The sequence below is a fragment of the [Enterobacter] lignolyticus SCF1 genome (assembly GCF_000164865.1).
GTDB classification, from domain to species: domain Bacteria; phylum Pseudomonadota; class Gammaproteobacteria; order Enterobacterales; family Enterobacteriaceae; genus Enterobacter_B; species Enterobacter_B lignolyticus.
This window is the reverse complement of sequence record NC_014618.1, coordinates 2,740,153-2,968,569: the sequence shown is the minus strand read 5'-3', so window position 1 is coordinate 2,968,569 and position 228,417 is coordinate 2,740,153. Positions and strand designations below refer to the sequence as shown.

Below are 228,417 nucleotides of genomic sequence, written 5' to 3'. Positions count from 1 at the left end.
TTAGAGATGATGATGCGGATCCCGGCGATGGCGATCATGGAGAACATCAGGGTCATGGCGCCGCCCAGCACCGGTGACGGAATGGTGGTGAAGAAGCGGCCTATGCCCGGGAATAGCCCCAGCACGACAAGCATCACGGCGATTGTTCTGCCGATATAGCGTGAGGCGACGCCGGTCATCTGAATGACCCCATTATTTTGCGCGAAGGTGGTTAACGGCAGAGAGCCGAGCGCGGAGGCGATCACCGAAACCAGCCCGTCGGCCAGCACGCCGCCCTTCAGGCGGCCCTGATACTCATCACCCTCAATCGGGCGCCGTGAAACCATCGCGGTGGCGGTAATATCACCGACGGCTTCCAGCACGCTGAGCAGATAAATGGTGCCGACCACCAGAAAATGATGCAGATCGAACGAAAAACCGTATTTGAAAGGCTGAGGAATGGTGAGCAGCGGCAGGTTGCGCATAACGCTGAAATCCACCATGCCCAGACAGAGCGCGACGACGTAACCGACCACGATGCCGACGGCGATGCCGCTCATGCGCAGCAGCGGGCTGCGCATGCAGTTAAACCCGATCACCACCAGCAGCACCAGCAGGCCGATGCCGAGGTTTTCATAGTTGCCGAACGTGCCGCTGCTTTTTGCGGCAAAGCCGCCGCCAAAATCGATAATGCCGACCTTGATCAGGCTTAAGCCAATCATCAGCACCACAACGCCGCTGACCGTCGGGGTAATGACGCGTCTCAGGTAGGGTAGAATAAAAGAGGAGCCAACCACCAGAAACGCGCCGACGAACGATACGCCCAGCAGGGATGACAGAATAAGATCCTCGTGCAGGCCGTCGCTTTTCATGCTGCTGCCGAGGGCTATCATCACGGTGACAAACGAAAAGTTAACCGACTGAATGGAGAGCAGGCCGGAGCCGATGCAGCCATAGCGGTTCACCTGCAGCCAGGTGCCGACGCCGGAGGCGATCATCGCCATAGATACCAGATAGGCGGTGGTCTCGGTCGAGAGCTGTAGTGAGGTGCCGACGATGAGCGCGGGCGTCACCATCGGGACAAAAATAGCTAATAAATGGGTAATGGCACCAATTAACGTCTGGTGTACAGGGGGTTTATCTTCCAGTTGATAAATAAGATCGGTTCCGGCTTGGTTAATATCAGACATCCCTTTACTCCTTCCAGGTAAATTTGTAAGTCTGATTCAGCGGGTTACCCTCTACTGACTATCGGCACCGGAATTTTGGATGCAGAAGACCCTGAGAAGTTATCTCATACAACGATCGCGAGCAGAGGCCGTGAGTCTGTGCAGGGGCTGCTGTGCAGCCCCGATAGCGTTACAGTTTTCCTAATGCGCTGAGTATTTTCTCCGGTGTGAAATGCCATTCGCGCAGCCACACGCCGCAGGCGTCATGAATGGCGGTGGCAATGGATGGCGCTGCGCCGTTAACGCCGATTTCCGAGATGGACTTCGCGCCGTATGGGCCGACTTTGTCATCGCTTGGCACCAGCACGGCGCGGAAATCACGCGGAATATCGCCAATCTTCGGCGCGCCATAGCTGCGCAGATCGCGGGTGAGCGGATGACCTTCGGCGTCGTAGAGGATCTCTTCGGTCAGGCTGTGGCCGATTGCGCGCATGGATGCGCCGTAAATCTGCCCCAACGCCAGGTCCGGGTTGACCGGCGTACCGCAGTCGAGCAGGGCGTAAAATTTCTCCAGACGGATCTCGCCGCTGCGCAGGTTAACGGCCACCTCGGCGAAGTTTGCCCCGTACGGGAAGGCAAAATCCGGCGTGATGTAGCAGGCGGTGGCGACCAGCGTGCCAAAACCGGTGCCGGTCTCGGCTTTATGCGCGATATCGCCGAAGCTGACTTCGCCTTTTTTACCGCGCACAATGCCTGGCGCTACCAGCGTCACGTCCTCCCGCGGTTCGCCTATCATCTGCGCGCCGTGGAAGAGAATTTTTTCGCGCAGATTTTCGGCCGCCATCCGCGCGGCGTTGCCGGAGAAGCAGGTGCCGGACGAGGCGTACGCCCCTTTGTCAAACAGCGCGTGGTCGGTATCGCCGGAGATGACATGAATGTCCTCCAGCGGGCAGCGCAGCACCTCGGCGGAGAGTTTGGCGACTACCGTGTCCAGGCCGGTGCCGATATCCGCACCGCCGGAGTGAACGATAAAGGTGCCGTCTGACTCCAGCTTGATCATGCAGTTGGCCTGGTCGATATCCGGGATACCGGATTTCTGCATGATAATGGCCACGCCGCGGCCAATGCGCCAGTCGCCCTGTTGCGGTTTGGGCGAATCCCACTGAATGAGCTCCCGGCCCTGACGCAGGATCTCCTCCAGCGCGCAGCTGGCGGCGGTCGGGACGGAGGTCGGCGCTTTACCCTCGCCAATCGCGCCGAGGATCTTCAGCGGCTGGCCTTCGTGCACCCGGTTGCGCTCGATGATTTCCAACTGGTCGATGTTGAGCTGTTCGGCAAGCTCCGCCAGCGCCATGGTGATGGCAAAGTTGCCTTTCGGCGCGCCGTAGCCCTGATAGGCGCCGGTTGGGCAGATGTTGCTGTAGTAGGTGGTGACCTGGAAATCGACGTTGTCGCAGGGGTAGAGCGGCAGCGACAGCGCCGGGCCGTTACACGGCACCGTCAGCGAGTGGTTGCCGAACGGACCGGTGTTGGCGCGAAAATCCATATTAATGGCGGTCAGGCGGCCGTCTTTTTTCGCCCCCAGCTTAACGGTGACTTTCGCCACATGGCGCGAGGTGTTGGCGATAAACTCCTCTTCGCGGGTATAGCGGAAGTAAACCGGACGTCCGGTTACGCAGGTAGCCCACGCGCAGACCTCTTCCAGCAGGATGTCCTGCTTGGAGCCAAAGCCGCCGCCCACGCGCTCTTTAATCACGTGCACTTTGTTCTGTTTCAGGCCGACGATGCGCGCCACCTGGCGACGCACGTGCCACGGCACCTGGGTGGAGGCGTGGATCACCAGACGATCGCCGTCCATGCGGGTAAAGCAGATGTGCGTTTCCGTCGGGCACTGCTGCGCCTGCGTTGAGCGGTAGGTGCGCTCGATGATAACGTCCGCCTCGGCAAAACCGCGCGCGACGTCGCCGATATGGCCATGAATGCTGGCGGCGATGTTTTTACGCGGTCGGGAGCCGATCGGGAAGTTGATTATCATGTGCTCATCGCGATCCACCGCGTGACGGTTATCTTCCTCCAGGGTATCCGGCGCGCCAGCAACGTAGATAACCGGTTCGTCGTGTACTACCGGCGCATCGTCCGCCATGGCTTCATCGATGGACATCACCGGCTTCAGCAGCTGGTACTTAACCTCAATCAGTTTTAGCGCGGCGAGCGCCGTCTCTTCGTTTTCCGCCACCACGGCGGCAACGCGGTCGCCGACGTGGCGCAGCTTTTTACTGAACATGCGCCGGTCGAGCGGCGAGGGTTCCGGCGCGCTCTGGCCGCCCGGGGTATAGTAAATGTCCGGGCAGTTGCGGTAGGTGATGACGTGCACTACGCCCGGCAGCGCTTCGGCCTTGCTGACGTCGAGGTGGGTAATCAGCGCGTGCGGGTGCGGGCTGCGCAGCATTTTGACGACGCAGGCATCCGCCGTAATACGGTCTTCAACGTAGCAGGGCTTTGCCTGCACCATTTTGGCGGCGTCGCTCTTCGGATGAATTTTACCGATAACCGCCAGGTCGTCGCGAAAGGTCGGCGCATAGTCGGCGCGCGCCTGCGGGTCCTTTTTGCGCGCGACGGCCAGTTCAATCACCTGATAAAACTGCTGATACCCGGCATCGCGGCTGAACAGCCCCGACAGCGCGTCGTCGATGTCGTCGCGGGTTGGGGCCTCGACGCGGTCCAGCAGATCGGTGATGATCAGCGCGGCGGCCGGATCGTTGAAGCCGGACTGCACCACGCCGACGTCGACCATCGCCTGCTGCACCAGGCTGAGCTGGTTCCAACTTCCCAGCGATTCGGCGGTTCTCACGGTCGCGCGATCGAGCTGCGCCGCGACCAGTAATGATGCGTTGACGATGCGCCCATTCAGCAGGACAGCATCAGAACCTGCAAAGCCAAAGCCATCGTCGCTGTTACGTACAGAGTGCATGCCGAGTGCAAACAGCAGCCGCTGAACGTTCTCGCCAGGCGCGACCTTCATCTCTCGCGCGCTGCCATTCAGATTGAAATGGATGATCATGCTAATTCTTCTCCCATCTGCTGGCAGTCGGCGTAAAGGTCGGCGACTACCACCCCTGCGATATAACGTTTGTAGGCCACGCTGCCGCGGATATCCTCCCGCGGGAAGACGGCGGCGCGAACGGCCATTTCCAGCGCTTCACCGTCCGTTTTCTGCGCTTCGACATCGCGCAGGCGAATCGGCAGATCGGCCACGCCGTCGAGCGCAATGCGCGTTTCGCCTTTGTCGGTCAATGCGACGGCGGCGGTCAGTACCGACAGGCCCGCGTGCGAGCGGCTGATCCTGCGGGTGGCGCAGGCGCGGTACGGATCGTCGATAACGATTTCAGTCAGCAGCTGATCGTCGCGCGACGCCAGCCAGGCCTCCAGCGGCAGCGTCTCTCCGTTGGCGAGAACCAGCAGCGCGTCCAGCGCCAGCAGCACCGGCAGCAGTACGGACTCCTCCTGCCGGGCGGCGATTTCACCGCCAAGGGTCGACTGGTTGCGCAGATGGCGGGAGTCGATGAACCCCAGGGCGTCGTAGAGGGCATCGGGAATAAAGTGCAGTTCGCGCAGGGTCTGCAGCCGCGTCATCAGGCCGATGCGCAGGCTGCCGTTATCCCAGTCGGCCCAGTCAAGAGAGAGGTCTTCCAGCGAGATGGCAATACGCTTGTCGGTGCGCCCCGGCGCGGCATTGAGCTTGCTGCCGCCCGCAAACCACACGGCCTGGTCTTTGTAGTGGCGTTTTAACTCCAGAGCCTGTTCGATGGAGTCTGGTCTGAAAAATTGCTCTATCATGATTCATCCTCATCGGTTTCTCCCCCCTGAGGGGGAGAACACTGGTTTAGTTCAGCGCATCCATGCGTTGCCATAGTCGTGCGGCGACCTTTTTGGCCTCGGCATAGATGGGGTCGCAATCAAAGGCGAACTGGCGGTCTTCGTAGACCATCACGCCGTTAACCATCACGCTGTGCACGCTGCCTGAGCCCATGCCGAAGGCGATATGTCCGGCGACGTTGTTGGCGATAAGCGGCGTCGGCGCGGCGTAGTCGCATATCGTCAGGTCCGCCTTATAGCCCGGCTCAAGACGGCCGAATTTCGCGTGGAAGTTGCGGCTCAGCAGGCCGTTGCCGTTGCTCAAGGCTTTGGCAAAGCTGTCCGGCCAGAGCGGCCCGCCGGCGTCACGGTGCTTGAAGAAGGCAAACTTCATCTCTTCAAACATGTCGGAGCCAATGCCGTCGGTGCCCAGCGCCAGGTTGCGGATCTCCGGCAGGCGGTGGTTGTAGCCCACATGGTTGTTCATGTTGGAACGGGCGTTGTGCACCAGGAAACCGTCGCGCTCGTTGAGCAGGCGAATATCGTCGTCGGAGAGATACAGGCCGTGCGCGATCAGCGTTTTGCTGTCGATAAGGTCGAACTCCGCCAGGCGCGCCAGCAGGTCTTTGCCGTAGTGATGGTGGCTGTGCGACACGTCGTAGCGGTCTTCCGCCGCGTGTATATGCAGGCCGCGGTCGGTGGCTTTCAGCGCTTCGCGCAGCATCGCCAGCCCCTCATCCGACACGGTGAACGGCGCATGCGCGCCGATATGCGCCTCGACCAGCCACGGCTCATGGCCCTTTTCCCGCGCCGTATCGATTTCCTGCGCGAAACGGATGTTCTCCTCAACGCCCGCCTGCAGCTCCTTCAGACCGCCGTTGCGGTCGGTGGTCTCAAAGCAGGTCATACCGCGCAGGCCGACCTTCAGGAACGCGTTGCGCAGCTGGCTCAGCGACCCGGCGATATAGTTCGGCGAAGCGTGATGGTCGATAACCGCTGTGCAGCCGCTGCGGATAGCCTCCATTGCGCAGATTAGCCCGCTGTAGTAGAGAGACTCTTCATCCAGCGCCCGGTCGAGGCGCCACCACAGGTTTTTCAGCGTGGAGATGAAGTCCGGGCAGGGGGCGATATTGGCCTGAATTCCCCGCGACAGGCCGGAGTAAAAATGGTTATGCGAGCAGACGATGCCCGGCATGACCAGCCGGCCATGCATCTCTTTCACCCGGGCCTGCGGATAGCGCTGGCTCAGCGCCGGACCCACGTCGCGAATTTCATCGCCCTCAATGGCGATATCGACGTTTTCCGCCACGTTTGCCGGGTAGAGTTGCACGGCGGTGACGTTTTTCAGGATTAGCATACTCATACCTCGACCCCTCCCAGCAGATAGTGGTGGTGCTGATGGACATGGCTGATGACGCGACAGATATCGTTGAGCGGCGCCGGAACGTGCTCAAACTTGCCGCTGGCGTCAATGTTCAGCACCCAGGTCTGATTATCCTGACGCACGTGAACGCTACCGTTCTCCACCAGGAAGCCCGGGTTTGCGCTGTTGGCGAAATCCTGCGGCAGGCTGAAGACGGTGATCTTGTCCTTGTACGGTTTGCCCTGCCACGGACAGAACTGCGCGCAGTTGCCGCATTCGTTGCAGTAGGCGTCCAGGTGCAGCGTCTGGAAACGGTTCTGGAAGCCCGGTACGGCAATCGAGACGTTGGCGCGGTTTGGACAGACGTCCACGCACTTGCTGCAGACGTAGTTACACTCGAGGCAGCGGGACGCTTCCTGGGCGACAAACGCGTCGCGATCGTCTTTATCCACCTGGGCGATGGCGATAGCCCCTTTGCGGCGATAGATTTCCGCCGGATCCACGTTGTTCCAGCGCTTATCGGCATGGTGGCTGCGGATGTTCTCACGGGCCAGGATGGTATCCGTCGCGCGGCGGGCGTTGCCGATAGCCGAGACAATAGAGGACGGGCCGCGCTGGACGTCGCCAATCAGGAACACGCCGGGTTTGCGGGTTTCGCCGTCGGCGTTGACTTCCGGCCAGCCGCGGTCGTCCAGCGGAATGCCCATCGCCTGCAGCGCGTCGCTATCCTGCTGCTCGCCGATAGCGGTGATCAGCGTATCGACCTGCAGAGTACGGGTTTCATCGGTTTCCACCGGGCGGCGACGGCCTTTTTCATCGGCATCGCCGAGCGTCATCACCCGAATGGTCAGAGTGCCGTCGGCGTCGAACTGCTCCGGATTGCTGAGGAACATGAACTCCACGCCGTCGTGAACAGCCTCTTCATACTCTTCGCGCCAGGCTGGCATCTCCTGCAATGAACGGCGGTAGACAACGGTCGCTTTTTCCACGCCGGGTACGCGCAGCGCCGTACGCGCGCAGTCCATCGCGGTGTTACCCGCGCCGACCACGACCACATGTTTGCCGAGATGCAGGCTGTCGCCCCGATTAAACTCGCGCAGGAACTGCAGCGATTTGTGAACGTTGGGGTTAGTGCCGCGCAGCCCCACGCCGCTGTTTTTGTCCGTACCGGTGCCGACCAGGATGTACTGGAAGCCGTCCTGCTGCAGCTTCTCCACGCTCAACTGCGGATCGCAGCCGTAGACGATGTTCACGCCGTGGTTGACCACAAAGTCGATGTCATGCTCGATTAGCTCGCCCGGAATACGGAAGTGCGGAATGATATTGCGCACGACGCCGCCGGCGTTCTCTTCGCGCTCAAACAGGGTGACCGGATGTCCGGCGCGGGCGAGGAAGTAGCCTGCGGCCAGACCTGCCGGACCTGCGCCTATCACGGCTACCGGGTTCATCGACCCCGAACCTGCGGGCTTGTGCCAGCGACGCTGGTACTCTTCCCAGCCTTTTTCCAGCGCTACTTTTTTCAGCTCGCGGATGTTGAGCGCGCTGTCGTAATCAAGACGGGTACAGTTGTACTGGCACTGGTGATCGCAGATATGGCCGGTGATCGCGGGCAGCGCGTTGCGCTGGTAAATCAGCTCCAGGGCGTCGGCATAGCGGTGTTCGCCCATCAGGCGGATATACTCCGGGATATCCTGCTTGATGGCGCAGGCGGTCACGCAGGGCGCGACGTAGCAGTCGGTCATCGGCAGTTTTTCGCCGACGTCGATACGCTCTTCCGGTTTCCAGTGCTTCTGCGTGTACTCCATACTGACGGCTCTTTCCGCCAGCGCGTTCAGGCGTTCGACGTCGACGCCTGCGGTCTCCCAGCCACCGGTCTGCTCCAGTTCGCGCATGCATTCGCTCAGACGCAAATAGCCGCCCGGTTTCAGCAGGTCGGTCGCCATGGTGATGGGCCGGATACCGGTTTCGAAAATGTCGCGGATAGTCAGCTGGCTGGCGCCGCCGGAGTAGGAGATTGGCAGCTTGCCGTCGAACGCGCGGGAAAGCATGGCGGCGACGTTGATCGACAGCGGGAACAGCGCGCGGCCGGACATGTACATTTCATCGCCCGGCAGCGCGCCTTTATTGTTGACGGTGCCGAGGGTATTGGTGAGCTTCACGCCAAAGCCAAGGCCTTTCTCTTTGGCAAGCGTCATCAGGCGTTGCAGCATTTCCAGCGCCTGGCCTGGCTTCAGGTCGTGGTCGAAGGACTCCTCCTTCAGCCCGATGTAGCCAAAGCCGCAGGTATCAAGAATTTCCCGTACCCGCGGGTAGCCGAGCAGCGTTGGGTTGAGCTTCACAAAGGTATTGAGGCCCTTTTCCTCCAGCATATAGCGGCAGATCGCCTCAATTTCATCCGGCGGGCAGCCGTGCATGGTGGAGAGGGTAACGCCTTCCACCAGCGTGGCGGGAATGCGCTGGGCCAGTTGCCCCAACTGCGGACGAATATCCTTAAGCTGGTGGCGGGTGATGAAGGTTTCATCGTGCAGCCAGCGCTGCAGAACATCGCGGTACTGGGCAAATTTAGGATGATCGCCCGCATTCATCATGTTATCGATAAACTGCTGCATCGGCGGCTGTTTGATGCCTTCAAGGTTGTAGCCGACGCTCATATTGAAAATAAACGATTTGCCCGATGCCGACGGCGTGAGCGGGAAGACCTCCTCCAGCAGATGCAGGATAAACCAGGCTTTCAGATATTCGTCCCAGGCCTTCAGCAGGGTAAATTCGGTGGACCACTCGGTGTTAAAACACTCATCCTCGGCGTCGATACAGGGTTTTTCCAGCTCCAGACGGTCGAGGATTTGCACGGTTTTCAGCTCGATAAACCGCCCGCCGGTAAGCCAGGACGTGATGATATTCTGAGCAAGCTGGGTGTGCGGCCCGGCGGCAGGACCGACGGGGGTAGCGCAGGTTTCACCAAAAACCGTCACCTGGCGTTGCCTGGCGGGTGAATAGAATTGCTGCTCGGGAATACCAAAGATGGAACGCTGGCTCTGGTACTCATCAAAAATGCGCGTCAAAAGTTCCTCAAACGGGATGGGACGCATGATATCCCCCATAACCCTCTCCTTAGCCTGACATGTGAAATCAACGTAGCCGGTATTGCGGTAATCCCGGCGGATTGGGTTATCAGGAGCAACATTCGCACCAGTTATTCACAGAGCGCGCATGAACAGGATGAAATTGTGAAGTGCTTCGAAAGTTGAAGGCAGTTTGTGAATTATCTCACGTGTGACAGATGAGAATTAAAATCACTTTGTTCGGTGCCGTCGGCTTATTTCTCAAAATCATTTTTTTATTTATCATAATGATAAAACTTATCGCGAAGGGTTTATTTGCGGCTACGCAAACGTTTAGCTGTCCAAATTAAAATTATCGCGTTGCCTGCAGCCTGATAAAATCGTCAGGCGTGTCGATATCAAAAATAATTTGCGGATATTCCATTTCCACGCAGCGGTGTTTGCCGTGACATAATATATTACGCATAGAGGTCTTCTCCCTGTGCGAGGCGGCATGCCGCAGGCTGGCGCTATCGATCAGAATCGGGTGTCCCGGCGTTCCGCGGTAGTGGGGGAGAATGGCGCCATTTTCGCGTAATAACCAGATTTTACTGAATATTTCTGGTATCAGGCAGGGGAGGTCGCCGTGGGTGATGAAGCAGTAGTCGCTCTCTACCGCGCTGGCGCCTGCCAGCACTGACGTGAGCAGCCCCTGCTGAAAATCCGGGTTGTGCACAAGGGTGATAGCGGGCGAGCTGCGATAACGGTCATGAAGCTCATCGGCGCGAAAACCGGTGACCAGAATAATACGCGAGCAATATTGCTGCGCATTTTTAATACTTGCATCAAGTATTGTTCCGTCACGCCAGGGTAACATCATTTTCCATTGCCCCATGCGAGAAGAAAGTCCCGCGGCGGTAATAATACAATCAACCTGCGTCATAAATTTCTCTATATAACCGAAGAACGTATGATGAATGGAAAATATACCGCAAGCTGACACCCTGTTTTGTGATTCAGGCGCGTTTGCCGGTCCGCTGATAATCTCGGTCGTCGGCGCCGGCGGGAAAACCAGTACGCTGTTCTGGCTGGCGCAGCAGTTTCAGCAGGCCGGAAGACGCGTGCTGCTGACCACCACCACCCACATGTTTTTGCCCGAACGCTGCCCGACGCTGCTGTGCCGCGACCCGCGGCAGCTTCCCGCGGCGCTCTGGAAGACGCCGCGGCTGGCCTGTTTTTCCGCCTGGCTGGCGGACGTCGGCAAAGTGCGGGGGTTTTCTCCCGCGGTGCTGGATGCGGTGCTGGAGGAGGCCGATGTGGACGTGGTGCTGGTAGAAGCTGATGGCGCTCACGGTTTTGCACTCAAGGCGCCAAATGAGCATGAACCTTGCATCCCTTACCGCAGCAGCTGCGTGATTGCCGTGACGGGCGGACAGATGCTCGGGCATAACGTGGGGCCGGAAAACGTTCATCGCTGGCCTCTCTTTTCCCGCATCACCGGCGCAACGCCTGGCGTAGCGCTGGATCTGGCGATGCTGCATCGCCTTATACAGCATCCGCAGGGCGCGTTTAAAAACGCCCCGGCGGGCGCCCGCCGTATCTGGCTGCTCAACCAGATTTCTCAAAATGAGAATCTGCCCGACAGCGCGTTTCAACCGCTGCTGACGCAGGGCGATGTGGATGCCGTCTGGATGGGCGCGGTACAGGAAAATCCGGCAATTACGCGCAGAGTGGTGAGATAGCGCCCCAACGAAAAAACAGCCTGAAAGACGACGGGTATTGGGGCAACCGAAGGGATATCCATTGAGGTTCTTATGAATATTTTCTCAGAAGCGGCAAAACTCGAAGAGCAGAATCGTCCGTTTGCGCTGGCGCAAATCGTCGACAGTCGGGGATCAACCCCCCGGCACTCCGCCCAAATGCTTATCCGCGACGACGGTACGATAATGGGAACGATAGGCGGCGGCATGGTCGAACGTAAGGTGATCGACGAGGCGCTGGAGGCGCTGAAGGAGAAGACGCCGCGGCTGTTTCATGGCCGGATGGCGCGTAACGGTTCAGATGCGGTCGGTTCCGACTGCGGCGGCGCGATGTCGGTTTATATCAGCGTGCATGGCCTGCGCCCGCGGCTGGTGCTGATTGGCGGCGGGCATGTCAACCGGGCGATTGCCCAGGGCGCCGCGCTGCTGGGGTTCGAAATCGCCGTTGCGGATATTTACCAGGAGAGCCTTAACCCCGATCTCTTCCCGCCCTCAGCGCAGCTGCTGTATGCCGATTCCTTTTCTGCCGCCATCGACAAGCTGGAGATTCGTCCCGATAACTACGTGCTTATCGCCACCAACAATAAAGATCGCGAGGCGCTCGACAGGCTGGTTGAACAGCCCATCGCCTGGCTCGGCCTGCTGGCCAGCCGTCGCAAGGTACAGGTATTTTTACGCCAGCTGCGCGAGAACGGCGTTGCGGAAGAGCATATCGCCCGCCTGCATGCGCCGGTGGGGTTTAACATTGGCGCCGAAACGCCCAATGAGATTGCCATCAGCGTGCTGGCGGAGATCCTGCAGGTGAAAAATAAGGCGCCGGGCGGGCTGATGATGGCGGCGGCGCATCCGTCTCAGCACCTGCGGGTGGTTATCCGCGGGGCGGGGGATATCGCCACCGGCGTGGCGCTGCGCCTTTACCATGCCGGGTTCAAGGTCATCATGCTGGAGGTTGAAAAACCGACCGTCATCCGCCGCAGCGTCGCCTTCGCCCAGGCGCTTTTCCAGCCGGAGATGCAGGTTGAGGGGGTTATCGCCCGGCGCGCCGCGTCCGCGCAGGAGGCGATCGGTATGGCGGAAAGCGGCGTGATCCCGATTCTTGTCGATCCGCTTTGCGAATCGCTGTCCGGGCTTAAGCCTGGCTGTGTGGTGGATGCGATCCTCGCCAAAGAAAACCTCGGCGCTCGCCGCGACCTGGCACCGGTAGTTATTGCGCTCGGCCCCGGCTTTTGCGCCGGGCAGGACTGCCATGCGGTGATTGAAACCAACCGAGGCCACTGGCTCGGACAGGTTATCTATCAGGGCAGCGCCCAGGAGAATACCGGGATACCAGGCAACATTATGGGGCATACCTCACGAAGGGTGATTCGCGCGCCGGTCGCCGGCGTGATGAACGGCCGCGTTCAGCTTGGTGATATCGTCAGTGAAGGCGATGCGATTGCGACCATCGGCGAAACGGAAATTCTGGCGCCGCTGTCCGGGATGGTGCGCGGGCTGCTGAACGACGGCCTGGTGGTGGACATCGGCTTCAAAATCGGCGATATCGACCCGCGCGGGGCGTCGGCGGATTTTACCAGCGTATCCGATAAGGCCAGAGCCATCGGCGGCGGGGTGCTGGAAGCGCTGATGACGCTGATGCGTCAGGGGGGCAAGGCGAAAGAAGAAGTGCTGACGGTTGCGTAAGATGTGCAGTCACTGTTCAACCCTCTCCCGCAACGGAGAGGGTTTTTTGTGCCGGTAGGGCCGGCGCGTTAACCGCTAATCACCGTGCCGGTTTTCCCTTCGATCCCCTCTTTGGCTTTGTCCAGCACCGTAATCAGCGCCTTGCGTCCCGGGCGCGAGCGGGCAAACGAGGCGGCGGCTTCTACTTTCGGCAGCATCGAGCCTTTGGCGAAATGGCCCTCGGCGATGAAGCGTTCGGCGTCGTTCAGCGACAGTGCGTCCAGCCACTGTTCGTTCGGCTTACCGAAGTTGATGGCGACTTTCTCCACGGCGGTGAGGATGATCAGCATGTCGGCGTCAATCATGGCGGCAAGCTTCGCGCTGGCCCAGTCCTTATCAATCACCGCGCTGGCGCCGCGCAGATGGTTCCCCTCGCGCGTGACCGGAATACCGCCGCCGCCGACGGTAATCACCACGTGGCCTGCCTCCATCATCGCTTTTACCGTCTCTTTTTCGATGATATCCACCGGTTTCGGCGAGGCCACGACGCGGCGGTAGCCGCGCCCGGCATCCTCTTTCATGGTATAGCCCTGGCGGCTCAGGTGCCCGGCCTCTTCTTTGCTGAAGAACGAGCCGATAGGCTTGGTCGGGTTGCTGAACGCCGGATCGTTGGCGTCGACTTCCACCTGGGTAATTAACGTCGCCACCGGAATGTGCATATCGCGGGAGAGCAGCTCTTCGCGCAGGGCATTCTGCAGGTCGTAGCCAATATAGCCCTGGCTCAGCGCCACGCAGACCGACATCGGCAGCATTGGGGTATGGGCTTCGGTTTTGGCCGCAGCCTCAAAGGCGAGGTTAATCATACCAACCTGCGGGCCGTTGCCGTGGGTGACCACGACCTGATGCCCCTGGGCAATGAGATCGACAATCGCCTGCGCGGTTTGCTTCACGGCCTTCATCTGCCCGGCGAGATCGTCGCCTAAGGCATTCCCGCCCAGGGCGAGAACAATTTTCTTACTCATTCAATCCTCACTGTATTGTCACTTCCCGTTGAAGGGGGAAAAGGGTTTGCGGCGCAGGAAGTGGCCCTGGCCCGCCGAACCGGTAAACTGGCCATCGTTAAAAATGACTCTGCCGTGGGACAGGGTCTGCCGGATAGCGCCCTGACACTGAAAACCCTCCCAGGGCGAGTAGTCGGCGTTGTCATGCAACTCTTCATGGAGAATCGTGGTGGTTTTACGCGGGTCGATGATGACCACATCGCCGTCGGCGCCGGGGGCCAGCTGCCCTTTATGCGGCCACACGCCGAAAAGCTTCGCGGGCGTCGCGCTGGTCAATGCGACAAAGCGCTCCGGCGTAATCCGTCCGCTCATCACGCCGTGGGAAAACAGCAGCAGCAGGCGGTTTTCCACGCCCGGCAGGCCGTTTGGGCAGCGGTTGAAGCTGCCGCCGGAAAGCTGCTGGCGCTGGGCCATCGAGAAGGTGCAGTGGTCGGTCGCCACCACGTCGATAGCCCCGTCGCTGATACCGCCCCACAGGGCATCGTTATTGCTGGCGTTGCGCAGCGGCGGGCTGAGGATAAACTTCAGCGCGTCTTCACGCTCATAGCAGCGCTCGTCCAGCAGAAGATACTGCGGGCAGGTTTCAATCCACACCGGCTGGTGTCGCGCCTTCGCCAGGCGCAGATAGTCAAGACCCAGCGCATTGGATAAATGGACGATATACAGCGGCGCGTTGTCCGAAAGCTGGGCCAGATTAATCATCCGGGCGATGGCCTCGGCTTCGCATTCGGCGGGGCGGCTCAGCGCGTGGTAGCGCGGCGCGGTTTTACCCGCCGCCAGAAACTCTACGCGCTTTCTGGCGATAACAGCGTCGTTTTCCGGATGAACGGTGGTCAGCGCGCCTGCCTTGCTCAGGTGGCGCAGCGCCTGTAGCACCTCGTCATCGCTGAGCTTGTACTGGTAGGTCAGGTAGAGCTTGAAGCTGCTGATACCGGCTTCCACCATCATCGGAATTTCATCCAGAATGGCGTGGTTGATGTGCTGAATGACGCCATGGAAGCTGTAGTCGATCACCGCCTTGTGGGCGGCATAGCCGTGGTACACCTCCAGCTGATGATGCAGCCTGCACCCGGCGGGGCCGAAACCCATATGGTCGATAATGGTTGTTGTACCGCCACACGCGGCAGCGCGGGTACCGGTAAAAAAATCATCACAGCTGCGGGCAAGACCGGTGTCGATATTAAAATGGGTATGGACATCGACGCCGCCGGGCATGACGTAGCAGCCTTCCGCATCGATGATGTCGCACGGGAGCTCCGGGTTAATGCTATCGGCCAGCTCACGCACGATGCCGTTTTCGATAAGCAAATCCTGTTTCGCTTTACGGTCGGCGTTGACCACGGTGCCGTTTTTAATCAGTACGCGCATAAAACACTCCAGATTCCCGCCGGAGGCCCGGCGGGAGGGATGAGCGGGGATTATTTTTCGCAGGCCAGCCAGCTTAGCGGGATAGCGGCATACATGGCGGCGCAGGTCACCAGATGCGACTTCCAGGTTTTCTCGTTTGGCGCGTGGGCTTCCGGCTCTTTACCCGGACCAAAACCAATCACCGGAATGCCGTGACGGCCCATGATGGAGACGCCGTTGGTGGAGAAGGTCCACTTGTCGACCACCGGCGCTTTGCCGAACAGCCCTTCATAGGCGTTGCTGAGCGCCTGCACGGTGAAATGGTTCTCTTCCACTTTCCAGGTCGGGAAGTAGCACTCGGTTGGATAGACGAGGCCGGTCCACGACGGGCGGTCATAGTTGTACATGGAAACCACGGCATTGGCCTTTTGCACGGCCGGCAGGGCGCGGATTTCGTCCAGCGCGCCTTCCCAGGTTTCTCCCCAGGTCAGACGGCGGTCGATGGAAACGGCGCAGCTGTCGGCGACCGCGCAGCGGCTTGGCGAGGTGAAGAAAATTTCAGACACGGTCAGGGTGCCTTTGCCGAGAAACTCATCGTTGCCCAGGCGCTGGGACAAACCCTGCAGCTCGTTGAGGATCGGCCCCATTTTGAAGATGGCGTTATCGCCGCGCTCTGGCGCGGAGCCGTGGCAGCTGACGCCCTGGACATCGATGCGAATCTCCATGCGTCCGCGCTGGCCGCGGTAGATCTGGCAGTCGGTCGGCTCGGTGCTGACCACAAACTCAGGGCGAATACCGGACTGCTCGATGATGTACTGCCAGCACAGGCCGTCGCAGTCTTCCTCCTGCACGGTGCCGGTGACCAGCAGGGTATACTCATCTTCGAGGCCCAGATCTTTGATGATTTTCCCGGCGTAGACCATTGATGCCATCCCGCCTTCCTGGTCAGACGCGCCGCGTCCGCCGATGATTTCATCGTCTTCCATCCCCTGATACGGGTCGAACGTCCAGTTCTTGATGTTGCCGATACCGACGGTATCGATATGCGCATCCATGGCGACCAGGCGCGGGCCGTGGCCGACGTAGCCCAGGATGTTGCCCATCGGGTCGATAACCACTTTGTCGAAACCGACTTTTTCCATCTCTTCTTTAATGCGATGGATCACGCGCTTTTCATCGCAGCTTTCGCTGGGAATGGCGATCATGTCGCGCAGAAAGCGGGTCATGTCGTCCTGATAGTGCTGTGCTTTTTCCAGAATAAGTTTGAACGGAATATGTTTAGCCATGAGTGTTTGTCTCCATGAAAAAAGTGATTAACGCGCAGCCGGATGTTTGCCTTCCCAGACCACTTCCCGGTAGTGCTTAACGTCGGTGTCGCCTTCGGTGCTTATCACCAGCACGACGGCGTCTTTGTCCAGACCGAGCTTATGCATCAGCGCGTCGCGCTGCGGATGGAAGTGAACGGCGGCAAGAATGCCAAGACCAACGGCGCCGGATTCGCCGGAAATAACCCGCGGATCCTTGCCCATTGGGTTGCCCAGAACGCGCATGCCGAGCGCGGCGACCGCATCCTGGCAGGAGATGAACTGGGTGGCGCAGTTGCGTAATACCTCCCAGCCGAGCGGGTTCGGTTCGCCGCAGGCGAGGCCCGCCATAATGGTGGCCATATCGCCGCCGACGTTCACGATCTGCCCCTTAACGCCCGAGCGGTAGACGCAGTCCGCCAGCTCCGGTTCGACGATGACCGAGTGGAGGTTACGCGCGCCGTAGACGTCGACCAGATAGCCCAGGACGCCGCCGGCCATCGCGCCGACGCCCGCCTGCAGGAACACGTGCGTCGGGCGGGCGATGCCCATGCTGGCCATTTGCTCGACGGCTTCGTCGGCCAGGGTGGCGTAGCCCTGCATAATCCAGGTTGGGATTTTGGTGTAGCCTTCCCAGGCGGTGTCCTGTACCACTTCCCAGCCGTTTTGCTGGGCGGTTTTCATGGTAAAGCGCACCGTGTCGTCATAGTTCATATCGGTGACGATGCACTCTGCGCCGAGCTGAAGGATGGCGTCGACGCGCTCCTGCGCGGAGCCTTTTGGCATATACACCACCGCGTTCTGTCCGAGCTGCTGCGCGGCCCACGCTACGCCGCGGCCGTGGTTGCCGTCGGTGGTGGTGGCGAACGTCATCTTTTCTTTGATGGTGGTTTTGATAGCGTCAAAAGAAAACGTATTGATGTCTAAGCGGTATTTCTCGCAAAGCAGCTGCGCGATAGCGTAGGCGCCGCCCAGCATTTTGAATGCATTGAGACCGAAGCGTTGCGACTCATCTTTAACGAGAATTTTGCTGACGCCGAACAGCCTGGCCAGATCGTTGAGCGCGTGCAGCGGCGTCGGCTGATACCCGGCGATTTTTTGATGAAAATGACGTGCCTGTTGCGCCTGCTGGCGAGAAAACAGCGGTGACGTTTCGCCCGTAAAGAATCGGTTATCGGCAATATCCATTTTCAATGAGAAAGCAGACATATTCTGTCCTTATCCTTCATAACTGAGAGGAGGAAGCCGGCCCGCAGGCCGGCCCTGACGTTACTTGATGCGCTTTTGCGCTTCCCTGAGCAGCTGTTCCAGCACCATGCCCGGTTTAGCGTATTTACGGGCCAGAATCATCGCGGCGATGATGTACGGTTTCCAGCTCGCCTCTTTGTAGGTTTCGATGCGGTATTTTTCGAAGACGCCTTCGGTAACTTCACCTTCAGCGCAGGAGACGCCGGTGATATCGGCAGGCAGACAGTGCATATAAAGCGCGTTGCCGTCGCGGGTCAGCTTCATCATCTCTTCGGTGCAGTGCCAGTCTTTGTGGTTGGCGTTCTGCGCCAGGCAGGCTTTTTCCAGGGTTTTCAGCCCGTCGTGATCGTTCGCGCGCAGCAGCTCGGTGCGCTGCTCCATGACCTTGTACGGCGCCCAGGACTTCGGATAGACGATATCCGCATCTTTAAAGGCTTCCGCCATATCGGTGACCTGACGGAAGCTGCCGCCGGAGGCTTTGGCGTTGTTTTTCGCCACTTCGATAACGTCCGGAATCAGGTCGTAACCTTCCGGATGCGCCAGCGTGACGTCCATTCCAAAACGCGTCATCAGGCCGATAATGCCCTGCGGTACGGAGAGCGGTTTGCCGTAGCTTGGGGAGTAGGCCCAGGTCATGGCTATCTTCTTGCCCTTGAGGTTTTCCAGCGAGCCGAAGTGCTCACGCAGCCAGGCGAGGTCGGCCATTGACTGGGTCGGGTGGTCGATATCGCACTGCAGGTTAATGAGCGCCGGACGCTGCGGCAGCACGCCCTGCTTATGCCCGTCGTCCAGGGCGGCGCCCACTTCGCGCATGTAGGCGTTGCCCGCGCCGAGGTACATATCGTCACGAATGCCGATGGCGTCAGCGCAGAAGGAGATCATGTTGGCGGTTTCACGCACGGTTTCCCCGTGGGCGATTTGCGACTTGCCTTCATCCAGATCCTGCTGCGCCAGACCCAGCAGGTTCAGCGCGGAGGCGTAGGAGAAGCGGGTTCGGGTGGAGTTATCGCGGAATACGGAGATACCCAGACCGCTGTTGAAGACTTTCGTGGCAATGTTTTCCGCACGCAGCGTTTTTAACGCCGCCGCGATATCCAGTACCTGCTTCAGTTCATCCGGCGTTTGCTCCCATGTCAGCAGAAAGTCTTTTTCATGCAGATGGGAAGTTAGCGTATTGATATCCTTGATCAGCTCGTTAACAGTTTTCATTTTAAGGTCCTGATAGTAAATGACTGGCTTGATGGCAATGTGGCTGTACGGTCGGGAGAACGGCGGAACCTGAATAGCGACTGACAGCGATATACAGGGATTAACAATAAGTGTGCCAGTTACGAACCAAGGGCGGTTTTGGGGGCAAAATGGCGATGATTGTGAGAAGTGTGTCACAAAAATGAGCGTGTTGAAGGCATAAATAAAAAAAGGAAAACGATTGGCTCAGAATGTTAAAACGACAGCGTTATGCCAGGCGATATAAATAAATGGTGGCGAATTTGTAAAAGCCGCCAAATTGATAAAAACGGCAGAGCAATTCTCATATTGATATAAAAATGTGACATCTCTTCCATATTTTCGCCAATAAATGATAAAGAAAGGGCATCTTTATCAATATCGGATACCACTAAGTTAGTATCATAGCGTCAGCAAAATAAGAAACGTAGCACCTCTATAGATATCAGTCAGTTAGTGATATTCAAAGGTTACCTTATGATACCCGCAAACACGTTATCCGTTTTGATGCAGATTCAGCCTACCATCCAGCGTTTTGCCAGAATGCTATCAAGCGTCCTTCAGCTTGAGGTCGAGATAGTCGACGATGCGCTCTGCCGCGTGGCCGGGACGGGGGCGTATGGAAAGTCACTGGGGCGCAAGCTGAACGCGGACTCGCGCCTTTTGCGCTACGTACTTGAAACAAAAAAAGAAAAAGTTGTTACCCACTCGCGTTTCGACCCGCTGTGCGAAGGGTGTACCAGTAAAGATAACTGTAAGGAGAAAGCTTTTCTGGGCACGCCGGTCATTTACCAGGACCAGTGTGTTGGGGTTATCAGCCTGATTGCCGTCACGCATGAGCAGCAGGAGCATATCAATGATAATCTTCATGAGTTTTCTGATTATGTTCGCCACGTCTCATCAATATTTGTTGCTAAATTGCTCGATGACCAAAGCGGGAATGATAATATTCGCAAAATATTCTCGACAATGATTGAGAATATGGATCAGGGCGTGCTGGTCGTCGGTGAAGATAATCAGGTCAAGTTTGCCAACCAGACGGCATTAAAAGTATTAGGCGCCATGCAGGGAAATATGATTGGCAAAACCATTCATTTTCGCCCATTAACCTTCGAGCGCAATTTCACCCACGGCCATATGCAGCATGTGGTCTCCTTTGATGATAAAAGCGAGCTGATTATCGGCCAGCTGCACTCCATCCAGGATCAGCAGCTGTTTTTGATGGCTTTTCACCAGTCGCACTCTTCATCTACCGTGACCCCGGCGCAGGACGAGCCGCAGATAGAGCACCTGGTGGGTGAGTGCCGTCCGATGCGCCAGCTCAAAAAACTGATAAGCCGTATCGCCCCCAGCCCTTCCAGCGTGCTGATCGTCGGGGAGAGCGGGACCGGTAAAGAGGTGGTCGCCCGGGCGATACACCAGCTGAGCGATCGAAAATCGAAGCCGTTTATCGCCATTAACTGCGCCGCGATCCCGGAACAGCTGCTGGAAAGCGAGCTGTTCGGCTACGTTAAAGGCGCCTTCACCGGCGCATCGGCCAACGGGAAGACCGGGCTGATTCAGGCCGCTAACCACGGCACGCTGTTTCTCGATGAAATTGGCGATATGCCGCTGACGCTGCAGGCGAAGCTGCTGCGGGCGATAGAGTCCCGCGAGATCCAGCCCGTTGGCGCCAGCCATCCGGTGCCGGTGGATATTCGTATTATTTCCGCCACCAACCAGAACCTCGACCAGTTCATCGCCGACGGTAAGTTCCGCGAAGATCTCTACTACCGGCTGAACGTTATCCCGTTACGGCTGCCGCCGCTGCGCGAGCGTCAGGACGATATTGAGCTGCTGATCCACTACTTCCTGCATCTGCATACCCGGCGGCTGGATCTGGTCTATCCCGGCGTCGCGCCGGAGGTGATTTCACTGCTCAAGCGCTACCGCTGGCCAGGCAACCTGCGCGAGCTCAGCAACCTTATCGAGTACCTGATTAACGTGGTGCCGTCCGGCGAGGTGATTGACGTCTCGCTGCTGCCGCCAAACCTTATCAGCAGCGGCAAACTGCCGGAGCGCGATATGGCAAGCGTCACCGTGCTTAGCGCACAGCGCGACGACGATGGCGTTACGGGACTTGAGGAGATGGAAAAACAGATGATTCGCGAAGCGCTGTCCCGCTACAGCAACAAGAAGCAGGCGGCGGACGAACTCGGTATCGGTATCGCCACGCTGTATCGCAAGATAAAGAAGTACGAACTGCTCAGCGCCTGATGCGAGCCTCTCTCCCCGCTGGGGGAGAGAGGCTCTGGCGCCAGGGGCCTCAGTCGTTGCGCTCCTGCTCCTTTTCCAGCGTGAGAACCGTGTCGACCACCAGCTGATAACCGGTACAGCGGCATAAATTTCCCGCCAGCCCGCGTCGGATCTCCTGCACCGTAAACGGCTTCACGTGCGGTTTCGCCAGCAGCGCCTTTGTCGCCATGACCAGCCCCGGCGTACAGAAGCCGCACTGCACCGCGCCGGATTTCGCATAGGCCGCCTGCACGGCCGACAGCTCACCGCCCACCGACTCTCCTTCCAGGGTGCGAATCTCCTTCCCGTCAATCCAGGCCGCGAGGTAGAGACAGCTGTCGATAGCCGTACCGTCAATAAGCACCGTACAGGCGCCGCATTCGCCAACGCAGCAGCCCTGCTTCACGCTCAGCAGCCCCTGCGTGCGCAGCAGATCGGAAAGCGGCGTTGCGGGAGAGAGCGTGAACTGGTAAGGCGCGCCGTTGATGGTGCAGGTCACGGTAACCCAGGATGCGTGGTTCATAAGGTGCCTCCTGCATGGACAACGGCGCGACGGATAACGCGCTGGGCCATGGTCTGGATGAGATGTAAACGGAAGTCTTTCGCCGCGCGCCAGGAGGAGCGGGGGGAAACGTCGGCCAGCAGCGCTTCGCTAATCGCGCTTAGCGTCTGTTCGCTGACGGGGGCGCCCAGCGCCGCCTGCTCGGCGTGCGGGCAGCGTACCGGCGTCGGCGCGGCGACGCCGAACGCCAGCCGCAGCTCGCGGAAAGCGCCGTTTTCCACATGGCACCAGGCGGCGCAGCCGATGGTGGCGATATCCATGGCGTCGCGCATGGCGTACTTAAAGTGGGCGCTGCCCGTGCCGGTTTGCGGCTGTACCGGGAAGTGGAACGCGACGGCGATATCGCCAGGCTCCAGCGCGACCTTGCCCGGGCCGGTATGGAAGCCGAGCACCGGAGTAAAACGGGTGCCCTGCGGCGAAACGATCTCCAGGGTGGCGTCATAAACCAGCGACGGCGTCGCGGAGTCGGCGCTGGTCGCCCCGTTGCAGATATTGCCGCCGTAGGTGGCGACATTGCGGATCTGCGGGCCGGCGATTGAGGCCGCCGCTGCCGCCAGAGCGGGCAGATGGCGCTGAACAATCGGGTTTTCAATCAGCTCGGTAAACGTGGTGCCCGAGCCGATACGGATCGCCCCGTCACGGTCCTGGGTGATGCCGCGCAGCTCGGCAAGGCCGTGAATATCCACCACGTGACGGTATTTGTCGTTCAGGTGATGAAGCTGGATCAGCACGTCGGTGCCGCCCGCAATCAGCCGCGCCTGCGGGTGGTTGGCCGCAAGCGTCACCGCCTGCTGCAGGCTGGTGGCGCGATGATACGTTTCAATATCAAACATAGCGTTATCCTTAAATCAATCCCGCCTGGCGGAACTCGATAAACAGGCGTTTCGGCGTCAGCGGCAGGGTATTGATGCCAACCCCGGTCGCCATGCGGACCGCATTGCGGATAGCGGCCGCCACCGGAATAATCGGCGGCTCGCCGAGCGATTTATGTCCATAGGCGGACTGCGGTTCGCAGCTGTCGACAAAGGCGCTTTCCAGCGGCGGCAGATCCATCATGGTCGGCATTTTGTAGTCCAGCAGGTTGGGGTTACGCACCAGTCCTGTGGTCTCGTCGATGATCATCTCCTCGAAAATCGACCAGCCGATGCCCATGCCCATTCCGCCGTGAACCTGGCCTTCCGCCAGCAGCGGGTTGAGGATCCGCCCGGAGTCATGGACGTTCAGAATGCGGTTGATGGTGATTTTGCACAGCGCCACGTCGACGGTGAGGTCGACAAAGGTGCAGCCGAAGGCGGGCGGGTTGGTGGTGGTTTTCACCGACGCTTCCGCTGACAGCTGGCCGCCGCGCTCCGGATGGTAGAACGCATCCATCGCCACGTCGGCAACCGCCGCCAGCGCGACCCCAGGGCGTTCGGTCATCTCGATCATGCCGTGGCGAATCGTCAGGTTCAGCGACGACTGGTGCAGCATTTCGGCGGCGTGCTGGAGTATCTTGTCGCGCAGCTGACGGGCCGCCTCGCGCAGCGCGGGCGCCGCGACATAGCTCTGGCGGGAGGCAAACGCGCCCGGGTCGAACGGCGTAATGTCGGTATCCTGGGTCGAGATGACGTGCACCATACCGAACGGCATGCCAACGGTTTCGGCGACCATCTGGGTGAAGACCGTGTCGGCGCCCTGGCCGATTTCGGTCGCGCCGCTCTGTACGTGGATACAGCCGTCCTGGTTGAGCAGCAGGCGGGCGCCCGCAATTTCCACCCCGACCGGCCAGGTATTTGAGCTGTAGCTGAAGCAGGCAACGCCGACGCCGTGGCGGAGGTTGCCCTGCTGTTCGCGGTAGTCGGCGCGGCGTTTATCCCAGTCGAACAGCTCGCGGCCCTTGCGCAGGCACTCCGGTAAACCGGCGCTGAAGATGGTTTTGCGATTAACCGGGTTTTTGTCGCCTTCCCGGGCGACGTTGCGCAGGCGGATATCGACCGGGTCAAGATCAAGCGCGGCGGCGGCGTCATCCAGCAGCGCCTCAAGCGCGAACACCACCTGCGGCGCGCCGTAGCCGCGCATGGCGCCAGCGGAGGGCAGGTTGGTGTAGCAGGTGGTGGCGCGGTAGCCGAAGGCGCTGCGCGGGTAAAGGTAGGCAATCTTGTTACCCCCCGCGGAGGCTATCGAGTGGCCGTGCGAGGCGTACGCGCCGGTATTCGACAGCACGTCAAGGCAGTAGCCCTTCAGCGTACCGTCGCGGTTGATGCCAAGCCGGGCGTCGATGGTGAAGGCGTGGCGGGTGCGGCTGGCGAGGAAGCACTCTTCGCGGCTCAGCGCCACCTTGACCGGGATGCCGCCGAGTTTGGCCGTGAGAAATGCCGCCATCGGCTCTTCCAGTACGTCCTGCTTGTTGCCGAAACCGCCGCCGACGTGGGGTTTGATCACCCGAATGGAGGACCAGGAGATTCCCAGCGCCTGGCCGACGATGCGGCGTACGATATGCGGAATTTGCGTGCTGGAGACAATGGTGATGCGCTTGTCTTCTTCCATCCACGCAAAGCAGGTCACGCCTTCCATATGGCAATGCTGGATGACCGGCGTCTGAAAGTGGTTGCTGAACTGCCGATCGGCGGCGGCGATCGCGCCATGCGGATCGTCGGCGAGAATTTCGGTGGCCTTCAGCAGGTTGCCGCCTTCGTGGATGGCGACGGCGCCGTCCGCCAGCGCGGCGCCGGGCGTCGTAATGACCGGCAGCGCCTCCCACTCCACGTTCACCAGGTGCGCCGCTTTTTCGGCGGTCAGCTCATCGCGCGCCACCACGACAGCCACCGCATCGCCATGGTGGCGGACGTGGCGGGTCAACAGGCGGCGGTCGGCGACGTCGCGTTTTTCCGGCTCCAGCGTCCAGGCGTGCCCGGCGGTGGCAAACGGCGTTTCCGGGACGTCCTCCCAGGTAAAAATCGCCAGCACGCCGGGAAGTGCCCGGGCGGCGGCGCTGTCTATCTGTTTTGCGTATCCGTGGGCTATCGGGCTGCGAACGTATTTCGCGTAGCACATGCCTGCCATGACGTAATCGTCTGTATAACGCGCGCGCCCGGTGACCTTGGCCATCGCGTCTACGCGCATACAGGGTTCACCGGTGGCGGTGGCTTCCAGCTCATCCATAGTTTTCCCCTTGGTATTTAAAGCATTACCCTGGAAAGAGGCAAGAACTACGCCAAAACGGGCAAGATGAGCCGTTGGGAGGATTAAACTGTGATGGCTTTAAAAAAATCGCCGGTTTTGACCGGGAGCCGACGCCGTCAGGGAGGCGGCGCCGTATCATAATGAGCCTGCGAAAACTCATTATGATAGGCAATCTCAGGTGATAATACGCCGCTACGCCTGATGCTTGTCCCGCTCCAGCCGGCGGTACAGCGTACTGCGCGATATTCCGAGCGTTTTGGCCGCGAGGCTCATATTGCCGCTGGCGCTGCGGATGGCCCGGTCCTCGGCGCTCAGCGTCTGCGGCGAGACGGTGAGATACTCCGCAGGTAAATCCGCAGGCGTGACCGTATCGCCGTCGTCGGCCAGCGCCATCAGCACCTTCAGCAGGCTGACCAGCTGACGTACGTTGCCGGGCCAGGGGAGGGCGGCAAGATGCTCGACCAGCGGCTCCGAGAGGGTAATCGCCCGCTTGTCGCCCCCGGCGCTGCGCCAGAGCTGGCGGATAAAAATCTGTCGATGGCTCCACTCCCGCAGCGGCGCAATGGTCAGGTTAAATTCCCGGATACGGTAGAATAAATCTTCGCGAAACGCGCCCTCCTGCACCCGGGCGAACAGATCCTGGTGCGTGGCGCAGATCAGCGCAAAATCTACCGGCTGGGCGGTATTGCCGCCAAGCGGCGTGACCGTTTTTTCCTGCAGCACCCGCAGCAGCCGCGTCTGCATCGTCGCGGGCATGTCGCCAATCTCATCAAGAAACAGTATCCCGCCATCGGCCTCGCGGATTTTGCCGGTATAGCCTTTAGCGCTGGCGCCGGTAAACGCGCCGGGCAAATAGCCGAACAACTCAGATTCAATCAGGTTTTCCGGAATGGCAGCGCAGTTGACGGCGACAAACTTGCCGCTGCGCCAGCGGCTCTGTTGATACAGCTCGCGGCTGAAATACTCCTTCCCGCAGCCGGTTTCGCCGGTGACGCACACGGCAATACCGGCGTTGAGGATACGCAGCGCTTTTTGCTTATCCAGCCCCGGCGCCTGCGGGACTGGCTCCACGCCGCGTCCGTGCAGGCGCCGGGGCGGCGCGGTGCGGGAGACGTAATAGTCACGGGCGTTGTACGCCTGGCTGCGCTGTATCTCCGGCCGGTCGCTCAGCGCCGGGAACAGCGTCTCGAGGGTGAGACTGCCAAAATGCGCCGCCTGCAGCCGCAGCTCGTCGACGGCAAGCTTATTGGCGCCGAGCAGCACGTTGTCTTCAAACAGCAGGATCAGCTCATGGTGGCTGCCGAGTACCCGGGCGTCGGGGTGCAGACGCAGCAGCCAGCGGTGCTCGCGTACGCCGCTTGCGACCCAGGCGTGCTCCATCTGGCGCACGGTGCGCTGTACCAGCGCAGCGGCATCAATACGCGGCGCGACGGCAGGGGTCGACATGTCCACGACGCCTGCGAGCAGGCCGTCGGGGCGAAACACCGGCGCGGCGGAGCAAAACAGCCCGGCGTTGCGGTTAAGAAAATGCTCCTGACCGGAGACCTCGCAGCGGGACCCCAATGCCAGCGCGGTGCCGATGGCGTTCGTACCGCGGGCGTTTTCGCTCCACAGGTGACCCGGAGACAGCGCCAGATGCTCGGCTTTGTTGAGAAAGCGGGTGTCGCCGCGGGTGGTCAGCACCAGGCCCGTTGCGTCGGCAAGCACCATGATCGACGGATGCTTTTTAAGCTCGGCGGACAGGTGATCCAGCAGCGGCGTCGCCAGCTGACGGGCCCACAGGTTGCGCTCATGGGCGTCCTGTAAAAAAGAGGGCGCTACCCACGGCTGCAAGTCGTCGTCGCGGTGCAAACCGTAATCCTGGCTACGTTGCCAGGAGTCCTGCAACGGGCCGGGTAAACCTGAATCTTCGTGAGGGAAGAGGGGCCGTTTTGCCTGTCGCATCATCACCTTCTCCGGCGGTTGTGTGTTGCATAGGTGTAGCAGCTAAGTTTCATATGTGTTGCGATGTGCGACACATTTACGCCAACCTCCGGCCCTTCATGTTTATCTTTGTCGGCTAAAAACTAATTTAACTAATTAATCATTAACGATATTTTTTGTTAGCGATCCGCTTGTACGCATTCTGGCATAAGAGCTGCTTATGCCTGTTGGCTGACAGCATGACTGCCGGCTCACCTGTACCCCGTTATTACAATAAGAGAGGAACATCTCATGAAGTACACGCATCCTGGTTTGCCTGGCGCAAAAGTGACCTTTAAATCCCGTTACGGCAACTACATCGGCGGTGAATTTGTTGACCCGGTTTCCGGGCGCTGGTTTGCTAACCCGACGCCGGTGACGGGCAAGACGATAGCGGAATTTCCGCGCTCGGACGCGAAAGATATTGAGCGCGCGCTGGACGCGGCTCACGCCGCGGCGGATGCCTGGGGGAAAACCAGCGTGCAGGAGCGCTCCAATGTGCTGTTAGCCATCGCTGACCGCATCGAGGCCAATCTTGAAATACTGGCGCTGACGGAGAGCTGGGACAACGGCAAGCCGATTCGGGAAACGCTGAATGCGGACCTGCCGCTGGCGGTCGATCACTTCCGCTATTTTGCGGGCTGTATCCGCGCGCAGGAAGGCACCGCCACGGAAATTGATAGCACCACCGTGGCCTACCATATTTACGAGCCGCTCGGGGTGGTCGGGCAGATTATACCGTGGAATTTCCCGCTGCTGATGGCGGCCTGGAAGCTGGCGCCCGCGCTGGCGGCGGGGAATACAGTGGTGCTGAAACCGGCGGAGCAGACGCCGCTCGGCATCTGCGTGCTGATGGAGCTGATTGGCGATCTGCTGCCTGCCGGGGTGGTGAACATTGTGCACGGCTACGGCGAAGAGGCGGGAGAGGCGCTGGCCCGCAGCAAGCGTATTGAAAAAATCGCCTTTACCGGCTCAACGCCGATTGGCCGCCACATCCTCTCCTGCGCGGCAGAGAACATTATTCCCAGCACCGTTGAGCTTGGCGGTAAATCGCCGAACATCTTCTTTGAAGACATCATGAACGGCGGCGAAGATTTTATTGATAAGGCGGTGGAGGGCGTGATCCTCGGGTTCTTCAACCAGGGCGAAGTCTGTACCTGCCCCTCGCGCGTGCTGGTACAGGAGTCTATTTTCCCGCACTTCCTCGAGAAAATTGTTGCCCGCATGGAGCATATCCGCAAAGGCGACCCCTATGACACCGACACCATGATCGGCGCGCAGGCCTCCCAGGAGCAGTACGATAAAATACTGTCGTATATCAACATCGCCCGGGAAGAGGGCGGCGAAATTCTGGCCGGCGGCGCAAAGCTGACCCATGCCAATGAGATTCAAAACGGGTTCTATATTCAGCCGACGCTTATCAAGGGGCATAACGCGATGCGCGCCTTCCAGGAGGAGATCTTCGGGCCGGTTATCGGCATCATGACCTTTAAAGACGAGGCGGAGGCGCTGGCGATTGCCAACGATACCGAGTATGGGCTTGGCGCCGGGGTCTGGACGCTGGATATCAACCGCGCGTGGCGGATGGGACGCGGGATCAAAGCGGGACGCGTGTGGACCAACTGCTACCATCTCTATCCGGCGCACGCCGCGTTCGGCGGCTATAAGAACTCCGGCGTCGGGCGCGAAACCCACAAAATGGCGCTGTCGCAGTATCAGCAGCTCAAAAACCTGCTGGTAAGCTTCAGCACCAAACCGCTCGGCCTGTATTAACCGGCGGCGGTTGCTGTACGTCTTCCCGGCCAGGCGTAGCCTGGCCGGTTTTTTTTAGGCCATTTCACCGATCGTTTTGCGAAAGCGCAGCAGCGCGATGGAAAAGAACGCCGCGCCTATCGCCAGCAGGGTGAGAAACTGCGGCCAGACGATGGCGAGATCGGCGCCGCGATAGAGGATCGCCTGCGCCAGGCTGACGAAATGGGTGGTCGGCATGGTCAGCATGATGTCCTGCACCGCCTGCGGCATGCTCTCGCGCGGCGTCGACCCGCCGGACAGCATCTGCAGCGGCAGCAGCACCAGGATCATCAATAGCCCCAGCTGCGGCATGGAACGGGCGAGAGTCCCCATAAATATGCCGATAGAGGTGGTGGCGAACAGGCTCAGCGCCACGCCGAGCATAAACAGGGGAACGGAGCCTTCGACGGGCACCTGCAGCACCCCCTGCACCACCAGCATCAGCGACAGACCGGAGACCACCAGCACCACCAACCCCATCGACCAGATTTTCGCCAGCATAATTTCGAACGGCGTCACCGGCATTACCAGCAGGTGCTCAATCGTACCGTGCTCGCGCTCGCGAATCAGCGCCGAGCCGGTGAGGACAATAGCCAGCATGGTGATGTTGTTGATGATGGCCATCACCGCGCCGAAACGTTCCTGCTCCAGATTGGGGTTAAAGCGCATCCGGACGGCCAGCTCAACGGGCAGGGGGCTGCTGTCGCGGTAGCGGGCGACAAAGCTGTTCACCTCGCCGGTGATAATGTTCTGGATATAACCGTTGCCGGTAAAAGCCTGGCTCATCCTTGTGGCGTCAACGTTAACCTGGATTTCCGGCTGGCGTCCCGCCAGCACATCACGCTGAAACCCTGGCGGAATGCTGACCGCAAAGGTATAGCGCCCGGCGTCCAGCCCGGCATCCATCTCGTCGGCGCTTATCTGCTCCGGCGGCAAAAACCACGGGCGATAAAAGCTGTTGCTGATGCGCGAGGAGAGCGGCGACTGGTCGAGGTCGGAAATGGCGATCGGCGCCAGGTGCAGCGAACCCGGCATCACGGTCGCCGAGGAGTAAACCGAGACCGTAAAGGCAAAAATAATCAACGTCAGCATTGCCTTGTCGCCCAGCAGGCTGCGCAGCTCTTTGATTCCCAGGTTCCAGATATTGCGTAATCCGCGCATCAGTCCTCCTGCTTTTTCAACAGCAGCACGCTAAGCCCGAGCACCGCCGGTACGGCGATCAGCAGCGGGATAAACGACGGCCAGAGGTCGAACAGGTTCAGCGCCTTCGAAAAGGTGCCGCGGGCGATGGTCAGGAAGTGGCTGGTGGGGTAAATCTGCCCAATCCAGCGCCCCGGCCCCTCCAGCGAGGCCACCGGATCTATCATGCCGGAAAACTGCGTGGCCGGAATGAGCGTGATAATGGCGGTGCCGAAAATCGCCGCAATCTGGCTTTTCATAAACGTGGAGATAAGCAGCCCCAGCCCGGTGGCGATAGTCACGTACAGCAGGGCCGCAAGCGTCAGCGTGAGAAAGCTGCCCTTATGCGCCACCCCGAAAATGAACACCGACAGCGCGCACAGCAGCAGGAAGTTAAACATCCCGAGCGCGATGTAGGGCAGCTGCTTGCCGAGCAAAAATTCGCTGCGGGTGGTTGGCGTCACGTACAGGTTGATGATGGAACCCAGCTCTTTTTCCCGCACCACGCTCAGCGCGCTCAGCATGGCCGGGATCATCATCAGCAGCAGCGGGATCACCGCGGGCACAATCGCGGGCAGGCTTTTGACATCCGGGTTATAGCGGTAGCGGGTTTCGATAGTCATTAATCCGCCGCCGTTACCGGCGTCCGGCTGGCGGGCGGCCATCTCCTGCAGCCAGCCCAGATGCATGGCCTGCACGTAGCCGCGCACGCTCTCCGCCCGGTTGGGCATCGCGCCGTCCACCCAGACGCCGATTTGCACCGGAGTGCCGCGGGCGATGTCGCGACCGAAGCCCGGCGGAATTTCAACGGCCACCGCCAGCTCGCCGTCACGCATCCGCTTATCGAGTTCGTCATAGCTGCCGAGCGGCGGCCGCTCAATGAAGTAACGCGAGCCCGCGAGGTTCAGCGTCCAGGCCTGGCTGCTGACGGTCTGGTCGCGGTCAAGCACCGCAAAGCGCAGGTTTTCGACGTCCATGCTGATGCCGTAGCCCATGATAAACATCAGGATCACCGTGCCCAGCAGCGCCAGAGTCGAGCGTACCGGGTCGCGGCGCAGCTCCAGCGCTTCCCGGCGGCTGTAGCTGAACAGGCGACGCAGGCTGAAGCCCGCGCGCGGCGGGAGGTGATGATGTTCCACGGCCAGCGGCGGGGTCTCCTGTTCGGGCTGCGCGCTCGTCGAGGCGTCGCGCAGCCAGGCGATAAACGCCTCTTCGAGGCTTGCCGCTCCGCGCTGGGCGACCAGCGCCTGCGGCGTGTCGCTGGCCAGCACTTTTCCGGCGTGCATGAGCGAAATACGGTCGCAGCGCTCGGCTTCGTTCATAAAGTGCGTGGAGATAAAAATGGTCACCTTATCGCGGCGGGAAAGGTCGACCATCATCTGCCAGAACATGTCGCGCGCCACCGGGTCAACGCCGGAGGTCGGCTCGTCGAGAATAAGCATCTCCGGGCGATGGATCACCGCCACCGCCAGCGACAGGCGCTGACGAATGCCGAGCGGCAGCGATTCCGGCAGCGCTGCCTCCACGTCGGTCAGCATAAAGCGCTGGCTGACCTCGGCGACCCGCGCTGGGATCTCCGCATCCGGGATATGAAACAGCCGGGCGTGTAGCTCAAGGTTCTGGCGCACGGTAAGCTCGCTGTAGAGCGAAAAGGCCTGCGACATATAGCCGACGCGCCGACGCGTGTCGATGTCTTTAGGGTCGACCGGCTGGCCAAACAGCCACGCTTCGCCTTCGCTGGCCGGAAGCAGGCCGGTGAGCATTTTCATGGTGGTGGATTTCCCGCAGCCGTTGGAGCCGAGAAAACCAAAGATTTCGCCGCGGGGGATCCGAAAGTTAACGTGGTCGACCGCGACGAACTGACCAAACCGCATGGTCAGCCCCCGGGCCTCAATGGCGATACCGTCGTCGCCAGGATCGCGGGGCGGGATAACAACCGGTTTGTGCGCCTGGCGCTGCTCCGGCGGCAGCAGGGCGATAAACGCCTGCTCCAGCGTCTGGCTGCCGGTCTGCTCGCGCAGGTCATGGGCGCTGCCGGTGGCCATCACCACGCCTGCGTTCATTGCCACCAGCCAGTCGAAGCGCTCGGCCTCTTCCATATAGGCGGTGGCGACCAGCACGCTCATGTTGCTCTGGCGGGCGCGAATGGTGTCGATAAGCTCCCAGAACTGGGCGCGGGAGAGCGGGTCGACGCCGGTGGTCGGCTCATCGAGGATCAGCAGCTCCGGGTCGTGGATCAGCGCGCAGCACAGGCCCAGCTTCTGCTTCATCCCGCCGGAGAGCTTGCCCGCCGGGCGGTCGCGAAACGGCGCCAGCCCTGTGCTGTGCAGCAGTTCGCTGATGCGCTGCTCGCGCTCGGCCTTATCGTGGCCGAAGAGGCGGGCGAAGAAGTCGACGTTTTCATACACCGACAGCGTGTGATACAGGTTTTTCCCCAGCCCCTGCGGCATCCAGGCAATCTTCGGGCAGACGTCGCGGCGGTGGCGGGCATCGGCCATATCGCCGCCCAGCACCATAACCTGACCCTGTTCGATAGCGCGCGCGCCGGCGATAAGCGACAGCAGGCTGGATTTCCCCACGCCGTCAGGGCCTATTAGCCCGACCATGCAGCGCGGCGGGATCGCCAGCGCTATCTCCCGCAGCGCCGCCGTGGCGCCGAAGTGCAGCGAGACGCCCTCCAGCCGGGCGACGGGCGTCGTCGGCAGAGACAGGCTCATTCGGGTAACCTCACCTGCAGCGACGTCGGCCAGCCGCGCTGGCTGTCCAGCCGCACATAGGCCATACCCGGCAGTCCGGTTTTCACGTACTCAAGGTGCTTTTGCAGCAGCGCCGGCGGTATCCGCACCTTTACCCGGAACATCAGCTTCAGCCGCTCGTCGTTAGTCTCGACGGTTTTCGGCGTGAACTGGGCGACGCTCGCCACAAAGCTGACGTTGGCGGGCACCACCAGCGACGGCGCGGCGTCCAGCACGATCCGCGCCTCGCTGCCGAGCGCGAGCAGCCCGGCCTGCTCGGTCGGCAGGAAGAAGGTCATGTAGACGTCGCTAAGATCGACCATGTTCAGCACCCGCCCGCCGGCGGACAGCACTTCGCCCGGCTCGGCGACGCGGTACTGGATCCGACCATCGCGCGGGGCTTTCAGCGTACTGTCGTCAATATCGGCGACGATCCGGCGTTCGGTCGCTTCGGCCGCGTCGACGCGGGTTTGCGCCTGAATAATGCTGGTGCGGGCGGCTTCGATGGCCGCCTGCGATGCGGAGACCTGGGCTTTGGCTGACTCCAGCGCCGCCTGCGCGCTTTGCGCCGCGGCACGGTCGTCATCAAGCTGCTGCGCCGATACGGCGCCGCGCTGCGAAAGGGTACTGGAACGGGTGTGACGTTTAGCGGAGGCGTCAAGCTCAGCCTGCCGCTGTCTGACGATAGCCTGCGCGGCGCGCATTTCGCTCTGACGCTGGGCCAGCAGCGCGTGGGCCGCGGCAACCGCGCTTTGCGCCTCTTTGATCTGCGCGGCGGCTTCCTGCCGCTGTTCATTGAGAACGCGGGTATCCATATGAGCCAGCGCCTCGCCCTGGCGGACGAACTGCCCCTCGCTGACCAGAATGCTGTCAATCCTGCCAGCGATTTTCGTGGCGATATCAATTTCGGTGGCTTCAATGCGTCCGTTGCTGCCGGCAAACCCTTCAGGTAAGCCCGGCGAGCGGGTTAACCACCAGCCAATAATCCCGATAACCACCAGCACAGCGGCCAGCGACCACACCAGATGACGTTTACGTTTATCCATAACCTGCTCGTCATCATCCCTGTTAATCAACACTGCGTGTTACAACCTGTCCCTGAACAAAGTTCAGAGGAACATCCCTCCGGGATGAAAAAGAGTGGACCAGGTCGGGCGTAGCGGATTGGCGTGGCAAGCAGGTGAAACCGTGTGCGACAGGTTCACCTCCCTTATGCTTTTCATCGGCAATCCTCGCCGTCATGGAACACGCATATATAAATGACCGTCAACAGAATAGTAACATCATAATCCCTGATGTCTATATGGGTATGGGGATAATCTGATCAGGATTTCCGCGCTCAGGAGGTCAATGGCTCTCCTGGAACAGCAGATCCATCAGGTTTTCGTTATCCATCTTCTCGCCGCTCAGCTTGCGCAGCAGCATCTCGCTGGCCAGCGTCTGCAAAGAGAAAATGATGTCCGGCTGCACCCGCTTCATTTTGCTGAGATTCTTATCTGAGTTCACCAGCGCAATGATTCTGGTCTCCGCGTTGACGACCTCTTTGGCCGCCAGCACGATGAAGGCATTATCGGAGTCGTCGTTGCGCAGCACCAGCACGTAGCGGGCCTTGTCGGCGCCGGCGGCGGTGAGCGTTTTGTTGGCGGAGGGGTCGTCGACTATCACATCGGCCTCGGCGGGGTAGTCGTGTGAAACGCCGGGCGGCACCACCACGGTGACCGTTTCATCGCGCTCGGTCAGGCCGGTATAGACGCTGCGGGCAAGGGGCGTGGCGCCAATAATAATGATGTGATTTTTACGCATAGCGTGTGAAATTCTCCCTTTAATCATGCGTTTGAGGTTGCCGCCGATCATGGGGCCGATAATGGCGCTGATGGACGTCGCAAAGACGGTGATGCCCAGAATGATGATAGATACCGTAAACAGCCGCGAGGCCGGGGTGACCGGCACAATATCCCCGAAGCCGACGGTGGACATGCTGACCGTGGAAAAATACAGTGCCTCTGAAAGTTCGTTAATGGCCGGATGGAACTGATCGCCGAGGTAGAGCGAACCGCACAGGGCGTAAAGCAGCAGCGAGGTGAAGCTGACCAGCGCGAACAGCGTACCGGCGGCAAGGCTGGACTGGTTAAACTCGCGCCAGAACCACAGCAGGCACAGGCAGTCGAGCACCGACAGCAGGCCGACGTGGTAGAGGGTGGTCGGCAGCAAGAAGCTAAACAGGCCAATGGCAATCAGCAGGATCAGCGTAAATGACCACGCGACCCGGGCGCGCAGAAAGATCCCGATGCTCATCAGTACGATAGCGAAACCGAGCATCACCTGCGGCAGCGTCAGCAGGCCAAAGGCGGAGATAGCATCCTTCCAGCCGGTGAACTGCCCCGCGGCCTGTGGAAACAGGTGATAAATCTGCAGGATCACCGGTTTGAGGAAGACCCCGCCGATAAGCAGCGTCAGCGCGCCGATCCAGCGGTTGGGCGTAAAGACGGATTTGAGCGCTTTGAGCCTGGTTGATAACACGTTCGCGGTTTCCCTTCGTCTGCGGCAGGGCCTGCCTGCGTCGCACTATAGCATCAAGGGGGCTATTGCAGCCCCCGCTGGCGAAGGATTATAGGTTACCGGTGCCGCCATCGACCAGTATCTCGGTGCCAAGCATATAGCTGGAGTCGTCGCTGGCGAGAAACAGCGCGGCCTGCGCCAGCTCCTCGGGCCTGCCCATGCGCCCCAGCGGCACCAGCTTCGCGATGTCATCCTGCAGCGTTTTTTGCTCGGTTTCTCCGAGGCCGAGCTTATTCAGCGCCGGCGTTTTCACCGGGCCCGGACTCAGGCCGTTTACGCGGATGCCGAGGGGCAGAAATTCGGCGGACAGCGTTCGGGCCAGCGACAGCAGCGCCGCTTTGCTGGCCGCGTAGACGCTGCTGCCCGGCAGGCCGATATGCGCGCTGACCGAGCCGCAGAGGATGACCGACGACGGGTTGCGCAGCTGCGGCAGCAGCGCCTGAATCAGAAAATAGGGACCCTTAAGATTGACGGCCATCAGCCGGTCCCAGGCGGCAGGCTGCCATTCGGCGACCGGGCCGTGGGTGACATCGCCTGCGTTGATGTACAGCACATCGAGATGGGGCCAGCGCTCGGCTATCTGCGCGGCAAGCGTCGCCTGGGCCTCGGGATCGCCAGCGTCGCAGGGGATAACCCAGGCGTTGTCACCCAGCAGCGCTTTCGCGGACTGCAGGGTTTGCGGATTACGCCCGGTGACGGCAACCTGCGCGCCTTCGGCCAGAAACGCCTGTGCGGTCGCAAGACCAATACCGCTAGTACCGCCGGTGATCAGCGCATATTTTCCTGTTAATCGACCCATAATGCTTCTCCTGAATATGACTGGAAAACGCACTATAGAGGCTTTAGTATCTATTGGATACAAGGTACCAATTGGATACTAAAGCACAAAGAGGTATGCAATGACGCAGGTAAAGGCGCCGCTCGCGCAAAAAAATTCAGCGGATGAACCCTGTCCGATGACCGAGTTCGTGTCGCTGATCTCCGGCAAGTGGGCGATTCCCATTTTATACCGGCTGATCGTTCTGAATGCGCCGGTGCGCTTTAGCGATCTGCTGCGGGCGATGGCGCCGATTACGCAAAAAGAGCTGACCCGCCAGCTGCGGCTGTTCGAGCAGAGAGGGCTGGTGGCGCGACGGGCATATGCGGAGGTGCCGCCGCGGGTGGAATATCAGATAACGCCGCTGGGGCTGACGCTTGAGCGCGCGCTCACGCCGCTGGCGGCGTGGATGCGCGAGTACGGCAGCCAGCTGGCGCGCCCGGAAGCTGACAACTTTGCGGATTAAGTCCAGGTAAATTGTCATAAATCTGTCACACTTTCGCAGCATATCAATAAAAGCGTGAGGAGTTAGGGATGAGAAAACAGGTACTCGCGATTACCGTCGGCGCACTGCTGGCGGCCTCTGGCGCCCAGGCGCAAACCGAGCCGCAGGGCTATCGCCTGCAGCAGGTACTGATCATGAGCCGTCACAACCTGCGCGCGCCGCTGGCGAATAACGGCAGCGTGCTGGAGCAGTCTACCGCTAAGGCGTGGCCGCAGTGGGACGTTCCCGGCGGGCAGCTGACCACCAAAGGTGGAGTGCTTGAGGTGTACATGGGGCACTACATGCGCGAATGGCTGGCGCAGCAGGGGCTGGTCAACAGCGGCGAATGTCCGGCGCCGGGTCTGGTCTACGCCTATGCCAATAGCCTGCAGCGCACCGTCGCGACCGCGCAGTTCTTCATCACCGGCGCGTTTCCCGGCTGCGATGTGCCGGTTCACCATCAGGATAAAATGGGCGCCATGGACCCGACGTTTAACCCGGTTATCACCGATGACTCCCCGGCGTTTCGCGAGCGGGCGCTGAAGGCGATGGAGAGCGAGCGGCAGAAAATGCGTCTGGCCGACAGCTACAGGCTGCTGGAGCAGATGGTCAATTATCAGGACTCGCCGTCGTGCAAAGGCAAGCCGTCGTGTTCGCTGGCGGACGGAAAGGACGTCTTTAGCGCTAACGCGACCCAGGAGCCGGGCGTTTCCGGGCCGCTGAAGGTCGGTAATTCGCTGGTGGACGCCTTTACCCTGCAGTATTACGAAGGCTTCCCTATGGAGCAGGTGGCGTGGGGAGAAATTAAAACCGACCAGCAGTGGCGGCTGCTGTCGCAGCTGAAAAACGGCTATCAGGATAGCCTGTTTACCTCGCCGGAGGTGGCGCGCAACGTGGCGAAACCGCTGGTGAAATACATTGATAAGGCGCTGGTGGCCGAGGCGGCTAACGCACCGAAAATTACCCTGCTGGTGGGGCATGATTCGAACATCGCCTCGCTGTTGACGGCGCTTGATTTCAAACCGTACCAGCTGCATGACCAGTATGAGCGTACGCCCGTTGGCGGCAAGGTCGTGTTCCAGCGCTGGCATGATGCGGCGAAAAATCAGGATCTGATGAAAATCGAGTACCTGTATCAAAGCACCCGGCAGCTGCGCGATGCCGCGCCGCTAACCCTGGCGTCACCGCCGCAGCGGGTCACGCTTGAGCTCAAAGGCTGTCCGACGGACGCCAACGGCTTCTGTCCGGTCGATAAATTTAACGCGGTGTTGAATAGCGCGGCGCAATAAGCGAAACGCTCCCCCGCGGGCGGGGGAGCGTCGGTCAGACGTTTTTGCGTTCGATGGTTTGTTCGCCCCAGAAGAGCGCATCTTTATCTGTTTTACCAAAGGCCAGCGTCAGCACCTCGTCGCTGCCTTCCTCCCAGATTTTTTCCGCCAGCTTTTCGTCATAGTTTGCCACTTCAAAAATGGCTTCGGCGATTTCCGGAGACGTGTTGCGCAGGCTTGCCCACTCGCCGACGCGATGGGCTTTAGCTTCTTGATTCGGCATCATACTCCTCCTGTTGAAGGTTAGCCGTTGAGTCTGACCGCCAGACCAGCGACATACTCGCCCTGGTAGCGGGCAATCGAAAGTTCTTCCTGACTTGGCTGGCGCGAACCGTCGCCGCCGGCAATGGTTGTGGCGCCATAAGGCGTGCCGCCGCGCACCTGAGAAACGTCAAACAGCTCCTGTGCCGCATAGCCGATAGGCACAATCACCATGCCGTGATGCGCAAGCGTCGTCCAGGTGGAGGTAATGGTCTGCTCCTGGCCGCCGCCGGTACCGGTAGAGCTAAAGACGCTCGCCAGTTTGCCGTACAGCCCGCCGGAGGCCCAAAGACCGCCTGTCTGATCGAGGAAAGTCCGCATTTGCCCCGACATATTGCCGAAGCGGGTAGGGGTACCAAAGATAATGGCATCGTAGTCCGCCAGCTCCTGCGGCGTCGCCACAGGGGCATTTTGTGTTTTACCGCCGGCTTTAGCGAAGGCTTCAGCCTGCATGGTTTCCGGTACGCGTTTTAGCACCACATCGGCGCCGCTGACCTTTTCCGCGCCTTCGACAACGGCACGCGCCATGGTTTCGATGTGTCCATACATGGAATAATAAAGCACCAGAACTTTTGCCATTTGCGTCACTCCTCGGTTTATTATCAAAGCAGCCAAACGCTGCATGCTATTAAAGATATGCCCTGTAGCCGGGAGTGCCAACCATGAATAGCATTTCATTGATTTATAACAAATTAACAACAATTTTTGCGTTGTAGCAAAATGACACACTTTTGCGCTGCGCATTTCATAAGCGATAAGAGCGTCTTATGCATCTCGCAGCGGCAATCCCATACTTTCTTACCATCGCATGTTGCAGAATATTACGATTCGCGGGGCGGGTGCGCTGCTTCCACTAAGCTTAGTTCCACGCGGAATCGATAGCGACCGCCGCCAGGCGCGCAGCCGCGTAGACTCAGCCTAAACCATCGGAGGTCATTAATGGCAAACCATCGTGGCGGTTCAGGTAATTTTGCTGAAGACCGCGAAAGAGCAGCAGAAGCAGGTCGTAAAGGTGGCCAGCACAGCGGGGGGAACTTCAAAAACGATCCTCAACGCGCATCAGAAGCTGGAAAAAAAGGGGGGAAAAACAGTCACGGCAATCGTCACAGCTAGACGGCTGTAGCGGGGCAATACGTGGCCCTGAAATCCCATCAATCCCCGCCGCCGGGTCTTCCCGGCGGTTTTTTTCCGCCTCGCGGTTGCAGTAGACGCGGGGAATCTGCACACTTGAGGGCTGAATGTTACCCAGGTGTTGCTATGTCATTGCTCTCCCGCTATCAATTTTCCGTCAAACCTCAGGAAGCGATCCTCATCCTGATCACCATGTTCTGGGGCGGCACCTTTCTGGCGGTGCAGTACGCCGTGACCATGAGCGGGCCCTTTTTCTTCGTCGGTTTACGCTTCGCCACCGCGGCGGCGGCCGTGGCGCTGTTGTCGCTGAAAACGCTGCGCGGGCTGACGTGGCTTGAGGTTAAGGCGGGGGTAACGATCGGCGTCTCTATTGCGCTGGGCTACAGCCTGCAAACCTGGGGGCTGCAGTTTATCTCCAGCAGCAAATCGGCGTTTATCACCGCGATGTACGTTCCGCTGGTGCCGCTGCTGCAGTGGCTGTGTCTGGGACGTATGCCGGGGCTGATGTCCTGCGTCGGCATCGCGCTGGCGTTTTTTGGGCTTATCCTGCTCGCCGGGCCGGACGGCAACCTGCTGGAACTGGGCGAAGGGGAGCTGATTACGCTGGCAAGCGCGGTGGCGATTGCCGCAGAGATTATTTTGATCGGCGCCTGGGCGGGGAAAGTCGACGTGCGTCGGGTCACGATTATCCAGCTTGCCACCGCATCGCTGGTGGCCTTCGCCGCGATGGGACCGGCGGGCGAGTCGGTTCCGGAGCTGTCGCCGGCATTGCTGATGGTGGCGCTTGGCCTCGGCATTTTCAGCGCTATTATCCAGGTGACGATGAACTGGGCGCAGCGCAGCGTCTCGCCTACCCGCGCGACGGTTATCTATACCGGCGAGCCGGTCTGGGCCGGTATTTTCGGGCGGCTAGCCGGCGAGCGCCTGCCCGGGCTGGCGCTGCTTGGCGCGGCGTTTATCGTGCTGGGCGTGCTGGTCAGCGAACTGAAGTTTAAGCAGAAGAAAGGCCCCGACGCCGAGGATGCATGTACCCCGCAGGAATAACCCAGGAGAGAGCTATGGCACAGGACGCAGTAAAAAAAACGGGAAAACGCACCCAGGCGGTCAGCGCCAAAAAGCAGGCGATTCTTGCCGCCGCGCTGACCACCTTTTCGCAGTACGGCATCCACGGCACCCGGCTTGAACAGGTCGCGGAGCTCGCCGGGGTGTCGAAGACCAATCTGCTCTATTACTACCCCTCAAAAGACGCGCTCTACGTGGCGGTGATGCGCAATATTCTCGATATCTGGCTCGCCCCGCTGCGCGCCTTTCGTGAGGATTTCACGCCGCTGGTGGCGATTCGCGAATACATTCGCCTCAAGCTTGAGGTCTCGCGGGACTATCCGGAAGCCTCGCGGCTGTTTTGCCTGGAGATGCTGCAGGGCGCACCGCTGCTGATGGCCGAGCTGACCGGCGATTTGAAAGGGCTGGTGGCGGAGAAGTCGGCAATCATTGAAGGCTGGGTGGAGGCGGGCAAGCTGGCGGTTGTCGACCCGCATCACCTGATTTTTATGATTTGGGCGGCGACCCAGCACTATGCGGATTTTGCCACCCAGGTTGAGGCCGTCACCGGAAAAACGCTGCAGGACGAGGCGTTTTTTCAGCAGACGGTGGACAACGTCCAGCGCATGATTATCGAAGGTATCCGCGTGCGTTAATTGGCCGGCGGCAACGGGCAGCTGATATCGCCTTCATCGCAGTGCAGCAGCGACTCCAGCCATGCGGTGCGTTCGACGGTTTTGTCGGCCATGCACTGGCTGTTGATCATCGGCTGAATGCTGCCGCCCGCGCTGCCGGAGCTCATCAGCGCGCAGTCGGCGTCGCGCAGGGCGACCCATTTCTGCTGCGCGGTTTTCAGCAGCGCTTTTTGCGCGTCGGGCGCGCGTTTCAGCACGGTGGCATAGGTGTCGTTCAGCTTCTTATCGGCGGCCTGATACTGCGCGGCGGTGCACTCGTTGAGCGCCGTCTGCGTTGACGCTGAGCTGCATTCATCTGCCAGCGCCGTTGCGCTGACGAGCAGCGCGCCGCAGGCAATCAAAATTCGTTTCATGATGTTATCCGGTTAAAGAAAAAAGGCTCCGTTTCCGGAGCCTTATTAGCACAGCCTTAACCGATTGTCATCAGGCTGGCGTTGCCGCCCGCCGCGGCGGTATTCACGCTCAGCGAACGCTCCAGATAGAGACGCTCAAGCAGCAGATTGGTCTCCCCGCGGGCGAAGCCCTGTACGGAGACGATCGCGCCGTCGCGCGCGGCCACCTGCTGGCACAGCTCGCGCAGCTGGTCGGAATCGCCGTGGTAGATAACCGCATCGAACGGCTGGCTGGTCAGCACATCGCTTTTCGCAAAGCGGATGCGCTGGCTGACGGCTTTCGGCAGCTGTTTGGCCAGATCCCGGTGCAGACCGTCTTCCGGCCACAGCACCTCGCTGCCTGCCGCGGTCACCGCCGCCAGCTGTACCAGCGCATCCTGCGGGTTATCCGCGATGCACAGCACGCGCTCGCGCGGCATCAGCGTCCAGGTGTTGCGCTCGCCGGTCGGGCCCGGCAACAGACGCTGGGTGCCGGACTGCGCCAGCTCGGCATAGCGCTGGCACAGCGCCTGCAGCTCAGGTTTCCCTGCCGCCCAGTCGCGCAGCGCCTGCAGCGGCTGGTCGATAAGCGCTTTCAGCTGGGCGTCCACCGGACGCTCGGCGTCGTGGCGCACGAGGGTGGTCGCCAGCGCGTCGTCCGGACGGCTGGAAAGCAGACGGTAGAGGTACAGCGGACCGCCGGCTTTCGGACCGGTGCCCGACAGGCCTTCGCCGCCGAACGGCTGCACGCCGACTACCGCGCCGACCATATTGCGGTTGACGTACAGGTTGCCGACCTTCGCGCTGCCGGTGACGTGGGCGATGGTTTCATCAATACGGGTATGTACGCCGAGCGTCAGGCCGTAGCCGGAGGCGTTAATCTGACCGATCAGCGCATCCAACTCGCTGCGGCTGTAGCGCACCACGTGCAGCACCGGACCGAAGACCTCTTTTTTCAGCTCGTCGAAGCTGTTCAGCTCGATAAGCGTTGGCGCAATGAAGGTGCCGCTCTGCCACTCGCGGGCGTCTTCGCTGTTGTCGCGCGCCGCCTGATACACCGGACGCCCTTTCGCACGCAGCGTCTGGATGTGGCGCTCGATATTGGCTTTGGCCTCGCCGTCGATGACCGGACCGATATCCGTTGTCATGCGTCCCGGGTTGCCCATGCGGCACTCGGCCATGGCGCCCTTCAGCATGGTCAGGGTGTGGTCGGCAATCTCTTCCTGCAGGCACAGCACGCGCAGGGCGGAGCAGCGCTGACCGGCGCTGTCGAAGGCGGAGGCCAGCACGTCCACCACCACCTGCTCGGTGAGCGCGGAGGAGTCGACGATCATCGCGTTCATACCGCCGGTTTCGGCGATAAGCGGCGTCGGACGGCCCTGCGGATCAAGACGGCTGGCGATATTGCGCTGCAGCAGGGCGGCGACGTCCGTCGACCCGGTGAACATCACGCCGCGTACGCGGCCGTCGGCGGTCAGCTGCGCGCCGACGGTTTCCCCGCGGCCCGGCAGGAGCTGCACCACGCCTGGCGGTACGCCTGCCTCCAGCAAAATGTGAATTCCCTGGGCGGCAATCAGCGGCGTCTGCTCTGCGGGTTTTGCCAGCACGCTGTTGCCTGCGGCAAGCGCAGCGGCAATCTGGCCGGTGAAGATGGCCAGCGGGAAGTTCCACGGGCTGATGCAGACGACCGGCCCGAGCGGGCGATGGGTTTCATTGGCGAAATCGTCGCGCACCTGTCCGGCGTAATAGTGCAGGAAGTCGACCGCTTCGCGCACTTCGGCAATGGCGTTGCTGAAGGTTTTACCGGCTTCGCGCACCAGAATGCCAATCAGCTGCTGCATCTGGTCTTCCATCAGCACCGCAGCGCGTTCAAGGATGGCCGCGCGCTCCTGCGGCGGGGTGGCGAACCAGATAGGCGCGTTATTGACCGCGCTTTCCAGCGCCAGCTCGACTTCGCGCTCGGAGGCGTCGCGGACATAGCCGACGATATCTTTCGGCTCAGCGGGGTTAATCACCGGCGTCATGTCGCCCTCGGCGACCGGCTGCTCAAGCATCGGCAGCACCCGCCATTTTTGCAGCGCGCTGTTCAGCAGCGAGGAGGAGAGCGACGCCAGGCGGTGTTCGTTAGCCAGATCCAGCCCGGCGGAGTTAGCGCGGCCCTGGCCGTAGAGATCGCGCGGCAGCGGGATTTTCGGGTGCGGCAGCCCGGCGATACCTTCCTGCGCCGCCATTTTTTCCACGGCGGAGACCGGGTCGGCCACCAGCTCATCCAGCGGCAGCGTGGTATCGGCGATACGGTTAACAAACGAGGTATTGGCGCCGTTTTCCAGCAGGCGGCGCACCAGATAGGCCAGCAGCGTTTCGTGGGTGCCCACCGGCGCATAGATGCGGCATGGACGGTTCAGTTTTCCATCCGCCACTTTACCGACGACCTGCTCGTACAGCGGCTCGCCCATACCGTGCAGGCACTGGAACTCGTACTGCCCCGGATAGTAGTTATGGCCCGCCAGCTGGTAAATCGCCGCCAGCGTATGGGCGTTGTGGGTGGCGAACTGCGGGTAGATAAGATTCGGCACGCCGAGCAGCTTTTTCGCGCAGGCGAGGTAGGAGACATCGGTATACACCTTACGGGTATACACCGGGTATCCTTCAAGGCCGTCCATCTGCGCGCGTTTGATTTCGCTGTCCCAGTAGGCGCCCTTCACCAGGCGGATCATCAGGCGACGGCGGCTGCGGGTGGCGAGGTCAATCAGGTAGTCTATCACGAACGGGCAGCGCTTCTGATAGGCCTGGATAACAAAGCCGATACCGTTCCAGCCGGCAAGCTCCGGCTCAAAGCAGAGTTTTTCCAGCAGATCGAGAGAGATTTCCAGACGATCGGCCTCTTCGGCATCGATGTTAATCCCGATGTCGTACTGGCGCGCCAGCAGGGTCAGCGACTTCAGGCGCGGATAGAGCTCATCCATTACCCGGTCATACTGCGCGCGGCTGTAGCGCGGGTGCAGCGCCGACAGCTTGATGGAGATCCCCGGACCTTCATAGATTCCGCGGCCGTTGGAGGCTTTACCGATGGCATGGATCGCCTGCTGGTAGGAGACCATATAGGCCTGCGCGTCGGCGGCGGTCAGCGCCGCTTCGCCCAGCATGTCGTAGGAGTACCGGAAGCCTTTTTCCTCCAGCTTGCGGGCGTTGGCCAGCGCTTCGGCAATGGTTTCGCCGGTGACGAACTGCTCGCCCATCAGGCGCATCGCCATATCCACGCCTTTGCGGATCAGCGGCTCGCCGCTCTTGCCGATGATGCGGTTCAGCGATTTAGACAGGCTGGCTTCGTTGTGCGTTGAGACCAGCTTGCCGGTGAACAGCAGCCCCCAGGTGGCGGCATTGACGAACAGCGACGGGCTGCGGCCAATATGAGACTGCCAGTTGCCGTTGCTGATTTTGTCGCGAATAAGAGCATCGCGCGTGGCTTTGTCCGGAATACGCAGCAGCGCTTCGGCCAGGCACATCAGCGCCACGCCTTCCTGCGAGGAGAGGGAAAACTCCTGCAGCAGGCTTTGCACCATACCCGCACGGCCGCTGGCGGTTTTCTGGTTGCGCAGCTTCTCGGCGAGCTGATACGCCAGCTTATGGGCGCTTTCCGCAACCGGCTGCGGCAGGCGGGCCTGCTCAAGCAGCATCGGCACCGCGTCGGTCTCCGGACGGCGCCAGGCGGCGGTAATGGCGGAGCGGGTCACGGACTGCGGCAGGATCTGCTCGGCAAAATCGAGGAACGGCTGATGAATCTCATCCTGCTGGTAGGTTCCTTCGTCGCTTTCGTTGGCTGCGCCGGATAAGAGTGCCGGTAGCTCCGGCAGCGCATCGTCGTTTTCCAGTTTTTCCAGATAGTTGAAGATGGCCTGCTTAATCAGCCAATGCGGCGTGCGGTCAATGCGCGTGGCCGCGCTTTTGATGCGTTCGCGGGTCGCGTCATCAAGCTTAACCCCCATCGTGGTGGTGCCCATACCGGTAGCTCCTGTCGTTCTGTTAACTTTATTTTGGGTTGCAGTGAAATATCCACTATGTTGCAACTTTGTGCAACCGTGTTAAATGTGACGCCGCCAGCAATCAGAAAAAGCGATGGATTGTTAAACCCAGGTAACAGGAAAAAGCCTGACGTGAAGGGTGACATACGCCAGGAACCATGCGCTGGTTAACATTTATAAAAGGTGCAACCTTAAAAAACGTGAGCGAGTGCAACCTATAGGCAAGAGAACGCGTTGCGGGGATGTATTGTGTGTAAATGAGGTGTTAAAACGTTTGTGAATAAATTCGGCTTACGGCAGGATACGGGCCGCCCGTAATAAAGAACACGCATTACTTCGTTCCGGTAATGGAAATAACATACCCGTCATACTTCAAGTTGCATGTGCGTTGGCTGCGGCCGCTCGCCCCGGTCACTTACTCAAGTAAGCTCCTGGGGACTCCCGCCCTTGCCGCCTTCCCGCAACTCGAATTATTTAGGGTGAAAATTATTCTGGAGAATCATTGATGGCTATTAGCACACCGATGGTGGTGACTTTTCTTATTTATATATTTGGCATGATCCTGATTGGGTTTATGGCATGGCGTTCGACCAAAAACTTTGACGACTATATCCTCGGCGGCCGCAGCCTTGGGCCGTTTGTCACCGCGCTGTCTGCTGGCGCATCCGACATGAGCGGCTGGCTGCTGATGGGGCTGCCGGGGGCGATTTTCATTTCCGGTATTTCCGAAAGCTGGATCGCTATCGGCCTGTGCCTGGGCGCGTGGGTCAACTGGAAGCTGGTTGCCGGGCGTCTGCGCGTGCACACCGAAGCGAACAACAATGCGCTGACGCTGCCGGATTACTTCACCGGGCGGTTTGAAGACAACAGCCGCGTGCTGCGCATTATTTCCGCCCTCGTTATTCTGCTGTTTTTCACCATTTACTGCGCCTCCGGCATTGTGGCGGGCGCGCGCCTGTTTGAAAGCACCTTCGGCATGAGCTATGAAACCGCGCTGTGGGCCGGTGCGGCGGCAACCATTCTGTATACCTTTATCGGCGGCTTCCTCGCGGTGAGCTGGACGGATACCGTGCAGGCGAGCCTGATGATTTTCGCGCTGATCCTGACGCCGGTGATTGTTATCCTCACCGTCGGCGGCTTTGGCGATTCGCTGGAGGTGATTAAGCAGAAGAGCATCGAAAACGTGGATATGCTCAAGGGGCTTAACTTTGTGGCTATCGTCTCGCTGATGGGCTGGGGGCTGGGCTACTTCGGCCAGCCGCACATTCTGGCGCGCTTCATGGCGGCGGATTCGCACCACAGCATCGTTCATGCGCGTCGTATCAGTATGACCTGGATGATCCTCTGTCTCGCCGGAGCGGTTGCCGTCGGTTTCTTCGGTATTGCGTACTTTAACAATAACCCGTCGCTGGCGGGCGCGGTGAACCAGAACGCCGAGCGCGTGTTCATTGAGCTTGCGCAGATCCTCTTTAACCCGTGGATTGCCGGTATTCTGCTGTCGGCGATTCTGGCGGCGGTCATGTCGACCCTGAGCTGCCAGCTGCTGGTGTGCTCCAGCGCCATCACCGAAGATCTGTACAAGGCTTTCCTGCGTAAAGGCGCGAGCCAGAAAGAGCTGGTATGGGTGGGCCGCCTGATGGTGCTGGTGGTCGCGCTGGTGGCGATTACGCTGGCGGCGAATCCGGAAAACCGCGTTCTGGGGCTGGTGAGCTACGCCTGGGCAGGCTTTGGCGCGGCGTTTGGCCCGGTCGTGCTGTTCTCGGTGATGTGGTCGCGGATGACCCGTAACGGAGCGCTGGCGGGGATGGTTATCGGCGCGCTGACCGTGATTGTCTGGAAGCAGTTCGCCTGGCTGAACCTGTATGAAATCATTCCGGGCTTCGTCTTCGGCAGTATCGGTATCGTGGTATTCAGCCTGCTGGATAAGGCGCCTTCGGCCTCCATGCAGCGGCGTTTTGCCGAGGCGGACGCCCACTACCATTCTGCGCCGCCGTCGCGGCTGCAGGTGGAATAATACCCAGCCCGCGCAAGCGGGCTTTTTCTTGCTAATTGGCTGAAAATGCGCTGATATTTGACGGCTTGAAACTATGAGGATAGCCGACAATGAATCTTAAAACAGGGGTTGCCGCCGCCGCGCTGGCGCTGGCGTTAACGGGCTGCACTACCGCATCGCAGAAAAATAACAGCGTCGCCATGCAAGGCTGTAAGGCGGAAAACGTGATGCAGCAGACCACGCTTTACTTCGGCCTGAGCCGTCCGGCAGGTAATGACATCACCGCCCAGGAGTGGCAGCAGTTTGTTGACCGCGACGTGACGCCGCGCTTTCGCGACGGCTTAACGGTGTTTGATGCGCGCGGGCAGTGGCTGGGTAATGACGGGAAAGTGGCGCGCGAGCAGAGCAAGGCGCTGATGCTGATCCACGGTACAGACGCGCAAAGCGAGGCCAGCATCGAGGCGCTGCGCGGGATCTACAAATCGCGCTTTGCCCAGGAGTCGGTGATGCGCGTCGATCGACCGGTTTGCGTGCAGTTCTGAGTTTTTTTGCAACGACACAGGGACCCTCCGGCCCCTGTGTCGTTATCCTGAGATTTACAGCACCAGTCCGGCAAAGCTTGCCGACAGCAGGCTCACCAGCGTCGCGCCGTAGACCAGACGCAGGCCAAAGCGGGAAACGCTGTTTCCCTGCTGCTCGTTCAGCCCCTTAATCGCCCCCGCCACGATGCCAATAGAGGCAAAGTTGGCGAACGACACCAGGAAGACGGAAAGAATACCGAGCCCGCGAGGGGACATCTGCGCGGCGATTTTCTGCAGCTCAATCATTGCGACGAATTCGTTGGCGACGAGCTTGGTAGCCATAATGCTGCCCGCGTGCAGGGCATCGCTCAGCGGAATGCCGACCAGCCACGCCAGAGGATAAAAGACGTAGCCGAGGATCTGCTGGAAGCTTAAGCCGAACAGCGCGGAGAAAAGGGCGTTAACGGCGCTTATCAGCGCAATAAAGCCAACAAGCATCGCCAGAATAATCATCGCCACCTTGAAGCCTGCCAGAATATATTCGCCGAGCATCTCAAAGAAACTCTGCGATTCGTGCATTTTTTCCAGCTTAATTTCCGCTTCGGCTTCCGGTCGCGTCGGGTTAATCACCGACAGAATGATAAAGGTGCTGAACATGTTGAGGATCAGCGCCGCGACAACATATTTCGCATCCAGCATCGTCATATAGGCGCCGACAATCGACAGCGATACCGTCGACATCGCGGTGGCGGCCATGGTGAACAGGCGGCGGGAGGAGAGGTCGGAGAGCACCGCCTTGTAGGCGATAAAGTTCTCTGACTGACCGAGAATCAGCGAGCTGACGGCGTTAAACGACTCCAGCTTGCCCATGCCGTTGACCTTCGAGAGCAGCGTGCCGATGACGCGAATAAAAATCGGCAGGATGCGCCAGTGCTGCAAAATACCGATCAGCGCCGAAATGAAAATAATCGGGCACAGTACGCCGAGGAAGATAAAGGCGAGCCCTTTTTCGCTCATTCCGCCGAAGACGAAATTGGTGCCCTGCGCAGAGAATTTCAGCAGCGATTCAAATACCCCGGAAACAGATTTAATCAGGGTTAATCCGCTTTCGGCATGCAGAAAAAAGAATGCCAGCGCGATTTCAATGATGATGAGCTGCAAAATGTAGCGAAGACGAATTTTTTTACGGTCGAAGCTGACCAGCCAGGCGAGCGCAAGGATGACCGCCAGTGCCAGAAGAAAGTGAAGGATATTAGACATTTAATTAATTTCACAGGTAAACAAACCGCCTATTTAGCCATAGCCCGCAGAGCGGGTAAATGGGGAGGATGAAAAAAGACGGTCGACCGACGGTTGGCTAATCCATTGTGTTGTTAAGGTTTTTTTACATCCTGTCATCATTCTCTGCACATTTCGCTTGTGTTTCTCGTCATCATAATGATAATCACTATCAATCACATTTACGTATCTTTGCACCGGTTGACGGCGATTCACATTAAGGATGTCCGGCATGTTTGTTCCATTTCTCATTATGTTACGTGAAGGCCTTGAGGCCGCACTGATCGTCAGCCTCATTGCCAGCTACCTGAAGCGTACGCAGCGGGGCCGCTGGATTGGCGTCATGTGGGTCGGCGTGTTCTTCGCCGCCGCGTTGTGCCTGGGCCTGGGCTTATTCATTAATGAGACGACCGGCGAGTTTCCGCAAAAGCAGCAGGAGCTGTTTGAAGGGATCGTCGCGGTCATTGCGGTATTCATCCTGACCTGGATGGTGTTCTGGATGCGTAAAGTGTCCCGTAACGTGAAGCAGCAGCTGGAGCAGGCGGTGGATAACGCGCTGCAAAAAGGCAGCAGCCACGGCTGGGCGCTGATTCTGATGGTCTTTTTCGCCGTGGCGCGCGAGGGGCTGGAGTCGGTGTTCTTCCTGCTGGCGGCCTTCCAGCAGGATCTCGGCATCTGGCCGCCGCTGGGGGCGATGCTGGGGCTGGCGACGGCGGTGGTGCTCGGTTTTCTGCTCTACTGGGGCGGCGTGCGCCTCAATCTGGGCGCCTTCTTTAAGTGGACCAGCCTGTTCATCCTGTTCGTCGCGGCCGGGCTTGCGGCCGGGGCGATTCGCGCATTTCACGAGGCGGGGCTGTGGAATCACTTCCAGGACGTGGCGTTCGACTTCAGCAATGTGCTTTCCACCCATACGCTGCTCGGTACGCTGCTGGAGGGGATTCTGGGCTACCAGGAAGCCCCGAGCGTTAGCGAAGTGGCGATGTACTTTATTTATCTGATTCCGGCGCTGGTGCTGTTCGCGATGCCCCCGCGCGTCGCGACCGCGCCGTCGCGCTCGGCGCCCTAACAACGACCCCATAATTTTCCGTTTGGTTACAACCTACTTTTTAAAGGGATGAGTCATGACGATTAACTTCCGCCGTAGCGCGCTGCAGCTGGGCATTGCTGCGCTGTTCTCTTCCGCCTTCTGCGCGCAAGCGGCCGATATTCCGCAGGTGAAAATCACGGTAAACGACAAGCAGTGCGAGCCGATGAGCATCACCGTGAACTCAGGTAAAACCCAGTTCATTATTCAGAACCACAGCCAGAAAGCCCTCGAATGGGAGATCCTTAAGGGCGTAATGGTCGTCGAAGAGCGCGAGAACATCGCCCCGGGCTTTACCCAGAAGCTGACCGCTAACCTTCAGCCTGGCGACTATGAGATGACCTGCGGCCTGCTGACGAATCCGAAAGGCAAGCTGACGGTAAAAGGCGAGGCGACGGCCGATGCGGCGAAAGCGGATGCGGTGCTGGTTCTTGGCGATGCCATCACCCAGTACAAAGCCTGGGTCAGCGTGCAGACGGCTGAGCTGGTGAAAAGCACCCAGGCGTTTACCGCCGCCGTGAAGGCGGGCGACCTTGAAAAAGCCAAATCCCTCTATGCGCCGACGCGCCAGTACTACGAGCGTATCGAACCGGTCGCCGAGCTGTTTGCCGACCTCGACAGCAGCATCGACGCCCGCGAAGACGACTACGAGAAAAAAGCCGCCGATCCGAAATTCACCGGTTTCCACCGCCTGGAGAAAGCGCTGTTTGGCGATAACACCACCAAAGAGATGGGTCCCTACGCCGACCAGCTGAATAGCGACGTACTGGAACTGCAAAAACGCATCAGCGAGCTGGCGTTCCCGCCGTCAAAAGTGGTCGGCGGCGCGGCGGGCCTGATTGAAGAGGTTGCGGCCAGCAAGATCAGCGGTGAAGAAGATCGCTACAGCCACACCGACCTGTGGGACTTCCAGGCCAACGTCGATGGCGCGCAGAAGATAGTCGACCTGCTGCGTCCGCAGCTGCAAAAGGACAACGGCGCGCTGCTCGCGAAGGTGGACGCTAACTTCAAGAAAGTGGACGCAATTCTGGCGAAATACCGCACTAAAGACGGTTTTGAAACCTACGATAAGCTGACCGACGCCGACCGCAACGCGCTGAAAGGGCCGATCACCACGCTGGCGGAAGATCTGGCGCAGCTGCGCGGGATCCTGGGTCTGGACTAAGCGCTATGACAGAGCAAAAACAGGACGGCGTGAACGAACCTTCACGCCGTCGCTTACTGAAAAGCATCGGCGCGCTGGGCGGTGCGCTAGCCATTTCGGGCGGCTGCCCGGTGGCCCATGCGGCAAAACCATCGCGCCCGGCGGACAGTACCGCCACCGATATGCGGATGGAGGCCCAACCGTTTTACGGCCAGCATCAGGCGGGCGTTCTGACGCCGCAGCAGGCGGCAATGATGGTCGTGGCGTTTGATGTGCTGGCGAGCGACCGGGCCGACCTCGAGCGGCTGTTTCGCCTGCTGACCGGGCGTATTGCGTTTCTGACCCACGGCGGCCCGGCGCCTGATACGCCGAACCCGCGCCTGCCGCCGCTGGATTCCGGCATTCTCGGCCCGTATATTGCGCCGGATAACCTGACGGTCACCGTGTCGCTGGGGCATTCGCTGTTTGACGAGCGTTTTGGCCTGGCGGATAAAGCGCCGAAAAAGCTGCAGCGGATGACGAAGTTTCCTAACGACGCGCTGGATGCCGCGCTGTGTCACGGCGACCTGCTGCTGCAGATTTGCGCCAATTCGCAGGACACGGTGATCCACGCCCTGCGCGACATTATCAAGCACTCGCCGGATCTGCTGAGCGTTCGCTGGAAGCGGGAAGGGTTTATTTCCGATCACGCCGCGCGCAGCAAAGGCAAGGAGACGCCGGTCAACCTGCTTGGTTTTAAGGACGGAACGGCTAACCCGGACAGCGGCGATACCGCGCTGATGAATGAGGTCGTGTGGGTCACGCCGGAGCAGGGCGAACCGGCCTGGACGGTGGGCGGCTCCTATCAGGCCGTGCGGATCATCCAGTTTCGCGTCGAGTTCTGGGACCGCACGCCGCTTAAGGAGCAGCAGACCATTTTTGGCCGCGACAAGCACAGCGGCGCGCCGCTCGGCATGCAGCACGAGCACGACGTACCGGATTACGCCAGCGACCCGAATGGCGACGTTATTGCGCTCGACAGCCATATTCGCCTGGCCAATCCGCGTACCCCGGAAACGCAGTCCAGCCTGATGATGCGCCGCGGCTACAGCTATTCGCTCGGCGTCAACAACGCCGGACAGCTGGAGATGGGGCTGCTGTTCGTGTGCTATCAGCACGACCTCGAAAAGGGGTTCCTGACGGTGCAGAAGCGTCTCAATGGCGAAGCGCTTGAAGAGTACATCAAGCCGGTTGGCGGAGGTTATTTCTTTGTTTTACCGGGCGTAAAAGATAACACCCGCTACCTTGCTCAGGCGTTGCTGGAGGCCTGATTCAGCGTCCTGCCCGCCAGGGCAGGCGCTTATTTCATAATAATCAAGACATGACGATATTTTTGTTTGGTCAAAAATTTTTAAATAAATTTCTGGCGCAGAAATGCGATCGCATGCCCGTCTTGCCGCTGTTCTAATAAGATTTCTATACCAGACATCCCCCAAACTGATTCAGCGCCGGAATTGACGCAGGGGGTTCCCCGGAGGTAAATTCGTCGGTCGGCCGTATCATACTGGCAGTGATGCGGTATTCGGGGACCATCGCTATTAATTTATTATTAAACAAATACAACGGTAAAATCACAATGAGTACCACTTTAATTATTTTGTTAATATTAAATGCACTCTCTATTTTTTTGATAATGGGTGTCATTAACTCATTGATGAACATCGAAAAAAGAATCAGGAATGACATCCTCGAACTTCAGCAAAAGCTAGGTCAGGTAAGCCAGAAAGTCGATGCTGAAACCATCGTTGAAAAAACAAAAGAAGTTGTCCATATTGAGCCGGAAATATCACCAGAACATAAGATCAGTCAGCTAAAGCTCGATAAAGATCAGCGTATCCTGCGTGATAAAGAGGCACAGGATGCTCAGCGGCGGTTTGAAAATGAGTGGTATGAAGGATTAATAAAAAAAATAGAGCAGTATATTTGAGAACACTACTCTCAAGATTTTTGTTATCGAAGGGGATGAAGAACAATGAAAACGCGCCAGTTTACTGGCTGGCGCGCTCTGGATGACGTACAAGTTAGAAATGATAGTTAATTCTGAATGTAATTTCTTGATAATCAGTTTTATAACGAGCATAACTATCATTTAATGTGTTTGCATCGCTGGCTAACCATGCATCACTTTCACCTAAATCTGTGTATTTATACTCAAGAGCGGCTGAAAAACTATTGTTAAATTTCCATTCTACGCCAGCACCAACATTATATCCAACGCGAGTGCCATCGGCTGTTGCATCATACGGGTCTAAGCAGTCTTTAATGGTTGTGGTTGGATCGGAGTAACAACCGCGTGCATAATCCATAGAGGCAACTGTTAATCCGGCGGTAGTGTAAATAAGCCAGTTCTCAATAGCATAACCGGCTTTAAAATTTAAATTGAAGGCCTGATTAATTTCAATTTGATCATAGTATTCTGAAATTGATTCAGCATTGCTGATGCCACCGCTAATATTAGCAGCCTGCCAACCTGTTTCAACTCCTAAAACAATATTATTATCCAATTGCCAGTAATGCCCCGCCTGAATGCCGCCAATTGTTCCGTCAATATCACGTGGCGTCCCTGATGCCTCGGCATTCCCGGGTACTACATAAACATCATGATTGGTTCCGCTACCGTAACCAAAGTTACCACCGACATACCAACCATCAAAAGGTTTTGTAGTTTCTGCTGATGCTATAGAGGAAAAAATAAGCAGTGAAATAGCTAAAGTTGTTTTGCGCATTTATTTCTATCCATGTAGTGAGATAAAGGATCTCGGTAAAATAGTGTAACTAATACTGTTGGCTAATGTTGTAATCATATTAGCTCATTGTTTCTTTTTACTGTCAAATTTTCCAGGGTTCAAAAATAAATTGTTTAATACCAGTGGTTATATGATTAAAATTAATCCGATATACTACTTCGCGATTTACTGGAGTCTTTTGGATGCGTAGCTGAAAATGTGCACAGATAAATTGATACCTAAAAACCGTACGAATATTTTTTAGATGAGAACTATAGATAAATCTATTCCGGAAAAGTACCGTTGCTAATAATTGGTGATGGAGTCATCGCCTGTGCGGGATTGTTGATTGGTAGTTCGTATTCTATCTAAATTGTGGGATATGATTGCGCAATCATTTGCTCATCGCGTTATGTGTAGTATCCAACATACTGGCTGTAGATGGATTTGGTAACAGAGTCGCCGCGTTTGTTCAATGCGGCTCCCGGTTTTATAAGAAGCCTGCACTGTCATTGGTGATAACGTCTGTCGACGGCACTCCTGTGCTGGGCTAAAAAATGTTCTCTACCCTCTCTTGTTGTTTATAGCAGATTTTTATAATACATTGTTTTTTAAGTAACTATGTGTTTTCTGGCAGGCTTGAAAAGCGCCATCATAATTCTGTAATATTTCTGTCAGATGCTACTCCCGACTGAGCGGGAAACCAGACGTTACGTTTAGGTAAAAAAATTGTTGCATCAATGCTAATTTTTGGTGTAATTATTACATAAGCGGTAGTTCCCGGCAGTGATGATGTTTCACTATGGAGATCGCTAATGGTAGCGTCCTGTACTGGACAGAGAATAACAAACAACCGCACTCCTCAGCGCGGAGGACCGACCTCCGGCAGCAATTTCTTCACCACAAAATTTCCCCAGATTACGGCAGCTAACGAGTTCACCGACGTGATGCGCGGTGTGCTATCGCGCATCGTTGCGTCATTTCAACAGGCAAGCAATGGCTTACAAGGAAGCCAAACCTCAGACGTTCGTGCTCATCAACGTGCTGATTTGCGCACGTGTCATGTAGACCAACAACTCAAGGTGCTATCCATGGGAAGACAAAAAGCAGTGATCAAAGCTCGTCGCGAAGCAAAACGTGTGCTGAGACGGGATTCACGGAGCCACAAGCAACGTGAAGAAGAATCGGTCACCTCGCTTGTGCAGATGAGTGGCGTAGAAGCAATTGGCATGGCGCGGGACAGCCGTGATAATTCTCCAATTGCAGCGCGCAATGACGCTCAGGCGCACTACCTGAATGCTATCGAGAGTAAATCGCTTATTTTCGCCACCGGCGAGGCGGGGTGCGGTAAAACCTGGATCAGCGCGGCGAAAGCCGCCGAGGCGCTGATTCATAAGGATGTGGAAAGGATTATCGTGACCCGTCCGGTGCTGCAGGCCGATGAGGATCTCGGTTTCCTGCCCGGTGACATGTCCGAGAAATTCGCGCCGTACTTCCGGCCTGTCTATGACGTTCTGGTAAAACGCTTAGGCGCGTCTTTTATGCAGTACTGCCTGCGCCCGGAAATTGGCAAGGTGGAAATCGCGCCGTTCGCCTATATGCGCGGACGTACATTTGAAAATGCGGTCGTGATTCTTGACGAGGCCCAGAACGTGACCGCTGCGCAAATGAAGATGTTCCTGACGCGCCTCGGGGAAAACGTGACGGTCATCGTTAACGGCGATATCACCCAGTGCGACCTGCCGAGAGGAGTACAGTCCGGCTTAAGCGATGCGCTGGCGCGCTTTGAGGAAGATGAGATGGTGGGAATTGTCCGCTTCACGAAAGAGGATTGCGTGCGCTCGGCGCTGTGCCAGCGGACGCTCCATGCGTACAACTGAGGTTAATGCTGTTGCTGACAAAGCCCGGGAGACCGGGCTTTGCTTTTGGTAAGGGGGATTGACTGGCGGTCGACCCCCGGTCGGGTTTCTTGTGTAACATGCGAAAAAAAAGCTCGTACTTGCGTACGAGCTCTTCTTCAAATATGGCGGTGAGGGGGGGATTGACTCGCTGCGCTCGCCCTGCGGGCAGCCTGCTCGCTGCGCTCACAGTCTGTCCAACTGGCAGTCGCCAGTTGTCGACCCCCGGTCGGGGCTTCTCATCCCCCCAGGGGTGTGCAACATGCGAAAAAAAAAGCCCCTACTTGCGTACGAGCTCTTCTTCAAATATGGCGGTGAGGGGGGGATTGACTCGCTGCGCTCGCCCTGCGGGCAGCCTGCTCGCTGCGCTCACAGTCTGTCCAACTGGCAGTCGCCAGTTGTCGACCCCCGGTCGGGGCTTCTCATCCCCCCAGGGGTGTGCAACATGCGAAAAAAAAAGCCCCTACTTGCGTACGAGCTCTTCTTCAAATATGGCGGTGAGGGGGGGATTCGAACCCCCGATACGTTGCCGTATACACACTTTCCAGGCGTGCTCCTTCAGCCACTCGGACACCTCACCATATTGTATCGCTGCCGTCCTCTTGGGGGGCAACGGGGCGCTACTATAGGGAGTTGCATGAAAACGGTCAAGCATATTTTCAGCTTTCCGTATCATTCGGTTAAGCAATAATCATTCCCTGCCCGAATCGTCGGGCAGGGCGATGAATTAACGCCGGGAATCGAGCGTTTCGCTGTTTTTAACCACGTCCTGCGCTTTGCTGTAGCTTTCGATCAGCAGCTGATAGGCCGGGAAAATCTGGGTATAGACAGCGGCCCACTCGGCGGCGTCTTCACGGTTCCAGGTTCCCTGCAGCTCAGAGGCGACGGCGGCGGTATCCATCGGCACGACGCCTGCCTGCACCACACGCGCCAGGGTAATTTCCTGCGCCATTTTGCTGTAGGTGCCGGAGGCGTCAATGACCGCAAAAACCTTATAACCTTCCGCTACCGCGCTGATGGAAGGGAACGCCATGCAGACGCTGGTGATGGTGCCGGCGATAATCAGCGTTTTGCGCCCTGTGGCTTTTACCGCAGCCACAAACTCCGGGTTATCCCAGGCGTTGATTTCGCCTCTGCGCGCGACGTACTGCGCATGCGGCGCGTTGGCATGAATCTCCGGAATCAGCGGGCCGTTTGGCCCCTGCGGCACAGAAGCGGTGGTGATCACCGGCATCCCGGCAAGCGTCGCCATTTTTGCCAGCGCCGCCGCGCGGGCGCGCAGCTCCGGCATCGGCATATCGCCTACGGTTTGAAACAAACCGCTCTGGTGATCGATAAGCAGCATCGCGGCGTCATTTACATCAATCACCGGACGAGCGCCGTTAAAGTTGGCTGGATTAGACATCATATTCTCCTGTTGAGTCTCAGATCTGACCGAATCGGCCGGAATTGAAATCACGAATGGCTTCAGCGATTTCGGTTTTGCTGGTCATCACAAAGGGGCCATAGCCCACAATGGGGTCGTTCAACGGTTCCCCGGCAAGCAGCAGGATGCTGGCGTCAGCGCTGGCCTGCAGATGCAGCGTCTCCCCATGCTGGCTGAGGACGACAAGCTGCGCCTCATTGGCCGTCGTTGTACCGTTCACCACGACGCTCCCTTCCATTACCACCAGCGCGGTGCTCCAGCCCTCCGGCTGCGTCAGGGAGACTTCATGGCCCTGCGTCAGGCGCATGTCCCAGACGTTCATCGGCGACCAGGTATGCGCTGGACCGCGGATATCGCCGTACCGTCCGGCGATAACCCGAAGTGTGCCGCTGTTCTCCGGCAGGTCGACGCGCGGGATGCTGGCATCGGTGATGCTCTGGTAGCCTGGCGCCGCCATCTTGTCTTTGGCGGGCAGGTTGACCCACAGCTGCATCATCTTCAGTTCGCCGCCGCGACGGGCGAAATCTGCGGAATGGAACTCTTCGTGCAGGATCCCGGCACCTGCGGTCATCCACTGCACATCGCCGGGGCCGATTACGCCGCCTTTGCCGGTCGAGTCCCGATGTTCAACCTCGCCAGCATAGACCAGCGTGACGGTTTCAAAACCGCGGTGCGGATGTTCGCCAACGCCGCGTTTTGCGCCGTCTGCCGGAAAGGTGTACGGACCGGCGAAGTCGAGCAGCAGGAAGGGGCTGAGCTGTTCACCGTGCGTCTGATACGAAAACAGCGAACGAACCGGAAAACCGTCGCCGACCCAGTGCGGGCGGGGAGCGGTATAAACACCAGTAATCTGTTTCATGGAGTTCTCCTGCGTGATTAACTCTGATGTGAATTAGCTTATATTCAGATCTAATTTGTGAAAAGATAGTGAAAATGACATTCACTGTTCTAAAAATAGGACGACTGGCGATGATGCAGGATCTCAATGATTTCGCGTGGTTTGTACAGGTGGTGGACCACGGCGGTTTTGCCGCCGCCGGGAGGGCGCTCGACGTGCCCAAGTCCAGGCTAAGTCGCCGCATTGCGCAGCTCGAAGAGCGATTAGGCGTACGGTTAATTCAGCGTACGACCCGGCAGTTTAGCGTGACCGAGGTCGGGCAGACGTTCTACCAGCACTGTAAGGCGATGATGATTGAAGCCGACGCGGCCCAGGAGGCTATCGCCGCGCTGCAGGCGGAACCGCGAGGGACCGTGAAGCTCACCTGTCCGGTGACGCTGTTGCACGTACACGTAGGCGCGATGCTGGCTAAATTTCTGGCGCAGTATCCTGGCGTAAACCTACAGCTTGAGGCGACGAACCGGCGGGTGGATGTCGTCGCGGAAGGCGTCGATGTTGCTATCCGCGTGCGTCCGAGGCCGTTTGATGACAGCGATCTGGTCATGCGCGTACTGGCCGATCGCGCCCATTGCCTGGTGGCCAGCCCGTCATTAATCGCCGCCATGGGGGAACCTTCTTCCCCGGCGGAGCTGGGCCGGTGGCCGGGGCTGAGCATCGCAGCGGGAAAGCATCTCCATCAGTGGGCGCTGCATGGGCCCGATGGCGCACGTGCGGAGGTGCATTTTACCCCGCGTCTGGTGACGACGGACATGCTGGCCCTGCGTGAAGCGGCGATAGCGGGAATCGGCATCGTGCAGCTGCCGTTACTGATGGTGCGCGAACAGCTGGCCCGCGGCGAACTGCGGGCGGTGCTGAAAGCATGGGAGCCGAGACGTGAAGTGATACATGCAGTATATCCTTCGCGGCGTGGCTTATTGCCCGCGGTGAGGGCGCTGGTTGACTTCCTGACGGAGGAATATCAGAAGATGACTGAGGACTAGTTTCTGCGAAGTTTATATATGAAATAATACGTCCGTCGGTGAAATGTATTATTAATACGATGAAATTGGCTGGTGGTTATTAACGGGGATTGATTATCTTCACGAATACATTGCTTTCCATTCATTTTTCGGAAATATATTGCAGGGGTGAGATTGTTTTAAATCAATAAATAATATGTTGCACGTTGCAGTAATCCATTATTTATGAGATTTTTCTTATCAAGAGTTAAGCAACTCTTAATGAATGGAACTCATCTTATTAAGGATAATGATATGAAACGTGCAATCGTTGCGGCTGCGGTATTGTCTGCTGTTTTCGCCAGCGTGGGTGCATTTGCTGCGCAAGAGACAGGGGTATTAACGATAAAAGGTGCCGTTGTCGGTAACCCATGTACTTTTGTCGACGGAAAGAGTGAAGAGACTGTTATCTTAAAACAAATCTCGATTAATGACATTAATAATGAAGTCATAAATTCCGCTATTGCAAAAAATAGCGAAGAAACAAAATTACTGACGATTACTTGCCCGACGGTAACAGTGAATGACCATGTGAATGTGCGTATTGTTTCACCGAGTATGGATGATAATGGTTTCATCGCTAATCAGAATACAGCGCCAACCAGCCCGCAGAAAGTTGGCTTTATGTTGACCGGCACCGGAGGCGGCCAGGTGGTCAATAACGCGCTGAACGCCATCACTATACCTGGGAACGAGCTGGTGGGTGGTCAGGAGTATCAAATTCCCCTTACCGTTCACTACGCCAGGAATGGGGATGAGACCACCCAAGGGGATGTGATCGCGACGGTAAGATTAGAAGTTAGCTCTGATTAAACAAAAAATCGGCAGCTACGGCTGCCGATACTTTAGAAGGTACAAAAAATGAAAGGATTCATTGCGTTACTTCTATCATCCGTAATACTGCCCGCCCAGGCTGGCGTGGTGATTTATGGAACTCGCGTTATTTATCCCGCCGAAAAGAAAGAGATTATTGTTCAACTGATGAATCAGGGAAAGCGCGCTTCGCTGGTGCAGTCATGGATTGATGACGGCAATACATCGCTACCGCCAGAAAAGATTCACGTTCCCTTTCTGCTGACGCCGCCGGTAGTAAAAGTCGCGGGGGACTCCGGGCAGCAGTTGAAAATTAAAAAAATGCCAAATGCGTTACCGGACAACAAAGAAAGTTTGTTCTATCTGAATGTGTTGGATATCCCACCAAATCATCCGGAGCATGACGGGAAGAATGCGCTAAAGTTTGCCATGCAAAGCCGGATTAAGCTGTTCTATAGACCTAAAGGTATCGCCGCCGTCAATAATTATAGTTTCCAACAGATTAGTTTGGCACAAAACGGTAAGCACGTGACAATTAAAAATGATACAGCAAACTGGATCACTGTTACTACGATTAAAATGAACGGTGCTAAAGTAAACCATGCCAGCATCATGGTTGCACCATTATCCACTCAGAATATTTCATTAAAAAATACCGGTGCCCGGATATATAACATGACGATTATTGACGACTACGGAAATTATATTAGCGATAACATAAGCGTGAAATAACAGGAGTCGGTTATGTTAAGGATGACACCGCTCGCTTCGGCGATCTTATTATTATTGTTTTCTGGTGATGTGATAGGTGCCGATGAAACCTATGACACGAATTTTATGCCCGGAGGCATGCAGGGTGAAAAATCCTCCAGCTTTCGTTTCGCTGATAATCATCCTCTGCCGGGAACCTACGATCTGGATATCTATGTCAATAATAAATGGCGTGGGAAATATGATGTTGATGTAGAAGGCAACCTGGATCAAACCTGTTTACCTGTTGATGCCGCCGAGCAGTTGGGGATCAAAACGGCGGCATTTAAAATGACAGGTCCAAAGGCGTGTATTCCATTAAAATCATTGGTGCAGGGTGGACGTTATGCATTTGACATCAGTACGTTTCGTCTCGACCTGCATGTCCCTCAGGCCTATGTTCATGAGCTGGAAAATGGCTACGTAGCTCCGGAAAACTGGGATCGTGGCGTCAATGCGCTTTATACCTCGTATTATGCCAGCCAGTATTACAGCGATTATAAAGACTCCGGCAACAGTAAAAGCACCTATGCCCGCTTTACCAGCGGGTTGAATCTGTTGGGCTGGCAGCTGCATTCCGATGTGACATATAACAAAACTGATGACAGCAGCGGCGACTGGAAGAGTAATACCCTTTATCTGGAGCGCGGTATCGCGGAGATTCTCGGTACGCTTCGGGCCGGGGATATGTATACCTCGTCAGATATTTTTGACGCTGTACGTTTTCGCGGCGTACGCCTGTACCGCGACATGCAGATGTTGCCAAACTCAAAGCAGAACTTTACCCCATTAGTCCAGGGGATAGCGCAGAGTAACGCGCTGGTCACTATCGAACAGAACGGCTTTATCGTCTACCAGAAAGAGGTTCCCCCAGGGCCTTTCTCGATTGCCGATTTGCAGCTGGCGGGCGGTGGCGCCGATCTGGATGTCAGTATTCGGGAAGCTGATGGTACGGTGACCACCTACCTGGTGCCTTACGCCTCCGTGCCCAACATGCTGCAGCCAGGTGTGTCGAAATATGATTTTGCGGCCGGGCGTAGCCATATTGAGGGTGCTGAAAATCAGAGTGACTTTATGCAGGTGAGCTACCAGTATGGATTGAATAACCTGCTGACGCTGTATGGCGGCGCAATGATTGCCGACCATTATAACGCGTTTACTCTGGGTACCGGTTGGAATACGCGCATTGGCGCCATTTCCGTTGATGCCACGCAATCCCACAGTAAGCAGGATAATGGCGATGTCTTTGATGGCCAGAGCTACCAGGTTGCCTATAACAAGTATGTGACCCAGACTCGCACCCGTTTTGGTCTGGCGGCTTATCGTTACTCATCCCGCGATTACCGCACCTTTAACGATCATGTATGGGCCAACAATAAAAATAATTATCATCGCGATGACAATGATACTTATGATATTGCGGATTACTACACCTACGATTTCGGTCGTAAGAATAGTATTTCGGCAAACATTAACCAGGCGCTACCGGAGGGGTGGGGGTCGTTTTCACTCAGCGCCCTCTGGCGAGACTATTGGGAGCACGGGGGGAGCAGTAAGGATTATCAGTTTAGCTATTCAAATAGCTGGCAGCGTATTAGCTATACGCTGTCGGCTAGTCAGACCTATGATGAAGATCATCATGAGGATAAGCGCTTTAATATCTTTTTCTCTATCCCATTTTATTGGGGGGACAATATTACATCACCACGTCGTCATATCAATATTTCAAACTCGACGACTTTTGATAATGATGGTTATGCTTCTAACAATACTAGCCTGTATGGTACGGCAGGAAACCGCGATCAGTTTAATTATGGCGTCAACTTCAGCCATCAGCAGCAGAATAATGAGACCACCGCGGGGACAAACCTGACGTGGAATTTACCCTTTGTGACGCTGAACGGCAGCTATAGCCAGTCATCAAAATATACCCAGGCCAGCGGCAGCCTTTCTGGTGGCGTCGTGCTGTGGTCTGGCGGCGTTAATCTGGCTAATCGATTATCTGAAACATTTGCCATATTGCAGGCGCCCGGTCTTGAAGATGCTCATGTTAACGGGCAAAAACATCGTACCACTAACCAGCAGGGTACCGTGGTGTATGACAGCCTTATTCCCTACCGGGACAACCACCTGACGCTGGACGCCTCCCATTCTGAAAGCGATACAGAACTGCAGGGCAATCGTAAAAACGTGGCTCCATACCGCGGCGCGGTTGTGTTGACGCGCTTTGATACCGATGCGCGAAAACCGTGGCTTATCAGGGCGCGAAGACCTGATGGCACACCGCTCACCTTCGGTTATGAGGTTGAAGACGGTCAGGGGCAAAACGTGGGGCTGGTAGGCCAGGGCAGCGTGCTCTTTATCCGTACAGATGCTGTTCCTGCATCGTTAAGCGTCCCGGTTAATAAGCAACAAGGTTATTACTGCACGATTACGTTTAAAAAAGTAATCGATGAAAGTAAAACGTATATCTGCGAATAAAAGGATAATGACGATGAAATGGATAGCTCTGCTAGTATTAAATTTGTGCGCGTTTATTGTGCAGGCGGCGGATTGCAAAGTAGGTAATACAGACGCAAAAATGGGGAGTTACAGCCTCAATCCTACGCAATATACAGACAGCCTGATCTTAAGCGGCATCAGGTCGCAAGGCGCCGCGCTGGAATGCCCTGGCGCACCGAATACTTCGTTGTTTGTTAATGCAGGGGTGATGGAAAGCAAGATTTTTATCTTTGCGCTTGGCGATAAGTATTATTCTATTACGTTCTCCTCAGTTTCGAATAGCGAACAGGCATTGGGGAAACTGGGGAATTTCCTGCTGAGCGATCTTATATCAGCAACGAATATGAAGCTAGAATACAGGATCCAGGAGATATCGTCGTTAAGCGGTGGAACGTTGATAAATCTGGGGACCCCGTTTTCACTAAACTATGATCTGGTGGTCAGAGAACACCATAATAGCAGCGGTCACGATGTGAGTATCACTGTTAGCTATACATTAAATATTACGCTGCTTATCAAGATAATGACCTGCGGATTTAACGATCAGACTGTCGAAATGGGAACCTATCAGCTTCTTGATATTGTTCATAACAGGACGGAGTATGCACAGAAAAACATTGAGTTTCAGTGTAAAAATCAGGGCAGGGGGGATCTGAATTTGCAGACGGGGGACGTTCAGTACTACTTTGACGATACTTTCGGCCTCGTTTCCGGCACCTCCGTGCTACAGAATTTTGACGAAAAGCTTCCTGGCGGTGCGGGCGAGGTGGGTTTCGAGATTTCGCTGGATCGCGCCGGTCCGCTACGATTCGGTTCTGGTGCGCTCTACAAGCTCACCGACGTGCGCGAGGGGACGGTGCCTGTCACTCTTTTTATTCGGCCCAAAGCGTATGGCAGCAAGGTGACCAGCGGGACGATTGAAAGTAAAACGAAGGTGATTGTGGTGTACAACTGATAACAGCATCTGGTGACAGGATAAAGAAGGGAGGTAGCGGAACACCCCCCTTCCGTTTTATCCGGTATTGCCAAGCGTCACTTTTCCCTGATGATGTAGTGCAACATGCGAAAAAAAAGCCCGTACTTACGTACGAGCTCTTCTTCAAATATGGCGGTGAGGGGGGGATTGACTCGCTGCGCTCGCCCTGCGGGCAGCCTGCTCGCTGCGCTCACCGTCTGTCCAACTGGCAGTCGCCAGTTGTCGACCCCCGGTCGGGGCTTCTCATCCCCCTGGGGTGTGCAACATGCGAAAAAAAAGCTCGTACTTGCGTACGAGCTCTTCTTCAAATATGGCGGTGAGGGGGGGATTGACTCGCTGCGCTCGCCCTTCGGGCAGCCTGCTCGCTGCGCTCACAGTCTGTCCAACTGGCAGTCGCCAGTTGTCGACCCCCGGTCGGGGCTTCTCATCCCCCTGGGGTGTGCAACATGCGAAAAAAAAAAGCTCGTACTTGCGTACGAGCTCTTCTTCAAATATGGCGGTGAGGGGGGGATTCGAACCCCCGATACGTTGCCGTATACACACTTTCCAGGCGTGCTCCTTCAGCCACTCGGACACCTCACCATATTGTCTTCCCAGCGCTGCTGGGACGGGCGCTAATGTAGGGAAAAGCGTTTCTGTCGTCAATCAACTTTTTGAAAAAATCGCGCATTTAGACAAACTTCAGCCAGGTTGATTTCGTATTAGCCATTATTCGACTTATTTATCGCCAGGGCATCAGGCAAGGATCTGTCACAGAAATTTGTTATCCTCATTGCCTGAGAAGAAACAATCGCTAAATCGTTGCGCAGACAAACAGATAACGACAATGCGCGGCTTAAAAGGAGCAACAATGGACATCATCTTTTACCACCCGACGTTTGATGCAGCGTACTGGGTTTCCGCACTGGAGAAACAAATCCCTGGCGCCCGCGTCCGTGAATGGAAGCGGGGCGACAATGAACATGCGGACTATGCGCTGGTCTGGCATCCCCCCGTCGAGATGCTACAGGGGCGCGCACTGAAAGCCGTATTCGCCCTGGGGGCCGGGGTGGATTCTATTCTCAGCAAACTGAAAGCGCATCCGGAGATGCTACCGCTCTCCGTTCCGCTGTTTCGCCTTGAGGATACGGGAATGGGGCAGCAGATGCAGGAGTATGCGGTAAGCCAGGTGCTGCACTGGTTCCGCCGTTTTGACGACTACCAGCTCCTGAAAAGCGAATCCCGCTGGCAGCCGTTGCCGGAATATCACCGCGAGAACTTCACCATTGGCATCATGGGGGCCGGGGTGCTGGGCAGCAAGGTTGCAGAGAGCCTGCTGGCCTGGGGGTTCCCGGTGCGCGTCTGGAGCCGCAGCTGCAAGGCGTGGCCTGACGTGCAAAGCTTCGCGGGCGAAGCCGAACTCGGCGAATTCCTGCGCGAAACGCGGGTGTTGATTAACCTGCTGCCAAACACGGCAGAGACCGCCGGCATTATTAATCATACGCTGTTGATGAAGCTGCAAAACGACAGCTATGTGCTGAACCTTGCTCGCGGTGTGCATGTTATTGAAAGCGACCTGCTGCAGGCGCTGGACAGCGGTAAGGTGAAAGGCGCAATGCTGGACGTATTCAGCCGCGAGCCTTTACCGGCGGAGAGCCCATTGTGGCGCCATCCCCGCGTCGCGATGACGCCGCATATTGCGGCAGTAACGCGGCCCAGGGAAGCGATTCGCTATATAGCAGAAACGATAGGTCAGCTTGAGCGCGGCGAAATGCCGGGCGGGCAGGTCGACCGGCAGCGTGGTTACTGACGGCAGGAAACCCGGCATTGTCCGGGTTTTCGTTAAACTGGCGGTGCAATCCTGCTATGCTTGGCAAATATGAGAGAGGAGAATCTGATGTATCCCGTTGACCTGCACATGCACACTGTCGCCAGTACGCATGCCTATAGCACCCTCCACGACTATATTGCTGAGGCTAAGCGTAAGGGCATCAAGCTTTTTGCCATTACCGATCACGGGCCCGATATGGCAGATGCGCCGCACCACTGGCATTTCATTAATATGCGAATTTGGCCGCGAATGGTGGACGGCATCGGGATCCTGCGCGGGATCGAAGCCAATATCAAAAATACGCAGGGCGAGATTGACTGCACCGGACCGATGCTGACCTCGCTCGATCTGATCATTGCAGGCTTCCATGAGCCGGTATTTCCTCCGCAGGATAAGGCCACCCATACGGAGGCCATGATAGCGACGATGGCCAGCGGCAAGGTGCATATTATCAGCCACCCAGGAAATCCGAAGTTCCCGGTTGATATTCCGGCAATCGCCGAAGCGGCAGCAAAGTATCAGGTGGCGCTGGAGATCAATAACTCCTCATTTCTCTCGTCGCGGATAGGTAGCGATGATAATTGCCGGGCGATCGCCGCCGCGGTACGCGATGCGGGAGGATGGGTGGCGCTGGGTTCTGATTCCCATACGGCGTTCACGCTGGGAGAGTTTGCCGAATGCCGCAGGATCCTGGACGCGGTGGATTTTCCTGAGGAGCGGATCCTCAACGTCACGCCGCGTCGTTTGCTGAATTTTCTCGAATCGCGTGGCATGAAGCCCATTGCGGAATTTGCTCAACTTTAATTGTCTGAATGGAATAACTGAATGAACGAGTTTTCAATCCTCTGCCGCGTGCTGGGCTCGCTGTACTATCGTCAGCCTCAGGATCCTCTGCTGGTTCCGCTGCTGACGCTGATCCGGGAAGGAAAGCTGGCGGCGAGCTGGCCGCTGGAGCAGGACGAGCTGCTGGGGCGTCTGCAAAAGAACTGCGACGTACCGCTGCTTGCCGCAGATTACAATGCGCTGTTTGTGGGCGCGGAGTGCCGCGTGGCGCCATATCGCAGCGCGTGGGTTGAAGGCGCTACTGAGTCCGAGGTGCGCAGTTTCCTCTCCTCCCGCGGGATGCCGCTGAGCGATGCGCCAGCCGATCATATCGGTACGCTGCTGCTGGCCGCCTCATGGCTTGAAGACAACGCGGCTGAAGATGAAACTGAAGCGCTGGAGACGCTGTTCGCGGATTATTTATTGCCCTGGTGCGACACCTTTTTAGGCAAGGTTGAAGCGCATGCGACAACACCGTTCTGGCGCACAATGGCTTCCCTGACGCGGGATGCGATTGCGGCGATGTGGGAAGAGTTGCAGGAAGAATTGGATGAATAATGTGATTTTAATCACTAAATTTATGCAACTATAGTTATTGCATTACATATACTGTGCTTTAGATCTCATTTGAGTGGCGCGCATCTGCTATGATGTGCGCCATGAACATACTTCTCTCTCTCGCATTAACGACAGGTATCCTCTCCGGTATTTGGGGATGGGTCGCTGTTTCTCTTGGTCTGCTCAGCTGGGCGGGTTTTCTGGGCTGCACGGCCTATTTTGCCTGTCCGCAGGGTGGGTTAAAGGGGCTGGCGATCGCTTCCAGCACCGTGATGAGCGGTGTCGTATGGGCGCTGATTATTATCCATGGCAGCGCGCTGGCGCCGCACCTCGAGATCCTAGGCTATGTGATGACCGGTATCGTTGCCTTCCTGATGTGCGTGCAGGCAAAGCAGCTGTTGCTCTCTTTTGTTCCGGGGACGTTTATTGGGGCATGTGCGACATTTGCCGGACAGGGGGACTGGAAAATCGTCATCCCTTCACTGGCGCTGGGGCTGGTGTTTGGTTATGCCATGAAAAATAGCGGTCTGTGGCTGGCGAATCGCAAATGCGTCAGACAGCGCCAGGCTGTAGAGGAAGCAATCGATCGGTGAGTGAAGAAAACGGCCGGAATGCTGTGAGGATATTTGCTTTTTCTGATATCAGATAACAATAGCCAATATACCGCGTAACGGCCGTTGTGTTTATCCCCTACGGATGCAGCCGTATCGGTCTCTCATTTTGCGAGTAATCTTATAGTAGTTTACCCCCTCATTTTTTCAATATAGCGACAGCCTCGTCGTCGGAGTGAATTTACTCCTTCAATAAATGTCATTCGAAATCAACGTGATTGATATTTTCCTCATCTCATGATCCCCACATAAATTAATACTTTCTAATTAATAGTTAGGATAAATCCAATTTTTGTATGAGTTCCTTGAAACAATCGAGGAATATTCTATCAACATGTTTACAACATTGGAGGCCCTGGTTTGATTACAAACAGTCCGTTTAATATTCATATGGGATGTCAGTATGACTGAATACGTTAAACGATAACGATTTTTGAACCTCGGATCTGTCATGAGATCGATTTCTGAGTGCTCATGCCCTTTTTGCGGTATTTGGTTATCATGCCACTTGTTATCGTTGTTAATTGAGATGCAAGATGTTTCTCTTTCATTTTCTGAACGGGGTGGGTTACGTTTAATTGTTTTATAACTACCCTCCTGAATATTAACGGTGCCATTCAAAAAAATAATAAGCTCTAACGCATTATTTTTTGAAGTGTTTATAAGTGTTCTTGTCTGTTTATTATTTCTTCGCGCGCCACGCGCGCAAGTCATCGCTATAAGTTTGTTGGTCAATATGTCAAGCAAGGTTCATTTTTCACATCAACAACGCAGCAATAAATAATATTAAGCGAGAATTCATTATGAAAATGAAAAAACTTGCCATCATTATCGCTCTGGCCTTCCTGTACTCCGCCGCTGGCGCTTATGCCGCGGGCGGGGGCAGTGGAGGCGGAAATGGTCAGGGCGGAGGCAACGGTAGCAATCATGGTAGTCAGGGCCAGGGTCAGGGTCAGGGCGGCAGCGATCATGGTAACAGCGGCGGCGGCAACGGCGGTAGCGGCGGCAGCGGAGGTAACGGCGGCAGCGGCGGCAGCGGCGGCAGCGGAGGTAACGGCGGTAGCGGCGGCAGCGGAGGTAACGGCGGCAGCGGCGGCAGCGGAGGTAACGGCGGCAGCGGCGGCAGTGGTGGTAACGGCGGCAGCGGCGGCGGTAGCGGCGGCAGCGGCGGTAATGGCGGCAGCGGCGGCAGCGGTAGCGGCAGCCACGGCGGCGGTGATGGAGGCAACGGCGGCAGCGGCGGCAGCGGCGGTAGCGGCGGCGGTAGCGGCGGCAGTGGCGGTAATGGCGGCGGCGGCGGTAGTGGCGGCGGCAACGGCGGCAACGGCGGCGGCGGCGGTAGTGGCGGCAGCGGTGGCGGCAGCGGTGGTAGCGGCGGCGGCGGCGGAAATGGCGGCAGCGGCGGCGGTAGCGGCGGCAACGGCGGCGGCGGCGGAAACGGCGGCAGCGGCGGTGGTAGCGGCGGTAGCGGCGGTCACGGCGGTAACGGTAGTGGCAGCGGCAACGGCGGCAACGGCGGCGGCGGCGGAAATGGCGGCAGCGGCGGTAGCGGTAACCACGGCGGTGGCGGCGGCGGCGGCGGCGGAAGCGGCGGCAATGGCGGCAGCAGCGGCAACGGCGGAAATGGCGGTAGCGGCGGCAGCGGCGGTAGCGGCAGCGGAAGCGGTAACGGTGGTAATGGCGGCAGCGGCGGTAGCGGTGGCAGCGGCGGTCATGACGGTGGTAATGGCGGCAGCGGCGGCGGCGGCGGAAGCGGCGGCAGCAGCGGTAACGGTGGTAACGGCGGTAGTGGCGGCAGCGGTGGTAATGGCGGCCATAACGGCGGAAATGGTGGTAATGCCGGTAACGGCGGTAATGGCGGCCATAACGGCGGCAACGGCGGTAGCGGAGGCCATGGCGGTAACGGTAACTCCGGTAACGGCGGTAACGGTGGTAGCGGCGGCCATGGTGGCAACGGTAATTCCGGCAACGGCGGCAACGGCGGTAGTGGCGGCAGCGGTGGTAATGGCGGCCACAACGGCGGTAATGGCGGTAACGGCGGCGGTGCTGGCAACGGTGGCCATAACGGCGGAAATGGTGGTAGCGGCGGCCATGGTGGCAACGGCGGCAGCGGAAACGGCGGAAACGGCGGTAATGCTGGCAACGGCGGCAATGGCGGCAATGGAAATGGCGGCAACGGCGGTAACGGCGGCGGTGGCGGCAATGGCGGTCACAACGGCGGCAACGGCGGTAATGCTGGCAATGGCGGTAATGGCGGTCACAACGGCGGTAACGGCGGCAATGCCGGTAACGGCGGTAACGGTGGCGGCAACGGTGGTGGACACCACGGCGGCGGACATCACGGCGGCGGTAACCATGGCGGCGGCAACGGCAACGGCGGCGGTGACCACGGTGGTGGTAACGGCGGCGGAAACCACGGTCATCACGGCGGCGGCAATGGCGGCGGCAATAATGGCGGCGGTAACGGCAACGGCGGCGGTGACCACGGTGGTGGTAACGGCGGCGGAAACCACGGCCATCACGGCGGCGGCAATGGCGGCGGCAATAATGGCGGCGGTAACGGCAACGGCGGCGGTGACCACGGTGGTGGTAACGGCGGCGGAAACCACGGCCATCACGGCGGCGGCAATGGCGGCGGCAATAATGGCGGCGGTAACGGCAACGGCGGCGGCGACCACGGTGGCGGTAACGGCGGCGGTGACCACGATCATCATGGCGGCGGCCATCACGGCGGCGGTCAGGGTGGTGACGGGGATCACGGTCATCACGGCGGCGGTCATCACGGCGGCGGTAACGGCGGCGGCAATGGCGGCAACGGTGGTAATGGCGGCAACGGTGGCAACGGCGGCAGCGGTGGCAACGGCGGCGGCAACGGCGGCAACGGCGGTGGTGGCGGCAACGGTGGCAACGGCGGCGGCAGCGGTGGCCACAGCAACGGCGGCGTCGGGGCTAACGTCAGCGGCGGCGGCAACGGAGGCTCCGGTTCAGGTAGCACAGGTGGAACCACTGGCGGTGCTGGCGGGTTCCTGGCCAACAATAACGGTAGTAACGGCAATAACCAACTGGGTAACCAGTGCCAGCCTACTGACAAAGGGTGCGCATTCCGCTAGTGGACTGACGGTATAGCGTAAAATAAAGGGTTCATGGTGCTACCATGGACCCTTTTTAATGGTCGCTAATCAGGTTTATTGAGATCGGCGAACCGTTCAAGTCATCTCCCTGCTTAATTCATCCCACGAGCGGTACAGCCACAAACGACTTTCCATTCGGGGATCATGTTGCTATCAACAATTCTTTTTCGACGTCAGTCTTTGTAGCCCTGACAATAGGCTGGAGATGTCTTTATCGAAGAAAAAAGACGACCACCAGAGCGGTGGCCGTCTTGCTGTCGCGATATGAGATATAAAAATGCGACATATCAGAGGTGGGGGAGGTTAGTCTGTATTTTAAGTATCCCCCGGCGCCGTTTGCCGCTGTGATTTGTGGTAGATCGTCCGTTGATTAGTCATGGTCATTATTATATCACGGCTATCAATTTTGGCGTGCCAGGGAATAATTGCTGTATGTATTATATTTTCAAATTCGCACTGCGACAAAAAAGACGTCACTTATGCGAGCCAACAGTCAGGCGCAATGATATCGTTGAGTGCAGCCACTGCATACTCACTGACTATCGCTTAGCTGTATATATCCTGGAGAGAACAAAAGTAAACGTGTTTCTGCTTTCCGTTCCGTCAGCGCAGATTTCTGTTGGCCCAAAAAACTGCCTGCGTCCTGTTTTTGACTGAAAGCTTCTTAAACAAATTATAGATATGCGTTTTCACCGTGTTTTCACTGATAAAAAGCAAATGAGCGATTTCAATATTTGAAGCCCCCTGACGAAGCTTGCAGAGGATCTCTTTTTCCCGACGCGTAAGTTCAACGCACTCATTCCATTGCGGATGAGAAAGATTAAGCTGCTGAACGATGTAGTCATTGATGACTTTAGGGAAGCACTTCTCTCCCCGGCAGACGTTTTTGATACCGTCTATCAAATGCTCTTCATCCGTTTCAGTGTGGAAAACGCCGCTAATCATCGGCCATTCGACAATGTCGCGGTTGTGGTAGTGCTGAGGCGTGTTGAAGAGCAGCACTTTGAACTGCTTTGGGCAGTTTTGCAGGGCGAAGCACCACTGATGCATGGCCTGGCTGTCAATAGACTGCATATCGAACAGCAGCAGGTCACCGTCGTCAACGATCTCGCTATCAACGACATCGCAGTGCTCCAGGGTGACGTCGTTGTAAAAACGTTTTTTAAGCGCCTGCAGCAACAGCGTTGATTGTAAGGAAGGTCTTGTAATTAATAACAATGACCTAAGAACTGATGGGGTTTTATCCGTTCTCATGATTCACTCCAGATGCTGTGATAGTCATTTTTATATAATTAAAGCATTGAGTTAAGTGCCAGTGTTCAGGCTTGTACAAGTTGCACAAGGAAATAAGCAATACAAAAAATCATTCGAGAGAATTAATTTAAAATCTAGATAATAATAATTGACTAAACAAGGCTGTATTATGTAACTAAATGTAAAATTAAATGTCTTTTTATTTTTACGCTAAAAATCAGATAAAAAAATATTTGTCATACTAAATTTATTTTTTATTGTAATATATTGTATTTTAAGGTTATTTTAAAAATACTGAAAAAGTATTAGATGCAAAATTGCAATAAGACCCGCGACTTAACTTTAAATCACCATTGTTCATCATTTATTTTTTGATAAGCGTTATCGGCGTTAAATATTATTTTTATTCAATTCCGCGGGAAGTGGTATGGAAAGTGTATTGGAGACGCCTGGGAGTTAAATTCGGTGGGTTCTGCTGTTTCGTTTACCGGTATTTTCAGGCGGAAAAGATAACGAAATCATATGCAAATCTATATTCTTATATTAATGATATTTTCTTGTTCATCCGCCGCGCTGCGGGAGCGGAACCGTATGTGGCGATACCGCCGGTGAGCCAGTCCCGCGCGTTTCTCTGGTGCACACTCATTTATGCGGAAAGGCAGGATGCGCCAGACGTCCTCTCAGCAGCATCATCCTGCCGTAAAGACCGCTTTTTCACCGTTTTTCAACCCATTGAATATCGCATGTTGCGCTTTAATCAGCGGACGTACTGTGAGAACGACGCTATGGCTCACTGAGGGGACACAGTGGCGGGAATGCCCCTTCATTATTATTTTTAACAGTGTGGTTTCGACAGTGTCGTGATGAAAGCGCGTGCGTCTGCGGGGCAGCGTACATCCCTTACTCTTCACGGATGATGTGAATACAAAGAGCTACGCGATGAAAACATTGGTTAAGTTTGTATTCCCTTTTGTTTGTCTCTCCTCCGCGTTGTTTTCTGCTGGCGTGCAGGCATCCTCGCCACCGGCTCAGGGCGGCGTCATTCATTTTGTTGGCCAGATTGTTGAGGATCCCTGCGATATCGCGACCAGTTCACAGGCCGTTTCACTGCGATGTATGCGAAACGGGAAGGTAAGCACCACGGCTATTTCTTATCAGCAGGCGGAGGCGGGGACGGCGATGAGCAACAACATCGCCAGTATCAGCATGCATTACCTGAACCCCCAGCATACCCTGGCGACCGTGATCGTCGATTACAAATAGCGTACTGAATGTGCGGATCCTGCCGGGCGCTGCCGCCCGGCAGATTTTAGGCCGGTTTTGACGCTGAAGCGTGCGCCTCGGTATGGCGCGGCTGCGGTTTTCCTGAGAACAAGAAGCGAAGCAGGGGAATGCGCAGGTGCAGTTCGTACAAGATAACGGCACTCCCGATGACAAACACCAGTCCGGTAATAAAGCCCAGCGTATCTGAGCCGATCGCCGGCGCTATCCAGGCGCCATACAGCAGCGTCAGCGGATGATGGACGAGGTAAATAAACAGCGAAGCATTAACAAAATAGGTCACGCGCGCCGACTGGAAGTTAAGCAGGCGGTACCCCAGTGAAAAGACGACATTCACCATCAGCAGTCCAAGCACCATGGTGATGACATACTCTGTTTCATACATCCAGGCATCGCCGGAGCCAAAGTGCTGGTTTACCCGATAGGCAATGAAACCGAGCAACGCCCCAGCCATGGACCAGGGCGAAGGGGTGATGAACAGCGTTTTCAGCCGGGCATTCACGAACGTCTGCGCGCCAAGGATAAAGAAGGGCAGGTAGAAAAGGGTCTGCATCACGACAAAGTTAAACAGCCCGTCGCTTAGCGTGTGCGGGAAAAAGATAAACAGCGTACGGCGCATCGCGGCATAAAAAACGCCCAATCCCAAAAACACAAGCGTCAGCTTGCCGAGGGTAATGTTGTCGAAAAACGCCGTAATTGAGGCCTGTTGACGCTGCTTAATCCATCTGAACATGGCAAGGCCCAGCGTGGTTAACACCACCAGCACCAGCAGGAACCAGAGATGCGAGACCAGCTCCCACGCCAGCGTATTGTATTTGTCATACCGCGAAAGATCGCTCCAGACGCCGGCCTTGCCGTTCACATACTGCAGCATAATGAACTGCGGCAGGGTGAGAAGAGGGATCGCAGTCAGCATCGGGATGCCGACGCGCTCGACGCGCACCTGCCACCACTTTTTCATCGGGTATCGCAGATACAGCATGTAGGAAAAATAGCCGGAAATGACAAAAAAAACCTGCATGCGGAACGAGTGGATAAAGTCATTAAACACCGTGAGCCACCACGACGGTTCGGCGCTATTCACGTGCCACGTATGGCTGGAGTAGATCAGCGATATGTGGAACGGGATCCCGAGCAGCATCAGCCATGCGCGGATGGAGTCGAGAAAGTATTCACGTTGTGCGGGTACTTTATTCATAAAATCAATGAATTCTCGGATAAATCGTCTTATCGCACGGGGCGATAAAGGGGTATATTCGCAGCAACCCTACACCAAGTACGTAAACCTGTCTCCAGGATAAGCACGCAAAGTGCAAGCGCAGGTAGACGGTTGTTTAATCCCTAAGCCACCAGGCCGAACAAAACAGGGATTATGTTGTCGGATTGCTTGAGTTTCCAGTAAAATGGATCGGATCGATTTAAGCACACAAAGGGGGAAGTGCTTACTTATTATGAAACATAAACCACAGATGATGAAACTGCGTTGGTTAGGCGCAGCCGTAATGTTGTCCCTGTGTACTTCATCTGCATGGGCATTCAATATTGATGATGTAGCGAAGCAGGCTCAATCTCTTGCCGGAAAGGGCTATGAAGCGCCGAAAAGCAACCTGCCTTCCGTTTTCCGTGACATGAAATACGCGGACTACCAGCAAATCCAGTTCAATCACGATAAAGCCTACTGGAACAACACTAAGACCCCATTTAAGCTCGAATTTTACCATCAGGGCATGTATTTCGACTCGCCGGTGACCATTAATGAGGTAACCGCAACGTCCGTTCACAAAATCAAGTACAGCCCGGATTACTTCAACTTCGGCGATGTTCAGCACGATAAAGATACGGTGAAGGATCTGGGCTTCGCGGGTTTCAAAGTGCTCTATCCGATCAACAGCAAAGACAAAAACGATGAAATCGTCAGCATGCTCGGAGCCAGCTACTTCCGCGTAATTGGCCAGGGCCAGACTTACGGTCTGTCCGCGCGCGGTCTTGCCATCGATACGGCGCTGCCTTCCGGGGAAGAATTCCCGCGTTTCCGCGAGTTTTGGGTTGAGCGTCCAAAACCGACCGATAAGCGCCTGACTATCTATGCGTTGCTGGATTCGCCGCGCGCGACCGGCGCCTACCGCTTTGTCATTATGCCGGGCCGCGACACGGTCGTTGACGTGCAGTCGAAAGTTTATCTTCGCGATAAAGTCGGCAAACTGGGCGTTGCGCCGCTGACCAGCATGTTCCTCTTCGGGCCTAACCAGCCTTCCCCGACCGTCAACTACCGTCCTGAGCTCCATGACTCTAACGGTTTGTCTATCCTCGCGGGCAACGGCGAGTGGATCTGGCGTCCGCTGAACAACCCGAAACATCTGGCGGTGAGCAGCTATGCGATGGAAAACCCGCAGGGGTTTGGCCTGCTGCAGCGCGGCCGTCAGTTCTCCCGCTTTGAAGATCTGGACGACCGCTACGACCAGCGTCCAAGCGCGTGGGTCACGCCAAAAGGCGACTGGGGCAAAGGCAAAGTCGAACTGGTGGAAATTCCGACCAACGATGAGACCAACGACAACATCGTCGCTTACTGGACGCCGGATCAGCTGCCGGATGCCGGTAAAGAGATGAACTTCAAGTACACCATCACCTTCAGCCGCGACGAAGATAAGCTGCATGCGCCGGACAACGCGTATGTCATGCAGACTCGCCGCTCTACCGGCGATGTTAAACAGTCCAACCTGATTCGTCAGCCTGACGGCACGATTGCCTTTATCGTTGATTTCACCGGCGCGGACATGAAGAAAATGCCGCAGGATACTCCGGTAACGGCGCAGGCGAGCATCGGCGACAATGGTGAAATCGTTGCCAACAGCGTGCGCTATAACCCGATAACCAAAGGCTGGCGCATGACGCTGCGCGTAAAAGTGAAAGATCCGAAGAAGACGACTGAGATGCGGGCCGCGCTGGTCAACGCTGACCAGACGCTGAGTGAAACCTGGAGCTATCAGCTACCTGCCAATGAATAAGACAACTGAGTATATCGACGCAATGCCGCTCTCCGCTGCGGAGAAGGCGGCATTGCCGACAACGGACTTTTGCGCTCTGCATCAGGCGCTGGATACCGACCATCAGCCGTTCGCGCGCGAAGATGATTCGCCGCTCGGTTCGGTAAAAGCGCGTCTTGAGCAGGCGTGGCCGGATTCTCTGGCGGACGGACAGCTGGTTCGCGATGACGAAGGGCGCACCCAGCTTGAGGCGATGCCGAAGGCGAAGCGCTCCTCGATGTTTCCGGACCCCTGGCGCACCAACCCTATCGGACGCTTCTGGGACCGCATGCTGGGCCGTGACGTTACGCCGCGCTACCTGGCGCGTCTGACACAGGAAGAGCGCGAGCATGAGCAGAAGTGGCGTACCGTCGGCACCATTCGTCGCTACATTCTGCTGCTGCTGACGCTGGCGCAAACCGTTGTCGCCACCTGGTATATGAAGACCATTCTTCCGTATCAGGGCTGGGCGCTTATCAACCCAATGGACATGAAAGGGCAGGCGCTGTGGGTGTCGTTCATGCAGCTGCTGCCGTACGTGCTGCAGACCGGGATATTAATCCTGTTTGCCGTGCTTTTCTGCTGGGTTTCCGCCGGGTTCTGGACCGCGCTGATGGGCTTCCTGCAGTTGCTGATTGGCCGGGACAAATACAGTATTTCGGCCTCGACGGTGGGTGATGAACCGCTCAACCCTGAGCACCGTACCGCGCTTATCATGCCTATCTGTAACGAAGACGTGGATCGCGTTTTCGCCGGTCTGCGCGCGACGTGGGAGTCGGTGAAGGCGACCGGGCAGCAGCAGCACTTTGACGTGTATATCCTGAGCGACAGCTACAACCCCGATATTTGCGTCCAGGAGCAAAAGGCCTGGATGGACCTTATCGCGGAAGTGCAGGGCGAAGGGCAGATTTTTTATCGCCGCCGCCGCCGCCGCGTTAAGCGTAAGAGCGGCAACATTGATGACTTCTGCCGCCGCTGGGGCAGCCAGTACAGCTATATGGTGGTGCTGGACGCAGACTCCGTTATGAGCGGCGAGTGCCTGACCGGACTCGTTCGCCTGATGGAGGCTAACCCGAACGCCGGTATCATCCAGTCATCGCCGAAAGCGTCCGGTATGGATACGCTGTACGCGCGCTGCCAGCAGTTCGCAACCCGCGTATACGGCCCGCTGTTTACCGCCGGTCTGCATTTCTGGCAGCTTGGGGAATCGCACTACTGGGGCCATAACGCCATCATCCGCGTGAAGCCGTTTATCGAGCACTGCGCGCTGGCGCCGCTGCCGGGCGAAGGTAACTTTGCCGGGTCTATTCTGTCGCATGACTTCGTCGAAGCCGCGCTGATGCGCCGTGCCGGATGGGGCGTCTGGATCGCCTATGACTTGCCGGGATCGTACGAAGAGCTGCCGCCAAACCTGCTGGATGAGCTCAAGCGTGACCGCCGCTGGTGCCAGGGCAACCTGATGAACTTCCGTCTGTTCCTGGTCAAAGGGATGCACCCGGTTCACCGCGCGGTGTTCCTGACGGGGGTGATGTCATACCTGTCCGCGCCGCTGTGGTTTATGTTCCTCGCGCTGTCGACGGCGCTACAGGTGGTGCATGCGCTGACCGAGCCGCAGTACTTCCTGCAGCCGCGCCAGCTGTTCCCGGTGTGGCCGCAGTGGCGACCGGAGCTGGCGATTGCGCTGTTTGCGTCAACCATGGTGCTGCTGTTCCTGCCGAAGCTGCTCAGCATTATTCTGGTCTGGTGCAAGGGGTCAAAAGAGTACGGCGGCTTCTGCCGCGTAACGGTATCGCTGCTGCTGGAGGTGCTGTTCTCCGTGCTGCTGGCGCCGGTGCGTATGCTGTTCCACACCGTGTTCGTGGTGAGCGCGTTCCTTGGCTGGGAAGTGGTCTGGAACTCGCCGCAGCGCGATGACGACTCAACCCCCTGGGGCGAAGCGTTTATGCGTCACGGCTCACAGCTGCTGTTAGGTCTGGTGTGGGCGGTCGGCATGGCGTGGCTGGACCTGCGCTTCCTGTTCTGGCTGGCACCTATCGTGTTCTCGCTGATTCTGTCGCCGTTTGTGTCGGTTATCTCCAGCCGCGCGACGATCGGTCTGCGCACCAAGCGCTGGAAACTGTTCCTGATCCCGGAAGAGTATTCGCCGCCGCAGGTGCTGAAGGATACCGATGCGTATCTGGAAATGAACCGTAACCGTACGCTGGAAAACGGCTTTATGCACGCCGTGTTTAACCCATCGTTCAACGCGCTGGCGACCGCCATGGCAACGGCACGCCACCGTGAGAGCAAGGTGCTGGAAATCGCCCGCGATCGCCATGTGGAGCAGGCGCTGAACGAGACGCCGGATAAGCTTAACCGCGACCGCCGTCTGGTGCTGTTGAGCGACCCGGTGACGATGGCGCGAATGCACTATCGCGTCTGGGCGGCACCGGAGAAATACTCCTCCTGGGTAAGCCACTACTCGACAATTGCGCCGCTGGCGTTGAAAGTTAAGTAAGCCGTACAGCAAAATAAAATACCGGTCATTGGCCGGTATTTTTTTCACCGTCTGATAATCGCGTTGAGGTGTAGTGTGAAATTACTTGCGGTGAGCCTGATGGTGCTGCTGCTCAGCGGATGCGGCAGCGTCATTAGCCGGACCATCCCGGGGCAGGGGCATGGCAATCAGTATTACCCCGGCGTGCAGTGGGATGTCCGGGATTCCGCCTGGCGTTATCTCACCATTCTCGATCTGCCGTTCTCGCTGGTCTTCGATACCCTGCTGCTGCCGCTCGATGCGCATCACGGGCCGTACGAATAGCGAATTTAGCGCTCATCCCACTCATCCGCCGCGGTCTGGCCTTCTTCGCTGTCCAGCGGCGGCTCAAGCTGAAACTCGCCTTCGTCCCATTCATGCAGCGTATTTTCTTCAAGCCACTCCTGGCTTAGCTCGATCTCGTCGAAATCACCGTCAAAGACGCTCTGAGCGGCTTCACCGCTGAGGACGGGAAGGCATTCCCCCTCTTCGCCCTCTTCGGCAAAAAATTCGGCCTGCCACATAATATCGCCGTCCTGGAGAATGTACTTCTGAATGTTTAGCTGATTAACCGCGGGGGAATCACCTTCCGGCTCCGGGGCGTCGGCAAGAAACTCTTCACGTGCTGCATCGATGGCTTCATCAAGGGTGGCGTACATAGTCATCTCTTTCTCCCAGCAAGTGGACGTGATATTCAGGAAAAGAATAGCTGAAGATTCCGCGCTGTAAGGGCGAAGGAATAAAAATCATCATCTTGAATGAGAAACCGCCGGATAAGGCTTAGCGCACCAGCGAGGTGTCGTCCTTTTCAACGTCCTGGGCGGGCAGCGCCGTTGCGCCGGTCCGGCGCAGGCTAAGGCCGGTATAGACGGCATTGAACAGCACGACCATGGCGGTGACCAGGAACACGGCGCGAAAACCGTAGTTAGCGGAAACCGAGGCGCCGATGAGCGGACCCGTGACGTTGCCGATATCGCGAAACGACTGGTTATAGCTGAAGACGCGGCCGGCTATCTGGTTCGTGGCGTTATACACCAGCAGCGTCTGTACGGCGGGGAGCAGGGCGCCGTCGGCGGCGCCAAGCAGAAAACGCAGCAGGCCAAGCTGCCAGGGCGTCTGGACAAAGGACATCGGGATGAGCAGCAGTACAGAGATGACAAGCGCCGCAATCAGGATCTTTTCCGGCCCGATACGGTCGCCAAGCTTACCCAGACGCGGGGCGCTGATCAGCGCGGCGACGCCGGGTACGGAGGCAATCATGCCGCTGATAAAGGCAATATTTGCCACGTTCCCCGCCAGATCGCGCACGTACAGCGTCAAAATGGGCGCGATAGAACCAGTAGCAACCTGAATGATCAGGGTGGTAACAAACAGGCTCAGCACCAGCTTTGGACTTTTCAGCGAGGCGATAACCTCTCTGGCGTGAAGCATCTCTTTTTTCGCTACCGGCTGGAACTGCTCGCGGATAAACAGCAGCGTCAGCAGGAAGCAGAGGAAAAGTACGCTGGCGGTCATAAAGAATACCGGGCGCAGGCCGTAGCTATCGGCCAGCACGCCGCCGACGAGCGGACCGAGCAGCGCGCCGCTGACCCCGCCGGTGGAGAGCGTACCCAGCGCCCAGCCGCTTTTATGACGCGGGATCTGGGTCGCGATAAGGGCGTTGGCGTTGGGAATAAAACCGCCGAGCAGCCCCAGCAATGCCCGCAGAATGAGAAACTGCCAGATGTTTTGCGCCAGGCCCATCAGCAGCATGACGATGGCCATTCCCAGCGCAGAGCGCAGCAACATAATCTTACGGCCTTTGCGATCCGCCAGCCCGCCCCAGAAAGGCGACGCGATGGCGGAAAACAAAAATGTGATGCTGAACACCAGCCCCGACCACATATTGAGCGCGCTGTGGCCCGTTACCCCCAGGCTTTCAACGTACAGGGGCAGGAAGGGCATCACCAGGCTGAATGCGGCGCCGGTTAAAAAACAGCCGATCCAGGTTATCGTGAGATTACGTTTCCAGTTTATGGGCGCATCTGAGGAGTACATAGGGTTCCGGGCAGTGATTCGGCATAAAAGAAACAGGTATTAGCCTGCTAATTATGCGCCTGCGAAATGGTTACTGCAATGACGTATGGCCCGAAATATCAAATAATGAACCTGAGTTTCAAAAAAAAGCCCCTCGTTAAAGGGGCTATCGCGTCAGTAGCGGGAGGGAACGCCGTCCGGGCACGTTTTGAAGCGGCGATGCAGCCACATATATTGCTCCGGCGCCATCAGAATGCATTTTTCGACAATCTTATTCATCCACGCGGCGGTGGCTTCCGCGCTCTCAAGCGGCGGGTTATCTTCCGGCGGCAGCACGATAAGATCGTACCCCTGGCCATCGGGCTTGCGGCGCGGCACGAAAGGCACAACATGCGCTTTCGACATCTTTTCCAGCATCCAGGTCCCGGAGGTCGTGGCGGCCTGCTCGACGGCGAAGAAGGGGACAAAGACGCTGTTGCGCGGGCCGTAGTCGTGGTCCGGGGCATACCAGATAATTTCGCCGCTTTTTAGCGCGCGAATCATTCCTTTCAGGTCTTTACGGTCGAGCATGGTTTTGTTGGAGCGCAAACGCCCCCAGGTCTGCAGCCAGTCCAGCAGCGGATTATCGTTTGGGCGATAGACGCCAATGCCGGGGGTAGACATGCCAAAGATGCGCGCGCCCAGCTCCAGCGTGAGAAAATGCACGCCGATAAGCAGGATCCCCTGCTGTTGCTCCAGCAGCGCTTTTACCGGCGCAATCCCCTGCGTTTGCGACCAGCGGGCGACCCGGCGGTTTGACCAGAACCACGCCATGCCGGTCTCCATCAGCCCCATGCCGACGGATTCAAAGTTTTTCACCACCATCTCATGACGCTGCGCTGCGCTCATCTGCGGAAAGCACAGCTCAAGGTTGCGATACGCGATTTCTGCGCGCCGCTTCATCAGCAGCAATGACAGACGCCCAAGCCCGGTACCGAGGCGGTAGATAACCGAATAGGGGAGTTGAACAATAAGCCATAATGCGCCGATCCCAATCCACGTCAGCCAGTGACGCGGATGCAGCAGGGCGGCAGAAAATTTTGGTAAATGGGTCATCTCATTCCTGTCAATTCAATCAATTGCTTTTATTGTCGCATTTTTTTTTCGTCAGCCCAAATTCACCCACGAAAAGTGACTGAATTCGCAGCAAATGTTGATTTTACCTGTTTTAGATGGGTGAAATGTAGCGCAAAAAGTGTGGATGTAAATGTGCAACACTTGCTATATCATGCCGCCCGTTTATCCCACTCAGTAAAGATTGCAGGAATCAGACACCATGCCAGTGTTGCATAACCGAATCTCGAATGAGCAATTGAAGGCGCAGCTGCTGGCGGAAACCGAGCCGCGCACGACTATCTCATTCTATAAATATTTCACCATCGTCGATCCGAAGGCCACCCGCGACGCGCTGTACCAGGGGTTTTCCCGGCTGGCGGTATTTGGCCGCGTTTATCTTGCCCATGAGGGCATCAACGCGCAAATCAGCGTACCGCAAAGCCGCGTCGGGGCGTTTCGCGAGTTTCTCTACAGCTTTGATCCCGCGCTGAACAATCTGCGCCTCAATATTGCGCTGGACGACGACGGTAAATCGTTCTGGGTGCTGCGCATGAAGGTTCGCGATCGCATTGTGGCGGACGGCATTGACGACCCGACCTTTGACGCCAGCAACGTTGGCGAGTATCTCAAGGCCGCGGAAGTAAACGCCATGCTGGACGATCCTGACGCAGTGTTTATCGATATGCGTAACCACTACGAGTACGAGGTGGGGCATTTTGAAAATGCGCTGGAGATCCCGGCGGATACGTTTCGCGATCAGCTGCCGAAAGCCGTCGAAATGATGGAAGCGCACAAAGACAAAAAGATTGTCATGTACTGCACCGGCGGTATTCGCTGTGAAAAAGCCAGCGCCTGGATGAAGCATAAGGGCTTTAATAAGGTCTGGCATATTGAGGGCGGTATTATCGAATATGCCCGCCGGGCCCGTGAACAGGGGCTGCCGGTGCGCTTTATCGGTAAAAACTTTGTGTTTGATGAGCGGATGGGCGAGCGGATTTCCGAAGACGTGATTGCCCACTGCCATCAGTGCGGTACGCCGTGCGATACCCATACCAACTGCAAAAACGACGGCTGCCACCTGCTGTTCATTCAGTGCCCGGCCTGCGCCGAGAAGTATCAGGGCTGCTGCAGCGAACCGTGCCAGGAAGAGAGCGCGCTACCGGAAGAGGAGCAGCGCCGTCGTCGCGCCGGGCGTGAAAACGGCAACAAGATTTTTAATAAGTCTCGCGGGCGTCTGAATATCCGCCCTGGCATCCCCGATCCGGAGTAAGCGCCTGAAGCGGTTCAGAGGAAGAAGATGTAGATAAGATCGATTAACGCCAGCAGGAGCCACAGTGCCAGATACAGCATGAAGTGTTCCCGAATATTGTTGATCAAATAGAAAAAGATACGTCTCATCGCGTTCTCGCTAATGTGAAACCCGGCCCCCTGTAATGGCGCCGGGTTTTTTTATCGCCTTTACCCCTGAAATCGCGCCAGGCGGAACGGAGACAGATCAAAGTCAGACGCGTTGCCAAGCGCAAAATCGACGGCGATTTCGCCCAGCACCGGCGCAAACTTAAAACCGTGGCCGCTCAGCCCGGTGATGACCAGCGTCTGTGGGTGCGCGGGCAGGGTGTCGATAATAAAGTCCTCGTCCGGCGAGTTATCATAGGTACAGGACGCGCCGTGCAGGCAGCCGCCAATGCCCGGCAGCACGTAGCGCAGAAAGCTGAACGCTTCGGAGCCATCCGTTGCTACCGCGCCGAACGGTTTGCGCTCCTGAGGGGAACTGATGAGTTGCCCACCGTTATGCTTGCCTATTTTGAGCTCGTTATCGTCGGCCGGGAAACCATAATAATGGTCGCCGTTGGGCATTTCGCCGGTAAAGGCCGGGAAACGGTTCTTGCGGCTGTAGCGGCCGTCGGCCTGAAACCAGGCAAAAACTTTACGTACCGGCTGTACCGGCAGGTCGGGCAGCAGTTTTGTCACCCAGGTGCCCGCGCTGACCACAAGCTTTGCGCCGCGATAATCGCCATCCGCCGTTTCGAGCGTGACGCCGTCTGCGTCGTGATGAATGGCGGTGACCGGACAGTTAAAGAGCTGGGCGCAGCCCGCATCTTTCGCCAGACGTATCCAGGTTTTAATCGCCAGTTCGCTTTTTAAGACCCCGGAGGCGGGTTCGAACAGCCCCTGATAGTCGTCCGGTACGCGGATCTCCGGCCAGCGGGACATGATGGTCTGCGCGTCCAGCGCTTCAACCTCCAGGCCAAACTGCGCGGCGCTGCGGGCTACGTTGGCGAGGAAGGCGGAAGAGGCGGGGCCGAAATTAATAACGCCGCTGCGTTCGAATATCTCTTCGCCGCTCAGGGCCGCCAGCTCATCCCACAGCGCCTGCGCGCGCAGCACCAGCGGCACATATTTTTCGCCTTCACCGTAGGCGTGACGCATCAGGCGGGTATCACCGTGATGGCTGCCGTCGCTGTGTGGCGGCATATGCGCATCGGTCATCAGCACCGACAGTCCGGCGCGCGCGGCATAGTAACCGGCAGCGGCCCCGACCGAGCCGCTGCCGAGGATAATCAGGTCGTATTTCATGGGATCTCTCTGCGCTTCTTCTTTGATATGCAGAGTAATTAATCCATCCGGGCGTGACAAGGAGCAAATAATAAAGGCACCCATGGGGTGCCTGTCGGTAGGTTGAATATTAAGCATTATTCTTAATGCCTGCGATACTCTTCTTCCTGGTAGTCGCCAGATTCAATTTTGGCGATGCCCGCTTCTAAAATAGAAATAAACTGGCGGGCGACGTCAGTCGTTAACCATAACGTCTGACCTATCTCGGCTTCGTTGTTGCTTGTCTGAGTGGGGTTCTGGTAGTGCAAACGCAGCATCAGCGCATCATAACTATCAACGGTGCTGATGTCCCATCCTACGAGGGGGTGGGTCTGGATGACTTCATTATTCTTTTCCATCATAACCCCTTATATACGTGTTAAAAGACAACGGTTCTCGAGGTTTAATGCATGTTTTAGTTAAGCACGTTAATTATATCAACACTTAAGAACATATTCGAATTTTTAAATGCCTTGCAACCTCTTTTTCAGAGAATATTGTTCTTTTGGACAATAAATCAGCAAACCGTTTGTCATTTTTAAACTATGTCATTGATGGATGAAGAAACGGTCAAAAATAGAGCAGGGGAAATGAAAAAAGCCGGGGCGACCCGGCAAAAAGTAACGCAATGAGGGAGCAAAATTTAATCAGTGATAAACCAGTCGTCAGCGCTTTCCCAGGTCTCCTGGAGGATCTCGCTGATGCGGTCTTTATCTTCTTTGGCCCCGCCGATGACCGACAGGTTGTTGGCGGACGCATAGCGTACCGTGACCTGGCCGTCCTGTTCCGGGAAGTGGTTGTTAATGCGGCGGGAAAGTTCGTTCGCCAGCGCATCAATGGCGCCAGCGGGTAACGCGGTAGTTTTGGCAATAGTGACTTCGATACGCATAGTTTGCCCCCTGTGAATTATACTGGATATTTATACAGTTAAATTTATCAGCTGGCAACAGGGGGCAGCGGTTTTTTTAGCGTTTTACGCGCCAGCGTACGGTTTCACCGGCCAGGAACGGAATCAGCGTATCGTCGCTCAGCGCGATGCTCTCCGCCACCTGACTCTCTTTACGCTCAAGCTCGACCCAGCTGTCGTTAACCGGCAGGTCGTAAAAACGCGGGCCGTTGAGCGAGCAAAACGCTTCGAAGTGCTCCAGGGCGTTCATCTCCTCAAACACGGTCGCGTAGCTGCCGAGCGCGGTAGGGGCGTTGAAACAGCCGGCGCAGCCGCAGCTGGCCTCTTTACGGTGACGGGCGTGCGGGGCGGAATCCGTGCCGAGGAATACGCGGTCAAAACCGCTGGCGACCAGCTCGCGCAGCGCCTGCTGGTGCACGTTGCGTTTCAGAATCGGCAGGCAGTACAGGTGCGGGCGTACGCCGCCGACCAGCATATGGTTGCGGTTAAACATCAGGTGCTGAGGGGTGATCGTCGCGGCGAGACGTTCGTTTCCTTCGCGGACGTAATCGGCGGCATCTTTGGTGGTGATGTGCTCAAACACCACTTTCAGCGCCGGGAGGCGTTTGCGCATCGGCGCCATGACGCTGTCGATAAAACGCGCTTCGCGGTCGAAAATATCGATCTCCGCGTGGGTGACCTCACCGTGCACCAGCAGCGGCATGCCCAGTTTTTCCATGCGCTCAAGCACCGGCATAATGGCGTCAATACTGGTTACGCCGTGGCTGGAGTTGGTGGTGGCATTGGCCGGATAAAGCTTCGCTGCGGTAAAGACGCCTTCGCGAAAACCGCGCTCCAGTTCATCCGGGTTCAGCGTATCGGTCAGGTAGCAGGTCATCAGCGGCGTGAAGTCGTGGCCCTGCGGCACGGCGTCGAGAATACGCTGACGATAGGCGATGGCGGCGTCAACCGTTGTGACAGGCGGCACCAGATTCGGCATCACGATCGCCCGGCCATACAGCTCGCTGGTATAGGGCACGACGGTTTTCAGCATATCGCCATCGCGCAGATGGATATGCCAGTCGTCGGGGCGGCGGATTTTCAGTACCTGGGGTTGTGCTGTCATGGGAAGGCTCCGGCTGGTTGAGAAAGGCTGTTTTTTGCCGGGCACTAAGGATAAGCGGAAACGTTTTCCTTTGCATCCTTTTCCGTAAAAAAACGGGCGCTTTTGCGCCCGTCAGGTTAATCGGTCAGGGGGATAACGATTTCCCCGGGCTTCACTTCGATGCCCTTGGCGAACTTCTTCGCCAGCGCTTCGCCTTTGCTGGCGTCTTCGCGCAGGATATAGGCCGGCTGCTGGTTGAAGTAGTTACGCAGCGACTGGTTCAGATAGGGCAGCAGGGTTTGCACCACCGACTGCATTTTCTCCGGCTGCACTTTTGCGTCAACCACCTCCATTTCCTGCAGGAATATCGCGCCTTTTTCTTTATTGAACACCGGCAGCGCTTTGAGCTTCAGGTCGATAGTGGCTTTCTGGCTGCCGAACAGCGAGTTCATGTCCAGATTCGCCTGGCCCGTCAGCGTGACCTTGTTCGGTTCCTCGCGGCCAATGGCGCTGGAGAGGTTGGTCAGAACGATGTGCGCATCAGCAACGCCCGGCAGGCCAATATCTTTTGCGAAGTTATTGTGCTTTTGCAGCGCCTGATTGATCTCCTGTTCGCTGATGGAGTACTGGGTAAGCTGATTGCAACCAGCCAGCAGGCCGCTCACCATCAGCGCGGCAGCAAATAAAATCTTCTTCATGGGGTTCCTTAACATGATGCCAGGACCTCATCCTGACACAAAGCAGCATGCCCTGTCAGCACATTGCGTGCCAGCAGAATAGGCTGAATTTGCCGGAGCCGGCGACAGATGCCGTCGGTTCCGGCGCTAGCCGCTGCAACCTCAGAGACGGGGTTCCAGCATCCGGGAGGCGGCGCGCTTCTGGCTAAACTGCCACCACAGCGCCAGGACGGTAAGAAAGCCGATAATCGCCAGCATCGCCCACGGCAGCTCCGGCTGGTCCATCGCTTTACCGGCGTCAAACAGCCAGCCGCCGCCGGCGTAGCCGAGCGCGCCGCCGAAGGCCAGGCCAAGGCGGCTAAAGCCCATATAGCTGCCGCGCGCGCGGGCGTCGGCCAGTTGGGCGCTGAGCGTTTCGCGGGCGGGCTCGGCGATAATGGAACCAATATAGAAGGTGCAGATAAGCGTAAACAGCTGCGACAGATTGCTGGTGAGGCCAATCGGCATCATTGAGACGGTCATCACCAGCAAACCGGCCATCAGGCGGTGCTCAAGGCGGAAGCGTTTTTCGCTCCAGCGGGCGATAGGGTAAAGCAGGGTGAGCGACAGCGCGGCCTCAATGGCGTACATCCATTTCACCGCCGCAGGAGAGCCCGCGATGTCGTTAACCATGATCGGCAGCATCAGCATCACCTGTACCGCCAGCATGTAGTAGCCGGTCAGCGTCAGCACATAGGTGACGAAGCGCTTATCGCCCAGCACCCGCGACAGACCTTCGCGCACCGGAATTCTCACCGTAGAGAGCTTCCAGGCGGGCAGATACCAGGCGTTAAACGCGGCGCACAGGATAAACAGCACCGCGCCGGCGCTGCACACCAGACGAAAATCGTACTGCAGCAGCCAGCTGCCGAGCAGGGCGCCGATTACCGCGCCGGCGCTGTCCTGCATCATCAGGATGGAAAAGAAGCGGCCGCGCTGGTGGGGACGGACCAGTTTGACCACCAGCGCCGCTCGCGGCGGGTCAAACAGCGTGCCGCCAAGCCCGGAGAGAAAACAGGAGAGCCAGAGCACCCAGGGCTCATGGGCAACGGCCATCGCGGCAAACCCTCCCGCGCGCATCAGCATGCCGGTGACGATCATCGGTTTGGCGCCAAACCGGTCGGCGATCGCGCCGCCAAAAATCCCCAGACCCTGCTGAACAAGCTGCCGCAGGCCGAGCGCGATACCCACCATTAATGCCGCCCAGCCCATCTGATCGACAAATCGGATTGAGATAAGCGGAAACACAACGAAAAAGCCGAGCACGACCAGCATGTTATCGACGAGAAGAAAATATTTACCCAGGCTTCTGGCCTGCGATATGCGGGACATTTCCCCTCCCGGGAAATAAAGCGGTGTGAAGTCACATTCTACTGCCTGAATAGTGATTTTCCTGACCGGCGTGCGACAATATTTTTTTATCAAAATACAACTTTGATAGAGTGTATTTATCGAAAAACAGAACTGGCGCAGAAAAAACGTATGTTGCTGTTTTCACAGAGCGGTAACGGACAGGTATAGTAGAGATAACCGCGGTCATCGTAGGCTATAGGAGTGGGGAAGATGTTTGGCTATCGCAGTAACGTGCCGAAAGTACGCTTGACGACAGACCGTCTGGTGGTGCGCCTGGTCCATGACCGGGACGCGTGGCGCCTTGCGGATTACTACGCCGAAAATAAAGCATTTTTAAAGCCGTGGGAGCCGGTGCGCGACGACAGCCACTGCTATCCGTCTGGCTGGCAGGCAAGGCTTTCGATGATCAATGAATTCCATAAGCAGGGTTCGGCGTTCTACTTCGCGCTGCTCGACCCGGATGAAAAAGAAATCATCGGCGTCGCCAATTTCTCAAATGTCGTCAGAGGCTCTTTTCATGCCTGCTACCTGGGCTACTCGCTGGGGGAAAAATGGCAGGGGCAGGGGCTGATGTTCGAAGCGCTGACGTCGGCCATCCGCTATATGCAGCGTTCACAGCATATTCACCGAATTATGGCAAACTACATGCCACACAATAAACGCAGCGGCGACCTGCTCGCCCGACTGGGGTTTGAAAAAGAAGGTTATGCCAAAGATTACCTGCTTATTGATGGACAATGGCGGGATCATGTATTGACGGCGCTGACCACCCGCGAGTGGACGGCAGGCCGCTAAGGAGACTCCATGAAATATCAGCTCACCGCGCATGAAGCGCGCATCATCGGTTGCCTGCTGGAAAAGCAGGTGACGACCCCGGAACAGTATCCGCTCTCCGTGAACGCCTGCGTCACCGCCTGCAACCAAAAAACCAATCGTGAACCGGTGATGTCATTAAGCGAAAGCGAGGTTCAGGATGTGCTGGACGAGCTGGTTAAGCGTCACTATCTGCGCACCGTAAGCGGCTTTGGCAATCGGGTGACCAAATACGAACAGCGTTTTTGCAACTCCGAGTTCGGCAACCTGAAATTCTCGTCGGCGGAGGTCGCGCTGGTGACGACGCTGCTGCTGCGCGGCGCGCAGACGCCGGGCGAGCTTCGCAGCCGCGCCCAGCGCATGCATGAATTTGCCGATATGGCCGAGGTGGAAAATACCCTGGAGCGCCTTGCCGGCCGTGAAGACGGGCCGTTTGTTGTCCGTCTGGCGCGCGAGCCCGGCAAGCGCGAGAGCCGCTATATGCACCTGTTCAGCGGCGATGATATGGACGCTATTGCGGCCTCGGCTGAAGCGCAGACCGCTGCGCCAGACGCTCTGACCGCCCGCGTCGAGGCGCTCGAAGACGAGGTTGCCGAGCTTAAGCTGCGTCTGGACGCTTTACTCGCGCATCTGGGAGACTGACCATGGCCGCGAAACTGAAGGTTGGCGTGGTCGGGCTTGGCGGGATTGCGCAGAAGGCCTGGCTGCCGGTGCTGGGTGCCGCGAGCGACTGGACGCTGCAGGCGGCATGGTCCCCGGGAACGGAAAAGGCGCAGCGGGTGTGCGAGACCTGGCGCATACCGCTGGCCAGCTCGCTAACGCACCTGGCGGGACAGTGCGACGCGGTTTTCGTGCACAGCGCGACGGCCTCCCATTTTTCGGTGGTGAGCGAGCTGCTGAACGCGGGGGTTCACGTCTGCGTGGACAAACCGCTGGCGGAAAAGCTCAGCGACGCCGTCCGCCTTCTCGAGCTGGCGGAAAAGAAAAAGCTGACCCTGATGGTCGGGTTTAACCGCCGTTTTGCGCCGCTATACCGCGAGCTTAAAGCGAACCTTGCGGCGTGCGCGTCGCTGCGGATGGATAAACACCGCACCAACAGCGTTGGGCCGCAGGATCTGCACTTTACGCTGCTCGACGACTATCTGCACGTGGTCGATACCGCGCTGTGGCTGGCGGGGGAGCAGGGGAAACTCAGCGGCGGTACGCTGCAAACCACGGATCTTGGCGAAATGCTGTACGCCGAGCATCACTTCAGCCTGCCGCAGCTGCAGGTGACGACCAGTATGCACCGTCGCGCCGGAAGCCAGCGGGAATGGGTTCAGGCGGTCACCGACGGCGGGCTTATCGATATCACTGATATGCGCGACTGGCGGGAAGAACGCGGCGCTGGCGTCGTCAACCGCCCGGCGCCCGGATGGCAAAGCACGCTTGAGCAGCGTGGTTTTGCCGGCTGCGCGCGGCACTTCATTGAATGCGTGCAAAATCAGACAGTTCCACAAACCAGCGGCGAACAGGCCATCATGGCGCAGCGGATTGTGGAGCGGCTCTGGCAAGAGGCGATGAGCGAGTAAGAGCCTGTAACATCTGACAGTAGTAATTGCCGGCAATCCAGGTAGACTATCGCCACTTTTCCGCGCCTGCTCTGCAGGCGTTTTGTTCCAGGGTTGTGGAATTACACTGCAATGAACCTATTAAAATCGCTGGCGGCCGTCAGCTCGATGACGATGTTTTCCCGCGTACTGGGATTTGCGCGCGACGCGATTGTGGCGCGCGTTTTTGGCGCGGGCATGGCGACGGATGCTTTTTTTGTCGCCTTCAAGCTGCCGAACCTGCTGCGCCGTATTTTTGCCGAAGGCGCCTTTTCGCAGGCGTTTGTACCGATCCTTGCTGAATATAAAAGCAAGCAGGGCGATGACGCCACCCGTGTATTTATTTCCTACGTCTCCGGTCTGCTGACGCTGGCGCTGGCGGTCGTTACCGTGCTCGGCATGATCGCCGCGCCATGGGTGATAACCATTACGGCGCCGGGGTTTGCCGATACCGCCGATAAGTTCGCCCTGACGTCGCAGCTGCTGCGCATTACGTTTCCGTATATCCTGCTGATCTCCCTGGCCTCTCTGGTGGGGGCCATTCTCAATACCTGGAACCGCTTTTCGGTACCGGCATTTGCGCCGACGTTTCTGAACATCAGCATGATAGGGTTTGCGCTGTTCGCCGCGCCCTATTTTCATCCGCCGGTGCTGGCGCTGGCCTGGGCGGTGACCGTCGGCGGTGTGCTGCAGTTCCTCTACCAGCTGCCGCACCTGAAAAAAATCGGCATGCTGGTTTTACCGCGCGTGAACTTCAAAGATGCGGGCTCGATGCGGGTGGTCAAGCAGATGGGGCCAGCCATCCTTGGCGTCTCCGTCAGTCAGATTTCCCTGATCATTAACACTATCTTTGCCTCGTTTCTGGTCTCTGGTTCGGTGTCGTGGATGTATTACGCTGACCGCCTGATGGAGTTTCCGTCCGGCGTGCTGGGCGTAGCGCTCGGGACGATTCTGCTGCCGTCGCTCTCGAAGAGTTTTGCCAGCGGTAACCACGACGAATACTCCCGGCTAATGGACTGGGGTCTGCGCCTGTGCTTCCTGCTGGCGCTGCCGAGCGCGGTGGCGATCGGCATTCTGGCGAAACCGCTGACCGTTGCGCTGTTCCAGTACGGCAAATTTACCGCGTTTGATGCGGCGATGACCCAGCGCGCGCTGGTGGCCTATTCCGTCGGGCTGATGGGGCTTATCGTCGTCAAAGTGCTGGCGCCGGGCTTTTACTCCCGCCAGGACATTAAAACGCCGGTGAAAATCGCCATCGTCACGCTGATCATGACCCAGCTGATGAACCTGGCGTTTATCGGCCCGCTGAAGCATGCTGGTTTGTCGCTGTCTATCGGTCTTGCGGCCTGCCTCAACGCCAGCCTGCTTTACTGGCAGCTGCGCAAGAAGGACATCTTTACGCCGCAGCCGGGCTGGAGAACCTTCCTGATACGCCTGATTGTCGCCGTTCTGGTGATGTCCGCGGCGCTGCTGGGGATGATGCACATCATGCCGGAGTGGTCGCACGGCACCATGCCGTATCGCATTATGCGCCTGATGGCGGTGGTGGTAGTGGGGATTGTCGCGTATTTTGCGACACTGCTGGCGCTGGGCTTTAAGGTTAAGGAGTTTGCGCGGCGTACCGCGTGATGGGAGCTGTGGGGTGGGGGCGGTAAACGCCCCGCCTGACCGTTATACGGAAAACTTTTTCCCGCCGCGCGCGGCGCTGGACGTCTGACCGTTGCTGCCGTACAGCCCCGGTTCCTGATGCGGTTTAAGCACGTCCAGCACCTGCTGGTTACGCGCAATTTGGCCTTCCAGCAGCCAGCCGTTGTGCTTATTCAGATCGCGCAGATGCTGCGTTTTTTCCGTAATATTTTGCCAGCGTTCGCTGACGTCGTCATTGGCGCAGCGCTGCGCTTCTTGCTCAATACGGCGCTGTTTTTCAAGATAATCCAGTGTCGCCAGCAACGAGCTTTTTTCTTCAGTAATACGCTGCAGCGCGCTTCCGTTCACGCTGCCTGCGGAAAGCTGGTGTTGCTCGGCATCCATCACCTCTTTCAGCGAGTTGAGGATGACTGTCATTTGATCAAGTATTTCTGACAGACGACTCATTTCTGTTATTTACTCTGCAAATAGCTCTGTGTTTCCGCAATCAGCGCGTCGGCGATTTTACCGGTATCCATCTTCAGCTCACCGTTGCGAATGGCCGTTTTGAGCGCTTCTACGCGGTCTACATTGATGTCGCTGGTGCGCGGCTGCATCAGCGCTGACTGCGCTTCGCTCAGCGTAACGCTGGTGCTTTTTGCAGATGCGGATTTATCCAGACGCGCTTTCTGGGCCTGCGCTTCGTTAGGTTCGCGCGGTTGAACGGCGTTCACGGGCTTCAGGGGCGATGTACGATCAATGCTCATTATCCAGTCCTCATCGAGGTTTCATGGCGTTGCTGCCAGCCATCATCATATGTTGATTATTTATCGGCAGGCGCCGCAGATTCTTTAAAAAGATTATAGGTTAATCAGAATATTCCCATCAGCATTGACCATTCCGCTCACAATCTGGCCTGACGGCATGCGCACGCGGGCGTTTTGCGCCACGGCGGCATTGTTCAGCGCCTGGCCCTGGCTGTTCACGCTAAAGCCATCGCCGCTGGCAATCACCTGCACCCGCTGACCGGCTTTAACACGCCATGACTGACGCAGCATCGACAGCTGTACGGGCTGACCTGGCGCCAGATCGCGCAGGCTGACGGCGCCCTGGGCCTGGGCCGGATCGAGCATCGTTTTTGGCGGCAGCTGGTCTAAACGTCCGCGTTTTAAGGTTACGCTTTCGGCCTGCAGCGTCGCGCCGCGGGCGATGGCCTGGGCTGCGACAACGTAGTCCCCGGTGGCTTCAACCACCACCTGAAGATAGCGTTTGTCCGTACCGCACTGGGCCAGCACATTGACGTTTCCCCATAAACGACCAAAACCCGCCACGCTCAGGGCCGGCTGTTCGCACTGGGGCCACAGGTTTTCCGCGGTGCGGATTTTAACCACCACGTCATTGCTAAACCCGTTCAGCCGCTGGCTGAAAAGGTCGGTCAGCTGTTGGCCTAAATCCTGCGCCATCACCGCAGGGCTTGAGAGCAGGAACAGTGCCGCAAGAGCGTGTTTGAGGTGTCGCATTGCCAGCTCCGGTTTGTCAGGAATAGCCGAATTTTACCCTCACGCGCGGGACATCAACGCAATAAATAGCGACGCATTTTGTGTTTATTCCGGCGATGGCGCGCGCGTAATGCGAATTAAGCTGTCGGCTGACACTTTGCCAATCGCGGAGGAGACATGCTCGATAAACTCGACGCCGCACTGCGTTTTCAACAGGAAGCGTTGAACCTGCGCGCCCAGCGTCAGGAAATTCTGGCCGCTAACATCGCGAACTCGGATACCCCAGGGTATCAGGCGCGCGATATCGATTTTGCCAGTGAACTGAAAAAAGTCATGGACCGCGGGCGTGCGGAAACCAGCGGCGTTTCCCTGGCGCTCACGTCAGAACGCCACATCCCGGCCCAGACGATGTCCGCCCCTTCCGTTGACCTGATGTACCGCGTTCCTGACCAGCCTTCGATGGATGGCAACACCGTCGATATGGACCGGGAACGTACTCAGTTTGCGGATAACAGCCTCCAGTACCAGACCGGGCTAACGGTTCTGGGGGGACAAATTAAGGGCATGATGAGTGTCCTGCAACAAGGGAACTAATAAATGGCTTTGCTGAGCATTTTTGATGTTGCCGGGTCGGCGCTGACCGCACAGTCCAAGCGACTGAACGTGGCGGCCAGTAACCTTGCAAACGCCGATAGCGTCACGGGTCCTGACGGACAGCCATACCGTGCCAAACAGGTGGTGTTTCAGGTGGACGCGCCGATCGGCGCCGCCACCGGCGGCGTAAAAGTGGCCAATGTGGTGGAAAGCCAGGCGCCGGACAAGCTGGTCTTTCAGCCTGGCAACCCGCTGGCGGACGCCAAAGGGTATGTACGGATGCCTAACGTTGATGTGGTGGGTGAAATGGTTAACACCATGTCCGCTTCCCGCAGCTATCAGGCGAACGTTGAGGTTCTCAACACCGTCAAGAGCATGATGCTCAAAACGCTGACGCTCGGTCAGTAACGGAGGAAGCGATGTCTATAGCCGTTAATGTAAACGATCCGACAAATACCGGCGTCCAGAGCACCAGTAGTAGCACCTCGCTAACCGGCAGCAGCGCAGCCGACCTGCAAAGCAGCTTTCTGACGCTGCTGGTGGCGCAGCTGAAAAACCAGGACCCGACCAACCCGATGCAGAACAACGAACTGACCTCGCAGCTTGCGCAGATCAGCACCGTTAGCGGCATCGAAAAACTCAACACTACGCTGGGCTCCATCTCTGGACAGATCGATAACGGCCAGTCGCTGCAGGCGACGGCGCTGATTGGTCATGGTGTCATGATTCCGGGCACCACCGTGCTGGCGGGGAAAAATACCGATGGTCAGGGCAGTACGACGCCGTTTGGCGTGGAGCTGCAGCAGGCGGCGGATAAAGCGACGGCCACGATAACCGACAGCAGCGGCAAGGTCGTGCGCACGCTGGATCTGGGCAACCTGAGCGCGGGCGTCCACACCTTCACCTGGGACGGCACGCTGACCGATGGCACCGTGGCGCCGGACGGCGCTTATAACGTTTCGATTGCCGCCAGCAACGGGACGACGCAGCTGGTCGCACAGCCGCTGAAGTTTGCGCTGGTACAGGGCGTGACCAAAGGCAGCAACGGCAATCTGCTGGATCTCGGCGCCTACGGAACCACTACGCTCGACGAAGTTCGTCAGATTATTTAAGCCTTTAACCTTAGCAGGAGTTAAGACATGGCGTTTTCTCAAGCGGTCAGCGGCCTGAATGCTGCGGCCACCAACCTCGATGTGATTGGCAACAACATTGCCAACTCCGCGACCTACGGCTTTAAATCAGGCACTGCGTCCTTTGCCGATATGTTTGCCGGTTCCAAAGTGGGTCTTGGCGTTAAAGTGGCGGGGATCACCCAGGACTTCACCGACGGTACCACTACCAACACCGGCCGCGCGCTGGACGTGGCGATCAGCCAGAACGGCTTCTTCCGCCTGGTGGACAGCAATGGGTCGGTGTATTACAGCCGCAACGGTCAGTTCAAACTGGATGAAAACCGTAACCTGGTGAACATGCAGGGCCTGCAGCTGACCGGCTATCCGGCGACCGGTACGCCGCCGACCATTCAGCAGGGGGCAAACCCGGTTGCGCTGAACGTGCCCAACACCCTGATGGCGGCGAAAACCACCACCACCGCGGCAATGCAGATCAACCTCAACTCAACGGATAAAACGCCGACCGTAACGCCGTTTGATGCGACCAAAGCCGACAGTTACAACAAAAAAGGCAGCGTGACGGTCTATGACAGCCAGGGTAACGCCCATGACATGAACGTCTACTTCGTGAAGAGCGCGGACAATACCTGGGATGTGTATACCCAGGACAGCAGCACCAACGCCGTTTCGCCAACCACGCCGTCCACGACGCTGACGTTCGATACCAACGGCAACCTGCTGTCTGGCGGTACGGTGAATATCACTACCGGTACGGTGAACGGCGCTACGCCGGCGACCTTTGCCCTGAGCTTTGCCAACTCGATGCAGCAAAACACCGGATCGAACAATATCGTGGCGACCAACCAGAACGGCTATAAGCCGGGCGACCTGGTGAGCTATCAGATTAACGACGACGGCACCGTAGTCGGTAACTACTCCAACGAACAGACCCAGGTGCTGGGGCAGATAGTGCTGGCGAACTTCGCCAACAACGAAGGCCTGCAGTCTGAAGGCGACAACGTCTGGTCGGCGACCAAATCCTCCGGCGTGGCGCTGCTGGGTACCGCAGGTACCGGCAACTTCGGCAAGCTGACCAACGGCGCACTGGAAGCCTCGAACGTCGATCTGAGTAAAGAACTGGTGAACATGATCGTCGCCCAGCGTAACTATCAGTCTAACGCCCAGACCATCAAAACCCAGGATCAGATCCTCAACACGCTGGTTAACCTGCGCTAATCGCCTGACGGGACGGATTAATGGATCACGCAATATATACCGCGATGGGCGGGGCCAGCCAGACGCTGGATATGCAGGCGGTAACCGCCAGCAACCTCGCCAACACCTCAACGCCGGGCTTTCGCGCGCAGCTTACCGCGCTGCGCGCCGTGCCGGTGGTGGGGCAATCCGTACCGACGCGCACGTTGGTTGCGGGCTCAACGCCGGGCGCCGATATGACGCCCGGACAGCTGGATTACACCGCCCGCCCGCTGGACGTGGCGTTACAGCAGGATGGCTGGCTGGCGGTGCAAACGGCCGATGGTTCTGAAGGCTACACCCGTAACGGCAACATTCAGGTGACGCCAACCGGGCAGCTGACGATTCAGGGCAATCCGGTGATTGGCGAAGCGGGTCCGATTGCGGTACCGGAAGGATCGGAGGTCACTATCGCCTCCGACGGTACGGTTTCGGCGCTCAACCCCGGCGACCCGGCCAATACGATTGCGCCGGTCGGCCGCCTGAAAATGGTGAAAGCGACGAATACCGAAGTGGCGCGCGGCGATGACGGTATGTTTCGTCTGACCGCTGCCGCCCAGGCGACCCGCGGCCCGGTGCTGCAGGCCGACCAAAGCGTTCGCCTACAGTCGGGCGTGCTGGAAGGCAGTAACGTCAAGGCCGTCGCCGCCATGGCGGACATGATATCCAGCGCCCGCCGTTTCGAAATGCAGATGAAGGTTATCAGCAGCGTCGATACGAACGAGCAAAAAGCTAACCAGTTGCTGTCTATGAGCTAATAACGGGAAAACTATGATCAGTTCATTATGGATCGCCAAAACCGGTCTGGACGCGCAGCAAACCAATATGGACGTTATCGCCAACAACCTGGCGAACGTCAGTACTAACGGTTTTAAGCGCCAGAGAGCGGTATTTGAAGACCTGCTGTATCAGACCGTGCGTCAGCCTGGCGCGCAGTCCTCTGAGCAGACGACGCTACCGTCCGGTCTGCAAATCGGTACCGGCGTGCGTCCGGTGGCCACCGAGCGTCTGCACTCCCAGGGCAACCTGTCGCAGACCAACAACAGTAAAGATGTCGCCATCAAGGGGCAGGGCTTCTTCCAGATCCTGCTGCCGGACGGCACCTCAGCGTATACCCGCGACGGTTCCTTCCAGGTGGACCAGAACGGCCAGCTGGTGACAGCGGGGGGCTATCAGGTACAGCCGGCGATCACTATCCCGGCAAATACCCTGAGCATCACCATCGGTCGCGACGGCGTGGTCAGCGTGACCCAGCAGGGGCAAACCAACCCGGTACAGGTCGGACAGTTAAACCTGACCACCTTCATGAACGATGCCGGTCTGGAAAGCATTGGCGAGAACCTCTACACCGAAACTCAGGCCTCCGGCGCGCCGAACGACACCACGCCGGGTCTGAACGGCGCCGGGCTGCTCTACCAGGGCTACGTTGAGACCTCCAACGTTAACGTTGCTGAGGAGCTGGTCAACATGATCCAGGTGCAGCGTGCGTATGAAATCAACAGTAAGGCGGTCACCACGACTGACCAGATGCTGCAAAAACTGACGCAGCTGTAACGGGTTCGTCAGGCCTTATGGCGTAACCGGTGCAGGAGAGCCTGCACCGGCTCTTTGATTCAGAAGATGAAAGCAATGCAAAAATCCGCAGCGTTTCGATATCCGTTTATTGTCGCACTGGCGTTAACTCAGGCCGGGTGCGCCTGGATTCCCTCTAAGCCGCTGGTGGAAGGGGCGACAACCGCTCAGCCCATTCCCGGCCCGATGCCGACGGCCAACGGCTCCATTTACCAGACCGCCCAGCCTATCAACTACGGCTACCAGCCGCTGTTTGAAGACCGGCGTCCACGCAATATCGGCGATACGCTGACCATTGTACTGCAGGAAAACGTCAGCGCGTCCAAGAGCTCGTCGGCGAATGCCAGCCGCGATGGCAAAACGAATTTTGGCTTCAGCACCGTGCCGCGCTATCTCGAAGGCCTGTTTGGCAATGCGCGCGCCGATGTGGACGCCTCTGGCGGCAACACCTTTAACGGTAAAGGCGGCGCCAATGCCAGCAACACCTTCAGCGGTACGCTGACGGTCACCGTCGATCAGGTGCTGGTGAACGGCAACCTGCACGTTGTCGGTGAAAAACAGATAGCGATAAACCAGGGAACGGAATTTATCCGTTTCTCTGGCGTTGTTAACCCCCGCACCATCAGCGGCAGCAATACCGTACCGTCGACGCAGGTGGCTGACGCCCGTATCGAGTACGTGGGTAACGGCTACATTAACGAAGCGCAAAATATGGGTTGGTTGCAGCGTTTCTTCCTTAACTTATCGCCAATGTAACGAGGTGAGATATGTTTAAAACCCTGGTTGGCATTGCTCTGGTTCTGGTTGCGGGTTTCGCCCAGGCGGAGCGTATTCGCGACCTCACCACTGTGCAGGGCGTGCGGGAAAACTCGCTGATTGGCTATGGTCTGGTCGTAGGTCTGGATGGTACCGGTGACCAGACCACCCAGACGCCATTTACGACGCAGAGTTTAAACAACATGCTGTCGCAGCTGGGGATCACGGTCCCCGCGGGCACCAACATGCAGCTGAAAAACGTGGCGGCGGTGATGGTTACGGCGCAGCTGCCAGCGTTTGGGCGCCAGGGGCAGGCCATTGACGTGGTGGTCTCCTCGATGGGTAACGCCAAAAGCCTGCGCGGCGGTACGCTGCTGATGACCCCGCTGAAAGGGGTGGACAGCCAGGTCTATGCGCTGGCGCAAGGCAACATTTTAGTCGGCGGTGCCGGGGCGGCCGCAGGCGGCAGCAGCGTGCAGGTGAACCAGCTTAACGGCGGGCGTATCACCAATGGCGCCACTATCGAGCGTGAGCTGCCGAGCCAGTTTGGCGCGGCAAACACCATCAATTTGCAGCTTAATGACGATGACTTCGGCATGGCGCAGCAGATTGCCGACACCATCAACCGCCGCAGCAGCTATGGTAACGCGACCGCGCTGGACGCCCGCACCGTGCAGATCCGCACGCCGTCAGGCAACAGCGGGCAGGTGCGTCTGCTGGCCGATATCCAGAACCTGGAAGTGAACGTCACGCCGCAGGATGCGAAGGTAATTATCAACTCGCGTACCGGTTCGGTGGTGATGAACCGCGAGGTTACGCTGGACAGCTGCGCCGTGGCGCAGGGCAACCTGTCGGTGACGGTGAACCGCCAGGCGCAGGTCAGCCAGCCGAATACTCCGTTCGCGGGCGGCTCAACGGTGGTGACGCCGCAAACGCAGATCGACCTGCGTCAGAGCGGGGGATCTTTGCAGAGTATTCGCTCCAGCGCCAACCTGAACAACGTGGTGCGGGCGCTCAATACGCTGGGCGCTACGCCGATGGATCTGATGTCGATTCTGCAGTCCATGCAGAGCGCGGGATGCCTGCGCGCCAAACTGGAAATCATCTAAATGCTGGGTGATAGCAAGCTGCTGAGCAGCGCGGCCTGGGATGCCCAGTCGCTTAACGAACTGAAGATGAAAGCGGGGCAAGATCCGCAGGCCAATATCCGGCCTGTGGCTCGCCAGGTCGAGGGCATGTTTGTACAGATGATGCTCAAAAGCATGCGTGACGCGCTGCCGAAGGACGGCGCGTTCAGCAGCGACCAGACGCGCCTGTTCACCAGTATGTACGATCAGCAGATTGCTCAGCAGATGACGGCAGGCAAAGGGCTTGGCCTCGCGGACATGATGGTAAAACAGATGGCGGCAGCGCAAGGGCAGCCATCTGAACAAGCCGGCCAGGTACCGCTGAAGTTCGACCTGGAAACCGTCACCAGCTATCAGAACGCCGCGCTGACCCAAATGATTCGCAAGGCGATGCCGAAAGCGCCAGCGGCATCCGATGCGGATGTCTCTGGCGACAGCAAAGACTTCCTGGCGCAGCTGTCGCTGCCTGCAAAGCTCGCCAGCGAACAAAGCGGTATTCCCCATCACCTGATTCTGGCCCAGGCGGCGCTGGAGTCCGGGTGGGGGCAACGACAAATTCGCCGGGAAAACGGCGAGCCGAGCTTTAACCTGTTCGGCGTTAAGGCCTCTGCGGACTGGAAAGGTAAGGTGGCGGAAATCACCACCACCGAATACGAAAACGGCGAAGCGAAGAAGGTGAAGGCCCGCTTCCGCGTCTATAGCTCATACCTCGAAGCGTTGTCCGACTATGTCGGCCTGCTAACCCGCAACCCGCGCTATGCGGCGGTTACCGCGGCGGCGACGGCGGAGCAGGGCGCACAGGCGTTGCAAAACGCCGGCTACGCGACCGACCCGAACTATGCCCGCAAGCTTACCAGCATGATTCAGCAGCTGAAATCCATGGGGGAAAAGGTAAGCAAGACCTACAGCAACGATCTTGAAAATCTGTTCTGACAGGTCTCAAGTTTACCCGGCCGTGACCGATAACTGATTGCAGGACCCACGTCTCGAAGAATAAAGGAACATCCATGTCCAGTTTGATCAATAGCGCAATGAGCGGGTTAGGCGCAGCGCAGGCGGCGCTGAATACCGTGAGTAACAACATTGCCAGTTATAACGTCAGCGGCTATACCCGTCAGACGACGGTGCTCGCCCAATCAAACAGCACGCTGGGCCCGGGCGGCTGGGTTGGCAACGGCGTTACCGTTACCGGCGTTCAGCGCGAATACAACGCGTTTATCACCAACCAGCTGCGCGCGGCGCAAAACCAGAGCAGCGGGTTGACGACGCGCTACCAGCAGATGTCCAAGATTGATGATGTGCTGTCTGATACAACCAACTCGCTGTCGGCGACGTTACAGGATTTTTTCAGCAGCCTGCAGACCCTGGTCAGCAACGCCGAAGACCCGGCGGCGCGCCAGTCGGTACTCGGCAAGGCGGATGGCCTTGTTAACCAGTTTAAGGTGACCGATCAGTACCTGCGCGATCAGGACAAGCAGGTGAATAGCGCGGTGGCGTCGAGCGTTGATCAGATCAACAACTATGCGAAGCAGATTGCGAGCCTTAACGATAAGATTTCAAAATTAACCGGTGTAGGCGCAGGCGCCTCGCCGAATGACCTGCTGGATCAGCGCGACCAGCTGGTGAGCCAGCTTAACCAGATCGTCGGCGTCGAGGTCAACGTTCAGGACGGCGGCACCTACAACATCACCATGGCTAATGGCTACTCGCTGGTGCAGGGGAGTACGGCGCACCAGCTTGCGGCGGTACCGAGCAGCGCGGACCCTTCCCGTACCACCGTGGCCTACGTTGATAACGTGGCTGGCAATGTCGAGATCCCGGAAAAGCTGCTGACTACAGGTTCGCTTGGCGGCCTGCTGACGTTTCGCTCGCAGGATTTGGACCAGACGCGCAATAGCCTGAACCAGATGGCGCTGGCGTTTGCCGACGCTTTTAACCAGCAGCACGCGAAAGGCGTGGATGCCAACGGCGATCCGGGCAGCAAATTCTTCGATATTGGTAGCCCGTCGGTATTAAAAAATACCAAAAATACCGGGACAGCTAACCTTGGGGCCACCGTTACGGATAGCTCCAAAGTCCAGGCGACTGACTACAACGTGAGCTGGGATGGCAGCAACTGGCAGGTAACGCGTCTGGCGGACAATACGAAAGTGACGCCGACCGTAGAGGCTGACGGCAGTCTGAGTTTTGACGGCTTAAACGTCAGCGTCTCCGGTACTGCGAATAAGAATGACAGCTTCACGGTGAAACCGGTCGCGAATACGATAGTCAATATGGATGTCGCCATTACTGACGAAACGCAGATAGCGATGGGAATCAATGATGGTAAAAGCGGTGAAAGCGATAACCGTAACGGCCAGGCGCTGCTCGATCTGCAAAACAGCAAGCTGGTGGGTGGAAATAAAACGGTCAACGATGCCTACGCGTCGCTGGTGAGCGATGTCGGTAATAAAACCTCAACCCTGAAGGTCAGCAGTACGACGCAGGGGAACGTGGTGACGCAGCTTACCAAGCAGCAGCAGTCTATCTCCGGCGTCAACCTTGACGAAGAGTACGGCAACCTGCAGCTGTTTCAGCAATATTACCTGGCAAACGCCCAGGTTTTACAAACGGCCAGCACGCTCTTTGATGCTCTGCTGAATATTCGCTAAGGAGATCTGAACGATGCGTGTTAGCACATTGATGATGTATCAGCAGAACATGAATGGGATCACTAACTCCCAGTCTACGTGGCTGCAGTACGGTGAGCAGATGTCTACGGGCAAACGCGTGAACCGCCCGTCCGACGACCCGATTGCCGCCTCCCAGGCGGTGGTACTGTCGCAGGCGCAGGCGCAAAACGCGCAGTTTGCTTCTGCCCGTAGTTTTGCCACCCAGCGAGTCTCCCAGGAGGAGAATGTGCTGACGCAGGTGACTACGGCCATTCAGTCAGCACAGGAGAAAATCGTTTATGCGGGCGACGGCACCCTGAGCGATGATGACCGAGCCTCTCTGGCGACGGATTTACAAGGTATCCGCGATCAGCTGCTGAACCTGGCAAATAGCCAGGACGGTAACGGCCGCTATATGTTTGCCGGTTATAAAACGGATAGCGCGCCGTTTGATGCCAATGGGAACTACACTGGCGGCACGACCAACGTTGAGCAGCAGGTAGACAGCTCCCGCACGATGGTTATCGGTCACACCGGTGATAAAATCTTTGATGCCATTACCAGTAATGCCGTTAAGGAGCCGGACGGCTCGGCGTCGGAAACTAACGTTTTCTCGATGCTGGATAGCGCCATTGCGGCGCTGAAGACACCGGTAGCGAATGATGATACCGCAAAGGCGGCGGCTGCAGCCGCAATTGATAAAACGAACCGCGGTCTGCGTAACTCGCTGAACAACGTGCTCTCCGTGCGTGCGGAAGTGGGTACGCAGCTGAATGAGCTGGATAAGCTGGATGCGCTTGGTGACGATCGCAAGCTTAGCCAGACGCAGCAGATGAGCGATCTCGTTGATGTAGACTGGAACGCGACTATCTCTAACTACACGATGCAGCAGGCAGCGCTGCAGGCGTCTTATAAGACATTCAGCGATATGCAAGGAATGTCGTTGTTCCAGTTGAATAAATAAGAAAGTCCCTTTTCAGAACGCATCATGAAACTGGGTGCGTTCGGTATGCCCGCTCTGGAACACCCCCGAGCGGGCATTTTTTTATCTGCGTTTTGTCGCTGTACGATGCGGATGAAAAGGAGAGGGAAACAGGTATAAAAAAACCGCCTTCATCTGAAGGCGGTTTGTCGTTTTACGCGGGCTTACTCAACCGGTTGGGGGCGAGCAGGCTCTGCGGCAGCGCGGTTGCTGGCGCTATGGCCGCCGGCTGCGCCTTTACCGTCGAACGCGAAGGCAGGACGTACCCAATCGCTGTGACGCGGAGCTTCCGGGACATACTCCGGCGCCGGCGCGCGGGTCATCGGGGCCGTTGCGTGCGGATGCGGCAGAGTTACCGCTGGCTGGGCAACCGGTGTGGCTGCAACGCTCACTTCCGGTGCGGCTTCAACCACAGCCTCCGCCGGTTGCGGTGCGACAGCCGGGGCTTCTTCTGCGGTTTCGACAACGACAGGCGCTGCGACAACAGGTTCAACGTGCGCTTCGACAGGCGCTGGCGCGGCGTCTTCAGCCGCTGTCGCCTCGACGGCAACGACGGCTTCCTCTGCCACTACAGCCTGCGCGTGTTCAACGACCGGCGCCGCTTCTTCCACCACTCGCGCGGTTTCGACAACCTGCGCTTCAATTACGTCAGCTGGCGCTTCGACGATCGGTTCTGCGGCGGCGATATCAGCGGCAACAGGCGCGACGGTCTCAACGTGCTGAACGTCTTCCTGCTCGTGGAACTCTTCGGCAACCTGCTCCTGAGTACGGGCAACCGGGTAGCTTACCCACACTTTACCTGACGCCATTTCCGGCGATGCGCAGGCGAACTCCAGCGGCATCGGCGACTGGGTCGGGTAACGCTCGTCACGGTAACGACGACGGCGCTGGCCGCTGACGCGCAGGTGGCGCGGAGAACGGCGTGAGCGACGCGGCATACCGGCGGTATCACGCGCTTCGCCGTTGTCGTCCTGCTCAACCGGCATCTCGACAACCGCGGGCAGATCGACTTTTGCCAGCTCAGTACGCGGCGCAGCAACTGCTTCAGCGGCAACAACAGCTTCCGTGGTTTCGACGCTGTCGGCGGCGGACGCAATGCGCACTTTCTGTGACAGCTGGCGCGGCTTGCGACGGGCTACCGGCTGAGAACGTTCTTCCTGTTCCGCTTCCTGAACCGGCTGCTCTTCGCGCGACAGCGCTTTCACTTCCTGCTGGTTCTGACGTTTTTCGTCATTACGGCGGCGGCTGCGCTCACGACGCGGCTGCTGCTCGTCGCGGGATTTCGCCTTATCGGCGTCTTCCACGACGTTCTGCGGCTGACGGGCTTCACGCGGCTCGGCGTTCTGCTGCGGTTTTTCGCGACGGTTACGGCGGTTTTCTTCGCGCGCTTCCGTATTCTCGGCACGGCTGTCGTTACGATCGCGATCGCCGCGCTCGTTGCGGTCACGGCGGTCATTACGGTCGTTACGGTCGCGACGGTTATTCTGACGCGGCTTACGACGATCCTGCTGACGTTCCTGTTTCTCTTCTTTCTTCTCTTCCGGCTGTGCTTCTACCGGCGCAGCGTCGCTGTCGCTGAACATGCGCTTCAGCGCGGAGAAGAAGCGGGAGACCAGACCCGGTTCGGCGACAGTCGCGGCTGCGGCGACCGGCGCGGCTACTTTCACCGGCGCTTCAACAGCGGCGGTTTCAACGTCAGGAGCTGGCGGGGTATCCGGCATCACGAAGGTGGCCAGCGCCGGCTGCTCAGGGCGTTTGCGCTCGGCAGGCTCTTCATCAGACGGCAGCGCCATCTCTTCTTCGTGCAGCTTCGGCAGCAGATAGCTCAGCGTCTGCGTCTCTTCGCCTTTGCGCACGCGCAGTACGGAGTAGTGCGGGGTTTCCATCTGTTCGTTCGGCACGATAATGCAGCGAACGCCGCCCTGGCGGGATTCGATTGCGCTTACGGCATCACGTTTTTCGTTCAGCAGGTAAGAGGCGATCGGCACCGGTACAATGGCGTGAACTTCTTTGGTGTTCTCTTTCAGCGCTTCTTCTTCAATCAGACGCAGAATAGAGAGCGACAGGGATTCGTTGTCACGAACCGTGCCGGTGCCGCTACAGCGAGGACAAACGTGATGGCTGGACTCGCCCAGCGACGGGCTCAGACGCTGACGCGACATTTCCAGCAGGCCGAAGCGGGAAATATGGCTAATCTGAATGCGCGCGCGGTCCTGGCGCACGGCTTCGCGCAGGCGGTTTTCCACCGCACGCTGGTGGCGAACCGGCGTCATATCGATGAAGTCGATAACGATAAGGCCGCCGAGGTCGCGCAGGCGCAGCTGGCGGGCAATTTCGTCTGCCGCTTCCAGGTTGGTGTTGAACGCGGTTTCTTCGATGTCGCCGCCGCGGGTCGCGCGCGCGGAGTTGATATCGATAGCGGTCAGCGCTTCGGTGCTGTCGATAACGATGGAGCCGCCGGACGGCAGACGCACTTCGCGCTGGAAGGCGGATTCGATCTGCGACTCAATCTGATAGTGGCTGAACAGCGGGATTTCACCAGTGTAGAGCTTAATTTTGCTGCTGAAATCCGGACGACCCAGCGCCGCGATGTGCTGGCGAGCCAGCTCAAGCACTTTCGGGTTGTCGATGAGGATTTCGCCGATATCCTGACGCAGATAGTCACGGAAGGCGCGCACGATAACGTTGCTTTCCTGATGAATCAGGAACGGCGCCGGGCGGCTTTCTGCGGCTTTCTGAATCGCTTCCCAGTGCTTCAGGCGGAAGCTCAGGTCCCACTGCAGCGCTTCGGCGGATTTGCCGACGCCTGCGGTACGCACGATGAGGCCCATGCCGTCCGGCAGCTGCAGGCTTGCCAGCGCTTCTTTCAGCTCGGTGCGGTCGTCGCCCTCGATACGGCGTGAAATACCGCCAGCGCGTGGGTTATTCGGCATCAGCACCAGATAGCTGCCCGCCAGGCTGATAAAGGTGGTCAGCGCGGCGCCTTTGTTGCCGCGTTCTTCTTTATCAATCTGAACAATCACTTCCTGACCTTCGCGCAGCACATCTTTGATGTTCGGGCGACCATGGGAAGAATAATTAGCGGGGAAGTATTCGCGGGCGATTTCTTTGAGGGGAAGGAAGCCATGACGCTCGGCACCGTAGTCAACAAATGCGGCTTCAAGGCTGGGTTCAATGCGGGTAATTTTGCCTTTGTAGATGTTCGCTTTTTTCTGTTCATGTCCTGGGCTTTCAATGTCCAGATCGTACAGACGCTGCCCATCAACAAGGGCGACACGCAACTCTTCCTGCTGAGTTGCGTTGATTAACATTCTTTTCATCGTAACTTACTCATTATTCTTACATTGACGACTAAGCTGCGGGCAGAGTAATGCCTTGCCGGGGGTAAACCGATGGCCTCGTGACTGTTCACGTCGCCAACCTCACGGTTGTCGCTCGCTTAAGAGGCGCAGAGTGTCGGTTGCCTGGGTTTCAACTGGAAACGCAGCGCAATTAACAGGGGAAAACAGCCTGGGAACTTATCACCAGAGAAGATTCCTTTTACCGGTAAGGACTGCAACCCGCAGCCCGCTAACTGTCTGAAAGATCAATACGTCTTACGCCATTGCTGCGTTGATGATCGGACAGACAAAACTGGTAATTCCGTAAATATCCTTGTTCTAACAAGACTCAACACGGAAAACAGCATCATTATTCCATTGCTAACCTTGTTATAGCAAGATGACTTTTACCTTTTATCACCCGGTTACCCACAGTTTTTTCACCAGCCCAGAGAGATTGTTCTAATAACAAGCAAAATGGTCGATGAGGCCATCTGTGAAACCGAATAATGATAAATATAAGCATAGAAAAATGTGTGGCGCTAATGCGCGTCGCTATTTAGAATCGCCCACCATGAAAACTGAGACACCGACCGTAAAAATGGTTGCCATTGCTGCCGATGAGGCAGGGCAACGTATTGATAACTTTTTGCGCACCCAGCTGAAAGGCGTGCCGAAGAGTATGATTTACCGCATTCTGCGCAAAGGCGAAGTGCGGGTGAACAAAAAGCGCGTCAAGCCGGAATATAAGCTTGAGGCGGGCGATGAAGTGCGTATTCCGCCGGTGCGCGTCGCCGAGCGTGAAGAGGACGCGGTATCGCCGCATCTGCAAAAAGTTGCCGCCCTGAGCGACGTTATTCTGTATGAGGATGACCATATCCTGGTGCTCAATAAGCCGTCGGGTACGGCGGTTCACGGCGGCAGCGGGCTGAGCTTCGGCGTCATTGAAGGGCTGCGCGCGTTGCGCCCGGAAGCGCGCTTCCTCGAGCTGGTGCACCGCCTCGACCGCGATACCTCGGGCGTACTGCTGGTGGCGAAGAAGCGTTCCGCGCTGCGTTCCTTGCATGAACAGCTGCGCGACAAAGGCATGCAGAAGGACTATCTGGCGCTGGTGCGCGGCCAGTGGCAGTCGCATACCAAAGTGGTGCAGGCGCCGCTGCTGAAGAACATTCTGCAAAGCGGCGAACGAATCGTCCGCGTCAGCAGCGAGGGGAAACCGTCGGAAACGCGCTTTAAGGTGGAAGAACGTTTTGCGTTTGCGACCCTGGTTCGTTGCAGCCCGGTCACCGGCCGTACTCACCAGATTCGCGTCCATACCCAGCACGCGGGGCACCCGATTGCCTTCGACGACCGCTACGGCGATCGCGAATTTGATAAGCAGCTGGCCGGCACCGGCTTAAACCGCCTGTTCCTGCACGCAGCGGCGCTGAAGTTTACGCACCCGGGCACCGGCGAGACGATGCGCGTCGAAGCGCCGATGGATGCGCAGCTTAAGCACTGCCTGAAGGTGCTGCGCGGCTAATGCGTTATCGGGTGGCGCTGCGCCACCCGATGTCGTTTATGCCAGTAGCGAATTAATCTGCTCATGGCGCAGCATCTTGCTTAGCGCAATCAGCGGCAGACCGACCAGCGTATTAGGGTCGCGACCATCCAGACGCTCGAAGAGCGCGATTCCCAGCCCCTCGCTTTTAAAACTCCCCGCGCAGTTCAATGGCTGCTCTTTTTCGACATAGCGGATAATCTCATCGTCCGTCAGCCTGCGAAAATGGACGTCGAACGGCTCGCATTCGGTTTGCAGCTGGCCGGAGGCGCTATTGTACAGCGCCAGCCCCGTATAAAAGGTCACGATATGACCGCTCGCTTCCCGCAGCTGGCGGTGGGCGTTTTCCGCGGTGTGCGGCTTGCCGGTGATTTTTCCGCCCAGAACGCAAACCTGATCGGAGCCGATGATCAAATGCTCAGGGTAGCGGTGCGCCAGCGCCTGCGCTTTTGCCTGCGCCAGACGCAGCACAAGCTGGCGCGGGGATTCGCCGGGCAGGGGAAGCTCATCGACCTCGGGCGCGGCGCAGATAAACGGCAAGCCGAGCTTTTCCAGCAGCTGTCGGCGAAAGGGCGATGTGGAGGCGAGAACGATATTTGGCATAATTTTTCTGTTAAACTCTGGCGATTCGGATTGCGCCATTTTAAACTACAGGCCGCAATGTGTGCGAATAAATGGCAAAAGGCATCCTGCGGGTGCCTTTTTCTTTGACTATATGACGTTACAAAGTTAATATGCGCGCCCTATGCAAAAGGTAAAATTACCCCTGACTCTTGATCCGGTACGCACGGCTCAAAAACGCCTTGATTATCAGGGTATCTATACTCCTGAACAGGTAGAGCGTCTTGCCGAGTCTGTAGTCAGTGTGGACAGTGATGTGGAATGCGATATGACATTCGCCATCGATAACCAACGTCTCGCCGTTATCAAAGGCGATGCGAAGGTCACGGTGTCTCTTGAATGCCAGCGCTGCGGGAAACCGTTTTCACATCAGGTTCACACAACGTATTGTTTCAGCCCGGTCAAAAATGATGAACAGGCTGAAGCACTCCCGGAAGCGTATGAGCCGATTGAGGTTAACGAATTCGGTGAAATCGATCTGCGGGCGCTGGTTGAGGATGAACTCATCCTTACCCTGCCTGTAGTTCCGGTGCATGATTCTGAACACTGTGAAGTGTCCGAGGCGGACATGGTCTTTGGTGAATTGCCTGATGAAGCGCAAAAGCCAAACCCATTTGCCGTATTAGCCAGCTTAAAGCGTAAGTAATTGAGGAGTAAGGTCCATGGCCGTACAACAGAATAAACCAACCCGTTCCAAACGTGGCATGCGTCGTTCCCATGACGCGCTGACCGCAGTTACCAGCCTGTCTGTAGACAAGACTTCTGGTGAAACCCACCTGCGTCACCACATTACCGCCGACGGTTTCTACCGCGGTCGCAAGGTTATCGCTAAGTAATCACGCGATACTCAGCGGATTTCGCGTTGCAGGAAGGTAGCTACTGCCCCTGCGACGTGAAAGACAACGAGTACAGGCGCGATGAAGCTTAGTGAGGATTTCCCGCGCAAGCGGGGATATACCGAACCAGGCGGCGACGAAACCTTGACACGTCTGACCATAGCGTTGGATGTCATGGGGGGCGATTTTGGCCCGTCCGTGACGGTGCCTGCAGCATTGCAGGCACTGCATTTTAATTCACAACTCTCGCTTCTCTTAGTCGGCAATCCCGACGACATCATGCCATTACTTGCCAGAGCTGACTTTGAACAACGTTCACGTCTGCAGATTATTCCTGCTCAGTCAGTTATTGCCAGTGATGCTCGCCCGGCTCAGGCGGTTCGCAGCAGCCGGGGCACCTCCATGCGCATGGCGCTGGAGCTGGTGAAAGAAGGGCGAGCGCAGGCGTGCGTCAGCGCGGGCAATACCGGCGCGCTGATGGGGCTTGCAAAGCTATTGCTCAAACCGATTGAGGGGATTGAGCGCCCGGCGCTGATGACGGTGCTTCCGCATCAGCAAAAGGGGAAAACGGTGGTCCTTGATTTAGGGGCTAACGTAGATTGCGACAGCAATATGCTGGTGCAGTTCGCCGTGATGGGCGCCGTGATGGCCGAAGAGGTCGTCGGCATTGAGCGGCCGCGCGTTGCGCTGCTCAATATCGGCGAAGAAGAGACCAAAGGTCTTGACAGCATTCGCGACGCTTCGGCGATACTGAAGACCGTGCCCAGCATTAACTACATTGGCTATCTTGAGGCCAATGAGCTGTTAACCGGGAAGACGGATGTCCTGGTTTGTGATGGTTTTACGGGGAACGTCACACTAAAAACAATGGAAGGTGTTGTCAGAATGTTCCTTTCGCTGCTGAAATCGCAGGGTGAGGGGAAAAAACGGTCATGGTGGCTGCTGCTTTTAAAGCGTTGGTTACAAAAAAGCCTGTCGCGGCGATTCAGTCACCTCAACCCCGACCAGTATAATGGCGCCTGTCTGTTAGGATTGCGCGGCACGGTGATAAAGAGTCATGGTGCAGCCAATCAGCGCGCGTTTAGCGTCGCGATTGAACAGGCAGTGCAGGCGGTGCAGCGGGAAGTCCCTCAGCGGATTGCCGCTCGCCTGAAATCTGTATTACCACAATAAGACTGAGCGTACATGTATACGAAGATTATAGGTACCGGCAGCTATCTGCCTGAACAGGTGCGGACGAACGCCGATCTGGAAAAAATGGTCGATACCTCTGACGAGTGGATTGTCACGCGCACAGGTATCCGTGAACGCCGTATTGCCGCGCCCAACGAGACTGTGGCGACGATGGGGCTCGAAGCCGCAAAACGCGCGCTGGACATGGCGGGCATCGACGCTGAACAGATTGGTTTGATTGTTGTCGCCACCACCTCAGCGACGCATGCGTTCCCAAGCGCGGCGTGCCAGATTCAATCGATGCTGGGCGTGAAGGGATGCCCGGCGTTTGATGTTGCCGCCGCCTGCGCAGGTTTTACCTATGCGCTGAGCGTTGCCGATCAGTACGTGAGGTCCGGCGCGGTTAAGCACGCGCTGGTGATCGGCTCCGACGTGCTGGCCCGCACCTGCGATCCGACCGATCGTGGCACAATTATTATTTTTGGCGATGGCGCAGGCGCCGTCGTCCTTAGCGCTTCAGACGAGCCGGGGATCATCTCCACGCATCTGCATGCCGACGGCAACTATGGCGAGCTGCTCACCCTGCCGAACGCCGATCGCGTGAACCCGGAGAACTCGATTCACCTGACCATGGCAGGGAACGAAGTCTTTAAAGTCGCGGTGAAAGAGCTGGCGAATATCGTTGAAGAGACGCTGGCGGCCAACAATCTTGACCGCTCAGACCTCGACTGGCTGGTGCCGCACCAGGCAAACCTGCGCATTATCAGCGCCACGGCGAAAAAGCTGGGTATGCCGATGGACAACGTGGTGGTGACGCTCGACCGACACGGCAACACCTCCGCCGCCTCGGTACCGTGCGCGTTTGATGAAGCCGTACGCGATGGCCGCATTAAGCGCGGTCAGCTGGTTCTGCTGGAGGCCTTCGGCGGCGGTTTCACCTGGGGCTCTGCGCTGGTTCGTTTTTAATTAAGGATAACAACATGACGCAATTTGCTTTTGTGTTCCCGGGACAGGGTTCTCAGACCGTCGGTATGCTGGCCGAGATGGCCGCTGAATATCCGCTGGTTGAAGAGACGTTCCGTGAAGCCTCTGCGGCGCTGGGCTACGATCTGTGGGCGCTGACGCAACAGGGTCCGGCGGAAGAGCTGAACAAAACCTGGCAGACGCAGCCGGCGCTGCTGACCGCCTCCGTCGCGCTGTACCGCGTCTGGCAGCAGCAGGGCGGTAAAGCGCCTGCGCTGATGGCCGGTCACAGCCTGGGCGAATACTCTGCGCTGGTCTGCGCGGGCGTTATCGCGTTTACCGATGCGGTTCGTCTGGTTGAGCTGCGCGGCAAATTCATGCAGGAAGCGGTACCGGAAGGCACCGGCGGCATGTCGGCCATCATCGGTCTGGATGATGCGGCGATTGCGAAAGCGTGTGAAGAATCCGCAGAAGGCCAGGTTGTCTCTCCGGTTAACTTCAACTCGCCGGGCCAGGTGGTTATCGCCGGTCACAAAGAGGCCGTTGAGCGCGCTGGCGCTGCCTGTAAAGCTGCGGGCGCGAAGCGTGCGCTGCCGCTGCCGGTCAGCGTACCGTCACACTGCGCGCTGATGAAGCCGGCGGCTGAGAAGCTGGCGGCGGAGCTGGCGACTATTACCTTTAACGCGCCGCAGATTCCGGTTGTGAATAACGTGGACGTGAAGTGCGAAACCGCCGCGGACGCGATTCGCGACGCGCTGGTTCGTCAGCTCTACAGCCCGGTTCAGTGGACCAAAACCGTTGAGTTTATGGCGGCAGAAGGCGTTGAGCACCTTTATGAAGTCGGCCCGGGTAAAGTCCTCACCGGTTTGACCAAACGTATTGTAGACACCCTGACAGCGTCGGCGCTCAACGAGCCTGCTGCGATGTCTGCGGCGCTTGCACAATAAAAAGAGGAATACCATGAGTTTTGAAGGAAAAATCGCACTGGTAACGGGCGCAAGCCGCGGCATTGGTCGCGCAATTGCGGAAACCCTTGTTGCCCGTGGCGCAAAAGTTATTGGTACTGCGACCAGTGAAAGCGGCGCGCAGTCGATCAGCGATTATCTGGGCGCCAACGGTAAAGGCCTGATGCTGAATGTGACCGATCCGGCATCTATCGAATCTGTTCTGGAAAATATTCGCGCAGAGTTTGGCGAAGTTGACATTCTGGTCAATAATGCCGGGATTACTCGTGATAACCTGTTAATGCGCATGAAAGATGACGAGTGGAACGACATTCTCGAGACCAATCTGTCATCGGTATTCCGTCTGTCAAAAGCGGTAATGCGAGCTATGATGAAAAAGCGTCATGGGCGTATTATCACTATCGGTTCTGTGGTCGGTACCATGGGAAATGCCGGTCAGGCCAACTACGCTGCGGCGAAAGCGGGTCTTATCGGTTTTAGTAAATCGCTGGCGCGCGAAGTTGCGTCACGCGGTATTACTGTGAACGTTGTTGCTCCGGGCTTTATTGAAACGGACATGACGCGTGCGCTGACCGATGAGCAGCGTGCGGGTACACTGGCGGCAGTTCCGGCGGGGCGCCTTGGCTCTCCAAACGAAATCGCCAGTGCGGTTGCATTTTTAGCCTCTGACGAAGCGGGTTACATCACGGGTGAAACCCTGCACGTCAACGGCGGAATGTATATGGTCTGACCGCAGATTGCACAAAATGCTCAGGAACCGCGCATTCCGCGTGGTTCCGGACAAGATTATGTGCAAAATGATTTGCGTTATTAGGGCAAACACCCGCAAAATAGCGTAAAATCGTGGTAAGACCTGCCGGGATTTAGTTGCAAATTTTTCAACATTTTATACACTACGAAAACCATCGCGAAAGCGAGTTTTGATAGGAAATTTAAGAGTATGAGCACTATCGAAGAACGCGTTAAGAAAATTATCGGCGAGCAGCTGGGCGTTAAGCAGGAAGAAGTTACCAACAATGCTTCCTTCGTTGAGGACCTGGGCGCTGATTCTCTTGACACCGTTGAGCTGGTAATGGCTCTGGAAGAAGAGTTTGATACTGAGATTCCGGACGAAGAAGCTGAGAAAATCACCACCGTTCAGGCTGCCATTGATTACATCAACGGTCACCAGGCGTAAGTGAACATCTCCAGGCGGTCACTCGACCGCCTGAGTTTTATCTTTTTGTCCCAAAAATCTCTTTTTTTATCCCTCCCTGGAGGACAAACGTGTCTAAGCGTCGTGTAGTTGTGACCGGACTGGGCATGTTGTCTCCTGTCGGCAATACCGTAGAGTCTACCTGGAAAGCTCTCCTTGCCGGTCAGAGTGGCATCAGCCTGATCGACCATTTCGATACTAGCGCCTATGCAACGAAATTTGCTGGCTTAGTAAAGGATTTTAACTGTGATGACATCATCTCGCGTAAAGAACAGCGCAAGATGGATGCCTTCATTCAATATGGAGTTGTCGCTGGCGCTCAGGCCATGCAAGATTCTGGTCTGGTAGTGACGGAAGAGAACGCAACGCGCATCGGTGCCGCTATCGGTTCCGGCATTGGCGGTCTCGGTTTAATCGAAGAAAACCACAGCTCGCTGGTTAATGGCGGTCCGCGTAAGATCAGCCCCTTCTTCGTTCCGTCTACGATTGTTAACATGGTGGCAGGTCACCTGACCATCATGTACGGTCTGCGTGGCCCCAGCATCTCTATCGCCACGGCGTGTACCTCCGGTGTGCATAACATCGGTCATGCGGCGCGTATGATTGCCTACGGCGATGCCGATGCCATGCTGGCCGGCGGCGCTGAGAAAGCGAGTACGCCGCTGGGTGTTGGCGGTTTCGGTGCTGCACGCGCGCTGTCTACCCGCAACGATAACCCGCAGGCGGCAAGCCGTCCGTGGGATAAAGATCGTGATGGTTTCGTACTGGGCGATGGCGCAGGTATCATCATGCTCGAAGAGTATGAGCACGCGAAAAAGCGCGGCGCGAAAATTTATGCTGAAATCGTCGGTTTTGGTATGAGCAGCGATGCTTACCATATGACGTCGCCGCCGGAAAACGGCGCGGGCGCTGCGCTGGCGATGGTTCACGCTATTCGTGACGCCGGTATCGAGCCGGGCCAGATTGGTTACGTCAACGCGCACGGTACCTCTACCCCTGCTGGCGATATCGCCGAAGCACAGGCGGTAAAATCGGTATTTGGCGATGTGGCAAGCCGCGTTATGGTCAGCTCAACCAAATCCATGACCGGTCACCTTCTGGGTGCGGCAGGCGCGGTGGAGTCAATTTACTCCATTCTGGCGCTGCGCGACCAGGCGGTTCCGCCGACCATCAACCTGGATAACCAGGAAGAGGGTATTGACCTCGACTTCGTCCCCCTCGAAGCGCGTCAGGTTAGCGGCATGGAGTACACGCTGTGTAACTCTTTCGGTTTTGGCGGCACTAACGGCTCGCTTATCTTCAAAAAAGTGTGATGCGTTTTCGTATCGACTTTCCAGGCCTGCAATGCAGGCCTTTTCTTTGGGTTTAATCCGCTTGTGATTCATGCTTCCCCCTGCCAGACTAACGAGCCACTGATAAGGAGGCTCTATGTTCTTGATTAATGGCGTCACGCAGGATGTACTGCCAGCCAACGACAGAGCGGTGCAGTTCGGCGACGGTTGTTTTACCACAGCGAGAATCAAAAACGGCCGGGTTGAGTTCCTTACGGCGCATATCGAACGGCTTGAGCATAACTGCGCGACATTACTTATCCCTTTTAGTGAATGGGCTGGGTTATCGCAGGAGATGCAGACGTTAGCGCGTCAGCAGGGTGATGGCGTGCTTAAAGCGATCATCACGCGCGGCAGCGGCGGACGGGGATACAGCCCCTCGGCGTGCCAGACGCCGACACGAATGCTGTCGGTTTCTCCGTCGCCTGCGCATTATCCGCTATGGCGAAAAGAGGGCGCACGGCTTGCGCTGAGCCCGGTAAGGCTGGGACGCAACCCCCATCTTGCCGGCCTTAAACACCTTAATCGCCTCGAGCAAGTGCTTATCCGCGCGCATCTTGAACAGACGGACGCCGATGAAGCCCTTGTCCTTGACAGCGACGGCTGGGTTACGGAATGCTGTGCGGCTAATTTGTTCTGGCGGGCGGGGGATGTAGTGTTTACCCCGCGCCTCGATCAGGCCGGTGTGGACGGGATTATGCGTCGGCACTGCATTTCACATCTGGCACAAAGCCGCTTTCGCGTTGTCGAAGTCAATGCGCGCGTGGAGTCCGTCCGACAGGCGGATGAGGTCGTGATTTGCAATGCCTTAATGCCGGTTATCCCCGTCAGGACGTTTGCAGAAGTTCACTACCGCTCGCGTGAGCTGTTTGATTATCTGGCCCCACTTTGTGAGCAGACGACGACGTCATGAAGAAAATGTTACGGTTTTTCCTGCTGCTGCTGGTCGTGCTTGGCATTGCCGCCGGTATCGGGATGTGGAAAGTTCGCCAGCTGGCGGACAGCAAAATCCTTATTAAAGAGGATCTGGTCTTTACGCTCAAAGCGGGTACCGGGCGCAGCGCGCTGGGCGAACAGCTTTACGGTGAAAAAGTCATTAACCGCCCGCGGGTTTTCCAGTGGCTGCTGCGCGTCGAACCGGATCTGTCGCACTTCAAAGCCGGAACCTACCGCTTTACGCCGCAGATGACGGTGCGGGAGATGCTGCAGCTGCTGGCCAGCGGCAAAGAGGCGCAGTTCCCGCTGCGTTTTGTCGAAGGAATGCGGGTGAGCGAGTATCTTAAACAGCTGCGCGATGCGCCGTACGTAAAGCACACGCTGGCGGATGATAGCTATGAGACGCTGGCAAAAGCGCTTAAGCTTGAGCAGCCGGAGTGGGTTGAGGGCTGGTTCTGGCCGGATACCTGGATGTATACCGCCAATACGACGGATCTCTCTATCCTTAAGCGCGCACACCAGAAGATGGTGAAGGCCGTTGATAGCGCATGGGAAGGGCGGGCGGATAATCTGCCTTATAAAGATCAAAACGCGCTGGTGACCATGGCCTCGATCATCGAAAAAGAGACCGCCGTCGCCAGCGAGCGCGATCAGGTCGCCTCGGTGTTCATCAACCGTCTGCGTATCGGTATGCGCCTGCAGACCGACCCGACGGTTATCTACGGGATGGGGGAGAGCTACAGCGGTAAGCTGTCGCGTAAGGATCTCGAAACGCCGACGTCGTACAACACCTACGTGATAGCCGGACTGCCGCCGGGGCCGATTGCCGTTCCGGGCGAAGCCTCTCTCAACGCGGCGGCGCATCCGGCGAAGACGCCGTATCTCTATTTCGTTGCGGATGGCAAAGGCGGGCACACGTTTAATACGAATCTTGCCAGCCACAACCGCTCCGTACAGGATTACCTGAAAGCACTTAAGGAAAAAAATGCACAGTAAGTATATCGTCATCGAGGGCCTGGAAGGCGCTGGTAAAACCACGGCGCGCGATGTCGTTGTGGAGACGCTGGAGCAGATGGGCATTCGTGACCTGCTGTTCACGCGCGAGCCGGGCGGCACCATTCTGGCGGAAAAACTCCGCAGCCTGGTGCTGGACATCAGGTCAGTGGGCGATGAAGTCATTACCGATAAAGCCGAAGTGCTGATGTTCTATGCGGCCCGCGTGCAGCTGGTTGAGACGGTCATTAAGCCCGCGCTGGCGGCGGGAAAATGGGTGATCGGCGATCGTCACGATCTCTCCACTCAGGCCTATCAGGGCGGCGGCCGCGGTATTGACCCGCAGATGCTTGCTACCCTGCGAGACGCGGTGCTCGGCGATTTTCGCCCCGACCTGACGCTCTACCTTGACGTGACGCCGGAAGTGGGGCTGGGACGCGCCCGCGCCCGCGGCGACCTCGACCGCATCGAACAGGAGTCGCTGAATTTCTTCAACCGCACCCGCGCGCGCTACCTTGAGCTGGCGGCGCAGGACGCCTCCATCCATACCATCGATGCGACCCAGCCGCTTGACGACGTGATGCGCGCGATTCGCGACACCGTCACTCGCTGGGTGCAGGAGCAGGGCGCATGAAATGGTATCCGTGGCTGAGACCGCCGTTTGAGGCGCTGGTCGCCAGCTATCAGTCTGGCCGCGGCCACCATGCGCTACTTGTTCAGGCGCTGCCCGGGATGGGCGACGACGCGCTTATCTATGCGCTGTGTCGTTTTTTAATGTGTCACCAGCCGGAGGGGCAGAAAAGCTGCGGCAAGTGCCATAGCTGCCAGCTGATGCAGGCGGGCACCCATCCGGATTACTACCTCGTACAGCCGGAAAAAGGGAAAAACACGCTGGGCATCGACGCCGTTCGCGCTGTGACGGAAAAACTGTATGAACGCGCCCGGCTGGGCGGCGCAAAGGTGGTGTGGATAAGCGATGCCGCGCTGCTGACCGAAGCCGCCGCCAATGCCCTGCTGAAAACCCTCGAAGAGCCGCCGGAGAATACTTGGTTCTTCCTCGCCTGTCGGGAGCCCGCGCGCCTGCTGGCGACATTGCGCAGCCGCTGCCGCTTATATCACCTTGCGCCGCCGGGCGAAGCCTATGGTCTGGCGTGGTTGCAGCGAGAAGTGACGGTGTCACAAGAATCGGCGCTGACCGCGCTGCGCCTGACGTCGGGCGCGCCGGCCGCGGCGCTGGAGCTGCTGGCGGGCGCATCGCAAAGCGCCCGCCAGCAGCTGTGCGAAGCGCTTGACGGCACGCTGCGCAGCGGCGACTGGCTGTCCCTGCTGGCGGTATTCAACCACGATAGCGTTGCCGAGCGCCTGTACTGGCTGTCGGCGCTGCTGCTGGACGCCCTCAAGCTCCAGCAGGGGATCTCCCTGTTGAGCAACGTTGATGCCCAGCCGCTCGTCGGGCGTCTGGCGCAGCATCTTCCCCCTCCCACGCTGCAGGTGATTGCGCGCGATGCCGCAGAATGCCGCGAGCAGCTGCAAAGTGTTATCGGCCTTAACCGCGAGCTGACGCTCTGCGAACGTTTATTACGCTGGGAGCACTGGCTGCAGCCTGGCGCCAGCCTTCCGGCTTCACACTTGTAAGAGAGACATTATGTTTTTAGTCGACTCGCACTGCCATTTCGATGGTCTGGATTATCAATCGCTGCATAAGGACGTGGATGACGTGCTGGCGAAAGCCGCCGCGCGGGGCGTAAAATTTTGCCTGGCGGTCGCCACTACGCTTCCGGGCTATCGCTCAATGCGGGCGCTGGTCGGGGAGCGCCCGAACGTGGTGTTTTCCTGCGGCGTGCATCCGCTTAACCAGGACGAAGAGTACAGCCCTGAAACCCTGCGCCAACTGGCTGCGGAAGAGGGCGTAGTGGCGTTGGGCGAAACCGGTCTGGACTATTATTACACCCCGGAAACAAAAGCCCGCCAGCAGGCCTCGTTTGCCCACCATATCCGCATTGGCCGCGAGCTGAACAAGCCGGTTATCGTGCATACGCGCGACGCGCGGGACGATACGCTGGCGATTCTGCGCGACGAAAAAGTGACGGATTGCGGCGGCGTACTACACTGTTTCACAGAAGACAGAGAAACGGCGGGTAAATTACTGGATCTGGGTTTTTATATCTCGTTCTCCGGTATCGTGACGTTCCGCAACGCTGAACAGCTTCGCGATGCCGCCCGTTATGTGCCGCTCGACAGGCTGCTGGTGGAAACCGATTCCCCGTACCTGGCGCCGGTGCCGCATCGCGGTAAAGAGAACCAGCCGGCAATGGTCCGCGACGTCGCGGAGTACATGGCTGTGCTGAAGGGCGTGTCGCTGGAGCAGCTGGCTCAGCAGACGACCGAAAACTTCTCCAGACTGTTCCACATCGACCCCGCCAGACTGCAATCTGCCTGATCTGACAGCTTATTTTAAAGCTCGTAATTAATAGGTAAAGCGAGTAAAGTTCACCGCCGCGAAAGTGGCGGTGAATGGCTTTCATGTAACATATGGACACGAGTTTTGTAAATTACTGAAAGTTTTTCGCTGGATGCTGAGCGAAACGTGATAGCCGTCAAACATCAGAGCTGGGATTTATTTTACTCTGTGTAATAAATAAAAAGGCGCTTAGATGCCTGTCCACGGTGGGGCTCTCCCCCCTCGCCAATGCGTGAAAACGTAAAAAAAAGCACAAATACTCAGGAGCACTCTCAATTATGTTTAAGAATGCATTTGCTAACCTGCAGAAGGTCGGTAAATCGCTGATGCTGCCGGTATCCGTACTGCCTATCGCAGGTATCCTGCTGGGCGTCGGTTCCGCAAACTTCAGCTGGCTGCCAGCCGTTGTTTCCCACGTTATGGCGGAAGCAGGCGGTTCTGTATTTGCTAACATGCCGCTGATCTTTGCTATCGGTGTTGCGCTTGGCTTCACCAACAACGACGGCGTTTCTGCACTGGCGTCGGTTGTAGCTTACGGCATCATGGTGAAAACCATGGCGGTTGTCGCGCCTTTGGTTCTGCATTTACCTGCTGAAGAGATTGCGGCTAAACACCTGGCGGATACCGGCGTGCTCGGCGGTATTATCTCCGGTGCGATTGCAGCCTATATGTTCAACCGCTTCTACCGCATCAAGCTGCCTGAGTACCTGGGCTTCTTCGCGGGCAAGCGTTTTGTACCGATTATCTCCGGTCTGGCGGCAATTATTCTGGGCGTGATCCTGTCCTTCATCTGGCCACCGATTGGTTCCGCGATTCAGACATTCTCCCAGTGGGCGGCCTACCAGAACCCGGTTGTGGCGTTCGGTATCTACGGCTTCGTTGAGCGCTGCCTGGTGCCGTTCGGTCTGCACCACATCTGGAACGTACCTTTCCAGATGCAGATCGGTGAATTCACCAACGCGGCAGGTCAGGTATTCCACGGCGATATCCCGCGCTATATGGCAGGCGACCCGACCGCGGGCAAACTGTCCGGCGGCTTCCTGTTCAAAATGTACGGTCTGCCGGCGGCTGCGATTGCTATCTGGCACTCTGCGAAACCAGAGAACCGTGCAAAAGTGGGCGGTATCATGATCTCCGCAGCGCTGACCTCGTTCCTGACCGGTATCACCGAGCCGATCGAGTTCTCCTTCATGTTCGTTGCGCCGATCCTGTACGTTATCCACGCTATTCTGGCTGGTCTGGCGTTCCCGATCTGTATCCTGCTGGGCATGCGTGACGGTACGTCGTTCTCTCACGGTCTGATCGACTTTATCGTTCTGTCCGGCAACAGCAGCAAGCTGTGGCTGTTCCCGATTGTCGGTATCTGCTATGCGATCGTTTACTACACCATCTTCCGCGTACTGATCAAAGTACTGGACCTGAAAACTCCGGGTCGTGAAGATGCAACAGAAGATTCGAAAGCAGGCGCGACCAGCGAAATGGCTCCGGCACTGATTGCGGCGTTCGGTGGTAAAGAAAACATCACCAACCTCGACGCCTGTATTACTCGTCTGCGCGTCAGCGTCGCCGATGTCGCTAAAGTGGATCAGCCTGGCCTGAAGAAACTGGGCGCGGCGGGCGTAGTGGTTGCAGGTTCCGGCGTTCAGGCTATTTTCGGCACCAAGTCCGATAACCTGAAAACCGAGATGGATGAGTACATCCGCAATCACTAAGTCATAAAAGATGGGGAGACTAAGGCAGCCGAATGGCTGCCTTTTTTACATTGGGCCGCAGACAAATGGTTAAGCAAGCAGCGACCGGACGGATTTCAGAATAAGAAAAAGAGCGATTGGGTTGAAAGTAAGGGAATAAGTCGCTCATACTCTTACGTTGTTGCCTGGTTACAGATTACCGCACGGTAATCATCAAAAAGGAAAAAGTCATGGCAGAAGAAACGATTTTCAGCAAGATCATCCGCCGCGAAATCCCGTCGGACATTGTTTATCAGGACGAGCTGGTCACCGCTTTTCGCGATATTTCGCCGCAAGCGCCAACCCATATTCTGATTGTGCCGAATATCCTGATTCCAACGGTAAATGACGTGACGGCGGAACACGAGCAGGCGCTGGGGCATCTGATCACCGTGGCTGCTAAAATCGCCCGTGACGAAGGTATTGCCGATGACGGCTACCGCCTGATACTGAACTGTAACCGCCACGGCGGCCAGGAGGTATACCATATCCACATGCATCTGCTGGGCGGCCGTCCGCTGGGCCCCATGCTGGCGCACAAAGGGTAACTGCATGAAAGGCGGTCGTTTCGCAGTATTGCTGGCGGCGCTGGCGCTGGCAGGGTGCAACTCGCATCCGGAAATTCCCTTTGGCGAACAGCAAACGCTGGTCATGGAATCGAACGTGCTGGCCGCCGGGATCAGCGCGGATACGCCCGAACTGACAACGTCTGAGATCCAGGCGACCGCCACCTCCCGGCTGTTTAACGAACGTAAGGTGCCTGTAATAGTGCACTACCGTTTTTACTGGTATGACTCCAGAGGGCTGGAAATGCATCCGCTTGAGGCCACCCGCACCATCACCGTCCCGGCGAATTCTTCGGTGACGCTGTACGGTACCGCCAACAGCCTCGGCGCGCATAAGGTCCGACTTTATCTTTATCTGTAAGGGGTAAATAGTAATGAGCAAACTGAGTCGCTATGCATTCATTACCGCCGTGGCGATATTTCTCTCAGGGTGCGTCGCGCAACGGGAAAAACCGGCGCCGGTAGAAGAAGCGAAACCGACGCCAGAGCAGCCGCAGCCGCCGACGACCACCGTCCCGACGGTACCGACGATGCCGGTCCAGCCGGGGCCCATTGAGCACGGCGAGCAGCCCGCTCAGCCTGCGCCGCGCGTTCGTCATTATGACTGGAACGGCGCCGCGCAGCCGCTGGTGGGGCAGATGCTGCAGGCGGGCGGCGTGAACGCGGGCAGTATTCTGCTGGTGGATAGCGTAAATAACCGCACCAACGGCTCGCTGAACCCTACGGAGGCCACCACGGCGCTGCGCAATGCGCTCGGCGGCAACAGTAAATTTACCCTTGTTTCTCCGCAGCAGTTAGCCGTCGCTAAACAGCAGCTGGGGATCTCGGCGCAGGATAGCCTGGGCTCGCGCAATAAAGCGATGGGGCTCGCCCGTACGGTTGGCGCGCAGTATGTGCTTTATTCCAGCGCTACCGGCAACGTCAACGCGCCGACCCTGCAAATGCAACTGATGCTGGTCCAGACTGGCGAGATTATCTGGTCAGGTAAAGGTGCCGTTCAGCAACAGTAATCTTTCGCGTGACGCGCTGCTGTCACGCTTTTTCCCACATTATTCCGTCGCCAGCGCTGGCCCTGCCGGCCTGAGCGGCGGAAGCTGCATTATTGAACGTGACGGACAGCGGCTGGTTTTGCGCCAGCATCACGATCCCGATGCGCCGCGCAGCCATTTCCGCCGCCAGTACCATGCCCTGAACCAGCTTCCTTCCTCGCTTGCGCCGCGCCCGCAGGGCTTTTTTCCCGGCTGGATGGCCGTGGAGTACCTTCACGGCGAGACGCCGTTGGCACTACCGCCGAGCGGCAGGCTGGCGTCGCTGCTGCATCACCTGCACCAGCAGCGTCGTTTCGGCTGGCGGGTGCCGGTGCTGCCGCTGCTGGAGCGCTACTGGCAGTGCTGCGATCCGGCGCGGCGGACGCCGTTCTGGCTGCGCGAGCTCAGGCGTTTGCGCCGCCGGGCGGAGCCGAAGGTGCTGCGGCTGGCGCCCTTGCATATGGATATTCACGCAGGCAATATCGTTGTCACCGGACAGGGACTGCGGCTTATCGACTGGGAGTATGCCGGAGACGGCGATATCGCGCTGGAGCTGGCGGCCGTGTGGTCGGAGGACGACGGCCAGCGGCAGCAGCTTATCAATGATTATGCCCGGCTTGCCCACCTCAATCCCGCTCAGCTGACGCGCCACGTATGGCGCTGGCGGCGGTGGGTGCTGATGCTGATGGCAGGCTGGTATGAGTATCGCTGGCAGCAGACCGGCGATCGCCAATTTAGTGCGCTGGCGGATGACGCATGGCGACAGTTAAAAACGAAAGGACAAGAGAGGTGAATGTGGGCCCGGTAATGTTGGATGTTGAAGGGTATGAGCTGGATGCGGAAGAGCGCGACATTCTGGCGCATCCCCTGGTGGGCGGTTTGATTCTCTTCACCCGTAACTATCATGACCCGCTGCAGCTGCGCGAGCTGGTGCGCCAGATCCGCAGCGCCTCGCGCAATCATCTGGTGATTGCGGTAGACCAGGAAGGCGGGCGCGTTCAGCGTTTTCGCGACGGATTTACCCGCCTGCCGGCCGCCCAGTCTTTTGCCGAACTGCTGGGAATGGAAGAGGGCGGCAAGCTGGCGCAGGAGGCGGGCTGGCTGATGGCGAGCGAAATGATCGCCATGGATATCGATATCAGCTTTGCGCCGGTGCTGGACGTTGGCCATATCAGCGCGGCGATCGGCGAGCGTTCATACCATGCCGATGCGCAAAAGGCGCTGGCGATGGCCCGCCACGTTATCGACGGAATGCACAGCGCCGGGATGAAAACCACCGGCAAACACTTCCCGGGGCACGGCGCGGTAACCGCGGACTCCCACAAGGAAACACCGCACGATCCGCGGCCTGAAGCCGAGATTCGGGCGAAAGATATGTCGGTGTTCCGTCAGCTGATTACGGAAAACCGGCTGGATGCCATCATGCCCGCGCACGTTATTTATACCGACGTCGACCCGCGGCCGGCCAGCGGCTCAGCGCACTGGCTAAAAACGGTGCTTCGCGGCGAGCTGGGCTTCGACGGCGTTATTTTTTCCGACGATCTGTCGATGGAAGGCGCGGCGATCATGGGGAGCTACGCGGAGCGCGGCCAGGCGTCGCTGGACGCAGGTTGCGATATGATCCTCGTCTGCAATAATCGTAAGGGAGCCGTCAGCGTGCTGGATAACCTGTCGCCGATCAAAGCAGAGCGTGTTACGAAATTGTATCATAAAGGTTCATTTACGCGTCAGGCGCTGAGGGATTCCTCCCGCTGGCAGGCGGTCAGCGCGCAGTTGAACGAGCTCCATGAGCGTTGGCAGGCGCACAAAGCCGCTCTTTAAACCCTCCCGCATCGGGATTGGCAGTGTTGTGAGGTTTTGATGATCATCTATTTACACGGTTTCGACTCAAACAGCCCGGGAAATCACGAGAAGGTGCTGCAGCTGCAGTTTATCGATCCCGACGTCCGGCTCATCAGCTACAGTACGCTTCATCCGAAGCATGATATGCAGCACCTTCTCAAAGAGGTCGATAAAATGCTGCAGCTGACCGACGACGAAAGGCCGCTCATCTGCGGCGTCGGGCTGGGCGGCTACTGGGCTGAGCGCATCGGCTTCTTATGCGACGTGCGCCAGGTGATGTTCAACCCGAACCTGTTCCCCTATGAGAACATGGAAGGGAAAATCGATCGCCCGGAAGAGTATGCGGATATCGCCACCAAATGCGTCAGCAACTTCCGTGAGAAAAACCGCGATCGCTGCCTGGCGATTTTATCCCGTCAGGATGAAACGCTGAACAACCAGCGCTCGGCTGAGGTGCTGCATCACTACTACGAGATTATCTGGGACGAAGTGCAGACCCATAAATTCAAGAATATCTCGCCGCATCTGCAGCGCATCAAAGCGTTTAAAACGCTGGGCTGACTCCCTCCCCGCATCCCGGCGGCGCCATGCCGTCCGGGCTATTCTTTGACTTTCCTCGCGATCGTTGCTCAAAATTACAGCAGCAAAACTTGACCCACATCAATTTTGGTATGACCAATGCACCGAACGTGATATTCTCCCTGTCGCTGAATGGTTTCATGTCAGTAACTTGTTGTTAATTAAAGGCTATTTAGATAACTTTTAATTAACAATTGGTTAATATTTTGAGGGGGTCACGTTGACTACGCCATTGAAAAAGATTGTGATTGTGGGTGGTGGTGCTGGCGGGCTGGAACTGGCTACGCAGTTGGGTAGAAAGCTGGGCCGCGGTAAAAAAGCGAAAATTACGCTGGTGGATCGTAACCACAGCCACCTGTGGAAGCCGCTGCTGCATGAAGTGGCGACCGGCTCGCTGGACGAGGGCGTTGACGCGCTGAGCTACCTGGCGCACGCCCGCAACCATGGTTTCCAGTTCCAGCTGGGCTCCGTGGTGGATATCAACCGCGACGCTAAAACGATAACCCTTGCCGAACTGCGCGACGAAAAAGGCGAGCTGCTGGTGCCTGAGCGCAAGCTGCCGTACGACACGCTGGTGATGGCGCTGGGCAGCACCTCTAACGACTTCAACACCCCGGGCGTTAAAGAGAACTGCATTTTTCTCGATAACCCGCACCAGGCGCGCCGTTTCCATCAGGAGATGCTGAACCTGTTCCTCAAGCACTCCAGCAACCTGGGGGCCAACGGCAAGGTGAATATCGCCATCGTCGGCGGCGGCGCGACGGGCGTTGAGCTCTCCGCAGAGCTGCATAACGCGGTGAAACAGCTGCACAGCTACGGGTACAAAGGGCTGACCAACGATGCCCTGAACGTAACGCTGGTGGAGGCGGGCGAGCGCATTCTGCCCGCGCTGCCGCCGCGCATTTCCGGCGCCGCGCACAGCGAGCTGACCAAAATGGGCGTCCGCGTCCTGACCCAGACCATGGTGACCAGCGCGGATGAAGGCGGCCTGCACACCAAAGACGGCGAATACATCAAGGCGGACCTGATGGTGTGGGCGGCCGGGATTAAAGCGCCGGACTTTATGAAAGAGATAGGCGGGCTGGAAACCAACCGCATCAACCAGCTGGTGGTTGAGCCGACGCTGCAGACGACCCGCGACGCGGATATCTTCGCCATCGGCGACTGCGCCTCTTGCGCGCGTCCGGAAGGGGGCTTCGTGCCGCCGCGCGCTCAGGCCGCTCACCAGATGGCGACGACCGCGCTGCATAACATTCTGGCGCAGATCAAAGGCAAGCCGCTGAAGGCCTACACTTATAAGGATCACGGCTCTCTGGTCTCGCTGTCGAACTACTCCACCGTCGGCAGCCTGATGGGCAACCTGATGCGCGGCTCGATGATGGTTGAAGGGCGCATTGCACGCTTTGTCTACATCTCGCTCTACCGTATGCACCAGATTGCGCTGCACGGCTACTTTAAAACCGGCCTGATGATGCTGGTCGGCAGCATTAACCGCGTGATCCGTCCCCGCCTGAAGCTGCACTGATTTTCCCGGCCCGGCAGTCGCCGGGCCTTTTTCAGATAATTCTGCTAAATATGCGCCTGCGATGGTTCGGATTCCTCTGAATCAGCGCATATTGCCGCACGTTCCCGCATTTTTCATCCGCTTTCTGATTTGCAGAAACCCTGCTCCAGTTGCAAAATTGTTACCAACAGCAACAAAGGAGGAAACCCCGTGAATAAATCCATGTTGGCGGGCATAGGGATTGGCGTAGCTGCTGCGCTGGGTGTGGCGGCGGTAGCCAGTCTGAACGTGTTTGAACGTGGCCCGCAATACGCGCAGGTCGTGTCAGCAACACCCATTAAAGAAACCGTGAAATCTCCGCGTCAGGAGTGCCGCAACGTCGCCGTGACGCACCGTCGTCCGGTTCAGGATGAAAACCGTATCGCCGGATCTGTGCTCGGCGCGGTAGCGGGCGGGGTGATTGGTCACCAGTTTGGCGGCGGTCGCGGCCGCGATGTCGCAACCGTTGTTGGAGCGCTGGGCGGCGGCTATGCCGGCAACCAGATCCAGGGCTCAATGCAGGATAACGACACCTACACCACCACGCAGCAGCGCTGCAAGACCGTGTACGACAAATCGGAAAAAATGCTGGGTTACGATGTGACCTATAAAATCGGCGATCAGCAGGGGAAAATCCGCATGGATAAGGACCCCGGCAACCAAATCCCGTTGGACAGCAACGGTCAGTTGATTCTGAATAACAAAGTATAAAACAGCAGTTATCTGCATATTAGCCCCTCATTCGCTCAGGCTGAGGGGCTTTTTTTATAAATTCATCTGTATAGGTAAAAAAGTCATGAAAAGCATTTAAGTAATACCCTTCATGGAACCATGGTAATTTATAAATAATTTGTTGTCTCTCTGTTGTGCCATTGATAAAAACGATCCAGTAACGGGGCGTTTTCTTTTATCGATTTAGAACTAGTCATAGATATAAATAATGAGGTTAATAATTAAATATATTATATAAAATTGTAACTGATATGCTACGGCTATATTATGTCATTGCAGTTTAAATGATTTAATTATTAATAAATTATTTTTTTAAAAAATCTAATTCGAAGAATAAAATTTACGTATTTACACTGTTCCTGGTTGTTAATTTTAACTTAAAGGGAATGGTAATGAAAACACTTCGAATGACATATATTGCGGCAGGTATGGTACTGGCTGGGCTGGTGTCGCCGTCATGGGCGACAGAGACTGGGGGAGTGGTACATTTTTCCGGCCAAATCGTTGATGCAACCTGTGATGTTGCAGCGAGTGCTAACTCCGGTGGGGACGATCAGAATGTAGTGCTGGGGTCGGGTATGATTTCATCAAACTCGTTCACGTCGGGGATTGGTGGTGAATCGGATCCGTCAAGAACGCCTTTCCATATCAATCTGGAAAACTGTAACAGCGATCCCTCCCTTAAGGTCGCGCTGAACTTTACCGGCGCCGGAGCCACGGATGCCAACGATCCGACCGCACTGACGGTTAGTCAGGCAACGGGTGTCGGTATCCGTATCTACCGTGAATCATCCTCGACGCCAATTAATTTCAGCGATGACAGCGCCGAGGCGCAAGCTTCCGCGGTACCGTTACTGGATATTGCAAGCAATGAAAACGGGAACCATACATTCAATTATACCGCAGTTTATGTACAGACCGCACAGCAGATCGTCGCTGGTGAAGCAAACGCCGATGCTAATTATCTGATTACATATTATTAATCGCTATTTCTGTCAGGCCCGGTTGTGCTATTGGCACTACCGGGTTTATTGATTGAGTGAATATTATGAAGCAATGGTTGTTACTGTCCTTTTTGTTTATTTTCACCACCAACGCGCTGGCCGGGGTGGTAATTGGCGGGACTCGTTTTATTTACCCGGATAATGCCAAAGAAATTTCGGTTGAAGTGAGTAACCATAGCGCCAATAAATCCTTCCTGGTACAGGCATGGCTTGAGAATATTGATGAAAGCAAAGCGGCTATTCCCTTTGCTATTACGCCGCCGCTGACGAAAGTGCGGGCGCTGAACAGCAGCCTTTTTCGTGTTATTTACACCGGAGCGCGGGCGCTGCCGGGCGATCGGGAGTCTGTTTTTTGGCTGAATGTGAAGTCTATCCCCGGAATGAGCGAAGACGCCGCTAACACGCCCAATAAGTTGCAGTTTGCCGTTGTCAACCGGGTGAAGCTTCTTTATCGCCCCACGTCGCTGCCCGGCGACGCGAACGAGGCTTACAGTAAGCTGCAGTTTCAGCTTCAGAACTCGCGCCTTACCGTGAGCAATCCAACCCCTTATTACGTTTCGCTCCGTGGCCTGGCGGTGGGCGGCAAACCAGTATTGTTTAGCGGTGAAGGCGCCGTTGTCATGATGATTCCACCGTTTGAACAGCGCCAGTTCACCGCGCAAGGATCGGGAAAAATCACCTGGAATGCCGTCAATGATTATGGCGCAACGACCAAAATGTTAACGAAATGATGCTGTCTGATCATTCACCTGGGAAAGCGCTAAGGGAATATAGCCATGAATATTCGGACAGGAAAACGCATCCGGGCAATCACGCGGCACGGTATTGAATTACGACTAAACACAATCACCAGTCTGGTATTGCTCGCCTGTTCCAGCAGTGCGGTCGCCGGGGAAGTCTTTAATCTGAAATTATTACAAACCGGCCCCGGACAAGCGGATACGCAAGCGCTGAAACAATTTGCCAATAACGGAGGGTTGATCGCCGGGACGTATCGTGTGGATATTACGATCAACCGTAATCGCATCGACCGTAAAGATGTTAACTTTGTGTATAACGCTAAGTTAAAGCAGCTATTTCCCGAATTTACGAAGGCCGACTATGTGGCCATGGGCGTGAAAGCTGACGGTTCCCCGGCTTTTCATGCGTTAGCCAGCGATGCCATCGTGGAAAACCTTGCCGATTATATTCCCGATTCAAAGGTCAGTTTCGAAGAAAACACGTTGCGGCTGAATATTTCAGTACCGCAAATCGCCGTCAATGCTAACGCGATGGGGTACGTCGACCCGCACCTCTGGGACGATGGCCTGCCGATGGCGTTTATGAATTACAGCTACAGCGGCGCGCAAAACTGGCGTCATAACAACGGCGACAATGAAACTGACCAGAGTAATTATCTTAGCCTGACAAACGGTATCAACGTCGGGCCATGGCGTCTGCGCAACGATTCAAGCTATTCGCAGGATAGCGGCTGGCAGAATATCAACACTTACGCCTGGCGCAATATCACCGCGCTGACCAGTAAGCTTACCGTTGGCGACAGCTGGACCGATTCTGATGTGTTCGACAGCATCCAGTTTCGCGGCGCAAAACTTGAGAGCAACGACAATATGTTGCCGTACAGCCTGCGCGGCTTCGCGCCGGTTATTCATGGTGTGACGAAATCCAATGCGCAAGTGACCGTGCGGCAAAACGGTTACATTATATACCAAAGCTATGTGTCGCCTGGTCCGTTTGAAATCCGCGATTTGAATCAGGTCAATTCCGGTGGCGATATGGAAGTCACCGTCAAAGAGTCGGATGGCAGCGAAAATTCCTATATCCAGGCCTCTGCCTCGGTGCCGATTATGCGCCGTGAAGGCTCACTGAAATATAGCGTAGTGGGGGGGAAATACCGTTCTTCCGACGACACCATTGATACGCCGGATTTTGCCCAAGGGACGCTGATTTATGGTCTTCCCTGGGGGATCACTGTGTATGGCGGGGCGCAGGGCGCTGCGGATTATAATGCGCAAGCTATTGGCGCGGGCATTGACCTGGGGAGTATCGGCTCACTCTCTTCTGATGTGACCACGGCGCAAACGACGCGGGTGGGGAATGAGAGCCGCCGCGGTCAGTCATATCGGTTTCAGTACGCTAAGGATTTTGTGGCGACCAGTACCAACATGACGCTGGCCAGTTATCGTTACTCGACAAGTGATTATTATACCTTTGAAGAGGCGCTGACCCACAATAAAGAAACTGGCGATGATAATGACACTTTTGCCTATCGCAACGACTATACCCGCCACCGCCGTTTACAACTGACCATAAGTCAGTCGCTTTCTGATTACGGCCAGCTCTATCTGTCGGGGTATCAGCAGGATTACTGGAATCTTACCGGTAAAGAACGCAGTCTTAACGCTGGCTATAGTTACAGCTGGGAGCGCATGAGTTTTAATGCCAACTACTCATTGACCCGTACGCCGCAAAGTAGCAGCGATCAGCAGTTTGCATTATCCGTGAATATTCCTCTGGATAAATGGCTGCCCGGCGCACGCGTTAGCTACACCAATAACGCCAGTGATGATGGGCGTTCACGTCAGTACGTTTCACTAAGCGGCACCGCGCTGGATGATAAGAATCTGACCTACAGCGTGGGACAAAGCTACGGTAATAAAGGGGTGGGTTATGGCGGTAATGTGGGCGGAGGGTATCGCTCAAGCATTGGCAATATTAACGCATCGTACAGCTACGACAACAACAGCGAACAGCTGAATTATGGCGTTCAGGGCGCGATTGTTATGCACCCTTATGGTGTAACGCTGGCGCAATCATTAGGTGATGCTTCAGTTCTGGTGCGCGCGCCAGGCGTCAAAGGGTTGGGGGTTACCAGCGGCACTGCCGTGTATACCGATGCCCGAGGATATTCGGTCATTCCTTATGCGTCTACGTTCCAGCGTAACACAATCTCCATAAAGACTCGCTCGCTTGCCAGCAATGCGGAAATACAGATGCCATCGCAGGAGGTGATTCCAACGGAAGGGGCATTAGTGCTGGCGAACTTTGATACTCGTATTGGTAAACGCTTGTTGGTCAATGTCATGTATCACGGTGCGTCGATACCGTTTGGCGCAGTGATTTCAGCGTCTGAGGGTAATTTCTCTACACTGGCGGGTGAAAATGGCCAGGTGTATTTAACGGGTGTGAATGACGGCGATGTTTTTATCGCGAAATGGGGGAAGAACGCGGGTGAAACGTGTCGTATAGCACTGACGCCATCGACGTTGTCCGGAAAACAGACCGTAAGCAATCTGTATATAACTGCGGCTAATTGTGAATAATATATATGATTAATAGAACTGCGTATCGTCAGGATTGTCTTTTCAGGAGAGTGGGAAGATGGCTAGTACGAATTGCTTTAGCAATCTTTTTTTCTTCCTTCAGTATGTGTTACGCGCAAACCTGTACGATTTCTGGTAGCCCAGGTACTGCCACTTTCTTAAATAATGTGCCTGACGCTTCATTAGGGCGAGATACGGCGTTTGGTACGTTACTGGATGATCAAAGCAAACACACTACCGAATCGGGGATAATTAGCTGCACGGGATCGGGGGATATTAGCTATCATGAAGGTTTTCCAACCGACCCTGGCCAGGCTGTTTCTGTACCCGGCGAAGTGGATGGTTGTATGTTCAATATACCGTTGACAGATGGAACCCCCTCAGGGTTAGGACTCGCAATTTATTACGATCTTGACCCGATCAGCGATACGCCATCAAAACAATACTGTATGAAAGCGATGAGATACAGTAGTGCCGGTGTGGCGGGAAAAACGGAACAAGGTAATTTCAGACTGGTTATCAGAGTGGTCGGTCCGTTACATAGCGGCGTTGCGGATTTAACAAAGTTTAACGGTAGTGGAATTTGGTGGGATCAGGCTCAGGGAATCGAGTTATGGTTTGATAATATCAATATTAATCTCACTGCGTTGAGTTGCGATCTCAATACCCCCGATATTCCGGTTAACTTAACGCCTGGTGGTAATATTAACGCCCGCACGACCTTTACCGGGATAAACTCCACATCAACACCGGTTGATTTTAATATTGAGTTGAACTGCGAACAGGGAACAAACGTAGCCATTCAGTTTACCGGTCAGACGATTACAGGAAATCAGCAGGCGTTACAGCTCACCAGTCAGGCAAATTCAGCCAGTGGATTGGGTATTCAGATTTTAAACCAACAAGGGAATGCGATCACATTTAACCCCATCACGCCGGATATCGTGGCAAATGATGTGGCAAAAGGGATTGTGAATATTCCCTACAAAGCGCGTTATATTCAGATAGAGGCTCAGGTGAACGCCGGTCAGGCCGATGCGGACGCTAATTTCACCCTGACCTATCCCTGAGTATCGTCATCGTCATACCGTTTCAGTTGCAGAAACGGTATGACGTTCGGCGATCACAGTGGCTGTTCGCTGGCGTTATAAAGACGGGTAACATCGACCGGCATTCCCGAACGCACCTTCATCACGTTTTCCATTACCGTGCTGTCCGTTTGCGGCGCATCTTTGAACGCCTGCAGGGTAGCGTTAAGCACGATAGGCAGACGCTGTGGGTCGTCGTTGATCTGCTGCGACAGCGGCTGATGAACCTCAACAAGGTGGATGCCGCCGGGTTCGACCGAGGCTTTGATCGGCGTATTGATGATATTCACCTTAGTGCCTGGCGAAACCTGTTTAAACAGCGTCTCGATATCGCCGTCACGCAGGCGAATGCAACCGGAGCTGACGCGCATACCGATACCGAAATCCGCATTGGTGCCGTGCAGCAGATAGACGCCGCCATAGGCCGCCAGACGAATTGCATGATGGCCCATCGGGTTATCTGGTCCGGCGGGCACCACTGCCGGCAGCTCGATACCGTTGGCTTTGTAGCGGGCGCGAATGTTGGCCGTCGGCGTCCAGGTGGGATTGGCGCGCTTATCGGACACGGTGGTCACCATGGTCGGGGTCAGTGTATCGCCGCCGAGCTGGCCTATCCCTATGGGGTACACCGTGACGCTGTTTTGCCCCGGTGGGTAGTAGTAGAGGCGCAGCTCCGCCAGGTTAATGACGATGCCTTCACGCGGCGCGTCGGGCAGCAGCGTTTGCAGCGGAATAGTCAGAACGCTACCGGCACGGGGTACATAAGGGTCGACGCCCGGGTTCGCCTGCAGTAGCGCCAGGAAGCCGACGTTATATTTTTTGGCAATCGCTTCCAGCGAGCCGCCGTCATCCTCGACCACATGAAAACGATTTTCACCGACCAGACGGCTTCCGGCAGAGGGAAGAGGCCAGGTATTGGCGTGCGCCGGTAGCGCCAGCGCAACAGTTGCGGCAAGCGCTAACAGCGCCAGCCAGCGAGAAAAATGCGTTGTTGTTATCATCACCAAAATCCATCACCGTGAGTGTCCACGTCATCCTTCAGGCTGCCTTGATGCAACTTGAATGATTTTGTGCGTATGTATCAATAAACGGTCATTATGACGTCACGTCATGTCGGGATATTTCGATGAATTGCAAAGAGTTTGTAAATCTCCCCCGGCGGCCTCAGCGCCGCCGGGGGAGGAAGACTCAGGCGATAGCGTTCTCTTCCAGCTGCTGCATGAAGCTACGCACCCAGTCCATTCGGGTTTTCCGCTCGCCGAGCTCCTGAAAGAACTTGAGCCGCGTCGGCCCGTCGAGGCGGAAGTGCTGAGGCTGTTTTTGCAGCAGGCCGATAAGCCATGCCGGGTTGACATGGTTTTTCTCGCCAAACTCAATGACGCCGCCTTTCTCATTCCCTTCGAGCTTGCGGATCCCCAGCTTCTGCGCCTGCTGGCGAAGGCGGGCGATATCCAGCAGATTGCGGGCGGCGTCCGGCAGCAGGCCAAAGCGGTCGATCAGCTCAACTTTGATCTCGTCCAGCTCCTGTTCGCGCTTCGCGCTGGCGATGCGCTTGTAGAACGACAGGCGGGTGTTGACGTCAGGAATAAAGTCATCCGGCAGCAGCGACGGCATCCGCAGCTCCACGTCGGTTTGCTGGCTGGTGAGGTCCTCAAGCGACGGCTCGCGTCCGGCTTTGAGGGCGTCGACAGCGTTTTCCAGCAGCTCCATATACAGAGAAAAACCGATGGTTTCCATCTGACCGCTCTGGTCTTCGCCGAGCAGCTCGCCCGCGCCGCGGATCTCCAGGTCGTGGGTTGCCAGCGCGAAACCGGCGCCCAAATCCTCCAGCGACGCAATCGCCTCCAGACGCTTTTGCGCATCGGTGGTCATCGCTTTCGGGTGCGGCGTCAGCAGCCAGGCGTAGGCCTGGTGGTGGGAGCGTCCCACACGACCGCGCAGCTGGTGTAGCTGCGCCAGACCAAAGTGGTCCGCCCGCTCGATGATAATGGTGTTGGCGGTCGGGATATCGATACCGGTTTCGATAATCGTGGTGCATACCAGCACGTTAAAGCGCTGGTGGTGGAAATCGTTCATCACGCGCTCCAGCTCGCGCTCGCGCATCTGCCCGTGACCAATGGCGATCCGCGCTTCCGGCACCAGCTCCGCCAGCCGGTCCGCCGCTTTCTGGATATTTTCGACATCGTTATACAGGTAATAGACCTGGCCGCCGCGCAGGATTTCACGCAGCATCGCCTCGCGCACTACCAGGCTGTCGTATTCGCGCACGAAGGTTTTTACCGCCAGGCGACGCGCCGGCGGCGTGGCGATGATCGACAGGTCGCGCATTCCGCTCATCGCCATATTCAGGGTTCGCGGGATAGGCGTGGCGGTCAGCGTCAGGATATCGACGTCGGCGCGCATCGCCTTGATGCGCTCTTTGTGGCGCACGCCGAAGCGGTGCTCTTCATCGACGATAAGCAGGCCTAAATCTTTCCACTTCACGTCGCTTTGCAGCAGCTTATGGGTGCCGATGAGAATATCGATTTTGCCTTCGCTCGCCTGCTCCAGGATCAGCGACTGCTCTTTAGCGCTGCGAAAGCGCGAGAGCATCTCGATGCGCACCGGCCAGTTGGCGAAGCGGTCGCGGAAGTTGTCGTAGTGCTGCTGGGCGAGCAGGGTGGTCGGCACCAGCACGGCCACCTGCTTGTTATTCTCCACCGCGAGGAAGGCGGCGCGCATGGCGACTTCGGTTTTGCCGAAGCCGACATCGCCGCACACCAGGCGGTCCATGGCCAGCGGCTGGCACATATCGCTCAGGACGGCGTTAATGGCCTGCGCCTGGTCCGGCGTGGTTTCAAACGGGAAGCTGTCGCAGAACAGCTGATACTGTTCCCGATCGTGCCGGAAGGCGTAGCCCTCTTTCGCCGCGCGCTGGGCATAGATATCCAGCAGCTCGGCCGCCACGTCGCGAACCTTCTCCGCCGCTTTCTGCCGCGCGCGGGCCCAGGCGTCGCCGCCCAGTTTGTGCAACGGCGCATTCTCTTCGGCGCCGCCCGCGTAGCGGCTGATCAGGTGCAGCGACGACACCGGTACGTACAGCTTCGCATCGCTGGCGTAGGTCAGCATCAGGTACTCGCCTTTGATGCCGCCCGCTTCCAGCGTGGTCATCCCGGCGTAGCGCCCGACGCCGTGCTCAAGGTGCACTACCGGCTGGCCCGGGTGCAGCTCCGCCAGGTTGCGGATAAGCGTATCCGGGTTGATGGTCCGGCGGGTATCCTGGCGCCGGCGGGCGACGCGTTCGCCCAGCAGGTCGCTCTCGCAAACCAGCGCCCGGTTGCGCAGGGTATCGATATACCCGTGCTCCGCGGCGCCGATCATCAGATAGCGGCCGTTGCCGCTGGCGTCGTCAAGACGCTGGATGCGCTTTGGCGCAAGCTTAATGCGTGACAGCAGCTCGCCCAGCGACTCACGGCGACCCTCGCTTTCGACGGAGAAAATCACCGGGCCGTCAAAGGATTCAAGAAAACGGCGCAGGCTGTCGAGCGGCGCTTTCTGCTGCGCCTGCACCGCCACGTCCGGCAGCGTCTGGTAGCCCAGATTCACGTGAGCGGCCTTGTCGCTTAGCGGCTCGGTTTTGAGCTGCACACGCGGCCAGTGCTTCAGTTCGCTGAACAGATCATCGCGCTTGAGCCACAGCAGCTCCGGCTCCAGCAGCGGGCGCATCGGGTCCACGCCGCGGCTTGCAAAACGCGCGCGGGTGTCCGCCTGGAAGCGTTCGGCGCTGGCGTCGGTATCGCCGGTGGTGACAATCAGCGTATTGGCCGGGAAGTAGCTGAACAGGGCCGGCAGCGGTTCGCTGAAAAACAGCGGCTGCCAGTATTCAATGCCGGTCGGCAGGGTGCCCTTGCTGACCTGCTGATAGATATGCTCGGCGTCGCGCTTGACGTCGAACCTGTCGCGCCACTGGCTGCGGAACAACTCGATGGCGGTTTTGTCGGTCGGAAATTCGTGGGCCGGCAGCAGGTTGATGGCCTCGACCTCTTCCAGCGTCCGCTGGGTATCGGCGTCAAACAGGCGCAGGCTGTCGATTTCATCGTCGAAAAAGTCCAGGCGGTAGGGCTGCTCGCTGCCCATCGGGAACAGGTCCAGCAGCGCGCCGCGGGTGGCGTATTCGCCGTGCTCCATCACCTGATCGACATGACGGTATCCGGCGCTGTCGAGCTGGGCGCGCAGCGCGTCCCGGGACAGACGCTGGCCTTTTTTCATCACCAGCGCATGGCCGTGCAGGTAGCTGTGCGGGCAGACCCGCTGCATGAGCGTATTAACCGGAACAATCAGCACGCCGCGCTGCATCGCGGGCAGCTGATAGAGCGTCGACAGACGCGAGGAGATAATTTCCTGATGCGGGGAAAAACTGTCGTACGGGAGCGTTTCCCAGTCCGCAAGGCTCATCACCATCTGGTCGGTAAACTGCCTGATTTCATCGTACAGCCGCAGGGCATTTTGCATATCTGGCGTCACCAGCACCACCGGACCACGGTGGCGCTCGACGATTTCCGCGACTTCCGTTGCGCAGGCGGCGCCAGTTAACTCGCCCAGCAGGCGCTGTTCGCCGGGTTTGGTCGGTAGGGCATAACGAGCTTGTTCAGGCATAGTCGACGAACGTTCTCCAGAAAGCCGTGATTTCACGGTAATAATATAAATTTGCTGTACTTATTATCCGTGATGGCGGCGGGAGTGCAACCGCTTAAAATGCCCCGGGCGTTTGCGTGAGATTTTCTGCCGCCTGGGCTGGCTGAGCTTGCGGTACTGCTGCAAAAACATGCCGGCGAATCATCAGACTGCGGGGAGCGCGCCATAGCGTTGCAGCTGACGACAGTGCGGACGCGCCAGCGCAATGACCGTCGTTAACGCCCCCAGCAACGCACAAAACATATCCGATTGCGTATCCCACGGGTCGCCCTGGGTGCCGAGGAAATCATCTGCGCCTTGCCCCATCGCCAGCGCGGCCCACCACTCGATAAGCTCATAGGTGGCGCTGATCGCCAGCGCCACGCAGCACACCAGAAATGCCAGCATTTTGCGGCCCTGCACGATGCCCCCGCGCAGCAGAATTTCACGCGCCGCCAGCGCCGGAACCAGTCCCTGGAAAAAGTGGCCCAGTTTGTCATACGGGTTGCGGCTCAGGTTTAACCATTCCTGCACGTCAAAGCCAATGGGCACTTTAGCGTAGGTATACTGACCGCCGACCATCAGGATGATGGCGTGGCAGAAAATCAGCGCATAAAGCAGCGGGGTCAGCGGATAGCGTTGCGCAGTGAAAAGCAGCAGCGGGACGAGGATAATCACTGGGGTGACCTCCATCAGCCAGGTCACTTTTTCAGCGGCGCTCACGCCGGTATAGACCAGAAACAGCGCCAGCAGCAGGGCGCCAGAGCGTAAAATCAGCGGGTTAACGGTGCGGTTCATCATGAATGTGCGAAGCGTTGAGGAAAACGTCACTATTGACCACCCCGACATAAATTTCAACATTCGCGCCGCCTCGCGGCGAATTGTCAGGCTTGCGCTTACGGTTCAGTCATTTACCCATCCCCCTTTCGCTTATATACTCGTGCTTCTGCTATCAGCAACCAGACGGATTACATGTACCAACCTGTCGCACTATTCATTGGCCTGCGCTATATGCGCGGCCGCGCAGCCGACCGCTTCGGTCGCTTTGTCTCCTGGCTGTCGACTATCGGCATTACGCTTGGCGTAATGGCGCTGGTGACCGTACTGTCGGTCATGAACGGTTTTGAGCGCGAGCTGCAAAACAACATCCTGGGGCTGATGCCGCAGGCCATTATCAGCTCCGAACAGGGGTCGATTAACCCGCAGCAGCTCCCCGCCAGCGCGCTGAAGCTGCAGGGCGTGGACCGCGTCGCGCCGCTGACGACCGGCGACGTGGTGCTGCAGAGCGCGCGCAGCGTGGCGGTCGGCGTGATGCTGGGGATCGACCCGGCGCAGAACGATCCGCTGACGCCGTACCTGGTCAATATTAAACAAACCGACCTTGCCGCCGGCCAGTACAACGTGATCCTCGGCGAGCAGCTTGCCGGTCAGCTTGGGGTTAATCGCGGGGATCAGATCCGCGTCATGGTGCCGTCGGCGAGCCAGTTTACGCCGATGGGCCGTATTCCGAGCCAGCGCCTGTTCAACGTCATCGGCACCTTTGCCGCCAACAGCGAAGTGGACGGCTACCAGATGCTGGTCAATATCCAGGACGCCTCGCGCCTGATGCGCTACCCGGCAGGCAACATTACCGGCTGGCGTCTGTGGCTGGACAAGCCGCTACAGGTGGATACCCTGAGCCAGCAGACGCTGCCGCAGGGCACTCAATGGCAGGACTGGCGCGAGCGTAAGGGCGAGCTGTTCCAGGCCGTGCGGATGGAAAAGAATATGATGGGGCTGCTGCTGAGCCTGATTGTCGCGGTCGCCGCTTTTAACATCATCACCTCGCTGGGGCTGATGGTGATGGAGAAGCAGGGCGAGGTCGCCATTTTGCAGACCCAGGGGCTGACCCCGCGGCAGATCATGGCGGTCTTCATGGTGCAGGGCGCCAGCGCGGGCGTGATTGGCGCGCTGCTGGGGGCTGTCCTTGGCGTACTGCTGGCAAGCCAGCTGAATAACCTGATGCCGATCCTCGGCGCTTTCATTGATGGCGGCGCGCTGCCGGTGGCTATCGAGCCGCTGCAGGTGGTCGTTATCGCGCTGGTGGCGATGCTGCTGGCGCTGCTTTCTACGCTTTATCCTTCATGGCGCGCTGCCGCCACCCAACCCGCTGAGGCTTTACGTTATGAATAAGATCCTGTTGCAATGCGACAACCTGTGCAAACGCTATCAGGAAGGCAACGTGCAGACCGACGTGCTGCACAACGTCAGTTTCAGCATTGATGAAGGCGAGATGATGGCGATCGTCGGCAGCTCCGGCTCCGGCAAAAGTACGCTGCTGCATCTGCTGGGTGGGCTGGATACGCCGACCTCCGGCGACGTTATCTTTAGCGGCAAAGCGCTGAGCGCGATGTCGCTGGCGGCGAAAGCCGAATTACGCAACCGCGAGCTGGGCTTTATCTATCAGTTCCACCATCTGCTGCCGGATTTTACCGCCGAGGAAAACGTGGCGATGCCGCTGCTGATCGGCAAAAAGAAGGCCAGCGAAATTCAGGCGCGCGCCAGGGCGATGCTCAACGCAGTCGGGCTTGACCACCGCCGCAGCCACCGTCCGTCGGAGCTCTCCGGCGGCGAACGGCAGCGCGTGGCGATTGCCCGTGCGCTGGTCAATAACCCGCGTCTGGTGCTGGCCGATGAGCCGACCGGCAACCTTGACGCCCGCAATGCTGACAGCATTTTCCAGCTCCTCGGCGAGCTGAATTCGCAGCAGGGCACCGCGTTCCTGGTCGTGACCCATGACCTGCAGCTGGCGAAGCGCATGAACCGCCAGCTGGAGATGCGCGATGGCCACCTGAGCGCAGATATGACCCTGATGGGGGCTGATTAATGGCTTCTCCGTTATCTTTGCTGATCGGCCTGCGTTTTAGCCGCGGGCGGCGGCGCGGCGGCATGGTGTCGCTGATTTCCGTGATCTCGACCGTGGGGATCGCGCTCGGCGTTGCGGTACTGATCGTCGGCCTTAGCGCGATGAACGGCTTCGAACGTGAGCTGAATAACCGTATTCTGGCGGTGGTGCCGCACGGCGAGATTGAGCCGGTCCATCAGCCGTGGAACAACTGGCGCGACGCGCTGGCGAAGGTGCAGAAGGTGAAAGGCATTGCCGCCGCCGCGCCGTACATCAACTTTACCGGGCTGATTGAGAGCGGCAGCAACCTGCGCGCGATTCAGGTCAAGGGCGTTGATCCGGTTGAGGAGATGCAGCTCAGCGCGCTGCCGAAATACGTGCAGAACAACGCCTGGGCCGATTTTAAAGCCGGCGGGCAGCAGATCATTCTGGGCAAGGGCGTTGCCGATGCGCTGAAGGTTAAGCAGGGCGACTGGGTCTCTATCATGATCCCGAACTCTGACGCGGAGCATCAGCTGCTGCAGCCAAAACGCGTGCGTCTGCATGTCGCCGGGATTTTGCAGCTCAGCGGCCAGCTCGATCACAGCTTTGCGATGATCCCGATGGCGGACGCCCAGCAGTATCTGGACATGGGCAGCAGCGTGACCGGTATCGCCATCAAAGTGAACGACGTGTTTAACGCCAATAAGCTGGTCCGCGATGCCGGGGAAGTGACCAACAGCTACGTCTATATCAAAAGCTGGATCGGGACCTATGGCTATATGTATCGTGATATCCAGATGATCCGTGCCATTATGTATCTGGCGATGGTGCTGGTGATCGGCGTTGCCTGCTTCAATATCGTCTCCACGCTGGTGATGGCGGTGAAGGACAAGAGCGGCGACATCGCGGTGCTGCGTACGCTGGGGGCGAAAGATGGCCTCATCCGCGCGATTTTCGTCTGGTACGGACTGCTGGCCGGGCTGTTCGGCAGCCTGTGCGGCGTGGTGATTGGCGTTATCTGCGCGCTGCAGCTCACCCCGATTATCAAAGGCATTGAGCACCTGATTGGCCATCAGTTCCTGTCGGGTGATATCTATTTTATTGACTTCCTGCCGTCCGAACTGCACTGGCTGGATGTTATTTATGTGCTGGTCACAGCACTGGCGTTGAGCCTGCTGGCAAGCTGGTATCCTGCCCGCCGCGCCAGCCGTATCGACCCTGCGAGGGTGCTGAGCGGCCAGTAATTTACCGTCACGGCTGGGTTCAGCCGAAAAGAGGAATTACTGTTATGTATTACGGATTTGACATTGGCGGCAGCAAAATTGCGCTGGGCGTGTTTGACGGGCAGCGGCGTTTACAGTGGGAAAAACGCGTTCCCACGCCGCGCGACAGCTACGAATCATTCCTGCAGGCCGTCGTGAGCCTTGTCGCCGAAGCGGATGCGCGCTTCGGCGGGCAGGGGAGCGTCGGCATTGGTATTCCGGGGATGCCGGAAACCGCCGACGGCACGCTGTATGCCGCCAATGTTCCCGCCGCCAGCGGCAGGCCGCTGCGCGCCGACCTTAGCGCCCGTCTCGGGCGCGATGTTCGCCTGGATAACGATGCCAACTGCTTCGCGCTGTCGGAAGCCTGGGATGACGAGTTCACCCGCTATTCGCTGGTGATGGGGCTGATTCTGGGGACCGGCGTCGGCGGCGGCATTGTGCTGAACGGAAAATCGATTACCGGGCATAGCTATATTACCGGCGAATTTGGCCATATCCGCCTGCCGGTCGATGCGCTGGAGGTGGTGGGGCGTGATTTTCCGCTGACCCGCTGCGGCTGCGGGCAGCTGGGCTGTATCGAGAACTACCTTTCCGGCCGCGGTTTCGCCTGGCTGTACGAACACTATTACCAGCAGCCTCTGTCGTCGCCGGAGATCGTCGCGCTCTGGGAGCTGGGGGACGCAAAGGCCCGCGCCCACGTTGAGCGCTATCTTGATTTGCTGGCCGTGTGTCTTGGTAATATTCTGACCATTGTCGACCCGGATTTAGTGGTGATCGGCGGCGGTTTGTCTAACTTTAGCGCCATAACCGACGGGCTGGCGGGACGACTGCCGCGCCATCTGTTATCCGTCGCGCGCGTTCCCCGCATTGAGCGGGCGCGTCATGGCGATGCCGGAGGAATGCGCGGCGCTGCGTTCCTTCACCTTACTGACTAACAAAGGGGCTATTATGCTGTCGCGCCGCCAACATCGACTCAGTCGTTTTCGCCGTAATAAACGTCGGCTGCGTGAACGTCTGCGCCAGCGGATTTTTTTCAGAGACCGGGTGCCTGAGACGCTTGATAAACCCAGAGTCGTCGTGCTGACGGGGGCGGGTATCTCCGCCGAATCCGGGATCCGCACCTTCCGCGCGGCGGACGGCCTGTGGGAAGAGCATCGGGTAGAGGATGTGGCGACGCCGGAGGGCTTTGCCCGCGATCCGGCGCTGGTGCAGGCGTTCTACAACGCGCGCCGCCGCCAGCTGCAGCAGCCGGAGATTGCGCCTAACCCGGCGCATCAGGCGCTGGCGCGGTTGGAAGCGGCGCTCGGCGACCATTTCCTGCTGGTGACGCAAAACATCGACAACCTGCATGAGCGGGCCGGCAATCAGCGCATCATCCACATGCACGGCGAGCTGCTGAAGGTTCGCTGCTCCTGGAGCGGCCAGGTGCTGGAGTGGACGGGCGATGTCACCACCGACGACCGCTGCCACTGCTGCCAGTTTCCGGCGCCGCTGCGTCCGCATGTGGTGTGGTTTGGCGAAATGCCGCTGGGCATGGACGACATCTACGGCGCGCTGGCGACGGCCGATATTTTTATCGCTATCGGCACCTCGGGCCATGTCTATCCCGCCGCCGGGTTTGTTCATGAGGCCCGGCTGCACGGCGCGCATACGGTGGAGCTGAACCTCGAGCCAAGCCAGGTCGGCAGCGAGTTTGAGGAGAAGCACTACGGTCTGGCCAGTGACGTGGTGCCGGCCTTTATCGATAAGCTCCTGCAGGAGCTGTAAGTAAAAAAAAGCGGAGCCAGGTGGCTCCGCTTTTGTCTGTTACCGTCCTGCTTTCAGCTTCTGGTAATAGTCTTCATAGATGCGGCTGGCGTCGCCGACGTCGTTTTGCCACTCGCCGTGCTCGATGGTTTCGGCATCCGGGTACAGCGTTTTATCGTTGGCGATTTTCGGCGCCAGCAGTTTACGCGCCGCCAGGTTCGGCGTCGGGTAGCCGATGGTTTCCGCCACCTGTTTCGCCACATCCGGGCGCAGCAGGAAGTTAATCAGCTTCAGGGCGCCGTCGACGTTCTTCGCATTCGCCGGGATAGCCAGGCTGTCCATCCAGAAGATCCCGCCTTCTTTCGGCCACACGACCTCCAGCGGCGTTCCGGCCTGGCGGGCGACAAACGCCGAACCGTTCCACACCATGCCGAGGTTGACCTCCCCTTCCATATACGGGTTAGCCGGGTTATCAGAGTTGAACGCCGCAACGTTCGGCATCAGCTTCTGCAGCTCTTTATACGCCGCTTCAATCTCTTTCGGGTCGGTGGTATTGCCCGAGTAGCCCAATTTGCGCAGCGCCATCTGGAACACTTCGCGCGCGTCGTCGGTCAGCAGCAGGCTGCCTTTATACTCCGGTTTCCACAGGTCGGCCCAGCTGGTGACGGTTTTCGGGTCGATAGCGTCGCGGTTCACGCCAATCGCCGTCGCCCCCCAGATGTACGGAATGGAGTAGTCGTTATTCGGGTCAAACGGCTTGTTGAGCATCTGCGGGTCGAGGTTGCTGAAGTTGCTGAGCTTGCTCTTGTCTATCTTTTGGATCATCCCCTCTTTGCGCATTTTGTCGACAAAGTAGGTGGACGGCACGACCAGATCGTAGGCGCCTTCTTTGTAGGTCTTGAGCTTGGCGTACATGGTTTCATTCGACTCGTAGGTCGAGTAGATAACCTTAATGCCGGTCTCTTTGGTGAACTGCTCCAGCAGCCCCGGCGGTACGTACTCCGTCCAGTTGTAGAAGTAGAGCGTTTTGCTGTCATCGGCGTGCGCCGCGCCCATACCGAGCACCAGCGCCGCAGCGGCAAGCATTTTTTTCATTTTGATGTCCTCTGAGATTTTGTTTTATCACGAGCAACAACCTGGCTGGCAATCACCATCACCAGCGACAGTACCAGCAGGATGGTCGCCAGCGCGTTCACCTCGGGTGAAACGCCGACTTTGACCATAGAGTAAATTTTTAGCGGCAGGATTTCGTAGCCAGGGCCGGTGACGAAGGACGACACCACTACATCGTCCATCGACAGGGTAAAGCTCAGCAGCCACCCGGCGGCGACCGCGGGCATCGCCAGTGGCAGAATAATTTTCCGCAGAATGGTTATCTCGCTGGCGCCCAGATCTTTCGCCGCTTCCAGCATCCGCACGTCAAACCCTTTCAGGCGCGAATAGACCGTTATCACCACAAACGGCAGGCAGAAGGTAATGTGCGAAAACAGCAGCGACCAGAAGCCGAGCTGTACGCCAAGCAGCATAAACAGCACCAGCAGGGAGATGGCCATCACGATATCCGGCGACATCATCACCACAAACAGCATTCCGCTGACGAACGGTTTACCGCGAAAGCGGTAGCGATAGAGCGCCACGGCGGTAAGTGAGCCAATCAGCGTCGCAAAAGTGGCGGAAAACACCGCCATCGTCAGCGAGTGCTGCGCCGCCTGCAGCAGGCTGTCGTTGTTCATCAGCAGGCTGTACCACTGTGTGGAAAATCCCTGCCAGTTGATACCAAAACGCGAGCTGTTAAACGAGTTGACGATCAGAATAATGATCGGGATATACAGGTAGGCGTAGATGGCAGTCATGAAGCTGCCGCGAAGCAGTTTTCCGATCATTCCAGCTCCACCTTTCTATTCAGCAGACGAGAAGCGCGCCAGTACACCAGCAGCATCAGGCCCATCACCACGGTCAGGGTGATGCTGGTCGCCGCGCCGAACGGCCAGTCGCGAATATTGAGGAACTGGCTTTTAATCACGTTGCCGATAAGCAGATTTTTTGCGCCGCCCATCAGGTCGGAGACGTAGAACAGCCCCATCGCCGGCAGCATCACCAGCAGACAGCCGGCGATAATCCCCGGCATCGTCAACGGAATGATGATGCGCGTAAAGGTCTGCAGCCTGCTGGCGCCCAGGTCTTTGGCCGCCTCCAGCAGCGGCTTATCCAGCTTTTCAATGCTGGAGTAAAGCGGCATCACCATAAACGGCAGAAGGATGTAGACGAGGCCGATAATCACCGCCCCGGGGGTGAACATGATGCGAATCGGCGTATCGATAACGCCCAGCCACAGCAGAAACTCGTTGAGGTAGCCTTTGGTGCTGAGAAAAATCTTCAGCCCGTAGATACGGATAAGCGAGTTGGTCCAGAAGGGGACAATCAGCAGGAACAGCAGCAGCGGGCGCACTTTCTTCGGCAGCCTTGCCAGAAACCAGGCGAAAGGGTAGCCGAGCGCCAGGCAGGCCACGGTTGCCACCAGCGCCATATTGAGCGAGTGCAGCAGCACCTCAACATAGAGCGGATCGAGCAGGCGCGCGTAGTTTTCCAGCGTGAAGACCAGCTGGACGAAGCTTATGTCGTCGCGGGTCAGGAAGCTGGTGGCGATGATCATCAGGTTGGGCAAAAAGACGAACAGCACAAGCCAACCGACGATCGTGGCGATCACCACATTCTGGAATTTACTTGTGTTCTTCATCAGCCAGTACAACCTCCCAGCTTTCTACCCAGTTGATGACCATTTTTTGATCGAGGGAGTGGTCGAAGTCAGGATCGTCTTCGTTGAAGAACTCGCTGACCATCACCATCTTGCCGTTTTCCAGCTCGACGACCGACTCAAGGGTCATCCCTTTGTAGTTACGCTCGCGGATGTAGCCGATAAGGCCTTCCGCCTCGGCGCTGTCGTGGATCTCGTCGACGCGCAGATCTTCCGGGCGCAGCAGCACGTTGAGCCGCTGGCCTTTTTCCACCGCGAAGTTCACGTAGATATTGCACTCGCGGCCTTCGACGTTAGCGCGCACGCGCTGGTCGTCCAGCCGCTCGATAACCGTGGCGCTGAAGATGTTAATCTCGCCGATGAAGCTGGCGACGAACAGGTTTTTCGGCTCTTCGTAAATCTCGCGCGGTGTACCGTCCTGCTCGATTTTGCCGTCGCGCATAACCACGATGCGGTCCGACATCGTCAGGGCTTCTTCCTGATCGTGGGTGACGAAGACGAAGGTAATGCCAAGCTTGCGCTGCAGCGCTTTCAGCTCGTTTTGCATCTGCTTGCGCAGCTTGTAGTCGAGCGCCGACAGCGACTCGTCGAGCAGCAGCAGGCGCGGTTTGTTAACCACGGCGCGGGCGATGGCCACGCGCTGCTGCTGGCCGCCGGAAAGCTGGTGCGGTTTACGCTGGGCGAACGCTTCCAGCTGCACCATTTTCAGGGCTTCGGTGACGCGCGGGGTGATGTCGGCGGCGGGCGTTTTTTGCATCCGCAGGCCAAAGGCGACGTTCTCGAAGACCGTCATATGCGGAAACAGGGCGTAGCTCTGAAAGACGGTATTAACGTGGCGATGTTCGGCAGGAACATCGGTGATGTCGTGATCTTCGAGGTGGATGCGTCCCGTATCGACATTATCAAGCCCGGCGATGAGGCGCAAAACGGTTGTTTTACCGCAGCCAGAAGGGCCAAGCAGCGTAAGGAATTCGCCGTTCTTGATGGTCAGATTGAGGTCGGAAATCACCGTTTTGCCATCAAAGCCTTTACGAATCCCCGCCAGTTGCACCAGCGGTGAAAGCGAACGCGGTTGTGTATTCAATTTATTACTCTGTCCCATGTAGACGCAACGGATGGCTGCCGTTACGGGGTTTGTGTTTAACCACCTTTTGGGTTTGGCACATATCAAGGGCAGGCATTCTACGGCAATCCTCTGAAATCGCCAATCTTTGCGAGTCCTGATGCGCTACCTTTAAAGCTCGCGACAAAATAATTCCCGTTTGCCGGGCTAAAAGTGACCTGACGCAATATTTGTGCTTTCACGCTTATTGATAATGTTGTCACAAAAAGTGAGGGTGACTACATGGATAAATTACTTGAGCGTTTTTTGCAGTACGTTTCTCTGGATACGCAGTCGAAGCCGGGCGTCCGCCAGGTGCCGAGCACCGAGGGACAATGGAAACTGTTGCGTTTGCTCAAAAGCCAGCTGGAAGAGATGGGGCTGGTGAATGTCACCCTGAGTGAGAAAGGCACGGTGATGGCGACGCTGCCTGCCAACGTCGCGGGCGATATTCCGCCGATTGGCTTCATTTCTCATGTCGATACCTCACCGGATTTCAGCGGTAAAAACGTCAATCCGCAGATCGTCGAGAACTACCGCGGCGGCGATATCGCGCTGGGCATCGGCGATGAGGTGCTGTCGCCGGTGATGTTCCCGGTGCTGCATCAGCTGTTAGGGCATACGCTTATCACCACCGACGGCAAAACGCTGCTCGGCGCGGACGATAAGGCCGGCGTCGCCGAAATCATGACCGCGCTGGCGGTGCTGAAAGCGAAGAATATTCCCCATGGCGACATTCGCGTGGCCTTTACGCCGGACGAAGAGGTCGGCAAAGGGGCGAAGCATTTCGACGTTGAGGCGTTTGACGCGCGCTGGGCGTACACCGTTGACGGCGGCGGCGTTGGCGAACTGGAGTATGAAAACTTCAACGCCGCGTCGGTCACTATCAAAATAGTCGGCAACAACGTGCACCCCGGCACGGCAAAGGGCGTGATGGTCAACGCGCTGTCGCTGGCCTCCCGTATCCATGCGGAAGTTCCGGCCGACGAGAGCCCGGAGCATACGGAGGGCTATGAGGGCTTCTTCCATCTGACCAGCATGAAGGGCAGCGTCGATCGCGCGGAGATGCACTACATCATTCGCGATTTTGACCGCAAGCAGTTCGAAGCCCGCAAGCGCAAGATGATGGAGATTGCCAGGAAGGTGGGTAAAGGGCTGCACCCGGACTGCTATATCGAGCTTATCATCGAAGACAGCTACTACAACATGCGCGAAAAGGTGATGGAGTATCCGCATATTCTCGACATCGCCCAGCAGGCGATGCGCGATTGCGATATCGAACCGCAGCTGAAGCCGATTCGCGGCGGCACCGACGGCGCGCAGCTTTCATTTATGGGATTACCGTGTCCGAACCTGTTTACCGGCGGCTATAACTACCACGGCAAACACGAGTTTGTGACACTGGAAGGAATGGAAAAAGCCGTTCAGGTGATCGTGCGAATCGCCGCGCTGGCGGCGAAGCAGTAGCGCTAAAAAAAGCCGGGTAGCGGCTTTGCCTTACCCGGCCAATGGTTCCGCACATCATGCAGGCCGGGCAAACGCAGTGCCGCCCGGCCACATACGTCAATTAATCCTCGAAGAACCAGTAGCCGCTGTTGACCAGCGCGGCAAGCATGGCGAGGAACGACGGGTCTTCCAGCGCATCGCCGAAGTGGTCTTCGCCCAGCACGATATGGCTGGCCAGCGCCTCCAGGGCCGGACGGTGCGGAGAGTCGATTTTCTCGCCGTTAACAAAGACGTCATCGGCAATGCGCAGCACGCGCAGGCCGCCGAGGCGCACCAGCTTATCCCCCTGTCTGAGCACGTCATAAATTTCATCCGGCTGGTAGGGCGGTTCCGGCGGCGCAACGTCGAGCTCGTGGCGCGACTGGCTGACAAATTCGCCAAACCACTGCTTAAACTGCTCCGGCTGCTGGATTAATCCCAGCATCATATCGCGCAGACGATCCAGCTCCTGGGGCAGGATATCCGCCGGGTGCTCGCGGGACGGTACGTCCGGGTCGCTGTAGCGGTGGGTGCCGAGCTCGCGCTGCAGCACGTAGTCGGCAAAGCTGCTGATGAGCTCTTTACCGCTCGGCGCGCGGAAGCCGACGGAATAGTTGAGCGAGTTCTCCAGCGAATAGCCTTCGTGCGGGAATCCCGGTGGAATATAGAGGATATCGCCCGGCTCCATCTCTTCGTCGATGATGGCGTCAAACGGGTCGACCTGCAGCAGGTCCGGGTGCGGGCAGTGCTGCTTCAGAGGCGCCTTTTCGCCCACGCGCCAGCGGCGGCGGCCGGTTCCCTGAATGATAAAGACGTCATACTGATCGAGATGCGGGCCCACGCCGCCGCCGGGCACGGAAAAGGAGACCATCAGATCGTCCATGCGCCAGTCCGGCAGAGCGCGGAACGGACGCATCAGCGCCGCCGTGGGCTCATGCCAGTGGTTTACCGCCTGCACCAGCAGCGACCAGTTGTTTTCACCCAGGTGATCGTAGCTTTCAAAGGGCCCATGGCTCACCTGCCATTTGCCGTCGAGATGGCTGACCAGGCGGCTGTCGACTTCGTTTTCCATCGCCAGTCCGGCCAGTTCGTCAGGGGTGATCGGGTCGACGAAATTGTTAAAGCCGCGCTTCAGCACTACCGGGCGTTTTTGCCAGTAGCGTTCGATAAAGTCGGGCCAGTTGAGCGTTAAGTGATAATCCATAATGTTATATTCCACAGGCAGGTTCTGTTGGGATTATAACGGATACCACCGCCTTGCGGTGCAGGCGGTGGAGAAAATTGCTGGCTCAGGTCTCTTTGTTGTCGGGATGCTGACGGCCAAAGATGACCTCCATTTTGGCGCCGCCGAGCGGGCTGTCGCCGGGAATGATTTTCCCTTCGTACTGATCGACGATTTCTCTGGCGACGGAGAGCCCGACGCCCTGGCCGGGACGTAGCGTATCGACCCGCTGGCCGCGATCAAACACGAGCGCGCGCTTGCTTTGCGGGATCCCCGGACCGTCGTCGTCAACGAAAATATGCAGATGATCGTCGGTCTGACGGGCGGAGACCTCGACAAACTCCAGGCAATATTTGCAGGCGTTATCCAGCACGTTGCCCAGCACTTCCATAAAGTCGTTCTGTTCGCCGACAAAGCTGATTTCCGGCGAAATATCGAGGGTGATATTGACGCCTTTGCGCTGATAGACCTTATTCAACGCTGAGGTCAGACTATCCAGCAGCGGGGCGACCGGATGCAGCTCACGGCTCAGCAGCGAACTGCCGCTGCGCATGCTTGCCCGGTGCAGGTAATAACCAATCTGCTGCGAGATACGGCTGATTTGCTCAAGCATCACCGGTTCGGCATCCTCGACGGTGAGCTTATTGCCGCGCAGGGAGCGCAGGGTGCTTTGCAGCACCGCCAGCGGCGTTTTCAGGCTGTGGGTCAGGTCGGTAAGGGTGGTGCGGTACTTGTCGTAGCGGTCGCGTTCGCTTTTCAGCAGGCGGTTAAGGTTCTGCACCAGGCTGGTGAGCTCGCGGGTGGTCTCCGGGTTAAGCGCTTCGCGGTGGTGCTCTTCCAGCTCTCGCACCTCTTTTGATAGCGCCTCTATGGGCCGCAGGCTCCACCATGCCGCCACCCACAGCAGCGGGATAACCAACAGCAGGTTGGCCGCCAGCACGTAGATAAACCAGCTCCACACCATATAGGAGCGTTTCAGTTCAATAGGGATGGTGTCGACGACCACAATGGTGAGCTGCGGCATCCGCGATGTCGCCGGGTAGATATTCACCGCCACCGAGTGGGTCATCTCTGACTCCTCGTCCTGCTGGTGTAAATCCTGCAGCTGCTGCTGAATTTTATGGTCATCATGCAGCAGCATTTTTGAGGCGTTAATGTCGGCTTCGATTTCATGAAAACCGTTGGCCTTAAGCCAGTCCGGGCTGATGCTCTTCATCAGCCACGGCACGTCGCGCTGCATCCACAGCAGTTTGCCGTTCTGATCGTAAATCAGCGCCATGGTCGGGCTTTGCAGATTGAGGTTTTCCGGCAGTTCGACCGTGACCTGATTATTTTCCCATTTCGCCAGGGTATAAAACAGGTTGCTCTCGCCGCGCAGCAGGCGGAAGGTGGTTTTGTCGAAGCTGACGCTATAGCCGACCAGCGCCACTACGCCGTAGGCCAGTGAAAGCACCAGCACAACGGCGGCGGTAGCCAGCAGAAAACGGACGCGCAGCGAAAGCGGCAGAATATGCCGGAGCAATTTTATCATCCGCGTAGTTCGAACAGGTAGCCCTGACCCCGTACGGTTGTAATCACGTCCTGCGCGTACTGCGCCTGGATTTTTTTGCGCAGGCGGCCCATCAGCACATCAATCGTGTGGCTTTCGCGCAGTTCGGCATCCGGGTACAGCTGCAGCATCAGGGAGTCTTTGCTGACCACTTTGCCGCTGTTGCGGATCAGCGTTTCCATAATGGTGTATTCAAACGCCGTCAGCTTAATCACTTCGTCATGAATTGAGAGCTCGCGACGGGAGAGGTCGACCTGAAACGGCGGGATGGTGATCACCTGAGAAGCCAGCCCGCTGTTACGGCGCATCAGCGCCTGAATGCGCGCGGCCACTTCTTCAATGTGGAACGGTTTTGTCACATAGTCGTCCGCACCGGCGCCTAGAACCTCGACTTTATCCTGCCAGCCTTCACGGGCCGTCAGCACCAGGATCGGGAGCGAGACGTCGTGGCTGCGCCAGCGGCGGATCATCGACAGTCCGTCTTCATCCGGCAAACCCAAATCGACAATCGCGATATCCGGCACGTGCTCGCCCAGGTAGTAGTCCGCTTCCTTTGCATCTTCAGCCGCATCGACCTGGTGGCCTAATTCCTGTAGCTGCACTTTCAGGTGATGGCGAAGCAGGGCGTTATCCTCAACCACGAGTACGCGCATACCTTTTCTCCCTTTTTCGTTTTCGATTTGAGTAGTTTAACGCTGATTATGTTGTTGCGGGGATAAACATTTATTAAACCGGGGCGGGAGAACCCTCTTTCCGGGCGGAAAGAGGGATTCGTGCGCTTACTTCAGCTCGTCAACCATGGTGGTGGCGCGGCCAATGTAGTTGGCCGGCGTCATGGCCTTCAGGCGCGTTTTCTCTTCTTCCGGCAGCGCCAGACCGTCGATAAACTGCTTCATCCCTTCGGCGTCCACGCGCTTGCCGCGGGTCAGCTCTTTGAGTTTTTCGTACGGTTTTTCAATGCCGTAGCGGCGCATCACGGTCTGAATCGGCTCTGCCAGCACTTCCCAGTTGCTGTCCAGTTCCGCCAGCAGACGGTCGCGGTTCACTTCCAGCTTGCTGACGCCCTTCAGTGTGGACTGGTAGGCAATCAGCGCATAGCCGATGCCGACGCCCAGGTTGCGCAGAACGGTAGAATCCGTCAGGTCGCGCTGCCAGCGGGAAACCGGCAGTTTGCTTGCCAGGTGCTGCATCACCGCGTTGGCGAGACCGAGGTTGCCTTCGGAGTTTTCGAAGTCGATCGGGTTAACCTTATGCGGCATGGTGGAGGAGCCGATTTCACCGGCGATCGTCTTCTGCCTGAAGTGGTTCAGGGCGATGTAGCCCCACACGTCGCGGTCGAAGTCGATAAGGATGGTGTTGAAGCGCGCCACGCAGTCGAACAGCTCGGCGATATAGTCGTGCGGCTCGATCTGGGTGGTATACGGGTTCCACTGGATGCCAAGCGACGTCACGAATTCTTCGCTGAACTGGTGCCAGTCCACTTCCGGGTAGGCGGCGATATGGGCGTTGTAGTTACCCACGGCGCCGTTGATTTTACCGAGGATTTCCACCTGGCCCAGCTGGCGGAACTGGCGCTCCATACGGTAGGCCACGTTCGCCATCTCTTTGCCCATGGTGGACGGCGTCGCCGGCTGGCCGTGGGTGCGGGAGAGCAGCGGGATGTCGCGGTACTGCACCGCGAGGTCCTTCACTGCGTCAATCAGCTTGCGCCAGTACGGCAGGATCACCTCATCGCGGGCGGTTTTCAGCATCAGCGCGTGGGAGAGGTTGTTAATGTCCTCAGAGGTACAGGCGAAGTGGATAAACTCAGAAACGGCATGCAGCGCAGGCACATCGGCGACTTTCTCTTTCAGGAAGTACTCAACCGCTTTGACGTCGTGGTTGGTCGTACGCTCGATGGTCTTAATCCGCGCGGCATCGTCTTCATTAAAGTCAGCGACGATTTTATCGAGGAAACCGATTGCGTCGGCAGCAAAAGCAGGAACTTCCTTGATCGCTGCGTGCGCGGCCAGTTTTTGCAGCCAGCGTACTTCAACCTGTACGCGGAATTTCAGCAAACCATATTCGCTGAAAATCCCGCGCAGCGCGCTGACTTTATCGCCGTAGCGTCCGTCGACAGGGGAAACGGCGGTCAGTGAGGATAATTCCATAGATCACAACTCCGGGGTTAAATGAGCAAGAATTTGTTTGGCCTGTGTGGACAGGCGATTACGAGAAAACATAAGCTGCAGGCGCCCGCCGCCGACCTGATGCCAGAGCACCGCGGCGCGGATCCCGGCCAGCAGGCTGGCGCGCACTTTGGCCTGCACCTGCGGGCTTTGCAGCACGGCAGGGGAGCCGGTGACCTGAATACGCGGCCCCAGCGGGCTGATAACGTCCACATAGATGCCCGCCATCGCGCTCAGCAGCGTTTCTGACTGCAGGTCGAAATGCTCCAGCTGACGCTGCAGACCGGCGATGCGGTTGCCGAGGGTGTCCATCGCGCCTTTACTGCCGGCGAGCTTTCGCTCCAGCACCATCAGGCTTAACGTATAGCGCGTCAGTTCGGCATTCAGCCCCTGACGGCTGCTGGCGTTCAGTACGCCGAGCAGCGTTTCTAAACCGAGACGAAGATTGGCCTCGCTGCCACCGAAAACGCCCAGCGTGGAGTCCGGGTTTAAGTCGATGACGCTATTCAGGGAGACGTGCAGCGCATCGCTGTCGCAGTGCCCCTGATGTGCCAGCTGTTGCACCAGTCGGGCGGACTGGCAAATTCCCGCCAGCGCCACAGTGATGTCGTAATAGTTCTTCGCCACGTGCTTTCCTTGTGTTACCCGCCTTTCGGCGCATATTGCGTGTGTTAAACCGGCAGCGGCAGGCGCTGCTCAATAATGCCGCCGCCGAGGCACACTTCGCCGAGGTAGAACACGGCGGACTGCCCGGGGGTGACGGCGGCAACGGGCTCGTCAAAGCGAACCTCAATACGGGAATCATCCTGTGCGGTCACGGTGCACGGGATATCGGTCTGGCGGTAGCGGGTTTTCACCGTGCAGCGCAGCGTGCCGGTCACCGGCTCGCGATCGACCCAGTGCAGCTGTTGGGCAATCAGGCCAACCGACATCAGGCGCGGATGATCGTGGCCCTGGGCCACCACCAGAATATTGTTCTCAACGTCTTTATCGACGACGTACCACGGATCTTCGCTACCGTCTTTCGTTCCGCCAATGCCGAGCCCTTTGCGCTGGCCGAGGGTGTGGTACATCAGGCCCTGGTGTTCGCCAATCTCATCGCCGTCAACGGTGATGATTTTGCCCGGTTGCGCCGGGAGGTAGCGGCCCAGGAAGTCGCGGAATTTACGCTCGCCGATAAAGCAGATGCCGGTGGAGTCTTTTTTCTTCGCGGTGATGAGTTCGAGCTCTTCGGCGATTTTACGCACCTGCGGTTTTTCCAGCTCGCCGACCGGGAACAGGCTCTGGGCAATCTGCTCGTGGCTCAGCGTATAGAGGAAGTAGCTCTGATCTTTGTTGCTATCAAGCCCGCGCAGCAGCTGGCTTTTGCCGTTGACATCGGCGCGCCTGACATAGTGCCCGGTGGCGATATAGTCAGCGCCAAGATCCTCTGCGGCGAACTCGAGGAAGGCTTTAAATTTGATCTCTTTGTTGCACAGGATATCCGGGTTCGGCGTACGGCCCGCTTTATATTCTTCGAGGAACAGCTCGAAGACGTTATCCCAGTATTCGGCGGCAAAGTTAACGGTGTGCAGCTCAATGCCGAGCTTATCGCACACGGCCTGGGCATCGGCCAGATCCGCAGCGGCAGTACAGTATTCCTCGCCGTCGTCCTCTTCCCAGTTCTTCATGAACAGGCCTTCCACCTTATACCCCTGCTGCTGCAGCAGGTAAGCGGAAACGGAGGAATCGACACCGCCGGACATGCCGACGATTACTTTTTTCTGGCTGTTATCTGACATGGAATACTCACGACATTGAACTTCAAGGCGGCGTATTCTATCACGCGGACCCGTGCTTGACACCCTCTGTAAACGGCCAGTTAAATTCGCCGATAAGCGACAGCGGGTAGCGCACGCCCGTCTGCCAGCAGCGGAGGCTCTCGGCAACCAGCGGCGAGCGCAGGTTATCCGCCTGCAGGATCTCCTGCGAGCTGACCCACAGGCAGCGGTCAATATCGCTGTCGTGGGGTTCTGTCGCGCACGTTTCGCTAAGATCGATGGCGAATAAAAAGCGCAGGAACGGCGTGTGATCCGGCGCTATCCACTGATGCAGGCGGATGAAGTGCTGCGGCGCGGCGCGGATCCCGGTCTCTTCCCACAGCTCGCGCTCGGCGGCCTGCGCCAGCGTTTCATCGGCCTCCAGATGTCCGGCGGGCTGGTTCCACAGCGCTTTGCCGTTGATTGTCTCTTCAACGATCAAAAATTTCCCTGCGGCATGGACCAGGCAGGCGACGGTGACGTGGGGTTTAAACATTATGGCTCCTTAATATTATGCGTCGCGCCATTCGCCACTGGCGAGGTTATCCAGCGAATAGTCGCCCATGGCGTAGCGGATAAGACGCAGCGTGGGAAAGCCCACATGCGCCGTCATCCGGCGCACCTGACGGTTGCGTCCTTCATAAAGCGTGATTTTAAGCCAGCTGGTGGGGATCGATTTTCGCTCGCGAATGGGCGGGTTGCGCGGCCAGAGCCACGTCGGCTCGGCAACGCGCTCAGCGCCTGCGGGCAGGGTGGGACCATCGTTTAAGGTCACGCCGCTGCGCAGGGCGGCAAGCGCCTCCTCGCCGGGCTCTCCCTCGACCTGCACAAAATAGATTTTCCCCGTGCGTTTGCCCGGCTGGGTCAGGCGCGCCTGCAGCGGCCCGTCGTTGGTCAGCACCAGCAGGCCTTCGCTGTCGCGATCCAGACGCCCGGCGGCGTAAACGCCCTGGACGGGAATATAGTCTTTGAGGGTGCTGCGTCCGGCCTCATCGGTAAACTGCGGCAAAACATCGTAAGGTTTATTGAACAAAATTACCCGTTTTGGCAGGTTTTCCTGACGTTGTCTGGTCGTCTGTCGTGAGCTGAATCGCTCAAGGCGGTGATTTCTAAAAGAAGTTTTGCTCATGGTATTTTCAGGCTGTATCAATTGCCGCATTATAGCCTAATTACGAACACCTTTCATGAAACCCAACATTCAGGTAATATTGACAGGCTCATTACAAATCATTAACAAAAACAGTGCTCAACCTAATTCGCGTTGCGGTAGCAACGCACCGGGGACGTGAAGGAGAGCGAGCAACCACCAGAAGCGCTCGAAGGAGAGGTTAATGGAAAGCAAAGTAGTTGTTCCGGCGGAAGGCCAAAAAATTACCCTGCAAAACGGCAAACTGAATGTTCCTCACAACCCGATTATTCCGTTCATCGAAGGTGACGGTATCGGTGTTGATGTGACCCCGCCGATGATCAAAGTTGTGAATGCCGCCGTAGAAAAAGCCTACAAAGGCGAGCGTAAAATTTCCTGGATGGAAATTTATACCGGCGAAAAATCTACCCACGTCTACGGCCAGGACGTCTGGCTGCCGGCTGAAACCCTCGACCTGATTCGTGAATACCGCGTTGCCATTAAAGGCCCTCTGACGACGCCCGTCGGCGGCGGTATTCGCTCCCTGAACGTGGCCCTGCGCCAGGAACTGGACCTGTACGTCTGCCTGCGCCCGGTGCGCTACTACCAGGGCACGCCAAGCCCGGTTAAACACCCGGAACTGACCGATATGGTTATCTTCCGTGAAAACGCGGAAGACATTTACGCCGGTATCGAGTGGAAAGCCGACTCTGCGGATGCCGAGAAGGTTATCAAGTTCCTGCGCGAAGAGATGGGCGTGAAGAAAATTCGCTTCCCGGAACACTGCGGCATCGGCATCAAGCCGTGCTCGGAAGAAGGGACCAAGCGTCTGGTGCGCGCGGCTATCGAATACGCCATCGCCAACGATCGCGACTCTGTGACCCTGGTGCACAAAGGCAACATCATGAAGTTCACCGAAGGCGCGTTTAAAGACTGGGGCTACCAGCTGGCGCGCGAAGAGTTCGGCGGCGAGCTGATTGACGGCGGTCCGTGGCAGAAAATCAAAAACCCGCGTACCGGCAAAGAGATCATCATTAAGGATGTCATCGCCGATGCGTTCCTGCAGCAGATCCTGCTGCGTCCGGCAGAGTATGATGTTATCGCCTGTATGAACCTGAACGGCGACTACATCTCCGACGCCCTGGCGGCACAGGTTGGCGGTATCGGTATCGCTCCGGGCGCCAACATCGGCGACGAATGCGCGCTGTTCGAAGCAACCCACGGCACGGCGCCGAAATACGCCGGCCAGGATAAAGTGAACCCGGGCTCCGTTATCCTTTCCGCTGAGATGATGCTGCGTCACATGGAATGGTTCGAAGCTGCAGACCTGATCGTCAAAGGTATGGAAGGCGCAATCGCTGCCAAGACCGTGACCTATGACTTCGAGCGTCTGATGGATGGCGCTAAGCTGCTGAAATGTTCAGAGTTTGGCGACGCGATTATCGCGAACATGTAATCCAGGTTTTGGGTTTAATGAGAACGGGAGCCGATGGGCTCCCGTTTTTTATCTCTGAAAGAACACCACCTCCTATGAAGGTGGTCAGCAACAGGTTGGCTCTGCCAGTAATACTACTCATGGGAAAATCCGAATCTGTTATCCCATAACTGATAAAGATTTAACCATGAGTAGGTTCCAGAAAGCATCTCATCTGCTCTGGAGTTGTCAATATTATATCGTTTGGACACCCAAGTACCGATTTCGCATCCTGAGGAACAATGTAGGTAAAGAGGTCTAGAAGCAAATAAGGATCTCAAGTGAACAGCTCGGGATAGAAGTGGTGGAGCTGAATGTCCAGATAGATCATGTTCATTTGCTGGTAAAAGTACCGCCACGGCTTTCAATTTCACATGTAATAGGTCATTTAAAGGGTAAAACGGCACTTCGATTGTTCAGTAAATTTCCCTACTTGTGGAAGAACAAGCTATGGGGCAATCATTTTTGGGTACGGGGTTACCGCGTGGATACCGTAGGTATAAACGAAGAAATGATCAGAAAATATGTGAAGTATAAGGAAAAACATGAAGTTGAAGAGAGCTAGCTTCCACTAAAAGAGGTGTGAAGGGAAGGCCCTCAGAGTCTGGACTTAGTACGCCCCTATGGGGCGTTATCAATGCCGGCTCTCCGGGAATGGTCATTATCTGGGAGTATGCATAATGAGCGATATCTACGCAATTATAAGAGATAGTATGGTAACTAACATTATCATCTGTGACGGAAGTAGTAGTTATGAAGATGAGTTGGTAAAAATCACGGATAAATTTGTAGATATTGGTTGGTTGTATTCAAATGGTGAGTTCAAAGTAACTACTCAGACATTATCGTAATGAAATACATAGGGAAATGATATAAAATTCATGTGAGCTGATGAGGGGATCATGAAAAATAGAAATGAAATTATAGACATAGGAAGAGCCATGGCCGTTATGCTTGTCACGGCCTTCCATATTTTTGTTTGGTCAAAATCAACTGGCTACGACCTTCCGTTAGGCTTTAATACCATGGGTATAGCAGGTAATGGGTGGGTTGGGGTTGGTATGTTTTTTGTACTATCGGGTTACTGCATGGCTGGTTCTGCGAAACGAATATTCTCAGATGGGCATGCTAATATAAATTCATATTTAATATATATGTTTAATCGCTACCTCAGAATATCTGGGCCTTATTATGTATCAATCATATTTTGGGTTGTGGCAATCAACATATTTGGAGTGGCAGTCAAGCCCACCGGTGCTATAGATGTGTTAAGCCATCTGTTTTATATTCACAACCTTAATGAAAATACTTTTTTTAGTATAAGTGGTGTGTATTGGTCGTTAGCCGTGGAGATGCAGTTTTACATACTTCTTCCATTTTTAATTATTTTTTTCAAAAGCAATGCAAGTCTTCTTGCATTGCTTTTAATATTGTTTGTTTTATCCATTTCATTGAATTGTTATTCTGAGAATAAATTGTTAACATGGGGGATTCCATCATATCTGTACCTATTTGTTCTAGGGTGGTTGTGTGCAACTTATCAGGAGCGTATTAGCCGTATAGTATCAAAAGATAGTGTATTTTATCTTACGATTTTGATTTTTGTTTTTTCATTACTATATAAAGGTGGTTCTTTTAATAATCAAGTAAAAACTTACGAAATAATTGTTTCAACAGTTTTTTCATTGTTATTAGTTTCGTCGATATCGAAATTTTCCACTTTAAAGGATAACTTCATTGTAAAGAGTGCTGCTTTTATAGGAAGAGCCTCGTTTACTATATATTTATACAATTATGTTTTTTGGGTTTTCGATAGAGATGGTGTTAGCAATGTTTCTAAGCTTCTTATATTCTGTTTTGTTATTTTATTCGGATGCTTAATGTATTTTATAATTGAAAAGAATACCGAGAAATTTAGAAAAACAATAATGAGAAAAGTTAATCAAAACTCTTATGTCATTAGCGCAGAGAATACATAATGGTATTTATTAAAGGCCTGCACTTGCAGGCTTTGATAAAATAAGTTAAATGTATTTTGTTGGAAAATAATTAAAACAAAATGGTGGTTTTCAGCATAACACCATGGTTTTTTTAGTAATTATATGCTGTCAATATTTTAGAAGGACAGTAGATAATGACTGTCCTTCGAATTTTTCGCCGCTAACTATCTGTTGGTCTATTTTTTTCTTGTGGCAAAGAATAAACAAAAGAACTGGAAATTTTTTTTCCTAACGTTATAGCTGGTTTTTCTATGTACTTCCATGAGAATGAGGCTACCAAATATGAAAGGAATAGTGATGCTGTGATGCCAAATACTGGTCCCAAATCCTGATATTTAGAAAGTATCTGTTGGATAGGGAATCCCCATAAATATACACCATATGAGATATCATTTTTTATTTTTAGTTTAATAAACCAACGATTAGCTGAGAGACTCAGTGCAAACAGACATGCAGAACAACAAACTAACAGGGAAAAAGTGATTTCGTACCTATGAAAAATTACTGCTGCTATGAGCAAAGCAACTGCATGCCATACAGATGGTCTGTATGAATTCTTATGCAAAGCAACCAGTGAACCAAGAGCGAAACACGGTGCCAGGAGGTAAATTCCATTGTTATCGGAAGATGCAAATAAAAAACCCTTAAACGGTGTGATAGGTTCAAAGATTATGATTAAACATATTATTGAAGAAAGTTTCGTGTATTTATGCAAGCCAATTGAGAAAAGAAATGCGAGAGTTATATAGCAGAGTGCCTCATACCTTATTGTCCATATCGAACCATTAAATCCATACGTGTTTTCGAATGACACTCCCGGCAAAAAATATCTAGTATCAATAATTAAGTTACGAAATATATATTCGTAAAGTAGTCCTGATGAATAATACTCATGTGCCGACAGAGATGTCAATAATGGACCTATGAATAAAGAAGGAACTAAAATTACAAAGTACAATGCGGGGATGATCCTAAACGCTCTTGAAATTATAAAGTGAACTAAGGATTTATTTTTGAGTAAACTGTTTGTAACCAATAATCCGCTTATAAAAAAGAACAATTTTACTGCCAGTCCACCAGTTGTAACATAAGTTAAAATGTTTTTGGTTGGATCAGTTAGCCCCCATGAGGGATTCAAGGCAAATGAGTGATAAATAATTACTGCTGATGCAGCAATTATTCTAAGAAGATCGAAATTATTATTGCCTCTTTCTAGTATCTCAGAAGTTGTTTTTTTCAAGGTTCAGCCCATTGATTTCTGTTTTTTAACATTTTATCTTGCGATGGAATTGCTTTCCAGTTTACCTCACTCTTTAGATATGAACCACATCTACGCATTCTCTGGAGCGAAGAACACGGGTCTGGCGACCTGTACTGGTGCAGCATAGATCCTGACGAGGGAATCTGACATTCAACTCGCGCTCAGGGCTGTCGTAAAGCTCAATCCAAAAGGTTACTGATATCTGCAGACCGGTTAGTTTATTCGCTGGCAAAGAGTGTGGGCAGTTTCTCACGGAAGAGGAGGTCAGCGTATGGATAGGCTAAAAAAGGTGATTATACCGACCAGACAAACCATCGGAATTGATACTTAGCGCAATGGAGATGATCTGGTAATAGAGTCGTTTCCGTTGCCGGCGCGGAGTTATGCTGAGCCTGGAATTTCACTACACGAGCAATTTGACATGTACCCGTAGTCAGCGATTATTTATGGAAAAGTGGTTATCAAAACTCAGATATGGCTTTTGATAATCAATGCGTTAGAAATCCCTTAAAATAGCGTGATTCGGTGCTGATTTCGTTGTTTTAACCTTTTGTATCAACATGATAGGTTAAAGCCCCATATCTACTGCTGCGTCACATGGAATGGTTCGAAGCCGCAGACCTGATCGTCAAAGGCATGGAAGGCGCAATCGCTGCCAAGACCGTGACCTACGACTTCGAACGTCTGATGGACGGCGCTAAGCTGCTGAAATGCTCAGAGTTTGGCGACGCGATTATCGCGAACATGTATTCCAGGTTTTGGGTTTAATGAGAACGGGAGCCGATGGGCTCCCGTTTTTTACTTACGGTAAACAGAGCCAGGTGTCTCCAGGCTCTGTGTTTTGCTTACCATCAGAAGCTGTATTTTGCGCCAATCATGGCGGAGGTGTCGCTGTATCCTTTATCCCCCACCTGGACGCCAACATTACCCCACAAATTCAGACGTGGGCTCAACTGGCCTTCAATACCTGTTTTTACTTCACCGATATTTCGTGCTCCCGCCTGGTAGAAACTTACCCCATCCATACGCGTTCCGAAATCCTGAGTGTTGTGGATCCAATTCACTTCTACAAACGGCTGGAAAGTACGGTCCTTACCCTCATCCATCTTACTGTGCCCATTGAGGTAAGTGCGGATGCCCAGACGCGTCTGCAGATTGCCTTCACCGTCACCGCTCACTCGGGTTCCGTTTTGCTCGCGGTGATCGTCAGCCTGAACGCCCATCCAGATAGCCTGAGCCTGAGGCTGGATATACCACGTATTGAGCGAACCTTTGCTCCCGGCGAATTCCCCCAGCTTGTGCGTATAACCCAGCTCCAGTGATGCCGTCATCCCGCTCGATTTATACGTCTCGGCCTGGACATCTTGTCCTTTCACCTCATTGTTAAACCAGCCATACTGCGCCCAGCTATCCAGATATACACCCTGTTTTGTTTCATCATTTTGGAACCAGGTTGCATAAAGCCCTGCGCTGTATCCGCTGACGGTACCCTCGGCACGGTAGCCGGTAACGCTGGAGTTTGAGTTACTGTGGTTATTACCATAACCCGCCATCACGCCGAGGTGCCAGCGCTGCAGCCCATCGGGGCTCCATTGCGCAACATCGCCGCCCAGCTGCGTGACATAGCGGTTGCTTTGTGTGTCGAGCTGGCCGCTGCTGTCCTTCCAGCTATTATGCCCACCGACCTGACGCAGCCACATGCTGGTCGCTTTCTTCTCACCCGTCAGCGCATCGATATACTGCGTTTCGCCAAGGCGGTCATGCAGTTGGGTGGTGAACATGGTGTTCGCCGCAGCCAGGTTCGCGGTATAGCTGGCGGATTCCGGACGTACGGTATAGTGGCTGGCTAAATACCAGTCGCTCCCTTTTTTCACAATGTCGTAATCATAAGTACCGGCGACAATACGCCCCGATTTGGTGAAGGTGCCATCAGAAAGTCCATTCACTTTCACCAGACGAATTCCCTCAACGGTCTGGGCGCCATGACCACCCGCATGATTCACCTTAATAAAGGTATTGCCGCGGGTATTGCCGTTAACCACGATGTTATCGCTGGCGGAGGTATCGTCATGCAGCACCGCATTCATGACCACGGTGCCGTTCTGCCCGTTCCAGTTTGTGGCCGTCAGCGTCTGTCCCGCCGGTATTGATGAGGACGACGGGGCGACAAAGCTAATCGTACCGGCGAGGTTAACATCATTAACCAGTGAGTCAGCCGTCATATTCCACAGACTGGATTTATCAATATTCACATCGGTGGGATCGATCCAACCGGTGAGGCTGGCGCCATTGCGCAGTGACAGGGTGGTATTGTCTTTTGCAATGATGTTACTGACCAACTGAGCGCCGCCTCTGGTGCCATCCAGCACCAGTTCGCCGCCGTCAATGTAGGTATCCCCGGTCCAGCCGGTTTTACCGCTCAGGGTCAGCGTTCCGTCGCCGGTTTTGGTGATGCTTCCCGGCTTTTCTCCATCGACAATGTCGCCGGCAAACGTGGTGCTATCGGTAGTCGCGGCATTGTCCACCGTCAGCATGGCGCCGTTCAGGTGAACTTCGCCACCCGTTCCAGCAAACCGACGGAACTTCTGGTTGTTGCCGTTCAGGTCGAACACGCCGCCATTAACGATCACATCGCTGCTACTGGCGATACTGTCCGCCACGTCGGTGCGTAATGTGCCGCCATTGATCGTGGTCTTACCGGTATAGGTATTCACCGCCGATAACACCAGTTTACCATTACCGGCTTTGGTCAGGCTTTTGCCATCCCACCCGCTGGCGAAGGGACCCTGCCGATCGGCCAGAACGGTATCAACATTGAAGCCGGTTCCATCGGCAACCGTGAAGGTCCCTGTGCCTTTCGCCTGCATTCCGTCAGTCCATGCCATGCGAAAGCCAACGTTATAATCCTTACCATCCGCTGACACATAGCCATCGCGCAGCAGGTAATCAATGCCCGTATCGCCCAGCGGGTTATTGGTGAAATCCCCGGTAATGCCATTAGTGGTATGGATGACCGTATAGGTCGTGTTCGTGACGTCGCTCGCCTTGACCGGCTCCAGGCTGTCGGCGAAACCATTGACGAGGAGGCGCCCCCCGAGGTTGGCCGTATCCGCGAGGACAACAGGCAATGTGCCGAGGGTAATTTTTAGCGTAGAGTCTACCGCCTGAGTGAACACGCTCCCGACATTCAGCGTCGAATTCGCCAGACCGACATCCGTTGTCGCTCCGGCCTGCGTCGTATAGGCGCCGGTGGTGGTGAATGCGCCCGCTTGCGCAAATCGCAGCGTACCCCCGGCAACATTGACGCGTTCCACCGTGGTATTGCTGCCGCTCAGAATTTGCGTCAGCGACCCGACCTTGGTGAGTAGTCCGATGTTATTCAGCGCGCCGGCAAATTGGGCTTCATCCAGGAGGCTGCCGTTGTTCGTCAGGTTATTTGCTCCCAGGGTGAGGGCGCTTGCGGCGCTGCTGGCGCCGATCGCGCTGGAGGCATCGCCCTCAAGAGAACCCAGCGTTGAGCCTGCGGCATCCGTGGTGAGGACGGCGCCATTATCGAGATGAACGCGCGATCCTGCGGCATTGGCGCCGGACAGGACAATACGGCTGCCCGTTCCCGTTGCCCAGAGCCCGGTTCCGCCGGTGCTGCCGCCGTTGAAGGTCACCAGCCCGCCGGCTTCCGATTTGGCGCCCCAGGTGTTCGGCGCGGCCGCGCCACGGATATCAAGCGGCTGGTTATTGAGCGTAATTTGGCTGCCGGCGCCATTGGCATCCAGCATTGCTGACCCTGCGCCTGTCACGGTTATCGTCGGCAGGATATTGTTCGCCGTGCCATCAAAAACCCGGGTAGCGCCTCCGGTTGCCGTAAAGCCATGGGAACCCGCCCCCGATGTCGTAATACGGCCGCCATTGCTGTTTATGCGCGCGGCGCCGTCCTGCTGCATACCGTGCGCGCCATCGCCGGTGGTTGTCACAGCGGTCGCTGCGGTCAGGTTAATCATCGAGCCCGCGCCGCTGGCGTAGATGCCGGTAGCGCCAGCGCCGTCGGTGCTGACGGTCGTGGTCGTCCCCGTATGAATTGTTCCGCCGCTAACGGCCTGCAGGCCATACGCATTGTTTCCTGCCGTGTGAACGATAGTCGTTCCGGTGCTGGTAATATCGCTCCCGGTACCCGTTGCCTGCAGGCCAACCGTGCCATCGCCCGCTGCCGTCACACTGGAATCAACGAGGTTGATAACCCCGCCGCTCTGGGCCAGAAAACCCGCGCCGCTTTTGCCTGTAAGATTCACCGTCGTGAGGCCGCTGCTGGAAACAGACGTGCCGGAACCGTTGGCGTTCAACCCGTGGGACTTGGCTCCGATGATTGTAATGTCTGCGTCAGCAAGATTAACCGTACCTCCCGCCCTCGCGTAAACACCATCAATATATCCTGAGTATTGTTGAGTGGCCCGCATCACCATGTTGCCGGTAACATTAATCGAACCTGAATTGGCAAATATTCCACGGTTAAAATCATCCAGGCTCGTTATGTTAAGGTCATTCAGGCTGACAGATGCATTTTGTCGTTGAGTTTCGACACCCACGTTTGACGCTTTTTCGAGGCGAAGCGTAGTCACTCCGCTTACCGAGATATTGCTTGAATCTCCGTAGGCGCTTAGCGCTTTGGCGTTAACATTGGTTGTTGTGATATTCACATCGGCTAATTGAATATTACCGCTCGCCTCTGACCGTATACCGTATGCGCCATCGCCGTTTACCCGCACGGTGGCCAGTCCTGTGCTGGTGAGATTTCCTAACACGCTTATGCCCCATGAACCGTAGCCGCTGGTTGTGATGGTGACGTTTTTAAGGTTTATCGCCGTGAGGTTATCGTCAAAACCATCAACCACAATGCCCTTACTGTAATTGCCTGAGGTATTAATAATCAGATCGTCGGTGGAGGAAATTGTTTCCCCATACCCCAGATAGATACCAGGAGTGTTATCCGCTGTTGTGGTTATCGTACTGGTTTCACCGGTTGGAAAAGTAAAATCACCGGTCACGGTTGACGTATAGTCAGCGGCATATACCGGCTGCCCGCATAGCATTGTCAGCAATACGACAGATAAAGACGTTTTTTGATTAACACAACACTTTTGTTGCTTTTGCGATGTAGTCAGTTCAGAAACAACCATCCAGCACTGATTGGCTGCGCTCCAGATAACTCTAAAAATCTTGTTCATTTTATTTCCATATAGTTTGCTGCATTGAAGTGGATTCTTAAAAAAGAAGTCCAGGTACTTTGGGGTATGTATTTTGAGAGTGTTTTTTTGTTCGTATTAGAAAATGCTCTTGATATGTTTCCCAGGGTCTTAATGTGTATTTGAAATGTTATATTTCATGTATTTTTGTAAGTTGGTTTATTTTTGGACAATTTGTTGTCTTTATCTTGTGTTGTCAGCATTACTTTAATTACATTAATTATGTCTGATACGGTGATTTCTTTTAAAACAATGAGTTGTGTTTGTATGGTTTGTTAATATAAAAATGTTTATAAAAATAAAACAATGCCGCTATTCCGACCTATTTATCAAATTACTGAGCATTTATGAAAAATATCGATCTTTATGATCAAATTTGTGTAAAAGTATGCATTGGCAGGTGTAAAAATAGCATTTGTACTTTAGGAGTAGAGATGAGGTGAAATGCATCGCAGAATCATTCGTGATAATGGACTGTATGTGAAAATCATTTGGGAAGTAGCGCTAGAATCATGTCTGGACGTTTGCGCGCGGCATAAGGCCTTTAGTAAGGCGTAAATCTGTATTTTAGCTATCGGTCCGGGATTCTGGGTTAAATGAGAACGGGAGCCAGGGGGTTCCCGTTATTTATGCCTGGACCTTAAACGACCTTTCCGTGTCGGGCAAGCATACTCACATCAGACAGGTTTATCGCACGACCAGTACCGCACATTTAGCATGCCGAACAACAGCCGCCGCCGTCGAGCCCAAAAGGTATGTCGATATATCAGGGCGATGCGAGGCAATAATGATTAAATCTGTGCTCATGGTATCGGCAAGCTTGAGTATCTGATCTTTTGGCGACCCCGTTGTTACGTGGGTCTGAATCTTGTTCGCGGGTATCTTAAACTGCTTAACGATGTCATCCAGTTTTGCCTGCACTTCCTCGCGAAACTCCTGCATTTTTGGCATTTCCACTGAATACGCCAGACCTAATGATGAGTAGTAAGGCAAAGAGGGGATAACCGTAAGAAAATGAACCTTTGTCGTATTCATTACCGCGTGAGTCTGGACATGCGAGATCACCTGCTGAGTCAGGTCACCTTCTGAAATATCAATGGGTACAAGAATAGAATTATACATATGGACGGACCTCTGCTTGTTTTGTGTACAGATTAAGCCTGGGTGATGAACCAAAAGAAAAGTGTGCGTTTGCCTGCAAATTCCGTATGTCAGCGCTCCGGTTACATCGGCGCATTGCAAAAGCGAAGGAAAAACGAACGAGCCGGGAGGAAAAAGCAGCATCCGCGAAGCATCGCCGCCAGGGGAACCGCTCTGGGTCACTATATGGTAAAAAATAGGAAAATTTTATTGCTATTCTTTGCCGCGCAGAGTGTTTACGAACTTGAGCTTTGAGAACTTTACTATGAAAAAGTCCGTATGGATGTTGATTGCTGCTGCTTCCCTTTTTACTGCGCTCCCGTCACAGGCGACTCAGCAGGCGGCTGAACGCCGCGATGCGCGCGATGTCCGCCAGGACACTCGTCAGGACTCCCGCGACGCGAAGCAAGAGTGTCGGGAAGGCATTGTTGGTAACGCGGATTGCCGTCAGGAACACCGTGATAACAAACAGGAAGGACGCGACGCTGCCCGGGATATTAAGTACTGATGTAACGTCGTGAACGGTCGATTTTTCGAGGGGGGGATCCCCCCCTTATCGCATCCGGCTTTCTTCTTTTTACCCGCATGTTCCAGGAACATTCCTCATTCTGCACAGAGAAAGGCAGGGGGGTTATACTTATCAGGTGTAGAGGCCGCATCAGCTTCTGCGTCGAGGAGGTTAAAATGTTCCGTATCTCTTATCTCTCGATGATAGCCGGCGCTATTTTGTTCGCGGTACCCGTTGCGACGGTATTTGCCCTTAACGTTCATTCCGTTACCGGAATGACAGGGCAGCCGAGTCAAACCATTGGCAGCGCTCAAACCGGGAGCGTCACGCCGGGCCATGCCAGCAGCGCGCCAGGTTCGGCGTTTAATCCCGCTGGAAATGCAGGTACCCACTACGCGGGAACCCAACCGCAGAACTCCGGTAATCCAAAGAGCGTATCCCAGTACGATGTTGCTGGTTTCCAGCAATCGCATTAATAAGACTGAGCACCCATTCTCTTACCCTGGGTAACAACAGCACACATTAACTCAATGCGTGCTGTTGAAGTCCGCAGCGGAAACCGTCGACCATTTATCCGTTACGTTTTTCCAGTCACAGTCAATCGTTGCGCCATCTTCGGTGCAGTCCGGCAGCGATGCCTGATATTTTTGCTCTTTAGCGTCAGTGTCGTCGTCCGACCCGCCTGTCGCACAGCCTGCCAGTAAAAGCGCCATCACGAAAACCACCATAAAGCGTTTCATTACAGCACCTCCGCGGCATTTTAGCCTCTCAGATGCAGTTGATAGACGGACTTAGCGGACACTCGGGTAACATCGTCCTGGCGCGATCGGCGGTATCATAGGCCATGAATGCCGCGACGGCCGACAGGATGAGGCTGATTAGGATAATCACCAGTGCCCTGACCATGAGTATGTTCCATGAATTGAAAGATGACAGATACTTTATGGACAGCGGGTTAAACAGAAAGGCAACTTAGCGCAAACTACACAATTCCCCCATTTTTTCTGCACAGTGTTATGTCGAAATTACCCCGGTTAACTCTTCCTGGACAGGGTATCGGCAATGGTGGAAACGCTTCTGTACGCTGGCGGCATCGGCAGCATAACGTATCGGTATCACATTAAAAAAACGGGTAATGTCTATTACGTCACCATCAGCCGCATCGTGAAGGGCAGTGAGACGCCGGTTGGCGCGAAGGTACTGATGAACGTTGCGATGGAAAACGTGGTGGACGAATGCCTGTCGCACTATCGGCGTAACGCCAGACCGCCACTGTGGATGCGCTACCGCTTCCGCCCAATGGGGCTTTTCAGATAAAGCCCGAGCTGCGCATTGCCGCAGGTCGGGCGTCGGGAACGGTTATTGCAGCTGGGCTATCTCGTCCGCTGTCAGGCTAACGGTTTGCTGCGACCCCGATTCCGCCGAGCGTACTGCTGCCTCGAGGACCGCCATCACCGCCAGCGCCTGCAGCGGAGAGACCGGGTTTTCAGTCTTACCGGTTAATGCATCACGGACGTGCATATAGTACTGGCGCTGATCGCCGTCCGGCGTTTTCAGCGCCTGAGGCTGCAGGTCGGCGCCAAACAAGACAAGGCTGTCGTCATCCTGCCCCCAGGCCGCACTGCCGGGAACCACGCCCGCCAGCAGCTGGCTTTCCTGCTGGTCGGCCTTTTGCTTCACCACGCTGCCCTTATCGCCATGTACGGTAAACCGCGACACGCCGCCGGCAACCAGCATGCTGCAATGCAGAATGACCTTGTGATCCGGATAGTTTAAGACCACATGCGCCCAGTCGTTGATCTCGGCGCCAGGGCGCAGCGTCGCGATGTTCCCCTGCACCGACTGCGGCAGACCGAACAGCTGCAGCGCCTGGTCAATCAGGTGCGGCCCCAAATCAAACCACAGACCGCTGCCCGGCACGTTTTGCTCGCGCCAGCGGACGCGGACTTCCGGGCGGAAGCGGTCGATATGCGATTCAAAATGCTTAACCTTACCGATAAGTCCCTGGGCAATGACCTGCTGGATGCCCAGATAATCGCTGTCCCAGCGGCGGTTATGGAAGACGGAGAGCAGCCGTTTTTTCTCCTGGGCCAGCGCGATAAGCGCTCTGGCTTCCTGCATGTCCAGCGTGAACGGTTTATCCACCACCACGTGTTTACCGGCGTTCAGCGCCAGCGTTGCCAGCGGCGCGTGCGTTGCATTAGGGGAAGCAATCACCACCAGATCGACATCCGGATGCACAATCGCTTCTTCAGGCGAGGCGATGACGGTCACATCAGGAAGGTCGCGCTTAACCTTCTCTTCATCGCGGGAGGCCACAACGGCCAGATTGAGCCCCTCAACCGCACGGATCAGCGGCGCGTGAAACGTCTTGCCGACGAACCCATAACCGATCAATGCAATGTTAATCTGCTTACCATCCTGCACAATGACGTTATTCATTACCTTCTCCACACTCATGTCGCATTCGCGATGTTGACCTGCACGGAACCCGCGTCTCCCAGTTCTTCCCAGGGGCGGTCCAGAAATAGCTGATGAATATCCGATAACCCGGCGACCAGATACGGTTCACAGTGGTTTAATTTGGTATGGTCGGCGACCAGCCAGTGCCGGGTGCTGCCTGCCAGCATGGCGCGTTTGACGTCGGTATCCGCCTCCTGGCTGGCGCTCAGGCCGAGCCGGGCATGGATGGCGCACGCGCCGAGGATCGCAATGTCGGCCCGGTATCTCTCCAGCAGCGACAGCGTCGCGCTACCGGCAAACAGGCGCTGCTGCTGATCCCACCTGCCGCCCAGCAGGATCAGCTGGATGTCGTGGCGGTCGCTGAGCGACTGGGCAATATCAAGCGACGCCGTAATAACCGTCATCGGCCCCTGCAGCTGCGTAGCGACGGCCATGACGGTGCTTCCCGCATCGAGAAACAGCGTCGATCCTGCCGGGATCTTCTCCGCGACCATTCTGCCTAAGCGCTGCTTCGTTTCCGGCAGCAGCGCGCTCCGGCCTTTGCGGTTCATGGCGGAAAGATCGAGAGCGATGGCGCCGCCGTGGTTTTTCTGCGCCAGCCCCTGTTTTTCGAGGTCGGCCAGATCGCGGCGCACGGTGTCTGCAGAAACCTGCAGTGTCTCTACGAGCTCGGCAATGTTGACCTGCCCGTATTCACTAAGCAGATCAAGCAAATATTTTTGTCTGGCGGTTTTATGCATGGTTTCCAGGATGCCGCAAAATGTTGCAATAAGTCGCATAATACAGCATTGAATCGAAAAAGATATAAGCGCGTATTGTCTGCGGCATGAGCGACTGTACGCAGGGGAGGAGGACGAGGGCGGGAGCCTGCTGTCGAAGAGACAACTTTCAGGAGCAACTACGAGCCTCAGATCCGTGAAGGATCTTTTTGCTGTACTGAGTCTGGACAATACCCGGTACGATAAGGCCTGCAGGCGATTGCTGGTCTTTGGGGATAAACGGGAGATAGGCTGAACAAGCGTAAAATGATAAAGGCAGCCAGCGCACCGGTAGAATTCAAGAAGGCATCCGTTAAAGAGATTAACCTTTTTAAATATGTCGGGCATGGTTATTCAGTGGCTGAGTTATCTTGTCTGATGAATATCCATGAAAAGTCAGTGTATCAAATCAGACGGGAACGATTGATGAAGTACGGCTTCAGAACACAGCATCCCCTGGCATTTCTTATGTCGAGAGATATTTTGAACGTTAGCAGGGTGTCTGCCTGACCGCTGTCTGCGGGCAGCGTATTCGTCAGGCGCGAACCTGAACATACAGCGGTATGTCATGTTTAACGATGAGAATCTCTATTTTTTCGAATCTGCCCCGGCGACAGGCCAAAATGTTTTTTACAGACACGAGAAAAATGGGATGTGTCGACAAATCCTGCCCGTCTGGCTATCTCTGAAATCGAAAGCTCATCATATTTATCAGCTTTCAGCATTCGTAAAGCCGTCTGGGCGCGAAAATTCATGAGTACCTGACCATAGCTTGTACCCTGATTAGCCATAACACGATGTAAATTCCTTATTGACATACCTACTTCATGTGCAATCTCTTCCGCTTTCAATAAAATGTTAGTATGACGCTGTTGCAGACTATCTACGATACGCTGATAGTGTCTGTCGTGGCTGAAATGACCAGGAGATGCATTTTCGCAAACGACTTCATTATAAAGAAAGGATAACATGACGCCCAGTTGGTCAAGGAGCAGAGATGACTGAAAGTCATTCTTTTCAAGATATTGTGGGGAGAGGTTTTCAATATATGACGCGATTACTTTCCCCCAACCGGAAAGATGACACAAATTTAGCTCAATAATTTTCTCTGGTTCAGGAATCCAGGTCTGTAACCACTCACGGGGCAGAGTAACTGTACGGTTTAAAAAACCTTCAGGTAAAGAGGATATATACTGTTTTCGGGTATCAATCAGGACAAGTGTCCCGGCTGGAACAGGCAGTTCATGTCCCAGGTGATTAACAAATAACCATGGTAAGCCTGAGTACACTAAATGAAATGCATCACTTTCGCTTCGCGCCAAATCTTTGGCAGAACGCCGGGACTGTTTAACAGAACCGTTGATGTCAGTGACTGAAAATAATCCCGCATGATGGGAAGAAAGATGACACCAAAAATCGGCCGGATTACTGATAACGGTTGTTACCTTGATCAGACTTTTCGACAAAATGCTGTCAAATTCACTGAATTTATCCTCCATCTCGCCATTGCTGGTAGACCAGTTGAATGTCTGATGCATGAGTTTATTCACATTGTTTTCCCCACTAAATAAATGTGAGTTCGTTCAGACCTGGCTATTATTCGTGCCGGGATGCCGCTTATTGCTTACAGTAAATTATAAACGATATCATTTTTTAATAAAACATGTGGCAATGTACCATAAAACTTCCGTTTTTGCATCATTATAATGTCGATGTCACCTAATAATAAAATTAGTATCATATAAAATTCACTGACCTGAGCGTTATTTATTTTATGCCAATAGTATGCCTGCTAATCATAACGCAGGAGGCGTCACTTTAAGCAAGGAAGTTGTCACTCGCAGCACTATGGTAATTATTTTGATTGAACTACACTTCATAACGCTGGTGCGTTTTAGTTGACAATTCCGGGCATTATTAGCCGATGCATTATACGTACCTGATTGTTTTCTGAGTTGTTTTCGTGTAACCGGTCTTTTCACTCCTTTTTAAGAGAATATCGATATGTCAAAAAAATATGTGAGACTCGATAAACATGATGCCGCCGTTTTGCTGGTTGATCACCAGACAGGCTTGCTCTCTCTGGTCCGTGATATCGATCCGGATAAGTTTAAAAACAACGTTCTCGCTCTGAGCGATCTTGCAAAATATTTCGGGCTACCGACTGTCCTGACAACCAGTTTTGAAAATGGCCCCAATGGACCACTGGTGCCAGAGCTCAAGGAACAATTCCCTGATGCGCCCTATATTGCGCGCCCGGGAAATATCAACGCCTGGGACAATGAGGATTTTGTAAAAGCAGTGAAAGCGACGGGCAAGAAGCAATTGATTATTGCTGGCGTGGTTACCGAAGTTTGCGTAGCCTTCCCGGCGCTTTCCGCTATCGAAGAAGGTTTTGATGTATTTGTTGTCACCGATGCTTCCGGGACCTTTAACCCGATTACGCGTGACGCCGCATGGGATCGAATGTCTCAGGCCGGCGTGCAGCTGATGTCATGGTTTGGCGTTGCCTGCGAGCTCCATCGCGACTGGCGAAATGATATTGAAGGACTGGGAACCCTGTTCTCCAATCACATTCCGGATTACCGAAATCTGATGACCAGTTTTAATCTGCTCCATAGCAAATAAAACCTCCACGCATAACCCACTGTAAGCATTACAGAACAGAGCGGAGGAATTGGACTAACTGTCTATCCTCCGCTCAGATCTGCTGGTCGCCAGGCAACGGTGAACATCGCCTGGACGCGATTTATGAGCCCGGCGTGGCATAACCGCCAATCACAAACCAGGCCAGAAACGCAACGGCGACAATAAACACCAGAACAGGGAATGCGATGCCAATTCTCATACTTCCTCACTTTCATTATGGATTTTTAATCCATACAGGATACGGTTTCTGTGGGAAAGAGAAAAGCCTTCATCCGCGAGGTTAGCTCAGGGTACGGCCAAGCGGCACCAGGTCGCACCACAGCTTTTTGTAATCCCACTGCTCTTCATATTTGCCCAGAGAGAAGATCATCTCTTTTTGCTGCTGCTGGCACAGCGCTTTCGCCTGGGTCAGGTTTTCCCACAGCAGCACCGTACCCGGGCTGAACTGGCGATGCTCCGGATCGTATCCGCCGTTGATATCGTCGAAGTATATCCAGTTCTGACATTCCGACATAAATATCAGGTCGATAGCGATAATGACCTCGTTAAATATCAGGGCATGGCCAAAGATTAAATGACGAAAATGTGACAGCACTTCCATTAAGGCATCTTTTTTATAGCAGCGCTTACTCCCTGCCCAGCGTAAGGTAAATAAACGAATGTATGCATCACATATTTCCTCATCGCTGAGTAAATTGATGTTTATTATTGAACCGCCGCCTTTAATAAAGCGTTTTCGTTCACCGTCCCGTTTTCTGCTGGTTGTTTTTGACCAGCTTTCTTTCGCGTAACAAATCTTATGTTTACCTACGGCACGGTAAATGGAGTTCATGGCTTTACCGGCATGCCGTGGTGAAAGTATCTTAGTGCGAAACGGAATTAAATGCCGGTGTTCGCCATGTAGAGGTAGCAAAATGTCTTCAAAAACAAACGGGTAGTCGTTTGAGTAAAGAGAGAACGACCGGTTTGTATGGTAGATGCACGAGACCAGATCGTTATTCTTTTTGCGTGATAAATAGGAAACGCTTCGCCCCGTTTTTTTACTAAGCCAGTCTATAACATCCGGGTGCGTACAAACGCTGCCGCCAAATTGATACCAGGCCTTTTTATAAGTTTCGGAATCGCACTCTTGCCAGCCGAAAACCTTATTTATGAGAAATTTTTTTAACATATATAAACGAGGGGTTGGGAAAGTTTAGCAATGCTAACATAAAAATTTTAATTGTGGAGAGATTGTGGAGGCGAACATCGCTTTGTTGATAATGTGTTTACTTTCCCAGGCAGGATGCTTTCAGGTGAAATATAGAATGAAAAATGACTTGCAGACAAAGAATATTGCCATTAGTTCAGCGGCGGGCATTAAATAATAAAATTGTTTAATTTTTGCTGTGTTAATGTTACAAATAGCGCTTTAGCACCACTTATCTTAGGGAGATTGGGATGATCCGGGAAAAGCTAAAAACAAGGAACGGCAAGCGTTTCATCATGGCGGTGGCCTTCATTTTCGTCATTGCGGTGATGATCGTTGGGCGGGCAACCTTTGGCGGCGTAGTGCAGGAGTACGATTTACCCTATTCAGCATGGACCACCTCGATGTTCGTGCTGCAGGGGGCCATGGTGCTGGTTTACAGCATTGTCTTTACGCTGCTGTGCTCCATTCCGTTAGGCTTTATTTTGCTGGGCGAGAGCGAGCAAAAATAAGCGAGGCTGGCGCCGTTTTACATGGCGGCGCCGGTACTGTTTCGCTACATTGTTACTGAAAGAAAAGCCAATTTTCCTCAGTGGTGCGGTAGTGAAAAACGTCCAGGATGCATTACGTAAGCGCCAGGCGCTGCTGATTTCAGCGGTTATTACGCTGGTTTGCGCGGCGCTGTACATCATGTTTTCCCATCAGAAACGGTTGACGGACGTCAGCGAGGGAATGAACTCGCTGGTGGCGCAGTTGACCACCGTGTTCAACGATAACGAACTTATCGCCGATGCGACGGGCGTACGTTTCCAGCAAATCAAAGGCAGCAGCCTGTGCGGTAGCCTGACGGATTTTACGCTGCGGGACGCCACGGCCTGGGCCATCAATGGCGACCGCCAGACGATGTCCCCCGGCCAGGGAACGATAGTCTCCCGCGAGCGTAGCGAAAATGCGCGCTGCATGTACGCCGCCGCCGAATTTATCCGCCATAAAATCAACGTGCTGAATCCCGGCTATTCCGCCTCGCACCGCTATATCGTCGCCCACGATGCGGACTGGTTTTACTGGTTTGCGCCTGCCGATTCGCGGCCATTCCGTTTCCCGACGTCGCAGATGGCCAGCAACCCTGGGGCCTATTTTAAGTCGCCGCAGCCTTTTTATGACCGGCTGCTGCAAAAGAACCTCAGCGTCAAGGCCCGCAGCTCGACCGACTTTTACACCGATCGGATTACGGGAGAAAAAGCGTTTAGTATCGTCAGCTATATTTACGATCTTTCCGGGGCGGAGGTGTCTGACAATATCGTGGGGTATCTGGTCTACGATCACTCGCGCCCGGAGCTGGCGAGGGCGCTCCGTGCGGCGTTTCTGACGCGCCTGCCTGCGGCCCTGATGGTCGAGGTGGGCAACCGGCGGACCGGCGAAACGCTGTGTCTGACCAACGAATGCGGCTGGCTGCAGGGAGAGAAAATCCACCAGCTGTCAGAAACATATTATCTTCGTTACGCGCTGCCGGTTTATCTGTTCGCCATCCACGACCCGCTGGCCTGGCGGGCAATTCTGCTGGCGCCGGTTGTCTTTTGGCTGCTGAGCGGGGTGATTCGCCGTCGGCTGAACTATGCGGACATCCGGGTGTACACCGATCCGCTTACCGGCTGTTTTACGCGTAAAATCCTCGATCTTGTGCGCAAAAATATGGACGATCGCGCGGCGGTGATTCTGCTCGACTGCAACAAATTCAAGGCGATCAACGATACCTGGGGACATGAAGTGGGGGACCGGGCGCTGCAGACGATTGCCCGGCTGATCGTAAGCGCAACGCGCCCGCAAAAAGACTGGGTCATCCGGAGCGGGGGCGATGAGTTCGTACTGCTGCTTGAGAATACGCCGCTGGCCGACGCCCGGGAGATAGCGCAGCGCATAGCGCAGCACATTGCCGCAGAGACGTTTATGGCCGACGGTAGCGCGCTGCCGCTGTCAGTGTCCTGGGGCGTTGCGCCCTTTGCGCAGGATCTTGACGCGACGATACAGCGGGCGGATGCCGACATGTACCGCATGAAGATGCGCCGTCAGGAGGCCGCAGCGCCGCGCTGACGTCTCTTTTTATCGGCATACATCGCGGTATCTGCGGCCTGGATAGCCTCTTCGGCGTCCATCTCCTGCGGGTTTGCCATGATGGTGCCGATGCTGGCGCCCGGGTAGTGAATATCGTGTTCTCCCAGCTGATAGTGTCCGCAAATCTGGCGGCGCAGCCGTTCGATAAAGTCGGCCTGCTGCCCGCTGGCGGGGATTTCACAGGCGATCAGGAACTCATCGCCGCCGAGACGGCCCACGACATCATTACTGTCCGTCAGCGAGGTTAAGCGCTGGCCAACGTCAATCAGAAAATCATCACCGGTCCGGTGGCCGTAGCGATCGTTAATCTCTTTGAAATCATCGAGATCGATAAAGGCGATCAGCACGCGTGACCGGTGCTGACGGGCCTGGCTGAAAAGTGTTTCCAGCTGCTCATAGACCGCCCGGCGGTTAGCCAGCCCGGTGAGAACGTCGGTATAGGAGTAGGCGACCAGCGCGGTGTTCGCTTCCCGTAGCTTCGCCACCAGCGATTCCCGTTCGATGCAGCTGGCTATCAGGCTGGCGAACAGCTGCAGCACGTGCTCGCTGTTGACGCTGAAGCTGTGCTTATCGCGGCTGGTGGCGCACAGTGTGCCGTAAAAGGTCCCGTCGGTCAGATGCACCGGCGTGGTGAAATAGGTGGTGATGCCCAGCGCCTGCGCGGCGTGGCACTCCTGCCAGCGCACGCTGACATCGTTGGCGAAAAAGCAATTTTCATCCATGGCGCGTTTACACAGCGTGTCGTCCCAGGGGACGGAAAAACCCTCCGGGATCTGCAGTTCGCTGCTGTTTCGCGCATACAGCACGTGCTGCACGCGCGCGCTTAGATCAACGTTGGTGAGGTACGTCGACTCCATCCGGGTGACGAGCTCAAGCATTTCCAGCAGCTGGCGCACAAGGCTTTCAAGCGAGTGTTCGGCATTGAGGGCTTGTGAAACGCGGGCAAGAATAATATCTGACATAACCTGTACGACTCCCGTGGCATGATGGTTCGTCATGGCACGCTATGCTGGAATTTTCGACTACCCGAGCAGTGTACAACATCAGTGTATCAAAATTAATATGTTGCCGCGGGAAGTGGGAGTCGGTACTAAAAAGCGTAAAAAAAAGACCCCGCCGGGGTTGGCGGGGAAAAATACTCATTGATTATGGAATGATGTGTTCTCCGGTCAGCGCGAGAACGAGGCTACTCTACGGGAGAAAAGTGCAGGTAAAATGAAGAAATCGTGGAGACTATAGCCTAAATAATTCGAGTTGCAGGAAGGCGGCAAGGACGTGAGTCCCCAGGAGCCTACTAAAGTAAGTGACTGGGGCGAGCGTTCGCAGCCAACGCACATGCAACTCGAAGTATGACGGGTATAAACGCAAACTGGAAGGATAGAAGGAATGTGCAGATGAAATATACCGTTGTCGTTTTACCGCTGCTGCTCGCCGGGTGCGCGCCCTCGCCGGATGCACCGCCGCCGCCCGGCGTGGGGATGGCGAATCCGGCGTCTGTCTATTGTCTGCAGCAAGGCGGTACGCTCAATCCGGTGCAAACCCCGCGGGGCGTGCGGACGGAGTGTAAGCTGCCCCGCGGCGAGGTCATCGACGAGTGGACGCTGTACCGTCGCGATCACGCGCCGCGCTAACCGCTCAGGGCGCCAGGCGGCTTAGCCAGTCGGCCAGCACGAGGGCGTGGTTTTGCTGCGTATTTTTTGCCGCGTACAGGAGCGTCACGGGCTGCTGCTGCGCCAGACGGGCAATGCGCTCGCCCTCCGCCTGGTTAAGACGCAGCTCGTCGCGGTAGTGCTGGCTGAATGTGGCGAAGTCAATGACCTCGCCGTGAAAAGCCTTACGCAGCTCGGCCGACGGCGACAGCGCCTTTGCCCATTCATCGTGGTTCAGCGCATCCTTTTTAACGCCCCGCGGCCACAGACGGTCAACCAGGATCCGGTAGCCATCTTCTGCGCTTACCGGATCATAAACACGTTTACAGCGGATCATGACGCATGCTCCTGTGAAGTTCCCGGATACCAGGTTAAACCAATATGCCGCAGCAGGGAACGTTCGCCGCCTGCTATTTTAGGGGATTGCCGTCGCGGCTGTTTCCCGGTAGTCTGAGGTTCCTTGTGTTGCCCGTAAACTACACGACATAAGGACCCTTCATGGAACACGCTGCGACTAAAAATACCCTGCGAATTGCGCTTGTCGGCGACTTTAACCCGGACGTCATTGCACATCAGGCGATCCCTCTGGCGATTGACGATGCCGCCGCCGTGCTGGAGCTCACCGCCGATTACGACTGGCTGGCGACTGAAGAGATCCAGAGCGCGGAAGACCTGGTCGGCTATGACGCGGTCTGGGTGGTTCCCGCCAGCCCCTACAAAAATGCGCAAGGCGCATTTACCGCCATCCGCTACGCGCGTGAAAACGGCCTGCCGTTTCTCGGCACCTGCGGCGGCTTTCAGCATGCGATAGTCGAATATGCCCGCAACGTGCTGGGCTGGGAAGATGCCGGGCATGCGGAAACCGACAGTGACGGCAGAATGGTCATTGCGCCTCTGGCCTGCTCGCTGGTGGAAAAGAGCGACGCCATTGAGTTACGGCCGAATACCCTTATCGCTCGAGCCTATGGCCGCAGCGCCATCGAAGAGGGGTATCACTGCAGCTATGGGATTTCGCCGCTGTTCGCCGCCGAACTGGAAGAGGGGGCGCTGCGCGTCACCGGCTGGGACGATGAGGGCGAGATTCGCGCGGTTGAGCTGATCGCGCACCCGTTCTTTGTCGCGACGCTGTTCCAGCACGAGCGCAGCGCGCTGGCCGGTCGCCCGGCGCCGCTGGTGCAGGCGTTTCTGCGCGCGGCGGCAAACTGAAAAATGGCCGGGTTAACCGGCCATATCGTTCAGCGGCTCGCTATCTCCCGATCCCGCCCGGCGAGTCCACCGAAAACGGCCATCAGCAGTGAAATTACGGCGACCGCGGCCAGCGGGATGCGCCAGTCGCCGCTGGCGTCATGGATTTTGCCCATCAGCGGCGGTCCGCAGGCGGCCAGCAGGTAACCGACCGACTGCGCCATTCCGGAGAGCGCCGCCGCCTGATGCGCCGACCCGGCGCGCAGCCCGATAAAGGTCAGGCCGAGGATCATTGTCGCCCCGGAGCCAAAACCGAAAATCAGCGTCCACAGCACCGCCTGTTCCGGCAGCAGCCAGTAGCCCACCGCGCCGATGGCGCACATCAGCGCCACCAGGATGGCGATGCCGCGCTGATCGCGCAGCTTATGCAAAATGAGCGGGATCAGCAGCCCCGGCGCCGCGGTCGCCAGCTGCAGCAGACCATGCAGCGACCCGGCCTGCGCTTCGCTGTAGCCGCGGCTGATAAGAATGGCCGGCAGCCAGCCGATAATGACGTAATAGACCAGCGAGTTAATCCCCAGAAACAGCGTGACCTGCCAGGCCAGCGCGGAGCGCCAGATGCCCTTATCGTGCAGGCTACGCGCGCCGGTAATCTGCACGGCAGGCGGGCTGCGCCACTGCGGCAGCCACGCGATCAGCGCCAGCAGCGGAAAGGCCATCAGCGCCAGCAGCGCGCCGTGCCAGCCGAAGCCGCTGAGCGCCAGCGGCACCACCAGCGCCGAGCCGAGCGCGGCGGCGGCGCCCATGGTCAGCGAATAGGCGCCGGTTATCCGGGCGACATGGCCGGAAAAATCGCGTTTGATGAGCCCCGGCAGCAGCACGTTGCCCAGCGCAATCCCGCTGCCGATCACCGCGGTGCCGATAAACAGCAGCGCTGGCGATGGCAGGGAGCGTACGGCAATGCCAAGACAAATCAGCAGCAGCGCGGCAAACAGGCTGCGCTCAATGCCGATGCGCCGCGCAACACCGGCCGCCAGCGGCGAAATCAGGCCGAAGGCCAGCAGCGGCAGGGTGGTCAGCAGGCCGGTCTGGGCGGTCGTCAGGCCGTAGTCGGCGCGAATCGTATCCAGCAGCGGCGCCGCGCCGGTAAAGGTGACGCGCAGCGTGGTGGCGATAAGCAGAATGCCGACAAGCAGCAACAGGTTTCGCTGGCGCGAAGAGGGTAACGCAGTATGCATGGTGTTCTCAGTTCATCGAGGGGGAGCGCTACGATAGCGTTTTTCCTTCCTGCTGGAATCAAGCTAAAATGACAAATTATCGCTAATATCGGACAAAAACATGATTGGACTTGGACTCGGCGGCTACGAGCCGGACCTCTACCACGATCCCGCCGTCGCGTTTCGTATCCAGGTGGCGGCGGATGAACAGCTGATCCCCGAACACCGGCATCGCAAAGGGCAGCTGATTCTGGCGCTGCGCGGGGCGATTACCTGCGAAGTCGAGAATGCAATGTGGATGGTGCCGCCGCAGTACGCCGTGTGGATCCCGGGGCAGGTGCCGCACAGCAACCGCGCGACGCCCAACGCCGGGCTGTGCTTTTTATTTATTGAGCCGGGGGAGGCGGCGATGCCGGCCCGCTGCTGCACGCTAAAAATCTCGCCGCTGGTTCGGGAGCTGATTTTATCGCTGGCGGAGCGCGACGGCGCCGGGAGGGAACAGCCGGCGACGCAGCGTCTGATTCAGGTGCTGTTTGATGAGCTGCCGCAGCAGCCTCAGGAGCAGCTGCAGCTTCCGGTGTCGGCGCATCCGAAGATCCGCCTGATGGCCGATACCATGGCCGCCGAACCCGCGCAGTGGCAAACGCTGGGGCAGTGGGCCTCGCATTTTGCCATGAGCGAGCGCAACCTGGCGCGTCTGGTGGTGAAGGAGACCGGGCTCAGCTTTCGCCGCTGGCGGCACCAGCTGCAGCTGATACTGGCGCTGCAACTGCTCGTCCGAGGCCAGGCGGTGCAGCAGGTGGCGCAGGCGCTGGGCTACGACTCGACGACGGCGTTTATCACCATGTTTCGCAAGGGCCTGGGGCAAACGCCCGGGCGCTATCTCAGCGCGCTGACTACGTCTTCCCGATAAGCAGGGACACCAGGCCTGCGGCGATGAGCGGCCCCACCGGCACGCCGCGAAACAGCGCCACGCCCAGCACGGTGCCGACCAGTAAACCCGCCACCAGGTGCGGCTGCGAGCCCATCAGCGTTACGCCGCGCCCGCCAAGCCAGGAGACAAACACCCCTACGGCGATAGCCACCAGCGAACGCCAGTTCATGAACGAGTGAATAAGGGTGGAAGGCGGCAGCGTGCCGCTGGCGATCGGGGCCATGACGCCGATGGTAAGGATAATGATCCCGACGCTCAGCCCCTGTTTTTCAATCCACGGGAAGAAGGTATTCAGCGGCGTTACGCGCACGATAATCAGCACCAGAATCGAAACCGCGACGGTGGTGTTATGACTGATAAAGCCCAGCGCCGCCAGCCCCAGTAAAATCAGCAGGGTGGTATCAAACATTGCAGGAATCCTTGCCAGAAATAAAAAAAAGTAAGCCTGCTTACTGTACGCGCAACGGCGTGAATGAGCAGGCTTTTTTTTCCGGCGCGGGCGTCGTTTTGCAAACGGGAAAGACGAGAAACCTGACTGTCATTCGTTTGTCATCAGAGAGGAGAACAATCGTTTCTGACTCCTGTTTTTAGTGGAGATACGCAGGTGAACGATCCGATGTTGATTGAAACCGTGGTTATCGCCAGCGTCTTTATCGGCGTAGCGTTGATTCTGGTTGCCTCAGTCCTGTTGCTCGAACGGATGGGTTAATCCGCGCGGCAAAATTTTACCAGCTGCGGTTTCGCGATACGCAGGTAGTCCCGTGTGTCCATCACAATCGATTTTTCCAGCGAGCCCGCGTTAAACGCAATTTCGGCGAAACGTTCAAACAGCAGCGGATCGGCAACCAGCTTCAGGGCGGGATGGAAGCTGAACGGCGGGATCGCGCCAAACACGCAGGCGGTCAGCTCATCCACTTCCGCCGGGCTTGCCAGCGAGGCCTTCAGCCCGCCGAGATGCTCCGCCAGCAGGGCGAGGTCGGCCTGACGATCGGCGGCGAGGATCGCCAGCACGTGCTGCTTCACGCCGTTGCCTTTCACCTTACAGACCAGCGCTTTCGCACCCTGACCCAGCGCGGTGCCGCGCACCTCCGAGACGGCTTCACATTTGCCGATGGCCTCGTGTTCCATCACGCGAAAACGCGCCCGTTCAGCGCTAAGAACGTCCAGCAGGTGCTGGTGGATATCGCGGGAGGCAATTGCAGTCATGTTAACTCCACAAGAAGAGAAGACGGGCCATCAGCATAGTCCCGAGGGGGAAGCCGGGCAACCGATGGGTTTCGAAAAATGAAGCATTTAGCTGCACTCTTTGGCGTAAAGATAAACGGTGGCCCGGGATACGCCCAGGTGGAGCGCGATGGTATCCATCGATTTTTTTACATCCAGCAGCCCGTTTTCCTTCAGCTCCTGCATCAGCTGCCTGCGTTCGGGCGCTTTGAGCGCGCGCGGCGTTGTCGCCAGGCGTGCCGCGAAGCGATCGATACGCTTCCTGATGGCTTCTGAACCGCCGGGCTCAAGGTGTTCGGCGATCGCCGCCGGGGACACGTCAGTGAACTGCTGAAGGGCGCTTTGCATCCCCCGGAACAGAGACATGTCCACGTTCAGGCAGAGCGCTGCGACGTACTGGCCCTCATCATTTTTGATGCCGACAGAGGTACTCTTTACGGGGCGGCCATCCGAAAATGTGTTCGCATAGTTTGAAATGACGCCAGGAAATTCCGGCGATGCGATTCTGGCCAGGCCCAGTTCGGTTGCGGGGTCGCCGACGTCTCTCCCGGAAAGATTGTTGTAGATGGCAAGGATCGCATGCTCCGGATTGCTAAGGTCATGCACCACCACCTCGCAGAAAGGGGCGAAGGTTTCACTCAGCCCCTGCGCAATGTTACTGAGCTGCGACAATAAGGACGCATTCTGATTGTCCGGCATAGGAATTCTCGTGGTTAATTTATCTTCGGCAGTATCCCCTAAAAGGCGCATACCATCCACCTTCTGTCCAGGGCTCGCCCTCAATGCTGCTGGCGCACGCATTTTTGATGCGGGCAGTTTCAGAAAAAATGAATTAGACATTTTGTCTTATTATATATATTTTGTTTAATAAAAGCGAATGGCGCAAGATGAGCGTCTGCGAAGCGTATTTCTGGCAACGAACTGACAACAGGACGCAACGTGATGACTGACATTGTTCTTAATACCTCCGAAAGCTGCCCGCCAGCAGGACACTATTCGGCAAGCTGCACCGCGAGGGGGATGGTCTATGTCTCAGGCCAGCTGCCGATTACATTCAGCGGAGAAAAGCTGACAAACGCGCCTTTCAGACAGCAGGCGCGCCAGGCGCTTGAGAATCTGGATGCGTGCCTTGCCGGCGCGGGTACCTCCCGCGCCAGGCTGGTGCAGGTTCGGGTTTACATGACCGATATTGCGCAGTGGCCGGAATTCAATGACGTTTACGCTAAATGGATTGGGGAGTTTCGTCCTGCACGCGCGGTGGCGGGCGTCAGCACGCTGCATTACGGTCTGGCGGTTGAGGTTGAAGCCATCGCGCTGGCGCCTGACCTCTGAGCCTCGCGGGCTTCAGACAGTTGCCGGATCCGATTTTTACTCATCAAAGGTTAACGCTATGAACAAACAGATCTTACCTGATTACCAGGACGTTGCCGCCGCCGCCGATCGCATTGCGGGCCTTGCCAACGTAACGCCGGTGATGACCTCGCGCACCGTTAATGAAGAAATGGGCGCTGAGGTCTTTTTCAAATGTGAAAACTTTCAGCGCATGGGCGCCTTTAAGTTTCGCGGCGCCATGAACGCCTTGCAGCAGTTCAGCGAAGAGCAGAAAAAGGGGGGCGTGGTAGCCTTTTCTTCCGGTAACCACGCGCAGGCGATTGCGCTGTCCGCACAGCTGATGGGCATTCCCGCCACTATCGTCATGCCGAAAGACGCCCCGGCCGCGAAGGTCGCCGCCACGCGGGGTTACGGCGGCAACGTGGTGATGTATGACCGCTACACCGAAGACCGCGAGCAGATTGGCCGCGACCTGGCGCAAAAGCACGGCATGACGCTGATTCCGCCTTACGATCATCCGCACGTGATTGCCGGGCAGGGCACCGCGGCGAAAGAGCTATTTGAAGAGGTCGGCGATCTGGATGCGCTGTTCGTCTGCCTGGGCGGCGGCGGTCTGCTGGCCGGTTCGGCGCTTTCGGCCCGGGCGCTGTCGCCCGGATGTGCGGTATATGGCGTTGAACCCGAGGCCGGTAATGATGGCCAGCGGTCGTTCAGAAGCGGCCGCATTGTCCATATTGAAACCCCTACGACGATTGCCGACGGCGCGCAGACGCAGCATCTTGGCGAGCTCACCTTCCCAATCATTCAGCAGAAGGTGGACGACATTCTCACCGTTACGGATGAGGAGCTGCTGGTAGCCATGCGTTTTCTGGCAGAGCGCATGAAAATGGTGGTTGAGCCGACCGGCTGCCTCGGTTTTGCCGCCGCGCGAGCGCGCCGGGAAGCGCTGAAGGGTAAGCGCATCGGCATCATCATCAGCGGCGGAAATGTTGATATCGCCCGTTACGGCAATTTTCTGGCCGGCTGAGCCCGCGGGCTATTTCTCCAGCGGTAAACACTGTAAATGACCGTGACGCACCCCGCGCTGGGCGATGACGTTATCGGCAAAATGCTGCACGTCGCCCATATCGCCTTTGAGCACGGAGATTTCCAGGCAATCGTCGTGATTGATGTGCACGTGCAGCGTGGAGACGGACAGGTCGTGATGGTGGTGCTGGGCGGAGACGATACGGCTGGCCAGGTCGCGCTTCTCATGCTCATACACGTAGGAGAGCACGGCAAAGCCCTGGGTGCCGTGCTCCTGCATGGCTTCCTGGGCCAGCGAGGCGCGCAGAATGTCGCGAATCGCTTCAGAGCGGTTATGGTAGCCGCGGCGCTGGCTCAGGCTGTCCAGTGTTTCCAGTAAATCGTCATCAAGGGTAATGGTGATACGTTGCATCTGGCTTAAACCTCATGGTGCGGCGCGTAGGCGCACGGGAAATGCGGGAAGTACCGCATTTTGTAACACACGCCCGGCCTCAGAGGAAAACGTTAATCTGTCGCCAGGAGTTTGCGCCTCAACAATTTTACCGGCGTCCATCACCAGCACGCGGTGGCAAAAACGCTCCACCAGACGCAGATCGTGAGTGATGAACAGGCAGGCGGTGCCGAACTGCTGCTGCAGCCTTTTGAGCAGACGAATGACGCCCGCCTGCAGCACCAGGTCGAGGTTAGAGACCGCTTCGTCGAGAATCAGCAGCTTCGGCTCCACCGCCAGCGCCCGCGCCAGGCAGACGCGCTGGAGCTGCCCGCCGCTGAGCTGCGGCGGACGCTGGTCGAGAATGTCGTCATCCAGCTCCACCGCGCGCAGCATCTCGCTGGCGCGCGTCAGCTGTTCCGCCCGGGTGAGCGACAGGAGGTGGCGCATCGGTTCACGCAGGATCTCCCGCACGGTTTTGCGCGGATTCACCGCGCTGATCGAGTCCTGAAACACCATCTGGATTTCGCGGCGGAACGCTTTTTGCTGGCGGCGGTTCAGCGCCGACAGCGGCTCGTCGCGCCAGAGGATACGACCACGAGTTGGGGACTCCAGCCCGACGATAAGCCGCGCCAGCGTGCTTTTTCCGCAGCCGCTGCGGCCCAGCAGGGCAACGGTTTCGCCGCCGTTCAGGCTGAACGACACGTCTTCCAGCACCGTCTGGGGCAGGTGCCTGCCGCCGAGGGCGGAAGGGAGATAGCGGTGAGAAACCGCAGATACCGTGATTAAGGTCATGAGGCAATCTCCATACCGTACAGCGCGAGATGCGCCGAAATCAGGCGGCGCGTAACGGCATGCGACGGCGCGCGGAACAGGGTATCGACATCGGCCTGTTCCACGATGCGGCCATTGTCCATCACCGCGACGTCATCAGCCAGACGCGCCACCACGCCCATGTCGTGGGTCACCAGCAGCATACCCGGCGCCCGGCTTTGCATAATGCTGTCCAGCAGGTCGAGAATGCGCGCCTGCGCTACCACGTCGAGGTCGGTCGTCGGCTCGTCGGCGATGATAAACGGCGCTTCGGACAGCACCGCCATGGCGATCATCATCCGCTGCAGCATGCCGCCGCTCATCTCAAAGGGATAGCGCCCCAGCACCCGCGTCGGCTCTTCAAGCCCAACGGCCTCGAGGGCCGCGATCAGGGTGGCGCTGTCGGCGGGTTTCCCCAGCGCCATGCAGGTTTCCCGCACATGGGTCGCCATGGTGTGCAGCGGATTAAAGGCGCTGCGCGGGTTTTGCATTATGGTGGCGATGCGCGCCCCGCGAAGCGAAGCGGGAGATACCGGTTCGCCGTCCGCCAGGATGACGCCCGCCGTCTGACGCACCCCGGCGGGCAGCACGCCGAGCGCCGCCGCGCAGGTCAGCGACTTTCCGCTGCCGCTGCCGCCGACCAGCGCCAGCACGCGCCCGCGGGTGAGCGACAGCGATACGCCGTGCACCAGCGGCCGCCCGGCCTGCAGTACGATATTGTGGAGATCGATACGTTGCGGCATCAGTGGGCATGCTCCGTGACCAGATGAGGATCCAGATGATCGCGCAGGGCGTCACCCACCATGTTAAAGGCCATCACGCTGATGAACAGCGCCAGCCCCGGCCAGAGCATCTGCAGCGGCTGGGTCCAGATATACTGGCGGGCGTCGTTAATCATCACCCCCCATTCGGCGGTGGGCGCGGTTACGCCGAGGCCAAGGAATGACATCCCGGCGACGTGCAGCATCATATGGCCGATATCCAGCGTCGCCAGCACCAGCAGAGACGGAATGGCCGCGCCCGCCAGATGGTCGATAAAAATGCGGATATGCCCCGCACCGGAAAGCCGCGCGGCGAGCACGAACTCGCGCTGGCGCAAGGAGATAACCAGGCTGCGCACCATACGGGCATACCAGGCCCAGTGCGAGAGGGCGATGGCGATAATGACGTTGGTCAGCCCGGTGCCCAGCACGCCCACCATAAAGAAGGAGAGAATGGAGGTCGGGAAGGTCATAAACATATCCGCAACGCGCATGGCGGCCTGATCGACGCGGCCGCCAATCAGCCCGGCGCTGCCGCCGACGATAAGCCCCATGGCGAGCACCAGCAGCAGGCAGGCCATCACCGAGCCGAGCGAGACGCGCGTTGCCGCCAGCAGGCGCGAGAAGATGTCGCGCCCCAGATGGTCGGTGCCCAGCCAGTGCTCGCTGCCCGGCGCCAGCAGACGGGAGGGCAAATCAATGGCCTGCGGATCGTACGGCAGCCACCACTGGCTGGTCAGCGCAACCGCCGCCAGCAGTACGATGGCGAGCAGCGCCAGCCGCACCGGCCAGCGCGCGGAGAGAAAAAAGGTCATGCATGCGCTCCTTCATGACGGCGAATGCGCGGATCCAGCGCGGCGTTCAGCAGGTCGACGGTCAGATTGCAGACGGCGAAGACCACCACCATGATCAGCGTAAAGCACTGGATAACCGGATAGTCGCGGTTGAAAATCGCCGATACCGCATAGCGGCCGATGCCCGGCCAGGCGAAGATATTCTCAATGATCATCGTTCCGCCGATAAGCTCGCCGATATGCATGCCGACGGCGGTGATCATCGGCAGCGACGCGTTGCGCAGGATGTGGCGACGCTCGGTTTGCCTGTCGTTAAGCCCGCGCAGGCGGGCCCAGGTGACATGCCGCTGCCCGGCGACGTCGAGCATGCTGGCGCGCAGCAGGCGGGCGTTAATCGCCAGCGACATAAAGGCAATCGACAGCGCAGGCAGGATGATGTGCTGCCAGCCGCCGTAGCCCATGGCCGGCAGCCACTGCAAATGCACCGAGAAGAGCATCACCAGCAGGAAGGCGAGCCAGAAGTTGGGCATCGACACGCCGAGAAAGGCGATAAGGCGTACGGCGAAATCGGGCAGGCGATCGCGATGACGCGCCGCCCAGATGCCCATCGGCACCGAGGTCAGCAGGATCAGCGCCAGCGCCGCGCCCGCCAGCTGCAGCGTGGCGGGCAAAAAATTCAGCACATCATCGAGCACCGGCCGCTGGGTGGCGAAAGAGAGGCCGAAATCCAGATGCAGCGCGTTCCACAGCCAGCGGCCATACTGGGCAATCAGCGGCTGGTCCAGCCCGAGCATGACCCGCGTCGAGGCCACCATCTCCGGCGTCGGCGGCAGGTTGGACAGCCGCAGATAGTCAAGCGCCGGGTCGCCGGCGCCCAGCCGCAGCAGCAGGAAGATAATCACCGATGCGGCGAAAACCATCGGGATAAGCAGCGCCATGCGCCGTAACGCGTAGTGCAGCATCAGGGTTTCACCGGGGTAATCTGTTCGAACGGAATTTCGGTAGCCACCGGCGCATACGGGATCGTACCCAGCGCCGGTTTGGCGACCACCATCATGGAGATGTAGCTGATGGGCAGATAAACCGCATCATTGTGCAGGCGCGTCAGAATATCGCGGTACAGCGCCTGGCGCTGCGTTTCGTCGGTGGTTTCCAGCACCTCGCTAATCTTTTTATCAATCACCGGTTTGTCGGCTAACCCCTGCTGCGCCTGATAGTCGGCGTGGGACGGCACGCGCATTGAGCTCAGAAAGGCGTGCGGGTCATACGGCGCGCCCCAGGTGCGGTTGAAAATCATGCCGAAGCGGCCGTCGCGCTGGCGGGCGTAAATACTGCTCTCTTCCTCACCGATCAGCGCCACCTCCACGCCCACCTGGCGCATATCGGCCTGAATGATTTCCGCCATCGATTTGCTCAGCGCATCGGTGCCGATAAACGCCAGCGCTATGCGCAGCGGCTGGCCGTTTTTCTCGCGAATGGCTTTCCCCGCAGGCCGCACCCAGCCCGCCTGTTCCAGCAGCGCGTTCGCCCGCTGCGGGTCGTACTGGCGCGGCTTCAGGCCGATGTCGGCATAGGGGACGGCGGGGGAAAACAGCGTGTCGGCCACCTGCTGGGTGCCGTACAGGGCGTTGTCGATAAGCGACTTTTTATTCACCGCATAGTTCAGCGCCTCGCGTACCGCGAGCTCGTCGGTCGGCGCTTTGGCGGAGTTCAGCGCCAGCATCACCGTCTCTATCGGCGAGGAAAGTTGCGTGCGATACGCCGGGTTCTGGCTGAACCGCGCGAACGTGTCGAGCGGCAGCAGCCCTTCGTTGCCGTACAGCAGGTCAATATCGCCGGTTTCAAACGCCACCGCGCGGGTGGTGGGATCCGGGATAACCTTCACGGTCACCTGGCGAATCTGCGGTTTTTCGCCCCAGTAGCGGTCGTTACGCACCAGCACGTCGTACTGGTTCGGCTTTGACGCCTTCAGCACCCACGGTCCGGTGCCGATGGGCGCCTGAATTCCGTTCATGGTCTCGTTATTTTTAAACTGCGACGGGGCGATAAAGCGAAAAGGCCGGGGCAGGGAGAGTTCCTGCAGGAAAGGGTAGTAGGCGCTTTTCAGGGTGATTTGCAGCTCGCTTTTGCTGAGCGCCTTTGCATCGACTATCCGGTTCGCCAGCTCAAGCCAGGCGTGGCGTTTGCGGTTATCCAGCACGGCGCGAAAGTTCTCCGCGGCGGCCCGGGCGTCAAACGGTTCGCCGTTGGAGAAGGTAACGTCGTCGCGCAGAGTGAACACCCAGGTTTTACCGTCCGCCGAGTGCGTCCAGCTTTTGGCAAGCCAGGGCTTCACCGAACCATCCGCCTGATACTTCACCAGCGGTTCATACACCATGCTCTGGGCAAACATCTGGTTGGGGGTGTACAGATGCGGGTTGAGCGGCCCGACGTTGACCGGCCATGCAGTGGCGATTTCGTCGCGGGCGGCGTAAGCCGCGGATGTAGCACAGAACAGGAGCGCCAGTAGCGAACGGCGGAGGTGGTTCACGGTGATTCCCTCAGAGGATAAAAGTGTGACAAAAAGTGTGATGATTTTAGTAATTCGTCATACTAAAGCATTGTGTTGGATCAACTGAGAGGCGGTCAGCGGCGGGGATTTTCAGGAAAATGTATAATGATTCTCATAAGATAAATCAGCCAGCAGCGCATTCTGCTGGCTGATTGGCGTTAATGATCCTGCGGCAGTGCGTTCTGGTTAAATCATATAAAAAGAAGGGTTATCGTTTTGTCATTGTTATTCTTGAACATTCAATCATTCAAATACAAACAGCTCTAAATTTTGTAATTTTATTAAGGTTCTTTGATTTTCATATAACAACTAGCTACATTTAATTACTGTACCGATTCGTTTTTTTTACCGTTCCTGTTAAGAGAAAGTTATCATGAAAAATGACGCCGATGCGATTAATGATATTTTAGTCTCTTATGTGCCAGATCCACAGAAACCCGGTGAAAGCTTTGTCTTTTTAACTAACAAGAATAAAGGTCGTGATATATTAGTGCGAGTAAGAGTGACAGGGAGTAGTTCATTTAAAATTTACGATTTGAAATTGGCGAAGTCAAATTCTTATGACATGTTCCCTCATGAGTTTGAATTGATAATTAAAACTGGATTAACCAATTACATTGGGAAAGATATTTTTGATCATAGTCTTATGAATTCTGGGCATGAGAAAATATCTGTGCAGTATAATGTTAAAGGGGCGTTGTATATTGCTGATTCTGAAGTAAGTGTGCCACCTCCAGATGTAATTATAGACTATTTAAGATACTATATTGCGCAGCCTAACAATGAATCAATTTACATTTATGCAATAAATATGAATCATGTATTTAGAATGATTGCACATGTCTCCAATATAAAGTCAAGTAATGAATGGTGGGGGGAGGTAGATTTTGTGCCTTTTGGAGGAAGTCTGATTCACACTAGAGGAGTAAATGACCCGCAATATGATTGGAAAATAGACCATGGTGAGTTTAAAAAATACACATCACCGATTTGAAACCATTGAAATAGTATTCTAGGGTTGTTATAGCACAGCTTCTAATATCCAGATTGTTAATCTTGCAATCTTGGACTGTTATTCCTATGACATACAAGTGACACAGCGTGTGACAGCATAGAACGATAAGGAAAAGCATTCCCCAAAACTCTACGCAACATAATGAATTAAAAGGGTCTTTTTAGATACACGATTAGGATAAAAATCAGCCAGAAATCACAGATAACTGGCTGATTTATATTGCTTAATCCTTGATTGTCGTACCCTGCTTATGGAACAGTTCGCGGAATACCGGGTAGATATCGTCCTGGTCGCGGATATGCTGCATGGCGAAGTTATCAAACATCGACTGCAGGTGCTCATACTCGCGCCACAGGGTCTGATGCGCCCGGCGGGTGATTTCAATGTAGCTGTAGTAACGCACCACCGGCAGGATCTTCTTCGAGAGGATCTCATGGCACAGCGGCGAGTCATCGGCCCAGTTGTCGCCGTCCGAGGCCTGCGCGGCGTAAATGTTCCACTGCGCGGGATCGTAGCGCGCCTTCACCACCTCATCCATCAGCTTCAGCGCGCTGGAGACGATAGTGCCCCCGGTTTCCTGAGAGTAGAAGAATTCGTGCTCGTCCACCTCTTTCGCCTGGGTGTGGTGGCGAATATAGACCACCTCCACGTTTTTATAGGTCCGGCTAAGGAACAGATACAGCAGAATGTAAAAACGCTTGGCCATGTCTTTGGTCGCCTGGTCCATGGAGCCGGAAACGTCCATCAGGCAGAACATCACCGCCTGGCTCGACGGCTCCGGGCGTTTTTCGTAGTTTTTATAGCGTAAATCGAAGGTGTCGATAAACGGCACGCGCTCGATTTTCGCCCGCAGCTCGGCAATCTCTCTGCGCAGACGCTCCTCTTCCAGCAGTTGCACCGGCTCGCTCTTACTGACGATATCGAGACTCTCCTCCAGCTCGCGCAGCTCGCGACGCTTACCGGCCGTCATCGCCGTACGGCGCGCCAGCGAGTTTTGCAGCGAACGCACAACGCTGATATTGGCCGGCACCCCGTTAGAGGTAAATCCCGCGCGGTGCGTTTTATACTCGGTCAGCTGGCGATGCTGGTTCTTCTTCAGGTTCGGCAGCGCCAGATCCTCAAACAGCAGGTCGAGATACTCGTCTTTGGAAATCTGAAAGACGAACTCATCCTGGCCTTCGCCGTCCTGGCTCGCCTGGCCCTGACCGCTTCCGGAACCGCCGCCGCCGCCCTGAGGACGCTCGATACGGTCGTTTTGCACAAAGTGGTCGTTGCCCGGGTGAACGCGGTGACGCAGGCCGCCGCGCCCCTGATGAAACATCGGTTCGCTAATGTCATCAACGGGAATCGAGACGGACTCCCCGCTGTCTATATCGGTCACCGAACGCTTGTTGATGGCCTCGGAGATCGACTGCTTGATTTGCGCCTTATAGCGCCGCAAGAAGCGCTGGCGGTTCACCGCACTCTTGTTCTTACCGTTCAGGCGCCGGTCTATGAACCAGGTCATAATCCCTCCATACTGCCAACTAAGCAGAGGGGCCGCGGTTGCCCGCGGCCTGTATTGTTATGACGATTTACGTACGCGCAGATACCATTCGCACAGCAGCCGAACCTGCTTGCGGGTATAGCCTTTCTCCATCATACGATCGACAAAATCGTCATGTTTCTTCTGCTCGTCGGTTGAGGTTTTGGCGTTAAACGAAATCACCGGCAGCAGCTCTTCGGTATTGGAGAACATTTTCTTCTCAATGACCGTGCGCAGTTTTTCGTAGCTGGTCCAGTTCGGGTTACGCCCGCTGTTGTTCGCTCTGGCGCGCAGCACGAAGTTGACGATTTCGTTACGGAAGTCTTTCGGGTTGCTGATCCCGGCAGGCTTCTCAATTTTCTCCAGTTCGGCGTTCAGGGATTCACGGTCAAACAGCTGGCCGGTATCCGGGTCGCGGTATTCCTGATCCTGAATCCAGAAATCCGCGTAGGTGACATAGCGATCGAAAATGTTCTGCCCATATTCTGAGTAGGACTCCAGATAGGCGGTCTGGATCTCTTTGCCGATAAACTCGGCGTATTTCGGGATCAGATAGCCTTTCAGGAACTCAAGATAATGCTCCGCCTGCTCCTGCGGGAACTGCTCGCGCTCAATCTGCTGCTCCAGCACGTAGAACAGATGCACCGGGTTAGCCGCCACTTCCACGTGGTCGAAGTTGAACACGCGTGACAGGATTTTGAACGCGAAGCGGGTCGACAGACCGTTCATCCCTTCGTCGACGCCGGCGTAATCGCGATACTCCTGGTACGATTTCGCTTTCGGGTCGGTGTCTTTCAGGCTTTCGCCGTCGTAGACGCGCATTTTTGAGTAAATGCTCGAGTTCTCCGGCTCTTTCAGCCGCGACAGAATAGAGAAGCGGGCCAGCGTTTCCAGTGTACCCGGGGCGCAAGGCGCATGGGTCAGCTCGCTATGGTTAAGCAGCTTCTCGTAAATTTTGATCTCTTCCGAAATGCGCAGGCAATAAGGCACTTTGACGATGTACACGCGGTCAAGGAACGCCTCGTTGTTTTTGTTATTCCGGAAGGTGACCCATTCTGATTCGTTGGAGTGCGCCAGAATGATGCCGTTAAAGGGCAGGGCGGAAATGCCTTCTGTCCCGTTATAGTTCCCTTCCTGCGTTGCGGTCAGCAGCGGATGCAGCACCTTAATCGGCGCCTTAAACATCTCGACGAATTCCATAATCCCCTGGTTTGACCGGCACAGCGCGCCGGAGTAGCCATAAGCATCCGGATCGTTCTGGGCATAGTTTTCCAGTTTGCGGATATCGACTTTACCGACCAGCGCGGAGATATCCTGGTTGTTCTCATCGCCCGGCTCCGTCTTGGCGATAGCGATTTGTTCAAGGATGGACGGCCAGACTTTGACGACGCGGAATTTGGTGATGTCGCCGCCGAACTCGTGCAGACGTTTTGCCGCCCACGGCGACATGATGGTGCCGAGGTAGCGATACGGTACGCCGTATTCTTTGTCCAGAATCTGCGCGTCTTCCTGCGGATTAAACAGGCACAGCGGGTGATCGTTCACCGGGCTGCGCTCGCCGTTGGCGCTGAGCACGTAAATAGGCACGCGCTGCATCAGCGATTTTAACCGCTCAGCCAGCGAGGATTTACCACCGCCCACCGGCCCTAACAGATAGAGGATCTGTTTTTTCTCTTCCAGACCCTGAGCCGCATGCTTCAGGTAGGAGACTATCTGCTCGATAGCTTCTTCCATACCATAGAACTCTTCAAAGGCCGGGTAGCGTGCGATAACCCGGTTTGAAAAGAGACGGGACAGCCGTGGCACCTGGGCAGTATCCACCATCACTGGCTCACCAATGGCCATCAATAGCCTTTCTGCCGCGTTAGCATAGGCACTGCGATCTTGCCGACAAATGGTAAGAAACTCCTGCAGTGTGAACTCTTCGTCCTTGGCAGCTTCATAGCGCTGGCGATAGTGATCGAATATATTCATGGCATGCCGTCCTTTCGTTTTTTAGCACAGGATAAGAGCCGTTCATATGAGTAGTGGAGGCTCCCGGAAGAGGTAAGCAAAACGACGCTTATTCGTTATACAGCAACCCTTATGCCAGGTTGCGATAGCGGGGGAAGAAAACGTGTCCTGCAATTACACCTTCTGAATTTAAGCGTAGATGGCATTTGCAAAACTTGCATGCTGATAAAATTCAATTTCAATGACATATCAATAACTCATCAAAAAATATCGCCACCCGATGAGGGTGATAAACCCGCGATTCATCTGCCTGTCATCCCTTCATCAGCGCGTTGTCATGCCTGGCTGCCATGATGGCAGGTTAATTTATGTCAGCGGAAGTAAAGGAAATTGAGGTCATCCGACCTCAGGGGTACACTTCCGCCGCGATTAAATTGGAACAAAGGGATATGCATTGTGATTAAATTTAAACTCTTAACCCTGGGCGTGCTGATTGCTGCAGCGTCTTCTGCGGCGCAGGCTGAGGGGAAATTGACGCTGGGGGCAGGCGTAGGGGTCGTTGAGAATCCCTATAAGCAATATGACGCAGATGTTTATCCGGTACCGGTCATCAGCTATGAAGGCGATAGCTTCTGGTTCCACGGCCTGGGCGGCGGCTACTACCTGTGGAACGACAGGGCGGATAAACTCTCTATTACCGCCTACTGGTCTCCGCTGTATTTCAAACCCAAGGACAGCGATAACAGCCAGCTGCGCGCGCTGGATCGTCGTAAGACCACCCTGATGGCGGGTCTTTCATATGTGCACAACACGCCGTATGGCTTCCTGCGCACCACGCTTGCCGGCGATACGCTGGGCAACAGCAACGGTATCGTCTGGGATACCGCCTGGCTGTACCGCTACATCAACGGCGGTCTGACCCTGACGCCGGGGATCGGCGTGGAGTGGAACAGCGACAACCAGAACCAGTACTACTACGGCGTGTCGAAGAGTGAAGCGAAGCGCAGCGGTCTGCGCAGCTACGATCCGGACAACAGCTGGAACCCGTACCTGGAGCTGGCGGCCAACTACCGTTTTGCCGGTGACTGGAGCGTGTACGGCATCGCCCGCTATACCCGTCTGTCGGGCGAAATAACCGACAGCCCGATGGTGGATAAAAGCTGGTCCGGCGTTCTGTCGACCGGGATAACCTATAGCTTCTGACGATGCACCATAATGGTGCCTGGCAGGGATCAAAACAGGGCGTTTCGCCCTGTTTTGCTTTGCGGCGGTGCAGCGTGGGGATTAACGCTTCACGACGCGGATAGTCTGCGCCAGGCGAGACGGCTTCTCTTCAGCGGCTTTTTGCGGCACGCTCACGCAGGCCGTTTCCACGCACACAAAGGTTTTATAGCCGTCGTCCGGCATGTCGCCCATGCTGATGGACAGCGCCGGGCCCGGGTTCCAGCCCACCACGTTGCTGTGATGGCGGTGCACGACCTCAATGTTGCGCTTCAGCGCACCGTCATGGATCACGCTGCAGGCTTCCGGGTTCAGATAGACGCGGTCGGTACGATCCGGGAAGGTCTGCACGCCGTCGCTAAGCAGGCCTTCTTTGCCGCCGTCCACTTTATCAATGAAGCGATCGCCAAAACCGCTGACCTTCACCGCGGCGATATCGCCGACGTGAAAGTAGGTGTGCAGCGCGGCGGTGGTTTCAAACTCGCCGTGGGCTTCCAGCTCAATCTCGCAGGTTTTACCCAGCTTGAAGCGGGCATACAGGGTGAAATCATGCGGCCAGAGGGCGCGGGTGTCATCGTTCGCCTGGAGTTCAAAAGTCAGCACCGCGCCGTTATCATCTTCGTTGTGCGCTTTCAGCCGCCACTGCTGATTACGGGCAAAACCGTGCGCGGGCAAACCCTGCTGCGCGGCCGGGCCAAACCATGGCCAGCAGATAGGCACCCCGCCACGAATGGCGGCGCCTTTTTTGAAAGAGGTCGCATCGCTCAGCCACAGCGCTTCTTCTTCACCCTCTGGTTTCCAGGAGAGCAGGTGAGCGCCATTCAGCGCTACGGAGGCTTTTACGCGCGGGTGGTCAACGACAATCACGTCAGCGCCGTCAATCTGGCGACGGGAGAGTACAGGGGTAAGTTGTTCGACTACCGGAAGAGCAAAAATTTTATTAATCATCAACGCAATCCTCTGTCTTAACGCAATAAAAAAGGCGACCGAAGTCGCCTTTTTGAATCAGATGCTCATCTCAACTTATTTGGAGATGTGAGCGATCAGGTCCAGAACTTTGTTGGAGTAGCCGGTTTCGTTGTCGTACCAGGATACCAGTTTCACGAAGTTGTCGTTCAGTGCGATACCTGCTTTAGCATCGAACACGGAAGTGCAAACTTCGCCGTTGAAATCGGTAGATACAACGTCGTCTTCGGTGTAACCCAGAACGCCTTTCATTGCGCCTTCAGAAGCCGCTTTGATTGCTTTCTTGATTTCTTCGTAAGACGCTGCTTTCTGCAGACGAACGGTCAGGTCAACAACGGATACGTTCGGAGTCGGAACGCGGAACGCCATACCGGTCAGTTTGCCGTTCAGTTCCGGCAGTACTTTACCTACAGCTTTAGCTGCGCCGGTAGAGGACGGGATGATGTTCTGAGCTGCGCCGCGGCCGCCGCGCCAGTCTTTGTGAGACGGGCCGTCAACGGTTTTCTGAGTTGCGGTGGTCGCGTGAACGGTAGTCATCAGGCCTTCGATGATGCCGAAGTTGTCGTTGATAACTTTTGCCAGCGGCGCCAGGCAGTTGGTGGTGCAGGATGCGTTGGAAACGATATCCTGGCCTGCGTAAGTTTCGAAGTTAGCGCCGCGTACGAACATCGGGGTGTCGTCTTTGGACGGGCCAGTCAGAACAACTTTTTTCGCGCCAGCGGTGATGTGCTTACGAGCGGTTTCGTCGGTCAGGAAGATACCGGTAGCTTCAGCAACAACGTCAACACCGATTTCGTTCCACTTCAGGTTAGCCGGATCTTTCTCAGCAGTAACGCGGATGGTTTTGCCGTTAACAACCAGGTGGCCGTCTTTCACTTCAACGGTGCCGTCGAAACGACCGTGAGTTGAGTCGTACTTCAGCATGTACGCCATGTATTCAGCGTCTAACAGATCGTTGATACCAACGATTTCGATGTCAGAACGTTTCTGAGCAGCACGGAAAACAATACGGCCGATACGGCCAAAACCGTTGATACCTACTTTGATAGTCATATATTCCACCAGCTATTTGTTAGTGAATAAAAGGTTGCCTGTAAAATTACAAAAACCTTACGCAGCGTCAAGCGGAATCGTGTCAATCATTGCGACAAATCAATCCTGTGCATAACCTTTGCGCGACTGACTCGCCTCACTCATCCTTTGGGCCGCATTCCATATGGGGCCTGCGTGCGGCATTTTAAAGGCCATTAGCGTTAAAAATGTGATTTACATCACAATTGCCAGGCCGCCTTTTCGCAACGACTAAGTTTAGAACAAAAGTTCGCACTTCATTGTTAATGTTTTGTTAGAATCGGCTACGTAGCCCTTTACCGCGAGATGTGAGCACATGGCGAACAAATTTTCCCCGGAAACGCTGAAAGAAACCCTCAGCGAAATGCAGTTTTACGTGACGCAGAATCACGGCACTGAACCCCCGTTTACCGGCCGCTTGCTGCATAACAAGCGCGACGGCGTTTACCACTGCCTGGTGTGCGATGCCGCGCTGTTTAACTCCCAGAGCAAATTCGACTCAGGCTGCGGCTGGCCTAGCTTTTACGAGCCCGTCAGCGACACGGCGATCCGCTATCTTAACGACTACTCGCACGGCATGCAGCGCATCGAAATTCGCTGCGGCAGCTGCGATGCGCACCTTGGTCACGTGTTCCCGGACGGCCCTCAGCCGACCGGCGAGCGCTACTGCGTCAACTCGGCTTCCCTGAGCTTCGCCGACGACGACAATGGCGATCGGACTAAGGGTTGAAAAAACGATTCAGCAAATTATTCCTGAGGAACGCAGCGAAACATGGAAATCGAACAGCTTATTGAGAGCATGACCCCGGAGGTTTATCAGCGCCTGGTGACCGCCGTCGAGTTAGGTAAATGGCCGGACGGCGTTGCGCTGACGCCGGAGCAAAAAGAGAACAGCCTGCAGCTGGTGATGCTGTGGCAGGCGCGCTACAACACCGACGCCCAGCACATGACGATCGACACCCAGGGGCAGATGGTGATGAAGAGCAAACAGCAGCTGAAGGAAGATTTTGGCATCGCCCCCAAACCGATCGCGACGCTGAAAATGCAGTAACGCGGTTCGCCGGGCGACGCTGAGGCCCGCCCGGAGAGATTCCGGGCGGAGGAGGGCGTGCTTACGCCTGGCTTTCCCGCCAGTCGTCCAGCGTATACAGCGTTGCGCCGGCGGCGGCCATGTCCATAAACGCCTGAGCGCTGTCCTGCGGCTGGAGGTTCACGCCGCGGCAGCCGTCGGTAATGACGTTGACCGCATAGCCCAGCTGCAGGGCATCCAGCACGCTGAACTTCACGCAGTAGTCGGTAGCGAGACCTAACACGATCAGCGTGTCAATCTGGCGCGCGCGCAGCCAGTCGTTAAGCCGGGTTTCCTGGCGATGGCCGTTGTCGAAAAAGGCGCTGTAGCTGTCGATATTCACCGATTCGCCCTTATGAAACACCTCGACGATCGCCTGCTGGTTCAGCAACGGATGCAGCTGTGCGCCCTCGCCGTGCTGGACGCAGTGATCCGGCCAGAAGGTCTGCGCCAGGCCGTCGAGCTGCCCCTGCGAAAAGGGGGCGGCCTGATGCTGGCTGGCGAAGCTGCCGTGGTTGGCCGGGTGCCAGTCCTGGCTGGCGATAACCGGGATTTGCCGCGCCTGGCACCAGGCGATCAGCGTATTGGCGACCTCTACCGTGCTGTCGCCCTCCGGAACGGCGAGGGCGCCGCCGGCGCAGAAATCATTCTGGATATCCACCAGTAACAGCGCGTGTTTGCTCATCGTCTCTCCTCAGTCGTCCGGCGTCAGCTCGCCGCGCAGGTTTTGCTGCATCGCGGTGCGCACCGCATCGGCGTCGAGGCCCTGGCTTAACAGATAGTGCAGCTTGGTCAGCGTCGCCTCAACGGTCATGTCGAAACCGCTGATCACTCCCGCATGCGCCAGCGCGTTGCCGGTGGCGTAGCCGCCCATGTTCACTTTACCGGACATGCACTGCGTCAGGTTCACTACCACAATACCGCGCAGGCTCGCCTGGGCAAGCTCATTGAGAAACTCGCCGTTTTGCGGCGCGTTGCCGACGCCGTACGAGCGCAAGATCAGCGCCTTCACCGGCTGGCGCAGAAAGTTGCGCACCACCTCGGCGGAAATGCCCGGGTAGATGGTCACCACGCCGATAGGCTGCGGGGTGATTGGATGGACAATCACGTCGCCGCTGCCGTGCGGCGCGGGCGGCGTGCCAAGGCGGCGGATGTGGATCCCGGCCTCCAGCAGCGGCGGCAGGTTCGGCGAGGCGAACGCGTCGAAGCCGTCGGCGTGCGCTTTGGTGGTGCGGTTGCCGCGGTAGAGGCGGTTGTTGAAAAACAGCGTGACTTCATTGACCGGATAGTTTGCCGCCACGTACAGCGCGTTGAGCAAATTGATTTGTCCGTCCGAGCGCAGCTCCGCCAGCGGGATTTGTGACCCTGTCACAATGACCGGCTTGCCCAGATTCTCCAGCATAAACGACAGCGCGGAGGCGGTGAACGCCATGGTGTCCGTGCCGTGGAGAATGACAAAACCGTCGTACTCGTCGTAATGGGCCTTAATGTCGTCGGCGATGTGCTGCCAGTCTTCGGGCGTCATGTCCGAAGAGTCCATTAGCGGCTGGTATTCGTGAATGGTGAAGTCGGGCATTTCCGGGCGGTGGAACTCCGGCATCAGGGCCAGCTGGCGTTGAAGGTGACCGGACACGGGGATATAGCCGTGCTCTGAGCGCTGCATGCCGATGGTACCGCCGGTGTAGGCAACGTAAATGGATTTTTTTTGCATGGTGTTTGGCTGATTCTGAAAGAAAAATCCCCTCCGCAGGGAGGGGATAACAGTTAGCGTATATTGGCGCAGGTCAGGCAAAATGCATAGCGATTTTGCGGGTCGTTAAAGGCGGCGAGCTTATCGCTTTCCGCTTTCACAACGCTCGCCGCGCTGGCCAGCGGCGCAGGCAGGAAGGCCTGCAGCGCTTCCGGCAGGGAGGCGCGCACCGAACCGGTCAGGCTGTCGAGCATCATACTGAAAAACGACGGCTCTTCCTGGTAGTAGCTGATATGCCACTGCTTGAGCTTCGCCAGCTCCGCGGCTTTCGCCACCGCATCGTCAAAGTCGCCCAGGCTGTCGACCAGCCCGTTGGCCTTCGCGTCCTGCCCGGTCCAGACGTGGCCCTGGGCAATCTTATCAACCTGCTCCGGCGTGCTGTGGCGGGACTGCGCCACCAGCGTAATAAAGCGCTTATAGCCGCTTTCAATGCTGAGCTGCATCATCTGCTGCACTTCCGGCGGCAGGGATTTGGTTATCGACACGTCCGCCAGCGGCGAGGTGGAGACGCCGTCGGTATGCACGCCGAGGTTGCTAAGGCTGTTTTCAACGGTATTGATCACGCCAAAGATACCGATAGACCCGGTCAGCGTACTGGCGTTAGCCACAATGTAATTCGCCGGGGTGGAGATCCAGTAGCCGCCGGAGGCCGCCATACCGCCCATCGACACAACGACCGGCTTATTAGCCTCACGGGCCGCGGCCAGCTCGGCGCGGATCACTTCCGACGCGCTGACGCTGCCGCCCGGGCTGTTCACCCGCAGAACGATGGCCTTCACTTTCGGGTCAAGGCGCGCATCGCGGATCTGCGCGGCGGTGGTATCGCCGCCGACGTTGCCCGGGGTTTCCTGGCCGTCGATGATAGCGCCGTTCGCGAAGATAACCGCGACGGCGGAGCCCTGGTCTGACGGCGTTTTCAGCGTGTAGTCGTAGAAGCTGACGGCGCGATAGTTTTTATCCGTAGCGCTCCAGCCGAACTGCTTGGTCAGCACTTTTTCCACCTGTGCGCTGGTGGCCAGCGAATCGACCAGCTTATTGTTCAATGCGTACTGCGCGGTGTCGCCGTCAACTTTGCGCAGGCCGTCAAGCATGCCCTGTGCGCCCGGGAAAACCTGCTCCGGCGTGATCTGGCGGTTCGCCGCGACGGTCGTCAGGTAGTTTTGCCACAGCTCGCCAATCCAGCGGCTGTCGGCCTCTTTCGCCGCAGGAGACATGTCGTCGCGAATGAACGGCTCAACGGCGGATTTATAGGTGCCGACGCGGAACACGTGGGTGGTCACCTTCAGCTTGTCGAGCAGCGATTTGTAGTACAGGCCGTTGGTGGCAAAACCGTGGAGATCGACAATGCCCTGCGGCGACAGGAAGATTTTGTTAGCGAAGCTCGCGAGGTAATACTGGCCCTGGCTATAGCTGTCGCCGACCGCAAACACCGGTTTGCCGCTGTCGCGGAATTCGCGCAGCGCTTTGCCGATATACTGCATCGACGGCTGATCGGCGCCGGCGAAGTTTTTCAGATCCAGCACGATGCCGGTGATATTGCGATCGTCTTTGGCCTGGCGAATGGTCTGCACGATATCGAACAGCGAGTTTTCCTGCAGGCGATCGGAGCTGGCGCCGAGCAGCTGGCGGCTGAGCGTACCTATCTTGCTGGTTGCGGACGGTTTATCCACCACCACGCCGGAGATATCCAGCAGCAGGGCGCCGCGGGCGGTGCTTTGCGCAATGTTGCTGCTGAGCTGCATCCACACGCCGACGCACACCAGCACCAGCAGGATAAAGAACACGTTGAGCACCAGCTCGCGAACGAAGTTCAGTAAGCGCCACGTCCATTTAAAGAATCCGGCAATAATTCGCCAAAGGGTTCGCATGTTTTCTCCCTGACAGAATGAAATGAAGTCCCGCCCGTACAGGCGCAGCGTGGGGTTATCCTAAAGACACCGCCGCCGCTTGTCAGCAGGAATCGCCTTCCGTGCTGTAACAAATTACCCGTGCATGTTAATTTTATGAAAAAGAATGGTCATATACGGGAGTTAGGTAATGGATGCACTTGAACTGCTTATCAATCGTCGTAGCGCCGCGCGCCTGGCGGAACCCGCGCCAACAGGCGAACAGCGGGAAAATATTTTGCGCGCCGGTCTGCGCGCGCCGGACCACGGCACGCTGCAGCCGTGGCAGTTTTTTGTCATCGAGGGCGACGGCCTTACGCGCTTTAGCCAGCTGCTGGAAAAGGGGGCGATAGCCGCCGGGCAGGATGACAAAGCGGTGGAGAAGGCGCGCAGTGCGCCGTTTCGTGCGCCGCTGATTATCGCGGTGGTGGCGAAATGCCAGGATCACCCGAAGGTGCCGAAGTGGGAGCAGGAGATGTCCGCAGGCTGTGCGGTGATGGCCATGCAGATGGCGGCCGTGGCGCAGGGGTTTAACGGCATCTGGCGCAGCGGCGCCTTAACCGAAAGCCCGGTCGTGCGCGATGGGCTGGGCTGCCGCGAGCAGGATAAAATCGTGGGCTTTCTCTACCTTGGCACGCCGCAGCTCAAGGCGTCCACCACCATCGCGGCGGTAGACACCTCGCCGTTCGTCGTTCACTTCTGATCGACAGCGCGGTTCCGCCATCGGCAGAACCGCGCTGCGCTTACTGTTTGTGCTGGCCGGCGAACTCGTCTTTGGCTTTCTGCAGCTGCTGCTGGAAGGCCGGGTTAGTGTGCAGCGTGGCGACCACGGCGGAACCGACGATACGCGCGGCGTCCACATCGCTCTGCCAGTGATAGCCGCAGATAACCCGGCTTTCGCCCAGATCGTACCCGCGCCGGAGGATCTGATCCTGGCGCTGCGGGTTAATCTCCGCCAGCACCAGCGCCGTCGCCCAGCCGATGGAGGTATGCCCTGACGGGTAAGAACCGTTCTTCGCCAGCGAGTCCTGCTCTTTGGTGTTGCAGGTTGGCACGCCGTAGAAGGCGAACGGGCGAATACGCATGTAGTGCTGTTTGGCGGAGCGGGTCGCCAGATCGCCCGCATCCTCAATCATATTGGTCAGCAGCTTGTGCAGCTCCGGCGCGTCTTTGGCGGTAATCGGCGAGCCGAAGGCGGTGGAGAAGGCGTTAGCGACGCCGCCGCTGCTGAGGTTCGCGTCTTCCGCCGCCTGTTTTCCACGCTCCGTATTGCGTATCAACCGACCCTTTTCATACATCGCCTGGTCGTTTAAAAACGCAATGCTGCCGACCTCCGGTGGCGGCGGGAGCAGCGCCATGCTGTCGATGGCCTGGCTATTCTTCAGGTAGTAGAGATCGGGCTTCGTGGTGGCATCGTTACCCGAAGGGACCAGCGCGAAGGCGCTGACGGAAAACAGGCTGGCTACGCAGAGCGCGACAAGATGTTTTTTCATGCACAGTTCCTTTATTGGTACTCACGTCCACAGCGACAGCGTGGCTGTCACAATTCTGTCATATAACACTAATGAGAAACGCCGGGACAAAAGTTGCGATACTTCGCAAAATGGCAGATATATAAATTTTATGAATGCGTTACCGCCGTGGGCGCCCGCGGGAAAGCGCGGAATCGTACGCGTAATGAGCAGGAGCGCGCGAATTCGGACAGTCGTACTTATCACCTGAGCGTTTGGGCGCTACCATAGACGCGTCCTGTTTCAGGTGGCGTGCGCCCCGATGGCGCTGACGGCCTGAAACGTTTAGGGTATCGCGCGATTGCAATGACAGGAGATGTCCATGAGCGAGCAAACCATTCGTTTAACGCAATACAGCCACGGAGCCGGTTGCGGTTGTAAAATTTCCCCTAAGGTGCTGGAAACCATCCTGCATAGCGAGCAGGCGAAGTTTGTCGACCCGAACCTGCTTGTCGGCAATGAGACCCGCGATGATGCCGCCGTTTACGATCTCGGCAACGGAACCTCCATCATCAGCACCACCGATTTCTTTATGCCGATCGTCGACAACCCGTTTGATTTCGGCCGCATTGCCGCAACGAATGCGATAAGCGACATCTTTGCCATGGGCGGTAAGCCGATTATGGCGATTGCTATTCTGGGCTGGCCGATAAACACCCTTGCGCCGGAAATCGCCCGCGAGGTCATTGAGGGCGGGCGTTTCGCCTGCCAGCAGGCGGGGATTGCGCTGGCGGGCGGCCACTCCATTGACGCGCCGGAGCCGATTTTCGGCCTGGCGGTGACCGGCGTGGTGCCGACCGAGCGGGTGAAGAAAAACAGCACCGCGCAGGCGGGCTGCAAGCTGTTTCTCACCAAGTCGCTGGGCATTGGCGTTCTGACCACCGCGGAGAAAAAATCGCTGCTCAAGCCTGAGCACCAGGGGCTGGCGACCGAGGTGATGTGCCAGATGAACCTCGCAGGCGCGGCCTTTGCCAATATCGACGGCGTGAAGGCGATGACCGATGTGACCGGCTTCGGCCTGCTGGGCCATCTCAGCGAGATGTGCCAGGGCGCGGGCGTTCAGGCGCAGGTGCGTTTTGCCGATGTGCCGAAGCTGCCGGGCGTGGAAGAGTATATCGCCCTGGGGGCGGTGCCGGGCGGCACCTCGCGTAACTTCGCCAGCTACGGCCACCTGATGGGCGAAATGCCGGACGCCTGGCGCAACCTGCTGTGCGACCCGCAAACCTCCGGCGGGCTGCTGCTGGCGGTTGAGCCGCAGGCCCAGGCGCAGGCCCAGGCGGCGGCGGCGGAGTTTGGCATTACGCTTGCCGACATCGGCGAGCTGGTTACCGCGCGCGGCGGTCGTCCGATGATCGAGATCCGCTGACCCTATGCGCTTGTTTATCGCGGAAAAACCGAGTCTGGCTCGCGCCATCGCCGATGTGCTGCCAAAGCCGCATCGCAAAGGGGATGGCTATATTGAGTGCGGCAACGGCCAGGTGGTGACCTGGTGCATCGGCCATCTGCTGGAGCAGGCGCAACCGGATGTGTATGACAGCCGTTACGCCCGCTGGAACCTGACGGATTTGCCGATTGTACCGGAAAAGTGGCAGCTGCAGCCGCGGCCTTCGGTGACCAAGCAGCTCAACGTAATCAAGCGCTTATTGCAGGACGCGAGCGAAGTTATCCACGCCGGTGACCCGGATCGCGAAGGTCAACTGCTGGTGGACGAGGTGCTCGACTACCTGAACCTGGCCGCCGACAAGCGCCAGCAGGTTCAGCGCTGCCTGATAAACGATCTTAACCCCCAGGCGGTGGAGCGGGCGATTTCCCGCCTGCGCGCCAACAGCGAGTTTATCCCCCTGTGCGTTTCAGCGCTGGCCCGCGCCCGCGCCGACTGGCTCTACGGCATCAATATGACCCGCGCCTATACGCTGCTCGGGCGCAACGCCGGCTATCAGGGCGTGCTGTCGGTGGGCCGGGTGCAGACGCCGGTGCTCGGGCTGGTGGTGCGGCGCGATGAAGAGATAGAAAACTTCGTCGCCAAAGATTTTTTTGACGTCAAAGCGCATATCGTCACCCCGGCGGACGAGCGCTTCACCGCGCTGTGGCAGCCCAGCGAAGCCTGCGAGCCGTATCAGGATGAAGAGGGGCGCCTGCTGCACCGTCCGCTGGCGGACCACGTGGTCAGCCGGATAAGCGGCCAGCCCGCGATGGTCACCGCGTATAACGATAAACGGGAATCCGAACCGGCGCCGCTGCCGTTTTCGCTCTCGGCGCTGCAGATAGAGGCGGCGAAGCGGTTTGGCCTGAGCGCGCAGAACGTGCTTGATATCTGCCAGAAGCTCTATGAGACCCATAAGCTTATCACCTATCCGCGCTCCGACAGCCGCTACCTGCCGGAAGAGCATTTTGCCGGACGGCAGGCGGTGCTGAACGCCATCAGCGTCCACGCGCCGGATCTGCTGCCGCAGCCTGCCGTCGACCCGGAGGTGCGCAACCGCTGCTGGGATGACAAAAAGGTCGACGCTCACCATGCCATTATCCCGACCGCCCGCAGCTCATCGGTAAAGCTCAGCGATAACGAGGCCAACGTCTACGGCCTTGTGGCGCGCCAGTACCTGATGCAGTTCTGCGCCGATGCGGTTTACCGCAAGTGTCAGATAGACCTGGACATCGCCAACGGCAAGTTTGTCGCCAAAGCCCGCTTTCTGGCGGAGGCCGGGTGGCGCACGCTGCTGGGCAGTAAAGAGCGCGACGAGGAGAACGACGGTACGCCGCTGCCGGTGGTGGAAAAAGGCGCCGAGCTGCTGTGCGAAAAAGGCGAGGTCGTCGAACGCCAGACCCAGCCGCCGCGGCATTTTACCGACGCCACGCTGCTGTCGGCGATGACCGGGATTGCCCGCTTCGTGCAGGACAAAGATCTCAAGAAGATCCTGCGCGCCACCGACGGGCTGGGCACCGAAGCGACCCGCGCCGGGATTATCGAGCTGCTGTTCAAGCGCAGTTTTCTGGTCAAAAAAGGGCGCTACATTCACTCTACCGAAGCCGGAAGAGCGCTGATTCACTCCCTGCCGGAAATGGCGGGACGCCCGGACATGACCGCCCACTGGGAGTCGGTGCTGACGCAAATCAGCGAAAAGCAGTGCCGGTATCAGGATTTTATGCAGCCGCTGGTCGGCACGCTGTTCAGCCTGATCGACCAGGCCAGGCGCACGCCGGTAAAACAGTTCCGCGGTCTGGTGGCGCCAGGCGGGGACAAGAAAAAGACGTTTGCCCGTAAGGGCGGGAAACGTAAGACGGCGGCAGAGTAGAACGGTCGCGCTCTGCGCACGAGCAGGGCGCTATAAAACGCCTACTCGAGTTTGTTAATCAGGCTGCGGCTACGTTCAATCAATGCTAATGATCTCAGGTCGTTAATTTGCAGTAAGCTGACAAACAGCAGGTCGGTAATACAGTTTTGCGCTGTACGTGATGAGATGGAGGAGCTGCGCCATTCATCCTCATTCGAGATGGTTTCCAGCGTATAATCCGCCAGCTTTTGCAGCTGATTTTGCGCGAGGGTCGTTATGGCGATGATTTTCGCGCCTCTTTCTTTTGCGGCGGCGGCGGCCACTAAAATCTCTTTCTTGCGGCCTGAGTAGGATATCGCAATCTGCACATCCTGGTGCCTCAGCGCCTGGGCCACCGTTATCTGGACATGCGAATCAATCTCGCAGGTCACGCGATAGCCAATTTTCATCAGCTTAAACGCCAGATCTTTGGCAGTAAGCGCCGAACCACCGATCCCGGTAATTTGAATATGGTTGGCCGAGTGAATGACTTTAATGATCTCGCGAAGATTATGGAAGTTGATGTTGTTGGTGGTTTCTTCAATTGCGGTATGTTTTTCTCTTATTAACTTCCCGGCGATAACCTCCAGCGAGTCTGATTTTTCTATTGAATTATGTAAATGTTTTTTGTGTTTGTTATTAACCTCCAGCGTATATTCTTCTATCAATAACATCTTTAATTCTGTAAACCCTCTGGCGCCAAGTTTTTGTGAAAATTTGGAGATAGAGGACTGGGCCACATTTAGCGATGCGGCAATCGATTTTGATGAACAATCCTTAAAATTACCCAGCTGGGATATTATATAAAGCGCAATTTTCTTTTCTGTATCAGTGTAATATTCCAGATCTGCCTTTAATTTATTTAAATAACCCATAAGAAATATCCAATTTTTCATTTATCAAAACAATATAAATATGTGTAATGATAAATGTAAATGATGATTTGCAATGTGTGCTTGCCTTATTTTGACAAACATCACAAAGCATGAAAAGGAATTAAAATTTCCATTTTTAATTTTTTAAAAACGATCAAGTATTCCTTTCGTTGTTTCTATTTATTTTAAGTTAAATTATAAGGTGAGTAAATGAAAATAGGGATTAAATATCTGCCATTTTTATTATTTTCTCTGGCGGCATCTTCTCAGGCAGCGGTTATCTACAGCGCTGATGATGGTTCAAACATCGATCTGTACGGACGTCTTGGTTTTAACGTTTCCGATAAAAAGACGGGGGATACCTCCGGTGATTTTGACGCCCGTATCGGTTTTTCCGCACGTCAGATGATCAACGATAAATTTGCCGTCATTGGTTTTACGCAATATCAGGTCAACGCCGCAGAGTACGCCAACAATATCAAAGCGGAAAACCCCAATGACTTTACGGCCCGGTACGTATGGGCCGGGCTTGATTTTGCGGAGTACGGAAAGATCACCGCAGGCCGCGTCTCGTCCGGGTTGATTATGTTCACGGACATTGGTGATGTGTTCGCCTCGTCGGATGTGGCCGTCGCCCGCCAGGCGAACTTTGTCGACTCCACCGCCGTTCAGGTTTTCCGTCAGGACGGAACGGTCCAGTATCAGAACACCATTGGCAATCTTGATGTTTCTACCGCCTATATCATCGGTAACAACACCTCGTCACTGGATTACGGCGTAAACGCCGCGCTACGCTATACGCTCGATCTCGGCGCGGCGGGTAGAATTCAGCCGGTACTGGCCGCCGAGCAGACGCAGGCCAGGCATGGCGACCAGTCTGGCCAGTCTGATGATAATGCCGATAAGTACCAGATGTGGGGTATCGGCAGCCGCTATTATCTTGGTGATGCGATGCTGGGCCTGCTTTATACGGAGGATAACGTTACCTACCTGGACGGTCGTCCCGACAGTACGGACAAAGACTGGGAAGCCACTCTCGTCTATGCCCTTACGCCGGACTGGTGGCTCAGGGCGGGCTATCGTCATCTGCTCAACACCGATGGCGACGATCTCAAACTTCGCGATACCACGTTTGAAATTCAGTACAAAGTGACGGCGAAGAGCTCAATCTATGGCTCATATTCATGGCGTAACGGCGAAGGTGGAACCAACCGGGTAACCGGTAAAGCGGTTTCGTTCGGCGGTAGCGATCCCGCTGATGATTATTTCCATTTGGGATTACGCTACGAGTTTTAGTTAAAAATATAAATTATGTTCGCATAAGGGCAAACCTTTTGCCCTTATTTATAGGGATTGGTTATGAAAAGAATCATATTATTTGCTTCATTTATAATTTCAGGAAGCGCATTCGCCAATATTGATCTTGAGCTCGGTGATACCGTTGTTGCCCTCGCCGCCAGCAATGCGAAAGTCTCCATGTTCTCGAAAGACGTTTCGCTACCGCCCGGTGAAAATCAGCTGGTTATAAAATTTGACAGCGCCGTTAATCCGGAATCCGTGAATCAGGGTAAAGGAAGAATCACCTCTGCGCCGTATATTCTTTCATTTCAGTATAACGCCAGTGACAAGCTGGTTTTGTCGGCGCAAAAAGTTACCGATGAAAACGAAGCGAAGAGGCAGGCCGCCAACCCTCAGTTTATGCTGATAGCGAATGATAAGCCGGTGCCATTCTCTATAAAGAAAATCGATCAGCAAAGTTTTAATATTTTTTCGGATTTTAAATCATTCCTCATTGCAGAAGACAGAAATACCTCACCTGCTGTCACAGAAAACAGTGATGGGCTGGCCAGGATAAAAGATGAATATCTGAATTTATCAGATAAACAACGTCTGTCATTTATGAAGTGGCTATTAAATAACTGAGGAAGGGAGTATTACGTCATGTCTAAAACGATAAGCAAGGAATTGCTGACGCAGATTATTACGCTGGTGGGCGGTGCGGATAACATCATCAACTGCGGGAACTGCATGACCCGCCTGCGTTTACGGGTTTCGGTCGTCACGCGCATTGCGCCGGAGATACATACCGCGCTCAAAGGGGCGGTGAGCGGAGTGGTGATTAATGGCAACGAGGTACAAATCATTTTTGGCGTCGGTAAAGCGCAGCGTGCTGCCGAAAGCATGAATAATTTATTGGGAGTGAAGGATTTAAACACCATCGCCGCGGAAAACAAAAACCAGCTGAAAAGTAAGCAGCAGTCATCGTTGCAGCAGTTTCTGGCGAACTTTGCGACTATTTTCACACCGCTGATTCCTGGTTTTATTGCGGCCGGTCTGATGCTCGGCATTGCCACACTGGTCGGCACGCTGATGCATATTGCGCCAGACGCCAAAGGGGTTATGCCGGATTCGCTGAACTTCTTGAAGATATTCAGTAAAGGGCTGTTCACATTTCTGGTGGTGCTGATTGGCTATAACGCGCAGAAAGCCTTCGGCGGTACCGGGGTGAATGGCGCGATTATCGCCGCGCTGTTTATTCTCGGCTATAACCCTACGGCTACGGTTGGTTACTACTCCGGGCTACAGGATTTCTTTGGGCATGTCATCGATCCGCGTGGGAATATCATCGGGGTGCTGCTCGCAGCCTGGGCGGGCGCTAAAATCGAGCGTTTCTTCAGACGCTATATCCCTGACGAACTGGATATGATTTTAACGTCAATGCTGACGCTGATTGTGACCGCTATCGTGACGTTCATCATCATCATGCCGGTCGGCGTCTGGTTGTTCCAGGGGATGTCCTGGCTGTTTATGCATCTGAACAGCAATCCGCTGGGATGTGCGGTTCTGGCCGGTGTCTTCCTTATCGCCGTCGTCTTTGGCGTGCACCAGGGGTTTATTCCCGTCTATCTGGCGCTGATGGATTCGCAAGGCTTCAACTCGCTGTTTCCTATCCTATCAATGGCCGGAGCCGGGCAGGTTGGCGCCGCGCTGGCGTTGTACTGGCGATCGGAAAAAACGTCCACGCTGCGGTCTCAGATTCGCGGCGCAATTATTCCCGGCCTGCTGGGCGTTGGCGAACCGCTGATCTATGGCGTGACTCTGCCGCGCATGAAGCCCTTTGTCACGGCCTGCGTCGGCGGTGCGGCGGGCGGTCTCTTTATTGGCACGGTGGCCTGGCTGGGGCTTCCCGTCGGATTAAACAGCGCCTTTGGCCCTTCCGGGCTGGTTGCGCTGCCGCTGATGACCTCGGGCAGCGGTATTCTTCCGGCAATTGCCGTGTACGGCGGCGGGGTGCTAATTTCCTATGTCGCCGGGTTTGTTATCACCGCCTTATTTGGCTGCAAAAATGTGGATCTGGATTGAGGGAATAACGATGAAAAAGAGTATGACGCTGGTTTCTCTGTTGGCGCTGTCCATTTCCGCATTTGCGGCTGAGTACCCTGTACTCACCACCGCAGGCCCGGATACGGTGGGGTTTGACCTTAAGAAGCTGAATAAGCTGGATGACTGGATTCAGAACCAGATTAGCGCCGGATATCCCAGCATTAACCTGCTGATCGTGAAAGATAACCACATCGTTTATCAAAAAGCCTGGGGTTACGCGAAAAAATATGAAGGTTCCTTATTAATGGCGGCGCCGATAAGCGCCACCACCGCGACGATGTACGATCTGGCCTCAAACACCAAAATGTTCGCCACCAATTTTGCCCTGCAGAAGCTGGTTTATGAGAAAAAGATCGATGTGAACGATCTCGTTTCTCAATACATTCCCGGTTTTGCCGATCGGCCGGGGGATAGCATCAGGGGCAAGGACGCGCTGCGTATTACCGATATTTTGCATCATACGGCCGGGTTTCCTGCCGATCCGCAGTATCCGAATAAAAAAGCGGCGGGCGCGCTGTATTCGCAGAATAAAGCGACAACGCTGGAAATGATTAAAAAAACGCCGCTGGATTACGTTCCGGGCACGAAACATATCTACAGCGACGTGGATTACATGATCCTCGGGTTTATCATTGAATCCGTCGTACAGATGCCGCTGGATACCTATGTCGAGAACAGCATTTATAAGCCGCTCGGCCTGACGCACACGGTGTTTAATCCGCTGCAAAAAGGGTTTAGCCGACAGCAGATTGCCGCGACCGAACTAAACGGCAATACGCGGGACGGGGTCATCACGTTCCCGAACATTCGTACCTCCACGATCTGGGGGCAGGTGCATGATGAAAAAGCCTGGTACGCCATGGGCGGCGTCTCAGGCCATGCCGGACTGTTCTCCACGACCAGCGACATGGCGGTGCTGATGCAGGTTATGCTCAACGACGGCGGCTATGGCAACGTGAAGCTGTTTGATAAGAATACCGTTGCACAGTTTACCCGCGGCTCGGCACAGGACGCCACGTTTGGTTTGGGCTGGCGGGTGAACGGCAATGCGTCGATGACGCCGACGTTTGGCGTTCTGGCCAGCGCGCAGACCTATGGCCATACCGGATGGACAGGGACGCTAACCGCAATCGACCCCGTTAACCATATGGCAATAGTGATTCTGGGCAACAAGCCTCATTCGCCCGTCGCCGACCCGAAAATGAACCCGAACGTGTTCATGAGCGGCCTGTTGCCGGCGGCTACCTATGGATGGATTGTCGATCAGGTGTATGGCGCGTTAAAACCGTAAGACAAAAAAAGAGGGATTCTTATCTGAATCCCTCTGTGACCCGCAGCGTGATTAAATCACCCCTTGCCCAATCATCGCGTCGGCGACCTTCACGAAGCCCGCAATATTGGCACCGCGCACATAGTGCGTCTGCTTGCCTTCGCCGCCGTAGGCCACGCAGGCCTGGTGGATATCCAGCATGATGTGGTGCAGACGGGCGTCCACTTTCTCCGCCTTCCAGCCCAGTCGCGCGGCGTTTTGCGCCATTTCAAGCCCGGAGGTCGCCACGCCGCCGGCGTTTGCCGCTTTGCCCGGGGCAAACAGCACGCCCGCGTCGAGGAACAGGTCGGTGGCGGCGATGGTGGTTGGCATATTGGCGCCTTCCGCTACGGCCTTCACGCCGTTAGCGATAAGGGTTCGCGCGGCGTCCACGTCCAGCTCGTTCTGCGTCGCGCACGGTAGCGCGATATCCACCGGCACCGACCACGGCTGCTGGCCTGCAAGATACGGCAGGCCGAACTCGCGGGCGTAATCGGCCACGCGGCCGTCGCGGCTGGTTTTAATCGCCGTCAGGCGCGCCAGCTTCTCGGCGGTAAACCCGGCTTCATCGACGACGGTGCCGCTGGAGTCTGAGGCGGTGACCACGCGTGCGCCCAGCGCCATGGCTTTTTCGATGGCGTATTGCGCCACGTTGCCGGAGCCGGACACCGCCACGCGCATGCCTTCAAAGCCGAGGCCGTGGCGTTTGAGCATGGCGTCGGTGAAATAAATAAGCCCGTAGCCGGTCGCTTCAGGGCGGATCAGGCTGCCACCAAACGACAGCCCCTTGCCGGTGAAGACGCAGGCGGTATTGTTCGACAGCTTTTTCATCATCCCGGCCATAAAGCCGACTTCACGTCCGCCAACGCCGATATCCCCCGCCGGGACGTCGGTATCCGCGCCCAGATGGCGATACAGTTCGGTCATCAGCGCCTGGCAAAAGCGCATGATTTCGCCTTCGCTTTTGCCTTTCGGATCGAAGTCGCTGCCGCCTTTACCGCCACCCATCGGCAGGGTGGTCAGGGCGTTTTTAAAGGTTTGCTCAAAGCCGAGGAACTTGAGGATCGACAGATTCACGGAAGGGTGAAAGCGCATACCGCCCTTAAAGGGGCCGATCGCCGAGCTGAACTGTACGCGCCAGGCGCGGTTGACCTGCACCTGGTTGCGGTCGTCCACCCAGGTGACGCGGAACTGAATCACGCGCTCCGGCTCAACCAGCCGCTCCAGCAGGGCCATCTGGCGATAGCGCGGATTCTGCTCAAGGAACGGCCACAGGGTGGTCATGACCTCACGTACCGCCTGCGCGAACTCCGGCTGGTGCGGGTCGCGCAGCTGTACATGGTTAAGAAATGTCTCCAGAGAAGGTACCTGATCCATCGTAATAATTTCCTCTTATGATTGTGAGCGTTTGTTATTGTCGTGTTTGTCAGTGAAATTCTTATGTTTTTTTCGACTATATCACCCTGAGCGCAGCGGCAGGCAAGGAAAAATCGGTCGGCGAGGGAAAATTTATAACCGGCGCCCGGTCATAACCAAAAGCGATGACCGGAAAAATTTAAGAGAGTGTCGTCCTGAGCCGATATAGTAAAAAGAGCTTCTTCAACAAGGAATGAAAATGACACGATTACTGACGGCATTGCTGGCGCTGACGATGAGCGCGAGCGTGCTGGCCGACCAGCGTCTTCGCCCGGATGTTCAGGTGAACGTACCGCCTGAAGTGTTCAGCAATAGCGGGAATACACAGCAGGCGCAGCCCTGTTCCCAGTGCTGCATCTATGAGAACCAGAACTACTCGGAAGGGGCGGTGATCAAAGCCGAAGGGGTGCTGCTGCAGTGCCAGCGCGATGAGAAAACCATCAGCACCAATCCGCTGGTCTGGCGTCGCGTAAGGCAATAAACGCCGTCAGCAGCGGAACGTCAGCCGGGGCGAGATCCCAGTCAAACGCCTGCCCGGGCGCGGTCCAGACCAGCTGGCTGTGCTCGTGGGCGACGAGGGTTCCGTGAAACACCGGCACGTGCCAGGCGTGAAGATGGATAATGCGCCCTGAAACCTCGCGCCGGTGGCTGGCGATATAGCGCGCAGGTTCGGCCTCAATGCCCAGCTCTTCGCGCAGCTCGCGAATCAGCGCCTGCGGCTGGCTTTCGTTCGCCTCAACCTTACCGCCGGGAAACTCCCATAGCCCGGCCTGATCGGCATGGGGCGGGCGCTGGGCCAGCAGAATTTGGCCATCCTGTTCGATAATCGCGGCAACAACATCAATCGTTTTTAGCATCGGGGTCAACGTTTCCTTACGGGGGATGCCATACTATCCTGGACTTTGATTTCGCTAAAGAACCGCAGGAGTTTTCGGGTGAAAAACACCACGCCCTGGATACCGCCGCTTGACGATATTCCCGCCTCGCTGTCGCCGATTGTGCATCTGCAGAAGAAGCACTATGGCGACACCCTTAACCCAACGCGCTGGTGGGGACGCATGCCGCGTCTGTTCTGGCTGGTGGCGCTGTTTGTCGGCTGGCTGGAGCGCCGACGCGCGCGGCTTGCGCCGGAGCTGCGGGCGCTGCTGATGACGCGGGTGTCGCAGCAGTGCCGCTGCGCGTTCTGTATTGATGCCAACAGCCTGCGTCTTGCCGAGCGCTGCAATGCGCTGGAAAAGGTGCAGGCGGTAGCGGACTGGCCGCGTTCGGCGCTGTTCAGCGAGGAAGAGCGCGCGGCGCTGGCGTATGCCGACGCCGTGACCGCCACGCCGCCCGTCGTCACTGACGCGCAAAAAGCGGCGCTGAAGCAGCATTATTCCGATGATGCGATCGCCGAAATGACCGCGCTTATCGCGTTTCAGAATCTGTCGGCGCGGTTCAATGCGGCGCTGGATATCCCCTCGCAGGGGCTGTGCGACAGCCAAAGGCCGCCGCATGCTGGATAAACATCTTCATCCGCGGGTCAAACCGGGCCTCAACCGCCTCGCCGCGCTGCTGGATCGCCCGGGCGTCTCGCCGGACGGCCTGACGCTGGTGGGGTTTGCCGTCGGCGTGCTGGCGCTGCCGTTTCTGGCGCTGGGCTGGTACGGCGCGGCGCTGGCCGCCATTGCGATCAACCGCCTGATGGACGGCCTTGACGGCGCGCTGGCACGGCGTCGGGGCTTAAGCGATGCCGGCGGGTTTCTGGATATCGCGCTGGATTTTCTGTTCTACGCGCTGGTGCCGTTTGGCTTTATTCTCGCCGATCCGCTGCATAACGCGCTGCCGGGCAGCTGGCTGCTGTTCGCCTTTATCGGCACCGGCAGCAGCTTTCTCGCCTTTGCCGCGCTCGCGGCGAAGCATCAGCTCGATAATCCAGGCTATGCGCACAAATCATTTTACTACCTTGGCGGGCTGACGGAGGGGAGCGAAACGATGCTGCTGTTCGGGCTGAGCTGCCTGTTTCCTGCGCTGTTTACGTGGTTTGCGTGGGTGTTCGGCGCGCTGTGCTGGCTGACGACCTTTACCCGGGTGTGGAGCGGCTACGTGACGTTGAAAGGTCTGGAAACCCGGCAGGGATAACCGCTGCCGGGTGAAGCGGATTACAGCGTGCTGTCCGGCCCGCGTTCGCCGCGGCTGACCGGGTTTTTGGCATCCATGCTCCATTCATACCAGCCGCCGTCGTACACTGCGACGTGCGGCCAGCCCATGGCGCGCGCGTACATAAAGGCCTCAGAGGCGCGCCAGCCGGTGCCGCAGTAGAACGCGACCTGCTGAGAAGGCTGGATATGCCAGGCGCTCCACATCGCCGTGATGTCGTCGGCGCTGCGCATGGTGCCGTCCGGGTTGTGGAAATCCTCCATGTGCGTGGCGTCGCTGCCCGCATGGCCCCAGCGGGCGCCGGCGATCTCGCCCTTCGGCTTAATGTAGCTGTAGCCGCTGGTGCTGCCGATAAACTCCGGCCACGAACGAATGCTGACCAGCGAGGCGTCCTGACGGTGCAGCAGGCCGCGCGCCTGCTGCATATCCAGCATCAGCTGCGGCTGGCCGGGGATCGGCGCGCCAAAGTCCGGCGCGGGCTTCACGCCGCCCGGCGTGCCGCGCTCGACCGGCAGCCCGGCGTCGGACCAGGCCTGCCAGCCGCCGTCCAGCAGCCGCACGTCTTTCACCCCGGCATACAGCAGGATCTGCGCCACGCGGGCGGCGGCGTAGACGTCGCGGCCGTAGAGGATCACGGTGGTGTCATGGCGGATGCCGTGTTTGGCCATCATTGCCTTGAGGTCGGCGTCGGAGACTTTATTCCACAGCGGTTCGCTTTCGACCTCATTGGTGTCGATATAGTCGGCGCCCGGAATGTGGTTCAGCAGGTAGAATTTCGGCGCGCCCCAGGCGGCTTCAATCACCTTCCATTCACCAGCCGGGGCGGCGGCGACGGTTTTACCCTGCTGCAGGTCGTGCAGCCACTGCGGGTAAACCAGCTGTTCGAAATGGGCGAGCTTTTGCAGCCGCGCAGGCTGCTGCAGCGCGTCGCTCAGCAGCGTCACGTGGGTCATGCCCGCTTTTTTCAACCGTTCAGCGACGGCCGGGTTATCGCGATCGTCACCGTACAGCGCCAGCGGGGTCTGCGGCTTCAGCTGATGCTGCTTGATCCAGGCGGCAAGCTGCGCGTCGCTCATCGCGGAAAGCCAGCTGGCGGACAGGTTCAGAGCCGCAGGCTCATGGCCTTCGGTGCCCTTCAGGGTTTGCGGCCAGCCGTTGTAAAAGGCGCTCGGTCGGGTATCGATAGCGATCCCGTTTTTCTGCTGTAGCTGGCTGAGCGATAACGAGGAGGACATATCAGCAGCAAAGGAGGAGGCGGTAGAGGTCAGCCCGATCAGCAGGGCCAGCGCGGTCAGTTGAGAAACACGTTTCATCGAATTGCCCGACGGTAGTTTGTGGAAGCGTCATTCTGAACTCCAGAATAAGGAAAAACATTGCGCTGGCGCAGTTTAGCACCAGCTTTCAAGCTGCAGGCAGCGTCCGCCGGGGGGAATATCCGCGGCGTCGTGGGTCACCAGCACCACCGGAATAGACAGCCGCTTCAGCTCGGCGAACACCCACTGGCGAAAGCTGTCGCGAAGCCCGGCGTCGAGGCGGCTGAACGGCTCATCCATCAGCAGGGCCTGCGGCTGCGCCAGCATCGCCCGCAGCAGCGCCACCCGGGCGCGCTGGCCGCCGGAGAGCGTGGCCGGATCGCGGGAATAAAAGCCGCCGAGCCCGGCGTTTTCCAGCGCCGCATCTACCGCCGCGCGACGCGCGCGGCCCCGGATGGCGGCGGGCAGCGCCAGCAACAGGTTTTGCCCGACGCTGAAGTGGTCGAACAGCAGCGCATCCTGAAACAGAATGCCGATATGCCGGGCGTGGGTCGGCAGCGTATCGCGGCGTTCGCCGTTAAGCCAGAGCTCGCCCTCGGCGCTAAAGGCGTCGGGCAGGGCGCCCGCCATCCACGCGAACAGGGTGGATTTCCCGCTGCCGGAGGCGCCCATCAGGGTGAGCGCCTCCCCCGGGCTGACGTCAAAACTGACGTTGCGCAGCAGCGGGCGTCCCGCCAGGGTTAATGAAACCTGTAAAGCGCGAAGCATCAGCGGAGTCCTTGTCGGTAGTGGCCCGCCAGACGCAGCAGCAGGGCGAACAGTAAAAACGCGGCGGCGGGCAGCAGCAGCTGCCACAGCGCCTCGGCCGCCAGCAGGGCGGTGTCTCCACCGCTGCTCAGCGCCACCGCGTCGGTGGTCAGGGTCGTGACGCGCCCGCCGCCGAGCCAGAGCGTGGGTAAGTATTGCGCAATGCTCACTGAAAAGCCTACCGCTAGCGCCGAAAGCAGCGGACGCAGCATCTGCGGGCACAGTACCAGCCAGAATATCCGCCCGCGCCGCCAGCCCAGCGTGCGGGCCACCAGCGTCAGGCGCGGGTCGATGCGCCGCCAGGCGGGCGCCATGACGAACAGCATCCACGGGAACACCCACAGCAGATGTCCCCACAGCACGGTCAGCCGCTGGCCGTCGAGTGCGCCCCGCAGCGCCAGCTGATACTGACCGGCCACCAGCGGCAGCGCGGGCAGAATCAGCGGCAGCCAGATAACAATGTTCAGGCGCGAATGGCCGAGCTCAAGCCAGGCCAGGCACAGCAGAGCGCCGAGCAGCGTCGACAGCGCGCCCAGCCACAGGCTGTTGAGCAGGCTCTCGGGCGACGGCGCCGTCAGCCGTGAGGTTAATGCCAGCACGATGACGCACAGCAGGCCGCAAAGGGGCAGAAAGAGGGAAAAAAAGCGCCCCGGCAGCGCCAGCGGGCGGGGATGGCGCACGCCGCGAAAATCAGGCACCCGGCGCCGCCAGCCGCGCCACAGCGCCAGCGCCAGCAGCGTGATGACGGCCAGTAAGGCCAGCAGCAGCAGGCAGGCGAGCGCCCCTTTAGCCTGCTGCGCATCGTCGCCCTGCGACAGCCATTGCCAGGCGAGCACCGCCAGCGTCGGCGGGTTTCCCGGCCCTAATACCAGCGCAACATCCACCACCGACAGCGTCCAGGCGGTGGTCGCCAGCAGCACGACGCGCAGCTGCGGCATCAACTGCGGCAGCACAAGCCAGGCCAGGCACTGCCAGCGGCCATAGCCCTGACTTTGCAGCACCATGGCCTGCTCCGCCAGCCGCTTTTCGCCCAGCAGCGCGTAGATAGCCCACAGCAAAAAGCCGCTCTCTTTCAGCGCCAGGGTAAAGCCGACGCCGATGCCGTAGCGGTCCGGTGCCGCGCTCAGAAAGGGCAGCCAGCGGTACAGCGCGCCGCCTTCGGCAAACAGCAGCAGCGCGCAGGTGGCGAAGGCGACGTGGGGAACCGCCAGCAGCAGAGGCAGACGCGAGGCGAGCTGCCGCCAGCGGCGCGACGGCCAGCAGGCGGCGATCGCGCTCAGGGCGATAAGCAGCGCGCCCACCACGGCGATAAGCGTCGAAACCAGCGTGGCGGCGACGGCCTGCGGCAGCTGCGGGTCGGCGAACAGCGCCCGCCAGTGCTCAGCCGAAAACGCAGGCGTCAGCAGCAGGCCCGCCCCCGGGATCAGGGGAAGGTAAAGCATCCCTGCCGCGCCCCACGTCAGCAGGGTTAATGCGTGCCGTAACGGCGCAGCCATTCCTGCTCCAGTGCGTTGACCCAGGCGGCATGCGGCTCCGCCAGCACCGGCGGCGTTTTATCGCCCGCGTGCGGCGGCGGGGCGGGCAGTTTCGCCGGGTCCAGTACCGTCGGGTCGCCCCAGACGGCCGGGTCGGCTTTGCGGCTTTGCGCTGCGGGCGACAGCAGGAAATTGGCGACGACCTGTGCGCCCGCCGCCGCAGGCGCGTTGGCGGGGATCGTCACGAAATGCACGTTGCCGAGCATTCCCTGGGTAAAGCCAAAGCCGTAGCTGTCGGCGGGCAGCTCGCCGCTGCTCACTTTTTGCCGGGCGTGCATCGGGTTAAAGGTCAGCGACAGGCGCAGCGCGCCGTTCGCCAGCATCGCATCCATCTTCGCGGGCGATGCCGGGAAATCCGTGCCTTTGCGCCATAAATTCGGATGCAGTTTGTCAAGATACGCCCACAGCGGCGCGGTGACGCGCCCGAAGGTGTTGTCGTCCGGCGGCTGCTTGAGCGCCTCGGGCTGCGTGGTCAGGGAGATCAGCAGCTGCTCAAGGAGCGCGGTGCCGGTGAAGTCCGGCGGACGGGGGTAGGTGACGGTGCCCGGGTGCGCGCGGGCATAGCTCAGCAGCGCATCGGCATCGGCCAGCGGCGCGGGCGTGTCGCTGCGCCGGGCGATAAAGGTTAACTGCGCGCTGCCCCACGGCGACTCAGCGCCGTCGGTTGGCACGGAAAAATCTTCCCGTACCGGTTTTTGCGTATCGACATAGCGCCAGTTGGGCAGCTGTTCCGCCCAGCCGCTTTTCAGCAGCCCGGCGGTTTTCAGGGCGCGAAAGTTTTCCCCGTTCACCCACAGCAGGTCAATGGAGCCATTGTGCGTGCGTCCCGCGCGGGCCTCGGTCTGAATACGCTTAACCGCATCGGCGGCGTCGGCGATATGCACTATGCGTAAATCAATCGCGTAGTCGCGCCGGACCTCACCGCTCACCCAGTCGAGGTAGCGGTTGACCGCCGGGTCGCCGCCCCAGGCGTTGAACCAGACCGTTTGCCCGCGGGCCTCTGCTTCGGTTTGCTGCCAGCCGGTATTCTGGGCGGATGTCGCCAGAGGGCTGAATAACGCAGCGCTAAGGAGTAATAAACTATGACGCATGTAGCGCATAACATCCTCTTCAGTACAGTGGTGAACGAAAAATCAGTGGGCTGGCGCGCATCAGAATTTCCTTTTCTGGCGTTCAAAATAGATTTGTTTCGCGACAAAAATGACGACCGTCAGGGCAAACAGGGTGAACAATCCGGTGACAAACCAGAACGTCCCCCCGGTTAACAGGCTGCCTACCCAGGAGTAAACGATGGTGGCGGGCAATTGACCGACCGCAGTGGCGAGAAAAAAATGGCGAAAGCGGATAGAGGTCAAACCAGCAGCATAGCTTATCGGGTCGAAGGGAACAAAAGGCAATAAGCGGCAGATCAATATCGTATGCCTGCCGTAGCGCGTAAAGAAGCCGTCCATGCTGCGTAATACGGTTTTTCCGGTTAGCTTTTCGACAACTTCACGCCCCAGAATTCTGGCGATAAAAAAGCATAGCGCGGCGCCGGCCATCGCGCTTGTCCAGGAGAGCAGGCCGCCCCAGAAGGCGCCAAACAAAGACGCATTGGCAAAGGTAATCAGAAACGCGGGGAGGGGGGCGATAATCGCCTGCAGGATCATCAGGAAGAATGAGACGACTGCGGCCTGCGCGCCGTAAGACTGAATGAAGCGTTCAACGCCCCGCTGATCCAGCGATGAAAATGCGGCAATACTTTGATTAATAAAATGATGAACGCCAGGCACCCATAGCCAGAGGAGTACGGCGGCCAAAAGCAGGAGGAGGAGACCAAATCGGTAGTACCAGAGTGAACGCTTTTTCATTGCGCGTAGTTGCTCATCGTCGAGGGTGAAAAGGCACGATATCTCCGGCTGCAGACGCTATCTGCAGCCGGGGTCGGGAGGCGACTGGCGTTACTCCATCACGTTAAATGACACCGTCGCGAGCGTTCCGTCTGGCGGTAATAGCGCGGCGTTGCCAGTGAATTTGACTTCACCGCGTTTTTCCACTGCCCCATAGGTATAGACGGCATTGCTGATAATCCCCACCGGACAGCTATCCAGGCACAGCAGACAGCCGGTTTTTTTCTCCTCCGCCGCGGTTAAATTCCCGCCAAAACGCATGTCTGGCTTCCGGCCATTGCTGTCAACGATAACGTCATCGAAGGAGTACGCTTTGGCGGCGCCAGCCCATGTGACGGATATGGCCAGTTTGCTCCCCGCGACATGCGTGGTTTCTTTATTGTCCATGGTCATATTATCCCCCGGCGTGGCATGAATTTGTTTTAAGGCATCATAGAGTGCTTTCGGGGGGGCATAGCCGATAAACAGCGATTTTTGGCTATTGGAGCCTCCCTTATAAACAATGCCGTGGCGGGTATCATCGGTAAGAAAACGGCCATTGACCTGTACCAGCATAGTGACGGTGCGCGTCTGAGGATCGACCCGCAGAGGGGTATTGGGCGAAAGTCCGTCATACCCGACATTCTGCGCGGCCGCGTCCGTTTTTTGGTCACAGCCGGTGAGCCCGGTGATGGCCAATAAACACAGCGCAGCCAGTCCTTTTTTCCATGACATCATATTATGTTGCATGATTATTCTATCCTTGGTTTTTGTTGATGGACAGGCTGCGTTTCGTTTTACCGGGATCCGGCAGAACAACCTGTTTATATCGGGCATAGGCTTTGGCTGCCTGAATTAACGTAAATAACGCCATACCCGCCAGGCAGAGTTTTAGAATAAAGACCGGAGTAATACCGCCCGTCGCGAGTTCGTCGGCCATCGCGGTATACAATAGTAAGCCGGGTAATGTGGTGATGGCGGAAATGAGGGTGAACGACCAGAATGAAATCGCCGTCAGGCCATAGGCGTAGTTTTGAATGTTGTAGGGAAATAAAGGAATTAAACGCGTCAGGATTAAGAAATCGCTGCCGCTGCGGGTCATTCCGCGCTCAATCGCCTGAAAGATGGCCGTATGCCCGACGTATTTTAATAGCAGTTCGCGCCCAATCCAGCGGGCGAGCAGGAACGACAGCGCCGAGGCGGCCGTGGCGGCAATAAAGGAAAGCAGCGTTCCGGTGACGGTGCCAAACACAATACCGCCGACGATCACCAGAATGCTGCCAGGCATCAGGAAAAGGGTGGCGATAATAAATAACAGGATATACAGCGTATAGCCGAGCGCGCCATATTGACGAATAACGGATGGCAAATGCTGGACGTCGGTAAGCAGACTCGCTATTCCAGATGAATAAATGACGTAAACAATAGCGCCAAATATGATGCAGGCAATGCATAATTTGTATTCAGCATTTATGACGACTTCTTTGGCATTTCATCCTTTTCCGTCTTATTCACCGAAAGGTATCGGCACTGTTGCCCGCGAGGCTATAGTAAATGACCGAAAGTAACAAACGATTACCGTCATTTTATTGATTTTGCTCAGAACATTTCTGCTCCCCGGGCCGTTTCCGCCCCGGGGAACCCTTCAGCGGCGCGTCTTAGCCCTTAAACGTTGCCCAGACCGGGGCGTGGTCGGACGGTTTTTCCATACTGCGGATCTCGTAGTCGATCCCGGTTTCGACGCAGCGCTGGGCCAGCGGCGAGCTCGCCAGCAGCAGGTCTATGCGCAGGCCACGGTTGTCGTCAAAGCCTTTTGAGCGGTAGTCGAACCACGAGAACTTGTCCTGGGTATCCGGGTGCGCGTGACGGAAGGTGTCCACCAGCCCCCAGTCCAGCAGCCGCGCCATCCACTCGCGCTCTTCCGGCAGGAACGAACATTTGCCGGTACGCAGCCAGCGCTTGCGGTTGTCGTCGCCGATGCCGATATCCAGGTCCGTCGGGCTGATGTTCATGTCGCCCATGATCAGCACCGGGTTTTCGTTGTTCAGCTCGGTGTTCAGGTAGTTTTGCAGGTTCTGGTAGAACAGCTCTTTTGCCGGGAACTTCAGCGGATGGTCGCGGCTCTCGCCCTGCGGGAAGTAGCCGTTGATCACCGTGACGTTGCCGAACGCCGACGGGATTTCCGCCATAATAATGCGGCGCTGGGCGTCTTCGCCGTCGCCCGGGAAACCGCGGCGCACGGAGACCGGCGTCGCTTTGGTCAGCAGCGCCACCCCATAGTGACCTTTCTGCCCGTGATAAAAGACGTTGTAGCCCAGCTTCGCCACGTCTTCGAGGGGGAACATATCGTCGTGAACTTTTGTCTCCTGCAGGCCGATCACGTCGGGCTGATGCTTTTCGACGATGGCTTCCAGTTGATGAGGACGGGCGCGCAGGCCGTTGATATTAAAAGAGACAAATTTCATAGTCACTGTCACTGTGCAGGGTGAATGGTGCAGGGATGGTAGCAGAAAATTCACCGGCTGACCTCCTCTTGCCCGGGTGCGGCGGTAAATTATCCGCCATACTTCCGTTATAGGCATGGTCGGCGCGGGCAGAGTGCATTACACTGCGCGCTGCAAAAATGTGAGTGTTGAACAGTTAATTAGGCGGTAAAGGCAATGCAAGGAACCATCACAACCTGGTTTGAAGACAAAGGGTTTGGATTTATCAAAGATGAAAACGGCGACAACCGCTATTTTCATGTGATTAAGGTTGCCAATCCTGACCTGATTAAGAAAGACGCGGCGGTCACCTTTGAGCCCACCACCAACAGCAAAGGGCTGTCGGCGTATGCGGTGAAGGTCATCCCGGACAGCAAGTATATCTATATTGCCGGCGAGCGCCTCAAAATCACCGCCATCAAATCCTGGGTGGTGTTCAGCGAAGAGGAACCGGTCGAGACCAAAATCGATAAAGAGAATGCGGTGCTGTCGGTCGGCATGCTGATGAGCAGCATTCGCCCGAAAGCGACGGCAAAGGCGGGCGAGATGCGTACGGTGAAAAAGCTGGCGGTCACCACCTTCCAGAATAAGACGCTGATCTTCTCTGAAGACGAGATTGACGTTGAAGAAACGGTAAAAATGCTCAAGAAAGTGCGCTAAGCCGTCGCCTGATGTCTGCCGTTATCGATACTTTTATTGCCCCGCCGTGCCATGACGAGATTGAGATCCTCTGGCAGGACGCGCAGCTGGTGATAATCAATAAACCCGCGGGGCTGCTCAGCCTCTCGGGGAAAAACCCGCAGAACCTCGACTCGGTGCATTACCGGCTGGTGAAGCTGTTTCCCGGCTGCGCGCTGGTGCATCGCCTTGATTTCGGCACCTCCGGGCTGATAGTGGTGGCCCGCGATAAGGCGGTCAATGCCGCCCTGTGCCAGCAGTTCAGCCAGCGCGCCGTGAGCAAAGTCTACACCGCGCTGCTCTGCGGGCATCTGGAGGAGAACGAGGGAACGGTCGATGCGCCGATTGCGAAAGACCCGGCGCTGTTTCCGCGGATGTCGATTTGCGCGACCCACGGCAAG

211 protein-coding genes, 2 tRNA genes and 3 pseudogenes (2 of these 216 cut by a window edge) are annotated in these 228,417 nt (G+C 56.9%); 111 read left to right on the top strand and 105 right to left on the bottom strand.

Translation table 11 applies throughout. The features are described 5' to 3' along the window. The 6 genes from ENTCL_RS13900 to ENTCL_RS13875 form a co-directional block, all read right to left on the bottom strand. Positions 1–1,169 carry the 5' portion of a nucleobase:cation symporter-2 family protein gene (locus tag ENTCL_RS13900; protein WP_013366777.1) on the bottom strand. 226 nt of this gene lie to the left of the window's left edge, so only the first 1,169 of its 1,395 coding nucleotides appear in the window; the start codon lies at positions 1,167–1,169; the stop codon falls past the left edge of the window. Positions 1,170–1,338: 169 nt separating this feature from the next. Then, positions 1,339–4,209: a molybdopterin-dependent oxidoreductase Mo/Fe-S-binding subunit gene (locus tag ENTCL_RS13895; RefSeq protein ID WP_013366776.1), complete on the bottom strand. Its 2,871-nt coding sequence runs from the start codon at positions 4,207–4,209 to the stop codon at positions 1,339–1,341. Beyond that, positions 4,206–4,985 (bottom strand): molybdopterin-dependent oxidoreductase FAD-binding subunit, encoded by a 780-nt coding sequence (ygfM, locus tag ENTCL_RS13890; protein ID WP_013366775.1) that lies wholly within the window; start codon positions 4,983–4,985, stop codon positions 4,206–4,208. The genes ENTCL_RS13895 and ygfM overlap by 4 nt, the downstream gene beginning before the upstream one ends. 46 nt (positions 4,986–5,031) lie before the next feature. Further along, positions 5,032–6,366: a putative aminohydrolase SsnA gene (gene ssnA / locus ENTCL_RS13885; RefSeq protein ID WP_013366774.1), complete on the bottom strand. Its 1,335-nt coding sequence runs from the start codon at positions 6,364–6,366 to the stop codon at positions 5,032–5,034. After that, positions 6,363–9,467, bottom strand: a complete 3,105-nt coding sequence (gene ygfK / locus ENTCL_RS13880; protein ID WP_013366773.1) for a putative selenate reductase subunit YgfK — start codon at positions 9,465–9,467, stop codon at positions 6,363–6,365. Before ygfK ends, ssnA begins: the two co-directional genes overlap by 4 nt. A 313-nt stretch (positions 9,468–9,780) precedes the next feature. Further along, a complete protein-coding gene (locus tag ENTCL_RS13875) occupies positions 9,781–10,350 on the bottom strand; it encodes an NTP transferase domain-containing protein (RefSeq protein ID WP_013366772.1) in 570 nt (189 codons plus the stop codon). A gap of 34 nt (positions 10,351–10,384) precedes the next feature. Here ENTCL_RS13875 and yqeC point away from each other — a divergent pair, with 34 nt between their 5' ends. Next, positions 10,385–11,149, top strand: a complete 765-nt coding sequence (gene yqeC / locus ENTCL_RS13870) for a selenium cofactor biosynthesis protein YqeC (protein ID WP_013366771.1) — start codon at positions 10,385–10,387, stop codon at positions 11,147–11,149. A 72-nt stretch (positions 11,150–11,221) separates the two neighbouring features. Further along, the gene (gene yqeB, locus ENTCL_RS13865) at positions 11,222–12,847 is read left to right on the top strand and encodes a selenium-dependent molybdenum cofactor biosynthesis protein YqeB (RefSeq protein ID WP_013366770.1); all 1,626 of its coding nucleotides are present in this window, start codon (positions 11,222–11,224) and stop codon (positions 12,845–12,847) included. Between the two features lie 68 nt (positions 12,848–12,915). On the opposite strand, the gene arcC is transcribed toward yqeB, so the two are convergent. Genes arcC through ygeW form a run of 5 tightly spaced genes read right to left on the bottom strand, consistent with a single transcriptional unit; the run spans position 12,916 to position 18,995 of the window. After that, the gene (arcC, locus tag ENTCL_RS13860; protein ID WP_013366769.1) at positions 12,916–13,848 is read right to left on the bottom strand and encodes a carbamate kinase; all 933 of its coding nucleotides are present in this window, start codon (positions 13,846–13,848) and stop codon (positions 12,916–12,918) included. A gap of 18 nt (positions 13,849–13,866) precedes the next feature. Next, positions 13,867–15,255 carry a dihydropyrimidinase gene (gene hydA, locus ENTCL_RS13855; RefSeq protein WP_013366768.1) on the bottom strand — a complete coding sequence of 463 codons (1,389 nt, stop codon included), beginning with the start codon at positions 15,253–15,255 and terminating at the stop codon, positions 13,867–13,869. A 50-nt stretch (positions 15,256–15,305) separates the two neighbouring features. Beyond that, positions 15,306–16,520: a YgeY family selenium metabolism-linked hydrolase gene (locus tag ENTCL_RS13850; RefSeq protein ID WP_013366767.1), complete on the bottom strand. Its 1,215-nt coding sequence runs from the start codon at positions 16,518–16,520 to the stop codon at positions 15,306–15,308. 27 nt (positions 16,521–16,547) lie between these two features. After that, a complete protein-coding gene (gene dpaL, locus ENTCL_RS13845) occupies positions 16,548–17,747 on the bottom strand; it encodes a diaminopropionate ammonia-lyase (protein WP_013366766.1) in 1,200 nt (399 codons plus the stop codon). Between the two features lie 60 nt (positions 17,748–17,807). Further along, positions 17,808–18,995, bottom strand: coding sequence for a knotted carbamoyltransferase YgeW (ygeW, locus tag ENTCL_RS13840; RefSeq protein WP_013366765.1), 1,188 nt, complete (start codon positions 18,993–18,995; stop codon positions 17,808–17,810). Between the two features lie 495 nt (positions 18,996–19,490). Between ygeW and ENTCL_RS13835 the strand changes: the two genes are divergently transcribed. Then, a complete protein-coding gene (locus ENTCL_RS13835; protein ID WP_013366764.1) occupies positions 19,491–21,269 on the top strand; it encodes a sigma-54 interaction domain-containing protein in 1,779 nt (592 codons plus the stop codon). Between the two features lie 49 nt (positions 21,270–21,318). On the opposite strand, the gene xdhC is transcribed toward ENTCL_RS13835, so the two are convergent. The 4 genes from xdhC to ENTCL_RS13815 form a co-directional block, all read right to left on the bottom strand. Further along, on the bottom strand, positions 21,319–21,810 hold the full coding sequence (xdhC, locus tag ENTCL_RS13830; RefSeq protein WP_013366763.1) for a xanthine dehydrogenase iron sulfur-binding subunit XdhC: 492 nt from the start codon (positions 21,808–21,810) through the stop codon (positions 21,319–21,321). After that, complete coding sequence (gene xdhB, locus ENTCL_RS13825) at positions 21,807–22,682, bottom strand: xanthine dehydrogenase FAD-binding subunit XdhB (protein WP_013366762.1); 876 nt, start codon at positions 22,680–22,682, stop codon at positions 21,807–21,809. The genes xdhC and xdhB overlap by 4 nt, the downstream gene beginning before the upstream one ends. 10 nt (positions 22,683–22,692) lie before the next feature. Further along, positions 22,693–24,990, bottom strand: a complete 2,298-nt coding sequence (xdhA, locus tag ENTCL_RS13820) for a xanthine dehydrogenase molybdenum-binding subunit XdhA (protein WP_013366761.1) — start codon at positions 24,988–24,990, stop codon at positions 22,693–22,695. 213 nt (positions 24,991–25,203) lie between these two features. After that, positions 25,204–26,958, bottom strand: a complete 1,755-nt coding sequence (locus ENTCL_RS13815) for a sigma-54-dependent Fis family transcriptional regulator (RefSeq protein WP_013366760.1) — start codon at positions 26,956–26,958, stop codon at positions 25,204–25,206. Between the two features lie 267 nt (positions 26,959–27,225). Between ENTCL_RS13815 and ENTCL_RS13810 the strand changes: the two genes are divergently transcribed. Then, on the top strand, positions 27,226–28,746 hold the full coding sequence (locus ENTCL_RS13810) for an aldehyde dehydrogenase family protein (protein ID WP_013366759.1): 1,521 nt from the start codon (positions 27,226–27,228) through the stop codon (positions 28,744–28,746). A gap of 54 nt (positions 28,747–28,800) precedes the next feature. On the opposite strand, the gene ENTCL_RS13805 is transcribed toward ENTCL_RS13810, so the two are convergent. The 5 genes from ENTCL_RS13805 to ENTCL_RS13785 all read right to left on the bottom strand — a co-directional run bounded on the left by ENTCL_RS13805 (position 28,801) and on the right by ENTCL_RS13785 (position 36,036). Further along, positions 28,801–29,925 carry an ABC transporter permease gene (locus tag ENTCL_RS13805; protein ID WP_013366758.1) on the bottom strand — a complete coding sequence of 375 codons (1,125 nt, stop codon included), beginning with the start codon at positions 29,923–29,925 and terminating at the stop codon, positions 28,801–28,803. Continuing rightward, on the bottom strand, positions 29,925–32,660 hold the full coding sequence (rbbA, locus tag ENTCL_RS13800) for a ribosome-associated ATPase/putative transporter RbbA (RefSeq protein ID WP_013366757.1): 2,736 nt from the start codon (positions 32,658–32,660) through the stop codon (positions 29,925–29,927). The genes ENTCL_RS13805 and rbbA overlap by 1 nt, the downstream gene beginning before the upstream one ends. Next, positions 32,657–33,724, bottom strand: coding sequence for an HlyD family secretion protein (locus ENTCL_RS13795; RefSeq protein WP_013366756.1), 1,068 nt, complete (start codon positions 33,722–33,724; stop codon positions 32,657–32,659). The genes rbbA and ENTCL_RS13795 overlap by 4 nt, the downstream gene beginning before the upstream one ends. 301 nt (positions 33,725–34,025) lie before the next feature. After that, positions 34,026–35,198, bottom strand: coding sequence for a voltage-gated potassium channel protein (gene kch / locus ENTCL_RS13790; RefSeq protein WP_013366755.1), 1,173 nt, complete (start codon positions 35,196–35,198; stop codon positions 34,026–34,028). A gap of 88 nt (positions 35,199–35,286) precedes the next feature. Continuing rightward, positions 35,287–36,036: an SDR family oxidoreductase gene (locus tag ENTCL_RS13785; RefSeq protein ID WP_013366754.1), complete on the bottom strand. Its 750-nt coding sequence runs from the start codon at positions 36,034–36,036 to the stop codon at positions 35,287–35,289. Positions 36,037–36,136: 100 nt separating this feature from the next. On the opposite strand from ENTCL_RS13785, the gene ENTCL_RS13780 reads away from it, so the two are divergent. Both ENTCL_RS13780 and agp read left to right on the top strand, forming a co-directional pair. Then, on the top strand, positions 36,137–36,520 hold the full coding sequence (locus ENTCL_RS13780) for a winged helix-turn-helix transcriptional regulator (RefSeq protein ID WP_013366753.1): 384 nt from the start codon (positions 36,137–36,139) through the stop codon (positions 36,518–36,520). Positions 36,521–36,588: 68 nt separating this feature from the next. Next, complete coding sequence (gene agp, locus ENTCL_RS13775; protein ID WP_013366752.1) at positions 36,589–37,827, top strand: bifunctional glucose-1-phosphatase/inositol phosphatase; 1,239 nt, start codon at positions 36,589–36,591, stop codon at positions 37,825–37,827. A gap of 34 nt (positions 37,828–37,861) precedes the next feature. Here agp and ENTCL_RS13770 read toward each other — a convergent pair whose 3' ends face one another. Continuing rightward, complete coding sequence (locus ENTCL_RS13770) at positions 37,862–38,089, bottom strand: YccJ family protein (protein WP_013366751.1); 228 nt, start codon at positions 38,087–38,089, stop codon at positions 37,862–37,864. 20 nt (positions 38,090–38,109) lie between these two features. Further along, positions 38,110–38,706: an NAD(P)H:quinone oxidoreductase gene (gene wrbA, locus ENTCL_RS13765; RefSeq protein WP_013366750.1), complete on the bottom strand. Its 597-nt coding sequence runs from the start codon at positions 38,704–38,706 to the stop codon at positions 38,110–38,112. Positions 38,707–39,066: 360 nt separating this feature from the next. On the opposite strand from wrbA, the gene ENTCL_RS23070 reads away from it, so the two are divergent. The 3 genes from ENTCL_RS23070 (at position 39,067) to rutR (ending at position 40,955) form a co-directional block, all read left to right on the top strand. Further along, positions 39,067–39,240, top strand: a complete 174-nt coding sequence (locus ENTCL_RS23070; RefSeq protein ID WP_071841406.1) for a con-10 family general stress protein — start codon at positions 39,067–39,069, stop codon at positions 39,238–39,240. A 144-nt stretch (positions 39,241–39,384) separates the two neighbouring features. After that, entirely contained in the window at positions 39,385–40,302 is a 918-nt protein-coding gene (locus ENTCL_RS13760; protein ID WP_013366749.1) for a DMT family transporter, read from the top strand. Positions 40,303–40,316: 14 nt separating this feature from the next. Further along, positions 40,317–40,955 carry an HTH-type transcriptional regulator RutR gene (gene rutR / locus ENTCL_RS13755; protein ID WP_013366748.1) on the top strand — a complete coding sequence of 213 codons (639 nt, stop codon included), beginning with the start codon at positions 40,317–40,319 and terminating at the stop codon, positions 40,953–40,955. Here the strand turns inward: rutR and ENTCL_RS13750 are convergent. Next, positions 40,952–41,347 (bottom strand): lysozyme inhibitor LprI family protein, encoded by a 396-nt coding sequence (locus ENTCL_RS13750; RefSeq protein WP_013366747.1) that lies wholly within the window; start codon positions 41,345–41,347, stop codon positions 40,952–40,954. The genes rutR and ENTCL_RS13750 overlap by 4 nt on opposite strands. Positions 41,348–41,403: 56 nt before the next feature. Continuing rightward, complete coding sequence (putA, locus tag ENTCL_RS13745; protein WP_013366746.1) at positions 41,404–45,366, bottom strand: trifunctional transcriptional regulator/proline dehydrogenase/L-glutamate gamma-semialdehyde dehydrogenase; 3,963 nt, start codon at positions 45,364–45,366, stop codon at positions 41,404–41,406. A gap of 526 nt (positions 45,367–45,892) precedes the next feature. On the opposite strand from putA, the gene putP reads away from it, so the two are divergent. Together putP and ENTCL_RS13735 are read left to right on the top strand one after the other, a co-directional pair. After that, on the top strand, positions 45,893–47,401 hold the full coding sequence (gene putP, locus ENTCL_RS13740; RefSeq protein WP_013366745.1) for a sodium/proline symporter PutP: 1,509 nt from the start codon (positions 45,893–45,895) through the stop codon (positions 47,399–47,401). An 89-nt stretch (positions 47,402–47,490) separates the two neighbouring features. Continuing rightward, positions 47,491–47,922 carry a DUF3574 domain-containing protein gene (locus ENTCL_RS13735; RefSeq protein WP_013366744.1) on the top strand — a complete coding sequence of 144 codons (432 nt, stop codon included), beginning with the start codon at positions 47,491–47,493 and terminating at the stop codon, positions 47,920–47,922. A 54-nt stretch (positions 47,923–47,976) separates the two neighbouring features. Here ENTCL_RS13735 and ENTCL_RS13730 read toward each other — a convergent pair whose 3' ends face one another. Further along, positions 47,977–49,161 (bottom strand): NupC/NupG family nucleoside CNT transporter, encoded by a 1,185-nt coding sequence (locus ENTCL_RS13730; RefSeq protein WP_013366743.1) that lies wholly within the window; start codon positions 49,159–49,161, stop codon positions 47,977–47,979. 33 nt (positions 49,162–49,194) lie between these two features. Beyond that, complete coding sequence (locus tag ENTCL_RS23745) at positions 49,195–49,413, bottom strand: hypothetical protein (RefSeq protein WP_125451945.1); 219 nt, start codon at positions 49,411–49,413, stop codon at positions 49,195–49,197. Between ENTCL_RS23745 and efeU the strand changes: the two genes are divergently transcribed. The 4 genes from efeU (at position 49,412) to ENTCL_RS13710 (ending at position 53,373) form a co-directional block, all read left to right on the top strand. Beyond that, a complete protein-coding gene (efeU, locus tag ENTCL_RS13725) occupies positions 49,412–50,245 on the top strand; it encodes an iron uptake transporter permease EfeU (protein WP_013366742.1) in 834 nt (277 codons plus the stop codon). The genes ENTCL_RS23745 and efeU overlap by 2 nt on opposite strands. Positions 50,246–50,300: 55 nt before the next feature. After that, complete coding sequence (gene efeO / locus ENTCL_RS13720) at positions 50,301–51,428, top strand: iron uptake system protein EfeO (RefSeq protein WP_013366741.1); 1,128 nt, start codon at positions 50,301–50,303, stop codon at positions 51,426–51,428. 5 nt (positions 51,429–51,433) lie between these two features. After that, entirely contained in the window at positions 51,434–52,717 is a 1,284-nt protein-coding gene (efeB, locus tag ENTCL_RS13715; RefSeq protein ID WP_013366740.1) for an iron uptake transporter deferrochelatase/peroxidase subunit, read from the top strand. Positions 52,718–53,022: 305 nt separating this feature from the next. Next, a complete protein-coding gene (locus ENTCL_RS13710) occupies positions 53,023–53,373 on the top strand; it encodes a hypothetical protein (RefSeq protein ID WP_125451947.1) in 351 nt (116 codons plus the stop codon). 94 nt (positions 53,374–53,467) lie between these two features. Here ENTCL_RS13710 and ENTCL_RS23060 read toward each other — a convergent pair whose 3' ends face one another. Next, on the bottom strand, positions 53,468–54,172 hold the full coding sequence (locus tag ENTCL_RS23060; RefSeq protein ID WP_013366738.1) for an outer membrane protein: 705 nt from the start codon (positions 54,170–54,172) through the stop codon (positions 53,468–53,470). A 1,091-nt stretch (positions 54,173–55,263) separates the two neighbouring features. On the opposite strand from ENTCL_RS23060, the gene phoH reads away from it, so the two are divergent. Next, entirely contained in the window at positions 55,264–56,052 is a 789-nt protein-coding gene (gene phoH, locus ENTCL_RS13705; RefSeq protein ID WP_013366737.1) for a phosphate starvation-inducible protein PhoH, read from the top strand. Positions 56,053–56,562: 510 nt separating this feature from the next. Here the strand turns inward: phoH and ENTCL_RS13700 are convergent. The 3 genes from ENTCL_RS13700 to ENTCL_RS13690 all read right to left on the bottom strand — a co-directional run bounded on the left by ENTCL_RS13700 (position 56,563) and on the right by ENTCL_RS13690 (position 58,355). Then, positions 56,563–56,650 (bottom strand) — tRNA-Ser (locus tag ENTCL_RS13700). A gap of 147 nt (positions 56,651–56,797) precedes the next feature. Beyond that, entirely contained in the window at positions 56,798–57,475 is a 678-nt protein-coding gene (locus ENTCL_RS13695) for an isochorismatase family protein (protein ID WP_013366736.1), read from the bottom strand. A 19-nt stretch (positions 57,476–57,494) separates the two neighbouring features. Continuing rightward, on the bottom strand, positions 57,495–58,355 hold the full coding sequence (locus tag ENTCL_RS13690; RefSeq protein ID WP_013366735.1) for a pirin family protein: 861 nt from the start codon (positions 58,353–58,355) through the stop codon (positions 57,495–57,497). 113 nt (positions 58,356–58,468) lie between these two features. Here ENTCL_RS13690 and ENTCL_RS13685 point away from each other — a divergent pair, with 113 nt between their 5' ends. From ENTCL_RS13685 to ENTCL_RS13665, 5 genes are all read left to right on the top strand, one after another. After that, positions 58,469–59,374, top strand: a complete 906-nt coding sequence (locus ENTCL_RS13685) for a LysR family transcriptional regulator (RefSeq protein ID WP_044611975.1) — start codon at positions 58,469–58,471, stop codon at positions 59,372–59,374. Between the two features lie 273 nt (positions 59,375–59,647). Next, positions 59,648–60,205, top strand: coding sequence for a fimbrial protein (locus tag ENTCL_RS22425; RefSeq protein WP_013366733.1), 558 nt, complete (start codon positions 59,648–59,650; stop codon positions 60,203–60,205). Between the two features lie 48 nt (positions 60,206–60,253). Further along, positions 60,254–60,937: a fimbria/pilus periplasmic chaperone gene (locus ENTCL_RS13675; RefSeq protein WP_013366732.1), complete on the top strand. Its 684-nt coding sequence runs from the start codon at positions 60,254–60,256 to the stop codon at positions 60,935–60,937. Positions 60,938–60,949: 12 nt separating this feature from the next. Further along, a complete protein-coding gene (locus tag ENTCL_RS13670) occupies positions 60,950–63,436 on the top strand; it encodes a fimbrial biogenesis outer membrane usher protein (RefSeq protein WP_013366731.1) in 2,487 nt (828 codons plus the stop codon). 13 nt (positions 63,437–63,449) lie between these two features. Next, positions 63,450–64,412 carry a fimbrial protein gene (locus ENTCL_RS13665; RefSeq protein ID WP_013366730.1) on the top strand — a complete coding sequence of 321 codons (963 nt, stop codon included), beginning with the start codon at positions 63,450–63,452 and terminating at the stop codon, positions 64,410–64,412. A gap of 515 nt (positions 64,413–64,927) precedes the next feature. On the opposite strand, the gene ENTCL_RS13660 is transcribed toward ENTCL_RS13665, so the two are convergent. Then, positions 64,928–65,015: transfer RNA gene (locus tag ENTCL_RS13660), tRNA-Ser, on the bottom strand. Positions 65,016–65,283: 268 nt separating this feature from the next. On the opposite strand from ENTCL_RS13660, the gene ghrA reads away from it, so the two are divergent. From ghrA to ENTCL_RS13640, 4 genes are all read left to right on the top strand, one after another. Then, positions 65,284–66,222, top strand: a complete 939-nt coding sequence (gene ghrA / locus ENTCL_RS13655) for a glyoxylate/hydroxypyruvate reductase GhrA (RefSeq protein ID WP_013366729.1) — start codon at positions 65,284–65,286, stop codon at positions 66,220–66,222. 87 nt (positions 66,223–66,309) lie between these two features. Further along, entirely contained in the window at positions 66,310–67,047 is a 738-nt protein-coding gene (locus ENTCL_RS13650) for a phosphatase (protein WP_013366728.1), read from the top strand. 21 nt (positions 67,048–67,068) lie between these two features. Continuing rightward, positions 67,069–67,623: a TorD/DmsD family molecular chaperone gene (locus tag ENTCL_RS13645; protein ID WP_013366727.1), complete on the top strand. Its 555-nt coding sequence runs from the start codon at positions 67,069–67,071 to the stop codon at positions 67,621–67,623. 101 nt (positions 67,624–67,724) lie between these two features. Further along, positions 67,725–68,216: a DUF1097 domain-containing protein gene (locus ENTCL_RS13640; RefSeq protein WP_044611974.1), complete on the top strand. Its 492-nt coding sequence runs from the start codon at positions 67,725–67,727 to the stop codon at positions 68,214–68,216. A gap of 749 nt (positions 68,217–68,965) precedes the next feature. Here the strand turns inward: ENTCL_RS13640 and ENTCL_RS23740 are convergent. Together ENTCL_RS23740 and csgD are read right to left on the bottom strand one after the other, a co-directional pair. Continuing rightward, positions 68,966–71,164 carry a hypothetical protein gene (locus tag ENTCL_RS23740; RefSeq protein ID WP_013366725.1) on the bottom strand — a complete coding sequence of 733 codons (2,199 nt, stop codon included), beginning with the start codon at positions 71,162–71,164 and terminating at the stop codon, positions 68,966–68,968. An 804-nt stretch (positions 71,165–71,968) separates the two neighbouring features. Next, entirely contained in the window at positions 71,969–72,619 is a 651-nt protein-coding gene (gene csgD / locus ENTCL_RS13630; RefSeq protein ID WP_013366724.1) for a biofilm master transcriptional regulator CsgD, read from the bottom strand. Positions 72,620–73,558: 939 nt separating this feature from the next. Here csgD and ENTCL_RS23725 point away from each other — a divergent pair. Continuing rightward, a complete protein-coding gene (locus tag ENTCL_RS23725) occupies positions 73,559–73,882 on the top strand; it encodes a fimbrial protein (protein WP_013366723.1) in 324 nt (107 codons plus the stop codon). A gap of 46 nt (positions 73,883–73,928) precedes the next feature. Here the strand turns inward: ENTCL_RS23725 and mdoC are convergent, their stop codons facing one another. Next, complete coding sequence (mdoC, locus tag ENTCL_RS13620; RefSeq protein ID WP_013366722.1) at positions 73,929–75,098, bottom strand: glucans biosynthesis protein MdoC; 1,170 nt, start codon at positions 75,096–75,098, stop codon at positions 73,929–73,931. 253 nt (positions 75,099–75,351) lie between these two features. On the opposite strand from mdoC, the gene mdoG reads away from it, so the two are divergent. The 3 genes from mdoG to ENTCL_RS13605 all read left to right on the top strand — a co-directional run bounded on the left by mdoG (position 75,352) and on the right by ENTCL_RS13605 (position 79,723). Next, positions 75,352–76,905, top strand: a complete 1,554-nt coding sequence (gene mdoG, locus ENTCL_RS13615; protein ID WP_013366721.1) for a glucans biosynthesis protein MdoG — start codon at positions 75,352–75,354, stop codon at positions 76,903–76,905. After that, complete coding sequence (gene mdoH / locus ENTCL_RS13610) at positions 76,898–79,420, top strand: glucans biosynthesis glucosyltransferase MdoH (RefSeq protein WP_013366720.1); 2,523 nt, start codon at positions 76,898–76,900, stop codon at positions 79,418–79,420. Before mdoG ends, mdoH begins: the two co-directional genes overlap by 8 nt. Positions 79,421–79,495: 75 nt before the next feature. Beyond that, complete coding sequence (locus ENTCL_RS13605) at positions 79,496–79,723, top strand: YceK/YidQ family lipoprotein (protein ID WP_013366719.1); 228 nt, start codon at positions 79,496–79,498, stop codon at positions 79,721–79,723. 5 nt (positions 79,724–79,728) lie between these two features. On the opposite strand, the gene ENTCL_RS13600 is transcribed toward ENTCL_RS13605, so the two are convergent. The 3 genes from ENTCL_RS13600 to ENTCL_RS13590 all read right to left on the bottom strand — a co-directional run bounded on the left by ENTCL_RS13600 (position 79,729) and on the right by ENTCL_RS13590 (position 82,549). Further along, entirely contained in the window at positions 79,729–80,103 is a 375-nt protein-coding gene (locus tag ENTCL_RS13600) for a MysB family protein (protein WP_013366718.1), read from the bottom strand. Between the two features lie 115 nt (positions 80,104–80,218). Next, entirely contained in the window at positions 80,219–81,475 is a 1,257-nt protein-coding gene (gene mdtG, locus ENTCL_RS13595; RefSeq protein ID WP_013366717.1) for a multidrug efflux MFS transporter MdtG, read from the bottom strand. Between the two features lie 153 nt (positions 81,476–81,628). Next, positions 81,629–82,549, bottom strand: coding sequence for a Kdo(2)-lipid IV(A) acyltransferase (locus tag ENTCL_RS13590; RefSeq protein WP_013366716.1), 921 nt, complete (start codon positions 82,547–82,549; stop codon positions 81,629–81,631). Positions 82,550–82,769: 220 nt separating this feature from the next. On the opposite strand from ENTCL_RS13590, the gene trhO reads away from it, so the two are divergent. Beyond that, positions 82,770–83,819, top strand: a complete 1,050-nt coding sequence (trhO, locus tag ENTCL_RS13585) for an oxygen-dependent tRNA uridine(34) hydroxylase TrhO (RefSeq protein WP_013366715.1) — start codon at positions 82,770–82,772, stop codon at positions 83,817–83,819. 14 nt (positions 83,820–83,833) lie between these two features. Here trhO and ENTCL_RS23035 read toward each other — a convergent pair whose 3' ends face one another. From ENTCL_RS23035 to mdtH, 7 genes are all read right to left on the bottom strand, one after another. Next, the gene (locus ENTCL_RS23035) at positions 83,834–83,947 is read right to left on the bottom strand and encodes a DUF2770 family protein (RefSeq protein ID WP_013366714.1); all 114 of its coding nucleotides are present in this window, start codon (positions 83,945–83,947) and stop codon (positions 83,834–83,836) included. A 60-nt stretch (positions 83,948–84,007) separates the two neighbouring features. Then, on the bottom strand, positions 84,008–85,126 hold the full coding sequence (gene solA, locus ENTCL_RS13580) for an N-methyl-L-tryptophan oxidase (RefSeq protein ID WP_044611973.1): 1,119 nt from the start codon (positions 85,124–85,126) through the stop codon (positions 84,008–84,010). A 122-nt stretch (positions 85,127–85,248) separates the two neighbouring features. Beyond that, positions 85,249–85,503, bottom strand: coding sequence for a biofilm formation regulator BssS (bssS, locus tag ENTCL_RS13575; protein ID WP_013366712.1), 255 nt, complete (start codon positions 85,501–85,503; stop codon positions 85,249–85,251). Between the two features lie 284 nt (positions 85,504–85,787). After that, positions 85,788–86,033, bottom strand: a complete 246-nt coding sequence (dinI, locus tag ENTCL_RS13570) for a DNA damage-inducible protein I (RefSeq protein ID WP_013366711.1) — start codon at positions 86,031–86,033, stop codon at positions 85,788–85,790. Between the two features lie 76 nt (positions 86,034–86,109). After that, positions 86,110–87,156 (bottom strand): dihydroorotase, encoded by a 1,047-nt coding sequence (gene pyrC, locus ENTCL_RS13565; RefSeq protein ID WP_013366710.1) that lies wholly within the window; start codon positions 87,154–87,156, stop codon positions 86,110–86,112. Between the two features lie 116 nt (positions 87,157–87,272). Next, positions 87,273–87,833, bottom strand: a complete 561-nt coding sequence (locus tag ENTCL_RS13560; protein ID WP_013366709.1) for a lipoprotein — start codon at positions 87,831–87,833, stop codon at positions 87,273–87,275. A 141-nt stretch (positions 87,834–87,974) separates the two neighbouring features. After that, entirely contained in the window at positions 87,975–89,183 is a 1,209-nt protein-coding gene (gene mdtH, locus ENTCL_RS13555; RefSeq protein ID WP_013366708.1) for a multidrug efflux MFS transporter MdtH, read from the bottom strand. Positions 89,184–89,414: 231 nt separating this feature from the next. On the opposite strand from mdtH, the gene rimJ reads away from it, so the two are divergent. The 4 genes from rimJ (at position 89,415) to murJ (ending at position 93,235) form a co-directional block, all read left to right on the top strand. Beyond that, entirely contained in the window at positions 89,415–89,999 is a 585-nt protein-coding gene (rimJ, locus tag ENTCL_RS13550) for a ribosomal protein S5-alanine N-acetyltransferase (protein ID WP_013366707.1), read from the top strand. 9 nt (positions 90,000–90,008) lie between these two features. Continuing rightward, positions 90,009–90,659: a YceH family protein gene (locus ENTCL_RS13545; RefSeq protein WP_013366706.1), complete on the top strand. Its 651-nt coding sequence runs from the start codon at positions 90,009–90,011 to the stop codon at positions 90,657–90,659. Positions 90,660–90,661: 2 nt separating this feature from the next. Then, positions 90,662–91,588, top strand: a complete 927-nt coding sequence (locus tag ENTCL_RS13540) for a Gfo/Idh/MocA family protein (protein WP_013366705.1) — start codon at positions 90,662–90,664, stop codon at positions 91,586–91,588. A gap of 111 nt (positions 91,589–91,699) precedes the next feature. Then, positions 91,700–93,235, top strand: coding sequence for a murein biosynthesis integral membrane protein MurJ (murJ, locus tag ENTCL_RS13535; RefSeq protein ID WP_013366704.1), 1,536 nt, complete (start codon positions 91,700–91,702; stop codon positions 93,233–93,235). A gap of 42 nt (positions 93,236–93,277) precedes the next feature. Here murJ and flgN read toward each other — a convergent pair whose 3' ends face one another. From flgN to flgA, 3 genes are all read right to left on the bottom strand, one after another. Continuing rightward, the gene (gene flgN / locus ENTCL_RS13530) at positions 93,278–93,700 is read right to left on the bottom strand and encodes a flagella biosynthesis chaperone FlgN (RefSeq protein WP_013366703.1); all 423 of its coding nucleotides are present in this window, start codon (positions 93,698–93,700) and stop codon (positions 93,278–93,280) included. Between the two features lie 5 nt (positions 93,701–93,705). Next, the gene (gene flgM / locus ENTCL_RS13525; RefSeq protein WP_013366702.1) at positions 93,706–93,999 is read right to left on the bottom strand and encodes a flagellar biosynthesis anti-sigma factor FlgM; all 294 of its coding nucleotides are present in this window, start codon (positions 93,997–93,999) and stop codon (positions 93,706–93,708) included. Positions 94,000–94,092: 93 nt separating this feature from the next. Further along, positions 94,093–94,752 carry a flagellar basal body P-ring formation chaperone FlgA gene (gene flgA, locus ENTCL_RS13520; RefSeq protein WP_013366701.1) on the bottom strand — a complete coding sequence of 220 codons (660 nt, stop codon included), beginning with the start codon at positions 94,750–94,752 and terminating at the stop codon, positions 94,093–94,095. 156 nt (positions 94,753–94,908) lie between these two features. Between flgA and flgB the strand changes: the two genes are divergently transcribed. From flgB to flgL, 11 genes are all read left to right on the top strand, one after another. Continuing rightward, complete coding sequence (gene flgB / locus ENTCL_RS13515; RefSeq protein WP_013366700.1) at positions 94,909–95,325, top strand: flagellar basal body rod protein FlgB; 417 nt, start codon at positions 94,909–94,911, stop codon at positions 95,323–95,325. A 3-nt stretch (positions 95,326–95,328) separates the two neighbouring features. Beyond that, positions 95,329–95,733, top strand: coding sequence for a flagellar basal body rod protein FlgC (flgC, locus tag ENTCL_RS13510; protein WP_013366699.1), 405 nt, complete (start codon positions 95,329–95,331; stop codon positions 95,731–95,733). Positions 95,734–95,744: 11 nt separating this feature from the next. After that, positions 95,745–96,437, top strand: a complete 693-nt coding sequence (flgD, locus tag ENTCL_RS13505; protein ID WP_013366698.1) for a flagellar hook assembly protein FlgD — start codon at positions 95,745–95,747, stop codon at positions 96,435–96,437. Positions 96,438–96,464: 27 nt separating this feature from the next. Further along, a complete protein-coding gene (flgE, locus tag ENTCL_RS13500; protein WP_013366697.1) occupies positions 96,465–97,673 on the top strand; it encodes a flagellar hook protein FlgE in 1,209 nt (402 codons plus the stop codon). A 20-nt stretch (positions 97,674–97,693) separates the two neighbouring features. Beyond that, the gene (locus ENTCL_RS13495) at positions 97,694–98,449 is read left to right on the top strand and encodes a flagellar basal body rod protein FlgF (protein WP_013366696.1); all 756 of its coding nucleotides are present in this window, start codon (positions 97,694–97,696) and stop codon (positions 98,447–98,449) included. Between the two features lie 13 nt (positions 98,450–98,462). Continuing rightward, positions 98,463–99,245, top strand: coding sequence for a flagellar basal-body rod protein FlgG (gene flgG / locus ENTCL_RS13490; protein WP_013366695.1), 783 nt, complete (start codon positions 98,463–98,465; stop codon positions 99,243–99,245). 75 nt (positions 99,246–99,320) lie between these two features. Further along, a complete protein-coding gene (gene flgH / locus ENTCL_RS13485) occupies positions 99,321–100,019 on the top strand; it encodes a flagellar basal body L-ring protein FlgH (RefSeq protein ID WP_013366694.1) in 699 nt (232 codons plus the stop codon). Between the two features lie 11 nt (positions 100,020–100,030). Next, positions 100,031–101,128 (top strand): flagellar basal body P-ring protein FlgI, encoded by a 1,098-nt coding sequence (locus ENTCL_RS13480; protein ID WP_013366693.1) that lies wholly within the window; start codon positions 100,031–100,033, stop codon positions 101,126–101,128. Further along, positions 101,129–102,079 carry a flagellar assembly peptidoglycan hydrolase FlgJ gene (flgJ, locus tag ENTCL_RS13475; RefSeq protein ID WP_013366692.1) on the top strand — a complete coding sequence of 317 codons (951 nt, stop codon included), beginning with the start codon at positions 101,129–101,131 and terminating at the stop codon, positions 102,077–102,079. A gap of 74 nt (positions 102,080–102,153) precedes the next feature. Continuing rightward, positions 102,154–103,797, top strand: coding sequence for a flagellar hook-associated protein FlgK (gene flgK, locus ENTCL_RS13470; RefSeq protein WP_013366691.1), 1,644 nt, complete (start codon positions 102,154–102,156; stop codon positions 103,795–103,797). A 13-nt stretch (positions 103,798–103,810) separates the two neighbouring features. After that, positions 103,811–104,761: a flagellar hook-associated protein FlgL gene (gene flgL / locus ENTCL_RS13465; protein ID WP_013366690.1), complete on the top strand. Its 951-nt coding sequence runs from the start codon at positions 103,811–103,813 to the stop codon at positions 104,759–104,761. 182 nt (positions 104,762–104,943) lie between these two features. Here the strand turns inward: flgL and rne are convergent, their stop codons facing one another. Then, positions 104,944–108,099: a ribonuclease E gene (gene rne / locus ENTCL_RS13460; protein WP_013366689.1), complete on the bottom strand. Its 3,156-nt coding sequence runs from the start codon at positions 108,097–108,099 to the stop codon at positions 104,944–104,946. 574 nt (positions 108,100–108,673) lie between these two features. Here rne and rluC point away from each other — a divergent pair. Further along, positions 108,674–109,621: a 23S rRNA pseudouridine(955/2504/2580) synthase RluC gene (gene rluC / locus ENTCL_RS13455; RefSeq protein WP_203415266.1), complete on the top strand. Its 948-nt coding sequence runs from the start codon at positions 108,674–108,676 to the stop codon at positions 109,619–109,621. Positions 109,622–109,657: 36 nt separating this feature from the next. Here the strand turns inward: rluC and ENTCL_RS13450 are convergent, their stop codons facing one another. Further along, the gene (locus ENTCL_RS13450; RefSeq protein WP_044611971.1) at positions 109,658–110,242 is read right to left on the bottom strand and encodes a Maf family protein; all 585 of its coding nucleotides are present in this window, start codon (positions 110,240–110,242) and stop codon (positions 109,658–109,660) included. Between the two features lie 142 nt (positions 110,243–110,384). Here ENTCL_RS13450 and yceD point away from each other — a divergent pair, with 142 nt between their 5' ends. From yceD to ENTCL_RS13320, 26 genes are all read left to right on the top strand, one after another. Then, positions 110,385–110,906, top strand: coding sequence for a 23S rRNA accumulation protein YceD (gene yceD, locus ENTCL_RS13445; protein ID WP_013366686.1), 522 nt, complete (start codon positions 110,385–110,387; stop codon positions 110,904–110,906). 16 nt (positions 110,907–110,922) lie between these two features. Next, positions 110,923–111,096 carry a 50S ribosomal protein L32 gene (gene rpmF, locus ENTCL_RS13440; RefSeq protein WP_013366685.1) on the top strand — a complete coding sequence of 58 codons (174 nt, stop codon included), beginning with the start codon at positions 110,923–110,925 and terminating at the stop codon, positions 111,094–111,096. Positions 111,097–111,240: 144 nt separating this feature from the next. Then, entirely contained in the window at positions 111,241–112,269 is a 1,029-nt protein-coding gene (gene plsX, locus ENTCL_RS13435; protein WP_157865593.1) for a phosphate acyltransferase PlsX, read from the top strand. Positions 112,270–112,281: 12 nt separating this feature from the next. After that, positions 112,282–113,235 (top strand): beta-ketoacyl-ACP synthase III, encoded by a 954-nt coding sequence (locus ENTCL_RS13430; RefSeq protein WP_013366683.1) that lies wholly within the window; start codon positions 112,282–112,284, stop codon positions 113,233–113,235. Between the two features lie 14 nt (positions 113,236–113,249). Continuing rightward, on the top strand, positions 113,250–114,179 hold the full coding sequence (gene fabD, locus ENTCL_RS13425) for an ACP S-malonyltransferase (protein ID WP_013366682.1): 930 nt from the start codon (positions 113,250–113,252) through the stop codon (positions 114,177–114,179). Between the two features lie 13 nt (positions 114,180–114,192). Beyond that, the gene (gene fabG, locus ENTCL_RS13420) at positions 114,193–114,927 is read left to right on the top strand and encodes a 3-oxoacyl-ACP reductase FabG (protein WP_013366681.1); all 735 of its coding nucleotides are present in this window, start codon (positions 114,193–114,195) and stop codon (positions 114,925–114,927) included. A 210-nt stretch (positions 114,928–115,137) separates the two neighbouring features. Further along, positions 115,138–115,374: an acyl carrier protein gene (gene acpP, locus ENTCL_RS13415; RefSeq protein WP_000103754.1), complete on the top strand. Its 237-nt coding sequence runs from the start codon at positions 115,138–115,140 to the stop codon at positions 115,372–115,374. Positions 115,375–115,463: 89 nt separating this feature from the next. Next, positions 115,464–116,705, top strand: a complete 1,242-nt coding sequence (fabF, locus tag ENTCL_RS13410; protein ID WP_013366680.1) for a beta-ketoacyl-ACP synthase II — start codon at positions 115,464–115,466, stop codon at positions 116,703–116,705. Between the two features lie 115 nt (positions 116,706–116,820). Next, positions 116,821–117,636 (top strand): aminodeoxychorismate lyase, encoded by an 816-nt coding sequence (gene pabC, locus ENTCL_RS13405; RefSeq protein ID WP_013366679.1) that lies wholly within the window; start codon positions 116,821–116,823, stop codon positions 117,634–117,636. Further along, positions 117,633–118,655 carry a cell division protein YceG gene (yceG, locus tag ENTCL_RS13400; RefSeq protein WP_013366678.1) on the top strand — a complete coding sequence of 341 codons (1,023 nt, stop codon included), beginning with the start codon at positions 117,633–117,635 and terminating at the stop codon, positions 118,653–118,655. The genes pabC and yceG overlap by 4 nt, the downstream gene beginning before the upstream one ends. Next, positions 118,645–119,286 carry a dTMP kinase gene (gene tmk / locus ENTCL_RS13395; protein ID WP_013366677.1) on the top strand — a complete coding sequence of 214 codons (642 nt, stop codon included), beginning with the start codon at positions 118,645–118,647 and terminating at the stop codon, positions 119,284–119,286. The genes yceG and tmk overlap by 11 nt, the downstream gene beginning before the upstream one ends. After that, complete coding sequence (gene holB / locus ENTCL_RS13390; protein ID WP_013366676.1) at positions 119,283–120,287, top strand: DNA polymerase III subunit delta'; 1,005 nt, start codon at positions 119,283–119,285, stop codon at positions 120,285–120,287. The genes tmk and holB overlap by 4 nt, the downstream gene beginning before the upstream one ends. 10 nt (positions 120,288–120,297) lie before the next feature. Then, the gene (locus tag ENTCL_RS13385; protein WP_013366675.1) at positions 120,298–121,092 is read left to right on the top strand and encodes a metal-dependent hydrolase; all 795 of its coding nucleotides are present in this window, start codon (positions 120,298–120,300) and stop codon (positions 121,090–121,092) included. 299 nt (positions 121,093–121,391) lie between these two features. After that, positions 121,392–122,825, top strand: a complete 1,434-nt coding sequence (gene ptsG, locus ENTCL_RS13380) for a PTS glucose transporter subunit IIBC (RefSeq protein WP_013366674.1) — start codon at positions 121,392–121,394, stop codon at positions 122,823–122,825. 209 nt (positions 122,826–123,034) lie between these two features. Next, entirely contained in the window at positions 123,035–123,391 is a 357-nt protein-coding gene (gene hinT, locus ENTCL_RS13375) for a purine nucleoside phosphoramidase (RefSeq protein ID WP_013366673.1), read from the top strand. Positions 123,392–123,395: 4 nt separating this feature from the next. Continuing rightward, a complete protein-coding gene (locus tag ENTCL_RS13370; protein ID WP_013366672.1) occupies positions 123,396–123,770 on the top strand; it encodes a YcfL family putative periplasmic lipoprotein in 375 nt (124 codons plus the stop codon). Positions 123,771–123,792: 22 nt separating this feature from the next. Next, positions 123,793–124,419: a penicillin-binding protein activator LpoB gene (gene lpoB / locus ENTCL_RS13365; RefSeq protein ID WP_162098847.1), complete on the top strand. Its 627-nt coding sequence runs from the start codon at positions 123,793–123,795 to the stop codon at positions 124,417–124,419. Next, on the top strand, positions 124,400–125,230 hold the full coding sequence (gene thiK, locus ENTCL_RS13360; RefSeq protein ID WP_013366670.1) for a thiamine kinase: 831 nt from the start codon (positions 124,400–124,402) through the stop codon (positions 125,228–125,230). Before lpoB ends, thiK begins: the two co-directional genes overlap by 20 nt. Positions 125,231–125,232: 2 nt before the next feature. Further along, the gene (gene nagZ, locus ENTCL_RS13355) at positions 125,233–126,258 is read left to right on the top strand and encodes a beta-N-acetylhexosaminidase (protein WP_044612140.1); all 1,026 of its coding nucleotides are present in this window, start codon (positions 125,233–125,235) and stop codon (positions 126,256–126,258) included. A gap of 39 nt (positions 126,259–126,297) precedes the next feature. Beyond that, entirely contained in the window at positions 126,298–126,840 is a 543-nt protein-coding gene (gene ycfP / locus ENTCL_RS13350; protein ID WP_013366668.1) for an alpha/beta hydrolase YcfP, read from the top strand. Positions 126,841–127,078: 238 nt separating this feature from the next. Continuing rightward, the gene (locus ENTCL_RS13345) at positions 127,079–128,383 is read left to right on the top strand and encodes an NAD(P)/FAD-dependent oxidoreductase (protein WP_013366667.1); all 1,305 of its coding nucleotides are present in this window, start codon (positions 127,079–127,081) and stop codon (positions 128,381–128,383) included. Between the two features lie 189 nt (positions 128,384–128,572). Then, positions 128,573–129,112 carry a glycine zipper 2TM domain-containing protein gene (locus ENTCL_RS13340; protein WP_013366666.1) on the top strand — a complete coding sequence of 180 codons (540 nt, stop codon included), beginning with the start codon at positions 128,573–128,575 and terminating at the stop codon, positions 129,110–129,112. 413 nt (positions 129,113–129,525) lie between these two features. Further along, positions 129,526–130,116: a fimbrial protein gene (locus ENTCL_RS13335; RefSeq protein WP_013366665.1), complete on the top strand. Its 591-nt coding sequence runs from the start codon at positions 129,526–129,528 to the stop codon at positions 130,114–130,116. Positions 130,117–130,181: 65 nt separating this feature from the next. Beyond that, entirely contained in the window at positions 130,182–130,868 is a 687-nt protein-coding gene (locus ENTCL_RS13330; RefSeq protein ID WP_013366664.1) for a fimbrial biogenesis chaperone, read from the top strand. Between the two features lie 45 nt (positions 130,869–130,913). Next, positions 130,914–133,460 (top strand): fimbria/pilus outer membrane usher protein, encoded by a 2,547-nt coding sequence (locus ENTCL_RS13325; RefSeq protein WP_013366663.1) that lies wholly within the window; start codon positions 130,914–130,916, stop codon positions 133,458–133,460. 5 nt (positions 133,461–133,465) lie between these two features. After that, positions 133,466–134,530, top strand: a complete 1,065-nt coding sequence (locus ENTCL_RS13320) for a fimbrial protein (RefSeq protein ID WP_081449265.1) — start codon at positions 133,466–133,468, stop codon at positions 134,528–134,530. 53 nt (positions 134,531–134,583) lie between these two features. Here ENTCL_RS13320 and ldtC read toward each other — a convergent pair whose 3' ends face one another. From ldtC to ENTCL_RS13305, 3 genes are all read right to left on the bottom strand, one after another. Beyond that, on the bottom strand, positions 134,584–135,549 hold the full coding sequence (ldtC, locus tag ENTCL_RS13315) for a L,D-transpeptidase LdtC (RefSeq protein ID WP_013366661.1): 966 nt from the start codon (positions 135,547–135,549) through the stop codon (positions 134,584–134,586). A gap of 187 nt (positions 135,550–135,736) precedes the next feature. Next, on the bottom strand, positions 135,737–139,183 hold the full coding sequence (mfd, locus tag ENTCL_RS13310; protein WP_013366660.1) for a transcription-repair coupling factor: 3,447 nt from the start codon (positions 139,181–139,183) through the stop codon (positions 135,737–135,739). A 183-nt stretch (positions 139,184–139,366) separates the two neighbouring features. Then, positions 139,367–139,999 (bottom strand): DUF2238 domain-containing protein, encoded by a 633-nt coding sequence (locus ENTCL_RS13305; RefSeq protein WP_044612139.1) that lies wholly within the window; start codon positions 139,997–139,999, stop codon positions 139,367–139,369. Positions 140,000–140,173: 174 nt separating this feature from the next. Here ENTCL_RS13305 and lolC point away from each other — a divergent pair, with 174 nt between their 5' ends. The 5 genes from lolC to cobB are packed head-to-tail and all read left to right on the top strand — an operon-like array spanning position 140,174 to position 145,099. Then, a complete protein-coding gene (gene lolC / locus ENTCL_RS13300; RefSeq protein ID WP_013366658.1) occupies positions 140,174–141,373 on the top strand; it encodes a lipoprotein-releasing ABC transporter permease subunit LolC in 1,200 nt (399 codons plus the stop codon). Then, on the top strand, positions 141,366–142,067 hold the full coding sequence (lolD, locus tag ENTCL_RS13295) for a lipoprotein-releasing ABC transporter ATP-binding protein LolD (RefSeq protein WP_013366657.1): 702 nt from the start codon (positions 141,366–141,368) through the stop codon (positions 142,065–142,067). Before lolC ends, lolD begins: the two co-directional genes overlap by 8 nt. Further along, positions 142,067–143,311 (top strand): lipoprotein-releasing ABC transporter permease subunit LolE, encoded by a 1,245-nt coding sequence (lolE, locus tag ENTCL_RS13290; RefSeq protein WP_013366656.1) that lies wholly within the window; start codon positions 142,067–142,069, stop codon positions 143,309–143,311. Before lolD ends, lolE begins: the two co-directional genes overlap by 1 nt. Positions 143,312–143,355: 44 nt before the next feature. Continuing rightward, positions 143,356–144,267 carry an N-acetylglucosamine kinase gene (gene nagK, locus ENTCL_RS13285; protein ID WP_013366655.1) on the top strand — a complete coding sequence of 304 codons (912 nt, stop codon included), beginning with the start codon at positions 143,356–143,358 and terminating at the stop codon, positions 144,265–144,267. Between the two features lie 13 nt (positions 144,268–144,280). Then, the gene (gene cobB / locus ENTCL_RS13280) at positions 144,281–145,099 is read left to right on the top strand and encodes a Sir2 family NAD+-dependent deacetylase (RefSeq protein ID WP_044612138.1); all 819 of its coding nucleotides are present in this window, start codon (positions 144,281–144,283) and stop codon (positions 145,097–145,099) included. A gap of 39 nt (positions 145,100–145,138) precedes the next feature. Here cobB and potD read toward each other — a convergent pair whose 3' ends face one another. From potD to potA, 4 genes are read right to left on the bottom strand one after another with little or no spacing between them, the layout of a single operon-like run. Further along, positions 145,139–146,173 (bottom strand): spermidine/putrescine ABC transporter substrate-binding protein PotD, encoded by a 1,035-nt coding sequence (potD, locus tag ENTCL_RS13275; protein WP_013366653.1) that lies wholly within the window; start codon positions 146,171–146,173, stop codon positions 145,139–145,141. After that, positions 146,170–146,961 carry a spermidine/putrescine ABC transporter permease PotC gene (potC, locus tag ENTCL_RS13270; RefSeq protein WP_013366652.1) on the bottom strand — a complete coding sequence of 264 codons (792 nt, stop codon included), beginning with the start codon at positions 146,959–146,961 and terminating at the stop codon, positions 146,170–146,172. The genes potD and potC overlap by 4 nt, the downstream gene beginning before the upstream one ends. Next, positions 146,958–147,815 (bottom strand): spermidine/putrescine ABC transporter permease PotB, encoded by an 858-nt coding sequence (gene potB, locus ENTCL_RS13265; protein WP_013366651.1) that lies wholly within the window; start codon positions 147,813–147,815, stop codon positions 146,958–146,960. The genes potC and potB overlap by 4 nt, the downstream gene beginning before the upstream one ends. Continuing rightward, positions 147,799–148,935 (bottom strand): spermidine/putrescine ABC transporter ATP-binding protein PotA, encoded by a 1,137-nt coding sequence (gene potA / locus ENTCL_RS13260; RefSeq protein WP_013366650.1) that lies wholly within the window; start codon positions 148,933–148,935, stop codon positions 147,799–147,801. The genes potB and potA overlap by 17 nt, the downstream gene beginning before the upstream one ends. A gap of 243 nt (positions 148,936–149,178) precedes the next feature. Here potA and pepT point away from each other — a divergent pair, with 243 nt between their 5' ends. Then, positions 149,179–150,402, top strand: a complete 1,224-nt coding sequence (gene pepT / locus ENTCL_RS13255; RefSeq protein WP_013366649.1) for a peptidase T — start codon at positions 149,179–149,181, stop codon at positions 150,400–150,402. Between the two features lie 100 nt (positions 150,403–150,502). On the opposite strand, the gene ENTCL_RS13250 is transcribed toward pepT, so the two are convergent. The 8 genes from ENTCL_RS13250 to rluE form a co-directional block, all read right to left on the bottom strand. Continuing rightward, the gene (locus ENTCL_RS13250) at positions 150,503–151,624 is read right to left on the bottom strand and encodes a ribosomal protein uL16 3-hydroxylase (protein WP_013366648.1); all 1,122 of its coding nucleotides are present in this window, start codon (positions 151,622–151,624) and stop codon (positions 150,503–150,505) included. 85 nt (positions 151,625–151,709) lie between these two features. After that, positions 151,710–153,173: a two-component system sensor histidine kinase PhoQ gene (gene phoQ / locus ENTCL_RS13245; RefSeq protein WP_013366647.1), complete on the bottom strand. Its 1,464-nt coding sequence runs from the start codon at positions 153,171–153,173 to the stop codon at positions 151,710–151,712. Continuing rightward, on the bottom strand, positions 153,170–153,844 hold the full coding sequence (phoP, locus tag ENTCL_RS13240) for a two-component system response regulator PhoP (protein ID WP_013366646.1): 675 nt from the start codon (positions 153,842–153,844) through the stop codon (positions 153,170–153,172). The genes phoQ and phoP overlap by 4 nt, the downstream gene beginning before the upstream one ends. A 126-nt stretch (positions 153,845–153,970) precedes the next feature. Further along, entirely contained in the window at positions 153,971–155,341 is a 1,371-nt protein-coding gene (gene purB, locus ENTCL_RS13235) for an adenylosuccinate lyase (RefSeq protein WP_013366645.1), read from the bottom strand. A 3-nt stretch (positions 155,342–155,344) separates the two neighbouring features. Next, positions 155,345–155,986, bottom strand: coding sequence for a high frequency lysogenization protein HflD (hflD, locus tag ENTCL_RS13230; protein ID WP_013366644.1), 642 nt, complete (start codon positions 155,984–155,986; stop codon positions 155,345–155,347). A gap of 44 nt (positions 155,987–156,030) precedes the next feature. Next, entirely contained in the window at positions 156,031–157,140 is a 1,110-nt protein-coding gene (gene mnmA / locus ENTCL_RS13225) for a tRNA 2-thiouridine(34) synthase MnmA (protein WP_013366643.1), read from the bottom strand. Positions 157,141–157,180: 40 nt separating this feature from the next. Then, positions 157,181–157,654, bottom strand: a complete 474-nt coding sequence (locus tag ENTCL_RS13220) for an NUDIX domain-containing protein (RefSeq protein ID WP_013366642.1) — start codon at positions 157,652–157,654, stop codon at positions 157,181–157,183. A 15-nt stretch (positions 157,655–157,669) separates the two neighbouring features. Further along, positions 157,670–158,317: a 23S rRNA pseudouridine(2457) synthase RluE gene (gene rluE, locus ENTCL_RS13215; RefSeq protein ID WP_013366641.1), complete on the bottom strand. Its 648-nt coding sequence runs from the start codon at positions 158,315–158,317 to the stop codon at positions 157,670–157,672. A 172-nt stretch (positions 158,318–158,489) separates the two neighbouring features. Between rluE and icd the strand changes: the two genes are divergently transcribed. The 4 genes and pseudogenes from icd to ENTCL_RS13205 all read left to right on the top strand — a co-directional run bounded on the left by icd (position 158,490) and on the right by ENTCL_RS13205 (position 161,737). Then, positions 158,490–159,740, top strand: coding sequence for an NADP-dependent isocitrate dehydrogenase (icd, locus tag ENTCL_RS13210; protein ID WP_013366640.1), 1,251 nt, complete (start codon positions 158,490–158,492; stop codon positions 159,738–159,740). A gap of 166 nt (positions 159,741–159,906) precedes the next feature. After that, positions 159,907–160,323: pseudogene (gene tnpA, locus ENTCL_RS23015) on the top strand (IS200/IS605 family transposase). A gap of 115 nt (positions 160,324–160,438) precedes the next feature. Then, entirely contained in the window at positions 160,439–160,609 is a 171-nt protein-coding gene (locus ENTCL_RS23720; RefSeq protein WP_013366639.1) for a hypothetical protein, read from the top strand. A 51-nt stretch (positions 160,610–160,660) separates the two neighbouring features. Then, positions 160,661–161,737 (top strand): acyltransferase family protein, encoded by a 1,077-nt coding sequence (locus ENTCL_RS13205; protein WP_013366638.1) that lies wholly within the window; start codon positions 160,661–160,663, stop codon positions 161,735–161,737. 181 nt (positions 161,738–161,918) lie between these two features. Here the strand turns inward: ENTCL_RS13205 and ENTCL_RS23010 are convergent, their stop codons facing one another. Continuing rightward, positions 161,919–162,998 carry an acyltransferase family protein gene (locus ENTCL_RS23010; RefSeq protein ID WP_013366637.1) on the bottom strand — a complete coding sequence of 360 codons (1,080 nt, stop codon included), beginning with the start codon at positions 162,996–162,998 and terminating at the stop codon, positions 161,919–161,921. A gap of 603 nt (positions 162,999–163,601) precedes the next feature. Between ENTCL_RS23010 and ENTCL_RS23005 the strand changes: the two are divergent. Then, positions 163,602–163,787, top strand: a pseudogene (locus tag ENTCL_RS23005) (NADP-dependent isocitrate dehydrogenase); the annotation flags it as partial. Positions 163,788–163,870: 83 nt separating this feature from the next. On the opposite strand, the gene ENTCL_RS22420 reads toward ENTCL_RS23005, so the two are convergent. The 3 genes and pseudogenes from ENTCL_RS22420 to uspF form a co-directional block, all read right to left on the bottom strand. Beyond that, on the bottom strand, positions 163,871–167,305 hold the full coding sequence (locus ENTCL_RS22420) for an autotransporter outer membrane beta-barrel domain-containing protein (RefSeq protein ID WP_238981751.1): 3,435 nt from the start codon (positions 167,303–167,305) through the stop codon (positions 163,871–163,873). 801 nt (positions 167,306–168,106) lie between these two features. Beyond that, a pseudogene (locus ENTCL_RS24175) lies at positions 168,107–168,238 on the bottom strand (ESPR domain-containing protein); the annotation flags it as partial. Positions 168,239–168,943: 705 nt separating this feature from the next. Beyond that, positions 168,944–169,378, bottom strand: coding sequence for a universal stress protein UspF (uspF, locus tag ENTCL_RS13195; RefSeq protein ID WP_013366635.1), 435 nt, complete (start codon positions 169,376–169,378; stop codon positions 168,944–168,946). 283 nt (positions 169,379–169,661) lie between these two features. Here uspF and ENTCL_RS13190 point away from each other — a divergent pair, with 283 nt between their 5' ends. Together ENTCL_RS13190 and ENTCL_RS13185 are read left to right on the top strand one after the other, a co-directional pair. Further along, positions 169,662–169,904: a hypothetical protein gene (locus ENTCL_RS13190; protein WP_013366634.1), complete on the top strand. Its 243-nt coding sequence runs from the start codon at positions 169,662–169,664 to the stop codon at positions 169,902–169,904. A 176-nt stretch (positions 169,905–170,080) separates the two neighbouring features. After that, positions 170,081–170,380 carry a hypothetical protein gene (locus tag ENTCL_RS13185; RefSeq protein WP_013366633.1) on the top strand — a complete coding sequence of 100 codons (300 nt, stop codon included), beginning with the start codon at positions 170,081–170,083 and terminating at the stop codon, positions 170,378–170,380. Between the two features lie 51 nt (positions 170,381–170,431). Here the strand turns inward: ENTCL_RS13185 and ENTCL_RS13180 are convergent, their stop codons facing one another. Further along, positions 170,432–170,644, bottom strand: coding sequence for a hypothetical protein (locus tag ENTCL_RS13180; protein ID WP_013366632.1), 213 nt, complete (start codon positions 170,642–170,644; stop codon positions 170,432–170,434). A 322-nt stretch (positions 170,645–170,966) separates the two neighbouring features. On the opposite strand from ENTCL_RS13180, the gene ENTCL_RS13175 reads away from it, so the two are divergent. Continuing rightward, the gene (locus ENTCL_RS13175; RefSeq protein WP_013366630.1) at positions 170,967–171,221 is read left to right on the top strand and encodes a hypothetical protein; all 255 of its coding nucleotides are present in this window, start codon (positions 170,967–170,969) and stop codon (positions 171,219–171,221) included. A gap of 42 nt (positions 171,222–171,263) precedes the next feature. On the opposite strand, the gene ENTCL_RS13170 is transcribed toward ENTCL_RS13175, so the two are convergent. The 3 genes from ENTCL_RS13170 to ENTCL_RS23000 form a co-directional block, all read right to left on the bottom strand. Next, on the bottom strand, positions 171,264–172,346 hold the full coding sequence (locus ENTCL_RS13170) for an oxidoreductase (protein ID WP_013366629.1): 1,083 nt from the start codon (positions 172,344–172,346) through the stop codon (positions 171,264–171,266). Between the two features lie 14 nt (positions 172,347–172,360). Next, on the bottom strand, positions 172,361–173,107 hold the full coding sequence (locus tag ENTCL_RS13165) for a DeoR/GlpR family DNA-binding transcription regulator (RefSeq protein WP_013366628.1): 747 nt from the start codon (positions 173,105–173,107) through the stop codon (positions 172,361–172,363). Between the two features lie 590 nt (positions 173,108–173,697). Then, positions 173,698–174,675, bottom strand: coding sequence for a helix-turn-helix transcriptional regulator (locus ENTCL_RS23000; RefSeq protein ID WP_237325125.1), 978 nt, complete (start codon positions 174,673–174,675; stop codon positions 173,698–173,700). Between the two features lie 454 nt (positions 174,676–175,129). On the opposite strand from ENTCL_RS23000, the gene ycaC reads away from it, so the two are divergent. After that, the gene (ycaC, locus tag ENTCL_RS13155; RefSeq protein ID WP_013366626.1) at positions 175,130–175,753 is read left to right on the top strand and encodes an isochorismate family cysteine hydrolase YcaC; all 624 of its coding nucleotides are present in this window, start codon (positions 175,130–175,132) and stop codon (positions 175,751–175,753) included. Positions 175,754–175,874: 121 nt separating this feature from the next. Here ycaC and ENTCL_RS23715 read toward each other — a convergent pair whose 3' ends face one another. Together ENTCL_RS23715 and ENTCL_RS22995 are read right to left on the bottom strand one after the other, a co-directional pair. Then, positions 175,875–175,973 (bottom strand): YoaK family small membrane protein, encoded by a 99-nt coding sequence (locus tag ENTCL_RS23715; protein ID WP_013366625.1) that lies wholly within the window; start codon positions 175,971–175,973, stop codon positions 175,875–175,877. 81 nt (positions 175,974–176,054) lie between these two features. Continuing rightward, the gene (locus ENTCL_RS22995) at positions 176,055–176,945 is read right to left on the bottom strand and encodes a GNAT family N-acetyltransferase (protein ID WP_013366624.1); all 891 of its coding nucleotides are present in this window, start codon (positions 176,943–176,945) and stop codon (positions 176,055–176,057) included. 269 nt (positions 176,946–177,214) lie between these two features. On the opposite strand from ENTCL_RS22995, the gene ENTCL_RS13140 reads away from it, so the two are divergent. Next, positions 177,215–177,475, top strand: a complete 261-nt coding sequence (locus ENTCL_RS13140) for a DUF2534 family protein (RefSeq protein ID WP_013366623.1) — start codon at positions 177,215–177,217, stop codon at positions 177,473–177,475. Positions 177,476–177,566: 91 nt separating this feature from the next. Further along, positions 177,567–179,054 carry a GGDEF domain-containing protein gene (locus tag ENTCL_RS13135; RefSeq protein ID WP_013366622.1) on the top strand — a complete coding sequence of 496 codons (1,488 nt, stop codon included), beginning with the start codon at positions 177,567–177,569 and terminating at the stop codon, positions 179,052–179,054. On the opposite strand, the gene ENTCL_RS13130 is transcribed toward ENTCL_RS13135, so the two are convergent. Further along, entirely contained in the window at positions 179,030–180,037 is a 1,008-nt protein-coding gene (locus ENTCL_RS13130) for a sensor domain-containing diguanylate cyclase (RefSeq protein WP_013366621.1), read from the bottom strand. The two genes, ENTCL_RS13135 and ENTCL_RS13130, sit on opposite strands and share 25 nt — an antisense overlap. A 432-nt stretch (positions 180,038–180,469) precedes the next feature. On the opposite strand from ENTCL_RS13130, the gene ENTCL_RS13125 reads away from it, so the two are divergent. Then, positions 180,470–180,706: a putative hemolysin gene (locus ENTCL_RS13125; protein ID WP_013366620.1), complete on the top strand. Its 237-nt coding sequence runs from the start codon at positions 180,470–180,472 to the stop codon at positions 180,704–180,706. A 4-nt stretch (positions 180,707–180,710) separates the two neighbouring features. On the opposite strand, the gene ENTCL_RS13120 is transcribed toward ENTCL_RS13125, so the two are convergent. Further along, positions 180,711–181,061 (bottom strand): DUF488 domain-containing protein, encoded by a 351-nt coding sequence (locus ENTCL_RS13120; RefSeq protein WP_013366619.1) that lies wholly within the window; start codon positions 181,059–181,061, stop codon positions 180,711–180,713. Positions 181,062–181,222: 161 nt separating this feature from the next. Between ENTCL_RS13120 and ENTCL_RS13115 the strand changes: the two genes are divergently transcribed. Beyond that, on the top strand, positions 181,223–181,930 hold the full coding sequence (locus ENTCL_RS13115) for a CTP synthase C-terminal region-related (seleno)protein (protein WP_013366618.1): 708 nt from the start codon (positions 181,223–181,225) through the stop codon (positions 181,928–181,930). A 29-nt stretch (positions 181,931–181,959) separates the two neighbouring features. Here the strand turns inward: ENTCL_RS13115 and ENTCL_RS13110 are convergent, their stop codons facing one another. Further along, positions 181,960–183,147, bottom strand: coding sequence for a CynX/NimT family MFS transporter (locus ENTCL_RS13110; RefSeq protein WP_013366617.1), 1,188 nt, complete (start codon positions 183,145–183,147; stop codon positions 181,960–181,962). A gap of 100 nt (positions 183,148–183,247) precedes the next feature. Between ENTCL_RS13110 and ENTCL_RS13105 the strand changes: the two genes are divergently transcribed. Further along, a complete protein-coding gene (locus ENTCL_RS13105) occupies positions 183,248–184,039 on the top strand; it encodes an AraC family transcriptional regulator (RefSeq protein WP_013366616.1) in 792 nt (263 codons plus the stop codon). Here ENTCL_RS13105 and ENTCL_RS13100 read toward each other — a convergent pair. Then, entirely contained in the window at positions 184,023–184,469 is a 447-nt protein-coding gene (locus tag ENTCL_RS13100) for a DUF441 domain-containing protein (RefSeq protein WP_013366615.1), read from the bottom strand. The two genes, ENTCL_RS13105 and ENTCL_RS13100, sit on opposite strands and share 17 nt — an antisense overlap. 207 nt (positions 184,470–184,676) lie before the next feature. On the opposite strand from ENTCL_RS13100, the gene ENTCL_RS24040 reads away from it, so the two are divergent. Continuing rightward, positions 184,677–184,769, top strand: a complete 93-nt coding sequence (locus tag ENTCL_RS24040) for a hypothetical protein (protein WP_272481308.1) — start codon at positions 184,677–184,679, stop codon at positions 184,767–184,769. Here ENTCL_RS24040 and ENTCL_RS13095 read toward each other — a convergent pair. Beyond that, positions 184,766–185,266, bottom strand: a complete 501-nt coding sequence (locus tag ENTCL_RS13095; protein WP_013366614.1) for a YbaK/prolyl-tRNA synthetase associated domain-containing protein — start codon at positions 185,264–185,266, stop codon at positions 184,766–184,768. The two genes, ENTCL_RS24040 and ENTCL_RS13095, sit on opposite strands and share 4 nt — an antisense overlap. A gap of 87 nt (positions 185,267–185,353) precedes the next feature. Continuing rightward, positions 185,354–185,983, bottom strand: a complete 630-nt coding sequence (locus ENTCL_RS13090; protein WP_013366613.1) for a helix-turn-helix transcriptional regulator — start codon at positions 185,981–185,983, stop codon at positions 185,354–185,356. A gap of 243 nt (positions 185,984–186,226) precedes the next feature. Between ENTCL_RS13090 and ENTCL_RS13085 the strand changes: the two genes are divergently transcribed. Both ENTCL_RS13085 and ENTCL_RS13080 read left to right on the top strand, forming a co-directional pair. Further along, positions 186,227–186,616 (top strand): RidA family protein, encoded by a 390-nt coding sequence (locus tag ENTCL_RS13085; protein WP_013366612.1) that lies wholly within the window; start codon positions 186,227–186,229, stop codon positions 186,614–186,616. 58 nt (positions 186,617–186,674) lie between these two features. After that, the gene (locus ENTCL_RS13080) at positions 186,675–187,643 is read left to right on the top strand and encodes a threo-3-hydroxy-L-aspartate ammonia-lyase (RefSeq protein ID WP_013366611.1); all 969 of its coding nucleotides are present in this window, start codon (positions 186,675–186,677) and stop codon (positions 187,641–187,643) included. A gap of 9 nt (positions 187,644–187,652) precedes the next feature. Here ENTCL_RS13080 and nikR read toward each other — a convergent pair whose 3' ends face one another. The 6 genes from nikR to nikA are packed head-to-tail and all read right to left on the bottom strand — an operon-like array spanning position 187,653 to position 192,970. After that, positions 187,653–188,054 carry a nickel-responsive transcriptional regulator NikR gene (gene nikR / locus ENTCL_RS13075; RefSeq protein WP_013366610.1) on the bottom strand — a complete coding sequence of 134 codons (402 nt, stop codon included), beginning with the start codon at positions 188,052–188,054 and terminating at the stop codon, positions 187,653–187,655. 12 nt (positions 188,055–188,066) lie between these two features. Further along, on the bottom strand, positions 188,067–188,867 hold the full coding sequence (gene nikE / locus ENTCL_RS13070) for a nickel import ATP-binding protein NikE (RefSeq protein ID WP_013366609.1): 801 nt from the start codon (positions 188,865–188,867) through the stop codon (positions 188,067–188,069). Then, positions 188,864–189,628, bottom strand: coding sequence for a nickel import ATP-binding protein NikD (gene nikD, locus ENTCL_RS13065; RefSeq protein ID WP_013366608.1), 765 nt, complete (start codon positions 189,626–189,628; stop codon positions 188,864–188,866). Before nikD ends, nikE begins: the two co-directional genes overlap by 4 nt. After that, entirely contained in the window at positions 189,628–190,461 is an 834-nt protein-coding gene (nikC, locus tag ENTCL_RS13060; RefSeq protein WP_013366607.1) for a nickel ABC transporter permease subunit NikC, read from the bottom strand. Before nikC ends, nikD begins: the two co-directional genes overlap by 1 nt. Next, the gene (nikB, locus tag ENTCL_RS13055; protein WP_013366606.1) at positions 190,458–191,402 is read right to left on the bottom strand and encodes a nickel ABC transporter permease subunit NikB; all 945 of its coding nucleotides are present in this window, start codon (positions 191,400–191,402) and stop codon (positions 190,458–190,460) included. Before nikB ends, nikC begins: the two co-directional genes overlap by 4 nt. Beyond that, complete coding sequence (gene nikA, locus ENTCL_RS13050; protein WP_013366605.1) at positions 191,402–192,970, bottom strand: nickel ABC transporter substrate-binding protein; 1,569 nt, start codon at positions 192,968–192,970, stop codon at positions 191,402–191,404. Before nikA ends, nikB begins: the two co-directional genes overlap by 1 nt. A gap of 394 nt (positions 192,971–193,364) precedes the next feature. Here nikA and ENTCL_RS13045 point away from each other — a divergent pair, with 394 nt between their 5' ends. Next, positions 193,365–193,985, top strand: a complete 621-nt coding sequence (locus ENTCL_RS13045) for a hypothetical protein (RefSeq protein WP_013366604.1) — start codon at positions 193,365–193,367, stop codon at positions 193,983–193,985. A gap of 244 nt (positions 193,986–194,229) precedes the next feature. Here ENTCL_RS13045 and ENTCL_RS13040 read toward each other — a convergent pair whose 3' ends face one another. Beyond that, a complete protein-coding gene (locus tag ENTCL_RS13040; protein WP_013366603.1) occupies positions 194,230–195,513 on the bottom strand; it encodes a YeaH/YhbH family protein in 1,284 nt (427 codons plus the stop codon). A gap of 57 nt (positions 195,514–195,570) precedes the next feature. After that, positions 195,571–197,505 (bottom strand): protein kinase YeaG, encoded by a 1,935-nt coding sequence (yeaG, locus tag ENTCL_RS13035; protein ID WP_013366602.1) that lies wholly within the window; start codon positions 197,503–197,505, stop codon positions 195,571–195,573. Positions 197,506–197,940: 435 nt separating this feature from the next. Between yeaG and ENTCL_RS13030 the strand changes: the two genes are divergently transcribed. After that, positions 197,941–198,687, top strand: a complete 747-nt coding sequence (locus ENTCL_RS13030; protein WP_013366601.1) for a MipA/OmpV family protein — start codon at positions 197,941–197,943, stop codon at positions 198,685–198,687. A gap of 81 nt (positions 198,688–198,768) precedes the next feature. Here the strand turns inward: ENTCL_RS13030 and ENTCL_RS13025 are convergent, their stop codons facing one another. After that, positions 198,769–199,653: a D-hexose-6-phosphate mutarotase gene (locus ENTCL_RS13025; RefSeq protein WP_013366600.1), complete on the bottom strand. Its 885-nt coding sequence runs from the start codon at positions 199,651–199,653 to the stop codon at positions 198,769–198,771. A gap of 75 nt (positions 199,654–199,728) precedes the next feature. Then, positions 199,729–200,724 (bottom strand): glyceraldehyde-3-phosphate dehydrogenase, encoded by a 996-nt coding sequence (gene gapA / locus ENTCL_RS13020; protein ID WP_013366599.1) that lies wholly within the window; start codon positions 200,722–200,724, stop codon positions 199,729–199,731. Between the two features lie 334 nt (positions 200,725–201,058). On the opposite strand from gapA, the gene msrB reads away from it, so the two are divergent. Further along, the gene (msrB, locus tag ENTCL_RS13015; protein WP_013366598.1) at positions 201,059–201,472 is read left to right on the top strand and encodes a peptide-methionine (R)-S-oxide reductase MsrB; all 414 of its coding nucleotides are present in this window, start codon (positions 201,059–201,061) and stop codon (positions 201,470–201,472) included. A gap of 42 nt (positions 201,473–201,514) precedes the next feature. Then, positions 201,515–201,793, top strand: coding sequence for a YeaC family protein (locus ENTCL_RS13010; protein WP_013366597.1), 279 nt, complete (start codon positions 201,515–201,517; stop codon positions 201,791–201,793). A 61-nt stretch (positions 201,794–201,854) separates the two neighbouring features. Here the strand turns inward: ENTCL_RS13010 and pncA are convergent, their stop codons facing one another. Genes pncA through sppA form a run of 3 tightly spaced genes read right to left on the bottom strand, consistent with a single transcriptional unit; the run spans position 201,855 to position 205,429 of the window. Further along, positions 201,855–202,496: a bifunctional nicotinamidase/pyrazinamidase gene (gene pncA / locus ENTCL_RS13005; protein ID WP_013366596.1), complete on the bottom strand. Its 642-nt coding sequence runs from the start codon at positions 202,494–202,496 to the stop codon at positions 201,855–201,857. Between the two features lie 9 nt (positions 202,497–202,505). Beyond that, entirely contained in the window at positions 202,506–203,522 is a 1,017-nt protein-coding gene (gene ansA / locus ENTCL_RS13000; protein ID WP_013366595.1) for an asparaginase, read from the bottom strand. A 53-nt stretch (positions 203,523–203,575) separates the two neighbouring features. Then, positions 203,576–205,429: a signal peptide peptidase SppA gene (gene sppA / locus ENTCL_RS12995; RefSeq protein ID WP_013366594.1), complete on the bottom strand. Its 1,854-nt coding sequence runs from the start codon at positions 205,427–205,429 to the stop codon at positions 203,576–203,578. Positions 205,430–205,598: 169 nt separating this feature from the next. Here sppA and ENTCL_RS12990 point away from each other — a divergent pair, with 169 nt between their 5' ends. Beyond that, positions 205,599–206,150 carry an NAD(P)H nitroreductase gene (locus ENTCL_RS12990; RefSeq protein WP_013366593.1) on the top strand — a complete coding sequence of 184 codons (552 nt, stop codon included), beginning with the start codon at positions 205,599–205,601 and terminating at the stop codon, positions 206,148–206,150. A gap of 40 nt (positions 206,151–206,190) precedes the next feature. Here the strand turns inward: ENTCL_RS12990 and phoC are convergent, their stop codons facing one another. Then, complete coding sequence (phoC, locus tag ENTCL_RS12985; protein WP_013366592.1) at positions 206,191–206,940, bottom strand: acid phosphatase PhoC; 750 nt, start codon at positions 206,938–206,940, stop codon at positions 206,191–206,193. Positions 206,941–207,280: 340 nt separating this feature from the next. On the opposite strand from phoC, the gene selD reads away from it, so the two are divergent. Together selD and ENTCL_RS12975 are read left to right on the top strand one after the other, a co-directional pair. Then, positions 207,281–208,324: a selenide, water dikinase SelD gene (gene selD / locus ENTCL_RS12980; RefSeq protein ID WP_013366591.1), complete on the top strand. Its 1,044-nt coding sequence runs from the start codon at positions 207,281–207,283 to the stop codon at positions 208,322–208,324. Positions 208,325–208,328: 4 nt separating this feature from the next. Beyond that, entirely contained in the window at positions 208,329–210,251 is a 1,923-nt protein-coding gene (locus ENTCL_RS12975; protein ID WP_013366590.1) for a DNA topoisomerase III, read from the top strand. Between the two features lie 41 nt (positions 210,252–210,292). Here ENTCL_RS12975 and ENTCL_RS12970 read toward each other — a convergent pair whose 3' ends face one another. Next, positions 210,293–211,144, bottom strand: a complete 852-nt coding sequence (locus ENTCL_RS12970) for an SIS domain-containing protein (protein WP_013366589.1) — start codon at positions 211,142–211,144, stop codon at positions 210,293–210,295. Positions 211,145–211,354: 210 nt separating this feature from the next. Between ENTCL_RS12970 and ENTCL_RS12965 the strand changes: the two genes are divergently transcribed. From ENTCL_RS12965 to pbp4b, 4 genes are all read left to right on the top strand, one after another. Next, positions 211,355–212,440 (top strand): porin, encoded by a 1,086-nt coding sequence (locus ENTCL_RS12965; RefSeq protein WP_013366588.1) that lies wholly within the window; start codon positions 211,355–211,357, stop codon positions 212,438–212,440. A 63-nt stretch (positions 212,441–212,503) separates the two neighbouring features. Then, entirely contained in the window at positions 212,504–213,067 is a 564-nt protein-coding gene (locus ENTCL_RS12960; RefSeq protein WP_013366587.1) for a DUF2057 family protein, read from the top strand. An 18-nt stretch (positions 213,068–213,085) separates the two neighbouring features. Continuing rightward, positions 213,086–214,507 carry a PTS N-acetylmuramic acid transporter subunit IIBC gene (gene murP / locus ENTCL_RS12955; protein WP_013366586.1) on the top strand — a complete coding sequence of 474 codons (1,422 nt, stop codon included), beginning with the start codon at positions 213,086–213,088 and terminating at the stop codon, positions 214,505–214,507. Positions 214,508–214,517: 10 nt separating this feature from the next. Continuing rightward, entirely contained in the window at positions 214,518–215,819 is a 1,302-nt protein-coding gene (gene pbp4b / locus ENTCL_RS12950; RefSeq protein WP_013366585.1) for a penicillin binding protein PBP4B, read from the top strand. 51 nt (positions 215,820–215,870) lie between these two features. On the opposite strand, the gene gdhA is transcribed toward pbp4b, so the two are convergent. Continuing rightward, positions 215,871–217,214 (bottom strand): NADP-specific glutamate dehydrogenase, encoded by a 1,344-nt coding sequence (gene gdhA / locus ENTCL_RS12945; RefSeq protein ID WP_013366584.1) that lies wholly within the window; start codon positions 217,212–217,214, stop codon positions 215,871–215,873. A 238-nt stretch (positions 217,215–217,452) separates the two neighbouring features. Between gdhA and ENTCL_RS12940 the strand changes: the two genes are divergently transcribed. Beyond that, entirely contained in the window at positions 217,453–217,734 is a 282-nt protein-coding gene (locus tag ENTCL_RS12940; protein ID WP_013366583.1) for a DUF1496 domain-containing protein, read from the top strand. On the opposite strand, the gene ENTCL_RS12935 is transcribed toward ENTCL_RS12940, so the two are convergent. Further along, complete coding sequence (locus ENTCL_RS12935; RefSeq protein WP_013366582.1) at positions 217,694–218,110, bottom strand: pyrimidine (deoxy)nucleoside triphosphate diphosphatase; 417 nt, start codon at positions 218,108–218,110, stop codon at positions 217,694–217,696. The genes ENTCL_RS12940 and ENTCL_RS12935 overlap by 41 nt on opposite strands. Positions 218,111–218,188: 78 nt before the next feature. Between ENTCL_RS12935 and ENTCL_RS12930 the strand changes: the two genes are divergently transcribed. Both ENTCL_RS12930 and ENTCL_RS12925 read left to right on the top strand, forming a co-directional pair. Further along, positions 218,189–218,758 carry a carboxymuconolactone decarboxylase family protein gene (locus ENTCL_RS12930; protein WP_013366581.1) on the top strand — a complete coding sequence of 190 codons (570 nt, stop codon included), beginning with the start codon at positions 218,189–218,191 and terminating at the stop codon, positions 218,756–218,758. Then, positions 218,748–219,374 (top strand): CDP-alcohol phosphatidyltransferase family protein, encoded by a 627-nt coding sequence (locus tag ENTCL_RS12925; protein ID WP_013366580.1) that lies wholly within the window; start codon positions 218,748–218,750, stop codon positions 219,372–219,374. Before ENTCL_RS12930 ends, ENTCL_RS12925 begins: the two co-directional genes overlap by 11 nt. 20 nt (positions 219,375–219,394) lie before the next feature. On the opposite strand, the gene ENTCL_RS12920 is transcribed toward ENTCL_RS12925, so the two are convergent. From ENTCL_RS12920 to xthA, 8 genes are all read right to left on the bottom strand, one after another. Continuing rightward, positions 219,395–220,705 (bottom strand): sulfurtransferase, encoded by a 1,311-nt coding sequence (locus ENTCL_RS12920; protein ID WP_013366579.1) that lies wholly within the window; start codon positions 220,703–220,705, stop codon positions 219,395–219,397. Positions 220,706–220,780: 75 nt separating this feature from the next. Next, on the bottom strand, positions 220,781–221,413 hold the full coding sequence (locus ENTCL_RS12915) for an ATP-binding cassette domain-containing protein (protein ID WP_013366578.1): 633 nt from the start codon (positions 221,411–221,413) through the stop codon (positions 220,781–220,783). Then, positions 221,413–222,948, bottom strand: a complete 1,536-nt coding sequence (locus ENTCL_RS12910) for an ABC transporter permease subunit (RefSeq protein WP_013366577.1) — start codon at positions 222,946–222,948, stop codon at positions 221,413–221,415. The genes ENTCL_RS12915 and ENTCL_RS12910 overlap by 1 nt, the downstream gene beginning before the upstream one ends. Then, positions 222,921–224,087, bottom strand: a complete 1,167-nt coding sequence (locus ENTCL_RS12905) for an ABC transporter substrate-binding protein (RefSeq protein ID WP_013366576.1) — start codon at positions 224,085–224,087, stop codon at positions 222,921–222,923. The genes ENTCL_RS12910 and ENTCL_RS12905 overlap by 28 nt, the downstream gene beginning before the upstream one ends. Before the next feature lie 51 nt (positions 224,088–224,138). Further along, on the bottom strand, positions 224,139–224,837 hold the full coding sequence (locus ENTCL_RS12900; protein WP_013366575.1) for a TVP38/TMEM64 family protein: 699 nt from the start codon (positions 224,835–224,837) through the stop codon (positions 224,139–224,141). A gap of 90 nt (positions 224,838–224,927) precedes the next feature. Continuing rightward, entirely contained in the window at positions 224,928–225,605 is a 678-nt protein-coding gene (locus ENTCL_RS12895; protein ID WP_013366574.1) for a YdjY domain-containing protein, read from the bottom strand. Positions 225,606–225,612: 7 nt separating this feature from the next. After that, on the bottom strand, positions 225,613–226,329 hold the full coding sequence (locus ENTCL_RS12890; protein ID WP_013366573.1) for a TVP38/TMEM64 family protein: 717 nt from the start codon (positions 226,327–226,329) through the stop codon (positions 225,613–225,615). A 184-nt stretch (positions 226,330–226,513) separates the two neighbouring features. Further along, complete coding sequence (gene xthA, locus ENTCL_RS12885; protein WP_013366572.1) at positions 226,514–227,320, bottom strand: exodeoxyribonuclease III; 807 nt, start codon at positions 227,318–227,320, stop codon at positions 226,514–226,516. A gap of 195 nt (positions 227,321–227,515) precedes the next feature. Between xthA and ENTCL_RS12880 the strand changes: the two genes are divergently transcribed. Further along, a complete protein-coding gene (locus ENTCL_RS12880) occupies positions 227,516–227,998 on the top strand; it encodes a cold-shock protein (protein WP_013366571.1) in 483 nt (160 codons plus the stop codon). 11 nt (positions 227,999–228,009) lie between these two features. Then, positions 228,010–228,417 carry the 5' portion of an RluA family pseudouridine synthase gene (locus ENTCL_RS12875; RefSeq protein WP_013366570.1) on the top strand. The gene runs 291 nt beyond the window's last position, so only the first 408 of its 699 coding nucleotides appear in the window; it begins with the start codon at positions 228,010–228,012; the stop codon falls past the right edge of the window.

Bases quoted from the DNA above. Each gene is read 5' to 3' on its own strand.
- ENTCL_RS13895 (WP_013366776.1), bottom strand. From the start codon at position 4,209: ATGATCATCCATTTCAATCTGAATGGCAGCGCGCGAGAGATGAAGGTC.
- ygfM (WP_013366775.1), bottom strand. From the start codon at position 4,985: ATGATAGAGCAATTTTTCAGACCAGACTCCATCGAACAGGCTCTGGAG.
- ssnA (WP_013366774.1), bottom strand. From the start codon at position 6,366: ATGAGTATGCTAATCCTGAAAAACGTCACCGCCGTGCAACTCTACCCG.
- ygfK (WP_013366773.1), bottom strand. From the start codon at position 9,467: ATGGGGGATATCATGCGTCCCATCCCGTTTGAGGAACTTTTGACGCGC.
- ENTCL_RS13875 (WP_013366772.1), bottom strand. From the start codon at position 10,350: ATGACGCAGGTTGATTGTATTATTACCGCCGCGGGACTTTCTTCTCGC.
- yqeC (WP_013366771.1), top strand. From the start codon at position 10,385: ATGGAAAATATACCGCAAGCTGACACCCTGTTTTGTGATTCAGGCGCG.
- yqeB (WP_013366770.1), top strand. From the start codon at position 11,222: ATGAATATTTTCTCAGAAGCGGCAAAACTCGAAGAGCAGAATCGTCCG.
- arcC (WP_013366769.1), bottom strand. From the start codon at position 13,848: ATGAGTAAGAAAATTGTTCTCGCCCTGGGCGGGAATGCCTTAGGCGAC.
- hydA (WP_013366768.1), bottom strand. From the start codon at position 15,255: ATGCGCGTACTGATTAAAAACGGCACCGTGGTCAACGCCGACCGTAAA.
- ENTCL_RS13850 (WP_013366767.1), bottom strand. From the start codon at position 16,520: ATGGCTAAACATATTCCGTTCAAACTTATTCTGGAAAAAGCACAGCAC.
- dpaL (WP_013366766.1), bottom strand. From the start codon at position 17,747: ATGTCTGCTTTCTCATTGAAAATGGATATTGCCGATAACCGATTCTTT.
- ygeW (WP_013366765.1), bottom strand. From the start codon at position 18,995: ATGAAAACTGTTAACGAGCTGATCAAGGATATCAATACGCTAACTTCC.
- ENTCL_RS13835 (WP_013366764.1), top strand. From the start codon at position 19,491: ATGATACCCGCAAACACGTTATCCGTTTTGATGCAGATTCAGCCTACC.
- xdhC (WP_013366763.1), bottom strand. From the start codon at position 21,810: ATGAACCACGCATCCTGGGTTACCGTGACCTGCACCATCAACGGCGCG.
- xdhB (WP_013366762.1), bottom strand. From the start codon at position 22,682: ATGTTTGATATTGAAACGTATCATCGCGCCACCAGCCTGCAGCAGGCG.
- xdhA (WP_013366761.1), bottom strand. From the start codon at position 24,990: ATGGATGAGCTGGAAGCCACCGCCACCGGTGAACCCTGTATGCGCGTA.
- ENTCL_RS13815 (WP_013366760.1), bottom strand. From the start codon at position 26,958: ATGATGCGACAGGCAAAACGGCCCCTCTTCCCTCACGAAGATTCAGGT.
- ENTCL_RS13810 (WP_013366759.1), top strand. From the start codon at position 27,226: ATGAAGTACACGCATCCTGGTTTGCCTGGCGCAAAAGTGACCTTTAAA.
- ENTCL_RS13805 (WP_013366758.1), bottom strand. From the start codon at position 29,925: ATGCGCGGATTACGCAATATCTGGAACCTGGGAATCAAAGAGCTGCGC.
- rbbA (WP_013366757.1), bottom strand. From the start codon at position 32,660: ATGAGCCTGTCTCTGCCGACGACGCCCGTCGCCCGGCTGGAGGGCGTC.
- ENTCL_RS13795 (WP_013366756.1), bottom strand. From the start codon at position 33,724: ATGGATAAACGTAAACGTCATCTGGTGTGGTCGCTGGCCGCTGTGCTG.
- ENTCL_RS13785 (WP_013366754.1), bottom strand. From the start codon at position 36,036: ATGGGTCGATTAACAGGAAAATATGCGCTGATCACCGGCGGTACTAGC.
- ENTCL_RS13780 (WP_013366753.1), top strand. From the start codon at position 36,137: ATGACGCAGGTAAAGGCGCCGCTCGCGCAAAAAAATTCAGCGGATGAA.
- agp (WP_013366752.1), top strand. From the start codon at position 36,589: ATGAGAAAACAGGTACTCGCGATTACCGTCGGCGCACTGCTGGCGGCC.
- ENTCL_RS13770 (WP_013366751.1), bottom strand. From the start codon at position 38,089: ATGCCGAATCAAGAAGCTAAAGCCCATCGCGTCGGCGAGTGGGCAAGC.
- wrbA (WP_013366750.1), bottom strand. From the start codon at position 38,706: ATGGCAAAAGTTCTGGTGCTTTATTATTCCATGTATGGACACATCGAA.
- ENTCL_RS23070 (WP_071841406.1), top strand. From the start codon at position 39,067: ATGGCAAACCATCGTGGCGGTTCAGGTAATTTTGCTGAAGACCGCGAA.
- ENTCL_RS13760 (WP_013366749.1), top strand. From the start codon at position 39,385: ATGTCATTGCTCTCCCGCTATCAATTTTCCGTCAAACCTCAGGAAGCG.
- rutR (WP_013366748.1), top strand. From the start codon at position 40,317: ATGGCACAGGACGCAGTAAAAAAAACGGGAAAACGCACCCAGGCGGTC.
- ENTCL_RS13750 (WP_013366747.1), bottom strand. From the start codon at position 41,347: ATGAAACGAATTTTGATTGCCTGCGGCGCGCTGCTCGTCAGCGCAACG.
- putA (WP_013366746.1), bottom strand. From the start codon at position 45,366: ATGGGCACCACCACGATGGGGGTTAAGCTTGATGACGCGACCCGCGAA.
- putP (WP_013366745.1), top strand. From the start codon at position 45,893: ATGGCTATTAGCACACCGATGGTGGTGACTTTTCTTATTTATATATTT.
- ENTCL_RS13735 (WP_013366744.1), top strand. From the start codon at position 47,491: ATGAATCTTAAAACAGGGGTTGCCGCCGCCGCGCTGGCGCTGGCGTTA.
- ENTCL_RS13730 (WP_013366743.1), bottom strand. From the start codon at position 49,161: ATGTCTAATATCCTTCACTTTCTTCTGGCACTGGCGGTCATCCTTGCG.
- efeU (WP_013366742.1), top strand. From the start codon at position 49,412: ATGTTTGTTCCATTTCTCATTATGTTACGTGAAGGCCTTGAGGCCGCA.
- ENTCL_RS23745 (WP_125451945.1), bottom strand. From the start codon at position 49,413: ATGCCGGACATCCTTAATGTGAATCGCCGTCAACCGGTGCAAAGATAC.
- efeO (WP_013366741.1), top strand. From the start codon at position 50,301: ATGACGATTAACTTCCGCCGTAGCGCGCTGCAGCTGGGCATTGCTGCG.
- efeB (WP_013366740.1), top strand. From the start codon at position 51,434: ATGACAGAGCAAAAACAGGACGGCGTGAACGAACCTTCACGCCGTCGC.
- ENTCL_RS13710 (WP_125451947.1), top strand. From the start codon at position 53,023: ATGAGTACCACTTTAATTATTTTGTTAATATTAAATGCACTCTCTATT.
- ENTCL_RS23060 (WP_013366738.1), bottom strand. From the start codon at position 54,172: ATGCGCAAAACAACTTTAGCTATTTCACTGCTTATTTTTTCCTCTATA.
- phoH (WP_013366737.1), top strand. From the start codon at position 55,264: ATGGGAAGACAAAAAGCAGTGATCAAAGCTCGTCGCGAAGCAAAACGT.
- ENTCL_RS13695 (WP_013366736.1), bottom strand. From the start codon at position 57,475: ATGTCTAATCCAGCCAACTTTAACGGCGCTCGTCCGGTGATTGATGTA.
- ENTCL_RS13690 (WP_013366735.1), bottom strand. From the start codon at position 58,355: ATGAAACAGATTACTGGTGTTTATACCGCTCCCCGCCCGCACTGGGTC.
- ENTCL_RS13685 (WP_044611975.1), top strand. From the start codon at position 58,469: ATGCAGGATCTCAATGATTTCGCGTGGTTTGTACAGGTGGTGGACCAC.
- ENTCL_RS22425 (WP_013366733.1), top strand. From the start codon at position 59,648: ATGAAACGTGCAATCGTTGCGGCTGCGGTATTGTCTGCTGTTTTCGCC.
- ENTCL_RS13675 (WP_013366732.1), top strand. From the start codon at position 60,254: ATGAAAGGATTCATTGCGTTACTTCTATCATCCGTAATACTGCCCGCC.
- ENTCL_RS13670 (WP_013366731.1), top strand. From the start codon at position 60,950: ATGTTAAGGATGACACCGCTCGCTTCGGCGATCTTATTATTATTGTTT.
- ENTCL_RS13665 (WP_013366730.1), top strand. From the start codon at position 63,450: ATGAAATGGATAGCTCTGCTAGTATTAAATTTGTGCGCGTTTATTGTG.
- ghrA (WP_013366729.1), top strand. From the start codon at position 65,284: ATGGACATCATCTTTTACCACCCGACGTTTGATGCAGCGTACTGGGTT.
- ENTCL_RS13650 (WP_013366728.1), top strand. From the start codon at position 66,310: ATGTATCCCGTTGACCTGCACATGCACACTGTCGCCAGTACGCATGCC.
- ENTCL_RS13645 (WP_013366727.1), top strand. From the start codon at position 67,069: ATGAACGAGTTTTCAATCCTCTGCCGCGTGCTGGGCTCGCTGTACTAT.
- ENTCL_RS13640 (WP_044611974.1), top strand. From the start codon at position 67,725: ATGAACATACTTCTCTCTCTCGCATTAACGACAGGTATCCTCTCCGGT.
- csgD (WP_013366724.1), bottom strand. From the start codon at position 72,619: ATGAGAACGGATAAAACCCCATCAGTTCTTAGGTCATTGTTATTAATT.
- ENTCL_RS23725 (WP_013366723.1), top strand. From the start codon at position 73,559: ATGAAAACATTGGTTAAGTTTGTATTCCCTTTTGTTTGTCTCTCCTCC.
- mdoC (WP_013366722.1), bottom strand. From the start codon at position 75,098: ATGAATAAAGTACCCGCACAACGTGAATACTTTCTCGACTCCATCCGC.
- mdoG (WP_013366721.1), top strand. From the start codon at position 75,352: ATGAAACATAAACCACAGATGATGAAACTGCGTTGGTTAGGCGCAGCC.
- mdoH (WP_013366720.1), top strand. From the start codon at position 76,898: ATGAATAAGACAACTGAGTATATCGACGCAATGCCGCTCTCCGCTGCG.
- ENTCL_RS13600 (WP_013366718.1), bottom strand. From the start codon at position 80,103: ATGACTATGTACGCCACCCTTGATGAAGCCATCGATGCAGCACGTGAA.
- mdtG (WP_013366717.1), bottom strand. From the start codon at position 81,475: ATGTACTCCTCAGATGCGCCCATAAACTGGAAACGTAATCTCACGATA.
- ENTCL_RS13590 (WP_013366716.1), bottom strand. From the start codon at position 82,549: ATGACCCATTTACCAAAATTTTCTGCCGCCCTGCTGCATCCGCGTCAC.
- trhO (WP_013366715.1), top strand. From the start codon at position 82,770: ATGCCAGTGTTGCATAACCGAATCTCGAATGAGCAATTGAAGGCGCAG.
- ENTCL_RS23035 (WP_013366714.1), bottom strand. From the start codon at position 83,947: ATGAGACGTATCTTTTTCTATTTGATCAACAATATTCGGGAACACTTC.
- solA (WP_044611973.1), bottom strand. From the start codon at position 85,126: ATGAAATACGACCTGATTATCCTCGGCAGCGGCTCGGTCGGGGCCGCT.
- bssS (WP_013366712.1), bottom strand. From the start codon at position 85,503: ATGGAAAAGAATAATGAAGTCATCCAGACCCACCCCCTCGTAGGATGG.
- dinI (WP_013366711.1), bottom strand. From the start codon at position 86,033: ATGCGTATCGAAGTCACTATTGCCAAAACTACCGCGTTACCCGCTGGC.
- pyrC (WP_013366710.1), bottom strand. From the start codon at position 87,156: ATGACAGCACAACCCCAGGTACTGAAAATCCGCCGCCCCGACGACTGG.
- ENTCL_RS13560 (WP_013366709.1), bottom strand. From the start codon at position 87,833: ATGAAGAAGATTTTATTTGCTGCCGCGCTGATGGTGAGCGGCCTGCTG.
- mdtH (WP_013366708.1), bottom strand. From the start codon at position 89,183: ATGTCCCGCATATCGCAGGCCAGAAGCCTGGGTAAATATTTTCTTCTC.
- rimJ (WP_013366707.1), top strand. From the start codon at position 89,415: ATGTTTGGCTATCGCAGTAACGTGCCGAAAGTACGCTTGACGACAGAC.
- ENTCL_RS13545 (WP_013366706.1), top strand. From the start codon at position 90,009: ATGAAATATCAGCTCACCGCGCATGAAGCGCGCATCATCGGTTGCCTG.
- ENTCL_RS13540 (WP_013366705.1), top strand. From the start codon at position 90,662: ATGGCCGCGAAACTGAAGGTTGGCGTGGTCGGGCTTGGCGGGATTGCG.
- murJ (WP_013366704.1), top strand. From the start codon at position 91,700: ATGAACCTATTAAAATCGCTGGCGGCCGTCAGCTCGATGACGATGTTT.
- flgN (WP_013366703.1), bottom strand. From the start codon at position 93,700: ATGAGTCGTCTGTCAGAAATACTTGATCAAATGACAGTCATCCTCAAC.
- flgM (WP_013366702.1), bottom strand. From the start codon at position 93,999: ATGAGCATTGATCGTACATCGCCCCTGAAGCCCGTGAACGCCGTTCAA.
- flgA (WP_013366701.1), bottom strand. From the start codon at position 94,752: ATGCGACACCTCAAACACGCTCTTGCGGCACTGTTCCTGCTCTCAAGC.
- flgB (WP_013366700.1), top strand. From the start codon at position 94,909: ATGCTCGATAAACTCGACGCCGCACTGCGTTTTCAACAGGAAGCGTTG.
- flgC (WP_013366699.1), top strand. From the start codon at position 95,329: ATGGCTTTGCTGAGCATTTTTGATGTTGCCGGGTCGGCGCTGACCGCA.
- flgD (WP_013366698.1), top strand. From the start codon at position 95,745: ATGTCTATAGCCGTTAATGTAAACGATCCGACAAATACCGGCGTCCAG.
- flgE (WP_013366697.1), top strand. From the start codon at position 96,465: ATGGCGTTTTCTCAAGCGGTCAGCGGCCTGAATGCTGCGGCCACCAAC.
- ENTCL_RS13495 (WP_013366696.1), top strand. From the start codon at position 97,694: ATGGATCACGCAATATATACCGCGATGGGCGGGGCCAGCCAGACGCTG.
- flgG (WP_013366695.1), top strand. From the start codon at position 98,463: ATGATCAGTTCATTATGGATCGCCAAAACCGGTCTGGACGCGCAGCAA.
- flgH (WP_013366694.1), top strand. From the start codon at position 99,321: ATGCAAAAATCCGCAGCGTTTCGATATCCGTTTATTGTCGCACTGGCG.
- ENTCL_RS13480 (WP_013366693.1), top strand. From the start codon at position 100,031: ATGTTTAAAACCCTGGTTGGCATTGCTCTGGTTCTGGTTGCGGGTTTC.
- flgJ (WP_013366692.1), top strand. From the start codon at position 101,129: ATGCTGGGTGATAGCAAGCTGCTGAGCAGCGCGGCCTGGGATGCCCAG.
- flgK (WP_013366691.1), top strand. From the start codon at position 102,154: ATGTCCAGTTTGATCAATAGCGCAATGAGCGGGTTAGGCGCAGCGCAG.
- flgL (WP_013366690.1), top strand. From the start codon at position 103,811: ATGCGTGTTAGCACATTGATGATGTATCAGCAGAACATGAATGGGATC.
- rne (WP_013366689.1), bottom strand. From the start codon at position 108,099: ATGAAAAGAATGTTAATCAACGCAACTCAGCAGGAAGAGTTGCGTGTC.
- rluC (WP_203415266.1), top strand. From the start codon at position 108,674: ATGAAAACTGAGACACCGACCGTAAAAATGGTTGCCATTGCTGCCGAT.
- ENTCL_RS13450 (WP_044611971.1), bottom strand. From the start codon at position 110,242: ATGCCAAATATCGTTCTCGCCTCCACATCGCCCTTTCGCCGACAGCTG.
- yceD (WP_013366686.1), top strand. From the start codon at position 110,385: ATGCAAAAGGTAAAATTACCCCTGACTCTTGATCCGGTACGCACGGCT.
- rpmF (WP_013366685.1), top strand. From the start codon at position 110,923: ATGGCCGTACAACAGAATAAACCAACCCGTTCCAAACGTGGCATGCGT.
- ENTCL_RS13430 (WP_013366683.1), top strand. From the start codon at position 112,282: ATGTATACGAAGATTATAGGTACCGGCAGCTATCTGCCTGAACAGGTG.
- fabD (WP_013366682.1), top strand. From the start codon at position 113,250: ATGACGCAATTTGCTTTTGTGTTCCCGGGACAGGGTTCTCAGACCGTC.
- fabG (WP_013366681.1), top strand. From the start codon at position 114,193: ATGAGTTTTGAAGGAAAAATCGCACTGGTAACGGGCGCAAGCCGCGGC.
- acpP (WP_000103754.1), top strand. From the start codon at position 115,138: ATGAGCACTATCGAAGAACGCGTTAAGAAAATTATCGGCGAGCAGCTG.
- pabC (WP_013366679.1), top strand. From the start codon at position 116,821: ATGTTCTTGATTAATGGCGTCACGCAGGATGTACTGCCAGCCAACGAC.
- yceG (WP_013366678.1), top strand. From the start codon at position 117,633: ATGAAGAAAATGTTACGGTTTTTCCTGCTGCTGCTGGTCGTGCTTGGC.
- tmk (WP_013366677.1), top strand. From the start codon at position 118,645: ATGCACAGTAAGTATATCGTCATCGAGGGCCTGGAAGGCGCTGGTAAA.
- holB (WP_013366676.1), top strand. From the start codon at position 119,283: ATGAAATGGTATCCGTGGCTGAGACCGCCGTTTGAGGCGCTGGTCGCC.
- ENTCL_RS13385 (WP_013366675.1), top strand. From the start codon at position 120,298: ATGTTTTTAGTCGACTCGCACTGCCATTTCGATGGTCTGGATTATCAA.
- ptsG (WP_013366674.1), top strand. From the start codon at position 121,392: ATGTTTAAGAATGCATTTGCTAACCTGCAGAAGGTCGGTAAATCGCTG.
- hinT (WP_013366673.1), top strand. From the start codon at position 123,035: ATGGCAGAAGAAACGATTTTCAGCAAGATCATCCGCCGCGAAATCCCG.
- ENTCL_RS13370 (WP_013366672.1), top strand. From the start codon at position 123,396: ATGAAAGGCGGTCGTTTCGCAGTATTGCTGGCGGCGCTGGCGCTGGCA.
- ycfP (WP_013366668.1), top strand. From the start codon at position 126,298: ATGATCATCTATTTACACGGTTTCGACTCAAACAGCCCGGGAAATCAC.
- ENTCL_RS13335 (WP_013366665.1), top strand. From the start codon at position 129,526: ATGAAAACACTTCGAATGACATATATTGCGGCAGGTATGGTACTGGCT.
- ENTCL_RS13330 (WP_013366664.1), top strand. From the start codon at position 130,182: ATGAAGCAATGGTTGTTACTGTCCTTTTTGTTTATTTTCACCACCAAC.
- ENTCL_RS13325 (WP_013366663.1), top strand. From the start codon at position 130,914: ATGAATATTCGGACAGGAAAACGCATCCGGGCAATCACGCGGCACGGT.
- ENTCL_RS13320 (WP_081449265.1), top strand. From the start codon at position 133,466: ATGATTAATAGAACTGCGTATCGTCAGGATTGTCTTTTCAGGAGAGTG.
- ldtC (WP_013366661.1), bottom strand. From the start codon at position 135,549: ATGATAACAACAACGCATTTTTCTCGCTGGCTGGCGCTGTTAGCGCTT.
- mfd (WP_013366660.1), bottom strand. From the start codon at position 139,183: ATGCCTGAACAAGCTCGTTATGCCCTACCGACCAAACCCGGCGAACAG.
- ENTCL_RS13305 (WP_044612139.1), bottom strand. From the start codon at position 139,999: ATGAACCGCACCGTTAACCCGCTGATTTTACGCTCTGGCGCCCTGCTG.
- lolC (WP_013366658.1), top strand. From the start codon at position 140,174: ATGTACCAACCTGTCGCACTATTCATTGGCCTGCGCTATATGCGCGGC.
- lolD (WP_013366657.1), top strand. From the start codon at position 141,366: ATGAATAAGATCCTGTTGCAATGCGACAACCTGTGCAAACGCTATCAG.
- lolE (WP_013366656.1), top strand. From the start codon at position 142,067: ATGGCTTCTCCGTTATCTTTGCTGATCGGCCTGCGTTTTAGCCGCGGG.
- nagK (WP_013366655.1), top strand. From the start codon at position 143,356: ATGTATTACGGATTTGACATTGGCGGCAGCAAAATTGCGCTGGGCGTG.
- cobB (WP_044612138.1), top strand. From the start codon at position 144,281: ATGCTGTCGCGCCGCCAACATCGACTCAGTCGTTTTCGCCGTAATAAA.
- potD (WP_013366653.1), bottom strand. From the start codon at position 146,173: ATGAAAAAAATGCTTGCCGCTGCGGCGCTGGTGCTCGGTATGGGCGCG.
- potC (WP_013366652.1), bottom strand. From the start codon at position 146,961: ATGATCGGAAAACTGCTTCGCGGCAGCTTCATGACTGCCATCTACGCC.
- potB (WP_013366651.1), bottom strand. From the start codon at position 147,815: ATGAAGAACACAAGTAAATTCCAGAATGTGGTGATCGCCACGATCGTC.
- potA (WP_013366650.1), bottom strand. From the start codon at position 148,935: ATGGGACAGAGTAATAAATTGAATACACAACCGCGTTCGCTTTCACCG.
- pepT (WP_013366649.1), top strand. From the start codon at position 149,179: ATGGATAAATTACTTGAGCGTTTTTTGCAGTACGTTTCTCTGGATACG.
- ENTCL_RS13250 (WP_013366648.1), bottom strand. From the start codon at position 151,624: ATGGATTATCACTTAACGCTCAACTGGCCCGACTTTATCGAACGCTAC.
- phoQ (WP_013366647.1), bottom strand. From the start codon at position 153,173: ATGATAAAATTGCTCCGGCATATTCTGCCGCTTTCGCTGCGCGTCCGT.
- phoP (WP_013366646.1), bottom strand. From the start codon at position 153,844: ATGCGCGTACTCGTGGTTGAGGATAACGCCCTGCTTCGCCATCACCTG.
- purB (WP_013366645.1), bottom strand. From the start codon at position 155,341: ATGGAATTATCCTCACTGACCGCCGTTTCCCCTGTCGACGGACGCTAC.
- mnmA (WP_013366643.1), bottom strand. From the start codon at position 157,140: ATGTCAGATAACAGCCAGAAAAAAGTAATCGTCGGCATGTCCGGCGGT.
- ENTCL_RS13220 (WP_013366642.1), bottom strand. From the start codon at position 157,654: ATGTTTAAACCCCACGTCACCGTCGCCTGCCTGGTCCATGCCGCAGGG.
- rluE (WP_013366641.1), bottom strand. From the start codon at position 158,317: ATGCGGCAATTGATACAGCCTGAAAATACCATGAGCAAAACTTCTTTT.
- icd (WP_013366640.1), top strand. From the start codon at position 158,490: ATGGAAAGCAAAGTAGTTGTTCCGGCGGAAGGCCAAAAAATTACCCTG.
- ENTCL_RS23720 (WP_013366639.1), top strand. From the start codon at position 160,439: ATGAGCGATATCTACGCAATTATAAGAGATAGTATGGTAACTAACATT.
- ENTCL_RS13205 (WP_013366638.1), top strand. From the start codon at position 160,661: ATGAAAAATAGAAATGAAATTATAGACATAGGAAGAGCCATGGCCGTT.
- uspF (WP_013366635.1), bottom strand. From the start codon at position 169,378: ATGTATAATTCTATTCTTGTACCCATTGATATTTCAGAAGGTGACCTG.
- ENTCL_RS13190 (WP_013366634.1), top strand. From the start codon at position 169,662: ATGAAAAAGTCCGTATGGATGTTGATTGCTGCTGCTTCCCTTTTTACT.
- ENTCL_RS13185 (WP_013366633.1), top strand. From the start codon at position 170,081: ATGTTCCGTATCTCTTATCTCTCGATGATAGCCGGCGCTATTTTGTTC.
- ENTCL_RS13180 (WP_013366632.1), bottom strand. From the start codon at position 170,644: ATGAAACGCTTTATGGTGGTTTTCGTGATGGCGCTTTTACTGGCAGGC.
- ENTCL_RS13175 (WP_013366630.1), top strand. From the start codon at position 170,967: ATGGTGGAAACGCTTCTGTACGCTGGCGGCATCGGCAGCATAACGTAT.
- ENTCL_RS13170 (WP_013366629.1), bottom strand. From the start codon at position 172,346: ATGAATAACGTCATTGTGCAGGATGGTAAGCAGATTAACATTGCATTG.
- ENTCL_RS13165 (WP_013366628.1), bottom strand. From the start codon at position 173,107: ATGCATAAAACCGCCAGACAAAAATATTTGCTTGATCTGCTTAGTGAA.
- ycaC (WP_013366626.1), top strand. From the start codon at position 175,130: ATGTCAAAAAAATATGTGAGACTCGATAAACATGATGCCGCCGTTTTG.
- ENTCL_RS23715 (WP_013366625.1), bottom strand. From the start codon at position 175,973: ATGAGAATTGGCATCGCATTCCCTGTTCTGGTGTTTATTGTCGCCGTT.
- ENTCL_RS22995 (WP_013366624.1), bottom strand. From the start codon at position 176,945: ATGTTAAAAAAATTTCTCATAAATAAGGTTTTCGGCTGGCAAGAGTGC.
- ENTCL_RS13140 (WP_013366623.1), top strand. From the start codon at position 177,215: ATGATCCGGGAAAAGCTAAAAACAAGGAACGGCAAGCGTTTCATCATG.
- ENTCL_RS13130 (WP_013366621.1), bottom strand. From the start codon at position 180,037: ATGTCAGATATTATTCTTGCCCGCGTTTCACAAGCCCTCAATGCCGAA.
- ENTCL_RS13125 (WP_013366620.1), top strand. From the start codon at position 180,470: ATGAAATATACCGTTGTCGTTTTACCGCTGCTGCTCGCCGGGTGCGCG.
- ENTCL_RS13120 (WP_013366619.1), bottom strand. From the start codon at position 181,061: ATGATCCGCTGTAAACGTGTTTATGATCCGGTAAGCGCAGAAGATGGC.
- ENTCL_RS13115 (WP_013366618.1), top strand. From the start codon at position 181,223: ATGGAACACGCTGCGACTAAAAATACCCTGCGAATTGCGCTTGTCGGC.
- ENTCL_RS13110 (WP_013366617.1), bottom strand. From the start codon at position 183,147: ATGCATACTGCGTTACCCTCTTCGCGCCAGCGAAACCTGTTGCTGCTT.
- ENTCL_RS13105 (WP_013366616.1), top strand. From the start codon at position 183,248: ATGATTGGACTTGGACTCGGCGGCTACGAGCCGGACCTCTACCACGAT.
- ENTCL_RS13100 (WP_013366615.1), bottom strand. From the start codon at position 184,469: ATGTTTGATACCACCCTGCTGATTTTACTGGGGCTGGCGGCGCTGGGC.
- ENTCL_RS24040 (WP_272481308.1), top strand. From the start codon at position 184,677: ATGTTGATTGAAACCGTGGTTATCGCCAGCGTCTTTATCGGCGTAGCG.
- ENTCL_RS13095 (WP_013366614.1), bottom strand. From the start codon at position 185,266: ATGACTGCAATTGCCTCCCGCGATATCCACCAGCACCTGCTGGACGTT.
- ENTCL_RS13090 (WP_013366613.1), bottom strand. From the start codon at position 185,983: ATGCCGGACAATCAGAATGCGTCCTTATTGTCGCAGCTCAGTAACATT.
- ENTCL_RS13085 (WP_013366612.1), top strand. From the start codon at position 186,227: ATGACTGACATTGTTCTTAATACCTCCGAAAGCTGCCCGCCAGCAGGA.
- ENTCL_RS13080 (WP_013366611.1), top strand. From the start codon at position 186,675: ATGAACAAACAGATCTTACCTGATTACCAGGACGTTGCCGCCGCCGCC.
- nikR (WP_013366610.1), bottom strand. From the start codon at position 188,054: ATGCAACGTATCACCATTACCCTTGATGACGATTTACTGGAAACACTG.
- nikE (WP_013366609.1), bottom strand. From the start codon at position 188,867: ATGACCTTAATCACGGTATCTGCGGTTTCTCACCGCTATCTCCCTTCC.
- nikD (WP_013366608.1), bottom strand. From the start codon at position 189,628: ATGCCGCAACGTATCGATCTCCACAATATCGTACTGCAGGCCGGGCGG.
- nikC (WP_013366607.1), bottom strand. From the start codon at position 190,461: ATGACCTTTTTTCTCTCCGCGCGCTGGCCGGTGCGGCTGGCGCTGCTC.
- nikB (WP_013366606.1), bottom strand. From the start codon at position 191,402: ATGCTGCACTACGCGTTACGGCGCATGGCGCTGCTTATCCCGATGGTT.
- ENTCL_RS13045 (WP_013366604.1), top strand. From the start codon at position 193,365: ATGAAAAATGACGCCGATGCGATTAATGATATTTTAGTCTCTTATGTG.
- ENTCL_RS13040 (WP_013366603.1), bottom strand. From the start codon at position 195,513: ATGACCTGGTTCATAGACCGGCGCCTGAACGGTAAGAACAAGAGTGCG.
- yeaG (WP_013366602.1), bottom strand. From the start codon at position 197,505: ATGAATATATTCGATCACTATCGCCAGCGCTATGAAGCTGCCAAGGAC.
- ENTCL_RS13025 (WP_013366600.1), bottom strand. From the start codon at position 199,653: ATGATTAATAAAATTTTTGCTCTTCCGGTAGTCGAACAACTTACCCCT.
- gapA (WP_013366599.1), bottom strand. From the start codon at position 200,724: ATGACTATCAAAGTAGGTATCAACGGTTTTGGCCGTATCGGCCGTATT.
- msrB (WP_013366598.1), top strand. From the start codon at position 201,059: ATGGCGAACAAATTTTCCCCGGAAACGCTGAAAGAAACCCTCAGCGAA.
- ENTCL_RS13010 (WP_013366597.1), top strand. From the start codon at position 201,515: ATGGAAATCGAACAGCTTATTGAGAGCATGACCCCGGAGGTTTATCAG.
- pncA (WP_013366596.1), bottom strand. From the start codon at position 202,496: ATGAGCAAACACGCGCTGTTACTGGTGGATATCCAGAATGATTTCTGC.
- ansA (WP_013366595.1), bottom strand. From the start codon at position 203,522: ATGCAAAAAAAATCCATTTACGTTGCCTACACCGGCGGTACCATCGGC.
- sppA (WP_013366594.1), bottom strand. From the start codon at position 205,429: ATGCGAACCCTTTGGCGAATTATTGCCGGATTCTTTAAATGGACGTGG.
- ENTCL_RS12990 (WP_013366593.1), top strand. From the start codon at position 205,599: ATGGATGCACTTGAACTGCTTATCAATCGTCGTAGCGCCGCGCGCCTG.
- phoC (WP_013366592.1), bottom strand. From the start codon at position 206,940: ATGAAAAAACATCTTGTCGCGCTCTGCGTAGCCAGCCTGTTTTCCGTC.
- selD (WP_013366591.1), top strand. From the start codon at position 207,281: ATGAGCGAGCAAACCATTCGTTTAACGCAATACAGCCACGGAGCCGGT.
- ENTCL_RS12975 (WP_013366590.1), top strand. From the start codon at position 208,329: ATGCGCTTGTTTATCGCGGAAAAACCGAGTCTGGCTCGCGCCATCGCC.
- ENTCL_RS12970 (WP_013366589.1), bottom strand. From the start codon at position 211,144: ATGGGTTATTTAAATAAATTAAAGGCAGATCTGGAATATTACACTGAT.
- ENTCL_RS12965 (WP_013366588.1), top strand. From the start codon at position 211,355: ATGAAAATAGGGATTAAATATCTGCCATTTTTATTATTTTCTCTGGCG.
- ENTCL_RS12960 (WP_013366587.1), top strand. From the start codon at position 212,504: ATGAAAAGAATCATATTATTTGCTTCATTTATAATTTCAGGAAGCGCA.
- murP (WP_013366586.1), top strand. From the start codon at position 213,086: ATGTCTAAAACGATAAGCAAGGAATTGCTGACGCAGATTATTACGCTG.
- pbp4b (WP_013366585.1), top strand. From the start codon at position 214,518: ATGAAAAAGAGTATGACGCTGGTTTCTCTGTTGGCGCTGTCCATTTCC.
- gdhA (WP_013366584.1), bottom strand. From the start codon at position 217,214: ATGGATCAGGTACCTTCTCTGGAGACATTTCTTAACCATGTACAGCTG.
- ENTCL_RS12940 (WP_013366583.1), top strand. From the start codon at position 217,453: ATGACACGATTACTGACGGCATTGCTGGCGCTGACGATGAGCGCGAGC.
- ENTCL_RS12935 (WP_013366582.1), bottom strand. From the start codon at position 218,110: ATGCTAAAAACGATTGATGTTGTTGCCGCGATTATCGAACAGGATGGC.
- ENTCL_RS12925 (WP_013366580.1), top strand. From the start codon at position 218,748: ATGCTGGATAAACATCTTCATCCGCGGGTCAAACCGGGCCTCAACCGC.
- ENTCL_RS12920 (WP_013366579.1), bottom strand. From the start codon at position 220,705: ATGAAACGTGTTTCTCAACTGACCGCGCTGGCCCTGCTGATCGGGCTG.
- ENTCL_RS12915 (WP_013366578.1), bottom strand. From the start codon at position 221,413: ATGCTTCGCGCTTTACAGGTTTCATTAACCCTGGCGGGACGCCCGCTG.
- ENTCL_RS12910 (WP_013366577.1), bottom strand. From the start codon at position 222,948: ATGGCTGCGCCGTTACGGCACGCATTAACCCTGCTGACGTGGGGCGCG.
- ENTCL_RS12905 (WP_013366576.1), bottom strand. From the start codon at position 224,087: ATGCGCTACATGCGTCATAGTTTATTACTCCTTAGCGCTGCGTTATTC.
- ENTCL_RS12900 (WP_013366575.1), bottom strand. From the start codon at position 224,837: ATGAAAAAGCGTTCACTCTGGTACTACCGATTTGGTCTCCTCCTCCTG.
- ENTCL_RS12895 (WP_013366574.1), bottom strand. From the start codon at position 225,605: ATGCAACATAATATGATGTCATGGAAAAAAGGACTGGCTGCGCTGTGT.
- xthA (WP_013366572.1), bottom strand. From the start codon at position 227,320: ATGAAATTTGTCTCTTTTAATATCAACGGCCTGCGCGCCCGTCCTCAT.
- ENTCL_RS12880 (WP_013366571.1), top strand. From the start codon at position 227,516: ATGCAAGGAACCATCACAACCTGGTTTGAAGACAAAGGGTTTGGATTT.